General features: G+C 63.7%; 228 protein-coding genes, 3 tRNA genes and 1 other RNA gene (1 of these 232 only partly in view). 106 read left to right on the top strand and 126 right to left on the bottom strand.

Translation table 11 applies throughout. The annotated features are described in order from the left end of the window. The 6 genes from B2246_RS03255 to B2246_RS03280 form a co-directional block, all read left to right on the top strand. The coding region (locus tag B2246_RS03255; RefSeq protein ID WP_286964020.1) for a phospholipase D-like domain-containing protein at positions 1-453 on the top strand (453 nt) is incomplete at its 5' end. A gap of 27 nt (positions 454-480) precedes the next feature. Further along, on the top strand, positions 481-2,364 hold the full coding sequence (gene ftsH / locus B2246_RS03260; protein ID WP_024973318.1) for an ATP-dependent zinc metalloprotease FtsH: 1,884 nt from the start codon (positions 481-483) through the stop codon (positions 2,362-2,364). Continuing rightward, positions 2,361-2,801: a thioredoxin TrxC gene (trxC, locus tag B2246_RS03265; protein ID WP_024973317.1), complete on the top strand. Its 441-nt coding sequence runs from the start codon at positions 2,361-2,363 to the stop codon at positions 2,799-2,801. Before ftsH ends, trxC begins: the two co-directional genes overlap by 4 nt. Before the next feature lie 75 nt (positions 2,802-2,876). Beyond that, positions 2,877-3,347, top strand: coding sequence for a phosphate-starvation-inducible PsiE family protein (locus B2246_RS03270; protein ID WP_024973316.1), 471 nt, complete (start codon positions 2,877-2,879; stop codon positions 3,345-3,347). 7 nt (positions 3,348-3,354) lie between these two features. Further along, positions 3,355-4,320 carry a zinc metalloprotease HtpX gene (locus B2246_RS03275; RefSeq protein WP_024973315.1) on the top strand — a complete coding sequence of 322 codons (966 nt, stop codon included), beginning with the start codon at positions 3,355-3,357 and terminating at the stop codon, positions 4,318-4,320. Between the two features lie 23 nt (positions 4,321-4,343). Continuing rightward, positions 4,344-5,498, top strand: a complete 1,155-nt coding sequence (locus B2246_RS03280; RefSeq protein WP_024973314.1) for a S1C family serine protease — start codon at positions 4,344-4,346, stop codon at positions 5,496-5,498. Between the two features lie 81 nt (positions 5,499-5,579). On the opposite strand, the gene B2246_RS03285 is transcribed toward B2246_RS03280, so the two are convergent. After that, complete coding sequence (locus B2246_RS03285) at positions 5,580-5,984, bottom strand: lysozyme (protein ID WP_009238717.1); 405 nt, start codon at positions 5,982-5,984, stop codon at positions 5,580-5,582. Positions 5,985-6,192: 208 nt separating this feature from the next. Between B2246_RS03285 and B2246_RS03290 the strand changes: the two genes are divergently transcribed. The 5 genes from B2246_RS03290 to B2246_RS03310 all read left to right on the top strand — a co-directional run bounded on the left by B2246_RS03290 (position 6,193) and on the right by B2246_RS03310 (position 14,384). Continuing rightward, the gene (locus B2246_RS03290; protein ID WP_037056838.1) at positions 6,193-7,092 is read left to right on the top strand and encodes a helix-turn-helix transcriptional regulator; all 900 of its coding nucleotides are present in this window, start codon (positions 6,193-6,195) and stop codon (positions 7,090-7,092) included. Between the two features lie 15 nt (positions 7,093-7,107). Continuing rightward, positions 7,108-8,865 carry a DUF262 domain-containing protein gene (locus B2246_RS03295; protein WP_024973312.1) on the top strand — a complete coding sequence of 586 codons (1,758 nt, stop codon included), beginning with the start codon at positions 7,108-7,110 and terminating at the stop codon, positions 8,863-8,865. 448 nt (positions 8,866-9,313) lie between these two features. After that, positions 9,314-10,372 carry a DNA-methyltransferase gene (locus B2246_RS03300; RefSeq protein WP_200868548.1) on the top strand — a complete coding sequence of 353 codons (1,059 nt, stop codon included), beginning with the start codon at positions 9,314-9,316 and terminating at the stop codon, positions 10,370-10,372. A gap of 42 nt (positions 10,373-10,414) precedes the next feature. Continuing rightward, positions 10,415-12,418: an McrB family protein gene (locus B2246_RS03305; protein ID WP_286879701.1), complete on the top strand. Its 2,004-nt coding sequence runs from the start codon at positions 10,415-10,417 to the stop codon at positions 12,416-12,418. Between the two features lies 1 nt (position 12,419). Further along, positions 12,420-14,384 (top strand): DUF2357 domain-containing protein, encoded by a 1,965-nt coding sequence (locus B2246_RS03310; protein ID WP_286879702.1) that lies wholly within the window; start codon positions 12,420-12,422, stop codon positions 14,382-14,384. A gap of 22 nt (positions 14,385-14,406) precedes the next feature. Here the strand turns inward: B2246_RS03310 and B2246_RS03315 are convergent, their stop codons facing one another. The 28 genes from B2246_RS03315 to B2246_RS03450 all read right to left on the bottom strand — a co-directional run bounded on the left by B2246_RS03315 (position 14,407) and on the right by B2246_RS03450 (position 39,722). After that, the gene (locus tag B2246_RS03315) at positions 14,407-14,901 is read right to left on the bottom strand and encodes a hypothetical protein (protein ID WP_037057371.1); all 495 of its coding nucleotides are present in this window, start codon (positions 14,899-14,901) and stop codon (positions 14,407-14,409) included. Continuing rightward, positions 14,898-15,398 (bottom strand): lysozyme, encoded by a 501-nt coding sequence (locus B2246_RS03320; protein ID WP_024974782.1) that lies wholly within the window; start codon positions 15,396-15,398, stop codon positions 14,898-14,900. The genes B2246_RS03315 and B2246_RS03320 overlap by 4 nt, the downstream gene beginning before the upstream one ends. After that, complete coding sequence (locus tag B2246_RS03325; protein WP_024974783.1) at positions 15,395-15,616, bottom strand: hypothetical protein; 222 nt, start codon at positions 15,614-15,616, stop codon at positions 15,395-15,397. The genes B2246_RS03320 and B2246_RS03325 overlap by 4 nt, the downstream gene beginning before the upstream one ends. After that, positions 15,613-15,921: a DUF6127 family protein gene (locus tag B2246_RS03330; protein ID WP_286879704.1), complete on the bottom strand. Its 309-nt coding sequence runs from the start codon at positions 15,919-15,921 to the stop codon at positions 15,613-15,615. The genes B2246_RS03325 and B2246_RS03330 overlap by 4 nt, the downstream gene beginning before the upstream one ends. A 67-nt stretch (positions 15,922-15,988) precedes the next feature. Beyond that, entirely contained in the window at positions 15,989-16,210 is a 222-nt protein-coding gene (locus B2246_RS03335; RefSeq protein WP_024973216.1) for a hypothetical protein, read from the bottom strand. After that, a complete protein-coding gene (locus tag B2246_RS03340; protein WP_024973215.1) occupies positions 16,203-18,170 on the bottom strand; it encodes a hypothetical protein in 1,968 nt (655 codons plus the stop codon). The genes B2246_RS03335 and B2246_RS03340 overlap by 8 nt, the downstream gene beginning before the upstream one ends. A gap of 17 nt (positions 18,171-18,187) precedes the next feature. Then, a complete protein-coding gene (locus B2246_RS03345; RefSeq protein ID WP_024973214.1) occupies positions 18,188-18,583 on the bottom strand; it encodes a hypothetical protein in 396 nt (131 codons plus the stop codon). Then, positions 18,580-19,575: a hypothetical protein gene (locus B2246_RS03350; protein WP_024973213.1), complete on the bottom strand. Its 996-nt coding sequence runs from the start codon at positions 19,573-19,575 to the stop codon at positions 18,580-18,582. Before B2246_RS03350 ends, B2246_RS03345 begins: the two co-directional genes overlap by 4 nt. Positions 19,576-19,578: 3 nt before the next feature. Continuing rightward, a complete protein-coding gene (locus B2246_RS03355; RefSeq protein ID WP_024973212.1) occupies positions 19,579-20,847 on the bottom strand; it encodes a hypothetical protein in 1,269 nt (422 codons plus the stop codon). A gap of 46 nt (positions 20,848-20,893) precedes the next feature. Beyond that, positions 20,894-24,502, bottom strand: a complete 3,609-nt coding sequence (locus B2246_RS03360; protein WP_024973211.1) for a hypothetical protein — start codon at positions 24,500-24,502, stop codon at positions 20,894-20,896. Next, positions 24,502-24,912, bottom strand: coding sequence for a hypothetical protein (locus tag B2246_RS03365; protein ID WP_024973210.1), 411 nt, complete (start codon positions 24,910-24,912; stop codon positions 24,502-24,504). The genes B2246_RS03360 and B2246_RS03365 overlap by 1 nt, the downstream gene beginning before the upstream one ends. A 9-nt stretch (positions 24,913-24,921) precedes the next feature. Beyond that, positions 24,922-28,899 (bottom strand): tape measure protein, encoded by a 3,978-nt coding sequence (locus tag B2246_RS03370; RefSeq protein WP_024973209.1) that lies wholly within the window; start codon positions 28,897-28,899, stop codon positions 24,922-24,924. A 3-nt stretch (positions 28,900-28,902) separates the two neighbouring features. Then, complete coding sequence (locus B2246_RS03375; RefSeq protein ID WP_024973208.1) at positions 28,903-29,547, bottom strand: DUF6441 family protein; 645 nt, start codon at positions 29,545-29,547, stop codon at positions 28,903-28,905. Next, positions 29,522-29,686, bottom strand: a complete 165-nt coding sequence (locus tag B2246_RS03380) for a hypothetical protein (RefSeq protein ID WP_235202021.1) — start codon at positions 29,684-29,686, stop codon at positions 29,522-29,524. The genes B2246_RS03375 and B2246_RS03380 overlap by 26 nt, the downstream gene beginning before the upstream one ends. 41 nt (positions 29,687-29,727) lie before the next feature. Then, entirely contained in the window at positions 29,728-30,141 is a 414-nt protein-coding gene (locus tag B2246_RS03385) for a hypothetical protein (protein ID WP_024973206.1), read from the bottom strand. A gap of 11 nt (positions 30,142-30,152) precedes the next feature. Beyond that, positions 30,153-30,905, bottom strand: coding sequence for a hypothetical protein (locus B2246_RS03390; protein ID WP_024973205.1), 753 nt, complete (start codon positions 30,903-30,905; stop codon positions 30,153-30,155). Further along, positions 30,902-31,129: a DUF7210 family protein gene (locus B2246_RS03395; protein ID WP_024973204.1), complete on the bottom strand. Its 228-nt coding sequence runs from the start codon at positions 31,127-31,129 to the stop codon at positions 30,902-30,904. Before B2246_RS03395 ends, B2246_RS03390 begins: the two co-directional genes overlap by 4 nt. A 5-nt stretch (positions 31,130-31,134) precedes the next feature. After that, entirely contained in the window at positions 31,135-31,581 is a 447-nt protein-coding gene (locus B2246_RS03400) for a hypothetical protein (protein WP_024973203.1), read from the bottom strand. A 4-nt stretch (positions 31,582-31,585) separates the two neighbouring features. Beyond that, a complete protein-coding gene (locus B2246_RS03405; RefSeq protein WP_235202017.1) occupies positions 31,586-31,891 on the bottom strand; it encodes a head-tail joining protein in 306 nt (101 codons plus the stop codon). Beyond that, positions 31,888-32,901, bottom strand: a complete 1,014-nt coding sequence (locus tag B2246_RS03410) for a major capsid protein (protein WP_024973201.1) — start codon at positions 32,899-32,901, stop codon at positions 31,888-31,890. Before B2246_RS03410 ends, B2246_RS03405 begins: the two co-directional genes overlap by 4 nt. A 2-nt stretch (positions 32,902-32,903) precedes the next feature. Further along, complete coding sequence (locus B2246_RS03415; protein ID WP_024973200.1) at positions 32,904-33,281, bottom strand: head decoration protein; 378 nt, start codon at positions 33,279-33,281, stop codon at positions 32,904-32,906. Position 33,282: 1 nt separating this feature from the next. Further along, positions 33,283-34,518: a S49 family peptidase gene (locus B2246_RS03420; protein ID WP_024973199.1), complete on the bottom strand. Its 1,236-nt coding sequence runs from the start codon at positions 34,516-34,518 to the stop codon at positions 33,283-33,285. 33 nt (positions 34,519-34,551) lie between these two features. Further along, complete coding sequence (locus B2246_RS03425; protein ID WP_024973198.1) at positions 34,552-36,063, bottom strand: phage portal protein; 1,512 nt, start codon at positions 36,061-36,063, stop codon at positions 34,552-34,554. Then, positions 36,063-36,284 (bottom strand): phage head-tail joining protein, encoded by a 222-nt coding sequence (locus tag B2246_RS03430; protein ID WP_024973197.1) that lies wholly within the window; start codon positions 36,282-36,284, stop codon positions 36,063-36,065. Before B2246_RS03430 ends, B2246_RS03425 begins: the two co-directional genes overlap by 1 nt. Next, on the bottom strand, positions 36,284-36,676 hold the full coding sequence (locus B2246_RS03435) for a hypothetical protein (protein WP_024973196.1): 393 nt from the start codon (positions 36,674-36,676) through the stop codon (positions 36,284-36,286). The genes B2246_RS03430 and B2246_RS03435 overlap by 1 nt, the downstream gene beginning before the upstream one ends. Then, complete coding sequence (locus B2246_RS03440; protein ID WP_024973195.1) at positions 36,676-37,167, bottom strand: hypothetical protein; 492 nt, start codon at positions 37,165-37,167, stop codon at positions 36,676-36,678. The genes B2246_RS03435 and B2246_RS03440 overlap by 1 nt, the downstream gene beginning before the upstream one ends. Positions 37,168-37,197: 30 nt before the next feature. Then, the gene (locus tag B2246_RS03445; protein ID WP_024973194.1) at positions 37,198-39,156 is read right to left on the bottom strand and encodes a phage terminase large subunit family protein; all 1,959 of its coding nucleotides are present in this window, start codon (positions 39,154-39,156) and stop codon (positions 37,198-37,200) included. Beyond that, entirely contained in the window at positions 39,156-39,722 is a 567-nt protein-coding gene (locus B2246_RS03450) for a hypothetical protein (protein ID WP_024973193.1), read from the bottom strand. Before B2246_RS03450 ends, B2246_RS03445 begins: the two co-directional genes overlap by 1 nt. 106 nt (positions 39,723-39,828) lie before the next feature. Here B2246_RS03450 and B2246_RS03455 point away from each other — a divergent pair, with 106 nt between their 5' ends. The 3 genes from B2246_RS03455 to B2246_RS03465 all read left to right on the top strand — a co-directional run bounded on the left by B2246_RS03455 (position 39,829) and on the right by B2246_RS03465 (position 41,158). Continuing rightward, positions 39,829-40,035, top strand: a complete 207-nt coding sequence (locus B2246_RS03455) for a DUF6900 domain-containing protein (protein ID WP_024973192.1) — start codon at positions 39,829-39,831, stop codon at positions 40,033-40,035. Positions 40,036-40,128: 93 nt separating this feature from the next. Further along, a complete protein-coding gene (locus tag B2246_RS03460; RefSeq protein ID WP_024973191.1) occupies positions 40,129-40,692 on the top strand; it encodes a DUF3489 domain-containing protein in 564 nt (187 codons plus the stop codon). Between the two features lie 97 nt (positions 40,693-40,789). Next, positions 40,790-41,158: a hypothetical protein gene (locus B2246_RS03465; RefSeq protein WP_024973190.1), complete on the top strand. Its 369-nt coding sequence runs from the start codon at positions 40,790-40,792 to the stop codon at positions 41,156-41,158. Here B2246_RS03465 and B2246_RS03470 read toward each other — a convergent pair. The 18 genes from B2246_RS03470 to B2246_RS03555 all read right to left on the bottom strand — a co-directional run bounded on the left by B2246_RS03470 (position 41,122) and on the right by B2246_RS03555 (position 55,940). Beyond that, positions 41,122-42,384 carry a site-specific DNA-methyltransferase gene (locus B2246_RS03470; RefSeq protein ID WP_024973189.1) on the bottom strand — a complete coding sequence of 421 codons (1,263 nt, stop codon included), beginning with the start codon at positions 42,382-42,384 and terminating at the stop codon, positions 41,122-41,124. The genes B2246_RS03465 and B2246_RS03470 overlap by 37 nt on opposite strands. Further along, positions 42,381-43,814 (bottom strand): site-specific DNA-methyltransferase, encoded by a 1,434-nt coding sequence (locus B2246_RS03475; protein WP_024973188.1) that lies wholly within the window; start codon positions 43,812-43,814, stop codon positions 42,381-42,383. Before B2246_RS03475 ends, B2246_RS03470 begins: the two co-directional genes overlap by 4 nt. Before the next feature lie 357 nt (positions 43,815-44,171). Further along, positions 44,172-44,588, bottom strand: coding sequence for a DUF6362 family protein (locus B2246_RS03480; RefSeq protein WP_024973187.1), 417 nt, complete (start codon positions 44,586-44,588; stop codon positions 44,172-44,174). Further along, entirely contained in the window at positions 44,581-44,790 is a 210-nt protein-coding gene (locus B2246_RS03485; RefSeq protein WP_024973186.1) for a hypothetical protein, read from the bottom strand. Before B2246_RS03485 ends, B2246_RS03480 begins: the two co-directional genes overlap by 8 nt. Before the next feature lies 1 nt (position 44,791). After that, complete coding sequence (locus B2246_RS03490) at positions 44,792-45,256, bottom strand: crossover junction endodeoxyribonuclease RuvC (RefSeq protein WP_024973185.1); 465 nt, start codon at positions 45,254-45,256, stop codon at positions 44,792-44,794. Positions 45,257-45,384: 128 nt separating this feature from the next. Continuing rightward, positions 45,385-47,676 (bottom strand): phage/plasmid primase, P4 family, encoded by a 2,292-nt coding sequence (locus B2246_RS03495; protein WP_024973184.1) that lies wholly within the window; start codon positions 47,674-47,676, stop codon positions 45,385-45,387. Continuing rightward, entirely contained in the window at positions 47,673-47,927 is a 255-nt protein-coding gene (locus tag B2246_RS03500) for a hypothetical protein (RefSeq protein WP_024973183.1), read from the bottom strand. Before B2246_RS03500 ends, B2246_RS03495 begins: the two co-directional genes overlap by 4 nt. After that, complete coding sequence (locus tag B2246_RS03505; protein WP_024973182.1) at positions 47,924-48,661, bottom strand: PD-(D/E)XK nuclease family protein; 738 nt, start codon at positions 48,659-48,661, stop codon at positions 47,924-47,926. The genes B2246_RS03500 and B2246_RS03505 overlap by 4 nt, the downstream gene beginning before the upstream one ends. Continuing rightward, on the bottom strand, positions 48,658-49,158 hold the full coding sequence (locus B2246_RS03510) for a DUF6511 domain-containing protein (RefSeq protein ID WP_024973181.1): 501 nt from the start codon (positions 49,156-49,158) through the stop codon (positions 48,658-48,660). The genes B2246_RS03505 and B2246_RS03510 overlap by 4 nt, the downstream gene beginning before the upstream one ends. Next, a complete protein-coding gene (locus tag B2246_RS03515; RefSeq protein ID WP_024973180.1) occupies positions 49,155-50,009 on the bottom strand; it encodes a P63C domain-containing protein in 855 nt (284 codons plus the stop codon). Before B2246_RS03515 ends, B2246_RS03510 begins: the two co-directional genes overlap by 4 nt. Positions 50,010-50,019: 10 nt before the next feature. Then, positions 50,020-50,646: a hypothetical protein gene (locus tag B2246_RS03520; RefSeq protein WP_024973179.1), complete on the bottom strand. Its 627-nt coding sequence runs from the start codon at positions 50,644-50,646 to the stop codon at positions 50,020-50,022. Between the two features lie 5 nt (positions 50,647-50,651). Next, positions 50,652-51,500 (bottom strand): ATP-binding protein, encoded by an 849-nt coding sequence (locus B2246_RS03525; protein WP_024973178.1) that lies wholly within the window; start codon positions 51,498-51,500, stop codon positions 50,652-50,654. After that, complete coding sequence (locus tag B2246_RS03530; protein ID WP_024973177.1) at positions 51,497-51,979, bottom strand: hypothetical protein; 483 nt, start codon at positions 51,977-51,979, stop codon at positions 51,497-51,499. The genes B2246_RS03525 and B2246_RS03530 overlap by 4 nt, the downstream gene beginning before the upstream one ends. 11 nt (positions 51,980-51,990) lie before the next feature. Further along, complete coding sequence (locus tag B2246_RS03535) at positions 51,991-52,254, bottom strand: helix-turn-helix transcriptional regulator (RefSeq protein WP_024973176.1); 264 nt, start codon at positions 52,252-52,254, stop codon at positions 51,991-51,993. Positions 52,255-52,339: 85 nt separating this feature from the next. Next, positions 52,340-53,272 (bottom strand): hypothetical protein, encoded by a 933-nt coding sequence (locus tag B2246_RS03540; RefSeq protein ID WP_024973175.1) that lies wholly within the window; start codon positions 53,270-53,272, stop codon positions 52,340-52,342. 13 nt (positions 53,273-53,285) lie between these two features. After that, positions 53,286-54,722: a hypothetical protein gene (locus B2246_RS03545; protein ID WP_024973174.1), complete on the bottom strand. Its 1,437-nt coding sequence runs from the start codon at positions 54,720-54,722 to the stop codon at positions 53,286-53,288. Between the two features lie 102 nt (positions 54,723-54,824). Continuing rightward, positions 54,825-55,661: a hypothetical protein gene (locus B2246_RS03550; RefSeq protein ID WP_024973173.1), complete on the bottom strand. Its 837-nt coding sequence runs from the start codon at positions 55,659-55,661 to the stop codon at positions 54,825-54,827. Further along, entirely contained in the window at positions 55,662-55,940 is a 279-nt protein-coding gene (locus B2246_RS03555) for a helix-turn-helix domain-containing protein (protein WP_024973172.1), read from the bottom strand. A 227-nt stretch (positions 55,941-56,167) separates the two neighbouring features. Between B2246_RS03555 and B2246_RS03560 the strand changes: the two genes are divergently transcribed. The 5 genes from B2246_RS03560 to B2246_RS03580 are packed head-to-tail and all read left to right on the top strand — an operon-like array spanning position 56,168 to position 59,043. Then, the gene (locus B2246_RS03560; protein WP_024973171.1) at positions 56,168-56,359 is read left to right on the top strand and encodes a hypothetical protein; all 192 of its coding nucleotides are present in this window, start codon (positions 56,168-56,170) and stop codon (positions 56,357-56,359) included. After that, positions 56,359-56,808 (top strand): DUF2924 domain-containing protein, encoded by a 450-nt coding sequence (locus tag B2246_RS03565; protein ID WP_024973170.1) that lies wholly within the window; start codon positions 56,359-56,361, stop codon positions 56,806-56,808. Before B2246_RS03560 ends, B2246_RS03565 begins: the two co-directional genes overlap by 1 nt. Then, the gene (locus B2246_RS03570) at positions 56,805-58,196 is read left to right on the top strand and encodes a recombinase family protein (RefSeq protein ID WP_024973169.1); all 1,392 of its coding nucleotides are present in this window, start codon (positions 56,805-56,807) and stop codon (positions 58,194-58,196) included. The genes B2246_RS03565 and B2246_RS03570 overlap by 4 nt, the downstream gene beginning before the upstream one ends. Next, positions 58,196-58,567 (top strand): hypothetical protein, encoded by a 372-nt coding sequence (locus tag B2246_RS03575; RefSeq protein WP_004629235.1) that lies wholly within the window; start codon positions 58,196-58,198, stop codon positions 58,565-58,567. The genes B2246_RS03570 and B2246_RS03575 overlap by 1 nt, the downstream gene beginning before the upstream one ends. Then, positions 58,564-59,043 carry a hypothetical protein gene (locus tag B2246_RS03580; protein WP_004629233.1) on the top strand — a complete coding sequence of 160 codons (480 nt, stop codon included), beginning with the start codon at positions 58,564-58,566 and terminating at the stop codon, positions 59,041-59,043. The genes B2246_RS03575 and B2246_RS03580 overlap by 4 nt, the downstream gene beginning before the upstream one ends. A gap of 97 nt (positions 59,044-59,140) precedes the next feature. On the opposite strand, the gene B2246_RS03585 is transcribed toward B2246_RS03580, so the two are convergent. Continuing rightward, positions 59,141-59,860, bottom strand: a complete 720-nt coding sequence (locus B2246_RS03585; RefSeq protein ID WP_009238671.1) for an NYN domain-containing protein — start codon at positions 59,858-59,860, stop codon at positions 59,141-59,143. Positions 59,861-60,112: 252 nt separating this feature from the next. Here B2246_RS03585 and phnC (B2246_RS03590) point away from each other — a divergent pair, with 252 nt between their 5' ends. Genes phnC (B2246_RS03590) through B2246_RS03610 form a run of 5 tightly spaced genes read left to right on the top strand, consistent with a single transcriptional unit; the run spans position 60,113 to position 64,520 of the window. Beyond that, positions 60,113-60,931 carry a phosphonate ABC transporter ATP-binding protein gene (gene phnC, locus B2246_RS03590; RefSeq protein WP_020200553.1) on the top strand — a complete coding sequence of 273 codons (819 nt, stop codon included), beginning with the start codon at positions 60,113-60,115 and terminating at the stop codon, positions 60,929-60,931. Between the two features lie 2 nt (positions 60,932-60,933). Continuing rightward, complete coding sequence (gene phnD, locus B2246_RS03595; protein WP_024973167.1) at positions 60,934-61,794, top strand: phosphate/phosphite/phosphonate ABC transporter substrate-binding protein; 861 nt, start codon at positions 60,934-60,936, stop codon at positions 61,792-61,794. A 12-nt stretch (positions 61,795-61,806) separates the two neighbouring features. Continuing rightward, positions 61,807-62,604, top strand: a complete 798-nt coding sequence (gene phnE / locus B2246_RS03600; RefSeq protein ID WP_009238668.1) for a phosphonate ABC transporter, permease protein PhnE — start codon at positions 61,807-61,809, stop codon at positions 62,602-62,604. A 24-nt stretch (positions 62,605-62,628) separates the two neighbouring features. Then, on the top strand, positions 62,629-63,639 hold the full coding sequence (locus tag B2246_RS03605) for a phosphonate dehydrogenase (RefSeq protein WP_009238667.1): 1,011 nt from the start codon (positions 62,629-62,631) through the stop codon (positions 63,637-63,639). Continuing rightward, on the top strand, positions 63,636-64,520 hold the full coding sequence (locus tag B2246_RS03610) for a LysR family transcriptional regulator (RefSeq protein ID WP_004629222.1): 885 nt from the start codon (positions 63,636-63,638) through the stop codon (positions 64,518-64,520). The genes B2246_RS03605 and B2246_RS03610 overlap by 4 nt, the downstream gene beginning before the upstream one ends. 309 nt (positions 64,521-64,829) lie before the next feature. On the opposite strand, the gene ssrA is transcribed toward B2246_RS03610, so the two are convergent. From ssrA to ompA, 4 genes are all read right to left on the bottom strand, one after another. Next, positions 64,830-65,189, bottom strand: a transfer-messenger RNA (tmRNA) gene (ssrA, locus tag B2246_RS03615). Between the two features lie 73 nt (positions 65,190-65,262). Continuing rightward, positions 65,263-65,919 carry a phosphoglycolate phosphatase gene (gene gph / locus B2246_RS03620; protein ID WP_024570694.1) on the bottom strand — a complete coding sequence of 219 codons (657 nt, stop codon included), beginning with the start codon at positions 65,917-65,919 and terminating at the stop codon, positions 65,263-65,265. A 3-nt stretch (positions 65,920-65,922) separates the two neighbouring features. Further along, positions 65,923-66,666, bottom strand: coding sequence for a bifunctional 2-polyprenyl-6-hydroxyphenol methylase/3-demethylubiquinol 3-O-methyltransferase UbiG (gene ubiG / locus B2246_RS03625; RefSeq protein WP_017515205.1), 744 nt, complete (start codon positions 66,664-66,666; stop codon positions 65,923-65,925). A gap of 100 nt (positions 66,667-66,766) precedes the next feature. Then, positions 66,767-67,420: an outer membrane protein OmpA gene (gene ompA, locus B2246_RS03630; protein WP_008643648.1), complete on the bottom strand. Its 654-nt coding sequence runs from the start codon at positions 67,418-67,420 to the stop codon at positions 66,767-66,769. Between the two features lie 446 nt (positions 67,421-67,866). On the opposite strand from ompA, the gene gyrA reads away from it, so the two are divergent. The 7 genes from gyrA (at position 67,867) to aroA (ending at position 77,228) form a co-directional block, all read left to right on the top strand. Next, positions 67,867-70,560, top strand: coding sequence for a DNA gyrase subunit A (gene gyrA, locus B2246_RS03635; protein WP_008643649.1), 2,694 nt, complete (start codon positions 67,867-67,869; stop codon positions 70,558-70,560). Positions 70,561-70,642: 82 nt separating this feature from the next. Continuing rightward, the gene (locus B2246_RS03640; RefSeq protein ID WP_008643650.1) at positions 70,643-71,212 is read left to right on the top strand and encodes a DUF2059 domain-containing protein; all 570 of its coding nucleotides are present in this window, start codon (positions 70,643-70,645) and stop codon (positions 71,210-71,212) included. 168 nt (positions 71,213-71,380) lie between these two features. Further along, positions 71,381-72,544 (top strand): 3-phosphoserine/phosphohydroxythreonine transaminase, encoded by a 1,164-nt coding sequence (gene serC, locus B2246_RS03645; RefSeq protein WP_008643651.1) that lies wholly within the window; start codon positions 71,381-71,383, stop codon positions 72,542-72,544. 100 nt (positions 72,545-72,644) lie between these two features. After that, positions 72,645-73,808: a prephenate dehydratase gene (pheA, locus tag B2246_RS03650; protein WP_040010928.1), complete on the top strand. Its 1,164-nt coding sequence runs from the start codon at positions 72,645-72,647 to the stop codon at positions 73,806-73,808. Between the two features lie 19 nt (positions 73,809-73,827). Continuing rightward, on the top strand, positions 73,828-74,952 hold the full coding sequence (gene hisC, locus B2246_RS03655; protein WP_008643653.1) for a histidinol-phosphate transaminase: 1,125 nt from the start codon (positions 73,828-73,830) through the stop codon (positions 74,950-74,952). Between the two features lie 9 nt (positions 74,953-74,961). Next, entirely contained in the window at positions 74,962-75,870 is a 909-nt protein-coding gene (locus B2246_RS03660) for a prephenate dehydrogenase (protein ID WP_008643654.1), read from the top strand. Between the two features lie 44 nt (positions 75,871-75,914). Then, complete coding sequence (aroA, locus tag B2246_RS03665; RefSeq protein ID WP_008643655.1) at positions 75,915-77,228, top strand: 3-phosphoshikimate 1-carboxyvinyltransferase; 1,314 nt, start codon at positions 75,915-75,917, stop codon at positions 77,226-77,228. Between the two features lie 27 nt (positions 77,229-77,255). On the opposite strand, the gene B2246_RS03670 is transcribed toward aroA, so the two are convergent. Continuing rightward, positions 77,256-77,486, bottom strand: a complete 231-nt coding sequence (locus B2246_RS03670; protein ID WP_008643656.1) for a DUF2061 domain-containing protein — start codon at positions 77,484-77,486, stop codon at positions 77,256-77,258. A 158-nt stretch (positions 77,487-77,644) separates the two neighbouring features. On the opposite strand from B2246_RS03670, the gene cmk reads away from it, so the two are divergent. From cmk to cysM, 11 genes are all read left to right on the top strand, one after another. Continuing rightward, positions 77,645-78,304 carry a (d)CMP kinase gene (gene cmk, locus B2246_RS03675; RefSeq protein WP_008643657.1) on the top strand — a complete coding sequence of 220 codons (660 nt, stop codon included), beginning with the start codon at positions 77,645-77,647 and terminating at the stop codon, positions 78,302-78,304. Positions 78,305-78,447: 143 nt separating this feature from the next. Beyond that, positions 78,448-80,142, top strand: a complete 1,695-nt coding sequence (rpsA, locus tag B2246_RS03680) for a 30S ribosomal protein S1 (RefSeq protein ID WP_008643658.1) — start codon at positions 78,448-78,450, stop codon at positions 80,140-80,142. A gap of 33 nt (positions 80,143-80,175) precedes the next feature. Next, complete coding sequence (locus tag B2246_RS03685; protein ID WP_008643659.1) at positions 80,176-80,583, top strand: integration host factor subunit beta; 408 nt, start codon at positions 80,176-80,178, stop codon at positions 80,581-80,583. A gap of 228 nt (positions 80,584-80,811) precedes the next feature. Beyond that, positions 80,812-81,135 (top strand): LapA family protein, encoded by a 324-nt coding sequence (locus tag B2246_RS03690; RefSeq protein WP_008643660.1) that lies wholly within the window; start codon positions 80,812-80,814, stop codon positions 81,133-81,135. A gap of 3 nt (positions 81,136-81,138) precedes the next feature. Then, the gene (lapB, locus tag B2246_RS03695) at positions 81,139-82,359 is read left to right on the top strand and encodes a lipopolysaccharide assembly protein LapB (RefSeq protein ID WP_008643661.1); all 1,221 of its coding nucleotides are present in this window, start codon (positions 81,139-81,141) and stop codon (positions 82,357-82,359) included. A gap of 57 nt (positions 82,360-82,416) precedes the next feature. Further along, positions 82,417-83,790: a UDP-glucose dehydrogenase family protein gene (locus B2246_RS03700; protein WP_008643662.1), complete on the top strand. Its 1,374-nt coding sequence runs from the start codon at positions 82,417-82,419 to the stop codon at positions 83,788-83,790. Between the two features lie 79 nt (positions 83,791-83,869). Further along, positions 83,870-84,814 (top strand): D-glycero-beta-D-manno-heptose-7-phosphate kinase, encoded by a 945-nt coding sequence (gene rfaE1, locus B2246_RS03705; protein ID WP_286879716.1) that lies wholly within the window; start codon positions 83,870-83,872, stop codon positions 84,812-84,814. A 26-nt stretch (positions 84,815-84,840) separates the two neighbouring features. Beyond that, positions 84,841-85,836: an ADP-glyceromanno-heptose 6-epimerase gene (rfaD, locus tag B2246_RS03710; protein WP_286879718.1), complete on the top strand. Its 996-nt coding sequence runs from the start codon at positions 84,841-84,843 to the stop codon at positions 85,834-85,836. 209 nt (positions 85,837-86,045) lie between these two features. Continuing rightward, on the top strand, positions 86,046-86,426 hold the full coding sequence (locus B2246_RS03715; RefSeq protein WP_186426362.1) for a ComEA family DNA-binding protein: 381 nt from the start codon (positions 86,046-86,048) through the stop codon (positions 86,424-86,426). A 220-nt stretch (positions 86,427-86,646) separates the two neighbouring features. Continuing rightward, a complete protein-coding gene (locus B2246_RS03720; protein WP_200876273.1) occupies positions 86,647-87,972 on the top strand; it encodes a solute carrier family 23 protein in 1,326 nt (441 codons plus the stop codon). Between the two features lie 110 nt (positions 87,973-88,082). Further along, the gene (gene cysM / locus B2246_RS03725) at positions 88,083-88,985 is read left to right on the top strand and encodes a cysteine synthase CysM (RefSeq protein WP_029309853.1); all 903 of its coding nucleotides are present in this window, start codon (positions 88,083-88,085) and stop codon (positions 88,983-88,985) included. Between the two features lie 79 nt (positions 88,986-89,064). Here the strand turns inward: cysM and mltB are convergent, their stop codons facing one another. Further along, a complete protein-coding gene (mltB, locus tag B2246_RS03730) occupies positions 89,065-90,171 on the bottom strand; it encodes a lytic murein transglycosylase B (protein ID WP_035881564.1) in 1,107 nt (368 codons plus the stop codon). A gap of 164 nt (positions 90,172-90,335) precedes the next feature. Here mltB and B2246_RS03735 point away from each other — a divergent pair, with 164 nt between their 5' ends. The 7 genes from B2246_RS03735 to B2246_RS03765 all read left to right on the top strand — a co-directional run bounded on the left by B2246_RS03735 (position 90,336) and on the right by B2246_RS03765 (position 97,791). Continuing rightward, on the top strand, positions 90,336-91,259 hold the full coding sequence (locus tag B2246_RS03735) for a histone deacetylase family protein (RefSeq protein WP_008643671.1): 924 nt from the start codon (positions 90,336-90,338) through the stop codon (positions 91,257-91,259). A gap of 173 nt (positions 91,260-91,432) precedes the next feature. Next, entirely contained in the window at positions 91,433-92,467 is a 1,035-nt protein-coding gene (locus B2246_RS03740) for a methionine ABC transporter ATP-binding protein (RefSeq protein WP_008643673.1), read from the top strand. Then, on the top strand, positions 92,457-93,110 hold the full coding sequence (locus B2246_RS03745; RefSeq protein ID WP_008643675.1) for a methionine ABC transporter permease: 654 nt from the start codon (positions 92,457-92,459) through the stop codon (positions 93,108-93,110). The genes B2246_RS03740 and B2246_RS03745 overlap by 11 nt, the downstream gene beginning before the upstream one ends. 66 nt (positions 93,111-93,176) lie before the next feature. Continuing rightward, positions 93,177-93,971, top strand: coding sequence for a MetQ/NlpA family ABC transporter substrate-binding protein (locus tag B2246_RS03750; RefSeq protein ID WP_286879726.1), 795 nt, complete (start codon positions 93,177-93,179; stop codon positions 93,969-93,971). 211 nt (positions 93,972-94,182) lie between these two features. After that, complete coding sequence (locus B2246_RS03755; protein ID WP_008643682.1) at positions 94,183-94,932, top strand: electron transfer flavoprotein subunit beta/FixA family protein; 750 nt, start codon at positions 94,183-94,185, stop codon at positions 94,930-94,932. A gap of 18 nt (positions 94,933-94,950) precedes the next feature. After that, positions 94,951-95,886: an electron transfer flavoprotein subunit alpha/FixB family protein gene (locus B2246_RS03760; RefSeq protein WP_008643684.1), complete on the top strand. Its 936-nt coding sequence runs from the start codon at positions 94,951-94,953 to the stop codon at positions 95,884-95,886. Between the two features lie 120 nt (positions 95,887-96,006). Next, positions 96,007-97,791, top strand: a complete 1,785-nt coding sequence (locus tag B2246_RS03765; RefSeq protein WP_008643685.1) for an acyl-CoA dehydrogenase — start codon at positions 96,007-96,009, stop codon at positions 97,789-97,791. A gap of 78 nt (positions 97,792-97,869) precedes the next feature. Here the strand turns inward: B2246_RS03765 and B2246_RS03770 are convergent, their stop codons facing one another. Next, entirely contained in the window at positions 97,870-99,174 is a 1,305-nt protein-coding gene (locus tag B2246_RS03770) for a D-amino acid dehydrogenase (protein ID WP_286879732.1), read from the bottom strand. 108 nt (positions 99,175-99,282) lie between these two features. On the opposite strand from B2246_RS03770, the gene B2246_RS03775 reads away from it, so the two are divergent. Continuing rightward, positions 99,283-99,792 (top strand): winged helix-turn-helix transcriptional regulator, encoded by a 510-nt coding sequence (locus tag B2246_RS03775; protein WP_008643687.1) that lies wholly within the window; start codon positions 99,283-99,285, stop codon positions 99,790-99,792. 21 nt (positions 99,793-99,813) lie between these two features. Here B2246_RS03775 and B2246_RS03780 read toward each other — a convergent pair whose 3' ends face one another. From B2246_RS03780 to B2246_RS03805, 6 genes are all read right to left on the bottom strand, one after another. Beyond that, the gene (locus B2246_RS03780; protein WP_035881529.1) at positions 99,814-100,899 is read right to left on the bottom strand and encodes a PA0069 family radical SAM protein; all 1,086 of its coding nucleotides are present in this window, start codon (positions 100,897-100,899) and stop codon (positions 99,814-99,816) included. A 134-nt stretch (positions 100,900-101,033) separates the two neighbouring features. After that, positions 101,034-101,966, bottom strand: coding sequence for a LysR family transcriptional regulator (locus B2246_RS03785; RefSeq protein ID WP_051705312.1), 933 nt, complete (start codon positions 101,964-101,966; stop codon positions 101,034-101,036). A gap of 32 nt (positions 101,967-101,998) precedes the next feature. Next, entirely contained in the window at positions 101,999-102,490 is a 492-nt protein-coding gene (locus tag B2246_RS03790) for an NINE protein (protein WP_186426365.1), read from the bottom strand. 84 nt (positions 102,491-102,574) lie between these two features. Next, positions 102,575-102,724: a hypothetical protein gene (locus B2246_RS03795; protein ID WP_008643691.1), complete on the bottom strand. Its 150-nt coding sequence runs from the start codon at positions 102,722-102,724 to the stop codon at positions 102,575-102,577. 230 nt (positions 102,725-102,954) lie between these two features. Next, entirely contained in the window at positions 102,955-103,368 is a 414-nt protein-coding gene (locus tag B2246_RS03800) for a hypothetical protein (protein ID WP_186426366.1), read from the bottom strand. A gap of 184 nt (positions 103,369-103,552) precedes the next feature. After that, positions 103,553-104,686, bottom strand: coding sequence for a PQQ-dependent sugar dehydrogenase (locus tag B2246_RS03805; RefSeq protein ID WP_286879738.1), 1,134 nt, complete (start codon positions 104,684-104,686; stop codon positions 103,553-103,555). Positions 104,687-104,861: 175 nt separating this feature from the next. Between B2246_RS03805 and rpsP the strand changes: the two genes are divergently transcribed. From rpsP to B2246_RS03830, 5 genes are all read left to right on the top strand, one after another. Next, positions 104,862-105,113 (top strand): 30S ribosomal protein S16, encoded by a 252-nt coding sequence (rpsP, locus tag B2246_RS03810; RefSeq protein WP_008643697.1) that lies wholly within the window; start codon positions 104,862-104,864, stop codon positions 105,111-105,113. 58 nt (positions 105,114-105,171) lie between these two features. Beyond that, positions 105,172-105,834 (top strand): ribosome maturation factor RimM, encoded by a 663-nt coding sequence (rimM, locus tag B2246_RS03815; protein WP_035881535.1) that lies wholly within the window; start codon positions 105,172-105,174, stop codon positions 105,832-105,834. A gap of 19 nt (positions 105,835-105,853) precedes the next feature. Next, positions 105,854-106,636: a tRNA (guanosine(37)-N1)-methyltransferase TrmD gene (gene trmD, locus B2246_RS03820; RefSeq protein ID WP_008643703.1), complete on the top strand. Its 783-nt coding sequence runs from the start codon at positions 105,854-105,856 to the stop codon at positions 106,634-106,636. A 74-nt stretch (positions 106,637-106,710) separates the two neighbouring features. Next, positions 106,711-107,103, top strand: a complete 393-nt coding sequence (rplS, locus tag B2246_RS03825; RefSeq protein ID WP_008643705.1) for a 50S ribosomal protein L19 — start codon at positions 106,711-106,713, stop codon at positions 107,101-107,103. A gap of 146 nt (positions 107,104-107,249) precedes the next feature. After that, positions 107,250-107,930, top strand: a complete 681-nt coding sequence (locus B2246_RS03830; protein ID WP_008643707.1) for a CoA pyrophosphatase — start codon at positions 107,250-107,252, stop codon at positions 107,928-107,930. Positions 107,931-107,961: 31 nt separating this feature from the next. On the opposite strand, the gene B2246_RS03835 is transcribed toward B2246_RS03830, so the two are convergent. Beyond that, positions 107,962-108,810 carry a sulfurtransferase gene (locus B2246_RS03835; protein WP_286879742.1) on the bottom strand — a complete coding sequence of 283 codons (849 nt, stop codon included), beginning with the start codon at positions 108,808-108,810 and terminating at the stop codon, positions 107,962-107,964. Positions 108,811-108,987: 177 nt separating this feature from the next. Here B2246_RS03835 and dnaE point away from each other — a divergent pair, with 177 nt between their 5' ends. After that, a complete protein-coding gene (gene dnaE, locus B2246_RS03840) occupies positions 108,988-112,491 on the top strand; it encodes a DNA polymerase III subunit alpha (protein ID WP_286879743.1) in 3,504 nt (1,167 codons plus the stop codon). After that, positions 112,484-113,746 (top strand): glycosyltransferase, encoded by a 1,263-nt coding sequence (locus B2246_RS03845; RefSeq protein WP_008643712.1) that lies wholly within the window; start codon positions 112,484-112,486, stop codon positions 113,744-113,746. Before dnaE ends, B2246_RS03845 begins: the two co-directional genes overlap by 8 nt. Here the strand turns inward: B2246_RS03845 and B2246_RS03850 are convergent. Beyond that, on the bottom strand, positions 113,679-114,461 hold the full coding sequence (locus B2246_RS03850) for a glycosyltransferase family 2 protein (protein ID WP_035881566.1): 783 nt from the start codon (positions 114,459-114,461) through the stop codon (positions 113,679-113,681). The two genes, B2246_RS03845 and B2246_RS03850, sit on opposite strands and share 68 nt — an antisense overlap. A gap of 96 nt (positions 114,462-114,557) precedes the next feature. On the opposite strand from B2246_RS03850, the gene msbA reads away from it, so the two are divergent. Continuing rightward, on the top strand, positions 114,558-116,324 hold the full coding sequence (msbA, locus tag B2246_RS03855; protein ID WP_035820263.1) for a lipid A export permease/ATP-binding protein MsbA: 1,767 nt from the start codon (positions 114,558-114,560) through the stop codon (positions 116,322-116,324). Between the two features lie 84 nt (positions 116,325-116,408). Continuing rightward, the gene (locus B2246_RS03860; RefSeq protein ID WP_186426369.1) at positions 116,409-116,993 is read left to right on the top strand and encodes a peroxidase-related enzyme; all 585 of its coding nucleotides are present in this window, start codon (positions 116,409-116,411) and stop codon (positions 116,991-116,993) included. A 38-nt stretch (positions 116,994-117,031) separates the two neighbouring features. Here B2246_RS03860 and B2246_RS03865 read toward each other — a convergent pair whose 3' ends face one another. The 8 genes from B2246_RS03865 to phnG form a co-directional block, all read right to left on the bottom strand. After that, complete coding sequence (locus B2246_RS03865) at positions 117,032-117,550, bottom strand: hypothetical protein (RefSeq protein WP_035881542.1); 519 nt, start codon at positions 117,548-117,550, stop codon at positions 117,032-117,034. A gap of 224 nt (positions 117,551-117,774) precedes the next feature. Further along, on the bottom strand, positions 117,775-118,974 hold the full coding sequence (locus B2246_RS03870; protein ID WP_286879746.1) for an alpha-D-ribose 1-methylphosphonate 5-triphosphate diphosphatase: 1,200 nt from the start codon (positions 118,972-118,974) through the stop codon (positions 117,775-117,777). A 19-nt stretch (positions 118,975-118,993) separates the two neighbouring features. Beyond that, entirely contained in the window at positions 118,994-119,719 is a 726-nt protein-coding gene (gene phnL, locus B2246_RS03875; protein WP_286879748.1) for a phosphonate C-P lyase system protein PhnL, read from the bottom strand. Positions 119,720-119,721: 2 nt separating this feature from the next. Beyond that, positions 119,722-120,498: a phosphonate C-P lyase system protein PhnK gene (phnK, locus tag B2246_RS03880; protein ID WP_286879750.1), complete on the bottom strand. Its 777-nt coding sequence runs from the start codon at positions 120,496-120,498 to the stop codon at positions 119,722-119,724. Further along, entirely contained in the window at positions 120,495-121,382 is an 888-nt protein-coding gene (locus B2246_RS03885; protein WP_286879752.1) for an alpha-D-ribose 1-methylphosphonate 5-phosphate C-P-lyase PhnJ, read from the bottom strand. The genes phnK and B2246_RS03885 overlap by 4 nt, the downstream gene beginning before the upstream one ends. Next, positions 121,379-122,500: a carbon-phosphorus lyase complex subunit PhnI gene (locus B2246_RS03890; protein ID WP_286879755.1), complete on the bottom strand. Its 1,122-nt coding sequence runs from the start codon at positions 122,498-122,500 to the stop codon at positions 121,379-121,381. Before B2246_RS03890 ends, B2246_RS03885 begins: the two co-directional genes overlap by 4 nt. A gap of 1 nt (position 122,501) precedes the next feature. Beyond that, the gene (gene phnH / locus B2246_RS03895; protein ID WP_286879757.1) at positions 122,502-123,119 is read right to left on the bottom strand and encodes a phosphonate C-P lyase system protein PhnH; all 618 of its coding nucleotides are present in this window, start codon (positions 123,117-123,119) and stop codon (positions 122,502-122,504) included. A 1-nt stretch (position 123,120) separates the two neighbouring features. Continuing rightward, the gene (gene phnG / locus B2246_RS03900; protein ID WP_080709667.1) at positions 123,121-123,609 is read right to left on the bottom strand and encodes a phosphonate C-P lyase system protein PhnG; all 489 of its coding nucleotides are present in this window, start codon (positions 123,607-123,609) and stop codon (positions 123,121-123,123) included. Positions 123,610-123,792: 183 nt separating this feature from the next. Here phnG and phnF point away from each other — a divergent pair, with 183 nt between their 5' ends. From phnF to phnN, 4 genes are all read left to right on the top strand, one after another. Then, positions 123,793-124,527, top strand: a complete 735-nt coding sequence (phnF, locus tag B2246_RS03905; protein WP_186426423.1) for a phosphonate metabolism transcriptional regulator PhnF — start codon at positions 123,793-123,795, stop codon at positions 124,525-124,527. Between the two features lie 93 nt (positions 124,528-124,620). Beyond that, entirely contained in the window at positions 124,621-125,844 is a 1,224-nt protein-coding gene (locus B2246_RS03910; protein WP_286879761.1) for an alpha-D-ribose 1-methylphosphonate 5-triphosphate diphosphatase, read from the top strand. Beyond that, positions 125,841-126,575: a DUF1045 domain-containing protein gene (locus B2246_RS03915; RefSeq protein WP_286879762.1), complete on the top strand. Its 735-nt coding sequence runs from the start codon at positions 125,841-125,843 to the stop codon at positions 126,573-126,575. Before B2246_RS03910 ends, B2246_RS03915 begins: the two co-directional genes overlap by 4 nt. Further along, positions 126,572-127,159: a phosphonate metabolism protein/1,5-bisphosphokinase (PRPP-forming) PhnN gene (gene phnN, locus B2246_RS03920; protein WP_035881550.1), complete on the top strand. Its 588-nt coding sequence runs from the start codon at positions 126,572-126,574 to the stop codon at positions 127,157-127,159. The genes B2246_RS03915 and phnN overlap by 4 nt, the downstream gene beginning before the upstream one ends. A 94-nt stretch (positions 127,160-127,253) precedes the next feature. Here the strand turns inward: phnN and B2246_RS03925 are convergent, their stop codons facing one another. From B2246_RS03925 to phnC (B2246_RS03945), 5 genes are all read right to left on the bottom strand, one after another. Beyond that, the gene (locus B2246_RS03925; protein WP_286879763.1) at positions 127,254-127,721 is read right to left on the bottom strand and encodes a GNAT family N-acetyltransferase; all 468 of its coding nucleotides are present in this window, start codon (positions 127,719-127,721) and stop codon (positions 127,254-127,256) included. Further along, on the bottom strand, positions 127,718-128,257 hold the full coding sequence (locus B2246_RS03930) for a phosphonate degradation HD-domain oxygenase (protein WP_286879764.1): 540 nt from the start codon (positions 128,255-128,257) through the stop codon (positions 127,718-127,720). Before B2246_RS03930 ends, B2246_RS03925 begins: the two co-directional genes overlap by 4 nt. After that, positions 128,254-129,066 carry a phosphonate ABC transporter, permease protein PhnE gene (gene phnE, locus B2246_RS03935; protein WP_035881553.1) on the bottom strand — a complete coding sequence of 271 codons (813 nt, stop codon included), beginning with the start codon at positions 129,064-129,066 and terminating at the stop codon, positions 128,254-128,256. Before phnE (B2246_RS03935) ends, B2246_RS03930 begins: the two co-directional genes overlap by 4 nt. Positions 129,067-129,148: 82 nt before the next feature. Continuing rightward, a complete protein-coding gene (gene phnD / locus B2246_RS03940; RefSeq protein ID WP_035881554.1) occupies positions 129,149-130,129 on the bottom strand; it encodes a phosphonate ABC transporter substrate-binding protein in 981 nt (326 codons plus the stop codon). Positions 130,130-130,249: 120 nt separating this feature from the next. Beyond that, positions 130,250-131,104 (bottom strand): phosphonate ABC transporter ATP-binding protein, encoded by an 855-nt coding sequence (gene phnC, locus B2246_RS03945; RefSeq protein ID WP_035881570.1) that lies wholly within the window; start codon positions 131,102-131,104, stop codon positions 130,250-130,252. A 280-nt stretch (positions 131,105-131,384) separates the two neighbouring features. On the opposite strand from phnC (B2246_RS03945), the gene B2246_RS03950 reads away from it, so the two are divergent. After that, positions 131,385-132,728 (top strand): MFS transporter, encoded by a 1,344-nt coding sequence (locus tag B2246_RS03950; protein ID WP_035881555.1) that lies wholly within the window; start codon positions 131,385-131,387, stop codon positions 132,726-132,728. Continuing rightward, a complete protein-coding gene (locus B2246_RS03955) occupies positions 132,728-133,984 on the top strand; it encodes a multidrug effflux MFS transporter (RefSeq protein ID WP_051705313.1) in 1,257 nt (418 codons plus the stop codon). The genes B2246_RS03950 and B2246_RS03955 overlap by 1 nt, the downstream gene beginning before the upstream one ends. Here B2246_RS03955 and rng read toward each other — a convergent pair. The 8 genes from rng to B2246_RS03995 form a co-directional block, all read right to left on the bottom strand. Continuing rightward, positions 133,971-135,428, bottom strand: coding sequence for a ribonuclease G (rng, locus tag B2246_RS03960; RefSeq protein WP_008645167.1), 1,458 nt, complete (start codon positions 135,426-135,428; stop codon positions 133,971-133,973). The two genes, B2246_RS03955 and rng, sit on opposite strands and share 14 nt — an antisense overlap. Before the next feature lie 133 nt (positions 135,429-135,561). Continuing rightward, a complete protein-coding gene (locus B2246_RS03965) occupies positions 135,562-136,164 on the bottom strand; it encodes a Maf family protein (RefSeq protein ID WP_286879766.1) in 603 nt (200 codons plus the stop codon). 172 nt (positions 136,165-136,336) lie between these two features. Further along, positions 136,337-136,816: a 23S rRNA (pseudouridine(1915)-N(3))-methyltransferase RlmH gene (gene rlmH / locus B2246_RS03970; RefSeq protein WP_017515052.1), complete on the bottom strand. Its 480-nt coding sequence runs from the start codon at positions 136,814-136,816 to the stop codon at positions 136,337-136,339. Between the two features lie 42 nt (positions 136,817-136,858). After that, entirely contained in the window at positions 136,859-137,587 is a 729-nt protein-coding gene (gene rsfS, locus B2246_RS03975) for a ribosome silencing factor (RefSeq protein WP_286879767.1), read from the bottom strand. A gap of 45 nt (positions 137,588-137,632) precedes the next feature. Next, complete coding sequence (locus B2246_RS03980) at positions 137,633-138,340, bottom strand: nicotinate-nucleotide adenylyltransferase (RefSeq protein ID WP_008645171.1); 708 nt, start codon at positions 138,338-138,340, stop codon at positions 137,633-137,635. A gap of 4 nt (positions 138,341-138,344) precedes the next feature. Then, complete coding sequence (gene hemF, locus B2246_RS03985; protein ID WP_008645172.1) at positions 138,345-139,256, bottom strand: oxygen-dependent coproporphyrinogen oxidase; 912 nt, start codon at positions 139,254-139,256, stop codon at positions 138,345-138,347. A 134-nt stretch (positions 139,257-139,390) separates the two neighbouring features. Then, entirely contained in the window at positions 139,391-140,659 is a 1,269-nt protein-coding gene (gene purD / locus B2246_RS03990) for a phosphoribosylamine--glycine ligase (protein WP_008645173.1), read from the bottom strand. Positions 140,660-140,743: 84 nt separating this feature from the next. Then, positions 140,744-141,469, bottom strand: a complete 726-nt coding sequence (locus B2246_RS03995; RefSeq protein ID WP_008645174.1) for a YebC/PmpR family DNA-binding transcriptional regulator — start codon at positions 141,467-141,469, stop codon at positions 140,744-140,746. 255 nt (positions 141,470-141,724) lie between these two features. Here B2246_RS03995 and B2246_RS04000 point away from each other — a divergent pair, with 255 nt between their 5' ends. After that, entirely contained in the window at positions 141,725-143,260 is a 1,536-nt protein-coding gene (locus B2246_RS04000; RefSeq protein WP_186426380.1) for a helicase HerA-like C-terminal domain-containing protein, read from the top strand. Positions 143,261-143,368: 108 nt separating this feature from the next. Here B2246_RS04000 and B2246_RS04005 read toward each other — a convergent pair whose 3' ends face one another. From B2246_RS04005 to B2246_RS04015, 3 genes are all read right to left on the bottom strand, one after another. After that, complete coding sequence (locus B2246_RS04005) at positions 143,369-143,521, bottom strand: DUF3149 domain-containing protein (RefSeq protein ID WP_008645176.1); 153 nt, start codon at positions 143,519-143,521, stop codon at positions 143,369-143,371. Positions 143,522-143,668: 147 nt separating this feature from the next. Beyond that, the gene (upp, locus tag B2246_RS04010) at positions 143,669-144,319 is read right to left on the bottom strand and encodes a uracil phosphoribosyltransferase (protein ID WP_008645177.1); all 651 of its coding nucleotides are present in this window, start codon (positions 144,317-144,319) and stop codon (positions 143,669-143,671) included. A 91-nt stretch (positions 144,320-144,410) separates the two neighbouring features. Beyond that, the gene (locus tag B2246_RS04015; RefSeq protein ID WP_008645185.1) at positions 144,411-145,400 is read right to left on the bottom strand and encodes a Bug family tripartite tricarboxylate transporter substrate binding protein; all 990 of its coding nucleotides are present in this window, start codon (positions 145,398-145,400) and stop codon (positions 144,411-144,413) included. A gap of 243 nt (positions 145,401-145,643) precedes the next feature. Between B2246_RS04015 and B2246_RS04020 the strand changes: the two genes are divergently transcribed. From B2246_RS04020 to B2246_RS04030, 3 genes are read left to right on the top strand one after another with little or no spacing between them, the layout of a single operon-like run. Then, complete coding sequence (locus tag B2246_RS04020; protein WP_008645186.1) at positions 145,644-146,531, top strand: DMT family transporter; 888 nt, start codon at positions 145,644-145,646, stop codon at positions 146,529-146,531. A 44-nt stretch (positions 146,532-146,575) separates the two neighbouring features. After that, entirely contained in the window at positions 146,576-147,364 is a 789-nt protein-coding gene (locus tag B2246_RS04025) for an SDR family oxidoreductase (RefSeq protein ID WP_008645188.1), read from the top strand. Between the two features lies 1 nt (position 147,365). Next, positions 147,366-147,788: a methylglyoxal synthase gene (locus B2246_RS04030; RefSeq protein WP_008645189.1), complete on the top strand. Its 423-nt coding sequence runs from the start codon at positions 147,366-147,368 to the stop codon at positions 147,786-147,788. Positions 147,789-147,812: 24 nt separating this feature from the next. Here B2246_RS04030 and B2246_RS04035 read toward each other — a convergent pair whose 3' ends face one another. The 6 genes from B2246_RS04035 to B2246_RS04060 all read right to left on the bottom strand — a co-directional run bounded on the left by B2246_RS04035 (position 147,813) and on the right by B2246_RS04060 (position 154,302). Further along, a complete protein-coding gene (locus B2246_RS04035; protein ID WP_008645191.1) occupies positions 147,813-148,106 on the bottom strand; it encodes a YkvA family protein in 294 nt (97 codons plus the stop codon). A 132-nt stretch (positions 148,107-148,238) separates the two neighbouring features. Beyond that, on the bottom strand, positions 148,239-149,381 hold the full coding sequence (locus B2246_RS04040) for a BMP family ABC transporter substrate-binding protein (protein ID WP_017511216.1): 1,143 nt from the start codon (positions 149,379-149,381) through the stop codon (positions 148,239-148,241). An 80-nt stretch (positions 149,382-149,461) separates the two neighbouring features. Next, positions 149,462-150,382 (bottom strand): ABC transporter permease, encoded by a 921-nt coding sequence (locus B2246_RS04045; protein ID WP_008645195.1) that lies wholly within the window; start codon positions 150,380-150,382, stop codon positions 149,462-149,464. 18 nt (positions 150,383-150,400) lie between these two features. Further along, the gene (locus tag B2246_RS04050; RefSeq protein ID WP_008645196.1) at positions 150,401-151,495 is read right to left on the bottom strand and encodes an ABC transporter permease; all 1,095 of its coding nucleotides are present in this window, start codon (positions 151,493-151,495) and stop codon (positions 150,401-150,403) included. After that, complete coding sequence (locus tag B2246_RS04055) at positions 151,488-153,056, bottom strand: ABC transporter ATP-binding protein (RefSeq protein ID WP_008645197.1); 1,569 nt, start codon at positions 153,054-153,056, stop codon at positions 151,488-151,490. The genes B2246_RS04050 and B2246_RS04055 overlap by 8 nt, the downstream gene beginning before the upstream one ends. Positions 153,057-153,378: 322 nt before the next feature. Next, positions 153,379-154,302 carry a pirin family protein gene (locus tag B2246_RS04060; RefSeq protein WP_008645198.1) on the bottom strand — a complete coding sequence of 308 codons (924 nt, stop codon included), beginning with the start codon at positions 154,300-154,302 and terminating at the stop codon, positions 153,379-153,381. A gap of 644 nt (positions 154,303-154,946) precedes the next feature. Between B2246_RS04060 and B2246_RS04065 the strand changes: the two genes are divergently transcribed. From B2246_RS04065 to B2246_RS04080, 4 genes are read left to right on the top strand one after another with little or no spacing between them, the layout of a single operon-like run. Continuing rightward, a complete protein-coding gene (locus tag B2246_RS04065; protein ID WP_008645200.1) occupies positions 154,947-155,663 on the top strand; it encodes an ABC transporter permease in 717 nt (238 codons plus the stop codon). A 10-nt stretch (positions 155,664-155,673) separates the two neighbouring features. After that, the gene (locus tag B2246_RS04070; protein WP_008645201.1) at positions 155,674-156,624 is read left to right on the top strand and encodes a glycine betaine ABC transporter substrate-binding protein; all 951 of its coding nucleotides are present in this window, start codon (positions 155,674-155,676) and stop codon (positions 156,622-156,624) included. Between the two features lie 10 nt (positions 156,625-156,634). After that, positions 156,635-157,285 (top strand): ABC transporter permease, encoded by a 651-nt coding sequence (locus B2246_RS04075; protein ID WP_008645203.1) that lies wholly within the window; start codon positions 156,635-156,637, stop codon positions 157,283-157,285. Continuing rightward, entirely contained in the window at positions 157,282-158,478 is a 1,197-nt protein-coding gene (locus B2246_RS04080) for an ABC transporter ATP-binding protein (RefSeq protein ID WP_035881579.1), read from the top strand. Before B2246_RS04075 ends, B2246_RS04080 begins: the two co-directional genes overlap by 4 nt. 49 nt (positions 158,479-158,527) lie before the next feature. On the opposite strand, the gene B2246_RS04085 is transcribed toward B2246_RS04080, so the two are convergent. The 4 genes from B2246_RS04085 to B2246_RS04100 all read right to left on the bottom strand — a co-directional run bounded on the left by B2246_RS04085 (position 158,528) and on the right by B2246_RS04100 (position 161,505). After that, complete coding sequence (locus B2246_RS04085) at positions 158,528-158,665, bottom strand: hypothetical protein (protein WP_017511209.1); 138 nt, start codon at positions 158,663-158,665, stop codon at positions 158,528-158,530. Between the two features lie 34 nt (positions 158,666-158,699). Then, on the bottom strand, positions 158,700-159,146 hold the full coding sequence (locus B2246_RS04090) for a hypothetical protein (protein ID WP_008645206.1): 447 nt from the start codon (positions 159,144-159,146) through the stop codon (positions 158,700-158,702). Positions 159,147-159,300: 154 nt separating this feature from the next. Continuing rightward, entirely contained in the window at positions 159,301-160,056 is a 756-nt protein-coding gene (locus B2246_RS04095; RefSeq protein ID WP_008645208.1) for a slipin family protein, read from the bottom strand. Between the two features lie 36 nt (positions 160,057-160,092). Beyond that, complete coding sequence (locus tag B2246_RS04100; protein WP_051705322.1) at positions 160,093-161,505, bottom strand: NfeD family protein; 1,413 nt, start codon at positions 161,503-161,505, stop codon at positions 160,093-160,095. Positions 161,506-161,702: 197 nt separating this feature from the next. Here B2246_RS04100 and B2246_RS04105 point away from each other — a divergent pair, with 197 nt between their 5' ends. From B2246_RS04105 to B2246_RS04130, 6 genes are all read left to right on the top strand, one after another. After that, entirely contained in the window at positions 161,703-162,947 is a 1,245-nt protein-coding gene (locus B2246_RS04105; RefSeq protein ID WP_035881580.1) for a YbfB/YjiJ family MFS transporter, read from the top strand. Positions 162,948-163,033: 86 nt separating this feature from the next. Continuing rightward, positions 163,034-163,807 (top strand): class II aldolase/adducin family protein, encoded by a 774-nt coding sequence (locus B2246_RS04110; RefSeq protein WP_008645212.1) that lies wholly within the window; start codon positions 163,034-163,036, stop codon positions 163,805-163,807. A gap of 19 nt (positions 163,808-163,826) precedes the next feature. After that, positions 163,827-164,015 (top strand): 4-oxalocrotonate tautomerase, encoded by a 189-nt coding sequence (locus tag B2246_RS04115; RefSeq protein ID WP_008645213.1) that lies wholly within the window; start codon positions 163,827-163,829, stop codon positions 164,013-164,015. Between the two features lie 40 nt (positions 164,016-164,055). Then, positions 164,056-165,087: a threonine aldolase family protein gene (locus B2246_RS04120; protein ID WP_008645214.1), complete on the top strand. Its 1,032-nt coding sequence runs from the start codon at positions 164,056-164,058 to the stop codon at positions 165,085-165,087. Between the two features lie 60 nt (positions 165,088-165,147). Beyond that, the gene (locus B2246_RS04125) at positions 165,148-165,744 is read left to right on the top strand and encodes an NUDIX domain-containing protein (protein ID WP_286879777.1); all 597 of its coding nucleotides are present in this window, start codon (positions 165,148-165,150) and stop codon (positions 165,742-165,744) included. Positions 165,745-165,756: 12 nt separating this feature from the next. After that, positions 165,757-165,984 carry a sulfurtransferase TusA family protein gene (locus B2246_RS04130; RefSeq protein WP_008645216.1) on the top strand — a complete coding sequence of 76 codons (228 nt, stop codon included), beginning with the start codon at positions 165,757-165,759 and terminating at the stop codon, positions 165,982-165,984. 71 nt (positions 165,985-166,055) lie between these two features. Here B2246_RS04130 and B2246_RS04135 read toward each other — a convergent pair whose 3' ends face one another. The 7 genes from B2246_RS04135 to B2246_RS04165 form a co-directional block, all read right to left on the bottom strand. After that, on the bottom strand, positions 166,056-166,403 hold the full coding sequence (locus tag B2246_RS04135; protein ID WP_008645218.1) for an FKBP-type peptidyl-prolyl cis-trans isomerase: 348 nt from the start codon (positions 166,401-166,403) through the stop codon (positions 166,056-166,058). A 31-nt stretch (positions 166,404-166,434) separates the two neighbouring features. Continuing rightward, positions 166,435-166,983 (bottom strand): YaeQ family protein, encoded by a 549-nt coding sequence (locus B2246_RS04140; RefSeq protein ID WP_008645219.1) that lies wholly within the window; start codon positions 166,981-166,983, stop codon positions 166,435-166,437. Positions 166,984-167,115: 132 nt separating this feature from the next. After that, positions 167,116-167,424 carry a hypothetical protein gene (locus B2246_RS04145; protein WP_008645220.1) on the bottom strand — a complete coding sequence of 103 codons (309 nt, stop codon included), beginning with the start codon at positions 167,422-167,424 and terminating at the stop codon, positions 167,116-167,118. A 127-nt stretch (positions 167,425-167,551) separates the two neighbouring features. Further along, a complete protein-coding gene (locus B2246_RS04150) occupies positions 167,552-168,145 on the bottom strand; it encodes a YceI family protein (protein WP_008645221.1) in 594 nt (197 codons plus the stop codon). Between the two features lie 39 nt (positions 168,146-168,184). Further along, entirely contained in the window at positions 168,185-168,568 is a 384-nt protein-coding gene (locus B2246_RS04155; protein WP_008645223.1) for an MAPEG family protein, read from the bottom strand. Between the two features lie 109 nt (positions 168,569-168,677). Next, on the bottom strand, positions 168,678-168,908 hold the full coding sequence (locus tag B2246_RS04160; RefSeq protein WP_035881584.1) for an RNA-binding S4 domain-containing protein: 231 nt from the start codon (positions 168,906-168,908) through the stop codon (positions 168,678-168,680). Positions 168,909-168,910: 2 nt separating this feature from the next. Then, complete coding sequence (locus tag B2246_RS04165) at positions 168,911-170,659, bottom strand: glutamine--tRNA ligase/YqeY domain fusion protein (protein ID WP_008645226.1); 1,749 nt, start codon at positions 170,657-170,659, stop codon at positions 168,911-168,913. 279 nt (positions 170,660-170,938) lie between these two features. Here B2246_RS04165 and B2246_RS04170 point away from each other — a divergent pair, with 279 nt between their 5' ends. Then, entirely contained in the window at positions 170,939-172,390 is a 1,452-nt protein-coding gene (locus tag B2246_RS04170) for a CoA transferase (RefSeq protein WP_286879783.1), read from the top strand. Here the strand turns inward: B2246_RS04170 and B2246_RS04175 are convergent. The 4 genes from B2246_RS04175 to B2246_RS04190 all read right to left on the bottom strand — a co-directional run bounded on the left by B2246_RS04175 (position 172,387) and on the right by B2246_RS04190 (position 176,884). Continuing rightward, positions 172,387-173,004 carry a pyridoxamine 5'-phosphate oxidase family protein gene (locus tag B2246_RS04175; RefSeq protein ID WP_008645230.1) on the bottom strand — a complete coding sequence of 206 codons (618 nt, stop codon included), beginning with the start codon at positions 173,002-173,004 and terminating at the stop codon, positions 172,387-172,389. The two genes, B2246_RS04170 and B2246_RS04175, sit on opposite strands and share 4 nt — an antisense overlap. 13 nt (positions 173,005-173,017) lie before the next feature. Then, positions 173,018-173,878 (bottom strand): PhzF family phenazine biosynthesis protein, encoded by an 861-nt coding sequence (locus tag B2246_RS04180; RefSeq protein ID WP_035881588.1) that lies wholly within the window; start codon positions 173,876-173,878, stop codon positions 173,018-173,020. A 324-nt stretch (positions 173,879-174,202) separates the two neighbouring features. Beyond that, the gene (gene ggt / locus B2246_RS04185; protein WP_008645232.1) at positions 174,203-175,828 is read right to left on the bottom strand and encodes a gamma-glutamyltransferase; all 1,626 of its coding nucleotides are present in this window, start codon (positions 175,826-175,828) and stop codon (positions 174,203-174,205) included. A gap of 78 nt (positions 175,829-175,906) precedes the next feature. Next, positions 175,907-176,884, bottom strand: coding sequence for a Bug family tripartite tricarboxylate transporter substrate binding protein (locus B2246_RS04190; protein ID WP_035881591.1), 978 nt, complete (start codon positions 176,882-176,884; stop codon positions 175,907-175,909). Positions 176,885-177,053: 169 nt separating this feature from the next. On the opposite strand from B2246_RS04190, the gene B2246_RS04195 reads away from it, so the two are divergent. Continuing rightward, positions 177,054-177,938, top strand: a complete 885-nt coding sequence (locus B2246_RS04195) for a LysR substrate-binding domain-containing protein (protein ID WP_008645234.1) — start codon at positions 177,054-177,056, stop codon at positions 177,936-177,938. Between the two features lie 107 nt (positions 177,939-178,045). Here B2246_RS04195 and B2246_RS04200 read toward each other — a convergent pair whose 3' ends face one another. Further along, positions 178,046-179,548, bottom strand: coding sequence for a tripartite tricarboxylate transporter permease (locus tag B2246_RS04200; RefSeq protein ID WP_035881593.1), 1,503 nt, complete (start codon positions 179,546-179,548; stop codon positions 178,046-178,048). 13 nt (positions 179,549-179,561) lie between these two features. Continuing rightward, complete coding sequence (locus tag B2246_RS04205) at positions 179,562-180,023, bottom strand: tripartite tricarboxylate transporter TctB family protein (RefSeq protein WP_008647137.1); 462 nt, start codon at positions 180,021-180,023, stop codon at positions 179,562-179,564. Between the two features lie 374 nt (positions 180,024-180,397). Here B2246_RS04205 and B2246_RS04210 point away from each other — a divergent pair, with 374 nt between their 5' ends. Next, positions 180,398-182,215: a potassium/proton antiporter gene (locus B2246_RS04210; RefSeq protein ID WP_286879785.1), complete on the top strand. Its 1,818-nt coding sequence runs from the start codon at positions 180,398-180,400 to the stop codon at positions 182,213-182,215. Here the strand turns inward: B2246_RS04210 and B2246_RS04215 are convergent. The 3 genes from B2246_RS04215 to B2246_RS04225 form a co-directional block, all read right to left on the bottom strand. Further along, positions 182,187-183,194, bottom strand: coding sequence for a tripartite tricarboxylate transporter substrate binding protein (locus B2246_RS04215; RefSeq protein WP_035881596.1), 1,008 nt, complete (start codon positions 183,192-183,194; stop codon positions 182,187-182,189). The two genes, B2246_RS04210 and B2246_RS04215, sit on opposite strands and share 29 nt — an antisense overlap. Before the next feature lie 97 nt (positions 183,195-183,291). Next, entirely contained in the window at positions 183,292-183,747 is a 456-nt protein-coding gene (locus B2246_RS04220) for a DUF2214 family protein (protein ID WP_035881597.1), read from the bottom strand. A gap of 101 nt (positions 183,748-183,848) precedes the next feature. Beyond that, a complete protein-coding gene (locus B2246_RS04225; protein WP_286879990.1) occupies positions 183,849-185,069 on the bottom strand; it encodes a CaiB/BaiF CoA transferase family protein in 1,221 nt (406 codons plus the stop codon). Between the two features lie 249 nt (positions 185,070-185,318). Between B2246_RS04225 and alaS the strand changes: the two genes are divergently transcribed. Further along, positions 185,319-187,943: an alanine--tRNA ligase gene (gene alaS, locus B2246_RS04230; protein WP_286879786.1), complete on the top strand. Its 2,625-nt coding sequence runs from the start codon at positions 185,319-185,321 to the stop codon at positions 187,941-187,943. A gap of 104 nt (positions 187,944-188,047) precedes the next feature. Here the strand turns inward: alaS and B2246_RS04235 are convergent, their stop codons facing one another. Together B2246_RS04235 and B2246_RS04240 are read right to left on the bottom strand one after the other, a co-directional pair. Continuing rightward, positions 188,048-189,625 (bottom strand): aldehyde dehydrogenase (NADP(+)), encoded by a 1,578-nt coding sequence (locus B2246_RS04235; RefSeq protein ID WP_035881599.1) that lies wholly within the window; start codon positions 189,623-189,625, stop codon positions 188,048-188,050. Between the two features lie 165 nt (positions 189,626-189,790). Further along, entirely contained in the window at positions 189,791-190,540 is a 750-nt protein-coding gene (locus tag B2246_RS04240; RefSeq protein ID WP_008646042.1) for a FadR/GntR family transcriptional regulator, read from the bottom strand. 162 nt (positions 190,541-190,702) lie between these two features. Between B2246_RS04240 and gudD the strand changes: the two genes are divergently transcribed. From gudD to B2246_RS04270, 6 genes are all read left to right on the top strand, one after another. Then, entirely contained in the window at positions 190,703-192,058 is a 1,356-nt protein-coding gene (gene gudD / locus B2246_RS04245) for a glucarate dehydratase (protein ID WP_286879789.1), read from the top strand. 94 nt (positions 192,059-192,152) lie between these two features. Next, positions 192,153-193,208: a Bug family tripartite tricarboxylate transporter substrate binding protein gene (locus tag B2246_RS04250; protein WP_186426390.1), complete on the top strand. Its 1,056-nt coding sequence runs from the start codon at positions 192,153-192,155 to the stop codon at positions 193,206-193,208. A 211-nt stretch (positions 193,209-193,419) separates the two neighbouring features. Beyond that, positions 193,420-194,013 (top strand): YXWGXW repeat-containing protein, encoded by a 594-nt coding sequence (locus B2246_RS04255; protein ID WP_286879791.1) that lies wholly within the window; start codon positions 193,420-193,422, stop codon positions 194,011-194,013. Positions 194,014-194,462: 449 nt separating this feature from the next. Further along, a complete protein-coding gene (locus B2246_RS04260) occupies positions 194,463-196,742 on the top strand; it encodes a TonB-dependent receptor (protein ID WP_286879793.1) in 2,280 nt (759 codons plus the stop codon). A gap of 79 nt (positions 196,743-196,821) precedes the next feature. Further along, positions 196,822-197,508: a Fe2+-dependent dioxygenase gene (locus tag B2246_RS04265; protein WP_035881605.1), complete on the top strand. Its 687-nt coding sequence runs from the start codon at positions 196,822-196,824 to the stop codon at positions 197,506-197,508. Positions 197,509-197,513: 5 nt separating this feature from the next. Beyond that, the gene (locus tag B2246_RS04270) at positions 197,514-198,599 is read left to right on the top strand and encodes an alpha-hydroxy acid oxidase (protein ID WP_008646051.1); all 1,086 of its coding nucleotides are present in this window, start codon (positions 197,514-197,516) and stop codon (positions 198,597-198,599) included. 2 nt (positions 198,600-198,601) lie between these two features. Here the strand turns inward: B2246_RS04270 and B2246_RS04275 are convergent, their stop codons facing one another. After that, positions 198,602-199,372, bottom strand: a complete 771-nt coding sequence (locus B2246_RS04275) for an IclR family transcriptional regulator (protein WP_008646052.1) — start codon at positions 199,370-199,372, stop codon at positions 198,602-198,604. A gap of 159 nt (positions 199,373-199,531) precedes the next feature. On the opposite strand from B2246_RS04275, the gene B2246_RS04280 reads away from it, so the two are divergent. From B2246_RS04280 to B2246_RS04300, 5 genes are read left to right on the top strand one after another with little or no spacing between them, the layout of a single operon-like run. After that, positions 199,532-200,350: an enoyl-CoA hydratase gene (locus B2246_RS04280; protein WP_011515669.1), complete on the top strand. Its 819-nt coding sequence runs from the start codon at positions 199,532-199,534 to the stop codon at positions 200,348-200,350. Position 200,351: 1 nt separating this feature from the next. Then, positions 200,352-202,454, top strand: a complete 2,103-nt coding sequence (locus B2246_RS04285) for an acetate--CoA ligase family protein (protein WP_286879799.1) — start codon at positions 200,352-200,354, stop codon at positions 202,452-202,454. A 59-nt stretch (positions 202,455-202,513) separates the two neighbouring features. Next, complete coding sequence (locus B2246_RS04290; RefSeq protein ID WP_008646055.1) at positions 202,514-203,485, top strand: tripartite tricarboxylate transporter substrate binding protein; 972 nt, start codon at positions 202,514-202,516, stop codon at positions 203,483-203,485. Between the two features lie 3 nt (positions 203,486-203,488). Further along, positions 203,489-204,697, top strand: a complete 1,209-nt coding sequence (locus B2246_RS04295) for an acyl-CoA dehydrogenase family protein (protein WP_286879801.1) — start codon at positions 203,489-203,491, stop codon at positions 204,695-204,697. Next, positions 204,697-205,893, top strand: coding sequence for an acyl-CoA dehydrogenase family protein (locus B2246_RS04300; protein ID WP_286879803.1), 1,197 nt, complete (start codon positions 204,697-204,699; stop codon positions 205,891-205,893). Before B2246_RS04295 ends, B2246_RS04300 begins: the two co-directional genes overlap by 1 nt. A 76-nt stretch (positions 205,894-205,969) precedes the next feature. Here B2246_RS04300 and B2246_RS04305 read toward each other — a convergent pair. After that, positions 205,970-206,059 (bottom strand) — tRNA-Ser (locus tag B2246_RS04305). 239 nt (positions 206,060-206,298) lie between these two features. On the opposite strand from B2246_RS04305, the gene B2246_RS04310 reads away from it, so the two are divergent. Continuing rightward, positions 206,299-206,817 carry a glycine zipper 2TM domain-containing protein gene (locus B2246_RS04310; protein WP_286879804.1) on the top strand — a complete coding sequence of 173 codons (519 nt, stop codon included), beginning with the start codon at positions 206,299-206,301 and terminating at the stop codon, positions 206,815-206,817. A gap of 116 nt (positions 206,818-206,933) precedes the next feature. Here the strand turns inward: B2246_RS04310 and hemW are convergent, their stop codons facing one another. The 5 genes from hemW to B2246_RS04335 form a co-directional block, all read right to left on the bottom strand. Further along, the gene (gene hemW / locus B2246_RS04315; RefSeq protein ID WP_286879806.1) at positions 206,934-208,193 is read right to left on the bottom strand and encodes a radical SAM family heme chaperone HemW; all 1,260 of its coding nucleotides are present in this window, start codon (positions 208,191-208,193) and stop codon (positions 206,934-206,936) included. Further along, the gene (gene rdgB, locus B2246_RS04320) at positions 208,190-208,804 is read right to left on the bottom strand and encodes an RdgB/HAM1 family non-canonical purine NTP pyrophosphatase (RefSeq protein WP_286879808.1); all 615 of its coding nucleotides are present in this window, start codon (positions 208,802-208,804) and stop codon (positions 208,190-208,192) included. The genes hemW and rdgB overlap by 4 nt, the downstream gene beginning before the upstream one ends. An 18-nt stretch (positions 208,805-208,822) precedes the next feature. Further along, a complete protein-coding gene (rph, locus tag B2246_RS04325; RefSeq protein ID WP_011515680.1) occupies positions 208,823-209,539 on the bottom strand; it encodes a ribonuclease PH in 717 nt (238 codons plus the stop codon). Between the two features lie 81 nt (positions 209,540-209,620). Next, the gene (locus tag B2246_RS04330; RefSeq protein WP_011515681.1) at positions 209,621-210,535 is read right to left on the bottom strand and encodes a PP2C family protein-serine/threonine phosphatase; all 915 of its coding nucleotides are present in this window, start codon (positions 210,533-210,535) and stop codon (positions 209,621-209,623) included. A 41-nt stretch (positions 210,536-210,576) separates the two neighbouring features. Beyond that, entirely contained in the window at positions 210,577-211,638 is a 1,062-nt protein-coding gene (locus tag B2246_RS04335) for a serine/threonine protein kinase (RefSeq protein ID WP_008647046.1), read from the bottom strand. A gap of 219 nt (positions 211,639-211,857) precedes the next feature. Here B2246_RS04335 and B2246_RS04340 point away from each other — a divergent pair, with 219 nt between their 5' ends. The 4 genes from B2246_RS04340 (at position 211,858) to B2246_RS04355 (ending at position 216,446) form a co-directional block, all read left to right on the top strand. Then, the gene (locus B2246_RS04340) at positions 211,858-212,793 is read left to right on the top strand and encodes a YicC/YloC family endoribonuclease (RefSeq protein ID WP_008647044.1); all 936 of its coding nucleotides are present in this window, start codon (positions 211,858-211,860) and stop codon (positions 212,791-212,793) included. A 4-nt stretch (positions 212,794-212,797) separates the two neighbouring features. Further along, positions 212,798-213,448 (top strand): guanylate kinase, encoded by a 651-nt coding sequence (gmk, locus tag B2246_RS04345; RefSeq protein ID WP_008647042.1) that lies wholly within the window; start codon positions 212,798-212,800, stop codon positions 213,446-213,448. 84 nt (positions 213,449-213,532) lie between these two features. Then, on the top strand, positions 213,533-213,736 hold the full coding sequence (gene rpoZ, locus B2246_RS04350; protein WP_006578656.1) for a DNA-directed RNA polymerase subunit omega: 204 nt from the start codon (positions 213,533-213,535) through the stop codon (positions 213,734-213,736). 289 nt (positions 213,737-214,025) lie between these two features. Further along, entirely contained in the window at positions 214,026-216,446 is a 2,421-nt protein-coding gene (locus B2246_RS04355) for a RelA/SpoT family protein (RefSeq protein ID WP_035881694.1), read from the top strand. Here the strand turns inward: B2246_RS04355 and greB are convergent. After that, positions 216,443-217,003, bottom strand: a complete 561-nt coding sequence (gene greB, locus B2246_RS04360) for a transcription elongation factor GreB (protein WP_008649726.1) — start codon at positions 217,001-217,003, stop codon at positions 216,443-216,445. The genes B2246_RS04355 and greB overlap by 4 nt on opposite strands. A gap of 124 nt (positions 217,004-217,127) precedes the next feature. Here greB and B2246_RS04365 point away from each other — a divergent pair. From B2246_RS04365 to B2246_RS04380, 4 genes are all read left to right on the top strand, one after another. Further along, a tRNA-Arg gene (locus tag B2246_RS04365) sits at positions 217,128-217,204 on the top strand. Positions 217,205-217,401: 197 nt separating this feature from the next. Further along, the gene (locus B2246_RS04370) at positions 217,402-217,668 is read left to right on the top strand and encodes a hypothetical protein (protein ID WP_008649729.1); all 267 of its coding nucleotides are present in this window, start codon (positions 217,402-217,404) and stop codon (positions 217,666-217,668) included. A gap of 163 nt (positions 217,669-217,831) precedes the next feature. Beyond that, on the top strand, positions 217,832-218,071 hold the full coding sequence (locus B2246_RS04375) for a hypothetical protein (protein ID WP_008649731.1): 240 nt from the start codon (positions 217,832-217,834) through the stop codon (positions 218,069-218,071). Between the two features lie 107 nt (positions 218,072-218,178). After that, positions 218,179-218,255 (top strand) — tRNA-Met (locus B2246_RS04380). 178 nt (positions 218,256-218,433) lie between these two features. Here B2246_RS04380 and B2246_RS04385 read toward each other — a convergent pair. Both B2246_RS04385 and B2246_RS04390 read right to left on the bottom strand, forming a co-directional pair. Then, on the bottom strand, positions 218,434-218,694 hold the full coding sequence (locus tag B2246_RS04385; RefSeq protein ID WP_008649733.1) for a hypothetical protein: 261 nt from the start codon (positions 218,692-218,694) through the stop codon (positions 218,434-218,436). Positions 218,695-218,744: 50 nt separating this feature from the next. Next, on the bottom strand, positions 218,745-219,035 hold the full coding sequence (locus tag B2246_RS04390; protein WP_008649735.1) for a hypothetical protein: 291 nt from the start codon (positions 219,033-219,035) through the stop codon (positions 218,745-218,747). A gap of 244 nt (positions 219,036-219,279) precedes the next feature. Here B2246_RS04390 and B2246_RS04395 point away from each other — a divergent pair, with 244 nt between their 5' ends. From B2246_RS04395 to lpxO, 3 genes are all read left to right on the top strand, one after another. Next, on the top strand, positions 219,280-220,692 hold the full coding sequence (locus B2246_RS04395) for a DUF2252 domain-containing protein (protein WP_186426400.1): 1,413 nt from the start codon (positions 219,280-219,282) through the stop codon (positions 220,690-220,692). Between the two features lie 26 nt (positions 220,693-220,718). After that, the gene (locus B2246_RS04400) at positions 220,719-221,030 is read left to right on the top strand and encodes a hypothetical protein (RefSeq protein WP_008649737.1); all 312 of its coding nucleotides are present in this window, start codon (positions 220,719-220,721) and stop codon (positions 221,028-221,030) included. A gap of 120 nt (positions 221,031-221,150) precedes the next feature. Continuing rightward, on the top strand, positions 221,151-222,053 hold the full coding sequence (gene lpxO, locus B2246_RS04405) for a lipid A hydroxylase LpxO (RefSeq protein ID WP_008649738.1): 903 nt from the start codon (positions 221,151-221,153) through the stop codon (positions 222,051-222,053). 59 nt (positions 222,054-222,112) lie between these two features. Here the strand turns inward: lpxO and B2246_RS04410 are convergent, their stop codons facing one another. Then, positions 222,113-222,417: the 3' portion of a sensor domain-containing diguanylate cyclase gene (locus B2246_RS04410; RefSeq protein WP_017513105.1), read on the bottom strand. 1,174 nt of this gene lie beyond the right edge of the window; only the last 305 of its 1,479 coding nucleotides appear in the window; its start codon lies beyond the right edge, outside the window; its stop codon occupies positions 222,113-222,115.

Consider the following 222,417-nt stretch of genomic DNA (forward strand, 5'->3'; position numbering starts at 1 on the left):
GTGCGCATCTGGACACCTTACTTCGTGCCCGATCAGCCGATGATCGCGGCGCTGAGCACGGCCGCGTTGCGCGGCGTGCGCGTCGAGGTGCTGACGCCCGCAAACGGCGACCATCCCACGGTGCAATGGGCCGCGCGCGCCCACTACTGGCAGGTGCTGGAGCACGGTGTACGCATCTTCGAACGGCCTGGCCCGTTCGACCACAGCAAGCTGATGCTGATAGACGGCCAGTGGTGCTGCCTGGGTTCGGCCAATTGGGATGCGCGCAGCCTGCGCCTCAACTTCGAGTTCAATGTGGAGGTGTACGACACCGCGCTGTCTACGCGGCTGGAATCCCTTTTTGATGCCGCCCGTGATGCATCGAACGAGATATCGGCCATGGCGTTGCGCGCCCGCCCGCTGGCCATCCGCTTGCGCGACGGGGTGGCCCGTCTGTTCACCCCCATTCTCTAGCGGCACGACTTGCGAGGAACATTGCCCATGGAAAAGAAAGATCAATGGAACATTGGCTACTGGATCGTCGCCGGCCTGTTGCTGCTGACGCTGCAGAACTACTGGCAGGCGGCCAAGACCGTCGAGCCCGTGCCCTACAGCGAATTCGAGAAGGCGCTGGCCGAGGGGCGCGTCGCCGAAGTGCTGGTGTCGGACCGCACGGTCACCGGGCGCCTGAAATCGCCGGACAGCCGGGGCAAGACCACCATCGTGGCCACTCGCGTCGAACCCGACCTGGCCGAGCGGCTGTCCAAGTACGACGTGCCTTACGCGCGGGTGGTGGAAAGCACCTGGCTACGTGATGTGCTCTCCTGGATTCTGCCGGCGGTGGCCTTCTTCGGCGTCTGGTTCTTCCTGTTCCGCCGCTTCGCCGAGAAGCAGGGCATGGGCGGCTTCCTGAGCATCGGCAAGAGCCGCGCCAAGGTGTTCATGGAGAAGAACACCGGCGTCACCTTTGCCGATGTCGCGGGTGTCGATGAGGCCAAGGCGGAGTTGGTTGAGATCGTCGATTTCCTCAAGAATCCGCAGGAGTATGGACGGCTCGGGGCGCGCATCCCGAAAGGTGTGTTGCTGGTTGGCCCGCCCGGCACGGGCAAGACCCTGCTGGCCAAGGCCGTGGCGGGCGAGGCCGGGGTACCGTTCTTTTCCATCTCAGGCTCGGAGTTCGTCGAGATGTTCGTCGGCGTGGGTGCAGCGCGCGTGCGCGACCTGTTCGAGCAGGCCCGCGGGCAGGCGCCGGCCATCATCTTCATCGACGAGCTCGATGCGCTGGGCCGCGCGCGCGGCGTCGGCGGCCCCATCGGCGGCCACGACGAGCGCGAGCAGACCCTCAACCAGCTGCTCACGGAGATGGACGGCTTCGACAGCTCGGTCGGGCTGATCATCCTCGCCGCCACCAACCGCCCCGAAATCCTCGACCAGGCGCTGCTGCGCGCCGGTCGCTTCGACCGTCAGGTGCTGGTGGACCGGCCCGACAAGAAGGGACGGCTGGACATCCTGAAAGTCCACGTCAAGAAGGTGACGCTGGCTCAGGATATCGATCTCGAACAGGTGGCTGCGCTGACCACGGGCTTTTCGGGTGCAGACCTCGCGAACCTGGTCAACGAGGCCGCGCTGGCCGCGACCCGGCGCAAAGCGTCCGCCGTGGAGTTGCAGGATTTCACCTCCGCCATCGAGCGCATCGTGGCGGGCCTGGAGAAGAAGAACCGAGTGCTCAATCCCAAGGAGCGGGAAACCGTGGCCTATCACGAGATGGGGCATGCGCTGGTGGCGCTGGCGCTGCCAGGCACCGACCCAGTACACAAGGTTTCAATCGTTCCGCGTGGCATCGGTGCACTCGGCTACACCCTGCAGCGGCCCACCGAAGACCGATTTCTGATGACACGTGCCGACCTGGAGCACAAGATCGCCGTGCTCCTGGGAGGGCGTGCGGCTGAGAAGCTCGTGTTTGGCGAGCTGTCCACAGGGGCTTCAGACGATCTCGCGCGGGCCACCGACATCGCCCGCGACATGATTACGCGCTTCGGCATGGATGAGGGTTTGGGGTACGTTGCTTTTGAGGCACAGAGGCCGCGTTTTCTTGATGCGCCTGAACTGGCACAGGGTGGCTGCCGAGTAGCCGAATCGACTCAGACACGCATCGACCAAGCCATCCGTGACATTGTGATGGGTGTGTTTGATCGTGCATACCGAATTCTCGAAATTAACCGAGATGTGCTGGAGCGATGCGCGCGCGAACTGCTCGCACGGGAAACGCTGGATGAATACAGCATCCGGCAACTGACGCAAGGGCTACAGTTCGAATCCCCATGTCACGGCGGCCCAACTGCTGGAGCCATTACTTCCTCTGTGTCCCAAGGAGCCACCTCATGAGTGACAGCATTCATATCGTCTGCCCACACTGCCAATCCATCAATCGCGTGCCAGCCAACAAGTTGGCAGAGAAGCCCAATTGCGGGCGGTGCCAGCACCCGCTGTTCACCGGAGAACCCATTGATCTGACCACAGCGACCTTCGCCCGTCATCTGGAGCGCAGTGACCTGCCGCTGCTGGTTGACTTTTGGGCGCCGTGGTGCGGACCGTGCAAGATGATGGCGCCGCAGTTCGAGCAGGCGGCCTCCCTGCTTGAACCCAAGGTGAGGTTGGCCAAGGTAAATACCGAGGCCGAGCCTCACCTGGCCGCCCAGTTCGGTATTCGCAGCATTCCAACCCTGATTTTGTTCCAAGGGGGACATGAGGTTGCACGTCAGGCGGGCGCCATGGGCGCGCAGGACATTATGCGCTGGGTGGCTTCGCAATTGCCCCGGTGATTCAGGTGTGATCGAGTCGTCTTCTCGGACTCTCCGTTCCATTAACGTTTCATTGAAAGAGAGAGCGCAACGCTTATGAATAAAGAATCTGGCCACACGGCCCTTGACGAGATACGCTCCCAGTGGCGGTTGATGACGGGTTACGAGCGCTTCGAGCAGTTCGTTGCCATCACGCTTTCGGGCGTCATCGCGTTGGTAATTGTGATTTCGCTGATTCAGTTGATTCGGCTGGTGTTCACACTGCTCGTCATGGATGCGCTGAATCCACTGGATCATAAGGTTTTCCAGCTGGTGTTCGGTGCCACCATGACGCTGCTGATCGCCATGGAATTCAAGCATTCGATCGTCAAAGTGGCTCTGCGCAAGGAAAGCATCATCCAGGTCAAGACCGTCATTCTGATCGCGATCCTGGCACTGGCCCGCAAGTTCATAATCCTCGAACCCGACGTTGATCCTGCCAAAGTGGCCGCGCTGGCGGGGACGGTACTGGCCTTGGGTCTGACCTATTGGCTCATGCGTGAACGCGATGACCGCAAGAGCGAGTAATGGAGGCATGACCCCCTATGGTCTAGTCGGCCGACACGACGCCAGGTCGAGGCACCGCTGGCTCAATCGCTTTCAAACCGCGCTGCTGGTTTTGACCCTGGTGGGGATCGCAGCTGCCGCTGGCAGTCTGCTGTTCGGCGAGATTGGCCTTTGGCTGGCACTGGCAACATGCGCATTGACCCTGCTGATCGAACCTGTCGCCGCCTCCGCGATGACCTTGCGTCTGTATGGCGCCCGTCCCTTGCGCCCTGATGAAGCCCCCGCAATCTGGTCGTTGCTGCGAGCGCTCGCAGCTCGCGCAGGATTGCCGAACACGCCGGTTCCGTACTATGTGCCCAGCGACATCGTCAATGCCTTTGCCACCGGCTCCAGGCGCCTTGCCTCCATTGCCCTCACCGATGGCCTGCTCCGCAGCCTGAGTATGCGCGAACTGCAAGCCGTGCTGGCGCATGAAGTCGCGCACATCGCTCAAGAAGATCTTCGTGTCATGGGCTTGGCCGATTCGATCAGCCGGCTCACGAACCTGCTGGCGTTGTTGGGTCAGGTCGCGCTCCTGATCAGCATGCCAGCCTTGCTGGTCGGTGCAGCAGAAATTAACTGGATTGGCTTACTGTTGTTGGCCGCTTCGCCGCAACTGGCACTGCTCGCACAGTTGGGTCTGTCACGTGTGCGAGAGTTCGATGCCGACCGGATGGCAGTAGAGCTGACGGGAGATCCGCACGGGCTCGCCTCGGCGCTGGCGAAGATCGAGCGGGTGAGCCGCTCGTGGCGAGCCTGGTTGTTGCCCGGCTGGGGGAATCCCGAACCGTCCTGGTTGCGCACGCATCCGGCGACAGAGGATCGTATCGCGCGCCTGATGGCGTTGGCGCCTCAGCCATCGCAGGCCCTGCCGTTCCAAACGGAATATCTCGCGCCAAGGTCGTTCGGCCCGATGCGCCCGCCACGCCGGGGCCTGAGCGGCCTTTGGCGCTAAATCACTCGAAAGGAACCCCCGCCATGGCTTACCACGATCCTTACCCACAACGCCCAGCTCCGGATCATTTCGTCCGGCGGTGGCTCTTCATCACCGCGTGTGTTGCCGCACTCATGCTCTTGTGGCAGTTTCTGCCCGCCATCGAAGCCTGGTTCAGCCCGCGCGAAGCTGCCGAGCGCACCGTAACGCCGCGTGGCGACCTGGCCGCTGATGAAAAGGCCACCATCGAACTGTTCGAGAAATCCCGGGCATCGGTGGTCTACATCACGACGTCCCAACTGGTACGAGATGTCTGGACGCGCAACGTCTTTTCCGTGCCGCGCGGGACGGGTTCGGGTTTCATCTGGGATGACGCCGGTCATGTCGTTACCAACTTTCATGTGATTCAGGGGGCGTCGGAGGCCACGGTCAAACTGGCCGACGGCCGCGATTACCAAGCCGCGCTGGTCGGAGTGAGTCCGGCACACGATATCGCGGTGCTCAAAATCGGCGTCGGCTTCCAGCGCCCGCCCGCCGTTCCGGTCGGCACCAGCGCAGACCTCAAGGTGGGACAAAAGGTGTTCGCCATCGGCAACCCCTTCGGCCTGGATTGGACACTCACCAACGGCATCGTGTCCGCGCTAGATCGATCGCTGCCCGGAGAATCTGGCGGAGTGACCATCGAACACCTGATTCAAACCGATGCCGCTATCAACCCCGGCAACTCGGGTGGGCCGTTGCTCGATTCCGCCGGCCGTCTGATCGGCATCAACACAGCGATCTACAGCCCTTCCGGTGCATCGGCTGGGATTGGCTTCGCCGTACCGGTGGACACGGTCATGCGTGTGGTGCCACAACTTATCAAGACCGGCAAATACATCCGTCCGGCGCTTGGGATCGAGGTAGACGAGCAGCTCAACCGCCGATTGCAGGCACTGACCAGTACCCAAGGCGTGTTTGTGCTCCGTGTCGCCCCTGGCTCAGCGGCGCAAAAGGCGGGGCTGAGCGGTATCACCGTTGGCCCCGAAGGCATCGTGCCGGGAGACCGTATCACAGGCATAGACGGCGCTCCCGTCGACGATGTCGCCAAACTGCTCGCACGGCTTGACGACCAAAAGGTAGGAGATGTTGTGGTCTTGTCAGTCGAGCGGGCCGGTAAGCCACGGGAAGTGCGCGTGGAGTTGCAACCTGGCGCCTGATCTGGAGTTGATGACTTCTGGGGATCGGCAAAGAATAACGATGGGATGCATGAAGTATTCGCGCCGCAGAAACTCGATGCCCTACACTTTGGTGTCCAGTAAGGAAATTTCAGCCTCTCGTCGCGCGAAGAGTCCCGGCAGCACTTTGCCGCCACCATAGACCCATCGACGCAGCTCTGTTGCGGCTGCACTCCAGTCTCGTTGGTTGATCCGCCGTCGCAGCGTCGAGGTCTGCAGCCGCCCCGCCCCGAGGTTGAACGTGAAGTCCACGATGGTCGCGATCCGGCTCTCGGGCTCGGTGGCCAGCACAGGGCAGTAGCGCAGCGTCGCCGCCAGAGCCGTCTGCAGATCTCGCGCCAGATAGGCCTCGGCTTCTGCCTCCGTGATCGGCGGATGCTTCGGATCGCAGAAGTGGCCGTAACCAATCGTCCAGAAGCCTGCGGGGCAGATGTAAGGAATGGCAGTGATCTCGATTCCACGCTTCACCTTACGACAAGCGAAATCCTGGACGGCGAGGAGCGCAAACCGATCAACTTCACACTACCCCGGCATTCACTCGCCATACCTCATTGCCCCAGCTTCCGTCGCAGAGTATTATGTCATCAATTTGATGATGTAAACTGCCTAGAAATGAGCAATCGAACAACCAATTTCGGTCTAACCGTCATCTTCCGTGGGTGAGGATCACCTGACCATGCATCCCCAGCGCGTTGAGAGCTTGAGCCACGCCCAGCGCGAGCGGCTGGCCTACATCGACTTCCGGCTCTACTTCTTCGGTGAGATTGGCCGCCCCGACCTGATCGACCGTTTTGGCGTTGCTCCGGCAGGGGCGACACGCGATTTGGCGCTGTACCGGGAAATCGCGCCGCAGAACATCACCTTCGACGGCAGCAACAAGATCTACCGCATCGGGCAGGCGTTCTCCCCGCTGTTCGACCACGCATCGCAGCGCGTGCTGTCGGCGCTGGCTCTGGGCTTCGGCGATGGCGTGACCGGCGCAACGCAGCCGCTGCTGCCGTGCGAGTCGCCTACCGCTCTGAGCAACCCCAGGATGGATGTGTTGGCCCCGGTCTGCCGGGCGATCCACGCCAAGCGACCCGTCGCCATCCGCTACCACTCGATGAGCAGCGGTGAATCCGAGCGCGTCATCGTTCCGTTCGCACTGGTTGATACCGGCCTGCGCTGGCACGTCCGGGCCTTTGATCGCAAGAGCGGGGAGTTTCGGGACTTTGTCGTCACGCGCATCGAAGCGCCAACGCTGCTCGACGAGGAGCCACAGGCCAACGAACGGCCGGACAACGACATCCAGTGGACGCGCATCGTCGAGCTGGACTTCGTGCCGCACCCGCGCCTTGAGCGCCCCGAGATCATCAAGATGGACTACGGGATGACCGACGGCTCGATCCGGATGCGTGTTCGCGCCGCCGTCGCGGGCTACATGCTGCTGCGCTGGAGCGTGGACTGCTCGCCCGACCATCGGCTCAAGGAAGAACAGTACCGCCTATGGCTCAGCGATCCGCTGGCGCTGTACGGCGTCGAGAACGCCAAGCTGGCTCCGGGCTACCAAGCCCCAAGCAGCCCAAAGAAACGATAGGAAAGAAGAAAACCAATGGCCAAGACGCTTGAAGCCCACGACAAACTGATCAGGGAGATCTTCGAAGGCAGCTACCAGTTCGAGATTCCGGACTACCAGCGCCCCTACGCCTGGACAACCGAGCAGGCCACAGAGCTGTTCGATGATCTGTACTCGGCGATGCAGGACGCGCGTGTCTCGGGGGCCAGCAGCCAATACTTCCTCGGCAGCATTGTTCTGATCAAGAACGACCGGGACCCGAAGTCATCGGTGGTCGACGGCCAGCAACGCCTGTCTACGCTCACAATGCTGTTCGCCGTGTTGCGCACCGTGATGCCGGACGCGGCAGACGACATCACTGATTTCCTCTACAAAAAGGGCAAGGTCAGTCTTGGCGAGAAAAACGAGTACCGCCTGACTGCCCGCGAGGAAGATGCCGACTTCTTCCGCTCCAATATTCAGGAGCCGGGTGGCATCGCACAGTTGGTCGCCAGTACGGACAAGCTGAAAGACAGCCGTCTGCGTTACCGTGAAAACGCCACGCTGCTGCTCGAAAAGGCCAAGGCGCTTCCGCCTGCCGACCTCATTGCGCTGTGGCAGTTCCTCGCCAACGACTGCTCGCTGGTTGTCATCTCCACGCCCGACCTCGAAGCCGCATACCGCATCTTCTCCGTACTCAACAACCGGGGACTCGACCTCGCGCCTATCGACATCATCAAGGCGCAGGTGCTGGGCCTGATCCGCACCACAGCAGGCGACGTCAAGAGCCGCGCCTACGCCAAAGAGTGGAGCCGGATCGAAAGCTCGCTGGGTCGCGACGCCTTCGGTGACCTGTTTGGCCACATCCGCAGCATCTACGCCAAGAAGAAGCAGAAGTACATCCTGGTCAAGGAGTTCCAGGAGCACGTCACCGAGTACAAGACCCCCATCGACCTCGTCGACAAGGTCATCAAACCCTATGCCGAAGTGTGGGACTTCGTGCGCGATGCAGACTTCGAGGCCACCGAACACGCCGAGACGATCAACGAACACCTGTCTTGGCTCAACCGCGTGGACTTCAAGGACTGGGTGCCCCCGGCACTGGTCTACTTCAAGCGTTTTCGGCAGCAACCCAAACTGCTTGCAGAGTTTTTTCAATCACTGGAACGCCTGACCTATTTCCTGCTGGTCACCAAGGTGGGTATCAACGAACGCATCGAAACCTACGCTGCGCTCACCAAGGAAATCGAGCCTGAAACCTTCAAGGGGGATCTGGCCGCGCTCACCACACTCGCCCTGACAGACGCGCAAAAGCGCAAGTTCGTCGCGGCACTTGATGGCGACGTTTACGACGATCTGCCCAAGGCGAGGATGGCGCTGGTCTTGCGCCTTGAGTCACTGGTGCGCGCACCCGGAGTGCAACTGCAGAACGCCGTGTCGTTGGAGCACGTGCTGCCGCAAACACCGCCAGATGGCTCGGACTGGCTCCAGTGGTTCCCAGATGAGAACGATCGGGAGGCGTGGACACACCGCTTGGCCAACTTGGTTCCGCTTGACCGGAACAAGAACTCGTCCGCCAGCAACTACGACTTCGCCAAGAAGAAGAACGTGTACTTCAAGGGCAAGGGCACAGCGTCACCCTTCGTCCTGACGCAGGAAGTGCGCTCGGAAGAAAAATGGACACCGGCGATGCTGGTTGATCGGCAAGAGCGCCTCGTAGGCGTGCTCAAGAAGCACTGGGCTCTTGAAGTGTCGCCAACCGAGTCCGCAAGCAAGACGCCTGACATCACAACGGCCACAGATGGGCAGGTTTGATGAAAACCGAACACAAAGTGGTGACGACGACGGGGGCCCCAAATGATGTCTGGGTCGGGATGGCGCAGTGTATGTTTAGTCAAACTACTACAAGGAGTAGCAAGCCCAGAGTTCGTCTGCGCGCTTGTCGGCGGCGTTGGCTACGGGTCAGCTTTATCTGGGGCAGTACCGCTAGAAAAATGTCGGTTGCAACGCTAAAATCACGCATTTGCACAGACACTTGCGGGGCTCCCTTGCGATTCGAAGAAACAAAGTCAGACACCCTAAACCTGCGGGTATCACCCTCCTTCAAGCTGGCCTTGAAGGCTGCCGCTGATAACGAGCAGCGCAGTATGGTCAACATGCTCGAGGTTCTGGTAGCCAACTACTGCGAACAGCATCAAATCGTGCTTCCAACCATGCAGCAGCGGCGACGTGAGGCCAGCAACTCCCCTGTCGAGGGGGGCAAATGAGTGAAGAAGAGGTTCTGCAAAATATGAACGCCGACCAAGGCTCTGACGTGGCCGTCTCAGTCAGCAAGTTGCAGTCAGCGTCGAAGAGCCCCGAAAAAGGAGGCAAGAAGCCTGCAGACAAGCCGGCTGCGAAGCCATTGACAAAAGCCAATCTCGCCCTGATCCCTCAGGTCGCCACCGAAGAAGCTTTCTGCGATGCCAAGTTGCGTAAGGCTGCCTACTACGCAGACGAGAACGTGTTGATCTTCAACATGGATGTCCGGGAGGCTATGGCGCACTTGGCGACAGCCGGTGTGCTTGTGAACTGCATGGTCACCTCACCCCCGTTCTACGGTCAGCGTGACTACGGAGCCAAGGGTCAGATCGGGCTTGAAGAGCATCCACAGCAATTCATTGAACAGCTAGTGGCTTGCTTTGAATCAGCCAGGCCTGTGCTTGCCGAAAACGGTAGCCTGTGGGTCAACCTCGGTGACACCTACTGGAGCGGCAAGGGTGAGCACAAGAGCGGAGAGTCGAAGCAAAGCGCGCGGCGGTTCGGCCTGCGCCCTCAGGACCGTACAGGCGACGGGCTGTTGTGCAAACCCAAGCAGCTTCTGCTCATCCCCCATCGGTTCGCAATTGCAATGCAGGATAAGGACTGGATCGTCCGCAACGACAACGTCTGGGTGAAGCCGAATCCAATCCCCGACCAGGTGCGTGACCGTTGCTCGATGTCGCACGAGTATATGTTCCACCTGGTGAAGTCGCGCTGGTACTACTTCAACAAGGACGCCGTCGGGCGCAAGTCCGAAACCGGCAGCATCCTGCCGCCGCCCGACACCTGGGAGATCCCGCCAGCTCGGTGTAGCCACAGGCACAAAGCCCGCTTTTCGGAGGAGCTCGTTCGGATTCCCATCCTCTCGACCACGCCGCAGCATGGCGTCGTGCTCGATCCGTTCGGAGGGAGTGGGACGAGTCTTCTCTTCGCAAGGAAGAACGGCTTTCGCGCGATCGGCATCGACATAAAGAAAGAGTTCTGTCAGTCGATGGTGGAGCACCTCGGAGAGCTTGGCTAAAGCATAGAAACTCCTCATAAAAGAACAACGACGGAAGATCAAATGGCCCGATACCTGACCGCAACGCGCATCAAAGCCAGCATCCAAGCCCTTGAAGACACGCGGGCCAAGAGCTCCTTAATGGAGTTCCTAATCCTCAAGCGATCGTTGCTTCTCAAGGGAGCTTCAAAGGTGCCTCTGTCACTTGGCGAGGGCGCCTACATGCAGGCGTTGCGGGAACTGGCGGCCGTTCATGACGCGCCGGATATGAAAGCGCAAAAGCAGTTCTTCAACGTCTTCGCCAGCGACGACAAGAAGGGTGGGTTTCGCGCGGGCAAATACATGTCCAACGGGCCGGGAACGACGGTTAACAGCAATCCGTGGCAGACCATCGTCGAGTTCTCCAACACCAAGCCACGTGGCGTCGGCTTCAAGGACGGCTACGAGGCGAATCTCGCCAAGCCGCTGTTGAAGTCTGCTAACGAAGCAAAGCCAAAGCTGACTGAAGCCGCAGTCTGGGTCTTTCGCCGGTTGGACCTCGACGGAACGCTCGGCACCGAAACGGACCCGATCCGGCGCGCCGAGCTCCTGCGAGACAAGCTGATTGGTGATGTGGGTCTGACGCCTCAGGAGATCGCCACTTTGTTCGACTCGAACGCAGGGACAGGCGTTGAGGATGCCGACTTGCAAGACGCGCCGGCAAGCCCAGAGGACTACCTCGATCTCGCCGGGAGCGAGGCGCCAACCGAGCTGGAAGCAACGGGTAAGTTGTGTTCACTTGACCTCGTGGCGGCTCTCGCCGCAAAGCCCTTTGTGATTCTCACCGGTGCCTCTGGCACTGGCAAATCCCGCTCAAGCTTGCGGTTGGCCGAACAGCTTCAGGATGTCTATGAAGGACAAGTCGACGGAAGCATCTTCCAGTTGGTGCCAATCGGTCCAGACTGGACCTCCCCGAAGCGCTTGATCGGATTTCGTACCCCCTTCGGGCAATCTCGGAAGACGCCTGACGGCAAGGACACCAACGAGAGCTACGAGATTACCGACACGCTCCGGATCATCCTGCGCGCGTGCAATCCCACCTCGACTTCCATTCCGCACTTCCTCATCTTCGACGAGATGAACCTCTCGCATGTCGAGCGATATTTCGCCCCCTTCTTGTCGCTCATGGAAGCCTCGACCATCGTGGAAGACAGCGACAACGCGGCGTTGATTGATCCGCGCTCACTTCGAGTCATCAGCGAGCTGCTGGATCTCGAAGACCCTGACAGTTCGGAGGCAAAGTCAGCAAAGATTCTGGTCACCAACGAGCAGCCCCTGAGGCTACCTCCCAACCTTTTTTACGTCGGCACCGTAAACATTGACGAGACCACCTACATGTTCTCGCCTAAGGTGCTCGATCGGGCTCATGTCCTTGAGGTGCGCGCGCTCCGGCCGTCCGAATACGCAGCCGGGGCAACGCCCGACGAGACAGTGGACATTGCTGTGGCCAACCAGCTTCTGCGAGAGGCCATTGACGACCGAGAGGCCGGGGAAGGCCGCGACTCCGATCCAGTCAAGGTTCTCTACCCTCTGGTAGTTAAGCATGGCATAGACGCCGTTGAGTTCGACGTCTGCCGGAACTTCACCCTCAAGGTCCTGGAAGGCTGCTTCAAGCTGCTCGCGCCTGTTGGCTTCGAGTTCGCCTTCCGGATCAACAAAGAGATCTACGCCTACATGCTGGTCTGGACCAAAGCCCAGATCGCCAACGGCGCCACCTCTGAGGAGGCCGTGCAGCGTTGGGTCGATGGCCTCGATCGGGCTCTATTCCAGAAGGTTCTTCCCAAGATCCACGGCAGCCGCTCGGCTCTGGGAGACAGCCTGAAGGCGCTGCACGCGTTCCTGGGCGGCTCGCATGCGGACAGCGCTCCCCCAGCCAAGTACACGCTTGGTGCTGAGGCCCCGACACGCATTGAGCCAGCTGAAGCCATCGCGCTGCCGGCAGGTAAGGAGTTCGGACGGTGCCGGACGAAGCTGCTGGAAATGCACGCTCGGCTGCTCTCGCGCAACTACGTCTCCTTCGTGAAGTGATATGAGCTTCGTTCCTCTGCATCGCGCGCGATTCGACCTAGGCGCGGGCTGCTGGATCGACATCGAAGCCGACCTCGGCGAAGGCAAGCCGCTCTCCGAGGGAGCTATCCAGTCGGACTGCCTGCTGTCCGCCGAGGAGGAAGCCAGGGCCGATGAGGTCTCGTCGGGCGGCATACCGCCAATGTGCTGGCGCGACGCTGGAGAACTGTTCGAGAAGTTCCAGCTCCGCGAGGACACCGACTACTTCGTCGACGTGGCCACGCCGTCTTCCATGGACGAGGCCGTTAAACAGTGCAAAGCGAATCCTGCATGGCCGTTCGAGGATAGGGTCGCGAGCGCCTTCACGAGGGAGCCGCCCAGGCGCTGGCGGCAAGAGGACGGCAAAACGGTGATCACAGGTCAAATCCGGCTGCGCTCTCACGCCGGCGTCCTGAACCTATCGCCAGTGTTCGGCGGGGAGCTCCGAGCCGAGGTCGCCTGCCGCAAGCTGCGCTACTTCGATGAGTTCAAGCGCCTGCTGGATGAGCTGGCAGCGAAGGCTGCAGAGCTACTGCTCTCCTATGACAGCCCAGTATCCCTGAACTTTCAGACGACTGACGGTCTCGCTGCCAACGAAGCCGCCCTGCATTTCCTGATGCGTCACGTGATGTCAAGAGCCAGACTGCCGACATCCATCGAGGAAATCGTGGAGCGGCCACATGCGCGTCTGGTGGAACGCGTTGAATCGACGTCGATTGAGGAGATCCTAGAGGTCGACCCAGAGCTAGTCGCAGACGGACTTGATTACGCTGAACTACGGGCTGGCGGCCCACTGGCACGCCTCTTCCGAGGTTTCACGCCCGCCTCGTTGCCACAGCGCGAGATCTACGAGTCCCGCGACACGCCCGAGAACCGATACGCCAAAGCCTTCTTGGAGCATTGCAGCCTTGTCGCGCGGCGGCTTGAAGGCGCCTTGGAAGCGCAGGGGCGAAGAGCGTCAGCGCGCGAAGCGCGCGCCTGGGCGGTATCAATCGACGAAGCGTTGCAGCACGGAATGTGGCGAGAGGTGGGCGCCCTCACGCAAATCCCAGCGAACTCGCAGACACTCCTGCGAAAGCGAGGCTACAAGGACTTACTCCGATACGACCTGTCGCTGCGCATGGCTATGGATCTTGCGTGGAATGACGGCGCACAGCTGTCAGACGGACTCTCCGGTGACATCCGTCCAGTGAACCAGATCTACGAGTATTGGTGCTTCTTTTGCCTTCGGGAGATATTACTTTCACTTTGTACCGAAGTCGGCGGTGGCAATTTCCTGACCGTCAGTAAAGACGGGCTGAAGGTGCGGCTTACCAAGGGAGCGCGAAGCGAGTGCCGCTTCGAGTTCACAGGGACCAATGGCGCCAGGGTCCTTGTCTCTCTTTTCTTCAATCGCCGCTTTCGCCGCCCGAAAACACCGCAATCTGCTTGGGAGGGCAGCTACACCGCATTTTTCGATCCGGATTTCAGCATCCGTATGACCAAGGTCGCCGCCGAAGCGCCGTCGCACTGGTTTCACTTCGACGCAAAGTATCGTCTAGAGAGGCAACTGTCGGAGACAGTTTTCGAGGAGCCCCCTGATGGCGAACCGGACGCTGGAGCCGCTGATTACGAAGCCGAAGTAGCGCGCGTCCACAAGCTCGAAGACCTATTCAAGATGCACACGTACCGAGATGGCATCCTTGGAACGCGAGGAGCCTACGTTCTCTTTCCTGGTGATGGCGTCGGAGGCGTTGTCAATCTGCCAAAGCCCAACCTCTTTGTTCGGAACCCTGGTGCTTTTGGGGGGTCGGGCACGCACCGAATCCCCAGTGTCGGCGCCTTCGACTTGGCGCCTGGTGGCGACGCAGCGCAGACACAGGCCATCGCCTCACTTCTGGCTGTCGCGCTCGAAGCGGTTGCCGGACCATCCAACTATGAAGAAGAGCGCGGCCATTGGGTCCTGTAGCTCTACTCTGGCTCCAGCGCATTTACTTGATACTCGCCACCATCCTGACCCACACCTGCAGCGCCCTCAGTTGCTCGGCATTCTCGTGGCAGGTCTGGTAGTTGGCGGCAACGGTTCCGGCGACGGCAGAGAGCGCAATGCCTGCGGCGGCCGCATCAGCATCTCGGGCGGACTCGGGCAACTCACCGGTGGCGGCAGCGTCGTGCAGGCGCACAAAGCCACGGTTGATAGTGCAAGCAGCATCAGCTTGAACGGGCACATAGACGGGAACCTCCTTGATGATGGTGTCGCCCTTCTCGCGGACGATGCGGACGCGATCGACGTACTGCGTAACGACCTTGACGGTGGCTTGCGCCTGCCGCTCGCGGACGGCGGCGGCTTGCAGGGTTTGTTGCTGGATGGCGGCATCCCATTGCGCTTGAACGTGGCTCGCACCCTTGATCCAGCCGAATCCGATCAGTGCAGCGGCGAGCAGGACAAGGGCCAGCCAGCGGTACGGCCACGAGATCAGGCTCATGGCGCTTCCCCGATGCACTGGCGGTACTCGGCCTCGCGCCGTGTGGCCAGCCCGCCGCACAGGCGCGCATTGGCAGGCAGCGCGCAGTCCTTGCGCTGGAAGAAGCGCCAGCGCAGCAGCTCGGCACAGGCTCCGGCGTAGTCCTCGGCGTTGAGTTTCCTGACCAGCGTGGACTGGCAGAACGCGCGGCTGCCGACGTTGTAGGAGAAGCTCACCAGCGCGTCATACTCGTGCTGGGCCAGCGGCACGGTCACGCACGTTTTCAATGCGCCCTCGAACTGCTGCACATCGGTGAGCGCCCGAGCCAGCGCCTTCGGCGGCGTGGTGGTGTCACCCAGCTTCACCCCAGTGGTGGTGCCAAAACCAATGGTCGGCACATCGCCCTTGACCGGGATCACTGCGCGATCGGTGTAGCCCTCGTGCAGCACGATGCCGACCAGGGCGGCGGCGGACAGCGCCAGCGCAGCCACGGTGCGTCTTTGCGGTGGCCGGATCATCGGTGCATCTCCGGTTGCGCCACGATGCGGGCCACGGTCGCGCCGATGCTGGCGGCGAAGGCCAGCAGCACGAATGCGCCACGCGGCAGCACGTCGCCAAACAGCGGCACCACCACTTCCGCCGCCGTGAAAGTCGCGGCCAGCAGCGAGAAGCGGATGCTCCAGGCACGACGCAGCACGCGCCGCCAGTCGTCCAGCAGCCAGAGCTTGGGATTCATTGCGCGCCTCCCATCAGCTTCAACTTGATGGCAGCGCCGACCAGCAGCGCGGCCAGGATGCAGGTGGTGATGACCTTCACCGTGGTCTGCCATGCCGTGCGACGGGCATCGCGCCACGCTTCCAGCAGGTCGCGCAGCTCGCGGATGTCCTTCGCGGCACTGCCGTTTTCTAGGCCGAGATGGGCGAGGCAACGCTCGGCTCCGCGTTCGGCGGCACGGTCGAGCAGATCGTCGAAATCCTCCTTGCGCAGAAGCAGCATGTTCTCCACGAGGGCGGCGGGCGCTTGTTGTTCGGGTTCGGTCATTGCAGGTCTCCAGAAATGCAGAACCCGCCTCGTGGGCGGGTTCAGGGGTTGATCGGAAAGTTGGATTTCAGATTTCGATGATTTCCAGCGTCAGGCTGGGCGCGACGCCCTCGATGACGTCATCGCGCACGAACACCTTCTGGCCGATGGCGGCGCTGCCACGTGCGCGGATCAGACCCCCACCGGGTAAGGCGACGGTCACCACGCCTGCGCCGACGCTCACCACCGTGCCAGCCTGCAGCGGCGGGTCGGGTATGAGCTGGCGGAACTGTTCGTAGAGGTTATGCATGGCTCTGCACCCCCAAGGTCTGCCAGACCTCCGGCATCCCGGCCTCGATCTGCGTCGAGCGCACCAGCCCAAGCCGGGCGCTGTTGCCGTCCTGGTACTCGACGAATGCACCCGGCTGGATGATTCCGGTCTCGGCCAGCACCGGCAGGCGCAGGCTCACCTCGATCTGTTGGCCGGTATCGGCCAGTACAGCGATGCCGCGTTGGCGCGCTGCAGCGGCCTCCGTGATCAGCGCATCGACCACCATCGGGGCCAGAACATCTCCGGCAGTCCCGGCTCGGGTCACCTGGCCGAGCACGCCGACGTCTTGCCCTGACACGAACACGCGGTTGTACGCGGGCTTCTCCACCCAGCGCAGCGACTCGCGGGCCACGGCATCGACGGGCAGCACGAAGTCGGGCGTGACGGTGCCCCAGTCCCACGGCGCGGCCGGATAGCGGTGGCGCACACGGATGCTCTGGTCGGACGGATTCGGGATCAGGTAGCCCCCGGCGGCGCTGGCGATGGCGACCAGCGCTTCCATCCACGTACCCTGCTGTGTGAACACCCCAGCCGGAACGTTCCAGTCCGTCAGGCCCCAATCGATGTTCCAGCCCAGCGGGATGCCGTTGAGCGTCAGCACGTCGTCCATCAACTGCCGAGCCGTGCGCGCCTGCGGTTGCTGGAAGCTCATCACCGGCGCGTAGGGAGCAGCCAGCACGGCGTTGCGTCCACGGCCCGAGATGCGGATGCTTGCGTCGCCAAACAACCGCTCGCGGCTGATGCTCTCGGCCAGCACGCGGAAGGCCGTGCCGTTGACGCTGGCCACCAGTTCGACCGGGCCGCCGTTGCTGCCGGGCGCGACGAGGCTTTCTGCAGCGGCGGGGAGCAGTGCCTCGAAGCCCCAGGTCCAGGACGCGGCGTCGAGCGACAGCGAGAGATTGAACACCGGCACGGGCAATCCATCGGGAAGCCGGTGCAGGGTCGCGTTGTTGATCACGAAATAGACCCTCCGAACGGGAACGACCACCGGCTCGCCATCGGGCGGGTCGGTGTGGTTTTCGCAGAAGAACAGCAGATGGGCACTGGCAGGAGCCAGCGCAGCGAACAGCAGGTGGCCGCTCGGCGTGTAGCAACGCGGCGGCTCGGGCGGCTCGGGGATCACCCACACGCTGATGCCGGGTGGTGGCCGCATCGCTTCCTGGTACCGCCCGCGCCAGCCCACCGGTCGGCGGCTTGCGCTCTGGAAGTCCGTGCCCTGGCGCTGCGTCAGCGCTCGGGCGCTTTGCCAGAGGACGAGCCGACCGGCGCGCTTGCTACGGTCACCGTCCTGATGCGCGAAGCGCGTGGCGTCGCGCAAACGGGTGGCGTTCTGGAACACGCCCATCCGAATCGGCGCGATGGGCGCCGCGTTCTCGTGGGTGAACCCGGTTGCACCGTACAAGCGCTTCGCCTGCTGCTGGCCGGTGCGCCGCAGCAGCGGCGCGGCCACCAAGACCGGCGGCAACCGGTGCGCGATGCCGTGCACCGACACAGCCCCCCGCTGCCACGCCGCACCCCAGCCTGCGGGCTTGGCCGTCGCATCCTGCTGGCGCTGCGCTGCGCCGCCCTCGTGCTGCACGGCCTGCTGCCACTCGTGCGCCGTTTGGCCGATCGTCGGTCGCTGGGTGCGCGAGGCGTAGCGCACCTCGCCGGTGAACGCCACGCCGGGCAGGCTGGCCACGCCGACATTGAGCGGCACGCTCGGGCGCAGGATGAGCGTGCTGACTGTCAGGCCCGGCAGCTCGGCCAACACCTCCAGCCGTGCGGGCGGGATGAAGGCGACGCTGGCCACCGGAAGCGGCAGCGTGGCCTGCACCACCACATCGTTGCGCGGCGGCACGTAGTCCGCGCCGAAGATCAGATCGGCGGCGGTGGCGGCGGCGGCGGCGGCGGGTCGGTCGTACAGCAGGTCGACGTTCTGCCCAGAGTGCGCAGGCATCGTTCACCCCCGATCCTTCAGCCCAAGATGGCCGATACCATCCGGGCGTCCCCGCCCAAATAGAGGTTGGTGCTGGCGAGCTTCACATCGCCCGCGCCATCGGTGCCGCTGCAATCCAGATCGAGTGCCGTCACCTCACTGCCGTTGACCAGCCGCGCCCAGGTGGCGATGCCGGTGGCAGCGATCAGGCCGTCCTCCTGCTGGGTCAGCGTCAGGAGTCCGCCCGCAATCGTTCCTGCAGGTTTGGTGAGCGCGATCTCCACCAGCATCGCACTGGTGGGCGTCGCCGCCGGATTGGGTGGACGCGTGCCGCCGTAGATGCGCAGCCGCGCCGGGTTGGTTCCCGCATCGAGGAAGGACAGCGTGCCCGCCAGCCGTGCCTCGTTGTGTTCCTGCGTGATGGCGACGGTCATGGCATCGGCTCCGGCCTGAGGTTGTCCGCGATCACTGCGCGGTACATCTGTCGGTAGTCCGTGCAGATCACCGTGTAGCGCTGTTGAGGGTCGATGCGCTCGAATCGGTAGGTGCCGTCAGCCTGAGACCACGTGCTCGCCACCAGGACGTGGGTGTTTTCGCTGTAGAGCAGAACTTGGCGAACGAGGGGTTGGTCGGGCTGCCCCTTCTCCTTGACGGTGCCGGTGATCTGGCCGTTGCCGCCGAAATAGATGTCTCGGCGCGCGCTGGCCACAGCTCGAACCCGGGGCGGGTAGCTGCCTGGCTGGCTCCACAGTTCAGTGTTCGGGCTGTGCCAGCGGGCCAAGGCAGCGGAATGCACGCCGACCGGCGGTCCCGCGAGCGCGGCACGGCAGGCGGATTCGAGCGCGCGCACGTCGGCAAGACTTGCGACACCAGACCACAACCCGGCCGCGAAGAAGCGCTCGCTGCCGCCGATGTTGTATTCGTTGCCGTCGGCGTAGTAGCCGATGCCGCCCACGCTGTCTGCCACCCACGAGCGCGCGAAAGCCGCGCCCGCCCAGTCGTCGTTGATGTACACGCGGGCACTGGCCGGGCTGACGACCAGCGCCATGAACTTGGGCGCGCCCCACGCGGGCCCGCTGCCCACCTGACCGCCACTGCCATTGGCGTACTGGTAGATTGCGCCGTTGGACTCCTGATCCAAAAAGTAGCTATTGCTGTCGCCGAGGGTCTTGTAGAACACCAGCCCTCGGCTGACGTGCATCACGAAGCCCGCCAGCACGAAGTCGCCGGACAAGGACATCGGCGTGGCCAACGGCCAGGGCTTGTCCTGGCCGTACAACCCGTAGAGCGGAAATGGCGTGGCCACACCGCCCTGCACGGTGATGGCATTGCTGCCGACCTGATCCTGCAGTTGCCCGTTCGCGAAGTGCAGCGCATCCCACGCCGCGACCGGCGTCAACGACGCCACGCTGTCCCACCACGCCATGGCTTACCTCCACGGCCCGGTGATATCGAAGGCGATCTGCGCGCCCTCGGTTTCCGAGCTGTACTGAGTCCTGACCAGCAGGAACTTCTTGCCCGCCTGACCGACCACGTTATCGACGATGGTCTGATCGCTGTAGGGGAGGTACTGCGGCATCCACAGCATCCCCGGCATCAGGCCGCGCATATGCCCCGACTCCTCCCGCACGTAGGTCGGCAGCAGCCAGAGGCTGTAGTCCGGGCCATTGGGGAACGGCATCGGGCCACGGCCGCAGATCTGCTGGCCATTGTTGGTGTTCAGCGATGTGAGGCCAAAGCGCACTGGGTGGCCGAGTTGGGTGTGGCTGCGCAGCAGAACCTTGCCCGCGAAGTCGAGCGACGAGGCCATCCCGTATCCGTTGTATTGGCCTGGGTAGCTGAGGTAGTGGTTGTTGTTGCTCCAGTACAGATCGTCGGCGCACAGCACAGTGGCGTAGTTGTCACCCAGCTTAAAGCTTTCGATATCGCCAAAGCAGTAGCTGTTGCGCCCGTACCAGCCGTACCCGGCAGCGTTGGAGACGAACAGGAAGAACAACCGGTCGTCGCCTACAAGTACCCAGTTGCGGCCGCCGCCGCCGCTGTCGCCGTAAGTGTCATAGCCGGTCTGGCGCGCGTGATACCACTTGTGCCAGCCCCACTGGTTGGCCTGTACCTGCTTCCAGTTCTGCGTCGGGTTGTTCGGATCGAACGGAGCCTGCGCGCCGACGATGGTGTCGATGTCCGTCAGGTCTTCGACGATGCCGACGTTGGCCCATTTGGCCCACGTCGTCGTATAGCCCGGCGTCTTGAGGCTGTCGTCGATCAGCAGCAGGTTCTGCGGCGAGGCGGGATTCTTGCTGCGGTACGCCGCCTTGTTCGTGCTCGCGAACGCCTTCTCCCACCCCAGCGGCGCAACCTTGGCCGACAGGCTGGTGGCGCTGGTCGCGGGCGACACGGGCGTGCCGGTCACTGCGAAGGTGAACGTAGTTGCGGTGGTAGCGATGACCCGGAACTGCCCGTTGTACGCGGGCTGGTCGGCCCCGGCGATCTCGACTACCTGCTCGGGCCGGTAGGCGTGGCCCGCGCTGATGGTGGCGGTGGCCAAGCCATCAACACAGGTCAGCGTGTCGATGGCCTTGAGAGCGAAGCCGTTGACAAGGCAGGCGTCGAGCATCGTCACCAGATCGCCCCAGTTGTTGGCGATCTGGGGCGCGCCGGTCATGCCGCTGCTGAAGTATTTGACGGTCAGGTCGGTCATAGGAATTCCTGCGAGAAGGGTTCAAAGATCAGGGGCACCCACACCATCAGGGCGTGTCGACATCCCCGCGAATCAGCAACGTGAAGTGGTCGTCGGGCACGGACTCCGGTCCCTGCTGGACGGTGCGCACCACCCAGACCGGGAACTGGCTGCCGATGGTGTTGAAGCGCAGCACGTTGCCGGTGGCCCAGCCGTTGCCCCAGCCGAGCGCGGGCAGACGGAAGTACGGCACGCCGGTCGCCGGGTTGTTGGGGGCGCAGTCGGCGCTGGTATTGCCGGTAGCGATCACGCCCACGTTCTCGCCGATGACCTCGAACGAGGTGCTGTTGGTCATCCGCACCACCCAGCGCTCGGTGAGCGCCCCGCGATTGGTGACCATGATCGGGTACTGGGTGTGGTTAAAGGTGGCGGTGGCAGCGCTGCCAACGAGTTCATCCGACCAGCTGCCGTTCCAGGTGCTCTGATCGAACACGAGGTTCACGCGGGCGAACAGGTCACCGGCCACCAGCGCACTGGAGACAAAACTGCCGGAGACGGGATCGCCGGGACTGGCCAGCGGATAGGCGTGCGTCAGCGGGCGCGTGAAGCTGATCTCGCCGTTGATCTGCACGTCGCGCACCACGGCCATGTCCTCGATGCGGTGCTCGATGGTCACCGGCTGGCTGTAGCCAGTCACGTCGGTGAACGTGACGGTGCCTGCTTCCAGATCGGTAACGTAGCCTGTGTGGATCACCACGCCGTTGTGGCCGACCACACGCACGCGCGACAGACGCACGCGGGCACAGTCGATGGTCTGGCCGTTGCTGACCGAGGCAGTGATGCGACCGGTGTGGCCGACGACGGAGAAACCACCTGGACGGAAGATCGGCACACGCCCGTCGCTGGGAAGGCGTACCGGGTCGATGCCCAGCAACGCCGCATCCAGGGGCAGATAGCTGTAGGCCACGGCGCTGTAACGCAGGCTGGAGGCCGCGACCGGCTCTGGCCGGAAGATCTTGCCGTCTGGCCGCACGTTCTCGGCGTCGAACCACGGCTCGCTCTCGTTGCCCGCCGCCGTGACCACGGTGCCAAACCTCACTCGCACAAGGCCAGTGTCGTAATCGACGCTGCCGATGACGCCAGACGCGGTGATCGTGCCGTCGATGCCTGCCGTCACGGTCTGGGTTCCACCCTCCGCGCGGGCGAACTGGATGGAGAGCGATCCTGGGCGAAGTGGCGCAGCACCGCTGCGGAACACGTACTCGCTGGAGATGTTCTCGCCCACAGTGGTCACGCAACTGGCGCGCGTGATGCTGTTGGTCGCGCCCGCCGACCACGAGGTGAGGGTCACCGCGCCCGAGAGGTAGTTGATGCTGCCGCGCGTGACCCAGCCGCTGGGCGTGAATTCACGGAGCGTTCCCTGACCGTTGTCGCCCCAGGGCTGGCTGCCCGCAATGGCCAGCAATACCGTTCCGGTCACCACCTGCGCGTTGACGCCGGGCACCAGCCGAAACGACGGGCTGAACGCGAACGTCTCGCTGTGGTTGCTGGTCGAGCCCGCGCTGTTGTAGCGCAGCTTGACGTAGCCGGACTCGTCGTTCGGGTACATCGACGGCGCGTCCACGTAGCTGATGCCGCCGTAGTTGAGGCGAAACATCTGGCCCACGCCCGAGGCCCAACCAAGGCGCTGTTCGGTATACACCGGGCTTGGAATCTTGATCGTCACATCCGGCTGAAACTGCACCGCGCCCGTGGCGTAGTTGACGCTGCCGATGACTTGGCCTGCGCGCAGCACGTTGCCCGCCCCATCGTCGCGGGCGTACTGCGTGGGATCGACGAGATTCCACAGCCCCAGCCCCATCGCCTGAATCTGCTGCAGCGTATAGACCCCGAGTACGGCGGTGTCCGTCAGGGTGTTCCACTCGATCTCCAATGAACCCGGCTCGATGGAGCCAAGGGTTGCAGTCACGGGCACCTTGCCCTGGCCGTCCCGCGAGGGGTGCGCGAAGCTGTCTTCCTGCTTGGGGCCCGCAACGTAGTCCACCGTCAGCAGCGCGCCGACCGGCGGCAAGACGTTCGGTGCGAAGCTCAAGAGGTTTTGCGCGACGTTCAGGTTGCCGGTGGCAGCACCACTGAGCTCGCCAAACGTGGTGGCGGAAGCCGTGCGCGTGCCCGTGCCGCTCTCGTGTGGCCAGGTGATGGTGAGCGTGCCCGGCTGAACGCTTTTGCCTTCGGGCGGGGCAAGCTGCAGGGCCTGCGATGCCTTCAGAGCGGCGGTTGGCTGCTGCGTTTCCTGGGTCGGCACGTTCCACGTCAGGATCAGCGATGAGCCCACGTCGGGCAGTGCCCCCAAGGTCACGACGAAGGCGCCGGTGTTCTTGTTGAAAGTGCCCGCGCCGTAGCTGGCATCCAGCCCTTTGAGGGAGCCATTGCCGCCATCCGAAAGCACGTACCAACGGCCCTGCGCCATGTAGCTGATGGCAAGCGTGGCGGGTTGCGGCACCGGGTTCACGGAGCCGACGTAGGACTGGCTGCGCGATTCCGGCGTGACCGCGATCTCCGCGCTTTGCGGCGCGCGCTGCAGTTGTGCAGCAGGTGTGTAGGTGATGGCCTTGCTGTTGGACATCGAGCCGGAGTTCAGGCTCAGGATGCCGTTGGCGTAGTCGATGGTGCCCAGCGTGCCGCTGGCGGTCTTGAGCAGGCCCGCGTCGTCGAAGATCGTGACGCCGTCGGTGACGATGGACAGCGATCCGGGCAGGCAGCCGCCCGGCAGGTTGAATTTGATGCTGGTGTTCCAGGCATGGCTGGCCGTGTAGCTCACGGGTGCAGCGCCCGGTACCGGCAAACCTGCTGCGGCGTAGGGGGGCACGAAGGAGATCGGCGTCTCGGTCTGGGCGCTGGGCACGAGCTGCGTGTAGATGGACGCGCCCTTGATGGTGAAGTCGCCCACATTGGCAGCCTGCGTCAGTGGAACCACGCCGACGTAGGTGCCCGCGTCGGCCACCACCGTGTCGCGTACCTTGGTGCTGTTGGTTGCACGCGTGAAAGTTCGGCTGGCAGGCGAGCCCGTGAAATCAAAGCGCAGCGCGTCGCTGATGGCGACTGTGACGACCGCCGCCTTGTAGTCTTGGTCGGTGTTGTAAGTGAAACTGCGCTCGACCACCGACACGGCGGTGGCGCGGATGTACTGCTCCTTCTGCGTGGGCAGTCCTTCGTTCTCGATCAGGACGAGGGTCTGGCCGACGTTGGGCACGGCGTCGCTGAGGCGTTGGAAGAGCTGGATCACCCGCTGGCCAGCAATGTGGTTCTCGAACAGGTAGCCCGCCCACTCCGGCCCTTTGTTGAGGTAGGCCTCGATGCGGGTCTGCGCCTGCTCACGGGTGTCGAAGGTCTTGCGGGTGGAAAACAGCGTGACGCTGACGCGCTCGTCCTGCGGCGGCTCGGCCACGATGACGTTGGCCCCGAAGTAGGTGTCGGTGTCATCCGTGGCCACTTGCACGAAGCTCTTGCGCAGGTTGACACGGCCTCCGGCGCGATCCAGCTCGGAGATGTCGGGGAAGATGGCGTTCGATACGCCATCGGCAATCACGAGGCCCGTGGGCGCGCCGCCGCCTTCGGGCACGTCCGCCATCACGGCGGACTTGAGCAGCTTCACGTCGCCAGATTGGATGGGCATCAGGCAATCTCCAAGAATCGAAGGGTCAGTCGGTAGAAATCGGTGCTCGCGCGCGCCGGGAAACCCATCACCGGCTCGGCCTCAATGGCGGCGTCCTGGTGACGGAACGCAACCGTGAAGACCCGGCCATCGGTGACACTCAGTTCGAAGCGGCCCGTGGCTTCACTCACCGCCAGCGCAGCCCACGCACGCAGTTGCTCCACGGCGGCGCGCGTCACCCACGCCATGTCGGGCGCACCCACCAAGGTGATCGGGCGTCCTGCCTGCCGCGTCGCTGACTGAATCAGCAAGGCTCCGGTAATCAGGTAGGAAGTGCTGGCCACCGCAGGTGACCACGCGTGTTCGTCTGCCCACAGCAAGTCGTCGGGCAATGGCAAAGCCACCCCGGTGGCGAGGTTCTTCAGTTGCATCAGGGAATCTCAGACAGTGCGGGCGCGGGCGGCGTCTAGCAGTTGCAAGAGGCGCGCTTCATCGCGCGCATCGACGGTGGCGTTGACCTTCTGCTGTCCCGCAGACAGTTCCACGCGCACGGTGCGGGTGGGCGTGCTTTCGGACAACGACGGACGTGGCAGGCTGCGGCTTGCGGGCTGCACCAGACCGCCCGAGGCAAAGCCTTGGATGCCCGCCAGCGCACGCCCGGCCAGTGCCTGCGCCGGAGCGCTCAGGTTGTTGATGGCTTCGAAGAAGCCAGCGCCGTAGCGGGCGACGGCCTGCCGGTTCACGACGAACTCGCCCGGGGTGAGCATCGCAGGGACGGTGTCGGACTTGGCTAAACCCCCACGGGCAAAGAACTGACCGTCTAGAGACTCCATGTAGTCGATCAGGTCGCGTTCGAAGTCCTTGCCGTACATGATGACCGTTGACATGGCGTAGCGCCAACGCTGGCGGATGCCCTCGAGTTGGGCTTTTTCGTTGGCGGTCAGGGTCTTACGGTCGACCAGTTTCTCCAGATCCCGCCGATCGGTACGTGCCATCGGCATCCAGTAGGCAAAGGTCTTGTCCTTGGCGTCCAGGCTTCCGCTGTAGTTGATCTGTCCGAGTGCCTTGATGCCCAGTTCGATCATCTTCTCGGTTTCAACCACCTCGCGATTGCGCTTGGGTGGTTGCGGGCCGACCGCGCCGCCGCGTGCAAAACGAGCGACGGAATTGGAAACTTGCGCCAGGCGCGCCAAATTGCCCGCGCCGTACTTACGCACCGCCGCCTTGCGAAGCACAAAGGCGCCCGCCTCCAGGGTCCGTGGCACAGTGTCGTGGTGACCCGAGCCCGGCACATTCCCGCCAGCCATCCGGGGGAACGCAGGCGCTACCGCACCGCCACCAGAGAAGTTCAGCACCCGGCCGACCATGCCGCCGGTAGCGTTCTGCTCCACCTTTTTGACGTAGATGGTGTGCGTGCTGCTGGTATTGGCACCGTTGAGGCTCATGATTTCTGAACGGGCCGCATCGGCATTGGTGCTGACCTGGTGGCGCGACTCGGTCTGGATGCGATCAAGGGCTTTGATCATTCCGTCCACGTTGGTAATCGCGGCTTGGGCTTTTTCTGTTGCCACCTTGAGCTCGAACTGCGCGTTCTGATCGGCGTAGGTCTTGAGCTTGTCCAGTGCCTCCCGGGCCTTGGATACATCGGCATCGACCGGCAGCGTCTTGCCCTCTTTGAGCAGCTGCTCGTATTCCTTGAGTTTCTTTTCCGCCTCCTGCAGATCGGCCTGGATTTGCAGCAGGTATTCCTTCTCGGCCAGCGCCTTGTCCAGCTCAGCGATGGCCTGGTCGAAGCGCGTGGTGTCGGCATCGAGCGTGAGTTTCAGACCCTCTTGAAGCTGGGATGTGATCTGGTCGATCTGGGTTTGCGTCTGCTCCAGCGTCTGGCGGATCTGGTCTCGGGCCGTCAAGGCCGACTGGGCCGCCGTCTGGTGGGCTTTGGCCTCCGCATCCAGGGTCTGGTTGAGCAGTTCCTCGGACTCCCGGATGCGCTGGATAGCCTGGTTGACGCCATCTTTGCCCTGGGCAATCTGCGCGTCGGCCTCCCGGGTCTTTTGCGCCAACTGGGTACGGAGTTCATCGGCCTGACGCATCAGTGCATTGGCCTTCTCGTACTCCTGGTTGCGAAAGGCCTGGCGCGACTGTGCTTCGAGTTGTGTGACCTGCGATACCGCCTGTTCTGACTGTTTGCGAGCATCCTCGCCGCGCTTGGCCTCGCTGGTCTGGCTGCTGGCCACCTGTGCGGCCAAATCCATCGCTTTCTGCGCGAGCTGCCGCGCTTGCTCGAATTCACCATTGGCCAGCTGCTCACGGGCCTTGGTCTGGTACTCCGCGATCTGGCGTTTCCGGTCCTCCGTGGCCTCGTACTCCGTCATGCCCTGGCGCCGAATGTCGCGCACGCGCTCCTCCGTGGACATGGACAGCTGTCGCTTGGCCTCCTCGATGCGCTGGACTTCCGCCAGATGCCGGTTGGCCTCGGCGTTGAGGGCGTCGATGTGCTGGCGGTACTCAGAGAGCGCCTGGGTCAGCGTCTGGCGCTTGGTGGCCAGGATGTCGTTCTCGACACGCTGCACGTTGGCACGGCGATCTTCCTCGGTCTGGCCTTGCCGGGCGGCGGCGTCCTTGCGCGCCTGCGTTTCCTGATCGATCAGGCCAAGTGTCTCGGTCGTCGCCTGACGGCGCAGCGTGGTTTGCTGGGTGAGCGCCTCGGTGAGCAGTTGGGTGGACTGGGTGATTTGCGCCGCCTCGGACTGCTTGGAGAGCTCGAGGGCAGATTTTTCTTGGTCGTAGCGGGCTTTGACGGCCTGGATCTGTTGCTGAAGGTTGGCCTCCACGATGGAGGTAAGCCCTTTGTAGGCTTCGGCCATTTTGGCGGTGGCGTCGTTGACCTGCCCCTGCGCCTTACCGACCGCCTGTTCGACCTCGCCCAGCCGGGACTTGAGCTTCTCCAACGCAGCATGTACCGCCTCGATGCCACGTCCGACCGCTTCCTGAGTGCCTTGGCGCACGGCTTCGAGCCGCTTGGCGATTTCCTCGACAGCGGTGGCCGCCGTATTCATCGCACCCTTGGCAGCCTCCGTCCCCTTGCCCGCGTCGGCGTACATCTGCGCAAAGATCTGGTTCATCTCGGCGAGGCGCTGCTGGTGGCGCTGGGTGGCCTGGGCAATAGTGTCCGAAGTGAAGATGGCTGCGAAGGCTTCCCAGCGGTACTGAAGTTGCTCCACGCCCTTGACCAGCATTTCCACCATGAAAATGCCCGCCTTGCGCACGATCTCGAATTTCTCGGACAGCCAGGTACCGATTTCCCAACCCACGAGGAAAGCGCCCAGCACGGCAAACGCCGTCTTGAGCAAGCCCACGCTGGCCACAGCCGCCGACACCGACAGGTTGGCGGTTGCCCAGGCCGCCGATGTGGCGCTGGCGGCTGTCACTGCAGCCGCACCTGCCGTCTGCCAGGCCGTGATCAGGGCTGGGATCAGGCGGTAGATGAGCACGGCCAGACCCACCTCGGCGATGCGCTGCAGCCAATGCATCACCAACTCCAGGTTCTGCGATAGCCAGGTCAGCGCCTCGGCAAGCTTCTTCGTGAAGCCTGTCGATTCGTCCAGACGGCTGATCCACTGGCCGAAGGCATTGGACAAGCGCGTGAACGCCTGGCTCACGGTGGCGGGCAATTGGGCGTATTCAGCCGCCAGCTTGTCCTTTTGGCCCATCAACGCATTGACCACCACGTCGGCAGTGAGCCGACCCTCCTCAGCCAGCTTGCGCAGCCGTCCGATCGGCACATTCAGTCCGTCAGCCAAGGCTTGCGCCAGACGGGGGCTGTTCTCAACGACAGAATTGAACTCCTCACCGCGAAGCACTCCGGATGCCAGGGCCTGGCCAAACTGCAGCAGGGACGACTGCGCCTCGGTGGCCGAAGCGCCCGAGATGCGCAGTGCCTGCGAGATGCTCTCGGTAAGGGTGAGCGCGTCCTTTTGCTCACCGCCGAGCATCCGCACCGCCTGCTGTAGCTTTCCGTACAGCGTGGCGGTTTCCTGGATCGGAACGCCAATACGCTGGGCGATGTCGAAAAGCTCCTTCTGGGCAACGGCGTACTCGCGCTGGCCAGCGGTGGCGAGCTTAAGGCGAGCGGACATCATGTTCCAGGCGTCCGCGATCTGGACGATCTCCTGCACCTTGCCGCTGGCCCAGTTGATGGTCAGGAAGGCCAGCAGTTGCGTCTTGGCACGGTTGATCTGTTCGCCAAAAGCGGAGACCCCCGCATTGACCTCGGCCATTCCGGCAGATGCCTTCTGGCCGGCAGTCTTAGCGCTGCCCGAGAGTTCGCCCAGCGACTTCTCCGCCGAATCAACGGCGCGCTTGAGCCCCTCATCAACGCCTTCGAGGGCAACGAGGACAGAGATGCGATTGGCCATTGCTCAATCCACACGTCGTAGCTGTTTTTCGATGGCTGCTGCCAGTCGCGGAACACGTCCAGCGACCAGGCGCTCGACATTCAAGCGTTTTTTGAGCTGCACGCGTGGCACCAGCACTGCAATAGGAATGTCTGCCCCGCGCTTCAATTTCTTGATCCCCTCGGCCTTGCGGTATCGGCGCTTGAAGCCCCCCAACGGCCGGTCGTGTTCCTTGATGTTCTCAGCCATCAGCACGATGTTCCCCTTGGCGTTCTTGATGAAATAGGCGTTGCCGCCGCGCATCAGCTCGGCGATCTGGGCCTTGAAGCGTTTGCGGCCGACACGCCCGTGCAGCGGGATCAGCATCCGGCCGGAAATAGAGCCACCACGCTCGTGGATGCCCGACCACGGGATGCGCGAGCCGACGTAGAGCGCAGGCAGCCGGTTCTTGTCCTTGTCGAGCACCTTGGCAGTGAAGCCCTTGACGAAGGACTTCTTGGCCACCGTCATCTGGCCCGCGACGTGGCTGCGCACGTCCTGCTTGAGTTCGGCGGCCTCACTGGCGATGCCGCGCGCGACTACTTTCTGGACCTTCTCGCGGAACTCGCCGCCCCAGCGGCGCAACTGCGCCTGCGCGGCCTTGCTATCGATGCGAACCGAGATGCGCATGGTTTTGGAGCCTGTCGAGGGTCTGGTCGAGGTGACGCGAGTCGCCGCGTGCGCCGATGGCGATCAGCGAGAGCAGCCGCGCATCGCGTGCGGCGTCCTCCCGCGCGGTGGCGGCGGCGAAGCCACGCACCTGCGCCAAGGTGTAGTCGAGGATGTCCGGCAGCCGGTGGCCGTGGGCAATCAGGTGCTGGACGGTGTCGAACCAGCCGTGGCCGCTGTGGCCGCCACTGCGCTGGTCTGTGCGATCAGACCGCCCATTTCTCCGTTCAGGCGCGGCATCACCGTCCGGGTAAAAAAATCCGCGTTCACCTCGATCACCTTCGCTGCCAGCAGGATGGCCTGGTCGGCGGCCAACTCATCGACCCATGCGCGGGGCTTGCCGACGGCGATGGACACTGCCGTCAGCAGGTCGTCGCCGCGCTCGCCGAACAGTGCCAGCCAGTCGATGCCATCGCCGCCGATCTGCTGCATCACCGGGGTGATAGCGCGCAGGAAGGCGGGCATCTGGCCGACCTTGAGTGGCTTGATCGCCAGCGGCTCGCCATCGATGACCAGCTCCACCGCCTGCGGGATGAGGGTTTCCAGATCACTCATGGCAGTCCCCATCACAGTTGCACGATGCGGCCAAACTGGCCGAGCACCGCGTCGTAGGGCTTGGTGGTGTCGGCCAGGAGCGAGCCTTCCAGCTCGAATTTGTTGTACTCGTCCGAGATGAAGGAGATTTCCTTCAAGGGATCGAAGGCCACGCGGTACAGCTCGACCAGCACCTTGGCGTTGCCCTGCGCGGTGTTGATGCCTTCCAGGCGCAGGTAACGCTCGGGCAGCGCCTGCGTGAAGATGCCGATCTCGGTGGCGACGCCGTAGCTGTAGGCCGCCTTGAACGGTGCGGTAAAGCCGGTGGTATCCAGAAACTGGAGGGCACCGAAGTCGGTGTCGGCGGTGTAGTGCGTGCCTGCGGTCAGCGTCGCGGGCGTGCCTGCCGAATCGGTCACCACCAGTGCCGAGACCTTGGGGTGCGCGAGGAAGTAGCGGTCGCCGACCACCGGAGCCGCGCCGCCAATGGGTTCAGCCGTCACAGTGCCCGTGCTGCCGGTGACGTGGTTGCCGTACAGCGCCAGCGCGAGGTTTTCCTTGGTGAACTCCTCGATGGTGAGGTTCACAGTGGCCGATTTCTGCTTGACCATCCGGTGATCCAGCGAACGCTGACCGGTCTGGCTCTCGTAGTGCTCCAGCACGTCGGTCTTGAGGGAGAGCTTCAGCTCGGCGACGTTGCCGGGCGAGCGCACTTCGACGGGCAGGCCGTCGATGTCGCGCTTGCCGAGGAAGACGCGCCCTTGGAAACTGGCGTAGGTGCTCATTGCTTGGGTTCCTTGCGTTGGGTGGTGATGGGTCGGATGGGCTCAATGGGTGTGCCGTCGCCTTGCGGCTGGGGCTCGGGCTCGGGTACGCGCTGGCGGTCGTGGCGGGCGATGCCGTTGGCGATGAGCCAGTCGGCAGTGCTGCCATCCACATCGAGCCGTTCGCCCGCCTTGTGGGCCTGGCCCGCGTGGGTGTGCGGTTGGGTCAGAACGATGGAAGTCATGGATGTCATCCCTTGGTTGAAAGATCGGTGTCGAGCGTCCGGTAGGTGATCGCGTAGCGCGCGGGAATAGCGGCGGCCACCGCGTCGGCGTCCTCGACGTCCCACTCGCATTCCTGCTCGCGGATGCCAAGGCTCAAGCCGCCCAGATTCCGGTCGGCCAGCAGCGCGGCGTGGGCGGCGGTGATCAGCCGGTCGGCTTCGGTTTCCGGAATGGCGGGAGGTACCGCGCGGGCCAGCGCGACCAGGCGCACCGTGAGCTCGCGCGTGACACGGTCGTTGGCGCGCTCGGTGATCGATTCGGACTCGGGGAACACCACCAGCGCCGGGCATTGCTCCCGGCTGATGGCCACCGTGGGCGAGCGGTGCAAGGTCGCCCCAAGCGACTCCACCGGCGTGCGGACCGCCGCCATCACCGCGAGCAGGATCTGTTCGCGGATCGAGTTGCTGGACACGGCACTACACCCGGGTGAGCTGTGCGCGCATCTCCGAGCCGTCGCCCACGGCCCGGGTGCTACGCACCTGATAGATCACGCCATCGATCTCGACCGCCTCGCGTGGGGACAGCCCCACGAACACCGACGCCGGGTACGACATCTGATAGTCGGTGGTCGAGGCCAGCCCGTCGAATACGGAATCATCCGGTGCCGTGAAGCCGACCGCGTGCGTCTGCGACGGAGATCCACCGGCTGGCTGCCACCGGCAATCACGCAGCAGGCCCGCGTTCAAAGCGGCGGCATAAACCTGCTCGACGAGACCCATCATGCAGCCACCAGCTTCACGAGCACACCAGGGCGATGGCACATCGGCAGCGGGTTGGACTGCGTGTGCAGGTCGGTGCCCCGGTCAAACTTGCGCGGCTCCTGCTTGGCGTACAGCGATAGGCCGAGCGTATTCACCGTCTCGTTGAAGTCGGCTGGTGCAAAGTAGGTGCCGAAGGTGTCGATGGTGCCGGTCGGGAAGGCGTGGGCATCGCCTGCCTCGATGAAACGGCGCACGACAACGGTCTCGCCGATTCTCGCAACAGCTTTACCCCGGTACTCCTCGAAGGTAATGCCGCCATAGGTGAAGCCCTTGCGCACATCGTTGATCAAGATGGCACCGTTTTGCCAATTGGCATAGGCCGTTTTTACCGTCGGGTGGGCAATCAGCGCTGCAAAGAACTCCTGCGAGCACAGCACGTGGATTCCGGTTGAGAACTCACCACCGAGACCTTCTTCGATAGCTGCTGCCGTAGCGATACAGGCGCCTTTGACGTCACCTTTCTCGTTGGAAAACGGAAACTCGACAACGGTCTGATCGATCTCGAAGGCATCAAACAAATCCACCAACTCCGACCCATCGGCGTCGAGGATCACACCCTTGAGCGCCCCCATGCGCAGGTGCTCCAGCGTGATGGCGTGCTTGTTGCGCATGGTCTCCAAGTGACGTGCGACGACGTTGGCGATGGATTCGGTTTCCGTTTCCGAACCGAAGGCACGCAGACCTTGCACTTCTTCCGGCAGCACCACGTCGTCGTGTGGGATGTGCGGTACCACGAAGGAGCGCAGCTTGCGCTTGCCGCGTACGCCAACCGTACCAGGCGAACCCGGTGGCAAGGTGGGCAACAGGTTGAGTACACCGTTCATCTCCTCCACGATGATCTGGCGCTGACGCACTGGCTTGGGCGGCATCAGGTTCAGTTCTTCCAGTCGCCCATAGCGGTTGGGCAGGATGTTGATGGCGGCGGTGAGCGCTGCCATCGAGAACGCAGGATTGCTGAAAGGGTTGTTCATGATCAGGCTCCTTGACGGACGAGCACGCCCAGCGCCTTCAGTTGCGCGATGGCTGCGAGTTTTTCGGCGGTGGTGATGGCGTCGGGCCACGCGAGCGCATGGTGGGCGACGATGGCGTGGCGCGCGACGACGAGACCGTCGTCACGGTCGATCAAGGTGGCGTCGCAGGCCTGTAGCAGCACGCCAGCGGCGACCTGCGTGCCGTCTTCTGCGGACGGATCAAGCTGTTTGAACTTGGCCGTTGCGGTGACGATGCCGACCACCGTGCCCAGCGGCAGGTTCTGGCCCGAAGCGACCGTGACGCGGTCGCGCGAGTAAAGGTTTGGGGCTTCGTACTTGAGCAGGTCGCCCAGGTTCAGAGGTTCGGCGAGAGAGGGCATCTCAGATCTCCTTCTTGGTGGATTGCGCCGCGATCTGCTTGGCGGCGTCGATCAGCGGATTGCTGGCCACAGGGCGCGCGGCGTCGGGGGCGATGCGGCTGGTGATTTCGGGACTGGCTTCGGCCTGCGCCGCAAGCAGTTGGCTGCGCACCTTGGAGGGCGAGGACTGCGCTTCGAGAAAGCCCGCAATCAGGTCGGTTCGCCCGGCCAGCGTGCAGGTCTGGGCGATTTCGACGGCGTCGGCCACGCTCAGCGCGGTGGCGGTGGCGGACGGTTGAGGATGACTGCCAGCAGGATCAGCAAGAGGCCGATCAGAAGCAGCGGGGTCGGTTCGATCATTCATGAAAGACTCCATCTGGTGGTTGCGAAGAAAGCCCGCTTGGCTGGCCGTAGCCACCTGAGTCGGGAGTGGGGAAAGCGATTGCGTGAGTTGTGTAAGCGCGTCGTCAAGGCTGCCGACGGCGTCGGCCAAACCGGTGGCGACGGCGTCCGGGCCGAAGAACAGACCCGCTTCCGTGGCGCGCACGGCGTCCGCATCGAGGCCGCGATGGCGCGCGACCGTCTCGACGAACAGGTCATAGATGCGATCCACCTCGGCCTTGAGGACGGCGTGGGCTTCGTTGGAGATCGGTTCGTGCGGGTTGAGGTCGTTCTTGCGTTCGCCCGCGAACACGGCGGTGTAGCGAACGCCGTCATGAGCGTCCTTCACCGACTGATCGACGTGCATCGCGATGACGCCGATCGAGCCGACGCCGCCGGTGCGCGCGACAAACACGCGGGCGGCGGCGGACGCGAGCGCATAGGCTGCAGAGAACGCCATGTCGTTGGCCACAGCCCAGATGGGCTTCACTTCCGACGCCGCTCGGATACGGTCGGCCAGATCGAACACGCCGCCCGACTCGCCACCGGGCGAATCAATGTCGAGCAGGATCGCGGCGATTTCAGGGCTGGCCAGCGCCGCATCCAGTTGCGCGGCGATGCCGGTGTAGCTGGCGAGGCCCGACTCGGCTTCGATGCCCGAGGTTCGGCGCACCAGCGTGCCGTGGATCGGAATGACGGCGACCTTGCCGCTCGGAGGCCCAAGCGCGCGGGCCGCAGGCGTGTAGCCCACGGGCGCAGCGAGGTCGGCGAGGCCGACGCGTGCACCGAGCACGGAGAGGATGACGTCGAGTTTCGGGCGATGGATCGCCAGCGGCACGCCGAACAGGCGCGCCGCCAGATGGGGTAGCACGGTCATGGGAATCCTTGTGGAAGGCGGTCTGGCGGCCGGTCAGGAAGACGTTTGGCTGCCGGTGGCGTCAGGCACGCTGGCGCTGCGGTTGGGTTCCGCGCTGCCGCCGTCCTTCGACGTGTAGCGAGGGTCGGAATCGAAGATCAGGCCAAGGTCGTCGGCGCGCTGGTTGTCGGCGGCGATCTCCCGGTCGACGTCTTCGGCGTCGTAGCCGTTGGCCGAGATGGCTTCCGAGCGACTCATCAGGCCCGCGCGGATAGCCAGCAACATCGCCTTGAATTCCTTCTCGGGATCGACCCACTGCCAGCCCTGGGGAATCCACTTCACCGCGAGGTACTGGCGGCGACGGGCTGGCCCGCCACGATCGAAGCCCGGGGCATCCAGGGCCCCGGCGAGCACCGCCTGCTTCATCCAGGCCGCCCACACCGGACGGCACATCTGATGCACGAGCACCCCGTGCTGCACCATCTCGCAGCGACGCCGGAACTCCAGCATCCCGGCGCGGATGGACGAGTAGTTCACGCCGGTCAGATCACCGGTCAGCTGCTCGTAGGTGATGCCAATGGCGGCGGCAACCGCGCGGAACTGTGTGCGCAGGAATTCGGAGTACGAACCGCCAACGTCGGCAGGATCGGAGAACTTGATGTCCTCTCCGGGCTCCAGGATCTGCAGCGTGCCCGGCTCCAGTCCGGCAAGCGCAATACCGTCGGCGTCCGATGCGCCTTCGCCCATCAGGTTGTCCTCGGGGTTGGCGCGCGTGACGAAACCCGCGAACATCGCGGCGGTCTTCTTGCGCACCAGCTCAGCATCGTCGTACTGGTCAAGCTCGTTGAGCTTGACCAGGGCCCGCGACAGCCACGGCTCGCCCCGGATCTGGCCTGGGCGCAGTACGCGGAACAGGTGAATGATCTCCTTGGCATCGATGCGCACCGTGTCCATCCCGCCCTGGCCCGACATCGGGGCCAAACGCCCGTCCTCCGGGTGCGAGCGGTACAGATGGTAGGCCACGCGACGCCCCAGGCTGTCGAACTCGATGCCGGAGCGCACGACGTTGCCGGACGGCAGATCGGTGTTCAGGTTGATGGGCAGGTGCTCGGGCTCCAGCAACTGGAGCTGCAGGGGTACCGACAGGCCATCCTCCGGACGGCGTGGCCGCAGTCGGATCAGGCATTCGCCACCTTCGAGCATCGCCCGACACGCCAGGGCCTGCAGGCCATAGAAGTCGGTCTGTCCGGCCGCGTCGGCTTCCTCGACCCAATCGCGCCACAGTGCCTGCACCTCGGCCTTGAACCGTTCGTCGCCAGACAGGCTTTGCGGCTTGATGCCGGTGCCGACCGCATTGGCTACGAAGGCTTCGATACCGGCCTGCGCCCATGCATTGCGCCGAACAAGGTCCCGGCTCTTACCGCGCAGTTCGGCGTTGGTCGCCAGCATCGCGGCGACCGCGCCGGGGTTGCCGGGCATCCACGCCAGCGAGCGGCGGCCACGCCCCGCCGCCTCGTGGACGGGAGGCTGACCAAAAAGGCTACGGAGTTTGGAGTACCAGGCCATCAGAACCCCTTCGACGTCGTGACACGGATCTGGCGCGGTGCACCGGGCAGCAACCCGGTTTCAGCCGCCTGCTGCAGCAGTCCGCGCCTGACCTCGCGGATAGCGGCCATCAGTTCGTCAACCGAGCGGTACTCGACCGTCTTGTCGGCAAAGGTCACACGCCGTTCGCCCTTGGCGAGCGCGGATTCCAGGGCCTGGAGCTGGGTTTCTGTGTAGGCCATCAGCGGTACACCACGAGATTGATTTCGGAGGAGTCGTCGAACGACGTTGCTGTCGTCGCGCAAGAGATGTCGACGTACTGGGCCGTTTTCAGGTCGGAGCTGGCGCGAATGACAGCCACACGCTGCTGGCCGCTGTTGGTGCTGCTCCGCGCGAGCGCCGTCCAGCAGTAGTTCGCATCCGGCATCGCCGCTGCGAAATGCACGCGGTACCGGCCCGCCGCCGTGCGCACGACGCTGGCAACGTTGCGCGCGCTGCCGATCACGATCTGACCGCCCACGTAGCCAAAACTCACCCACACCCGAGCAAGTCCAGGGTGCGTGGCGTCGATCTTGGCCTTGACCTCGAAGCCGATGCGCGCAGCCAGGGCGGCGATGCTGGACGCGAGGCTCATCAGGCCAGCGCCCCGTCGAAGATCACGACGAAATCCGTGTCGGTGTTGCCAACATCGACGGCCGCAACCGCGCCAATGTTGGTGCGCGCCTGAAGTTGCTCGGCGACCGTCAGGGTCTGCGCCGCGTCGAAGCGCACACGCAGATTGACGGCGGCCAGGAGCGCGTCCAGACCCGTGCTGCCGTTCTGCAGGAGCTGCTGGATCTCGACCAAAGTGTCGTAAGCGGCGTCCGCGCCACCGAGGATGTCGGCCTTGAGCGCGTCGAGTAGCGACACGATCTTGTTCGACGAGTAGGTGGTGGAGGTGGCGATCTGGTTGTCGTCGATGGCGGTGGCGGAAAGCACCGCCGCCTTCAGCTCGTTGATCGCCGCGACCAGACTTGACTTGTCGGTGGTGGACAGGCTGGCGAGATTGCCTGCGGTCGCCCGGACGTCGTTGAACTCTTGGGCGACCCGGATGACCAGGCTCTCGATACGGGTGGCAAGACTCATGTGTTCTCCTTGGTTTGAAGGCGACGGCCATCAGCGAAGCCAACGGCTTCGGATGACGCGTCGACCGGTATTGCGGGTTCCAGAAGCAGCGAGGCCACCGCTGGGGGTGGCCTCGTTCAATTCGATGTCGTGGATGGGCGGTGGCTCATCCGGTGGGGGTGCTACCCCCAGTTGCCGCTCCAGTTCGCGCCAGTGGCGTTCCTCGAAGCGATCCAGTCCCGCGCTGGATGCGGCCGCGCGGGCGTAGACATAGCAGTCCAGGGCCTCGTTGCGCTCTCGCATCTTTTGCCACTCGCGCACCGGGAAGCCGTTGCGGTCGCGGCGGGTGATCAATTGCTCCGCGCAGAGCTGCTGGATGAACTCGGCGTCGATCTTCGGCAGATGGACGAACCCGGCAGGAAACTCCGGGGTCAAGCCGTCCTCGCCGACGTCCGCGCCCTTGCGCAGGTTGTTGTAGAACTCCAGCTTGGCGATGCCGCCCGCCACCGTGAACACCTTGATGCCCCGGCGCAGCTTCTTGCCGCCCTGCGAGACATCGATGGCCGTGGGCGTGCCGATCAGGGCCGCGCCGCGCGGCACGCCCTTGACCGCCATCACGCGCGCATCGTGGCAGGCACGCACGAAGGCGTAGGCTTCCTGCGTGGCAAAACCGGTGTCCAGCGCGAAGCGCGCCAGCGGCATTGCCGCGCCCGATGCGTGCGTCCACTGCTCGGCCAGCATCGCGGCCAGGGCTTTCCACACCGCGTCGCGGGCGGTGTCACCCATCAGCACGCGATGCTCGACCAGCCACGATTCCTTGCCGCGCCCGAAGGCCCAGACCGAGGCCTCGATGCGATCCTTCTGCACGTCCGCGCCGCCAACCAGCAGCAGACCGCCTTGCGGCACGCTGCCGATGCGGTACTCCTCGCGGCGCTCGACCAGACGTTGCCAGTCGGGCGCTTCGCCTTCCTCGACCCAGGTTTCGCCCAGCTCGGTGTTCTTGAAGGTCTTGATCGCGGCGGCCGATCCCGACTCCTTGTTGACGGCGGCTTCCCACGCGGCAGCGATGTCACGCCAGGAGCGCCAGCCCACCGGGCTGTACAGCGACGACAGGTGAAAGCCTGCCGTCTTGCCCTGTGCCATCGAACGCCATTCGCCACGCTCCAGCATCCACGTCTTGTGGTGCTCGGAAATCGCGGTGTCGCAGGACTCGCAGATGTATGCGGCGGTTTCCGGTTGCCCCTTATCCCAGCGCAGTTGCTCGAAGCGCAACCACTGCGGGTGGTTGCAGTGTGGGCACGGCACGAAGTAGCGGCGTTGGTCGCTGGCCTCGTATTCGCGTTCGATGGCCGAGGCCCCCGAGATCGTCGGCGTCGACACGATAAAGATCTTGCGCCGGGCAAAGGTGCGCGTGCGCGCCTCGGCCAGCGAGATCGCATCGCCTTCACCCTCGACGTCCAGCGGATACCCGTCAACCTCGTCAAGGAACAGGTAGCGCACCGGCATCGAGCGCAAGCCTACCGCGCTGTTCGCGCCGGTCATCACCAGCACGCCACCCCGGAACTCCTTGGCCAGAATCGTGTTGCCCGAATCCCGGCTGCGCGCGGGTGCGATCAGTTCCGCCAGCGCCGCAGACTCCTCGATCAGCGGGTCGATCCGCTGCTTGGAGTTGCGCTTGGCCATCTCCACCGTCGGCCAGACCGCCATCATCGGTCCCGGCGCGTGGTGAATGACGTAGCCGATCCAGTTCGACCCCATCTCGGTCGCACCGAGCTGCGCTGCCTTCATGAACACCACACGCTCGACCGACGAGGTCGGCGACAGGCAATCCATGATCGCCTTCAGGTAGGGCGTGCGGCTGGTGCGCCAGCGCCCCGGCTCGGCAGACGCCTTGCTGGAGAGCATCCTGTGGCGATCTGACCATTCCGATACCGTGAGCAGCGGGTCGGGAGTGAGCCCATCGCGCCACGCCCGTTCGATTTCCTGCGCGCCTTCGTAGTCCATCGTCATCAATCAACGCGCGGACGCAACTCGCCCAACTCAATCAAGTGCTCGCGCACGGCAGATTCGAGCGCCACGTGCATCTGGTGCGCGTCGATGCCGAGCGTGGACGCCATCTGGCCGGAGACGCGCGCAGGCCAGTTCAACCACGCATCACGCTCGATGCGCGCGAGCTTGAAAACGTGTGCCACGGCCTGCGCCCGATCCACCAGTTCCTTCTTGCGGTGCGCCAGCTCCAGGTTGTTGAGCTTGGCTTTGAGCACCTCGTTGACCGTGCGCGCTTGCAAGAGCGAGGTGCCACTGGCCGACATCGGCGCTGTGCTGGCGTCGACGGCATCGCGCTGCGTTGCTGCTTCGTCCGTCGCGGCCACGCGCCGCGCTTTCGCAGTGCTGACCTTCTCTGGCGCAGCGGCGCTGCGCGGCTGCAATGTGTTTTGTGCCCACTGGGCGTCCGCCGTGTCCGGATCAATCGTGCCGTCAGGCAGCGGTGTGATCCGCCCGGTGTCGATGGCCTTTTTCACGGCCACGTGCGACACGCCACGGTGGCGCGCGTAGGCGCGAATCGAGAGTCCCATCGTCACCTTCACTCATTTGTTCGTCATGTCGGCAGATTGAGCTTGGCTTCCATCGGGAACAGCGCGTTCATCACGTCACGCCAACCAACCCCGAAAGGAAAACGCCATGAGCCAGATCGACACCATCCTCACCCTCATCGCCCAGAAGCATCTCGGCATCGAAACCCTGCAAACCCGCAACGCCGACAGCCTCGACTTCCACGACACGGCGGTTTGGTGCCTCAAGGACGCGTTGGAAGCGGCCTTCAAGGCGGGCGTCGAATTTGGCGTATCGAGCCCGAAGGCCTCGGACGCAGAAATCGCCAAGGACTGATTGGAAACCGACGAAGCCAAGCAGAAAGCGCTTGGCTTCAGTCCCAGACAGCGCGTTCATCACATCGTCATCCACCCCCCGAAGGAGCAGCCCATGACCACCACCAACCTGACCCCGGCCCAACACGCCATCCTGGCAAAAGCCATCAACACCAGCGCAGGCAAGATCGACTGGTTCCCCGACAACATCAAAGGCGGCGCGCGCAAGAAGGTGCTCGACGGGTTGTTCAACCGTGCCCTGATCACCACCGACGGCACTGACTGGTTCGTCGCCGCCGAGGGCTACGACGCCCTGGGTATGCCGCGCCCCGGCGTAAACAGGAACAGCATCGGTCCGTTCGAAGCCCATCTCGACCAGATCATCGCCAACGCTGAAGGCGCGCAAGCCGCCGCGAGTGATCCCGAACTGGAAGCCGCCGTAACCGCCGCCGAAGCAACGTGGGCCAAGCCGCGCACCCGCGACAACAGCAAGCAAGCCGAAGTGATCCGGATGCTGCAACGCCCCGAAGGCGCAACCATCGGCCAGATCTGCACCGCCACCGGTTGGCAGGCACACACGGTGCGCGGCACCTTTGCCGGGGCCTTCAAGAAGAAGCTGGGCCTGACCATCGTGTCGGACAAGCCGCAGGGCGGCGAGCGGGTCTACCGCATCGCCTGATCAGAATGATCGAAAAAGAGGCCAAGCGGCGCTTGGCTTCTCAATCGAACAGCGCGTTACTACGGGTGTCGCAACGATCAACCCGAAGGAGCCAGAAATGAACACCACCACGCAGATCCCCGCCACCCAGAACGAAGCCTGGGGCTTTTGGGGCACGATGAACGAACACGCCAGCGCCGCATGGCCCCTGGCGATGACCGCCATCTCGGACGCCACCAGCCAGCCCCTCGAATCGGTTCAGGTCTTCCTCGACAGCCGCCACGGACGCCATTTTGCAGACGACGTCCAGAACGGGCTCTATCAGGGCCAGCCCCTGGCGGGCGCGATCAACGCCGCCACCCAACGCTGGATGGGCTGGACGATTGGCCGCCAGACCAGCAAGCAATACGGCATCCCGCGCGGCCTGCCTTACCTGACGGGCTTTGTGATTCACTGCGAGATCGTCGACGAGTCGCTCGCCGCCTGATCAAGCAACGCGCCATCCGCCTCGCGGGTAGCCTGCTTCCCGGTGAAATCTTCCCACCGACGCACGATCACATCAACGTACTTCGGATCGAGTTCGATCAGCCGCGCGATGCGGCCTGACTTTTCCGCCGCGATCAGCGTCGTGCCAGAGCCACCGAAGGGATCGAGCACCACGTTGCCGGGGCGGCTCGAATTGCGGATCGCGCGCTCGACCAGCTCGACCGGTTTCATCGTCGGGTGCAGGTCGTTCTTCTGCGGCTTCTTGATGTTCCAGACGTCGCCCTGGTCGCGGTCACCACACCAGTGGCGTGTCGCCCCCTCGGGCCATCCATAGAGGATCGGCTCGTACTGGCGCTGGTAGTCGGCACGACCCAGCGTGAAGGTGTTCTTGGCCCAGATGATGAAAGTCGACCATTTGCCACCGGCGGCGCGGAAGGCAGCCTGCAGCACATCCAGCTCGCTGGAGGACATCGCCACGTAAATGCCGCCCCGGCAATGCGCCACTGTGGGCGTCAGCGCTGCCAGCAGGAAGTCGTAGAAGCCATCCCCCAGGTTGTCGTTCAGGATCGCGCGATCCTTACCGCGCATCTTGTCCTTGGCGCTGTTGGCGTAGTTCACGTTGTACGGCGGGTCGGTGAAGACCATATCCGCCAACGCGCCTTGCATCAGGCGGTCGTAGCTCTCGGCCACGGTTGAGTCGCCGCAAAGCAGCCGGTGCTGGCCCATGATCCAGACATCGCCCGGACGCGAGATGGGCGTCTCGCTGACTTCGGGCACCGCATCCTCAGCGGTCTGCCCCTCGTTGTCCGGCTCGTCACCCGCGATCAGTTCGGCCAGTGCGTCGGCGTCGAACCCGGTGATGTCCAGATCGAAACCATCGAGCTGCAAGGCTTCGAGTTCGATCCGCAGCATCGTGTCGTCCCAGCCCGCGTTCTCGGCGATGCGGTTGTCTGCAATGACTAGGGCCCGGCGCTGCGTCGGGCTCAGATGATCCAGTACGACGACCGGCACCCGCTCCAGACCCAGCTTCTGGGCGGCGGCGAGCCGTCCGTGGCCAGCGACGATGATGCCGTCACTGCCCGCCAGGATCGGATTGGTGAATCCAAACTCCGCGATGCTGGCAGCGATCTGCGCCACCTGCTCCTCGGAATGGGTGCGCGCGTTGCGGGCGTAGGGCAGCAACTTGCCGGTGGGCCACTGTTCGATCTTGTCGGCCAGCCAGTTCATGCCATCACCTCGGCATCCAGGGTGGTGGCGCGCTCAGCAGCCACCTGCCCGAAGGACTGGCCGGTGGCGATCAAGGTGACCGGCACGCCGGGGTGGTTCTGCTGGAAGCGTTTGATGGCGACGTCCACGTACTCCGGAGCGATTTCAACGCTTCGGCAGATGCGGCCTGTGCGCTCGGCGGCCAGCATCGTCGTGCCGCTGCCGCCGAAGGGCTCGAACACGACATCGCCCGCATCCGTGTAGGCCTCGATCACGAACTCCGGCAGCGCCACCGGGAACACGGCTGGGTGGTCGATGTCCTGGCCGATCTTGCCCTTGTGGCGCATCACGCGGATCACCGAGTCGGGGATGCGGGTGTCTTGCGTGGGCAGCCCCTTGTGCGTCCAGCCGCCCACCTCGCCATCCTTGCCGCGCATCGCGGTGGACGACCCGTCGGCGCGCAGGTGGGATTCCTGGCCGGCGTGCTTGCAGGGGACGATCTTGTTCGGCTTGCGGCTCTCCCGGTTGAAGTGGAAGACGAACTCGAAGCTCGGCGCGAAGCGGCCTGCCCAATCGCCGGGCATCCCCGGCCCCTGATCCCAGACGTACCATGCAAAGCGCCGCCAGCCCTGCTGGCGCATCCAGGATAGCCAAGCGTCCCAGTACGGGATCACTTCGTTATCGCGGTGGATCAGACCCAGGTTGACCAGCACCTGACCGTCGCCTGCCATCGGCAGGTGCGCGAACACGCCGCGCATCAGGCCGTCCCAATCGGAGATGCCACCTGAGGTGTAGTCGCGCTGGTTGCCGTAGGGTGGCGAGGTGAAGCACAGGCGAGAGACTTCACCCTGCATCAGCGAAGCGACCACGTCCCGGTCGGTGGCGTCGCCACAGATCAGGCGGTGCGCGCCGATGGCCCAGACATCGCCGGGGCGAGACACCGCCACGACGGGTGCTTCCGGCACGTCGTCTGCGGCATCCGGTTCCTCGGTGTCCGGCTCTGCGTCGGCATCGGCATCGGCATCGGCGTCGGCGTCGGTCACGTCACCGGTGAGCAGTGCCTCGATCTCGGCATCCTCGCAACCGGTCAGAGCGAGGTCGTATCCGGCCTCGGACAGATCGGCCAGTTCCAGGGCCAGCATCTCCTCGTCCCAGCCCGCATCCAGTGCCAGCCGGTTGTCGGCGATCACCAGTGCCCGCTTCTGCGCGACGGTCAGATGGGCCAGTTCAATCACCGGCACCTGATCCAGCCCGAGCTTGCGCGCAGCGGCCAGACGCCCGTGCCCGGCGATGATGCCGTTGTCGCCATCGACCAGGATCGGGTTCGTCCAGCCGTACTCGACGATGCTGGCCGCGATCTTGGCGATCTGGCTCTCGGCGTGCGTGCGCGGATTGCGGGCGTAGGGAATCAGCGCCTCGACCTTGCGGTACTCGACGTTGAGCGTGTTCAAAGTGGAAGTCCCAAAAGCAAAACCCGCCGAGCGTTGCCGCCGGGCGGGTTGGGTGAATAAAGATTCTGGTGGCGTGGTAACTGCGCCTGGGGGTGGTAACCGGGGCCGGTAACCTGGCCGACTGGTAACCTTGCCCGCGCCCTGACGCTAAAAAAGCGTCGCGCTCGCGCCCCCCGCATTGCGATTTGGGAAGGAAGGACCCCTTTTGCCTGGGCCTATTGCCAAGCGCTCGGCCTCAACCGTCACCGCTGTCCAGAAGATAGCCGAAATACTACCCCCGACCGGGCTGTTTTGTTGCAGAACTGCCGGGCCTCGAAACGGACAAGCAAGGCAAAGCAGGGACAAGCGCGGCAAGCATTACCCTAAATTGCCCACGTTTTTGGAAGGCAACCGCACGCCTTCGCTGTTGAGGTTCGCCGCCACGATCTCCATTGCCCTCTGCCAACGCCGCCACGCCGTCGTCCGGTCGCAGGCAAAGCGAATCGTGATGTCCCTCCAGCCGTAGCGCTTGGCCCGCATCCACACGAGGTGGCGCTGCTCGACCTCGAGCCACTGCACCCAGCGCATCGTCTCCAGCATCCGGTCGATGGCCTCGGGGCTTGGTGGGAAGGGTCTGTACACCTTCTCGTCGGCAGCAAAGGCTTCCCACTCCTTGCGAACGAAGGCGGGCCAGCAATTGAAGTAGCCCTGCACACGTACAGGGGGCAGGCGTCGTCCGGTGGTGGCGGCCTCTTCGAAGCGTGCTGCCACGTCGTCGGTTGTCCACTCAGCCATGACGCGTCCCTCCCAGCCCGTACAGGCGTTCACCAATGCGTCGCACGATCTCGCGCTCGATGAAGTCCAGACGGTCGTCGGAGGCGTTGACCACCAGGATGTGCTGGTCACGCCAGCCACGTTCCTTGATGGCGTCCAGATCCGTGGCTTGCGGCTGCAGCCGACCAAGGGGGCAGCGGTATTGGGGTGTCGGCACCTTCACGTCACACCTCCTGCGTCTCGATGGCCCAATGCAGCAGGGCCAGCGCGTCGGCCTCGTTGTCATCGACTGGGGTGTGACCACGTTCGCGGACGGACGTGATCATTTCGTCCTTGCCCGCATTGCCTTTGCCGGTCGCGTGCTTCTTGATCGTGCCGATCGGAACGCCCTGGTACGGAATGTTGTGATGCTCACACCACGCGGTCAGGTGCCCCATGAAGCCGCCGTAGGCGTGCGCCGCATCAACGCCCGCGTGCCGCCGAACTTCCTCGAAGAACACCGCGTTGATGTGATTGCTGGCCGAGAGGAGTTCGTTGAGCCAGCGCTTGAATCGAAGGAATCGCATTCCGCCGCCTTCGAATCGCTGCGGCTTAAAGTGCTCCGTGCCGCTGGTGATGGTGCCGTCCAGGTGCTGCAGAGCCCACCCGGTGTGTGTGCCCAGATCAAGGGCCAGGATTGTCGTGTTCATCGTCTTTACTCCGTGTTGGGTGGGCGAGTGACGGATGCGACGGGTTGTCAGGACAACGTCCTTTACGTGCGCGCACGTGTAGAGCGTCAATCAGGAAACCCGTCAAATCCGTCACTCGCCCGGATTGGTCAGTCATCGCGGTAGGGGTAGGCGTTGCTGTACGGCTTGGGCCTGAGGGCGATGCCCGCGATGGCGCGAGCCCCTCCGGTCAGCCGACACTTCTCGAACTTGCGAGTCGCCATCAGCTCCGAGAACCGCTTGACCGAACCCACGTACTCGCCCGCTCGCTCGGCCCATTCGCGCCAGTCGGCGAACAGTTCGGAGACGCCTTCGCGGTGGGACTTGGCCAGCAGACAGCGTTCTTCGATCCACTGCCCGAGCGCATCCTCGGCCTCGAAATACTCCTCGGTCGCCGACACCACGCTGGCGGGCGGCTTCAAGCCCTGGCGCTGCCAGCGGCTGCAGCCCTCGACGGCCCACGCCAAAATCCCATCGCGCTCCTTGAGCAACTTCTCGGTCAGCCTGCCGTCGCGGCGCTCGGGCGGGATCGTCACCGTGAACGGGATCAGGTGCAGTCGGCGCTTCATGGCCTCGTCGACATTGCGGATCGACGGCTTGTGATTGCCCGCGATCACCAACTTGAACTGCGGCAGGTACTCGAAGAAGTCCTGGCGCATAAAGCGCGCGGACACCTTGTCGCCACCGGTGATGGCCTTGACCTTGGACTCGTTCCAGCGCCGCCCTTGCTCGGTTTCGATGGATGACACGAAGCGTGCGCCGCGCAGCCCTGCGAGATCGGTGGGGTGCCGGTCGTTTCGCGCCTCCATGAACGTGTCCATCGGCGCGTTGGCCGCGTAGTCGCCCAGGATGGTGGTCAGCACGTTGACGAACACCGACTTGCCGTTCGCGCCCGTGCCGTACAAGAAGAACAGCGCGTGTTCGCTGGTGACGCCCGTCAGGCAGTAGCCAACCATCAGCTGCAGGTAGGCCATCAGATCGGCGTCGCCACCGGTGACATCCGTGAGGAAGGCTCGCCACGTCGGGCAAGCGCTGTCCGGATTGCCCTGCGGAGTAGCCGTGGTCACCTTGGTCATTCGGTCGTCCCGCCGGTGCGGGCGCATCCGGCCGGTGCGTAGATCGACCACGCCACCGGGGGTGTTCAGCGCCCAGACATCGGCGTCCCATTCCTCGGCGGTGGATGCGTGCTTCGGGTCAGAGCGCGCGATCTTTTCAACCGACGAAATCGTGGCGGAACTGGCCAGCTTGCCCTTGAGCCTCGGCGTGTCCGCTTTCAGCGAGGCGTTGCGGCAGATGCCCCTGGAAAGATGCGACACGTAGAGCACCTGATCGGGATTCCAGCGCACACCCGTCCAGACCAGCCACTTGCCCCACAGGGCACAGTAGCGCCAGTCTTCGCCATAGCGGCGGGTGAAAGCGCTGGACAGGCCATCCTCGGTCGTCCAATCAATGCCCGTCAGCAAGTCTGGCGAAGGCGCTTCCTCCACCGAGCGCATCACCGGCATCCGCTCGCCGACGGCCAGAAAGCCACCGACATCGAAACCTTCGGGAATGGCATCTGCAGCGTCCCACCCCTCCGGCTTGTCGTCGGGTGGCATGAGGATGGCGACCGAGGTCGCGCCTGCCTGCAAGATCGCCTGCGACGCGCGGTCGGCGTAGTCCCACCCTGGCGCATCGCGGTCGGGCCAGATCAGCACCGTCTTGCCAGCCAGTGGCGACCAGTCGGTCTTGTCGACCGGGGCATTGGCACCGTGCATGGCGGTGGTGGCCACCACGCCGCTGGCGATCAAGGCCTGCGCGCACTTCTCGCCCTCGACCAGGACGACGTGGCTGGCCGCAGCGACGCCCGGCTGGTTGAACAGCGGGCGCGGCTCAGGCGGGGCCATCTTGCGGCGCTTCGCGTCCCACGGTCGGAATTCCTTCTTGCCTCCCGGTGGGTCATAGCGGTAGACGACGGCGATCAGCTTGCCACCGGCATCGAAGTAGTCCCACTTCGCCGTAGCCGGGCCGAGGTCGTCGACAGGCGCTTCCTTCTTCGCCTTGCGCACTGGCACCGACCGCGACCGCCCGAGCAGATCGGCAGCTTCATCCAGCACGCGAGGGAAATCGGTGTGGACGTTCGCACCGAGATAGGCCGCGATCAGGGCGAAGATGTCGCCGCCATCGCCGGTGGCACGATCCGTCCACAGACCGGCCTTCTCACCTTCCAGCACCACCTCGAGGCTGTCACCTGGACTGCCGAGGATGTCGCCGATCAGGAACTTGCCACGGCGCTTCTTGCCAGCCGGAAACATCGTGGTCAGCACCGACTCCAGACGCGCAAGCAAGTCGGCGCGAATCTCGTCTCGTTCAGATTCCCTGTTGTGCTCCGCAGGTTGGGTGGTGTCGTTGAAGTCGATCATTCGGCTCCCTCGACAGGTGCGTCCGCATCATGGGAATCACGGCCCTGAACGGCGGTGGTACGCGTGGCCCACGCAGAGAGTTCGGACAGCCGGTAGCGCACCAGACCACCCATCAGGTAGTGCGGAATCCGGTACTTGGTGCGCATCGCGTGGTCGGCGAACCAGTAGTACGGCAGGCGCAACGCGGCGGCCGCCTGCTTGGCATCGATCATCGGCTCGATGCCGGTGGCCGGGGTGTTGTTGTCGGTCATGCTTGTGTTCTCCAGCAGCGGTCTTGCCACGCGCACATCCGGCACTCGAAGTGGGTCGGGTCATTGAAGGCGCGCGGCAGGAGATCTCCCGCTTCGGTCGCCGTGATGACCTTCACCGCCCGATCAGACATTCGCTGGGCCAGGGCTGCGTCAAAGGGCACGGCCTCGGTGTAGATCTCCATCGTGTCGGCGTTGAGCGCCGTGAAGATCGCCGGGTGCTCGTGCAGTTCGAGATAGGCTTGGTAGATCGCCACTTGCGCGGCGTATACGGGCTTGGCCACGGCGAGCCGGTTCTTCTCCAGCTCGCGCCAGGACTTCATGCCGAGGCACTTGTTTTCCCAGAGCGCCGGGTAGGCAAAGCCCTCCGGGCCATCGACGATGACGCCGTCGATGTGGCCCTGCAGACGGCCATCAGCCACGGAGAAGCCAAACTGCTCGCCATCGGCCCTGCGGGTACGCAAGTCGAAACCGGCGTCGCGCAGCCACGCGACCATGCAGTCCTCCATGACGTGGCCGCGCTCGAAGATGCGCAGCATCCGGCCCGGGGTGTCCCGGCCGTGATCGACGGGAGCCTTGGCGTACTCAAACTGCAGCGCACGCTCGCAGGCAGCGCCCAACCGCGAGGCACCAAGGTACTGGCGCTCGGACTGCTGGGCTCGCGCCCGCTGCATCCCGGCGTCGACCAGCGCAGTGATCTGGCCCGAGATGCTCGAAGTGGAGTTGAAGTCCATCATGGCTTCTTCCCCTTCGGTTCTTCCCAAGGCAGGTCGTCCTCCAGATCCGCGAACGGATTGGCTGCACTCGGTGTCATGGGGTCGGGCGTCGGCGTCATGCCGCGCACGGGCGGGTACTTGCTCGCCTCGTGGTGCTCAACCATCGCCTTGGTGTAGCACGTGACGATGGCGTCGATCACCTGCAGCGCCTCGGCTTCTGAGTAGTTGCCCAGCGGTTTGGTGAAGCCGATCTCTCCTGCCGCCTCGCCGAAGGACTTGAGGCACTTGCGCATTGCGGCCAGCTCGATATCAGAGGGATCGATCATGGCGACCCCCTTGATGTCGCTGCGACCATCCTTGGCGCGCAGCCAGTTGCCGTACATCGCGTGGAACGCGGATTGGCAGCGCTGCGAGCAGAACACCCAGTCGATGGGGTAGCGCCGGGGATCGCCGACACCGTGTCGGTTGTCGGTGTGACCGAATCCCCGGGCCTGTCGTTTGCAGACCCAGCATTTCACGCCCCCTCCTCAAAGTCTTCGGCCAGCAGCGCCAGCTGCAGCGCGCCGCCAGCGAAGGCCGCTTCACAGCGGCGGTCGAAGTCGCGGTAGCAGGTCGAGCTGCGCGCAATGGCGGTGACCGCGTGAATCTGCGTTTCCAGACGGGCGAGGCCCTGATCGGACAGCCACTGGTGGTGCTTCTGCGAGATGCCCTTGCGGGCGCGAATCTCGTCGATCAGCGTGGCGGGCAGCACCGGGCCGTAGACCCAGCGCTGCGTGATCTGACCGACAACGTGGGGCGGGTTCTGGTCGTGGCCCTGGTACTTCCAGCCGAACAGCCGGTAGAGGGCGCGGTAGTAGTCCGGGTGGAAGCGGCGCTCCCACGAAGAGCACGACTGGCGCAGCAGCTTGGAGATCAGTTCCTGCAGCGCGTCAGGCGCGCGGTGGTACTGGTAGCCCGTCGCCTCGTCGATCAGCGCGACCTCGCCGGTGGTGGCCAGCGCGCGCATGATCTTCATGCAATTGGGCACGATGCCCTGGCGGGCCTTGTGCAGCGTGCCGTTGATGGCCGCGCTGACCACCGCCGACGCGACGTCGGCAATGATCCCGGCCGGGAAGAACTGCGCCTGCCGACCTGACGGCAACAGAATCGGCTCACGAGTTTTCTCCAATGCCGACAAGGAGTTAGGAGCGAAGTCGGCAAGAAACCGGGCAAATCGGCCACCCTTGTGCGTTTCGTGGAAGCCCAGCAGCTTGGCCAGTTGACGACGAACGTAGCCACGCTCGCCGCCCTTGAGGACGACGGCCTCGCATTGCAGATCGCCGAAGCGCACGACGCCGTAGTGACTGGCAGTGAGGACGGATGCATTCATAGCCGTCTCCTCACTGAGCCCAGGACGGTTTGCCCGTCACTGGTGCGCGTTGCGGGGTGGGCGCGGAATAGGCCGGGGCCGCCTGCGCGGGAGCGCCGGAGTTGCCACCGCCCGGACTGCCCTTCGGCGGCACACCTTTCAACTTGGCGTAGTCGGGGTGGTCGGGCTCGACTGCCAGCTTCACCACGTTGCGGTCTTGACCCTTGGCGTCCTTCTCGATGTCGACGCGCGCCAAGAACTCCAGACCGTCCAGTTCGGCGAAGCCATTGATGCGGCGCGCGGCGGCGGCCTGTGGGCTGTTGTCTTGCGGGTGGACGTTGCGGGCGCTGTTGAGCGCGGCCCGGATGAAGCTGCGCCCCATCTGGCCCCAGGTCGGGCCTTTCTTGGAGAGCAGGCCGACGTTGCTCCACATCTTGCGCTTGGCATGATCGCCAGCGGTGACCACAAACTCGGCGGCCAGATAGATGGAACCGGTCTCGAACGATTCGGTGGCGTAGCCGCCACCCCAGCCTTGCTCGGGGTCGTCATAGCCACCCGGCTTGATGGTCATTCGCACCGGCACGACGGTGCCCTTGGGGATCAGATCGAAGCCGGATTGCTGAGAGTCGGCGTCGTTGAAGTCATTCCATGCGGTCATTGCGATTACTCCTGAGATTCGATGTGTGCGGGGTTGGCGGCGCTGGCTAGCGCGGGGACAGCGCCCGCGCACTTGGCGATCAGCGCGCCGAGATGCGGCGGCTCCAGCAGGTCGAGACGACCGCTGCGGTCTTTGGCCGGGAAGCCGTAGGGATTGACGGTGTGCGTGATGAAGGCGCGGTAGGAACTGCCGTCCTCGGCCTTGATCTCGGCCAGCGTCACGACCTCATCGACGATGCCGGGCAGCTCCAGGCTGGTCTTGCTGCCTTCGATCTGCGGGACGAACACCTTGCGATTGAAGTCATCCAGTCGCTCATCGAGGATCGCCACGAACACAACGTTCTTGCCACGGGCGTGCTGCAGGTGGGTCAACGCGCCGATCATTTCCTGGCCGAGCAGCCCGTAGGCCGCGCGCAGATCGGGCTTGCCGGAACGATCACTGACCGCCCCGGGCTGCGTCTTGCACCACGCAAAGCACTGGCGAGACAGTTGCGTGATCGAGTCAAGGAAGAAGGTCTGGTAGCGACCGAGCTGCGTCGCATCGCCAAACTTCTCGATGACGTGGTCGTAGTGCGCCTGCGAGAACGCGCTCTCCGGCGGCAGCGACTTGTCCGGGCCCGCAAGGAACACGAAGAAGTCGCGGCTCTCGGGCCAGGACGCCGGGCGGATGGTGTCGCCCGGCCAGTCGGCGACCGCCAAGTCGCCTGCCTCGATGTCAAGGAACAGTGTGGTGGCGGGGTCGAGGTCTTTGAGCCGAGACGTCTTGCCGATGCCGGACTTGCCCAGCATCAGCAGCTTCACGCCCTTGCGCTCGGCCATCCGCTCGACGGCGGACACGATGGGTAGCCGCTTCATGCCTCACCCCCATCGGTGCTCAGGGTGAAGGACGGCTTGCCGGAATCGACCGTGCGGGCGGCCGCGAATTGCTGCTGCAATGCGGGCGGCCAGTTGATGTACCGGGACTCGGACACTGAGAGCTTGACGTCGAGGTAGCCCTCGACCTTCTCGCCTGAGGCCACGATGCGCTCGGCGATTTCGCCCAACTGTTTCTGGTTCCAGCTGACCTTTTTGGGCAGCTCGAACTTGATGTGCAGCGGGCCGTCGCTGATGTGGGCGGTACCAAAGTCACGGCCGGATTCACGCAGTGCGACACGGGCCTGCTCGCCGTAGCACTGTTCCAGCGCCGCATCGAACTTGGTGCGAGCCTTCTTTAGCCAGTCGATGGCAGCATCAAGGTTCTTGTCGACCTCGCACTTCTGCTCGGGCGGCAGCGCGGCCAGTTGGCTCACAGACATCTCAGCGATGTCGACGGGGAAGATGGTCAGATCGCTCATGGCCGTCCTCCTCACTGGTACGCACGAGTGAAGCTCGAGTAGCGCGAGACGCGGCGCTCGAAGGCTTCGATTTCGTGCAGGAGGTAGGTGACCCGGCGACCGAGCTTGCAGTAGATGGGGCCGAGCTGCTCTTGACGCCAGCGGCGCAGCGTCTTGACGGAGAGCCCCCAGCGGATGGCGAGCTCGTTTTCGTCGAGGGCGATGCAGGTTGCACCGCCGGGATTCATCCGGCGCGGATTCCGACCGGATTCGATTGATGGAACTTGGGTTTGCATTTCGATGTGCCTCCTAGATGAAATGGGCACATCGAAGTCTCCGCACGGGTTTATGGCCCGTGTCTGGTTTGATTTATGGGCGCGTTTATGGGTTGCGTCGCAGGCGGTATTTGCCGCGCTTGACCAATGCGATCACGTCCTCGCGCTCAGCCTTTCCGCCGAAGGCGTCATCGAACGACTGGTAGCCGGTATTGGCGATCCTGTTGACCTCGGCCCAGGAAACTTCGGGCGCGTTCTTTCCGTCGGCACTCCACATCTGCTTGACGATCTTGGCCCGCTCCGCAGACAGCTCGCGTGATTCGGAGAAGTGCGGCAACTTCAAACGATTGCCTTGGAAGAACTGCTCTGGCTCCGGCGCACCGGTGGGGGTGATGAAGCCACGCAGCACCCTGTCGAATGCGCTCGCGTCGAAAGCGTCCTGACCGTCGTCCACGCGAACGAACTCGTCCAGACCGCGCATGACATGGTCGCGGGGCAGCTCAACTGGATCTCGCTGATGCCGCAACACGATGCCGCCACGCGGCCAGATCGGATCACTCAAAACCGAGGTCATCGCGGCAACAGGAGCACGCTCCCACGCTCGGGCAACGAACACCGGGGCGAAGTCGTGGGTGCCCGCGATTCGCACTTCCCCGAGGTGCCACAGGTGGCCCGGCACGCGATGTCGGCGGTCGGAACGCTGTCGATCTTCGATGCCGATCAAGGACGCCAAGTCGGCGAGCCACGCATCCACCTGGAGGGCGTACAACGCGATGTCGGCAAGAGGTCGCTCAACTGTTCGTGATCGCTGCTGCGGGCTGCGGTACCGGTACACCGCCGCATCCTGATCGATCTCAACCTCGACTTCCTGCTCCGAATCCCGGACGGGGACCATCACATGGCTGAGGTAGTCCTCTTCCGTGACCCATCGTCGTTGCAGGAACGTTGGTCTGCATCGTCCGAGCGCCGCCGCCATGACGCGGGACTCAACCCGGGGCAGCCGCTCCAGCACTGCCAGAAAGCTCAGATGCGCCGACATTGCGGTAGCGCCTTCAGAACTCACGGAGCACCCCAATTCGCGTGAGCTGTTCCAGAACGCGCTTTCGGTCATCTTCGGTCTTGCTCTTGTCGTTCAGACCGTTCGGCGACGTGATTTGGACGGCGACGTTGTGGGCCTTGCGGTGCGGCTGTTTGGCCATCCTGACTACCAACTTCACCTGCGCCAGCGTGTATTCCGTCAAGTCGTCGATGCCATAGTCGTCATAGGCGACCTGATAAATCTGCCGGGTGTCGCGCCGATCCTTGCCGATCAGCATCGTGCTCGACAGATGCTGGATCAACTCACGTCCGTTGGCCGCGTCGGTGGTTTGCTGCTCGAACGGCCGCGCCACCTTGATCTGCAAGATCGAAATCTTTTCGATGCCCGCCACTCGCTCCTGCTCGATGCGCTTGAGCATCGCCGGTGTCGAGAATCCGAACAGGTCGAATTCGCGCATCGGCATGTCGTTGATCTCCCCGTCGCACGCCAAGACGACATCGCGGAAGATGGTCGCCAGTTCACGGCGCACCTCACGGTCTTCGCAGAACACGCCGAGCGCACCGGTGCCGGGCTCCCACGAAAAGCTGGCCGACATCGCTGCAGGTTCTTCGTGCTCGACCACCTCGCCGTTGGCAACCTGCCGAAAGTGCGCCGTCGACCCGTTGAAGGTTGCAGTCAGGGTGTGCAGGAGCACGGGCGTGACCTCGTCAGAGTCCTTGCCGCCGCAGCGGTCGGCATGCGCGAGATCACGGCGCGTGAACTGCTCGATGATGATTTGGTCGGGAGCCACTTGCGGGAACAGCGCCGAAATGCGCCCGCGCAATACACCCTCAACGTCGGCATCAATGCTCGGCACCACGCCCTTCGGGCCGAGGTAGTGGCTGGAGTAGTTCTCGCTCTTCCATTGCCGATGCATCACTTGCACGCGCTCGGCATTGTCGAAGCGCTGATCGCGCGTGGCACCGGTCTCCGGAAAGTCCTGCAGCAGGCAGAGAAATAGGGCCCGGCTGTAGCGATCACTCGGCGCGGCCATGATCGCTGCGTCATTGATGTCCTCGTCGTCAAGGAGAGACTGGACGGCCTGCGCACCGTACTCGTCATCGAGCAGCACCACGCGCTCGGCCGCCCGCTCAATGCGCTGCTGGACGTCCGAGCCGAGCTTGGCGACGGCGTGGAACATCGCCTTGCGCGACTGCACCGCCAGGATGCCTTTGGCAGCGTCTGTCAGCGCCGCCACTTCCGGCAGCGACGTAGCGCTGGCGCGCTCGACCAGGAGCAAGGCGAGGCCGGGGCGCTTGGCTTTGCGCACCAGGGTCACGAAGTGCTCCATACACGGCAGGATTTCCGGGCCATCGTCCGATTGGCGGGATCGCGCCTGCTTCGCGGACTGCTGCGGCGCGGCGGTCGGCTGGTTGTGTTCTTGAGCGATGATTTGTTCGTCCGCTGGCATAGGCAATTTCCTTTTCTAAACGAAGTGCGCGATTGCGCGAGTGGTTAACTGAGCGGTTCAAAAAAAGCCGACACGCAGTCGGCGGCGGGACGAAGGCTTTGATCAGAAGATCTTGGCCCCCGGCTTGAGAAGGCCATAGCGCTCCATCCGCACCTGGATGAACCGCCGGTTGACGCCGAAGCGCTTGGCCACGGCCTTCTGCAAACATTCGATGTCGCCATCAGCCGTCAGGTAAAGACTGGTGCCGGGCAACTCGGGGTCGAGCGACGGGCTACGATGGATCGTCACGCCGTGTTGCGCAGCCATCTCTTCGACAGCCAGATTCAACCGCTGGCGCGGCACCAGCAGCGACCCCATGAACTCGTTGGCACGCAGCTCGGCGAAGTATTCTTCCTTGGTGGTGTGGCCCGGAATCGCCAGGGAGGGCGTCGCAGCCGCCTCGGCGACGGGCGTGACTTTCGCCAAGTGCTCGACGTCGCGTGTGGTCGTGCGGTAGGCGCGCCGCGCCGCGTCGCTGGGTTCATCGAACAGACCCGGCCCCTTGCTGGCATCGACGATCCATCCTGGCGCATCGAAAATGGCGTGGCCGAGTTCGTGGCCGAGGGTGCTCAGTACCAGTTCCTCGCTGGCGTTCACGCCAACCGGCGACACCGACACCATCGCCGTGTCCGGCACGCCGGGGTCGTACTCACAGATGCCCAGAACAGGGTTGCCGCATTCGTCATGCACAACATTCCCGGTGCCGACGAACAGGTCGAAGACCACGCCGTTGATCTTCAGGCCGGAGATGGCGCTCAGGGTTGCGAGCGGGATGGCATCGGCAGCCGCCTCCACCAGTTGCTGGCGGGCCAAAACGGCGATGCCCTCAATCTCGGAATTCTTGATGTAGCTGGGGCGTTTTCGGTCGCAATGCCGGTAGCCAAGAGTCAACACCGGCATTCACTTGTCCCCCGTCGCTTGCTTGCGATACATCCGTACCAGGCCCCCCACGTCGTCGCGCATGTCTGGCGGAAGGCGGCTGGCCTCAACAAAGGCGTCGTCGACATTCTCGCCAAGGATTTCTGCCGCCTTGCGGATCAGCTCGTCCTTGGGCGGCTTCTCGATGTCGCGCTCTATGCGCGACCAGTAGGCAGGCGAGATGTCCAGCTGCCGGGCGAAGTCATTCATCTGAATGCCCTTCGCCTCCCTCTTCAGTCTGATGTAGGCACCAAATGCCATTTTGTGACCCAATTGCGTGATTAGTTAATTGACGCCATCGTATCGAGCAGATCGGCACCTGTCAACTGTTTCGTTAACGCGCAATCCGGTTCCCTGCTAGACAGGCGCCGCTGGCCTGCCGGGGCATCGAGGCCGGGCCACCAGATGAGCCCGATTACCCGGAATTGCCATCCGCTTCGGAACATCGCGCACATCATCTGAGACGGTTGCAATTCCTCGGAGCCGTCATGAAGAACCTCGAACTCGCATCTCCCTCAGAGATGTCCGCCAGCGCCCGCGCTGGTGAAATCACCGCCATCCTTGCGGCCGCCATCGTCCGCACCGTCGTCGCAGAAGCGCCAAAACAGAGAGAAGTTGGCCTTGGCTTCCTGCCCGACCAGCGCGTTCATACAACCCCCTATCAAGAGGAGAAGTTGTGATGAACGAGAAACAAGCATCCGTCGCCGCGCGGATTGCGGAGCTGGCTTGCCTGCCGATGTCCGAGCTCTGGACGGTGTGGGATCAGTATTTCCCGCGTCGCCCGGACTACCCCAACCGCACGCACGTCGAGTCCCGTCTCGCCTACAAGCTGCAGGAGGAAGCCTTCGGTGGCCTTGCGCCCGAGACCAAGCAGCGCCTGGAAGCCATCGGCGCAAAACACTCCAAGATCAAGCTGCGGGCCAAGCCGCGCGAGTTCGATTTCGCGCCGGGCACGATCCTGCTGCGCGAATGGGGCGAGCGCGAACATCGGGTGACAGTCACCGCCGAGGGGCTGTTTGAGTACCAGGGGCGCAACTTCAGGAGCCTGACGGCGGTGGCCCGCCACATCACGGGCGCGCACTGGTCGGGGCCGCTGTTCTTTGGCCTGAGCAAGGGAGGTGCGCGATGAGCGATATTGCCAGCACCAAGGCCCGCAAGCGCTGCGCCGTCTACTGCCGGGTGTCCTCGGATGAACGACTTGACCAGGAGTTCAACTCCATCGACGCGCAGAAGGAGGCGGGCCACGCCTACGTCGCCAGTCAGCGATCCGAGGGCTGGATTCCGGTGGCCGACGACTACGATGACCCCGGCTTCTCTGGCGGCAACACGGATCGGCCGGGGCTGAAACGCCTGATGGCGGACATCGAGCGCGGCCAGATCGACATCGTGGTGGTCTACAAGATCGACCGCCTGACGCGCAGCTTGGCCGACTTCTCCAAGATGGTTGAAGTGTTCGAACGCCACGGGGTGTCCTTTGTGTCGGTCACCCAGCAGTTCAACACCACCACCTCGATGGGTCGGCTGATGCTCAACGTCCTGCTGTCCTTCGCCCAGTTTGAGCGCGAGGTCACCGGCGAGCGCATCCGCGACAAGATCGCCGCCGCCAAGCGCAAGGGGATGTGGATGGGTGGCGTCCCGCCCCTGGGCTACGACGTCGACAACCGCCTGCTGGTCATCAACGAGGCCGAGGCGGCGGTGGTGCGTCGCATTTTCGAGGAGATGCTGACCATTGGTTCTCCAACCCAGATCGCCGTCAATCTCACCGCCGACGGCATCACTACCAAGGCCTGGACGACGCAGGAGGGCCAGACCCGCAAGGGCACGCGCATCGACAAAAAGTACCTGCACAAGCTGCTGCGCAACCGCATCTACCTGGGCGAGTTGTCGCACAAGGGGAACTGGTACCCCGGCGCTCACCCGCCGATCATCGACCAGGAGCTTTGGGACAAGGTCCACACGGTGCTGGCCAGGGATGGACACGCCCGGTCGGTGGAAACCAAGATCCGGTCGCGCACCGACGCCTTGCTGCGCGGCCTGCTGTACGCCCCCTCGGGCGAACGGATGTACCCGACCTACTCACGCAAGAACGGGCGCAAGTACCACTACTACGTGTCCAAGTCGGAAAGCCGGTTCGGAGCACCGGGCAAGAGCTACGAACGCCTGCCTGCACCGGAGATTGAGGCGGCAGTGGTGGCCCAAATCCGCACCGTGCTGACCAGCCCGGAATCCATCGCATCGGTGGTGCGCCACATCCAGCAGAACCAGAAAACAAAGGGCGGACAGATCGACGAGGCCACCACGGTGATGGCGATGGGACGGCTCAACGACGTGTGGGATCAGTTGTTCCCGGTGGAGCGCCACCGCATCGCCAACCTGATGATCGAGCGCATCGACCTCGTCCACGTCGGCGAGGTGCAGGGCATCAAGGTGAAGTGGCGGGAACTGGGCTGGGACGCCCTGATCGGCGAGTTCGCCCGGAGAGGCATCGGCGCGGAACTGGTGGAGGTGGAGGCCTGATGAACGACACACTGGAAACCTTCGTGCCACTGACATTCCGCCGCCGGGGCGCGCGGCGCGTGGCCGCCGACGACCGCCATGTTCACGATGTGACGTTGCTGGAGGGGGTGGCACGCGGTTTCTACTGGCAGCACCTCGTGGACACCGGCGAGATGAAGAGTGGCTCGGAGATCGCCCGGGCCGAAGGCTTACACCCATCGGTCACCAACGAACTGATGCGCCTGAGCCTGCTCGCGCCCGACATCCTCGAACTGCTGATGGCCGGGCGGCAGCCTCGCCGGATGAACCTGATCTGGTTCCAGCGCAACCCGCTGCCGGTGGATTGGGAGGCGCAACGCCAGATCGTGAAGCGCTTTGAGGAGGACGCATGAGCAAGAAGCACCGGGGCCGGTTCAAGGGTGATCCGGTCACCTATCAACTGCCGAGTCCAGCAGGCGGCGTGCAACTGGAAACCTTCGTGCCCTGGACGCTGGTGAAGCGGGGGCTGAAGAAGCAGGTCATCACGCCCCTGGACGCTCCACAGGAATTCCTGTCCGAGGCCACCCGGGAGCGGGAAGCCCGGTCGGCCGCGCAGGACACCGCGTTGATGCGGGCGCTCGGACTGGCGCACCACTGGCAACGCCTTCTGGATGAGCAGCGGGCGGCATCAGTAGCCGAGATCGCCGAGGCCGAAGGCATGGACGTGACGCAGGTGCGCCGGGTCATGCGGCTGACGCTCCTGGCCCCGGAGGTCGTGGAACGGCTGGTGGGCTCGCCCGATGCCGTGCTGGAGAAGGTGATGCGCCGCCCCTTGCCCAACGGCTGGGCTGCCCAGAAACTAGTACTGCACGATACTGTCCAAAGTTGAACTAACACTTTCGACCCAATGCCGCCAGCGAGTTGCGTGATTTGACCTCCCGGAAGCACTCACGCGCGCATGAGGAGGCTGGGTCATCCAAATGGGACTACTTCAGCTTGATGTGCAAGTGATTGAAGCCTGCAGCATCTGTGGTCTCCTTGACTTCCAGGTAGTGGTGTTGCTTGCGCACCAGGTCGCTGAGCTTGCTGAAGCCGTAGTTCCGCGGATCAAATGATGCGTGGTTTTTGCTGATGAAGGAGCCTACGGCTGAGAGCGACGACCAGCCCGTGTCACGCTGTGTCTCTTTCACTGCGTGCGACAGCAGACCGTGAAGGGGCGGAACGTCTTTCACCTGTACGGGTAACCCAGGGTCTACGCCTGTGGCAGGTTGTTTCAACACCTCAACGAAGACGAACTTGTCGCAAGCCGCGATGAAAGCGTCTGGAGTCTTGCGTTCCCCGAACCCATAAACGACCTTGCCGGCCTCCCGTAGGCGAGTGGCAAGTCGAGTGAAATCGCTGTCGCTGCTGACGAGACAGAAGCCATCTACATTGCCTCCGTACAACAAGTCCATGGCGTCGATGATGCAGGCGCTGTCCGTGCTGTTCTTGCCCTTGGTGTAGGCGAACTGCTGCATCGGTTGGATTGCATGGCGGTGGAGGTGATCCTTCCAACCCACCAGGTTTTGCGTAGTCCAGTCACCGTAGGAGCGCTTCACAGTCGCGACCCCGTACTTCGCGACCTCCTCCAGCAGCTCCTTGATAACCGCTGCGCTGGCGTTGTCCGCGTCGATGAGTACAGCGAGCCGAAGTGCGTCTTGTGCCATTGTCTTGTTTTCTCCTTCCGACAGCCTACCCGATAGCTGTCGTAAGCAAACGACCGGTCGTGGCCGATAGCAGACGTCTATATTTGGCATAGATAGCACAACTTATTTCCCTCACAGGCACCCGCGACCATGTCACAAAAATGACATCAACGAGTCATCAGGGTGTCATATCACGACATTACCATCGCTGCAATTCAGATTCGTAATCAGGTCATCATTTTTGATTACGAATTCAAATCTGCCGGAGGTGTCATGATCGAACTACAGAATGTCTCAGTCAGTTATGGTGATGCGATTGCACTGTATCCCACCACTCTCAAACTCCATCAGGGACAGTTCACCGTATTGCTCGGATCTTCCGGCGCTGGAAAATCCACGCTACTTCGCTGTATTAATTCGCTGCATGCGTCGCAGCGCGGCACCACCATTGTCGCCGGCTTAGGAAATTTGGCGAACTCGCGTGCATTGCGCATGCATCGCCGACAGACTGGCATGGTGTTTCAACAGCATCAATTGATTGGCCGACTGACGGCTTTGCAAAACGTTTCGATGGGCCGAATGGGCTACCACACGGCATTACGCAGTCTATTCCCCCTCCCGGCGAAGGATCAATCCATATGCCTGCAAAGTCTGGACCGAGTCGGCTTATTGCACAAAGCCTTAAGCCGTGTCGACGCATTGAGCGGCGGCCAGCAGCAACGCATCGGTATTGCCCGGGCTCTGGCTCAGCAACCTAAACTGGTGTTGGCTGATGAACCGGTAGCCAGCCTCGATCCTGCTACTGCAGAGCGAGTGCTAAGTCTGCTGCACCGCATTTGTAAAGAGGACGGGATTTCGGCGGTCGTCAGCCTGCATCAGGTAGACCTCGCTCAACGTTATGCCGACCGTATTATTGGCCTGTCCCATGGCCGAGTCATTTTTGATGCCGCACCGCAGACTTTGGATCAAGCCAGTTACGACACGCTGTATGAACAAGTACCCCGTTCTTCTTTGAGCGTTCCACAAGACGCTCGAGAGGAACGGCTTATCGATACTTCATTTCCCATGCAACTTGCTACCGTAAAGGATTGATTATGAAAAAACTCGCATCCGCATTAATGTCTGTCTTGCTTGCCGCCGTCTGCAGCATTGGCCATGCATCATCCAATCCCGATCCAGAAACGCTCAAAGTTGCGCTACTGCCGGACGAAAACGCATCGACCGTAATTAAAAACAACAAGCCGCTCGAAATCTATCTGGAAAAAGAGCTGGGAAAGAAAATTGAGCTGGTGGTTACCACTGATTACTCGTCAATGATCGAAGCCATGCGTCACGGCCGTATCGACATGGCATATTTTGGCCCCTTGTCGTATGTGCTGGCTAAGCAAAAGAGCGACATCGAGCCATTCGCAGCGATGAAGCAAAAGGGTAGCACTACCTACCAGTCCGTATTGATCGCCAATACTGGCGCCGGCATCGCCAAAATCAGTGATATCGTCAACAAGAATGTCGCTTACGGTGATAAGGCATCCACCTCCAGCCATTTGATTCCGAAGTCGATATTGGCGGAAAACGGTTTGAAAGCCGGCGAAAACTATCGCGAACACTTTGTCGGTGCGCATGACGCGGTGGCCATGGCCGTGCAAAACGGTCACGCGCAGGCTGGCGGCTTGAGTAAGCCGATTTTTGAATCCCTGGTTCAGCGCGGACTGGTCGATCCCAACAAAGTAAAAGTTCTTGCCGAATCGAAGCCATATCCGCAATACCCGTGGACCATGCGCAGCAATCTGAAGCCGGAACTGAAGGAAAAGATCCGTGCAGCCTTCTTGAATCTCAAAGATCCGGAAGTCCTGAAACCTTTCAAAGCCGATGGTTTCGGCCCGATCAGCGACAAAGACTATGACGTGGTGCGCAGCCTTGGCACACTGCTCAAGCTCGATCTGTCGAAGTTCTAAGTGAGCGACAGCATGCAAGCTGATTTTGGTTTGATTCTGGCCGAGCGCCAGCGCGTATGGAACCGCACGATACTGCAGTTTGCCGTTGTGCTGGCGATTGTGATCGGTTGCTGGTATTACGTCGGCCTATTTGATGCCGAGCGATTGAAGGATGGCATGCCAAGCCTGGTAAAAATTGCCGGCGAGATGTTCCCACCGAACTTCTCGCAGGCTGGCACCTGGGTCAAACCGGTACTGGATACCTTGGCCATGAGTATCGCCGGCACGGCAATCGCGGTATTGCTATCCATTCCCTTAGGAGTGCTCGCCGCGCGGAATACTAGCCCTCATCCACTCGTGTATCAAGCCACACGCGGCCTGTTAAACGCTTTGCGATCGATACCCGAACTGATCATGGGCATCCTGTTCGTGGCAGCCGTTGGCTTCGGCGCATTGCCGGGTGTTTTAGCCCTAGGCTTACATTCGGTTGGCATGATCGCCAAATTTTTTTCGGAATCGATCGAACATGCCGATCCGGCACCGGTAGAAGCCGCGCATGCAGCGGGCTGCACGCCATTGCAGGTGATTTTTCATGGGATCTTTCCCCAAGTGCTTCCGCAAATGGCCGATACCGCGATCTATCGATGGGAATACAACTTCCGTGCTTCGACCGTGATGGGCATGGTCGGCGCCGGTGGAATCGGGTTCGAGCTGATGGGCTCTCTGCGCATCATGCAATACCAGGATGTCTCGGCTATTTTGCTGGTTATTTTAGGCATGGTTACCCTCGTCGACGCCTTCAGCTCCTTCCTGCGTCGCAAGTTCAAATAACTCCCAAAGCTTACAAAGGTTTTTATGAAGCCCAAAGTCGTCCTCACCCACTGGGTGCACCCGGAAATCATCGAATTGTTGTCCGCTAGCGCCGATGTTATCCCCAACACCACACGGGAAACCTTGCCGCGTTCTGAGGTAATTGCGCGAGCCAAAGATGCGGATGCACTCATGGCTTTCATGCCGGACAGCATCGACAGCGCGTTTCTCGAGGAATGTCCAAAGCTGCGTGTCATCGGCGCCGCGCTTAAAGGCTATGATAACTTCGATGTCAACGCCTGCACACGCCACGGTGTATGGCTTACGATTGTGCCGGATTTGCTTACGATCCCGACCGCTGAACTGACTATCGGCCTTCTTCTCGGTTTGACAAGGCATATGCTGGAAGGCGATAGGCAAATCCGTAGCGGACACTTCCAAGGCTGGCGGCCGACACTATATGGCTCTGGTTTGACAGGAAAAACGCTTGGCATCATTGGTATGGGGGCGGTCGGCCGTGCAATCGCCCAGCGCTTGGCTGGCTTTGAAATGAATCTCTTGTATTGCGATCCGATTCCGCTCAATGCCGAACAAGAAAAGGCTTGGCACGTACAGCGCGTCACGCTCGATGAACTGCTCGAAAAATGTGATTATGTCGTGCCGATGGTTCCGATGGCCGCAGAGACACTGCATCTGATCGATGCCACCGCGTTGGCCAAGATGAAAACCGGTAGCTACCTGATCAATGCATGTCGCGGCTCGGTCGTGGATGAGAATGCGGTGATAGCAGCACTGGCGTCTGGAAAACTAGCTGGATATGCAGCCGATGTCTTCGAGATGGAAGAATGGATACGCGCTGATCGCCCGCAGGCTATCCCCAAGGCGCTGCTCGACAATACGGCACAAACGTTTTTTACGCCGCATTTGGGATCGGCGGTCAAGGAAGTTCGGCTTGAAATCGAGCGGCAGGCAGCGATGAACATCATCCAGGCACTCGCTGGTGAAAAACCGATGGGCGCGATTAATCAGCCGTATCCGGGAGTAAAGGCGGCGTGATAGATCTGGAGCGTGTGGCGACGTTCATTGCCGTCGTCAAATGCGGGGGCTTTCGCGAAGCGGCGAAGCAAACTGGATTGTCCCAGCCAACAGTAACGCAGCATATCAAGCGGCTGGAGCAGTCTTTGCAGGCCCGGCTGATTGACCGCGCAACAATGCCGCAAAGCCTGACATTGGAGGGAAAGATTTTTTTCCCCTATGCGGAACAATTGCTCCGTACTAGCCATAAGGCTACGGCAGCCCTCCACAATAAAAGCCTGGTCGTTGGTGCAAGCTCCAATATCGGCATTTATCTTTTACAACCCTATATCAAGGCGCTCCAAGATAAATTAGCAAACAAGATCGATGTGAGGATCGGCAAAAATATCGAGATTGCCGCTTTGCTGGAAACGCTTGAAGTGGATGTAGCGGTAATGGAGTGGTGGGACTCACGTCCTGGGTTCGTCTCAACAGTATGGCGGCGCGAGAGGATGGTTGTCATTGTTCGCCCCGGCCATCCTTGGGCTGCCGAGTCGACCATTCCACTTAAGTGGTTAAAATCCCAGAACTTGCTTGGAGGCGAAGCGGCTACCGGAACTGGGCGCCTACTACAACAATATGCCGGTGCCGACTCGGCAGAGTTCACAGTGGGTATGCAGTTAGGTAGCACCGAGGCGGTCAAACACGCGGTCCACGCAGGGCTAGGAATCTCGCTTGTGATGGAAAGCGCGGTCAAGCATGAACAGGCAAGCGGATGGTTACATGCAATTCCGATTGAAGAAGATGTTTACAAAGATCTTTATCTCGTACATCGCTCAGAAACTTCGTTAAGCGGTCCGGTGGCAAGCCTTGCAGATTTGATTCTCCATTCTCCGGATTTAGGCTCAATAGAATATAAATAGCAAAACGAATGCCTGCTTCTGGCCGGGAGTAGCCTACCGCGTAGCGGTGCATATCGTCACCCTCAGTCGCCACCCCTACAGGAGTTGCCGACTACAACCGACCGCATCTAAACCCGCGCCAGCAAAGGAAATGACCTCGAGAACGCTCGCGTGGCCACCAGAGAAAACGGAGAACAGAGATGCGTCGGCGGGGGCGGAAAGGCCGCCTTTGCAGAGGTGGCGCTCGTGAGACCAGGCCTGGAAACCACGCCAACACTGGGGGGAACAGACGAAAAAAAACCAACCGAGAACGGTTGGTTTTTCAAATAGTGGTGGAGCCGGCGGGAATCGAACCCGCGTCCGCAAGCCCTCCACAGAGAGTTCTACATACTTAGTTCTGTCATTTGATTTAACCGGCGCATCGCGGACGAACACGCTCTACGACGGCGAGTCACTAGGTTTTCGTCCTCGGGCCCGTGACACTCCCAAAGCTTATCTGACGTAAATGACCTCGCTGGTTCTTGCGAACCCTAGCCCGTCAGCGAGCCAGTGCGAGGACGGCGGCCCTTAGGCTGCCAGTGCGTAACGTTCGTCGTTAGCAGTTATTGCATTCCCATTGATTAACGAGGTGACGGGTCCTCGGTATGCCCTCCACTGCTTTGTAACCCACGTCGAAACCAGGTCGGCCCCTATGTGCGTCAAAACGCGAAAGAACATGGATTGTACCTGCTTTCGACGCACTCCGCGTGGTTCTGTTCCTTGGTCAGGAGAATAGCGGTAGCAGTTCCGCTGGATGGCGGATCAGGTAGTCGGCGCCCCAGGTTTCCGGAGGTTCAGCTTCGCCGCAGTAGCCGTATGCCGCTGCGACCGTGGTCATGCCGGCGGCCTGGCCAGCCTGAATGTCGCGCAGATCGTCGCCGACGTATATGCACCGGCCGGGCGCCACGCCGCTCAATTCCGCAGCTCGCAGCAGCGGTGCGGGGTGGGGCTTGGCGTAAGGGGTGGTGTCACCACTGACCACGGCCGAGGCGCGTGGCGTCAGGCCGATCGCATTGACCAGCGGCACGGTGAAGCGGGCAATCTTGTTGGTCACGATGCCCCAGCGAATGCCCGTGGACTCCAGTTGCGCCAGCACCTGGTCCATCCCCTCGAACAGGCGCGTATGGACGGCGATATCGGCCTCGTAGTAGTCAAGGAACGCGTCGCGCAAGGCCGGGAACTCGGGATCCTCCGGGCGCTTGCCGAACGCCACACCGAGCAGGCCACGCGCGCCGTGCGAAGCTACCGGACGGAGCCGTTCGTACGCGACTGGCAACATGCCATGTTCGATGACCAGCCGGTTCGCGGCAGCGGCGAGGTCAGGAGCGGTATCGGCAAGTGTGCCGTCAAGATCGAAGAAAACTGCGTCGAACGTCATCATGGTTCAAGGCTTGCGGAAAGCCATCATGTAATTGACGTCGGTGTCGCGGCCAAGCGAGTAGATCTGCGTCAACGGGTTGTAGGTCATGCCGCGCATCTCGATCATGTCCAGTCCGGCATTTCGCGCGAAGCGGGCGAGTTCGGATGGCGTGATGAATTTCTCGTAGTCGTGCGTGCCGCGCGGCAGCATGTTCAATACGTACTCGGCGCCGACGACGGCAAGCAGGTACGCCTTGAGGTTGCGGTTGATGGTCGAGAAGAAGACGTAGCCGCCCGGCTTTGCGAGCGTCATGCACGCGCGCACGATCGACTGGGGGTCGGGCACATGCTCCAGCATTTCCATGCACGTCACCACGTCGACGCTGGCCGGCGCGCGGGCCGCCAGGTCCTCGACGGCGATCTCCTCGTAGGTCACCGCCACGCCCGATTCCAGGCTGTGCAGGTCGGCGACCTTGAGCGCCTTCGTAGACAGGTCGATGCCACGCACGGTAGCGCCCGCGCGGGCCATGCTTTCGGAAAGGATGCCGCCTCCGCAGCCGACGTCGATGACCTGCTTGCCCGACAGGTGGGCAATGTCGTCGATCCAGCCCAGGCGCAGCGGGTTGAGGTCATGCAGCGGCTTGAACTCGCTGTTGGGGTCCCACCAGCGGTGGGCCAGCTCGCTGAACTTGTCGATCTCCTTCGGATCGGCGTTGCGGCTGCTTGGCGTATCGGGAGTGGAGTGCAGGGTGGTCGATTGCGACATCATGGGTGCCGGCGAGCGGCAAATCAGGTGAGAAGTCTGCGGCAACTTTACCAAAAAAAAAGCCCAGCTTGCGCTGGGCTTTTCTTCATCGGAGAGGATCCGATTAACGTGCGCTGCGGGTGCCGACCACTTCGACTTCCACGCGACGGTTCGGCTGCTGGCAGGCGATCTGAGCAGTGCGGTTGCCCTTGCACGACTTCGGATCAACCTTCAGCTGACGCTTGCCCTTGCCTTCGGTGTACACGCGGTTGGCTTCAACGCCCTTGCTCACCAGGTAGGCCTTGACCGACTCAGCACGACGGATCGACAGGCGATCGTTGTACTTGTCCGAACCGAACGAATCGGTGTGACCAACAGCGATGATCACTTCCAGGGTGATGCCTTGCAGCTTCGAAACCAGGTCGTCCAGCTTGGCCTTGCCTTCGGGCTTCAGAACAGCCTTGTCGAAGTCGAACAGGGTGTCAGCAGCGAAAGTGACCTTCTCGCTCGACACAACCGGCGGTGCCACCGGGGTCGGGGCCGGAGCCGCAGCAGCCGGAGCCAGCGCGCCATCGCACTGTGCATTGGCCGTTGCCGGGGTCCAGGAGCTGTCGCGCCAGCAGAGCTCGTTCGTGCCATTCTTCCACACGTACTCGCTCGTACCGTTGCCCCAGTTGTCGTTCACTGCCTTCTTTTCATAGGGGACGGACTGGGCTTGAGCGGATGCAGCCATTACTGCGGTAGCTGCAACGAGCGCGAGCTTGGCAAATTTTTTCATATTTCTCCTCTCAGGATGAGATCACCGCAGGGTTACTGCGAGCAAATGGACGAAAACAAGTCATACATTCTTCGGAGTATAACATTCTCGACGTGGAGCATGATCCACTTCGAACAACGTCTGGCTCTTCGCTGGGGAATTGTGCCACAAGGCTCGTTTCCTAAGAAGTAAATATATTCGATTCAACCAAGCGGTTTTGGGCCTGTGGTGTTTGTGCAACATCCGCCTTGCGGCGCCCGCAAAGCCTTGTCCCATATGGGGTTGCCGGGTGAGGGGGTGGTCGCTGAAAGCGCCGTCGAGGGGCGGGAGCGAGGGGTTCCCGCAGGGTCGGGAAGGGGGGTGCGTGCATGATAGAATGCCATGTTCGCCCGATGCCGTATGCCGGTCTCCGTCATGCGGGAATCGGAGTCCCATTTGCCTAAACCCGCCGCATAAACCACGTCGCAATGGATCAATTCGCCAAAGAAACCCTTCCGGTCTCACTGGAAGAGGAAATGCGCCGCTCATACCTGGATTACGCAATGAGCGTAATCGTGGGGCGCGCGCTTCCCGACGTTCGGGACGGCCTGAAACCGGTACACCGGCGCGTGCTGTTTGCGATGCATGAGCTCAACAACGACTGGAACCGGCCGTACAAGAAGTCGGCCCGTATCGTCGGCGATGTGATTGGTAAATATCACCCGCACGGCGATACCGCGGTGTACGACACGATCGTGCGTATGGCGCAGAATTTCTCCCTGCGCTACATGCTGGTCGACGGTCAGGGCAACTTCGGTTCGGTGGATGGAGATAACGCGGCGGCAATGCGTTATACCGAAATCCGCCTGTCGAAGATTGCCCATGAAATGCTTCAGGATATTGACAAGGAAACTGTCGATTTCGAACCGAACTATGACGGTTCGGAGAAAGAGCCTGGCATTTTGCCGGCACGTATTCCGAATCTTCTGATCAATGGTTCGTCGGGTATTGCGGTCGGCATGGCCACCAATATTCCGCCGCATAACCTCAATGAGGTTGTCGATGCCTGTCTGCATCTGCTGCGTAATCCCGATGCCACCGTCGATGAACTGATCGAATTGGTGCCGGCGCCCGATTTTCCGACCGCCGGCATTATCTATGGCATCCAGGGTGTGCGCGAAGGCTACCGCACCGGCCGCGGCCGTGTGGTCATGCGCGCCCGCACGCACTTCGAGGACATCGACCGGGGCCAGCGCCAGGCGATCATCGTCGACGAGCTGCCGTACCAGGTGAACAAGCGGACACTGCTCGAGCGCATTGCCGAGCTGGTGACCGAGAAGAAGGTCGAAGGCATTTCGGACATCCGCGACGAATCTGACAAGTCAGGTATGCGTGTGGTGATCGAACTCAAGCGCAATGAGGTGCCCGAGGTCGTTCTGAACAACCTATATAAGAACACCCAGCTCCAGGACACCTTCGGCATGAACATGGTGGCCCTGGTCGATGGCCAGCCGCGCCTGCTGAACTTGCGCCAGATGCTGGATGCGTTCCTGTCGCACCGGCGCGAGGTGGTCACCCGCCGCACCGTGTTCGAACTGCGCAAGGCGCGCGAGCGTGGTCATGTGCTGGAAGGCCTGGCCGTGGCGCTGGCCAACATCGACGAGTTCATCGCGATCATCAAGGCTGCGCCGACGCCGCCGATCGCGAAGCAGGAGCTGATGTCGAAGCCCTGGGATTCGGGTCTGGTGCGCGAAATGCTGGCACGTGCCGAAAGCGACACTGCGGGCGGCCGCGCGTCGTACCGCCCGGACGGTCTGCCGGCGGTGTTCGGCATGCAGCCGGATGGCCTGTATCGCCTGTCCGACGGTCAGGCTCAGGAAATCCTGCAAATGCGCCTGCAACGCCTCACGGGGCTCGAGCAGGACAAGATTGTCCAGGAGTACCGTGAGGTCATGGGCCTGATCGCCGATCTGCTCGACATCCTGGCCCGCCCGGAGCGCATCGCGACGATCATCACTGACGAGCTTGGAGCGATCCGGGCGGAATTCGGTGATGAGCGCCGTTCGCAGATCGAGCTGAACGCGACCGAACTCGATACCGAGGACCTGATCACGCCGCAGGACATGGTCGTGACGCTGTCGCATTCCGGCTATATGAAGAGCCAGCCGATTTCCGAGTACCGCGCGCAGAAGCGTGGTGGACGCGGCAAGCTGGCGACGGCGACGAAGGAAGACGACTGGATCGACACGCTGTTCGTCGCAAACACGCACGACTACATCCTGTGCTTCTCGAACCGGGGCCGGCTGTACTGGCTGAAGGTCTATGAGGTGCCGCAGGGCTCGCGCAATTCGCGTGGACGGCCGATCGTGAACATGTTCCCGCTGGCCGACGGCGAGAAGATCAACGTCATCCTGCCGGTGCGCCAGTTCGATGCCGAGCACTTTATCTTCATGGCCACGGCGCGTGGCACGGTGAAGAAGACTGTGCTCACCGATTTCTCGAATCCGCGCAAGGCGGGCATCATCGCCGTCGATCTCGACGAGGGCGACTTCCTGATCGGTGCTGCCGTGACCGACGGTCAGCACGACGTGATGCTGTTCTCCGACGCCGGCAAGGCCGTGCGATTCGATGAGAACGACGTGCGTCCGATGGGCCGGCAGGCGCGTGGTGTCCGCGGCATGAACCTCGATGAAGGTCAGGCCGTGATCGCCATGCTGGTTGCGCCGGCCGAATCCGCGGAAACGGAATCGTCGGTGGCAGAGGGAGACATGTCTCCGGTGGGCAGTGTCCTGACTGCAACCGAGAATGGTTACGGCAAGCGCACTCCGATCTCCGAATACACTCGACACGGACGTGGCACCAAGGGCATGATTGCGATCCAGACGAGCGAGCGCAATGGCCGCGTGGTGGCTGCGGCGCTGGTTTCGCCCGAAGATGAAATCATGCTGATCACGACCGGCGGCGTGCTGATTCGCACCCGCGTGGCCGAAATCCGCGAGATGGGTCGTGCTACGCAGGGTGTGACGTTGATCAACGTCGACGAGGGCACCAAGCTGTCGGGTCTGCAGCGCATCGTGGAAAGCGACGCGGACAACGGCTCGGGGGCAGAGGAGGGCGAAGCGGCTGATGATGCCGCGGGCGCCACCGATGCCGGAGCCACTGACGCGGATGCGAATTCGTAATTTGTTGCAACATTGGAACCACGGTCGGAACTCGCCAGACGGCCGTGCGGACTAATCCGGACTTATTTTCCAGGGAGTCATAATGCTCAAAACCTATCGACGTATCGCTATTCTGGCTGCAGTTGCTCCGATGATGATGCTGGCGCAAGCCGCGCATGCACAGGCGGACGACAAGGATAAGACCGCGGCCATCAAGGAACTGCTGACCGTCATGCAGGCCGATCAGGCTGTCAAGGGTCAGGCCGACAACTGGCAGCAGGGCGCGAAGCAGGAAGCGCCGCTGGTGCTGGAGCAGGTGCTGGTTGAGAACAAGACGCTGAACGACAAACAGAAGCAAGCTGCTGTCGAGAAGCTCAAGAAGAACGGCGCTGTACAGCGCATGGTCGATGGCGCCGGCACGGCCTTCTCGACCGATGCGTTCAAGCAGGACGCCCTCAAGGCTCACTACGACGCCTTCGGCAAGTACTACTCCACGCAGGAAATCAAGGACCTGACCACGTTCCTGAAGTCGCCGACCGGCCAGAAGTTCATGGCCAACCAGGGCAAGGCCACTCAGGAAATCTGGGGTTCGATGATGCAGAAGTACGGCCCGCAGGTTGGCAAGTCGATGCGTGACGCCGCCGAGAAGGAAATCGCCGCCGCTGCGAAGTGATCGGCAAGTGATCCGCAGGTGATCGGTGGCTGGCCTGTGGGGCATTCTCCCGGGCTGGTCTGCCGCTCACGCCGCCCCTGGCCGGCACCCATGGTGTCCAAGGGGCGTGGGTTTGAGGGATAATGGCTGCTTGGTTCAAACCGGCAGCCATTTTTCCATCTTCCCTCCATGAACGATCCCCAGAATCCCGCCCTCGTCGGCCTGCAACGTTCCCTGGCCGAGCGCGTGTTCAATTTCTCGCCTGGTCCGGCCGCCCTGCCGACTGAAGTCCTGCATCAGGCCGCCGAGGAAATGCTGTCGTGGCGCGGCACGGGTGTATCTGTGATGGAGATGAGCCACCGCAGCCGTGAGTTCGAAGGAATTCACAACGAGGCGCTGGCTGACCTGCGCGAACTGCTGCAGGTGCCCAAGAATTTCCGCATCCTGTTCCTGCAAGGCGGTGCGATCGGCGAGAACGGCATCGTGCCGCTGAATCTTGCCAGTCGCATCAACGCAGCAAAGCCGAAGACCGATTTCGTCGTGACCGGCACGTGGTCCGTCAAGACCGAGCAGGAAGCGCGTCGCTACAGCGAAGTCAACATCGTGGCTTCGAGCCAGGACCAGAAGTGGCACAAGATCCCGGATGTGGCATCGTGGAAGCTGTCGGACGATGCCGCGTACGTGCACCTGTGCACCAATGAGACGATCGTTGGCACGGAGTTCCAGGAGATCCCCGACATTGGCCAGACCGGCACGCACGACAAGGGCCGCATCGTCGTGGCCGATGCGTCGAGCCACATCCTTTCGCGCCCGATCGACTGGTCGCGCGTGCAGGTGGTCTATGGCGGCGCCCAGAAGAACATCGGCCCGGCCGGTGTGACGATCGTCATCGTGCGCGAAGACCTGATCGGTTTCGCGCATCCGCTGTGCCCGTCGGCGTTCAACTGGCGCCTCGTGGCCGAATATGATTCGATGTACAACACGCCGCCCACCTATGCGATCTACATCGCCGGGCTCGTGTTCAAGTGGCTCAAGGCTCAGGGAGGTGTGCCCGCGATCGAGCAGCGCAATATCGCCAAGGCGCGCGCGCTGTACGACTTCCTGGACCAGAGCGACTTCTACCGCAACGAAATCGACCCCAGCTGCCGCTCGCGCATGAACGTACCGTTCTTCCTGCGCGACGAATCGCGCAACGAAGCGTTCCTGACCCAGGCGCGCGCGAACGGCCTGGTACAGCTCAAGGGCCACAAGTCCGTGGGCGGAATGCGTGCAAGCATCTACAACGCGATGCCGCTCGAGGGTGTTACCGCGCTGATCGAGTTCATGCGCGAATTCGAGCGTACCGCCGCCTGACGGCGGTCAAAGCGTCGCGCCGCGCACAGCCATGCGCGCGGCGTGGCTTCGCCCCAGACTTTCCGAGGCCGCCTTTTCGCGCGGCCCGCCAGGCCTTGATATGACAGAGCAAGACAAGTCCCCCGCCGCCGATGCCCCCGCACAGGAAGCCGGGCGCCAGGACGCTCCTGGACCCAGCGCGCAGGAGCAGGCGTTGTCGGCCGATCTGGCGCCACTGCGCACCCAGATCGACACCGTCGACCGTGAACTGCTGGCGCTGCTCAATCGTCGCGCCCAGCTCGCCCTCGACGTGGGCGAGGTCAAGAAGAAGTACGGCGCCCCGGTATTCCGTCCCGAACGCGAGTTGCAGGTGATCCGCAAGGTGCAGGGCGCCAACCCCGGACCGCTGCTCGACGAAAGCGTGGCATCGATCTGGCGCGAGGTGATGTCCGCGTGCCGCGGCCTGGAAAAGCCGCTTGAGATCGCCTTCCTGGGCCCGGCCGGAACGTTTTCCGAGCAGGCGCTCTACGCGCACTTCGGCCACGAGGTGACGGGCGTGCCGTGCCCCAGCATTGACGAGGTGTTCCGCGCCGTGGAGGCCGGTACCGTCGAGTACGGCGTGGTGCCGGTAGAGAACTCGACCGAGGGCGCGGTGTCGCGCACGCTCGATCTGTTCCTGCAGACGTCGCTCAAGATCAGTGGCGAGATCGCGCTGAAGGTCCACCACAACCTTATGGCATCCACGCCGGACATGAAGGGTGTGACCGTCGTGCGTGCTCATGCGCAGGCGCTCGCGCAGTGCCAGAACTGGCTGTCCGCGAACTATCCGCATCTGGAGCGCCAGGCTGTGTCCAGCAATGCCGAGGCCGCGCGCATGGCCAGTGAGGACCCTACCGTTGCGGCGATTGCCGGTGAATCGGCGGCCAATCGCTATCACCTGCACATTATCCGTTCGCACATCCAGGACGATCCGCACAATCGCACCCGTTTCGCAGTGATCGGCCGCTATGAGACCGAGCCTTCTGGCAGCGATCAGACCTCGTTGATCCTGTCGGTGCCGAACAAGGCGGGCGCCGTGTATCAACTGCTGGCGCCACTGGCCGAGAATGGCGTGTCGATGTGCCGGTTTGAGTCGCGCCCGGCGCGCAGCGGCGCGTGGGAGTACTACTTCTACGTGGATGTGGAAGGCCATCAGCACGAACCGGCCGTGACGCGGGCGATCGAGACGCTGCGTCGCAATGCCGCGTACCTGAAGGTGCTGGGCTCGTACCCATCCAGCAAATAACGGCAGCGAGGAGACAGACATGGCAGTGCAGGAGAACGCGGCTGACTACTTTGGTCCGTCCTATGTGCGCAAGATCTCGCCGTATATCGCGGGCAAGCCGATCTCGGAAGTGGCTCGCGAATTCGGACTCGACGAGGCGCGCATCGTCAAGCTGGCGTCGAACGAGAACCCGCTTGGCATGCCGGCCTCGGCAAAGGCGGCTATCGCCGCCGCGACGGAGGATCTGGGCCGCTATCCGGACAGCAACGGCTTCGAGCTGAAGGCGAAGCTGTCGGAGAAATACGATGTGCCGGCCGAGTGGCTGACGCTCGGCAACGGTAGCAACGACATTCTGGAACTGGCCGCGCACGCATTGGTGCGCAATGGCGAGTCGATCGTCTACGCCGAGTACTCGTTTGCGGTCTACGCACTGGCTACGCAGGAAGTTGGCGCGCGCGCCATCGAGGTCAAGTCGCGCGACTATGGGCACGATCTCGATGCGATGGCTGCGGCGATTGCGCCCGACACCAAGCTCGTCTTCATCGCCAATCCGAATAACCCGACAGGCACATTCGTGTCCGCCGCCGAGATCGAGGCTTTTCTGGCCAAGGTGCCGCCGCATGTGGTGGTTGTGCTGGATGAGGCCTACAACGAGTATCTCGATGCGGGCCAGCAGTACGAATCGGTTGCCTGGGTGCGCAAGTATCCGAACCTGATGGTGTCGCGGACGTTCTCGAAGGCCTATGGGCTGGCGGGGCTGCGGGTCGGCTATGGCGTGGCACAGCCCCAGCTTACCGATCTGCTGAACCGTGTGCGACAGCCGTTCAACGTCAACAGCCTCGCACAGGCTGCTGCTGTGGCAGCGCTCGACGATACGGCGTTTCTGCAACGCAGCGCCGAATTGAATCGTCAGGGCAAGGCGCGGCTGGTGGAAGCGTTCGAGCGGAGTGGGCTCGAGTACGTGAAATCGTCCGGCAACTTTGTCATGGTTCGCGTGGGTGGCGACGATGGCGCTGGCGCGCGGGTCAATCTGGCGCTGCTGAAGCAAGGTGTGATCGTGCGCCCCGTGGCCAACTATGGCCTGCCGCAGTGGCTGCGCGTGACGATCGGTCTGCCGGAAGAGAACGACGCGTTTATCGCGGCGCTGGAACAGGCCCTGAAGTGAAACTCAAGCATGTCTGAAACCGTGAGCGCATTGCATTTTTCGAAAGTCGTGATTGTCGGCGTCGGCCTGATTGGCGGATCGCTGGCGCTGTCGCTCAAGCGCGCGGGCGTGGTGGGGACGGTCGTGGGTGTAGGCCGTTCTGCGGCGTCGCTGGACAAGGCCAAGGCGCTCGGCGTCATCGACGAGGCCGCATCGCTTGAGGACGCGATGCGAGGCGCAAGTCTGGTGGTGCTGTGCGCGCCCGTGGCGCAGAATTTCGCACTGCTCCACGCGCTGGAACCACATCTGCAGCCGGGCACGATCGTGACCGACGCAGGCAGCACCAAGTCCGACGTCATCATGGCGGCCAAGACCGCGCTCGGCGACAAGGTTGCCCAGTTCGTGCCCGCCCATCCGATCGCGGGTCGTGAGCTGAACGGCGTGGAGGCTGCGCTCGACGACCTCTACGCAGGCAAGAAGGTGGTGCTTTGCCCGTTGCAGGAAAACTCGCGGGCGGACGTGGCCGCTGTGCGCGCCATGTGGGAAGCCACGGGTGCTGATTGCCACGTGATGTCGGCCGTGCAACACGATGCCGTGTTTGCGTCGGTCAGCCACCTGCCGCATCTGCTGTCGTACGCGCTCGTGGCCCAGGTGGCCAACGCGGAGGACGCGGCACTGAAGCTGGACTTTGCGGGCGGTGGCTTCCGCGACTTCACGCGCATCGCGGCGTCGTCGCCAGAGATGTGGCGCGATATCTGCATCGCCAACAAGGATGCGTTGCTGCGCGAGATCAGTATCTACGAGTCCGTGCTGGCGCATCTGAAGACCAAGATCAAGGAAGGCGATGGCGCGGCGCTCGAACGGCTGTTCGCGCGTGCCAGCGACACACGCCTGAAATGGGGCGCCGCACGGACGGCTGCCAACAACGTCGAACCCTGATGCCGCCAGCGCGCGCGGCGCGCAACGGCCATGCTGCAGAAAACATGGAACAACTGACCCTCGGCCCCCTGACCCGTGCTTCCGGCACGGTGCGCCTGCCCGGCTCCAAGAGCATCTCCAATCGCGTGCTGCTGCTGTCGGCGCTCGCCACCGGCGAGACGCGCGTCCGCGACCTGCTCGATTCCGACGACACGCGCGTCATGCTCGAAGCGCTCAAGGTACTCGGCGTGGCATGGCGGCGCGAGGGCAACGACTGCATCGTGTCCGGCGTGGGCGGAAATTTCCCGAACAAGGCGGCAGAACTGTTCATGGGTAATGCCGGCACCGCGATCCGGCCGTTGACCGCCGCACTGGCGCTGCAAGGCGGTACGTACAAGTTGAGCGGCGTGCAGCGGATGCATGAGCGGCCGATCGGCGATCTGGTCGATGGCCTGCGGCAGGTCGGCGCATCGGTGGATTACCTGGGCACGCCCGGCTACCCGCCTTTGCAGATCAACCCGGCGCAGATTCGCATTGATGCACCGATCCGTGTGCGCGGCGATGTATCGAGCCAGTTCCTGACCGCGCTGTTGATGACGTTGCCAATGGCCCAGGCGCAATCGGGTCGCATCGAGATAGAAGTGGTCGGCGAATTGATTTCGAAGCCGTATATCGAGATCACGTTGAACTTGCTGGCACGCTTTGGTATTGCCGTTGAGAGACAGGGCTGGGAGCGCTTTATCCTGCCGGCCGGCGCGCGGTACCGTTCGCCGGGCGAGATTTACGTTGAGGGCGATGCGTCCACGGCATCGTACTTCCTGGCGGCGGGCGCCATCGGCGGTGGCCCGGTACGCGTGGAAGGTGTGGGCATGGCGAGTATCCAGGGCGATGTTCGGTTTGCCGATGCGCTGAACCGGATGGGCGCCAACGTGATGGCCGGTGACAACTGGATTGAGGTGCGCGGCACCGAGCGTGACGACGGCCGACTCAACGGCATCGAGCTCGACTGCAATCACATTCCTGATGCAGCGATGACGCTGGCCGTGGCCGCGCTGTTCGCGGAGGGCACCACCACGCTGACCAACATCGCCAGCTGGCGGGTCAAGGAAACGGACCGCATCTCGGCGATGGCGACGGAGCTGCGCAAGCTTGGCGCCGAGGTGGAGGAGGGGGCTGACTACCTGAAAGTGACGCCGCCGGCCTCACCGACGACGTGGCAGACCCCGGCTGCTGGAATTGGCACCTATGATGACCATCGGATGGCCATGTGTTTCTCGTTGGCCGCATTCGGCCCGTTGCCCGTGAAGATCAACGACCCCGGCTGTGTGGCAAAGACGTTCCCCGAGTACTTCGAGGTATTTGCCGGAGTGGCGCGGTAAGCGGTCACTCAGCCCGGGAGGCCATGATCAGGCGGCGGCGTAACGGGCCGCCGTCTTTGCTTCGGGGGTTGCTGCATGGGTTTTGGCCTGGCGTTCGCGGCGCTCCCAGAATTTGTCGAAGAAGTAGTGAGCCACCGTGTTCACGGCGGGCTCGATGAATGTAATCGCGCCGCTGATGGCCAGGCTGCCCGTCAGGGCGTAGGTCACGCTGAAAGCGATGCCCAGATGCATGATGCCGAAGGTCAGGGTCTTGGCCATGGTAGATTGCCTCGCGTTTGGGAATTCAGGGCGGTTGCGCGACCGCTTTTGTGGGGGAGCCGGGAGAGGGAAGGCCGGTAGCCGCGCAACCATGAGTCAAATGATAATGAGTATCAATTGATTCTAGAAATTAATAGTTTTTACGTTGGTAATAATCAATGACTATCGTTGATGTCATCACCATTGATGGCCCGACGGCATCCGGTAAGGGTACCGTGGCGCACAAAGTGGCGGATGCTCTCGGCTTTCATCTACTCGACAGCGGCGCGCTGTACCGTCTCGTGGCGCTGGCGAGCGACCGTGCAGACGTTGGCGTGCAGGACGTCGACACCCTTGCAAAAATGGCCGCGCGTCTCGATGTCAAGTTCGGCCCGGACCGGGTATGGCTGTCCGGCGAGGAAGTCAGTCAGACGATTCGCCTCGAAGCCATCGGTAACCGCGCGTCCGCGATCGCCGTGCACCAGCCCGTGCGTGATGCGTTGACTGCACTCCAGCGCGGCTTCCGCAAGCTCCCGGGCCTGGTGGCCGACGGCCGCGACATGGGCACGGTGATCTTCCCGGATGCCCCGCTCAAGGTGTTCCTGACCGCAAGCGTGGAGGCCCGCGCTCGTAGGCGCTATAAACAATTGATTGATAAGGGAATTTCTGCTAATATCGAAGACCTTTTGCGTGACCTTGAGGAACGCGACGCGCGGGATCGCACCCGTGCCGCCGCGCCGCTGCGTCCCGCTGAAGGCGCTTATCGCCTCGATACGTCAGAAATGACGGTGGAAGAGGCGGTGGCGCAGGTGCTGGAGTGGTTCGCCGCAGTGCGGTGATTAAAACCACTAGGCGCCAACCTGGACCTGTATCGGAACCCAACCCGTCCGGTACCGGTTGTTCAACTTGACCCCGCTGCGCAAGGCAGACTGAGCGCGATAGTCGCGCCGGCCCGCGTACTGCGGATTGCTAAATTACGTTTATGTCCGACCTGCAAACTAACGAATCCTTTGCCGCACTGTTCGAGGAATCGATCGCCCGCTCCAATATGAAGGCTGGCGAAGTGATTTCCGCTGAAGTCGTGCGCATCGACCACAACTTCGTGGTCGTCAACGCCGGCCTCAAGTCCGAGGCATTTGTGCCGGTGGAGGAGTTCCTGAACGACCAGGGCGAACTCGAAGTGCAGGCCGGCGACTACGTGTCCGTGGCCATCGACGCGCTCGAGAACGGCTATGGCGACACCATCCTTTCCCGCGACAAGGCCAAGCGCCTGGCATCGTGGCTGAACCTCGAGAAGGCGCTGGAAGACGGCGAGATCATCTCGGGTACCGTGACCGGCAAGGTCAAGGGCGGCCTGACCGTCATGGTCAACGGCATCCGTGCTTTCCTGCCGGGTTCGCTCGTCGACGTGCGTCCGATCAAGGACACCACGCCGTACGAAGGCAAGACCCTGGAATTCAAGGTCATCAAGCTCGACCGCAAGCGTAACAACGTCGTGCTGTCGCGCCGCGCCGTGGTGGAAGCCACGCTGGGCGAAGAGCGTCAGAAGCTGATGGAAACGCTGAAGGAAGGCGCGATCGTCAACGGTATCGTCAAGAACATCACCGACTACGGCGCGTTCGTGGACCTCGGCGGTATCGACGGCCTGTTGCACATCACCGACCTGGCATGGCGTCGTGTGCGTCACCCGAGCGAAGTGCTGTCGGTTGGCCAGGAAATCACCGCCAAGATCCTCAAGTTCGACCAGGAAAAGAACCGCGTCTCGCTGGGCGTGAAGCAACTGGGCGAAGATCCGTGGGTGGGCATCTCGCGCCGCTACCCGCAAGGCACCCGCCTGTTCGGCAAGGTGACCAACCTGACCGACTACGGCGCGTTCGTCGAGATCGAAGCCGGTATCGAAGGTCTGGTGCACGTGTCCGAAATGGACTGGACCAACAAGAACGTGGCTCCGTCGAAGGTTGTCCAGCTGGGCGACGAAGTGGAAGTCATGGTTCTGGATATCGACGAAGACAAGCGTCGTATCAGCCTGGGCATGAAGCAGTGCAAGGCCAATCCGTGGGACGATTTCAGCCGCAACCACAAGAAGGGCGACAAGCTGACCGGCCAGATCAAGTCGATCACCGACTTCGGCGTGTTCATCGGTCTGCCTGGCGGCATCGACGGCCTGGTGCACCTGTCCGACCTGTCGTGGCAAGAGTCGGGCGAAGAAGCCGTGCGCAAGTACAAGAAGGGCGACGAAGTGGAAGCTGTCGTTCTGGGCATCGACGTCGACAAGGAACGCATCTCGCTGGGCATCAAGCAACTGTCGGGCGATCCGTTCAACAACTTCATCTCGGCCAACGACAAGGGCTCGCTCGTGAATGGCACGATCAAGGCCGTTGACGCGAAGGGCGCCGTGGTGCAGCTGGCTGACGACGTGGAAGGCTACCTGCGCGCTTCGGAAATCTCCGCCGATCGCGTGGAAGACGCCCGCAACGTGCTGAAGGAAGGCGAGCAGATCACCGCCCTGGTGGTGAACGTCGACCGCAAGTCGCGCAACATCAACCTGTCGATCAAGGCCAAGGATTCCGCAGAGCAGCAAGAAGCGATGCAGAAGTTCCAGGCTGACACCGGCACGGCTGGCACGACCAACCTCGGCGCACTGCTGAAGGCCAAGCTCGGCCAGGACAACCAGTAATATCGAGCCGCGCCGCGCGCAGCGAGACCGCCCATGACCAAGTCAGAGCTCGTCGAAAAACTGGCTGCCCGCTTTCCGCAGTTGCTGCTGCGGGATGCGGACATCTCGGTGAAAACGATTCTCGACGCGATGTCCGAGGCGCTGGCCGATGGCCATCGCATCGAAATCCGAGGTTTCGGCAGTTTTGGTTTGAACAAGCGGCCGCCCCGCGTGGGCCGCAACCCCAAGTCCGGCGAACGAGTGCTGGTGCCCGAGAAACGGGTGCCGCACTTCAAGGCTGGCAAGGAGTTGCGCGAACGCGTCGATCGTACGGTGGCGCAGGGCGGCGGCATGAACGGCAACGGTCATGCCCCGCACGGCAAATCCGGGCAATCGCAGCTTGGCTCGCAATCGCCGGCGTCGTTGCACGATGATGGTCAGCTCAATCTGGTACGGTCCTGATCGGACTGGAAGGCTTGCTGGCCTGACTGGAAGTCTGTTGGAAAGCGCTCCCTCGGGGGCGCTTTTTTGTTGCGCAACTGTTGAGCCGACCTAGTCGCGATGCGACCAATGGTTACCGTTTGTCATAAGTGATTCCGTTACAATGCCGGGAATCCGTCGCCGGAGATGTCCGGATGCGTTTCCTGCATATCCTGACGATTCCGATCCAATTTCGATGGCTCTGACCGCATGAAACTCGTCGCCTGGATTTTCCGCATTGTCCTGTTCGTCCTGTTGTTCGTGCTGGCCCTGCGAAACACTGGCGATGCATCCCTGCAACTGTTCTTCGGTGCGGTCTGGCATGCGCCGCTGATCCTGATCCTGCTGGCAGCATTTGCCCTGGGCATCGTCGCGGCATTGGCTGCCGTGGCGCCAGGACTGATGCGACAGCGCATGGAGGCAGGGCGCTTGCGACGGGCGCTTGGCGAAGCGCGGGCAACGTCGCCCGCCGAGGCAGTGCCGCCCGAGGCCAAGCCCGGCGTTCCTTATAACGTAGTCGGTCCGAAAGTCTGACCCATGATGTTTGAAACCTGGTGGCTGCTGGCGTTGCCACTTGTCTTTGGCCTAGGCTGGATGGCGGCACGCTTTGATCTGCGCCAGCTCATCAGCGAGCAGGGTGCCTTGCCGCGCTCGTACTTCAAGGGCCTCAATTTCCTGCTGAACGAACAACCGGATCAGGCCATCGACGCCTTTGTCGAAGTGGCGCGCCTCGATCCGGAAACCACCGAGCTTCACTTCGCGCTCGGCGCGCTGTTTCGCCGCCGTGGCGAAACCGAACGCGCGATTCGCGTGCACCAGAACCTTGCCACGCGTCCCGATCTGCCGGAGCCCGAACGCGAACACGCGCTATATGAGTTGGGGCAGGACTTCCTGCGCGCCGGCCTGCTAGACCGTGCGGAAGAGTCGCTGCGCCGGCTGATGTCCGGTCCCTACGCGGCCTCGGCCAAGCGTGTGCTGCTCGAACTGTATGAAGTCGAGAAGGAGTGGCAGAAAGCCATCGAAGCGGCACGCGAACTGCAAGCACTCGACCAGCAGGACTATCGCGTACAGATCGCCCAGTTCTGCTGCGAGCTGGCCCAAGATGCGCTGCTGAAGAAGCGTCCCGAGGATGCGGTGGAATGGCTGCGCCGTGCCATGCAGGAGAATCCCGCCAATGTGCGTGCGCCGATCCTGCTTGGCGACGTCTCCGCCGCAGGCGGTGACACTGAAGGCGCGCTCAAGCAATGGCTAGCGATCGAAGCGCAGGATGCCGCCTATGTGCCGCTCGTCGCCGACAAGGTCGTGAAGGCGTATGCGACGCTCGGCGAACAGGGCAAGGCACTGGAGTGGTTGCACGGCCTACTGAAGGGCAACCTGGCCCCCGAACTGCTCGATACGGCGTATCGCACCGAACTTGAAGTGAACGGCCCCGTGGCCGCGGCTGCTTTGATGCGCGAGCAACTGCGTCGCCAGCCGACGCTGCTCGCCTTGACCAAGTATTTCGAGGCACAGGCCGCCGAGAACCAGGCGGCGCAGGAGCAGTCAGCCGAATCCGCCGAAGGTGGTGGGGATGCCGTGGTCGCCCCGCAGGCGCAGGAAACGGCCGCCATCCGCGATCTGCTGCAACTGCGCACTCGCAATCTGGCGCGTTATACCTGCCGTGAATGTGGCTTCCGTGCCCGCCTTTTCTACTGGCAATGCCCTGGCTGCAACCGCTGGGAAACGTATGCGCCACGCCGCTCCGAAGCGCTGGGCTAAGCCGCTACACGCAATGCCCCGGGCGATCAAGATCATTACTATTCTGGAGCTTCCGCAATGAAAGTCACGATTATCGGTAGCGGCTATGTCGGTCTGGTGACCGGCGCCTGTCTGGCCGAACTCGGCAACTCCGTGTTCTGCCTCGATGTCGACGAAAAGAAGATCGCGCTGCTGAATGCCGGCGGCGTGCCGATCTACGAACCAGGCCTGAAAGAGCTGATTGACCGCAACCGTGCGGCCGGCCGCCTGACGTTCTCGACCGATGTTGCCGCCAGCGTCGAACATGCCGACGTACAGTTCATCGCCGTGGGTACCCCGCCGGACGAAGACGGCTCGGCGGATCTGAAGTACGTGCTGGCAGCGGCCCGCAATATCGGCCGGCATATGACCGGCTTCAAGGTGGTGGTGGACAAGTCGACCGTGCCGGTTGGCACAGGCGATCGCGTCAGCGCCGTGATTCGCGAGGAACTGGCCGCGCGCGGTCTGGAAGACCTGCAGTTCTCGGTGGTGTCGAACCCCGAGTTCCTGAAGGAAGGCGCGGCCGTGGAAGACTTCATGCGTCCGGACCGTATCGTGCTGGGCTGCGCGCCCGACGTTGCGGGCCGCCATGCGCAGGCGATCATGCGTCAGCTCTACTCGCCGTTCAATCGTAACCACGAGCGCACGTTCTATATGGATGTCCGTTCGGCCGAGTTCACCAAGTACGCCGCGAACTCGATGCTGGCCACGCGTATCTCCTTTATGAACGAGCTGGCCAATCTGGCCGACGAGGTCGGTGCGGACATCGAACTCGTGCGCCTCGGCATCGGTTCGGATCCGCGTATTGGCTATAGCTTCCTGTACGCCGGCGCAGGCTATGGCGGTTCGTGCTTCCCGAAGGACGTGCAGGCGCTGATGCGCACGGCTAGCGCCCACGGCAAGCCGATGCGCGTGCTGGAGGCCGTGGAGGCCGTCAACGATTCCCAGAAGCAGGTGCTTGGCGACAAGATCATCAAGCGATTTGGCGAGGATCTGACAGGCAAGACGTTTGGCGTCTGGGGACTGGCATTCAAGCCGAATACCGACGATATGCGCGAGGCGCCGTCCCGCGTGCTGGCGCGCGAGCTGATTTCGCGCGGCGCGTCGTTGCGCGTGCATGATCCGGTGGCGATGGAAGAGGCGCGTCGCGTGATCGAGCTCGATCTGGCCGATATTCCGGACGCCATGGCGCGCATCCAGTTCTGCAATGCCCAGATGGACGTGCTCAAGGATGCCGACGCACTCGTGATCGTGACCGAATGGAAGGTGTTCCGCAGCCCGGATTTCTCGCAAATTCGTAACATGCTCAAAACGCCTGTCATTATTGATGGTCGTAATCTCTACGAACCCGATGCCATGGCCGAGGCCGGCATCGAGTACCACGCGATCGGGCGCTCGAGCTCGGCGCGCTGACCCGTTCAATCCGCGTATCCGTGAGAGCCCGATCGAGCCGCGTCCCAGTTGGGCGCGGCCAGGGCGCAAAGGGAAGTTCATGAGCAAGAACCCGATTTCGCTGGATCAGATCCGACAAGCGCAAGTGCTGGTAGTGGGCGACATGATGTTGGACCGCTACTGGTTCGGCGATGTCGAACGCATTTCTCCCGAAGCCCCCGTGCCGGTGGTGCAGATCAAGCGCAGCGACGAGCGCCTGGGCGGCGCCGCCAACGTGGCGCGCAACGCCGCCGCGCTGGGCGCGAAGGTTGGCATGCTGGGGGTGGTCGGTGACGACGAACCCGGCCGCACGCTTGAAGCGCTGCTCAATGCCAGCCACGTGCAGCCGTACCTGCATCGTGATGCCAGCCTGAGCACGACGATCAAGCTGCGAGTGGTGGCCCACCAGCAGCAACTGCTGCGTGTCGATTTCGAAAATGCGCCGGCCAGCGAAGTGCTGGCGTCGGTGCAGGAACGCTTCGGCACGCTGATCAGCGACTACAAGGTGCTGGTGCTGTCCGACTACGGCAAGGGCGGGTTGACGCATGTCGGCCGCATGGTCGAGGCAGGCCGCGCCGCCGGGCGGGCCGTGCTTGTCGATCCCAAGGGGGATGACTACTCGCGCTATCGCGGCGCCACGCTGATCACGCCGAACCGCGCGGAAATGCGTGCCGTGGTGGGTGCCTGGAAGACCGAGGCGGACCTGACGATCCGCGCCCAGAACCTGCGGCGCGAGCTGCAACTCGAGGCGCTGCTACTGACACGCTCGGAAGAGGGCATGACGCTCTACACCGAGGCCGAAGTCCTGCATGTCTCGGCGCAGGCGCGCGAGGTCTATGATGTATCGGGGGCCGGTGACACTGTCATCGCCACGCTGGCCACCATGCTCGGCGCGGGCGTGCCGCTCAAGGAAGCGGTTCAGCACGCCAATCGTGCCGGCGCCATCGTTGTCGGCAAGCTGGGTACCGCCGTTGTTACTTATTCCGAATTGTTCGGCGCTGCCTGAGCGGCGCCACCGAGCCTGAATCCGCCATGACCATCATCGTGACCGGCGCTGCCGGCTTTATCGGCAGCAACATCGTCAAGGGCCTGAACGAGCGCGGCGAGACGAACATCATCGCCGTGGACAACCTGACCCGTGCCGAGAAGTTCAACAATCTCGTCGACTGCGAGATTGCCGGCTACCTGGACAAGACCGACTTCGTCGCCCGCTTCGCGCGCGGCGATTTCGGCAATGTTCGCGCGGTATTCCATGAAGGCGCCTGCTCCGACACGATGGAGACCGACGGTCGCTACATGATGGAGAACAACTACCGCTACACGCTCGCCTTGCTGGAGGCGTGCCTGGAGCAGGGCGCCCAGTTCCTGTACGCGTCGTCGGCGGCCACTTATGGCGCTTCGACGATGTTTCGCGAGGACCGTGACTACGAAAAGCCGCTGAACGTCTACGGCTACTCCAAGTTCCTGTTCGACCAGGTGGTGCGCCGTCGCCTGTCTTCCGCCCATTCGCAGATCGTGGGCTTCCGCTACTTCAACGTCTACGGGCCGCGCGAATTCCACAAGGGCCGTATGGCGTCGGTGGCGTTCCATCACTTCAATCAGTTCCGCGCCGAAGGCACGGTCAAGCTGTTTGGCGAGTACAACGGCTACGCGCCGGGTACGCAGAGCCGGGACTTCGTGTCCGTGGAGGACGTGGTCAAGGTCAATCTGTACTTCCTGGACCATCCCGAGAAGTCCGGCATCTTCAACCTCGGTACAGGCCGGTCGCAGCCGTTCAACGACATCGCCGTCTCGGTGGTCAATGCGCTGCGCGAGTCGGAAGGCAAGCCGGCGCTCTCGCTCGACGAAATGGTGCAGGAAGGGCTGGTCGAGTACGTCAAGTTCCCTGATGCCCTGCGCGGCAAGTATCAATGCTTCACGCAGTCGGATGTATCGCGCCTGCGTGGGGCGGGCTACAGCGACCAGTTCCTGACCGTGCAGGAAGGCGTCAGCCGGTACTGCAAGTGGCTGCTGGAGCGAAGCGCCTAAGGTTCGTTTGCAGGGTGCGTTCGTCGTCCCCTGTTGCGTGGAAGCCGCGGACTGCAACGCGGTTATTTTGATTCGACACACAATGGCGCGAAGGTTGTGAACCTTCGTGTCCAGACCCTTCCGACACCTGCTCGGACTCCTATCCTGCGTTTGCCCGTCGCCACCCGGCGGCCGGGCATCAACCAGACCAATGAACAGGAGTCTTTCTGATGCGCAGGACGTTCGATCTTTCCCTCCCTGAAATCTCGCTGCATCGCTGTATGCGTACCGCGCGCCGCGTGGGCGCCGCAATCGGGCTTTCGATGTCGATCCTGGCCATGAGCCCGGCCTATGCTGATGTCGATGTCAACAGTGCCGACGAAGTGGCGCTTGCCACGGTCAAGGGCATTGGGCCGGCCACCGCCAAGCGTATCGCCGATGAGCGCGGCAAGAACGGTGCATTCAAGGATGCCAACGACCTGGTAGATCGGGTCCCTGGCATCGGGCCGAAATCGGTGGCCAACTTGCAGGCAGCGGGGTTGAGCTTCGGCAAGGCGCCGGACGTCGCGCGCAAGGATGCCCGGCCAGCGCCCAAGGCTGCCGCCCGCTGACGCCAGCGGATCCGCACCCGGGTCAACAATCGCAGGCTGGTATGCGTTGTGCTTGCGGTACGAGGTGCCGTTTGCACGGCCCGGGGTGCGGAGTATCATGCGCAACGCCACTGCCGACAGTGGTCGCCGGGCCGTGCAATCCGACAAAACCATCGAACAAGACCAACCAACTGGCGTGCCTGATGTGAGCCGGGCCGCCGCTGAAAAGGGAGAGAACAACATGGCGAATGGCCAGGACAATGCTGGGGGGGAAGGTTTTTTTCCGAAGTGGCGGCTCAAGACCGAGGGCGTGATCGGCCCCGACGAGCGCCTGCCCGCCGGACAGACGCTGCTGGCGGGTATCCAGCACGTGGTGGCGATGTTCGGGTCGACCGCGATCGCGCCGATCCTGATGGGTTTCCATCCTAATATCGCCATCCTGTTCTCGGGCATCGGCACCCTGCTGTTCTTCCTTTTTGTTCGCGGTCGCGTGCCGAGCTATCTCGGCTCGAGCTTTGCGTTCATCGCCGTTGTTATCGCGGCCACTGGCTATGCGGGTAGTGGTCCGAATCCCAATATTCCCCTGGCGCTGGGCGGCATCATCGCGGCGGGCGCGTTATATACGATCATCGGCCTCGTCGTGCAGGCAGTTGGGTACGGTTGGGTGGAAAAGCTGATGCCGCCGGTCGTGACTGGCGCGATCGTCGCGGCAATCGGCCTGAACCTTGCGCCGGTGGCGGTCAAGGCGGTCAGCGCCGCGCCGCTCGATACCTGGGTGGGCTTGCTGACCGTGCTGGCTGTCGGCCTGATCGCCGTGCGCGCGCCAGGTATGCTTGGCCGCCTGCCGGTGCTGCTGGGCGGACTGGCCGGCTATCTCGCCTACTACGTTGCCACCAACCTGATGGGGCTGGGCAAGGCCATCGACTTTTCGGGTGTGGTGGCGGCGAGCTGGTTCGGCATGCCGGAGTTCACGGCGCCGGTATTCCAGGCCAATGCCATGCTGCTGATCGCGCCGGTGGCCATCGTGCTCGTGGCGGAGAATCTCGGGCATATCAAGGCGATCGGCGTCATGACTGGCCGCAACCTCGATCCGTACATCGGCCGCGCCTTCATCGGTGACGGTGTAGCGACGATGTTGTCGGCGGCCGGTGGCGGCACTGGCGTGACCACCTACGCTGAGAACATGGGCGTGATGGCGGTGACCAAGATCTATTCGACGCTGATCTTCGTGGTGGCGGCCGCCGTGGCTATCCTGCTCGGCTTCTCGCCGAAGTTCGGTGCGCTGATCCTGACGATCCCGGGGCCGGTGATCGGGGGCCTGACCATCGTCGTGTTCGGCCTGATTTCGGCGACGGCCGGCCGCATCTGGGTGCAGAACCACGTCGATTTCTCAAGCTCGCGCAATCTGATTACCGTGGGCGCCACTCTGACGGTGGCTGCCGGCGATTTGACCCTGAAGCTTGGCGGCCTGACGCTTGGCGGCATCGGTACCGCGACGTTTGGCGCCATCCTGCTGTACCACCTGCTCGGCAAGGGCCGGACGCAGGAGCAGGGCCTGACGCATTGATCTGCCATAGGGAATCCCGCCGGCTGGGTGCCTGGAAATGGCCCGGCCGCCGGTGCGGATAAGTTGGGTGCATTACAATGGCCTGCGAAAAACCGACCGACACCGCACCCATGGCTTATAAAACGATTGAAGACACCATCGGCAACACGCCGTTGGTCCGACTCCAACGCATTCCCGGCACCGCGATCGAGGCACGCGGCAATGTGATTCTCGGCAAGCTCGAAGGCAACAACCCGGCAGGTTCGGTCAAGGACCGTCCGGCGGTGTCGATGATCCGCCATGCCGAGGCCCGTGGCCGCATCAAGCCCGGCGATACGCTGATCGAAGCAACTTCCGGCAATACCGGCATCGCGCTGGCCATGGCCGCGGCTATCCGCGGCTATCGCATGGTCCTGATCATGCCCGAGGACCTGAGTCTCGAGCGTCGCCAGAGCATGGCGGCGTATGGCGCTGAAATCATCCTGACGCCGGTCAAGGGTGGCATGGAATATGCCCGCGATCTGGCCGATGCCATGGAGCGTGACGGCAAGGGCGTGATCCTCGACCAGTTCGCCAATCCGGACAATCCGCTGGCGCACTACGAGACGACTGGCCCGGAGATCTGGAAAGACACTGACGGTCGCGTGACCCACTTCGTTTCGGCGATGGGCACCACGGGCACGATCACCGGCGTGTCACGCTATCTGAAGGAAAAGAACCCGCTGATCCAGATCATTGGCGCGCAGCCGGCTGAAGGCTCGCGTATCCCGGGTATCCGCAAATGGCCGGAAGCGTATCTGCCGAAGATCTACGATCCGAAGTTCATTGATCGCCAGGAGCCCGTGACGCAGGCCGATGCGGAGCATATGGCTCGCCGCATGGCGCGTGAGGAAGGCATCTTTGCAGGTATCTCTGCCGCAGGCGCCCTGTGCGTGGCGCTGAGGATTGCCGAAGAGGTCGAGAATGCGACGATCGTGTTCGTCGTGTGCGATCGCGGCGACCGCTATCTGTCGACGGGCGTGTTCCCGGCCTGATCGCCCGGACCTGCCCTGAAAGAAAGGCCCCGCAGGCTTGCGCCGCGGGGCCTTTTTCTTTGCTGTTGCCGCTGGGCGTTCAGGCCATGGCGGCCTTCACGGCCTCACCAAGCTGATACACCGTCAGCGCGTAGAAGAAGCTCCGGTTGTACCGCGTCAGCACGTAGAAGTTGCGCAGGCCGATCACATATTCGGTCGGCTGGTCAGGCGTTGGGAGATCGGCGATCAACACGCCTGTTTCGCCTTCGCGGGCGACGTCGATGGGTTCGTCCACGCGCAGTCCGGCGCGCGTGAGCTGGTTGAGCGTGCGTGTCGGCCACGGTTCGCCGTCGGCCGCGGCCGCGGCAACGCCTCGGCTGCCATCGTCGTTGGCGATCTGCCAGACCACCGGACGTCCCTGTTCCCAGCCATGCAGTTGCAGGAATCGGCCGACGCTGCCAATGGCATCGGTCGGGCTATTGCGCAGGTCGATATGCCCGTCGCCGTCATAGTCGACCGCGTACTCGCGCAGACTCGTGGGCATGAACTGCGGGATGCCGATTGCGCCGGCATAGGAGCCCAGCACCGAAAATACGTCGGTCTTGGTGTCGCGGCACCAGAGCAGGTAGTCGGCGAGCTGATTCCGGAAGAGCTTGGTGCGCGCCTCACGGTTCGGGGTGTCGGGGTAGTCGAACGCCAGCGTCGAGAGCGAGTCCAGGACGCGGAAGTTGCCCATATCGCGCCCGTAGATCGTCTCCACCCCGATGATGCCGACGATGACCGATGCCGGCACGCCGAACTCGGCCTCGGCGCGACGCAGCGTCTCGCGGTTCTGCTGCCAGAAGCGCACGCCGGCGTTGATGCGGATCGGTTCGATAAAGCGTGACCGGTACGCCCGCCAGCTTTTCTTGCCCGGGGTGGTCGGCGGCATGATCAGCCGTGCGACCGTCGTGGAATAGACCGCCTGGCTGAACCAGCCCTCGAGTTCGGCCCGCTGGAAGCCGTTGCTGGCCACCATCTCGTCGATGAATGCGCGGGTTTGCGGATGATTCTGATAGCGGCCCGGTTCGATCTCCTCTTCCCGGACGCTCACGCGGCGCTTGCCGGCGGCGAGAAGCCGAGGAGAAATGCCGCACAGGCCCAATGCGGCAGCGGTGAGTGCGGCGCCCAGCAGCGGGCGGCGCAGGGTGCGCTGGTGGTCGGTCATGTTGTCCTTTGCAAGTCGCACCGAGTATAGCGGATGCGATGTACGCGACGCCTCGTCGAGGGCGTATTCCGGCGTGCCGTACACGACAGCCAACAGGCGTAGAAGCGCGGGGCACGTCATGTGCTAACGTAGCGTCTGGAGACGAACTTGACCCATAACGAATAATGTCAACGGGCTACTACACGCATCCGTCGTTCCTGATGCATGAGATGGGGCATTTCCATCCTGAATGCCCGGAACGCCTGCAGGCTATCGAGGACCATCTGATTTCGCATGGGATGGATGGCCTGCTGGACCGGCGGGAGGCGCCGGCTGCCACCGACGCGCAAATCGAGCGCGTGCATCGACCCGAATATGTGGCCAGCCTTGTCGCGATGAGTCCCGCCACCGGCTACCACCCGATCGATCCCGATACCCTGATGAACCCGCACACGCTCACCGCTGCCAGACATGCGGCTGGTGCGGCGGTGGCTGCCACGGATGCCGTCATTGCCGGCGAACTGGAGAACGCGTTCTGCTGTGCGCGTCCGCCGGGCCATCATGCCGAGCCCGATCGCGCGATGGGATTCTGTTTCTTCGATAACGTGGCGATCGCGGCACGACATGCGCTGACGGCGCACGGCCTGTCGCGCGTGGCGATCGTCGATTTCGATGTGCACCACGGCAACGGCACCGAGGCGGCCTTCCGCGACGACCCGCAGGTGCTGATGTGCAGCTTTTTTCAGCACCCGTTCTACCCGTACAGCGGCACGGAGCACTTCGCGCCGAACATGTCGAACATCCCGCTGCCCGCGTACTCCAACGGCCTGGCCGTGCGCGAGGTCGTGGAAACGATCTGGCTGCCGCGGCTCAACGAATTCAAGCCCGAGATGCTGTTTATCTCCGCCGGCTTCGATGCGCACCGCGAGGATGATCTCGGACAGATGGGGCTGGTCGAGCAGGACTATGCGTGGATCACGCAGCAGCTCGTTGACGTGGCGCGCGCTCATGCGAAGGGCCGCATCGTGAGTTGCCTGGAGGGGGGGTACAACCTTAGCGCCCTGGCGCGAAGCGTATTCGCCCATCTGAAGGTGCTGGTTGAGACCTGAAGGTGACAAATGCGCCACTTATGAAGGCGTCTATATGACGCCAGCGCATAAAGCCATCGAAAAAATCTCGTTTGAGGTATGAAGCGGATCGCATAAAATGTTCGCTTCACAAAAATAAAGTGCGGCAACAACGCAGGGGACCCCGCGATGTTGCCGTTTTCTTTTTACTTTCCATGATTGAACTGCAAGGACTCTCGCAGCGGTTCCCCGGCGGGTCGGGGGAAGTTCATGCGCTGAGGGACGTCAGCCTCTCCATCGCCTCCGGTGAGATCTTCGGCATCATCGGCCGAAGCGGCGCCGGCAAGAGCACGCTGGTGCGCGCCATCAACCTGCTGAACCGGCCCACCAGCGGCCGCGTGATCGTCGCCGGCCAGGATCTGACCGCGCTCGACAAGGGCGCGCTGCGCGAGGCCCGCCGCGAGATCGGCATGATCTTCCAGCACTTCAACCTGCTGTCGTCGCGCACGGTCTATGACAACGTGGCGCTGCCGCTCGAGCTGGCCGGCAAGTCGAAGCAGGAGATCGCGTCGACGGTGGAACCGCTGCTCGAACTGGTCGGGCTGTCGAAGCTGCGTGACCGCTATCCCGCCCAGATCAGTGGCGGGCAGAAGCAGCGCGTCGGCATTGCGCGGGCCCTGGCCAGCAAGCCGAAGGTGCTGCTGTCGGACGAGGCAACCTCGGCGCTGGATCCTGAAACGACGCGCGCGATTCTCGACCTGCTCAAGCAGATCAATCGCGAGCTTGGCCTGACCATCGTGATGATCACGCACCAGATGGAAGTGATCAAACAGGTTTGCGACCGCGTGGCCGTGCTCGAGGCCGGCCAGGTGGTGGAATCGGGTCGCGTGATCGACGTGTTCCTGCGTCCGCAGCACGAAGTCACGCGCGCGATGATCGGCGACGTCATTGCCCAGGAACTGCCGGTGAGCGTGCTCAAGCGCGTGGAAAGCCGTCTTGGCAATGGGCGCGATCACGTCTATCGCCTTGCTTTTACGGGCGAAAACGTCGATCAGCCGGTACTGGCACAGGCAATCCGCCAGCACGGGCTCGATTTCAACATCCTGCATGGCCATATCGATGAGATCCAGGGCCAGGCATTTGGCTCGCTGGCAATCATGGCCACGGGCGAACTGGCCGATGTACGCGCGGCCATGGACTATCTGCAGTCGCAAGGCGTAGTGGTGGAGGAGATCGAACATGTGGTCTGAGATGTTTGACCTGTTCCTGTCGTCGTTCGGCGAGACCCTGCTGATGGTGGCGATTTCTGGCGTGGTTGGCTCGCTGCTGGGCGTGCCGCTGGGCGTGCTGCTGCATCTGACGAATCGTGGTGGTGTGCTGTCGCACCCGCTGTTCAACCGCACGATCGGCGTGGTCGTCAACGCCGTGCGTTCGATCCCGTTCATCATCCTGCTCGTGGTGGTGATCCCGTTCACGCGTTTCATCGTCGGTTCCTCGATCGGCACCACGGCTGCGGTCGTGCCGCTGACGATCGCGGCGATCCCGTTTATCGCCCGTCTGGTGGAAGCCTCGTTGCGCGAGGTCGACAAGGGGCTGGTGGAGGCCGCGCAGTCGATGGGTGCCACCACGGGCCAGATCGTCTGGAAGGTGCTGCTGCCAGAGGCCATGCCCGGTATCGTGGCCGGTCTGACCATCACGTTCGTCAGCCTGGTTGGCTATTCGGCCATGGCCGGCGCGATCGGCGGCGGCGGGCTGGGTGACCTCGGCATCCGCTACGGCTACCAGCGCTACATCACGGAAGTCATGGTTGCCGTGGTGGTGATCCTGATCGTGTTCGTGCAAGCCGTGCAGAGTTTCGGCGACTGGCTGGTCCGCCGCATCAGCCATCGCTGATACAACGGCCGCTCAAATCAATCAAAGCAACGCAAAGCAATTCACAGGGAAACCTTGGGGTAAAACATGCAACGTCGTAACGTGCTGAAGGGCGCCATCGTCGCGCTGGGTGTGGTGGTGTCGGCTGGCGCATTCGCGCAGGAAAAGCCGATCAAGGTCGGCGTGACGGGTGGCCCGCACGCCCAGATCATGGAGCAGGTGAAGAAGGTGGCAGCCAAGGATGGTCTGACCATCCAGGTGGTGGAGTTCAGTGACTACATCCAGCCGAACGCCGCGCTGGCTGCCGGCGATCTGGATGCCAACAGCTACCAGCACCTGCCGTACCTCGAGGCACAGATCAAGGACCGTGGCTACAAGTTCACGAACGTGGCCTTCACGGTGACGTTCCCGATGGGGGTCTACTCGAAGAAGATCAAGTCGCTTGACCAGCTCAAGCAGGGTGCCCGCGTCGGCGTGCCGAACGATCCGACGAATGGTGGCCGTGGCTTGCTGCTGCTGCAAAGCAAGGGCCTGATCAAGCTGCGGCCCGACGCCGGCCTGAAGGCGACGCCGCTCGACGTGGTCGAGAATCCGAAGAAGATCAAGCTCGTGGAGCTCGACGCCGCCCAGCTGCCGCGCTCGCTCGACGACCTTGATGTTGCCGCGATCAATGGCAACTACGCGGAATCGGCTGGCCTGTCGCCCACCCGCGACGCGATTGCGATGGAAGGTCCGAAGGGCCCGTACGCCAACCTGATCGCGATCCGCGAGGCCGACAAGAACAAGCCGTGGGTGGCCAAGCTCGTGAAGGCGTACCACTCGCCGGAAATCAAGCAGTACATCCAGACCACGTTCAAGGATTCTGTGATCACTGCGTGGTGATCTTTTCGAGGTTTTCATCCAAACCCTGTGCGCGCAGGGCATCCTGCGGCACAATGGCGTGAAAATTTTCTGAGTTGCCGGCTATGCCCGGCAATTCTTTGCCTATAAAATAGTACGATCGTTCGAAAATCAAAAGCGCCGCCACCCCGGTGGTTATAATGGCGAGCGATTCAAAAAATTTTGGACTATCAGCTATCAGTGGAGTGAGCGCATGAAAGTACTCGTCGCAGTCAAGCGGGTGGTGGACTACAACGTCAAGGTCCGCGTGAAGTCGGATGGCACGGGCGTCGACCTGGCCAACGTGAAGATGAGCATGAACCCGTTCGACGAAATCGCCGTGGAAGAGGCCGTGCGCCTGAAGGAAGCCGGCGTCGTCACCGAGGTGATTGCCGTGTCGTGCGGCGTGGCGCAATGCCAGGAGACCCTGCGTACCGCGATGGCCATCGGCGCCGACCGCGGCATCCTGGTCGAGTCGAACGAAGACCTGCAGCCGCTGGCCGTGGCCAAGCTGCTCAAGGCCCTGATCGACAAGGAGCAGCCGCAACTGGTGATCCTGGGCAAGCAGGCCATCGACGATGACTCGAACCAGACCGGCCAGATGGTGGCCGCGCTGGCCGGCATGCCGCAAGCCACCTTCGCCTCGAAGGTCGTGCTGGCTGACGGCAAGGCATCGGTGACCCGTGAAGTGGACGGCGGTCTGGAGACCGTGTCGATCAAGCTGCCGGCCGTGGTGACCACCGACCTGCGCCTGAACGAGCCGCGCTATGTCACGCTGCCGAACATCATGAAGGCCAAGAAGAAGCCGCTGGAAACCGTCAAGCCGGAAGATCTCGGCGTCGACGTGAAGCCGCGTCTGTCGACCGTGAAGGTCGTAGAGCCCGCGAAGCGCAGTGCTGGCGTGATGGTCCCGGATGTGGCCACGCTGGTGCAGAAGCTGAAGACGGAAGCCAAGGTTATCTGAGCGCGGGGGAGATAGAACATGACTGCACTCGTCATTGCTGAACACGACAATCAATCGATCAAGGCCGCCACGCTGAATACCGTGACGGCAGCTGCCCAATGCGGCGGCGATGTCCATGTGCTGGTGGCCGGCTCGAACGCCAAGGCTGCCGCCGATGCCGCCGCGAAGATCGCCGGCGTGTCGAAGGTCCTGCTGGCCGACGCACCGTACTTCGGTGACGGCCTGGCCGAGAACCTCGCCGAGCAGATCCTGGCCGTGGCCAGCGACTACTCGCACATCCTGGCTCCGGCTACCGCCTCGGGCAAGAACGTCCTGCCGCGCGTTGCCGCCAAGCTGGACGTGGCACAACTGTCGGACATCACCAAGGTCGACTCGCCCGACACGTTCGAGCGTCCGATCTACGCTGGCAACGCCATCGCCATCGTGAAGTCGTCGGACAAGATCAAGGTCATCACCGTGCGCGGTACCGGCTTTGACGCCGCCGCTGCCGAAGGTGGCTCGGCTTCCGTGGACACGATTCCGGTCGTGGCTGACGCTGGCATCTCGCAATTCGTGTCGCGTGAAGTGACCAAGAGCGATCGTCCGGAACTGACCGCCGCCAAGATCATCGTCTCGGGTGGCCGTGGCGTGGGTTCGGGCGAGAACTACACCAAGGTGCTGACGCCGCTGGCCGACAAGCTGGGCGCTGCGCTGGGCGCATCGCGCGCGGCAGTCGATGCCGGCTTCGTGCCGAACGACTACCAGGTTGGTCAGACCGGCAAGATCGTTGCCCCGCAGCTGTACATCGCCGTCGGTATCTCCGGCGCGATCCAGCATCTGGCCGGCATGAAGGACTCCAAGGTGATCGTCGCGATCAACAAGGATGCCGAAGCCCCGATCTTCTCGGTGGCCGACTACGGTCTGGTGGGCGACCTGAACACCGTGGTGCCGGAGCTGGTGGCCGCACTGGGCTGATAGGTAGCACCGGGCTTATGGCCTGATCGGCCGGCGGAATGCCGGTCGATCGAACAAGAAGAATGAAGCCGTTCCGGGTATCGCCCGCGAGCGGCTTTTTTGCAAACGCTGGAGACATTAATGACCTATCGTGCACCGCTCAAGGACATGCAGTTCGTCATGAACGAGCTGGCGGGCCTGGAAAGCATCAGCCAGTTGCCTGGCTACGAGGACGCCACGCCCGATACGGCACAGGCCGTGCTGGAAGAGGCCGCGAAGTTCAACGAACAGGTCGTGGCGCCGCTGAATCGCGCGGGCGATCTGAACCCGAGCAGCTGGAAGGACGGCGTGGTGACCACGACGCCGGGCTTCAGCGACGCATTCCGCCAGTTTGGCGAAGGCGGCTGGCAGGGCGTGCTGCATCCGGTCGATTTCGGCGGCCAGGGTCTGCCGAAGCTGGTGGCCACGCCGTGCAACGAGATGCTGAATGCCGCGAACCTGTCGTTCGCGCTCTGCCCGTTGCTGACTGACGGCGCGATCGAGGCGCTGCTGACTGCCGGATCGGATGCCCAGAAGGAAACCTTCCTGCCGAAGCTGATCTCGGGCGAGTGGACCGGCACGATGAACCTGACTGAACCGCAAGCCGGTTCGGATCTGGCCGCCGTGCGGACCCGCGCGGAGCCGCAGGGCGATGGCACGTTCAAGGTCTTCGGCACCAAGATCTTCATCACGTATGGCGAGCACGACATGGCGGAGAACATCGTCCATCTCGTGCTGGCACGCACCCCGAACGCGCCCGAAGGCGTGAAGGGCATTTCGCTGTTCATCGTGCCGAAGTTCCTGCTCAATGCGGACGGCTCGCTGGGCGAGCGCAACGATGTGCATTGCGTGTCGATCGAACACAAGCTCGGTATCAAGGCCAGCCCCACAGCCGTGCTGCAGTTCGGCGATCACGGTGGCGCCATTGGCACGCTGGTTGGCGAGGAGAACCGCGGGCTTGAGTACATGTTCATCATGATGAACTCGGCACGCTTCTCGGTGGGCATGCAAGGCATCGCCGTGTCCGAGCGTGCTTACCAGCAGGCCGTGGCGTTCGCGAAGGAGCGCGTGCAAAGCCGTCCGGTCGATGGCTCGGCCCGCGAGGCCGTGACGATCATCCATCATCCGGACGTCAAGCGGATGCTGATGACGATGCGCGCGCTGATCGAAGGCGCTCGCTCGGTGGCCTACGTGGCCGCCGCCGCGAGCGACGTCGCGCACCAGCATCCGGATGAGGGCGTGCGTCGTCAGAACATGGCGCTGTACGAGTTCCTGGTGCCGGTGGTGAAGGGGTGGAGCACGGAGCTGTCGATCGACGTGACCAGCCTGGGCGTGCAAGTTCACGGCGGCATGGGATTCATCGAGGAAACCGGCGCGGCACAACACTATCGCGACGCACGCATCCTGCCGATCTATGAAGGCACGACCGCGATCCAGGCGAACGATCTGATTGGCCGCAAGACCGTGCGCGATGGCGGTGCCATGGCACGCGCGATCTGCGCGCAGATCGCCGAGACCGAAGCGGCGCTGGGCAAGCACGGCGGTGACGCGTTCACGGCGGTGCAGGCGCAACTGAAGCAGGGGCGTGAAGCGCTGGAGGCCGTGGTGGCGTTCGTCATCGGCAGCGCGAAGGCGGACCCGAATGCCGTGTTCGCCGGTAGCGTGCCGTACCTGAAGCTGTGCGGCATCGTGTTCTCGGGCTGGCAGTTCGGCCGTGCCATGCTGGTTGCCGATGCGAAGCGCGCGGAAGATCCAGCCTTCTACGACGCAAAGATCGCGACGGCGCATTTCTTCGGCCAGCACATCCTGTCCCAGGCATCGGCATTGCGCGCCGCGATTGTGGACGGTGGCGCTCCGGCCAACGCGCTGACGGCGGATCAGTTCTGATCCGGCGCACCGGGCATCAAGGCAATGAAAAGGGCGACCCCTCGGGGTCGCCCTTTTTTTCGTCACCGTGCCGAAGGATCAGGCCGGTAGCGGCCGTGGCAAGTGGTGTGTGCGCGGCTGCTTGCGGTAGCGATCCACCGAGAGGTCGTCGGCACGGATTGCCGGGCGCGTGCCCGAGACCAAATCGGACAGCAACTGGCCCGAGCCGCAGGCCATCGTCCATCCAAGCGTGCCGTGACCCGTGTTGAGCCAGAGGCCGCGGATGCCAGCGGGGCCAACCACCGGAGTGCTATCGGGTGTCATCGGGCGCAGGCCGGTCCAGAACGTGGCACGGCTCACATCGCCCGCGCCCGGGAACAGGTCGTTCACCACGTGTTCCAGCGTGCGGCGCTTGTTCGGATCGAGCGAGCGGTCATAGCCGACGATCTGCGCCATGCCGCCCACGCGGATGCGGTCGTCGAAGCGCGTGATCGCCACCTTGTACGTCTCGTCGAGCACCGTCGACACCGGGCTCTTCGATGCATCGGTGAGCGGCACCGTGATCGAGAAGCCCTTGAGCGGATAGACGGGCAGGTTGGACAGGCCCGGCAGCACGTGCTTCACGAACGGCGTGGACCAGCTGCCCAGCGCCACCACCACGGCATCGGCCATCATCGGTTGCCCTTCGACGATCGCGCCGGTCACGGCATCGCCTTGCGTCAGCAGGCCGTCGATCGAGCGGTTGTAGATGAACTGCACGCCGATCGATTCAGCCATGGCTGCCAGCTGTTCCGTAAACAGCTGGCAATCCCCGGTTTCGTCGTTCGGCAGGCGCAAGCCACCGGCCAGCTTGTGGCCGACGGCGGCGAGCGCCGGTTCGCTCGCGGCGAGTTCTTCGCGCGAAAGCAATTCGTATGGCACGCCGGCTTCCTCGAGCACGGCGATGTCGCGCGACGCGGCTTCCAATTGCGCGTCGGTGCGGAACACCTGGAGCGTGCCCTGCTGGCGGCCTTCATAGCTGATGCCGGTATCCGCGCGCAGCGCGCGGATGCAATCCCGACTGTACTCGGCCAGACGCACCATGCGCTCCTTGTTCACCGCATAGCGGTCGGCAGTGCAGTTCTGCAGCATCTGCCACATCCACTGAAGCTGGAACAGCGTGCCGTCGGGTTTGATCGTGAGCGGTGCGTGCTCCTGGAACATCCACTTGATCGCCTTGAGCGGAACGCCGGGTGCTGCCCACGGCGACGCATAGCCCGGAGAGATCTGGCCGGCGTTGGCAAAGCTGGTGCCAAGGGCGGGGCCGCCTTCGCGGTCAACCACGATCACTTCGTGACCGGCGCGGGCCAGATACCACGCACTGGTGACGCCGATAACGCCACTGCCAAGAATTAGAACGCGCATGTCGGGGGCTCTCTACTGCGGAATGGATGTGTGGGAGAATTCGCTTCTATACTATTGACTTCAAGGCAGTCATAGTTACCGAATTTCTCTGCAAAACAGGAAAAAATCATGAGAACGAGTCGTCAGCCGGTACGCGCGCTGGATCGGCTGGACCGGAAGATTCTGGGGGTCCTGCAGGCCGATGGCCGGATTTCGATGAAGGAGCTGGCGGAGGCCGTCGGGCTGACCATCACGCCGTGCATCGAGCGCGTGAAGCGGCTCGAACGCGACGGGGTCATCATGGGGTACTACGCGCGGCTGAACCCGACGCTGCTTGGCAGCGCGCTGCTGGTCTTCGTCGAGATCTCCCTGGGGAACAAGTCGGGCAACATGTTCGAGCAGTTCCGGCGCGAGGTGCTGCGGATCCCCGAGGTGCTCGAGTGCCACCTGGTATCGGGCGATTTCGACTACCTGATCAAGGCACGCATCCGCGAGATCGGCGAATATCGCCGGCTGCTCGGCGACATCCTGCTGCAACTGCCGGGCGCGGCGCAGTCGAAAAGCTACGTGGTGATGGAAGAGATCAAGGAGACGCTGGCGATCGCCGTGGACGAGAAGGAGCGCAGTCAGCCGGGCTGACGCGGCTCCAGGCCTGCCGGCTCAGAAAAGGCTACCCTGCGGCGAATCCTCGGGCGGCACGCGGAACAGATCGGTGCGCAGCGGATGGCGTTCCTGATTGAGCCCAAACCTCCGGCACGCGAGTTCGAAACGCTTGCGGACCAGCTCGGCAAAGATGCCAGTCCCGCGCATCCGGCTCGTGAATGTCGCGTCGTTGTGCTTACCGTTACGCATGTTCTCGATGATGCTCAGCACATGCTGCTTGCGGCCGGGGAAATGCTGCTCGAGCCATTCGATGAAGATGTCGTGAACCTCTAGCGGCAGGCGCAGCATGACGAATCCAGCCGACGTTGCCCCGACTTCGCTGCAGGCCTTCAGCACGTTTTCCAGATCGTAATCGGTGAGCGCCGGTATCACCGGGGCGAAGAGCACCCCGGCCGGCACGCCGGCCTCGGCCAGCAACCGGATGCCTTCGATCCGTTTGGCTGGTGTGCTGGCGCGAGGCTCCATCTTTCTGGCGATATCGGCATCAAGCGTCGTGACGGATATGAACACGCGCGCCAGCCCGTTGCGGGCCATGCGGGCAAGGATGTCGATATCTCGCGTCACCAGGAACGACTTGGTCGTGATGGCCACCGGGTGCTGGAAGCGTTCCAGCACCTCCAGAATGCCGCGCGTGAGCTCGAATTTCCGCTCGATCGGCTGGTACGGATCGGTGTTGGTGCCGAGCGCGATGACGCTCGGCTTGTAGTGTTTCTTGCGGAGTTCCTGCTCGAGCAGCGTAGCGGCATTTGGCTTGGCGAACAGTTTCGTCTCGAAGTCGAGACCGGGCGACAGGCCCAGGTAGGCATGATTCGGTCGCGCAAAACAGTACGAGCATCCGTGCTCGCAACCCCGGTACATGTTGATCGACTGGTCGAACGGAACATCGGGCGACTGGTTGCGCGAGATGATCGTCCTGGCTGGCTCGATCGCGATCGTTGTCCGTGGCGCGGGAGACTCGCCGTGCAAGGCTTCCAGATCGGCAAGCATGGCCGCATCCGCCTCTCGGGACAGGCTGTCGAAACGCGATTCCGTGTTGGACAGCGCGCCTCTTCCCTTGCGGAAACCATCGGGTAGTGACGTCATGGGGGCTCTTGACTCGTACAATCTCCAATACTGTATAAATATACAGTATTGCCGGCGAGATAGCAGTGCCCTGCTCAGCGCCCTGATGGAATGTGCGCCCTGGGGATTGAACCTCCGACGGGCTTCAGATCCGGTCAGACGGTAGGTGTGGCCAAGGGAGGTGCGTCGTCGCGATCCCAGTAGGGCGGGGAGCCGAACCAGTTGGCAAAGAAGTCGACGAAGGCGTGTGTCTTGGCGGGAACCAGATGCCGGCTCGGATAGACCGCCCAGATCGAGACGACCGGCAATATCGGGTACTCATCCAGCACGGTGACCAACTCGCCGCGGCGCAGGTATGGCGCCACATCCCAGGTCGACTTCAGCGCGATGCCCATGCCCGCGATGATCGCGTCGCGAATCACCTCGCCGTTATCGGCGCGTAGCGTGCCCCGCACGCTCACCGCGCTTTCGCCGACTGGGGTATCGAAGCGCCAGGTCGATTGATCGCCAAGGATCAGACAGTTGTGATTGCGCAGGTCTTCCGGGTGCCGAGGGGTGCCGTGCCGCGCGAGGTATTCCGGCGATGCGCAGATCACGCGATGACTGGGTGCGAGCGGCCTGGCGACCAGCGAGGAATCGGGGAGCGCGCCCATGCGGAGCGCGACGTCGATCCCACTATCGACGAGACCGACGATCTGGTCGCTCAGGCGCAGATCCAGTGTGATGCCCGGGTAGGTGGACAGGAAGGCGGGGATCGCCGGCGAGACATGCTGGCGTCCAAACGAGGCAGGCGCCGTGACACGCAACGGGCCGTGTGGAACCTCCGCGCCTCGGCCCACGGATTGCGCGGCCACCTCCGATGCGGCCAGCAATGGCTCGGCATGAGTCAGGAACCGCTCGCCATCACCGGTGAGCGAAAGGCGGCGCGTTGTGCGATGTAGCAGGCGGGTGCCTAGCCGATCCTCCAGGCGCTGGAGCCGGGCGCTGGCAGTCGATGTCGACAGTCCCAGATCGCGTGCGGCCGCCGACAGGTTGCCGAGCGCCGCCGCGCGCACGAAGACCGCGATATCGGTCAGGTCGAACGGCATCGTTGGCGCGCGAAGTGGGGCCAGGCCGTCGGCTATTCCTGCGAGAGCGCCTTGGCTGCTTCGACTTGCGATTCGAAGAACGTCTGGAAGCTGATGGCAAGCCCTGCCATCAGCAGGCCGGTGCCGATCATCAGCGAGAAGATGATCAGGATGACCACGGGCCAGCCCGAGCGCGTGGGCGTGCCATGAGGGTTGTATTGCGCATCCCACTTGTCGTCGGGGCGCAGCCCGAACACGATGGCCGTCAGGAAGGCGCTGATAAGGGACGCGCCGCCGGCCACTGCGAAGAACCAGTTCAGTGCGGTATTGCCGGTGCCGAGGATCAGCGAGGCGATACCGAGCACGCCTGCTACGGTGCAAAGCAGGTGGACCCAGCCGAACTTGTCGCCCAGCCCTTTCAGATAGAAGCGATGCGCTCCAAGGCTGCCGAGCAGGAAGGCCAGCGCAACGGTGGCCAGTTTCGATTTGCCGCGTGTGTTGCGGGCTTCAGTGGCGATGGCGGGGGCTTGGCTGGCTGCAGGCATCGGTATGGGGACGGAGACGGTATGGCCGCCATGGCGGGCAGTGGTCGCACATTGTACGCCGGGCCCGGACCGATACCCCAGTGGTCAGAACGGCCAGACGGAGGCCAGAACGCCGGATACCAGCACGGAGATATGCGTTTCGCTGTACAGCACGAGCGTCAGCAGCAGCATGAACAGCACTGACAATGACAAATGGCCCGCGTGCCGGGCCAGGTCCGAAAAAAGCGGGGACATGATGAACCTCGACAGGGATGTCTTGTGGAGGCTGCGCCCGACCTTGGTGTCGATCAGTGGGTACCGGGCAGAGGCAGGTCAGGTCGGTTGCCGTCTGCGCAACGACGGCACGCTGTGCGACTCCGGACAGCGCCGGGCGGCAGCCTGTGCGGCGTCAATCAGCACGCACAAATGTAGAGACAAAGGGGAGCGCGTGGAAGTTCCGGTTACGTGACAAGCCATCGTCGCGGCTAGCGTCCGCCGTCCCGTCCGCGCGCCTGCCATCCCGGGCCAACATTGCCGGGGTGTGCTTCGGCATTTCGGAGCGTGGCTTCGCCGGGGCTGTTGCGATCGCCGCCACCGGGCTGGTGTGCGCGTTGCTCGTCGTCGCGCCCGCCGGGGCTGGCGGGGCGCCCGCTCAGACGGTCGTCGTTACGGGCCCTTGCTTCCATGCGATCAATCTGTGCCTGCACATGATCGCGATTTTCCGCCCGCACGCTGGCGATCTCCCATCCGTTGGCAGAACGCACCGCCTGCACCGTGCGATCGGTGCGGTTGTGATGCCAGAAGGCGACTTGCGCGTGGCTGACTGCAATGCTGCCGCCAAGGCTGGCAACAGCCACGGTACCAGCCACCATAAGGCGCAGGAGGGGGCGGGTAAACATGCGGAATCCCAAGGTCCTGTTGCTGAGAGAAGTCAGGAGTTGGGTTCATGGTACGCAGGGGCCGTGTGACCGCCAATGCCAATCCCGTTACCGGTGTAACGGATTGTTTCGTCAAATTTGTCAGCTTTGGCGCGTCTACTTCGATGCCGCGCCAGGCCAGCATTGGCGCGGTATCGAAGCGGTTTCAGGGCGCGTAGCGGATGCGATAAATCGCATTGGCTTTGTCGTCGCTAACCAACAGCGAACCGTCGCTTGCCACCTGCACGTCGACCGGGCGACCCCACGCCTTGCCGTCGCGCAGCCATCCTTCGGCAAAAATCTCCTGGCGAATGACGCGCCCATCATCATCGAGCACGATCCGCGCAATCCGGTAGCCGATGGCAGTGGATCGGTTCCAGCTACCGTGCTCGGCGATGAAGATGTTGTTCTTGCGGTATTCCGGCGGAAACTGCGTGCCGGTGTAGAAGCGCATCCCGAGCGCGGCCACATGTGGCCCCAGCTTGGCGACTGGCGGAGTGAACGCCGAACACGGGCGCTGTTTCCCGAACTCGGGGTCGGCAATTGTGCCGGCGTGGCAATACGGAAAGCCGAAGTGCTCGCCTTCACGCGTCAATCGGTTCAGTTCATCGTCGGGCTGGTCGTCGCCGAGCCAGTCGCGCCCATTGTCCGTGAACCACAGTTCGTGCGTGATGGGGTGCCAGTCGAAGCCAACCGTGTTGCGCACGCCCCGGGCCACCACGCGCAGGTCGGAACCGTCGGGCTTCATTTTCATGATGTTCGCGTAGCGGTTCTCATCCGGCGCGCAGATATTGCATGGCGCGCCGACGGGCACGTAGAGATACCCGTCAGGTCCAAATGCAATGAACTTCCAGCCGTGATGGGTTTCGGTCGGAAATTTGTCGCTGATAGTGACCGGGCGCGGCGGGTCGTCAAGACGGCCCTCGATGTTGTCGAGCCGTACGATGCGCGACGTCGATGAGGCATACAATGCGCCATCGCGAAAGGCGACGCCCACGGGCATCGTGAGTCCGGACGCGATGACGCGCGTCTTCGGATGTGGGCCGAGCGGCGACTCCAACGCATATACCTTGCCCTCCGCGCGGCTGCCCACGAACAACGTGCCCTTCGGCGACAGCGTCATGGCTCGCGCGCCGGGCACGTCGTCGCTGAGCACTTCGATCTTGAAGCCCGGCGGCAGCCGGATCTCGTCGATCGGCAGGGCGGCCTGCGCCGTCGCCGCAGACCAGACGGCACCCAGTAGCGCCAGCCTGCAGAGGAATTTCGCGAGGTAATTCGCAATGTGTCGATTTGGCCGCATGTCATGCCTCCGGTTCACGGTTTTCGCCACGGTCTGGCTGGCCGCATGTTGCGTCAAAAGCGCACCGATGGAGCCGAACAGGGCGGGAAAGTCCTAAGTGTTTGTTTGGGCTCGGGAAGTGGGCTATACTCTTGCGTTTCGTGTTCGCACGCTCCCGTTTTTTCGAGGAATTAACATGGTCGTAATCCGTCTGGCTCGCGGCGGCAGCAAGAAGCGCCCGTTCTTCAATATCGTTGCTACCGATTCGCGCAACCGTCGCGATGGCCGTTTCATCGAACGTATTGGCTTCTACAACCCGCTGGCTTCCGACAAGGAAGAGGGCCTGCGCGTTGTGCAGGACCGTCTGGCCTACTGGCAAGGCGTTGGCGCTCAACTGTCGCCGACCGTTGCCCGCCTGGTCAAGCAAGCCGGCAAGGCTGCAGCCTGATAGGTCTTGCGCGGCGTGCCCGTATGGCGCGCCGATGCAGAACTGACGCACCGCTAAAGTGACTGGCAATGCCCCTGGCCGCAAGCCGTTGAATCTGGCCGCCACGCAAGGCGGTGCCTCCGGCCGGCAGGAAAAACTGCCCGCCGCGCTGTTGTTCACGGACAGCCTGCCCGACGATCTGGTCGAGGTTGGCTATGTGGGCGCGGCTTATGGTATCCGAGGCTGGATCAAGGTCCAGCCACATGCGGACGACGCCTCCGCATTGCTCCACGCCCGCCGTTGGTGGCTGCTTCGCGCGCCGCCGGCCGGCGTGGTGTCGGCGCCGGCGCAGTCGGCCGAGGCTGTCAGCATCAAGATCTCCCAGTCGCGTGAACACAGCGGTACCGTGGTTGCGCAGCCGGCCGGCGTTTCGGACCGCGGTGTGGCCGAAATGCTCAAGGGGCGTCGTGTCTGGGTCCGGCGCGCGGATTTTCCCGCGGCGGAAGAGGGTGAGTTTTACTGGGTCGACCTTATTGGTTGTGCCGTAGTCAACGAGCAGGGCGAATCGCTCGGCGAGGTGACCGGCCTGATCGACAATGGCGCCCATCAGATCCTTCAGGTGGCCTACGAGCTGCCGGACGGTAAGGCCGCTGAGCGGCTGATCCCGTTTGTCGACGCGTTCCTGCGGACGGTGGATACACCGGCCAGGCGGATCGTTGTGGACTGGGGGCTCGATTACTGAAGTGTCAGGGGAGGCGCGGATGCAGTTCGATGTAATCACGCTGTTTCCCGAGATGTTTCGCGCGCTGACCGACTGGGGCATCACCAGCCGGGCAGCCAAGCAGCAGCGCTACGCGTTGCGTACCTGGAATCCGCGGGATTTCACCGTGGACAACTACCGGACGATTGACGATCGGCCCTATGGTGGCGGACCCGGCATGGTGATGCTGGCCAAGCCGCTCGAGGACGCGATCGACGCCGCCACAGCGGCGCAGTCGGATGCAGGTGTTGGCAGGCCGCACGTGGTGCTGATGTCGCCGCAAGGCGCGACGCTGACGCACGAGAAGGTCATGGCGTTGTCGCAACGGCCCGGCCTGGTGCTGTTATGCGGCCGGTATGAAGCGATCGACCAGCGTCTGATCGATCGTCGCGTGGACGAGGAAATCAGCCTCGGCGATTTTGTGCTGTCGGGTGGCGAATTGCCGGCGATGGCGCTGATCGACGCGGTGGTGCGGCATCTGCCTGGCGTGCTGGGCGATGCGCAGTCGGCGGTCCAGGACAGTTTCGTCAATGGCCTGCTCGATTGTCCGCATTACACGCGGCCGGAAGAATATGAAGGTGTGCGGGTGCCCGATGTATTGCTCGGGGGCCATCATGCCGAGATCGAGAAGTGGCGGCGCCGGCAGGCGCTGGCCAATACCGCACGCAAGCGTCCCGACCTGATCGTGGCCGCGCGCGAGCAAGGATTGTTGTCCAAGGCCGACGAGAAGTTCTTGTCGGAACTGGCGGCGAAAGCAGGGCAGGAGTTCGCTCCCGCCAAGTGAAAACCCCATCCTCTGCCGGGGCCCAGCAAGTGTCTGGGGCATCCAACGCTGGCACGATGGTTATGGAGAAAACGATGAACATCATCGAGCAAATCGAGAAGGAAGAGATCGCGCGTCTGACCGCGAATAAGACCATCCCCGCATTCGCGCCTGGCGATACCGTTATCGTCAACGTGAACGTGGTTGAAGGTAATCGCAAGCGCGTGCAGGCTTACGAAGGCGTGGTGATCGCCAAGCGTAACCGTGGTCTGAACTCGTCCTTCATCGTGCGCAAGATCTCGTCGGGTGAAGGCGTGGAACGTACGTTCCAGCTGTACTCGCCGCTGATCGCCGGCATCGAAGTGAAGCGTCGCGGTGACGTACGTCGCGCGAAGCTGTACTACCTGCGCGAGCGCTCGGGCAAGTCGGCACGTATCAAGGAAAAGCTGGTGATGAAGGCCAAGCCGGCCGCCGTTGCCGCGGAATAAGCTTTCCCTGTCAGGCGCCGGGTAACTGGCGCTGTGCCGGATTGCGAAGGACACCCTCGGGTGTCCTTTTTGTTTGGCGGCGGCGCAACGCCAAGCGTTCTTGCTGCCGTGCAACATTACGCGCTTCTGTCATACTTGAAAGCGCTATGCGTCCAACATTCGATCCTGAAACGCTACCGATCATCGAGACCGATAGCCGCCACGCCCCCCTCTCCACGCCGCGCATGAGACCGGATTTCATCCGGCATCGTCTGCTTGCGCCACCGGCGTGGGAACCCGAACTGACCGATGAATCCCGTGTGTACGACCGGACCCGCGGCTTGCGTGAAGCGGCGGTACTGGTGCCCTTGGTTGAGCGTTCGGATGGTCTGACGGTGCTGCTTACCCAGCGCAATGCGAATCTGAATGCCCATGCCGGGCAGATCAGTTTTCCGGGAGGCGGGCAGGAAACCTACGATGCCAATCGCATCGCCACCGCGTTGCGCGAAACCGAGGAAGAGATCGGGCTGACCCGCAACTACGTCGAAGTGCTGGGATCGCTACCGGACTACATCACCGGTACCGGCTATCACGTCAGCCCTGTTGTCGGACTGGTGCATTCAGGGTTCACGCTCCGTGCCGATGAGCGCGAGGTGGCCGATATTTTCGAAGTGCCGCTGGCATTCCTGATGGACCCTGCCCGGCATGAGCGCCGGTTGTTCCGCTGGGAAGGCGGCGAGCGCATGTTCTACGCCATGCCTTACCCGCGCGAAGGCGGCGGTCAGCGCTTTATCTGGGGCGCGACGGCGGGCATGCTGCGCAATCTCTACCACCTGCTCGCGGCCTGAGCCGCGCCGCCGCCCGCTCCATCGGTCTTCGTCAGGCCGCGGCCTGAGTTGCGGTGTCGGTGCAGTGGGGGCAGCTCTTGCCCACCACGTACTTCGGGTGCTGCTGCTCCTCGGGCGTGACCACTGCGCGGCACGCGAAGCACTGAACCGGCCCCGCGGGTTCCAGGTTCGGATTCAGCGCGGTCCGGTAGTCGAACACGAAGCAGTCGCCGTTGTAGTGGCTTCCGCCGACTTCCTCGAAGTACTTCAGAATGCCGCCCTCGAGCTGGTAGACGTGGTCGATTCCCACTTCCTGCATGTGGATGGCGGCCTTCTCGCAGCGGATGCCGCCGGTGCAGAACGACACGATGGTCTTGCCTTCGAACTCGGCCATGTTCTCCGCCACGGCTGGCGGGAATTCGCTGAACTTGTCGATACCGTACTCCACCGCCTTGTCGAAGGTGCCAACCGCCACCTCGAATGCGTTACGCGTATCGAGCATCACTACCGGGCGTCCCTCGTCGTCATGTCCCTGGTCGAGCCAGCGCTTCAGATCCACGGGGCGCACCGAAGGCGCGCGTCCAGCCTCGGGGCGGATCAGCGGCATCTTCATCGTGATGATTTCCTTCTTGGCGCGCACCAGCATGCGCTTGAAGGGCTGATTTTCCGACAGGCTTTCCTTCGACGCGATGTCCGCGAACCGAGCATCGGCGTGGAGCCATGCCATGAATTCGTCGATCTGCTCACGCGTGCCGGCCAGGAACATGTTGATGCCTTCCGGCGCGAGCAGGATCGTGCCCTTCAGGCCGGCCGCGTCGCAGCGCTCGCGCATGACGGGGCGCAGGGTCTCGATGTCTTCGAGCGTGACGAACTTGTAAGCGGAAATATTGACGATCTGCATGGGTGACGCTGCCAGGGCCGGGCACCCGAAACGAGGGTGCTCGATAACTGCCTGATTGGAAAGGCGAAATTATAGCCCCTCAGGCCGCATCCCGACACCTCTTCGGGGGCGCTTCGCATTGCGCCTGCGCAAAAACCCCCAAGTGCGGCGATGGGGGAGCCGGTACAATGGCGCCCTATGTCCGCACCCCGCTTTGTACACCTCCGCCTGCACTCCGAGTATTCGATCGTGGACGGCATCGTCCGCCTCGACGATGCCGTCAAGGCCGCCGCCCGCGATGGGATGGGCGCGCTCGCACTGACCGACCTCGCCAACGCCTTCGGCCTGATCCGCTTCTACAAGGAGGCCCGTGGTGGGGGCGTCAAGCCGGTAGTGGGCGCTGACGTCTGGCTGACCAATGCCGAAGATCGCGACAAGCCCGCGCGCATGTTGCTGCTCGTGCAGGACCGCATCGGCTATCTGAACCTGTGCACGCTGCTGTCGCGCGCATGGCTTGGCAACCAGCATCGTGGCCGCGCCGAGTTCGAGCCCGGCTGGCTCGAGGAGCCGGGCGAGGAAGGCCTGCCGCTGGCCACCGGCCTGATCGCGCTCTCAGGCGCGATGGGTGGCGATGTCGGCCAGGCGTTGGCCAATGGGAATGTCGAGGCGGCGCGCCGTGCCGCCGAGCATTGGGCCCGGGTGTTCCCGCAACGCTATTACATCGAACTGCAACGTGCCGGCCAGCCTGGCACCGACGCCTACGTGCCGCAGGCCGTGCAACTGGCCGCGTCAATGCAGCTTCCGGTTGTCGCCACGCATCCGGTGCAATTCATGACGCCGGACGACTTCACGGCGCACGAGGCGCGCGTCTGTATCGCGGAGGGCGAACTGCTCGCCAATCCGCGCCGCACGCGCAAGTTCACCACCGACCAGTACTTCAAGACCCAGGACGAGATGACCGCGCTGTTCGCGGATATCCCGTCGGCGCTGCAGAACTCCGTCGAGATCGCCAAGCGCTGCAATCTGACGCTGGAGCTGGGCAAGCCACGCCTGCCACTGTTCCCGACGCCTGATGGCATGTCGCTCGACGACTACCTTGTGTTCATGGCCAAGGAGGGTCTCGAAAAGCGGATGCTGGTGTTGTTCCCGGACGAAGCCGAGCGCGAGAGCAAGCGTGCCGAGTACTACGCGCGTCTGGAGTTTGAGACCGGCACCATCATCAAGATGGGTTTCCCGGGCTACTTCCTGATCGTGGCGGACTTTATCAACTGGGCCAAGAACAATGGCGTGCCGGTGGGGCCGGGCCGGGGTTCCGGCGCGGGTTCGCTGGTGGCCTACGCACTTGGCATTACCGATCTCGATCCGCTCAAGTACGCGCTGCTGTTCGAGCGATTCCTGAATCCGGAGCGGGTCTCGATGCCCGACTTCGACATCGACTTCTGCCAGCACGGCCGCGATCGCGTGATCACGTACGTGAAGGAGAAATACGGCAAGGACGCCGTGTCGCAGATCGCCACGTTCGGCACCATGGCCGCCAAGGCGGCCGTGCGCGATGTGGGCCGGGTGCTGGATCTCGGTTACGGCTTTGTCGATGGCGTGGCCAAGCTGATTCCGTTCAAGCCCGGCAAGCTGGTCACGCTGGAGGAAGCGAAGAAGGAAGAACCGGCGCTGGCCGAACGCGAGCGCACGGAAGAGGAAGTGCGCCAGTTGCTGGAACTGGCGCAGCGTGTGGAAGGCATGACGCGTAACGTCGGCATGCACGCTGGCGGCGTGCTGATCGCCCCCGGCCGCCTGACCGATTTCTGCCCGCTCTACACGCAGGGCACGGACGGCATGAGCGGCGTGGTCAGCCAGTACGACAAGGACGACGTGGAAGCGGCCGGCCTGGTCAAGTTCGACTTCTTGGGCCTGACCACGCTGACGATCCTCGACTGGGCCGAGCGGTACATCCGCCGGCTCGACCCGAGCAAGGCCGACTGGAACTGCAGCCAGATTCCGCTCGACGACAGCCCCGCATTCGACATCCTCAAGAGCGCCAACACGGTGGCGGTGTTCCAGCTGGAAAGCCGCGGCATGCAGGGGATGCTCAAGGACGCGAAGCCTGACCGCTTCGAGGACATCATCGCGCTCGTGGCGCTGTATCGTCCGGGCCCGATGGACCTCATTCCGAGTTTCTGTGCCCGCAAGCACGGCCGCGAGAAGGTCGAATATCCCGATCCGCGCGTCGAACCCGTGCTCAAGGAGACCTACGGCATCATGGTCTACCAGGAGCAGGTGATGCAGATGGCGCAGATCATCGGCGGCTACTCGCTGGGTGGCGCCGACTTGCTGCGCCGTGCCATGGGCAAGAAGAAGCCCGAGGAAATGGCCAAGCACCGCGACATGTTCCGCGAGGGCGCCGACAAGAACGGGCTGACCGCCCAGCAGGCCGACGACATCTTCGACCTGATGGAGAAGTTCGCGGGCTACGGCTTCAACAAGTCGCACGCGGCCGCTTACGCGCTGCTGGCTTACTACACGGCCTGGCTCAAGGCGCATCATCCGGCCGAATTCATGGCAGCCAACATGTCGCTGGCCATGGACGACACGGACAAGGTCAAGATCCTCTATGAGGACTGCCGCCTGAACAAGATCGAAGTGTTGCCGCCGGACGTCAACGCCAGCGAGTACCGTTTCGCGCCGACCGATGCGAAGACCATCCGCTACGGCCTGGGTGGCATCAAGGGTTCGGGCCAGGGGGCGATCGAGGACATCCTGCGCGCGCGGGAAGAGCGGCCATTCGACGACCTGTTTGATTTCTGCGAGCGCGTGGACCGCCGCCAGGTCAATCGCCGCACGATCGAGGCGCTGATTCGCGCCGGCGCTTTCGACAGTCTCAACGACAATCGCGCCCAGTTGCTGGCCTCGGTATCGATCGCGATGGAGGCGGCCGACCAGAAGGCCGAGTCGGCCAACCAGGTGTCGCTGTTCGACCTGATGGATGACGCCGGCGCGTCGCATCGCCCCGAACTGGTGGATGAGCCGTGCTGGACACCCAAGCGCACGCTGCAGGAAGAGAAGCAGGCGCTCGGCTACTACTTCTCCGGTCACCTGTTCGATGCGTCGCGCGACGAGGTGCGCCGGTTCGTCAAGGGCACGCTTGCCGCGCTCGAAAAGGAAGTGCAGGGCAATGGCGGTGGCTACGGCCGCGACGTGCGCGGCAAGGTGATTGCCGGCGTGATCACCGGCATCCGTACCCAGATGACCCAGCGCGGCAAGCTGATCATCGTGCTGCTTGACGATGGCACCGCGCAGATCGAAATGACGGTGTTCAACGAGCTGTACGACGCCAACCGTCACATGTTCCGCGAGGACGAACTGCTGATCGCGCAGGGCAATGCGCGCCACGACACCTTCACAGGCGGCGTGCGCTTTACGGCGGATTCGGTGCAGGACCTCGTTGCCGCGCGCGCCCGCTACGCCGATGCCGTGTGCCTCGGCTTCAACGGCAATGCCTCGACGGAGCGCCTGCGCGAGCTGCTGACGCCGTACCTGGCCCACGTGTCGCAGACCCCCGGCGTGCCGGTTCGCATCAGCTATGTCAACAAGACCGCGCAGTGCGAGGCGATGCTGGGCGACCAATGGCAGATCACGCCTTCGGAGGAAGCGTTGACGAGCCTGCGTACCGCCCTGGGCGATACCGTGCGCGTGTTGTATGGCTGATCCGACGAAGGCGCCGGTCGTGCAGGGCGAGCGCAAGCCGCGCGTCCTGTTTCACGTCACGCACTTCCTGCACGGCGGGATCGAAACGTCGCTGGTGTCGCTGATCAACGCGCTGGATCGGGAAGGGTTCGAGATCGGCCTGACGGTGACGTATCCGTCCGAGGCGCTCGAGACCCATTTCCGCGCGCGGCTGCCGGTCGGCGTGAAGCTTCAGGTGCTGGCGCCCGAACGCTGGCTTTCGCATTGCCGCCAGCTCAAGAAGGCGCGCAAGCTCGGGCCGCTTGGAAAGATCTATGAGGAAGTGCTGCTGCCGCCCGTGCGCAAGCCGCTGATGAATCGCCGCTTCCGGCAGGTGCTGGCGCAGGGCTATGACGTGGTGGTCGACTACGACATGTCGCTGTCGCGCATCACCGGTCCGCTGCCGGTCCCGATGATGGGATACCAGCACTTCAGCGTGGCGCACCTGGAGCGGGGTCATCGGCGCAAGCTGCGCAAGCTTCGGCACCAGTGCCGCACCGACTACGCGGCCGTGGTGATGTTGACCGACAGCATGTTGAACGATGCGCGGGCGCTGATTCCCGATGTGGCGGACAAGCTCGTGCGGCTCTACAACACCATCGACCTCGACAGCATCCGCGCCAGGGCGAACGCGCCGCTCGATGCTTCTGCGCAGCCGGCGGGACCGTACATCGTGTCCGTCGGTCGGCTCGAGGAGAGTCAAAAGGATTTCACGACGCTGCTGCACGCTTATGCGCAGCTTGCGAAGGAAGGTATCGACGAGGATCTGGTGCTGGTCGGCGATGGCGCATCGCGGCCGCAACTCGAGGCGCTGGCCGCATCGCTCGGTATCGCCGATCGCGTGACCTTTGCTGGCTTCCAGTCGAACCCCCATGCCTGGATTCGCCAGTCACGGCTCCTGGCGTTCAGCTCGAAGATGGAAGGTTTGCCCAATGTGCTGCTCGAAGGGCTGGCGGTAGGGCAGGTGGTGGTCAGCACCGATTGTCCGACGGGGCCGCGCGAGATCCTCGACGATGGCCGCGCCGGGCTGCTGGTGCCGGTGGGCGATGCCGCGCAGCTTGCGGCGGCGATCAGGCGTGGCTTGCAGGACGCTGCGCTGCGCGAGTCACTGCTGGCCCACGCAGCAACCCATATCGAGCAGATGGGCTTCAGGCCGACGGCCCAGGCGTTTAGTGTGCTTGCGGATCGCCTGATGCGGCGGGCTGGCGTGCCTGCTGTTGCAGCAGCCACAGCTTGATGTACTTGTAGTAGCTGGCCTGACCGTTCATCAGCGCGATGGCCAAGCCCTGCGGGCCGTCCAGAAATCCGCGGCGCAGCAGGTAGGTGCGCAGGAATGCCCAGCTGCCATGCAGCCACGCGCTGGCCGGCGTGGCGGTCTTGCCACGCTGGAATGCCTGCGTGGCGCCCAGCGTTGAATACTGGTCGACCTTGCGCAGCACCTGCGAGAAGTCGTCGTAGGTGTAGTGCAGCAGCGGATTCCGGAGGTGCGCGATCGGGCCGTCGGTGACGACGTTCTCGTGCACGAGGTCGTCGGTGAACCTGGCCTTTCCCACGCGGAACAAGCGGGTCAGGCGGTCGGGGTACCAGCCGCTGTGCCGGATGAAGCGGCCGCAGAAGCGTGACAGGCGGGGCATGTCGTAGGCGTCGGCCTGACCCGATGCGATGGCTGCCAGGATCTCGTCGCGCAGTTCCGGCGTGACGCGCTCGTCGGCGTCGATGGAGAGTACCCACTCGCTTTGTGCCTTGGACAGGGCGAGGTTTTTCTGTGGACCGAAGCCGGGCCACGTCGCGGTCTGGTGGACCTCCGCGCCCATGGCGCGGGCAGTTTCCACCGTGCCGTCCGTGCTGCCGGAGTCCACTATAATCGCGCGGTCGCACCAGGAGACGCTCTCGAGGCACTCCCGGATATTGTGTGCCTCGTTTTTAGTGATCAGTACGACAGAGATTTTCATAGAGATGCTTGCAATGGGATTCCGCACGCCGACGCTGCCCGCCATTCTAGCGGCAGTCGCCCCGGCGTCCCTTTCCCGTTGGCAAGTGGAGCGAACGTGACCGACAACAAACAACAAACGCCCCAGGAATCCGATACCCTCAAGCGCGTCTGGGCCTATCTGAAGCCCGAGAAGCGCAACTTCGTGCTGGCCATCATCGCCATGGGCCTGGTGGCGGCCAGCGAAGGGATTATTCCGAAGGTCGTCAACGACCTGCTCGACAAGGGCTTCGGCGGCAGCTACGCCGGCAAGCTCTGGCATGTGCCCGCGCTGCTGGTGGGCGTGGCGCTGGTGCGCGGCCTGGCGCAGTTCGCCTCGGGCTACCTGCTTTCGCAGATCTCGAACGGCGTGTTGCTGAAGATGCGGATGCAGATGTTCGACCGGATGCTGCACGCTCCGGCGCTGTTCTTCCACCGCAATACCGCTGCCTCGCTGATCAATGCCGTGATCTTCGAGGTGAACCAGGTGATGCAGATCCTCACCGGCGTGCTGATCACCTTGGTGCGTGACTCGCTGACCGTGGTGGCGCTGCTGATCTACCTGTTCTACACGAACTGGAAGCTGACCCTGGTGGTGGCAGTGCTGCTGCCGGCGATCGGCTTCGTGATGTCGAAGGTCAACCGCCGCCTGCGTCGCCTGAACCGTGAGCATCAGGCGCTGACCAACACCGCCGCCTATGTGGTGGAGGAATCCGTGGGCGGGTTCAAGGTGGTCAAGCTGCACGGTGGCGAAGCGTACGAAATGTCGCGTTTCGAGGCGATGGCCGAGCGGCTGCGCGGCTACTCGATGCGTATGGCCGTGGCCGGTGGCCTGAATCAGCCCGTGACGGCGTTCCTGGCATCGCTGGCGCTGTCCGTGATCCTGACGATCGCGATGATCCAGGCGCAGGGCAACCAGACCACGATCGGTGGCTTCACCGGCTTCGTGATGGCGATGCTGCTGCTGATCTCGCCGCTCAAGCATCTGGCCGACCTGAACCAGCCGCTGCAGCGCGGCCTGACCGCGGCCGAGATGATCTTCGGCCTGATCGACGAGCCGATCGAGCCGCAGAACGGTGGCCTGCCGCTGGAGCGGGCCCGTGGCGATCTGGTGTTCGACAATGTCGGCTTCCGCTATGGCGATGCCGCGCGCGCCGCGCTGAACCATGTCAGCCTGCGTGCTGCGCCGGGCGAGGTCGTGGCGCTGGTGGGGCCGTCGGGTAGCGGCAAGACCACGCTCGTGAACCTGGTGCCGCGCTTCTTCGATCCGACCGAGGGTCACATCTTGCTCGACGGTCAGCCGATCGACCGTTTCGCGCTGGCCGACCTGCGTCGCCAGATCGCCTTCGTCAGCCAGGATGTGGTGTTGTTCAACGACACCGTGGCCGCCAATGTGGCCTATGGTGTGCATCCGCGCGAGAAAATCGACATGGCCCGCGTGGAACGCGCGCTGGCGGCTGCCTACCTGACCGACGTGGTCAAGGGCCTGCCGGAAGGGCTCGAAACGAACATCGGCGACAACGGCATGAAGCTGTCTGGCGGTCAGCGCCAGCGTCTGGCCATCGCGCGAGCGATCTACAAGGATGCGCCGATCCTGATCCTCGATGAGGCGACTTCGGCGCTCGACTCAGAGTCCGAGCGTCAGGTGCAGGCCGCGCTGGAATCGCTGATGGTCGGTCGCACCACGCTGGTGATCGCGCACCGCCTGTCGACGATCGAGAACGCCGACCGGATCGTGGTGCTGGAGCAGGGCCGCGTAGCCGAGCAGGGCAGCCACGCCGAGCTGATCGGCAAGAACGGCCTGTACGCGGGCCTGCATCGCATCCAGTTCGCGTCACAGGCATAAGCTGTTCGTGATTCGACGGCCGTGACGAGGGGTCACGGCCGGGCATGTACCAACAGGGGAACATACCCCGCTGAGGAGACAGACATGACCCAACCCATCAGCCGATATCCGGTTCCCGCCATCGAAAACCTGCCGGACGACATCCGCCAGCGCGTGCTCGAAGTCCAGGAGAAGGCCGGCTTCGTTCCCAACGTTTTCCTGGCCCTGGCCCATCGTCCCGACGAGTGCCGCGCGTTCTTCGCCTATCACGACGCGCTGATGCTCAAGGAAACCGGCAACCTGACCAAGGGCGACCGCGAGATGATCGTGGTGGCCACGTCGGGCGTGAACCAGTGTCTCTACTGCGTGGTGGCCCACGGCGCCATTCTGCGCATCTACGAGAAGAAGCCGCTCGTGGCCGATCAGGTCGCGGTGAACTACCTCAAGGCAGATATAACGCCGCGCCAGCGCGCCATGCTCGACTTCGCGATGAAGGTCTGCACGGACTCGCATACGATCGGCGAAGCCGATTTCGAGGCACTGCGCGCCCATGGGTTTGACGACGAGGACGCGTGGGACATCGCCGCCATCACGGCGTTCTTCGGGCTCTCCAACCGCATGGCCAACACGATCGGCATGCGTCCGAACGAGCAGTTCTTCCTGATGGGGCGCGTGCCGAAGGCCAAGTAGGGCGATTCGGCGGCTCAGCGGTTCAGGGGCTCGGGGGCTCAGCGGATCTGCGCGCAGCCGCCGTTCTTAGGGTCGAACAGCACAGGCCACGCCTGGTCGTAGATGCCCGGCGTGCAGTGCTTCTCGCATCGGGCATGAGCCAGCGTGATACGGCGCGGGTCCTGCCACACCATCAGCGTGCAGCCGCTGCCATCTATCGCATGCAGTTCGATGTGTGGCGTCTGCTGTACCTGCTTGAATTCCGACAGGTCGAAGTGGCACCAGCCACGGCGCGATACCCACAGCTTCCAGGTCAGCGATTCCACGGCATTGTGCGAGACACGCACTGTCGCGTCCTCGCGGAAACCATCTTCCTCGGTGCGTCGGCAGATGCCGGAGATGTCGATCTCGTGCGCCGCGATCGGTGTGGCGCGCACGGCGATTTCGGGGGTCTTCGAGGCGTAGGGAGCGGGAAGCTGGCCGGTGTAGGTGGGCGGCCCTTTCGGAGCGAACGCTTCGACGCAGGCGGCGCACAAAAAAACAGCCAGCATGGCTGGCATTGCATTTCTTAACGTCATATTGGCCCCCTTCACGCGACCCGCTCATCTACTGTAGGGGATGCCGCTGCAAAGGCCAGCAGGATATGTTCCGTGGAAGTCCTAGCGTATGGGCGGTGGAGCGGAACCTATACTCAACGGATGTGCCCGCGTCGGGGGCACCCACCCTCTTCCCCGGCAACTCTCCCGCCTGCGGGCGAGAGGCTGGGGGGAGAGGGCGAGGCCTCTCAATGGCCCATCACATGTCAAGCCACCGCTTGCATCTCAGTGGCACGCGGCGCAGCAGGCTGCACCATCGGATATCCCGCCGCGAACACCAGGCGTCCGGCTGACCATGTATGGGTGACCATCGGCTGCCCGGCAATGCTGCCCACGGCGATGACGTCGGCGCGCTTGCCCGGCGCCAGCCGGCCGCGATCGTCCAGCAGGCAGGCATCTGCCGGATTGGACGTGACCAGCGCCAGCGCCCGGTCGAGCGGAAGATCGGCGAGGCGCGATGCGGCGAATGCCGCCGCGATCAGTGTGGACGGCTGGTAGTCCGAGCAGAGGATGTGGCCGACGCCGGCGTGAATCGCATCGATCGCACGCATCGAACCGCTCTGGCTTTTGCCGCGCAGCACGTTCGGTGCGCCGAGGATTGTCGGGAGCGCGTGGGCCGAGGCGGCCCGCGCCGTCTCCACGTTGATCGGAAACTCGCTCATGCGAACCCCCAGCGCGTGCATCGCGGCGATGCGTTGCGGAGAGTCGTCGTCGTGGCTGGCAGTGGGGATGCCGAGTTCGTGCGCCTTCGAGACCAGACGGTTGACGCGCTCGGTCGCGCCGGCCAACTCGGCCGACTTCTTCGCAGCCGCGTCGGCGGCTTCCTCGCGGCTCATGCCGTGATTGCCCATCATGTACGACAGGTAAGCATCGAGCGTCTTGAACTGGCCCTGGCCGGGCGAGTGGTCCATGACCGACAGCAGGTCGACCACGCCTTCGGCCATCAGCATCTCGAGCACCGGCACGGCGGCGTTATCGGTGACTTCATAGCGGCAGTGGATGCGATTGTCGACGAGGCTGTGCGCGCGATACGCGGCCACGGTGCGCACCAGCGTCGCGGCGGTCTCGTTGTTGCGCACGCCGAACTGGTTGCTGGCGAACGACAACGCGTGGTACGGCGTGGTGATGCCGGCCGCGGCATTGCGGCGGTCGACTTGCGCCACTGCGAAGTCGAGCGGGAACAGCACATTGGCGCGTGGCTCGGCTTCCTTTTCGATGGCGTCGCAGTGGACGTCGATCAGTCCGGGCATTACGGTGTGGCCGCGCAGGTCGATGACCTCGGCGTCGGCCGGGGCGGAAGCTGGCTCGATGGCGGCGATCTGGCCATCGGCGATCAGCATTGCGCTGTCGTGCAGGACGCGATCCGGTAGTACCAGCGTCGCGTGCGTGAGGTAAGTGGTAGGCATGTCCGGTTCCAGTTCAGGTTCAGGCAAGCCCCGTAGCCGGCTGCAGCGGCAGCATCCGCGTGGCCACCGCATCGCGCACGGCCTCGTCGTGGAAGATGCCGATTAGCGAGCGGCCCTCGGCCAGCGCTTCGCGGATCAGTTCGATCACCACCGCCCGGTTGTCGGCGTCGAGCGATGCAGTGGGCTCATCGAGCAACAGGATCGGATGGCCCCCGATCAGGCCGCGCGCGATATTCACGCGTTGTTGCTCGCCGCCGGAGAACGTGGCGGGTGGCAGATCCCAAAGGCGGCGTGGCAGGTTCAGCCGTTCAAGCAGCGTCGCGGCGCGGGCGCGGGCTTCCTCGTGGCTGGCGCCGCGTTGCTGCAGTGGATCGGCTACCACGTCGAGCGCGGAGACGCGTGGGATCGCACGCAGGAACTGCGAGACATAGCCGATCACATCGCGGCGCAGTTTGAGCACGCGCTGCTCCGGGGCGTTGGTCAGTTCCACCCATGGCTCGCTGGCCTCGCTCGTGTCGCGCAGGCGGATCGTGCCTTCGGTCGCGAGGTAGTTGCCGTAGAGGCAGCGCAGCAGCGTGCTCTTGCCGGTGCCGGAACGGCCGGACAGCACGAGGCATTCGCCACGCGAGGCGTCAAAGTCGATGGCGCGCAGCACGGGCAGGCGAATGCCACCCTGGTTGTGCAACGTGAACATCTTGCCGAGGCCGCGGACCTCGATCAGTTTCTGGTTGTTGGATTGCATCATGATCATCCCTGCAGGATGGAGGAGACCAGCAACTGCGTGTACGGATGCTGCGGGTCATCGAGGATCTGATCGGTCAGGCCCTGTTCGACCACGCGGCCGCCCTGCATGACCAGCGTGCGGTGCGCGAGCAGGCGTGCGACGGCCAGGTCGTGCGTGACGAGGATCGCGGCCAGGCCCAGGTCGGTGACCAGGCGGCGCATCAGGTCGAGCAGCCGGGCCTGCACGGAGACGTCGAGCGATGCGGTCGGCTCGTCCATGAACACCAGGCGTGGATGCGTGACCAGGTTGCGCGCGATCTGCAGACGCTGCTGCATCCCGCCCGAGAACGTGGTCGGCACATCGTCCAGTCGGGCGAGGTCGATTTCCATTTTCTCGAGCCAGACACCCGCGATCTCGCGCAGGTCACCGTAGTGGCGATTGCCGACGGCCATCAGGCGTTCGGCGATATTGGCGCCGGCGCTCACCTGCATCCGCAGGCCATCGCGGGCGTGCTGCCGCACGAAGCCCCAGTCCGTGCGGGCCAGCAGACGCATCCGCGCACTCGACAGTCCGGCCAGATCGGTCAGCCCCGATTCGCGCATGTCGTAACTGACGCTGCCGCGCTGCGCCTTGACCTGCATCGACAGGGCTTGCAGCAGCGTGCTCTTGCCCGAGCCCGATTCACCAACCACGCAGAGCACTTCGCCCGGATAGAGATCGAAGTTGACATCGTGGCAGCCATGCACGCCGTCCCAGGTGTGCGTCAGGTCGCGTACGGAGAGCAGAGGCGTCGCGTTCATTGGGCACCTCCTGCGGCCTGCTTCACCGCCTGCGCGGCCTGGCGGTCGGCGCAGTACTCGGTGTCCGAGCACACGAACATGCGCGTGCCGGCATCGTCGGTGATGATCTCGTCGAGATAGCTGTCGATGGCGCCGCATTGCGCGCAGCAGCTCGACCACTTTTCCACGGTGAACGGATGATCGGCGAAGTCGAGGCTCTTGACCGTGGTGTACGGCGGCACGGCATAGACGCGCTTCTCGCGCCCGGCGCCGAACAGCATCAACGCGGGGCTACGGTCGAGCTTCGGGTTGTCGAACTTGGGGATCGGCGAAGGCCGCATCATGTACCGCTGGTTGACGATCACGGGGTAGTCGTAAGTGGTGGCGATATGGCCGTGATGGGCGATGTCTTCGTAGAGCTTCACGTGCATCGAGCCATATTCGGCCAGCGCGTGCATCGTGCGCGTTTCGGTTTCGCTCGGCTCCAGCCAGCGCAGCGGCTCGGGAATAGGTACCTGGTAGACCATCGTCTGGCCCGCGCTCAGCTTCGTTTCCGGGATGCGGTGGCGCGTCTGGATGATGGTGGCGTCGGTGGTGCGTTCGGTCGTCTGCACGCCGGTCACGCGGCCAAAGAAGCGGCGGATGTTGATCGCGTTCGTGGTGTCGTCCGATCCCTGGTCGATGACCTTGAGCACGTCCTGGCGGCCGATGATCGCGGCGGTCACCTGGATGCCGCCCGTGCCCCAGCCATACGGCAGTGGCATTTCACGGCTGCCGAACGGCACCTGGTAGCCGGGGATCGCAACGGCCTTGAGCAGCGCCCGGCGCAGCATTCGCTTGGTCGATTCGTCCAGATAGGCGAAGTTGTAGTGTTCGTCGCGCGCGACGGTAGCGGTGGCGTTCATGCCAGCGACTCCTCCTGGGGTTGGTCTTCGGCCGGCGCATCGGTGGCCGCGCCCTGTTGCTCGGCGCGCAGCCGCCGCAGCAGTTCGAGGTTGGCCTGGAAGTCCACGTAGTGCGGCAGCTTCAGGTGTTGCACGAAGCCGGACGCTTCGACGTTGTCGCTGTGATACAGCATGAATTCGATATCGTTGGCCGGTGCGTCACCTGCCTCGCCGAGCTCTTCCGCGCGCATCGCGCGATCGGCCAGCGCCATCGACATCGCCTTGCGCTCGTTGTAGCCGAACACGAGCCCGTAGCCACGCGTGAGTCGCGGCGCTTCGTCGGCGTTGCCGGCGAACTGGCTCACCATCTGGCATTCGGTCACTTCCACTTCACCGATGGTGATGGCGAAGCCGAGTTCCTCGATGAACATCTCGACTTCGGTGCTGCCATAGCGAATCTCGCCGGCGAACGGGTGCGAATTGCCATAGCCGCGCTGCGTGGAGTAGCCCATCGACAGCAGAAAGCCTTCATCGGCGCGCGCCAGGTTCTGCAGGCGTGCGGGCCGCTCGGCGGGGAGCGTCAACGGTTCGCGCGTCAGGTCCGGCGGGGCGGGGTCGCCCGGAGGAATCGCGTCGGCTTCCACCAGCGATTCGGCTTCCAGCAAGCTGGTGACGCGCGGCATGTTCGGGGCCAGCGGTTCCGGCGAGGGCGCTAGCGGCGCGGGGTCGCGGCCCGCTTCGAGCGTGAAGTCGAGCAGACGCTGCGTGTAGTCGTAGGTCGGCCCGAGGACTTGCCCGCCGGGCACGTCCTTGAACGTCGACGAGATCCGGCGCTGCAGACGCATCTTGCCGGTATCCAGCGCCTGGGTATAACCGAAGCGCGCGAGCGTGGTGCGATAGGCCCGCAGCAGGAAGATCGCTTCGATCTGATCACCCGCAGCCTGCTTGAGCGCGAGCGCGGCCAGGCGTGGGTCATAGAGCGAACCCTCGGCCATCACGCGCGATACCGCCAGCGGCATCTGTTCGCGGATCTGTTCGAGTGTGATTTCCGGTACCGACGTGTCCCCCCGACGATAGGCGTCGAGCATCTGGTAGGAGTTCAGGATGGCGCGTTCGCCTCCTTTGACGGCTACGTACATCTCAGTCCTCCACGTGCGTGGTGCGCGTCATCGCGCAGAATTCGTCGCCGCTGGCCAGCAGCAGGTCCACGCCGAGCGGAAAGCCCGTGTTGTTGGCGCGCCAGCTTGCGCGGAAGTCCGCGGGCAGGCCGGTCACGCACAGCGATTGCGTGGTTTCGATGCCGGGGCCGCGCAGCGTGAGCGTGTCGCCCGCGTGCAGCGAGGCGACTTCCACGAGCAGCGTGGCGGAGCGGTCCGGGTAGGCGGGCAAGCCCTGCGCGCAATCGGCGAGCGCGGGCATCGCATGGCCGGCGGGGATGCAGACGAAGGTGGCTTCGCCCAGGTTGTCCACGAGCGGGCAGCCGCAATGGAAGCGCAGGAACGCGCGCGCGGCAGCGGGCACATCGGCGGGCAGCCAGACCGGGGTGTCGGGGTCCGCCAGCGTCAGCAGGAGGGCGGTCAGCGCCGGGGACAGCCCCTCGGGCTGGCCGCTCGTCACGGGCAGCGTTTCCAGGCGGCCCGGATGGGCGAATGCTTCGAGCGCCGCTCGGAACACCTGTTGCGCGTCGTCCACGGGGTTATCGAAACCCGGCAGCAGCGAGGTGGCGGGGGCGGTGGTCATTGACTGGGTGGATGGCATCTCAATCCTCTCCGCGGGCCATCGTGAAGAATTCGACGCGCGTTTGCGCGGCGGTGGCGGCCTGGTGGGCCGCGCGCTCGGTCAGGGCCTGTGCAAGCGGCGCGATGACCACGTCATGCACGCGCTGGTGCCAGGCCGGGCGCTGCAGCAGCGCGTCGAGCACGGCGGCCTGTTCGGCGTGGCGCGTGCCGCGTCCCTGTATGTAGGCCACGCCAGCCGTGGCGGCCTGGCCTTCGGTCTCGTCGAGCACCACGGCGCAGCGCGTGACGGACATCTCACCCAGATTGAACTGGGCACCGGTGCCACCCGCGCGGGCCCGGACCATCGCCATGCCCGATTCGGGCTTGCGCAGCAGCCGGTAGCCGGGCAGTGCCGCCACGTCGCCGAGCTGCGAGTAGGCCGCATCGAGCGCATCCGATTGGGCCAGCGCCAGAATCCTCAGCCACGCGGCCCGTGCCGCGTTGGCCTGGTTGGCGGTTTCGCTTTGCATGATCACCCCTATACGTCTATACGTTTAGATGTACACTAACACAACACGGCGATACTAGAACACAGGCACATGAACGTTTCGTGACGGGTCGGACCTTTCCTCGGACACGCAACATCGGCGCCAAGGCATGAGGCACAATCGCACGCTATTGGTGAATGCTTGATGACAACAGGGCAAGGCAAGATGTCTGATCGGGAAGTCGAACGGGGTTCCGGCGTCGCCGTATGGCGGCAGATTGGCGAGGCGCTTGCGGAGGACATCCGCAACAAACTCTATGGACCGGGTGAGCAGTTGCCGCCGGAACCGGAGCTGGCCTCGCGCTTCGCCGTGAACCGGCATACGATCCGGCGCGCGATGGGTGAACTCGAACTGAGCGGCCTGGTGCGGATCGAGCAGGGCCGAGGCACGTTCGTGCAGGAGCATGCCATTGACTATGCCATCGGGCGTCGCACGCGCTTCTCTCAGAACTTGGCCGCGCAGGGGATGCGCGGCCACACGGAACTCGTCGATAGCCAGATCCTGCGCGCGCCGGAAATCGCCAAACATCTCGGCCTGTCCCGCACGGCGGAGATTCTGCATGTGCAGATGATCGGCAAGGCCGAAGGGCGTACGATCGACGTGGCCGAGCATTACTTCGATCCGAAACGTTTTCCCGGTTTCGAAGACAAGGTGAGCGAGACGCAATCGATCTCGCGCGCGTTGGCGCAGTACGGCATTGCCGATTACACCCGCAAGTGGTCGCGCATCACGGCGGCCATGCCGAGCGCCCCGGTGGCGCGATTGCTGAATCAGCCGAAGACGCGCCCTATCCTGCAAGTGGAGGCACTGAACGTCGATATCGACGGCGCCCCCGTCCAATACAGCATGACGCGCTTTGCCGGCGACTGGGTGCAACTCACGGTCTCCGATCAGGATTGAAATGACGGCATCGTCCCGCTGTTCCACACGGGGTGATGCCCGCGTATTGGTCTAGACATCCGTCTGTCATCTACCAAAGCTAACGTATTGCCCATGCATACGATCTCTCAAACTTCATCGACCCCGCTCGCGGGGATCACCGGACGCCGCGTGATGGGCGCCGACGGCATCGGCCTGGCAACGCTGGGCATTCACAACGGCAGCGTGATGGCGCAGCCACCGGCAAGTGGCCCCTGCATCGACGCGGGCGACCTGCTGGTGCTGCCGGGCATTGTCGACATTCACGGTGATGCGTTCGAGCGTTCCGTGATGCCGCGTCCCGGTGTGAGCTTCCCGTACGGCGCCGCGCTGCTCGACGTCGACCGCCAGTTGCTCGCGCACGGCATCACGACCGAGTTTCATGGCGTGACCCTGTCGTGGGAGGGTGGTTTGCGTGGCGAGGCCTACGCGCTGCGCATGTTCGATGCGCTGGCCCAGTTGCAGCCCGTGCTGGGCGCGGAGCACAAGGTGCATCTGCGCTTCGAGGCCTATCACCTCGCTGGCGTGGAGACGGCCTTGTCGTGGATGGCGGATGGCCGCGTGGCCCTGCTGGCGATCAACGATCACCTGCCGACCATGGCGCGACGCATGAGTGACGAACGCAAGCTCGTGCAGTACGCGGAACGCGCCGAGTGCGATACCGAGACATTCCGCAACCGTCTGCGCGCAGCCAGCCGCAATGCGCAGGAAGTGCCTGCCGCGATGTCGTGCCTGATCGCCGCGGCGCTGGCCGCGAACCTGCCGATTGCATCGCATGACGATCCCGACGTGGCGACGCGCCAGCACTATCACGCCCAGGGCTGCCGGATCGCGGAGTTCCCGCTGACGGTGGAGGCCGCGACGCTGGCACGCCAGATCGGCGACGAAACCGTCTTCGGCGCGCCCAACGTGCTGCGCGGCAAGAGCCATACCGGCGCGCCCAACGCGACGGAAATGGTGGCCGCCGGCCTGTGTTCGGTTCTGGCTTCCGATTACTACTATCCCGCGCTGCTGCAGGCCGCATTCAAGCTCGCGCAGCTTGGCGTGTGCTCGCTGCCCGAGGCGTGGCACCTGGTGTCGCGTAATCCGGCCCGTGCGACGGGGCTGCGCGACCGTGGCTTGCTCGCGCCGGGAATGCGCGCCGATGCGATTCTCGTTGACGACAGCCAGCCCGGACTGCCGCGTGTCTGCGCCACCATCGTCAATGGTGAAGTGCGTCATGCGTCCGGCGCGCTGTCGATGACTGACCTGGCCGATCTCGCCGATGTGGCTAACGCTCGCGGCAGCCTGGCGGCATGACGATGCAGGCGCACCGCTACGCGATCTATCTCGCGCCCGCCGAGCCATTCCGCACGTTCGGCGCGCAATGGCTTGGCCGCGATGCCGACACCGGAAATCCAACGCCGTTGCCGCCGGGCATCGCATCGCGTCCCGCCGAATGGGTCAAGGCCCCGGCGCACTATGCGCTGCACGCCACGCTGAAGCCGCCATTCCGTCTGGCCGATGGCACCGATGCGCCCATGCTCGACGCCGCCATCCGCGCGTTCGCACGGGAGCGCGCCGCGTTTGACGCGCCGCTGACGCTGCGTGCCTTGCGTGGGTTTCTGGCTTGGTGCCTTGACGATGCGCGGGCGCAGGGCGGTAAGCGGATGCATGAGCTTGCCGACGACTGCATGCGTGCCTTCGACCATTTCCGCGCGCCGGCCACGCCGGAGGAAGTGAGCCGGCGTCGGCCCGACCAGCTGACGGCCGCGCAGCGCGAGATGCTCGAAGCCTGGGGCTATCCGTACGCGTTCGATACGTTCACGTTTCATATCACGCTGAGTGGCATGCTTGATGCCGACAACGAGGCCGCCGCGTTCGCGCAGCTATCGGCCAGCGGCGGCAGGTTGCTCGAGAGCCCGCTGCATGTCGATGCCATCAGTCTCTTCGTTCAACCCGAGCCCGGGGCGGATTTTATCGTCGCACGTCACTACGGCTTCGATGGCACCACCGTCGACGGCGCGGGTGTCGGCTATCTTTCGGCATGACCACACGATTCCACTCCGGCTCCGCGCCTGATGGCAGCGGGCTGTTCTATGTGATGGGCCCGTCCGGCAGCGGCAAGGACTCGCTGCTGCGGGCCTTGCGCGAACGGCTGCAGCGCGATGATCGTATCGTGGTGGCTCATCGCTATATCACGCGTGCTGCCGACGAAAACGAGGCATCGGTCGCACTGTCGGCGGACGAGTTTCACCGCCGCGTGGATCTTGGCTGCCTGGCGCTGCACTGGAATAGCCACGGCTTGCACTATGGCATTGGCGTGGAGATCGAGCAGTGGCTGGCGCAGGGCATCAAGGTTGTCGTCAATGGCTCCCGAGAGTACCTGCCGCAGGCGGTGGCACGCTATCCGCATCTATGCGCGGTGCATGTGCGCGTGAAACCAGAGGTGCTGGCCGCGCGTTTGCGCCAGCGCGGGCGTGAGTCGGACGAGGGAATTGCCCGGAGGCTCGCACGCGCGACGCAGCCGTTCGATGTGCCGCCTGGCTGCCGGGTGGTCGAGATCGACAATAGTGGCGACCTGGCCGATTCGGCCGATGCATTCGCGCGATTGGTTGGCGCTGCGGGGGATTGAGGCGCAGCCCGTGCCTCGCGGTTTCTCGCCACTACGCGGGCGAGGGGCCGGGGGAGAGGGCAAGCGTCTGAGCGACAATGCCCCCGAGTACGGCTCAAAGCGCCGTACTGAAGCTGATCCCGTGCTCGGTGAACCCGAGCTGCCGATAGAACTGATGCGCCTGCAGGCGCCGCGCATTCGATGAGAGCATGAGTTTGGCCGCGCCGGCTTCACGCGCCAGCCGCATGGCTTCCCGCATCATCTGCTTGCCGATTCCACGGCCTCGCGCGGCCGGCGCGACGACCACGGCTTCGAGTATCGCCTCGGGCCGTCCGTCGTGCACCATCACCGGAAACGCCAGCAGGCTGAACGTGCCGAGCGGCACCCCGTCCGCATCGAACATCAGATAGACGCGGTAGTCCGGGTAGCGACGCATCGCTGCAAAGCGCTCGCGCATGGTCGCCAGCGGTAGCGGTGTCTCGTTATCCATCGTCGCCAGCAGGGCGGACAGGTGCAGCAGCTCTGCGTCGGTGCCTTGCACTTCGCGGAGCATCAGCGCTGTGGAGAAATCGGCTTCGTTCATGCGACGCGAGCACAGCGTGCGGCCATGTCGAGATAGTGGGACAGGGTAGGGGTCTGCAGATCTACCACCTTGGCCAGGTCGTCGTAGCGGCGCAGACGCACAGCGGCGTCGGCGTGGGCCTGCGCGGCGAACGCGCTGGCCTGTTCGCTGTCGTATGGGCCGCCCTGCAGCGAGAGGCTGTGCACGGATACCGGCGAGAGCGTGTCGAAGTACGCGGGATCGACTGCGCACAGATAGCGCTTGGCCGCCACGTGCATTCGTACCGGCTCGGTGACGTCTTCGCCGAACAGGCTGGCCAGCGCGTCGGCACCGGTTTCCTGGTGGCGCATGTCGGTAGTCAGGCTTTCGGCCAGCATCAGGTGGCCGATGTCGTGCAGTAGCGCCGCGACGATCAGCGGTTCCGGATCGCCGGCCTGCTCGGCAAGCTGCGCGCACTGCAGCGCGTGGGCGGTCTGGCTGATGGCCTCGCCGCCGTAATACGCGGTCCCGTGGTTCTCGAACAGCGCGGCGATGCTGAACAGGGTCAGCGTGGTCATACGAGCACCTTGCGGATCTGGGCGGAGACGATGTCGAGGCCGGTCACGAACACGATGATGATGATCATCACGGCACAGGTTTGCGCATACTGGAAGCTGCGGATGATTTCCCACAGCACGGTGCCGATGCCGCCGGCGCCGACGATGCCGACCACCGAAGCGGAGCGCACGTTCGACTCGAAGCGATAGAGCGCGAACGACAGCCACAGCGGCAACACCTGCGGAATCACACCGTAGACGATTTCTTCGATCGGGCCGGCACCCGTGGCGCGCACGCCTTCAACGGGGCGCGGGTCGATCGCTTCCACGGCTTCGGCGAACAGCTTGGCCAGCACGCCCATGGTGTGGATCCAGAGCGCCAGCACGCCGGCGAACGGTCCCAGACCCACGGCGACGATGAACAGCATCGCGAAGACCATTTCATTGATCGCGCGGCAGGCATCCATCAGACGGCGGGCAGGTTGATAGACCCAGGGCGGCACGATGTTGGCCGAGCACAGCAGGCCAAACGGCACGGCCATGACGACGGCCAGCGCGGTGCCCCAGAGCGCGATCTGCACGGTGACGAGCATCTCGTCGAGATAGGTGTGCCAATCGCGGAAATCGGGCGGGAAGAAATCGGCGGCGAACTTGGCCATGTTGCCGGAGTCGCGCAACAGGTCCATCGGACGCATGTCCGCGCCTTGCCAGGACATGGCGAGCGTGGCCAGTACGATTGCCCAGATCAGCATCACGGAAAGGGAATTGCGCGGCGGCCGGACGGTACTCTGGGGTGTGGGCGGCAGGCCGGGCTTGGCGGTGGCGGTCATGGGCAGTCGGAAGAGGTAAAGCTGAAGCGGAAAATGCAAAGCCGATGGCGACCCGAGTGGCGCCATCGGCTTCAGGCGAGGCTTACTGCGTGCTGCTGGCGCGGTCGAGTTCGGCCAGACGGCGCGAGACGTCGACCAGCTTCTTTTCCTTGTCGGCAGCGGCCAGCGTGCTGTCGGATTCGATCTTGGCCTTTTCCTTGGCCAGTTCGATCTGACGGATCGGCACGAGCTGGGCATCGGTCGAGACGCGGAAGCCCTGATAGGTCAGCGTGGCCAGCGCCTGCTTCTCGCGTGCGGCGTCGGCGCCCTTGCCGTAGTTGACGAAGAAGTCCTGGATCTTCTTTTTCAGCTCGGGCGGCAGGTCCTTGCGGTAGACCAGCGGATCGGCCGGGATCAGCGGCGACTTCCACAGCACGCGCACGTCGTCATAGGCGTTCTTGCCCGTGTTGATGCGATAGCGCTCGAAGTTCTCGGTGTTGTTCACGGCCACGTCCACCTGCTTGTTCAGCACCGACAGCAGGTTGGTTTCGTGATTGCTGATGCGCACGGCCTTGAACAGCGTCTTCGGATCGACCTTGTTGGCGGCCCACAGGTAGTAGCCCGGCACGGCCGTGCCCGACGTGGAGTTCGGATCGCCGGCGCCGTAGGTCAGGTCCTTGCCGCGCTTGATGACGTCTTCGACCGACTTCAGGTCGCTATCCTTGCGCGCGATCAGCAGCGACCAGTAGCCCGGGTTGCCGTCCTTGTCGATCACCGATGCGAACACTTCGCCGTTGGCGCGGTCCACGGCTTCCATGGCCGACTTGTTGCCGTACCAGGCGATCTGCACCTTGTTGAAACGCATCCCTTCGATAATGCCGGCGTAGTCCGAGGCGAAGAACGGCTTGACCTGCACGCCGAGTGCGCGGCTCAGGTCGTCGATCACGGGTTGCCAGGCGGACTTCAGGTTCGACGACGTTTCCGTCGAGATGATGCCCATGTTCAGGGTCTTGACGTCCTGGGCGAAGGCGGGCAGCGCGACGACACCCGAAGCGACCACGGCGAGGAAAGTTCTGCGAAGCATCGATGACTCCGTTTGGAAAGGCTGAAGGGAAATACGGGTTGGGTGAATCGGGTATTCGGGTCTGACAGTGCGAGGCCGGCGATGCGATGAGCTGGCGTGGCGAGGCGTGCGAGGCAAGCCTCAGGCCGCGGCCAGATCCATCCTGACCATCACCGGCGCGGGCACGCCTTCGGCGCAAGAGGGGGCCTCGGGCACGCTGTCGTGCAGTAGCTCGTCGGCTTCGCTGCCGTACAGGTCACGCAGCATCTGCTGCGTCAGCGCGGCGGAGGGGCCGTCATAGACCACCTTGCCGTGACGCAGTGCCACCACGCGCGGGCAATAGCGCATCGCCACGTCCACCTGATGCAGCGATACGACCACGGCGACCTTGCGCGTGCGGTTAATCTGCGCCAGTTGCGACATCACGCGACGCGACGATTCCGGATCGAGCGAGGCGATCGGCTCGTCGGCCAGGATCACCTGCGCGTTCTGCACCAGCGTGCGAGCGATCGCGGCGCGTTGCTGCTGCCCGCCCGACAGGGTCGAGGCGCGCTGAAACGCATAGTCGTCTATACCAACCTGGGCAAGTGCATCGAGCCCGGCTTGCACTTCGCTGGCCTTGAAGATGCGGAGCAGGCTGCGCCATTTCGGCACACGCGTCAGCATTCCCACGAGCACATTGGTGATCACCGGCAGGCGGCCGACCAGGTTGAACTGCTGGAATACGAATCCGATGTCCGCTCGCACACGGCGCACATCGCGGGCCAGACGTCCGTTGCGCTGCACCGTGCGGCCGTTGACGAGGATCTCGCCCGAACCGGCATCGCCCGTGACGAAACCGGCCATATGGCGCAGCAGCGTCGATTTGCCCGAGCCCGATGCGCCCAGCAGCGCAACCATTTCACCCGGGGCGATTTGCAGCGTGACATCGTCAAGCGCCTTGCGGTCCGCGCGGAACGACTTGCTCAGTCCGCGGACTTCAATTGCATGCGTCATGTCGACTCCTTCCTTGAATGACAGGCGCATTCTGGCGGCCGACAGTGACAGAACGATGACGCCGACCGGCGTCATTCCCAATGGCCGGTCACGGATAGAACATTCCCTTAGTGTCCCGGTATGTCAAATTGATGTCCCGCGCAGTCAAATCGACATTCGGTGAGCCCCCATACTGCTTGACGCACCGCCGGATTCTGGAGGGAAAAACGGCGGGCTTCCGATAGAAAACCAGGCAGTTGTGACAGGGCCCGACAGCCGGCCTGCACAGGAGACACCGCTCATGCACCATCTTTCAGCCGACACGCAGCAGGCTAACAACAACGACTATCTGGTCAGCAAATCACGCGCATGGTTTGCGTTTGCCATGACCTTCGCGCTGATGCTGTTCGACTACATCGACCGTCAGGTGATCGTGTCCTTGTTTCCGCACCTGAAGGCCGCGTGGAATCTCTCCGACAAGCAACTGGGCGGGCTGGTGTCGATCATCTCGGTGGTGGTCGCGCTGGGCGGCATCCCGGTTGCGCTGCTGGCGGACCGCGTCAGCCGCGTCAAAAGCGTGGTGGTGATGGGCGTGGTCTGGAGCCTGGCGACGATTTCCTGCATGTTCACCCGCAACTACTCGCAGTTGTTCGTGGCGCGCGCGATGGTGGGTGTGGGCGAGTCCGGTTACGGCTCCGTCGGCGCGGCGCTGATCGCCAGCCTGTTCCCGGCAAGGCTGCGTTCGATGCTGCTTGGCGCGTTTTTCGCAGCCGGATCGATTGGCGCGGTGCTCGGCGTGGTGCTAGGTGGTGTGATCACTGCGCGCTGGGGCTGGCAGGCCGCGTTCGGCGTGGTGGGTGTGCCCGGCCTGTTGCTGGCGCTGCTGTACATGTTCGTGCCGGACTACAAGACCGCGGCGCTGGACACGCGTCCTGCCCATGAGCAACGGCAAGCGAAGAGCCTGTTCGCGCATATGGTGTCGGCGCTGACCAGCTCGCGAACGCTGTGGTGGACCTGCCTGGGCGCGGCGCTGCAGCTTGTCGTGGTATCGACGATCTGGGCCTGGCTGCCGAGCTACTTCAATCGCCTCCACGGCATGCCGGTGGATCAGGCCGCCATGCAGTCGGCGTTGATCGTGCTGTGCGGCGCGGTGGGTTGCTTCATCTGGGGCGTTGTCGCGGATATCGCCGGCACCAAGCAGCCGCGCAACAAGCTCAAGGCGGTGTCGTTCCTGTGCATGGTGACCGCGCCGATCCTGGTGATTGCGTTCGGCGCGGCGGAGTCCATGAACCAGCAGTTCCTGCTGATCGCGCTGGGCGGCTTCCTGATGACCTGCACGGTTGGGCCGGCTTCGAGCGTGGTGCTCGACGTGGTGCATCCGGGGCTGCGTTCCACCGGCGCGGCGCTGCTGTCGCTGTTCCAGAACCTGTTTGGACTCGCCATCGGCCCGTTCGTAGGCGGTGCGCTTTCCGACGCGTTTGGGTTGCAGGCAGCATTGACGGCAATGCCGGTCTTTGGCCTGCTCGCGGCGCTGTGCCTGTTGCGTGCATCGCGCACCTATGAGCGCGATCTGCAGGAGGTGGCGCAGATCCAGTCCGCTATCGCCGAACAACCCGCCGGGGCCGCGGCTTCGATGACAGCGTGATGAGTGAAGTGGATGTGCCTGGGGCAGTCGTAGCAGTGGGCGCGGAAGCGGGCCCCAGGCGCCCCAGCGTCGGCAGCATGGCGGCACTGACCGCTGGCTTGTCGATGCTGGGGCAGTTTGCCATTGCGACGTACCTGCCAGCGTTCGCGGCAATCGCGAACGCGCTTCATGCGAGCACTGCCGAGGTCCAGCAATCGCTGACGGCCTACCTGTTGCCGTTTGCATTGCTGCTGCCCTGGCACGGTGCGATCTCTGACGCGATAGGCCGCCGCCGCATGATTCTTGCGGGCTGCGTGTTCTTTGTGGCCGGATCGCTGGTCTGCGCCGGAGCGACCGGTATCGACATGTTCTACGCCGGGCGGGCACTGCAAGGCGTGGGGGCCGGGATCGGCGTCATCGTCGGGCGTGCGATGGTGCGCGATACGTTCGACGGCATGCAGGCCCAGAAAGTCATGGCCCTGATCGCGATGATCTTCGCGCTGGCACCGGCCCTGGCGCCGATCTGCGGCGGCTGGCTGCTGGTCTGGATGGGCTGGCGCAGCATCTTCGTGTTCCTTGCGCTGATCTCCGGGAGTCTGCTGGTTTCCTGCTGGATCTGGGTGCCGGAGACTTTGCCGCCAGCATGTCGGCATCCGATGCACCCAAAGCTGCTCGCGCGGGGCTACTTCGCCATGTTGTCGAGCCGGAGATTCATGTCGCTGGCGCTGGCCAATGCCGGGGTGAACCTGGCGATCTACATCTACGTCTTCGCGGCGCCGCGCTTCGTCTATCAGCATCTGGGGCTCGGCGCGCAGTCGTTCGGCTGGCTGTTCATTCCGATCGTGGCGGGCATCATCGCGGGTGCGCTGGTGGCACATCGCATTGCCGGCCGCACGAGTCCGGAGTCCAGCGTGAATCGGGGCCATCTCGTGATGATGGCGGCCGGTGTCTTCAATCTCGCGGTGGCCGCGCTGCACCTGCCGCCGATGCCCTGGGCGCTTGTCGCGTTGCCGGTCTTCGCGGCGGGAATGATGATGACGCAGCCCAGCCTGCAACTGCTGGCGCTGGACTGCTTTCCGGAGCGGCGGGGTCTGGCCTCCAGCGGCTACGTCACGACGCAGCAGATCGGCAATTTGCTGTCTTCCGCGTTGCTGGTGCCGCTGCTGCTGGACTCCACGATGAAGATGGCGCTCGGTATGGCCGGATTGCAGATCGCAGGGCTCGTGGCGTTCCACGTGGCCCTGCGCGGCCGGCGGGTGGGGGTTACATCAGGATGATGTCGTACTGCTCCTGGTGGAACGTCGATTCCACCTGGAGAGAGATCGGCTTGCCGATGAAGTCCCCGAGCATCGCAAGATGCTGGCTTTCTTCCTCGAGGAACAAGTCGATGACTTCCTGCGAGGCCAGGATGCGGAACTCACGCGGATTGAACTGGCGCGACTCGCGCATGATTTCGCGGAAGATGTCGTAGCAGACCGTTCGCGGTGTCTTGACCTGGCCCTTGCCGGTGCAGACCGGGCACTGCTCGCACAGCACATGCGCGAGCGATTCGCGCGTGCGCTTGCGTGTCATCTCCACCAGACCGAGTTGCGAGAAGCCGTTGACCGTGATGCGCGTGCGGTCGCGTGACAGCGCGCGCTTCAGCTCGGAGAGCACCGCGTCGCGATGCTCCACGTTCTCCATGTCGATGAAGTCGATGATGATGATGCCGCCCAGGTTGCGCAGCCGGAGCTGCCGCGCGATGGTGTGCGCGGCTTCGAGATTCGTCTTGAAGATCGTATCGTCGAAGTTGCGCGCGCCGACATAGCCGCCCGTATTGACGTCGATTGTCGTCATCGCCTCGGTCTGGTCGATCATCAGGTAGCCGCCGGACTTCAGGTCTACCCGGCGCGACAGCGCCTTTTCGATTTCCGCGTCGATGTTGAACAGGTCGAAGATCGGGCGCTCGCCGGTGTAGTGCGACAGGCGCGGCAGCACGGCGGGCGTGTATTCCTGCGCGAACTCCACCAGCTTCTGGTAGTTCTCGCGCGAATCGATCTGGATTACGCCAGTGGCGTCATTGATGAAGTCGCGCAGCACGCGCTGGGCCAGGTTCAGGTCCTGATAGAGCAGGCTCGGCGCGGGCAGGGTGGTGGCGTTGGAGCGGATCGTCGCCCAGATCTTGCGCAGGTAGGCGATGTCGTTGCCAAGTTCCTCGTCGCTGGCTTCCTCGGCGATCGTGCGCACGATGAAGCCGCCGCGCTCGTCGGTGGGCACCAGGCCCTGCACGCGGGCACGGAGCGCTTCTCGGTCGATTTCACCCTCGATACGCTGCGAGATGCCGATATGCGGATCCTGCGGCAGATAGACGAGCGTGCGGCCCGCGATGCTGACCTGTGTGGACAGCCGCGCGCCCTTGGTGCCGATCGGGTCCTTGATGACCTGAACCATCAGCGCCTGGCCCTCGAACAGCGTTTTCTCGATGGCGAGGTGGCCGTTCTTGTCGCCGTCACGCGGATGCCAGATGTCGGCCACGTGCAGGAACGCAGCGCGCTCCAGACCGATGTCGATGAACGCCGATTGCATGCCCGGCAGCACCCGCACGACCTTGCCCAGATAGATGTTGCCGACCAGCCCGCGCGTCAGCGTGCGTTCGACATGGAGTTCCTGAACGGCCGCCTGCTGCACGATGGCGACGCGTGTTTCCTGCGGCGTGATGTTGACGAGGATGTCTTCGGTCATAGCGATGGATACGCTTTATCTCGCGTCGCCGATCCGTTGGCGCTTGTTGTTGTGGCCCGGCTCGTGGCCGGGCATTTGACCCCAGTGGTCTTGTCGGAGAGGTTGGGTCGGAAGGCCGGGTTGGAAGCGCCGGTCAGAAGTGCAAACCGGCCTCGCGCAGCAGTGCCGCCGTCTCGAACAAGGGCAGGCCCATGATACCCGAATAGCTACCGTCGATCCGCTCGACAAACTCCGCCGCGCGGCCCTGGATGCCGTATGCGCCTGCCTTGCCGAGCGGCTCGCCGCTGGCCACGTAGCGCTCGATCTCGGGGGCGAGCATCGGCCGGAAAGTGACGTGGGAGATCGACAGCGCATGGCGCTGGCCGGCGGACGTTGCGACAGTCACGGCGGTCAATACGCGATGAGTGGTGCCGGAAAGCGACGCCAGCATGGCAGCGGCGTCGCGCGCGTCGGCGGGCTTGCCGAGAATGTCGCCGCCACGGCAGACCGTGGTGTCGGATGTCAGGATCGGTGCATCGGGCAGTCCGCGACGCGCGCGGCGTTCAAGTGCCGCGTCTGCCTTCAGCGCGCAGACGCGCTGGACGTAGTCATCGGGGGACTCGCCGGGCCGGACGGCCTCGAGCGCTTCGGCATCCTCGCCGGCATCGGCCAGCAGCAGTTCATAGGTCACGCCGAGCTGCGTCAGCAACTCGCGGCGGCGCGGGCTCTGGGAAGCCAGATAGAGGATGGAGGTCATGGGAAATCGAGGCGAGAGAAACAGTTGCCCCGATTGTACTGGCTTGCCCTTCCGCAATCTCGGAGAGAGGGCCAACCGCAGCCGGTGTTCAGGCCCGATGATCCAGGCCCAATGACTCAGGCCCAATGACTCAGGCCCAATGACTCAGGCCCAATGACTCAGGCCCAATGACTCAGGCGCGATGATATGGATGATTCTGCGTGACCGACCAGGCACGATAAAGCTGCTCGGCCAGCAGCACGCGCACCATGCCGTGTGGCAGCGTCAGGCTCGATATGCGCAACAGTGTGTGCGCGCGTGCCTTGAGTGCCGGATCGAGGCCGTCCGCACCACCGATCAGGAAGGCGACGTCGCCGCCTTCGCGCTGCCAGCCGGTCAGTTGCTCGGCCAATTGCACGGTGGTCCAGTCCTTGCCGCGTTCGTCGAGCGCCACGATCCGGCATTGCTTTGACAGCGAGCCGAGCACGGCCTCGATGCGCGCGGCTTCGCGTTGCATCACCGTGGCGGCGTTATTGCTCGATGAACGGGCTTCCGGCTTGACCTCGCGAAGCTCGATGCGCAACTCGGGCGGCATCCGCTTGGTGTACTCGTTGAAACCGGTTTCGATCCACGCGGGCATCTTGTGGCCGACAGCCACGATGGCAAGTTGCATGAGAGATGCCCGGTGGTCGGTACGTCAGGAAGTCAGGAAGGGTCAGGCCGAACGCGTTGCGCGCTTGCGCGGTGCGGCGGTCTTGGCAGCAGCAGTCTTGGTCGCGGTGGTCTTGCGAGCCGTCGTCTTCGTGGCGGTGCCGGTTGCCGACTTGCGGGCCGGCGTCTTGGCGGCCGTGCCGGTCGTCGTCTTGCGTGCCGGTGCCTTGGCTGCGGTGCCCGTGCTGCTGGTCTTGCGCGCCGGCTTGCGGATCGTGGCGATCGCGTCCGGATCGGTGTCCTCGTGACCCATCGGCGGCGACGGCTCCTTCATGCCTTCCGGCAAACGGGCCAGCGCCGGGCGCAGGTTCGATGCGCGACGCACGCGCGGGGCCGGCTCGGCATCCTCGTCGTCCATCGGCTCGCTGGCCTTGGCCAGGCCCTTGCCAGCAGCCAGCTTCACGCGCACCGGCTTGTCGCCCCAGATCTCTTCCAGGTTGTAGTACAGGCGCAGTTGCGGCTGCAGGATGTGCACCACGGCGTCGCCGCAGTCCACCAGTACCCACTCGCCGGTCTCCAGGCCCTCGACCGCCACGATGTGGCCGCCGGCATCCTTGACCGTATCCCGTACCGACGCCGCCAGCGCCTTGGTCTGACGGTTCGAATTACCGCTGGCGATCACCACCCGGTCGAACAGTTCGGTCAGGTGAGTGGTGTCAAACACCTTGATGTCCTGCGCCTTCACATCCTCGAGCCCGTCGACGATCGCGCGCTGCAGTTTACGAATATCCATGGTGTCTTTCTTGTTCAGCTTCATTCGGTAGGGGGGCGCGTCGGCTCAGGCCTGCTGGTACAGGCCGTGACGCGCGATGTAGTGTGCCACGCCGGCGGGCAACTGGTCATCCGCCGGATCATTCGCGATCGGGCCATCGGCCAGGCGCTGGCGCAGGCCGGTGGAGGACAGGTCGACGGCAAGCGTCTGGTCGATCCACATATGGCCGGAGGGCGTGCATTGTATCAGGTGCGTGTCCGCCAGCCGTTGCTGCATCGCGTCGAGCACTGGGCCGTCCAGCGCCGCGAGGTCGAAACCCGGGCGGGTGGCGATGCACAGGTGCACCTGCTCGAACAGGGCCTCCCAGCCGTGCCAGGTGTGCAGGCGCAGCAATTGGTCGGCGCCCATTAGCCAGGACATCGACGTGTCGGCGCCGTATTCGGCACGCAACTGCCGCACCGTGTCGATCGTGTAGCTTGGGCCCTCGCGCTCGACCTCCATGCGGCTCACGCGGACCTTGGCGCGGCCCGGATCCAGTGTCCCGGCAGCCAGCTCTGTCATGGCCAGACGGTCGGCGGCGGGCGTGACGTGGTCGCCCTTCTGCCACGAGTGGCCGGTGGGAATCCAGACCAGTTCGTCCAGATCCAGGTGATCGATGCACAACTGGGCCAGCGCAACATGGCCGCGATGCGGGGGGTCGAAGGTGCCGCCGAGGATACCCAGGCGGTAGGGACGTTGCTGTCCGTTGGCGGTGGCCGGCTTCTTATCGATCATCGACTCAGGCCCAGTCCCGCGCCGGCAGGAAATCGGCATACAACGCGGCTTCCGGAGTGCCCGGCTCGGGCTGCCAGTCATAGCGCCACGATACCTGCGGTGGCATCGACATCAGGATCGACTCCGTGCGACCGCCAGACTGCAGGCCGAACAGCGTGCCACGGTCGAACACGAGATTGAATTCGACGTAGCGGCCGCGGCGATAGGCCTGGAAATCGCGCTCGCGCTCGCCATAGGGGGCGTCCTTGCGTGCGGTGAGGATGGGCAGGTAGGCGGCGAGGAACGCATCGCCGACCGAGCGCAGCATCTCGAAGCTGCGGTCGAAGCCGAGCGCCGAGAAATCATCGAAGAAAATGCCGCCGATGCCGCGTGCCTCGCCACGATGGCGCAGGAAGAAATACTCGTCGCACCACTGCTTGAAACGCGGATACAGGTCGTCGCCGAACGGGGCCAGCGAATCCTTGCAGGTGCGGTGGAAGTGCGCGCAGTCGTCGGCGTCGCCGTAGTACGGCGTCAGATCCATGCCACCCCCGAACCACCAGACCGGTTCCGCGTCGGGCTTCACGGCAATGAAGCAGCGCACGTTCATGTGCACGGTTGGCACGTACGGGTTGCGCGGATGGAATACCAGCGAGACGCCCATCGCCTCGAAGCTGCGGCCGGCCAGTTCAGGCCGGTTGGCGCTGGCCGACGGCGGCAGCGTGTCACCGCGCACGTGCGAGAACCCCACGCCGGCCCGCTCCATTACGGCGCCGCCCTCCAGGATGCGCGTGCGGCCACTGCCGCGCAGGCGCTCGGTGGGGGGCTTCTCCCAGTTATCGGTCAGGAACGCCTGGCCGTCGACAGCGGCGATGGCGTCGGTGATGCGGTCTTGCAGGCCGAGCAGATAGTCACGGACTGCCTGGGAATCGATCATGATGGGTGGGTCTGAATAGGCCGGTAGCAGGACAGCCGGGCGGCGGGCGCTCCGGCTGTCATTGCGGTGTCATGATTGTACCGGCTGGCTTCGCCTCACGTGTCGTGGGGCGAATGGTCGGATACCTGGGGTCATCAACGCTTGATGGCGCGGTATCCGATGTCGGTGCGGAATTGCATCCCGTCGAAGCGGATCTGTTCCACTGCAGCGTAGGCGTTCTTCTGTGCTGCCTTGACCGTATCGGCCAGGCCCACCACGCAGAGCACGCGGCCGCCGGAGGTCAGCAGCGTGCCATCCTTGAGCGTGGTGCCGGCGTGGAACGTCACGGCGTCAGCGGTTTCCGCGGGGATGCCGGTGATCGCATCGCCCTTGCGCGGGTTTTCCGGATAGTCGTAGGCGGCCATGACCACGCCCAGCGCAGTGCGGCGGTCCCAGTCCAGCTCGATCTGATCCAGCTTGCCGTCCACAGCCGCTTCCATCACGTCCACCAGGTCGGTCTTCAGACGCGCCATGATCGGCTGCGTTTCCGGATCTCCCATGCGGCAGTTGAATTCCAGCGTCTTCGGGTTGCCGTTGGCGTCGATCATCAGGCCGGCGTACAGGAAGCCCGTGAACGGGATGCCGTCCTTTTCCATGCCACGCACGGTCGGCAGGATAATTTCGCGCAGCGCGCGCGCATGGAGCGCGGGCGTGACCACGGGGGCAGGCGAGTACGCGCCCATGCCGCCGGTGTTGGGGCCCGCGTCGGCATCCAGCAGGCGCTTGTGGTCCTGGCTGGTGGCTAGTGCCAGCACGTTCTTGCCGTCGACCATCACGATGAAGCTGGCTTCCTCGCCTTCAAGGAATTCCTCGATCACGACCCGGGCGCCGGCATCGCCGAGCTTGTTGTCGGCCAGCATCATGTCGACCGCAGCGTGCGCTTCTTCCAGCGTCATCGCCACCACCACGCCCTTGCCCGCGGCCAGGCCGTCGGCCTTGATCACGATTGGCGCGCCTTGGGCGTCGATATAGGCGTGGGCGCCGGCGGCGTCGGAGAACGTCTGGTAATAGGCCGTGGGAATGCCATGGCGATGCATGAAGGCCTTGGCGAAGTCCTTGGAGGATTCCAGCTGGGCGGCGGCCTTGGTCGGGCCGAAGATACGCAGGCCGCGGGCGCGGAACACGTCGACGATCCCGCCTGCCAGCGGCGCCTCGGGGCCAACCACGGTGAACGCCACACCTTCGCGCTCGACGAAGGCGGCCAGCACCTCCGGGTCGGTCAGCGGCACGTTCTGCAGACGCTTGTCCAGCGCCGTCCCGCCGTTGCCCGGTGCTACGTATACGACTTGCACCTTGGGGGACTGGGCCAACTTCCACGCCAGCGCGTGTTCACGTCCACCCGAGCCGACAACCAAAACTTTCATGATCCACTGCCAGAAAAGAAACGCATGCGAAAAGCGGCAGCTGGCTGGTGCCGGGCTGCCGCCATGGGGCGCGGCGCGAGAGGCTTATTCCTCGATCACCGCGTTGGTGAAGACTTCCTGTACGTCGTCCAGGTTTTCCAGCGCGTCCAGCAGCTTCTGCATCTTGATGGCGTCGTCGCCGACGAAGCTCACTTCGTTCTGCGGCTTCATCACCACGTCGGCCACTTCGGCCTTGAAGCCGGCGGCTTCCAGCGCGGCCTTGACCGCGCCGAAGTCATTGGGCGGGCAAGTCACTTCGATCGATTCGTCGTCGTTGGTGACCACATCGTCCGCGCCGGCTTCCAGCGCGGCGTCCATCAGCTTGTCTTCCGGGGTGCCCGGGGCAAACAGGAACTGGCCGCAGTGCGTGAACATGAAGGCCACCGAACCTTCGGTGCCCATGTTGCCGCCGTGCTTCGAGAACGCGTGGCGGACTTCGGCCACGGTACGGGTGCGGTTATCGGTCAGGCAGTCGACGATGATGGCGGCGCCGGCCAGGCCGTAGCCTTCGTAACGGATTTCTTCGTAGTTTGCGCCTTCCAGGCCACCCACGCCGCGCTGGATCGCGCGCTGGATGTTGTCCTTGGGCATGTTCGCGTCCATGGCCTTTTCCATGGCCAGGCGCAGACGCGGGTTGGAGTCGACTTCGCCGCCGCCGAGCTTGGCGGCAACAGTGATTTCCTTGATCAGGCGCGTCCAGACCTTGCCGCGCTTGGCGTCAGCGGCGGCTTTCTTGTGTTTGATGTTGGCCCATTTGGAATGACCGGCCATGTTTCTCTCCGTGGCGCAAAAACGAATCGTGCGGCGTGCGGCCGCTGTTGGCGCGGCGCGGGCGTGGATCAGGCTTCCTTGACAGTTGCTGACAATCCGGCGGCCGCGCCATGTGATTGATGTGCCAATCTGCTGGCTATAATCAGCGCAGGATTTTATCACGCGCCCCCGCCGCTCCGAAGCGCCACGCATCGCGCTTCCGCCGATGGCTGCGGGCGCATTTCCACCCCGTTCATTCCCGCTTCCCGAGATCACATGGCCGATCCCATCCTCATCGCCAAGAATGCCGACCAAGAACTCGTGCTGTTGCCCGAAATGGGCAACCGCCACGGCCTGATCACCGGCGCGACCGGCACGGGCAAGACCGTCACGCTGCAGACGCTGGCCCAGGGCTTCTCGCGGCTGGGCGTGCCGGTGTTCATGGCTGACGTAAAAGGTGACTTGACCGGCATTTCCCAGGCCGGCCAGCCCACGGACAAGCTCAAGGCCCGCCTGGCCGAGCATGGCCTGCCCGAGCCGGTCTGGGGCGCGTGCCCGACCACGCTCTGGGACGTATTCGGCGAAAAAGGCCACCCGGTACGCGCGACGGTTTCGCATATGGGGCCGCTGCTGCTGTCGCGGATGCTCGAACTCAACGATACCCAGGAAGGCGTGCTGAACCTGGTATTCCGCATCGCCGACGCCAACGGCCTGCTGCTGCTCGATTCCAAGGATCTGCGGGCGATGCTCCAGTACGTGGGCGACAATGCAGGCCAGTTCACGACCGAGTACGGCAATATCTCGGCGGCGTCGATCGGCGCGATCCAGCGAGGTCTGATGGCGCTCGAATCGCAAGGGGCGGACAAGTTTTTCGGCGAGCCAATGCTCAATCTCGAGGACTTCATCCAGACCGAGAAGGGGCAGGGCGTGGTCAACATCCTGGCCGCCGACAAGCTGATGAACGCGCCACGGCTCTACGCGACCTTCCTGCTGTGGATGCTGTCCGAACTGTTCGAGAAGCTGCCCGAGGCCGGCGATCTGGAAAAGCCCAAGCTGGTGTTCTTCTTCGACGAGGCGCATCTGCTGTTCAACGATGCGCCCAAGGCGCTGCTCGACAAGATCGAGCAGGTCGTGCGGCTGGTGCGCTCGAAGGGCGTGGGTGTGTATTTCGTGACGCAGAATCCGGTCGATATCCCGGACACTGTGCTCGGTCAGCTTGGCAACCGCGTGCAGCACGCGCTGCGCGCATTCACGCCGCGTGACCAGAAGGCGGTCAAGGTGGCGGCCACGACGATGCGCGCGAACCCGAAGCTCAATCTGGAGCAAATCATCGGCGAACTCGGCGTTGGCGAGGCGCTGGTGTCGTGCCTCGACGCCAAGGGCACGCCCTGCGTCACCGAGCGTGCCTGGGTGCTTGCGCCCGGCAGCCGTATCGGCCCGATTACGGACGACGAGCGTCGGGCGCTGATCGCGGGGTCGCTGGTGGCGGGTACCTATGAGAAAGCGATTGACAGGGAATCGGCGTACGAGAAGTTGCGCGGCAACGCGGCGGCGTCGGGCACGGGAACGCCGGGGCCGGCCAGTAGCGGCGCGGCAGGCGGGACAAGTGGTAGCGCGGAGCAGGGCGGCTGGCTCGATCAGGCTGGCGAGATCTTCGGCACGCTGACGAAAGGCACCGGCAAGACCGGGCGCGGCGATTCGATCCTTGAGTCGATGGCCAAGTCGGCGGCGCGGACGGTGGGTTCCCAGGTGGGACGGGAACTGATCCGCGGCGTGCTGGGCAGTCTGCTCGGCGGCGGCAAGCGCAAGTAGCCTGCGAAGCTGGACTAACGCCGATGCATCAACACAAAACGCCCGCGCGATGCGGGCGTTTTTCATGCGGATGGTCAGGGGCCGGGGTCAGCGCCGCTGGCCAGGGGCTCAGTTGCCGCCGCGCCGCGCCGCCTCTGCGTCCTCGCGCATCTTGCGCGCGAACATCCGCGCAAAGAACGCGCCCATCCCGATGATGAAGGCAATGACGGCCAGACTGCCGAGCCCGGTGGGCGTTGTGAACAGGATCTTGATGGCTTCCATGTGGGACTCCCTTCGCTTTTATATTGATTCACCGTGTATGGCGGACAGTGTAGTCAGTACAAGGCACAGGGAAAGGTCATCCCACAAAAACCTTGAGGCGCATCAAGCGCCTCAATTTCATTCGGACGAACGCAGTTCAGTTCGAGGTTAGTTCTTGGTGCCGAAGAGACGGTCGCCAGCGTCGCCGAGGCCCGGCACGATATAGGCATGGTCGTCGAGATGGTTGTCCAGCGAGGCGACGTAGAGCTTCACGCCGGGGTGGGCCTTCTGAAATACCTCGACGCCCTCGGGCGCAGCCACCAGCGCCACAAAGGTGATGGATTCGTCCTTGACGCCACGGCGCTTGAGCACATCCACCGCATGGGCGGCCGAATAGCCGGTGGCGACCATCGGGTCACACAGGATGAACGAGCGATCTTCCACGTCCGGCAGGCGTACCAGATACTCCACCGGGCGGTGCTGATCGTCGCGATATACGCCGATATGGCCGATACGCGCCGACGGAATCAGTTCCACCAGGCCGTCGCTCATGCCGACGCCGGCGCGCAGCACGGGCACGATCGTCAGCTTCTTGCCGGCGATGACCGGGGCGTCCAGCGGTACCAGCGGCGTGTCGATGCGGCGCGTGGTCAGCGGCAGGTTGCGCGTGATCTCGTAGCCCATCAGCAGCGTAATCTCGCGCAGCAACTCGCGGAACGTGCGCGTCGACGTTTCCTTGTCGCGCATGTGCGAGAGCTTGTGCTGGATCAGCGGGTGATCGAGGATGAAGAGATTGGGAAAGCGCGGATCTTGTTTCATGGCGGCAGGCTCGGAAATCGGGAAGGCCCTCCCTGGAGCGGGAGGGCCCTGTGCAGCGCGATTGTAATGGATGCGCGGGCCTGCCCGGTGGTCAGTCCACCGTGATCCCGGCCGACTTTGCGACCTTTCCGAAACGTTCGTATTCAGTCTGAGTCAGTGTCTGCAATTCGGCAGCACTCGAACCCTTCGGATTGAAGCCGGCCTGGGCCAGCTTGTCGCGCACGTCCGGACGCGCCAGCGCCTCGACAAACGCCGTATTGAGCGTCTGCACCACCGGCGCTGGCAGGTTGGCCGGGCCGTAGACGCCGAACCATGGTTCGACCGCGTAGCCCGGCAACCCGGCTTCGGCCAGTGTCGGCACGTTCGGCAGCGACGGCGAGCGTGTCTTGCCAGCCACCGCCAGCGCGCGCAGCTTGCCAGCCTGGATGTGCGGCAACGAGGCCGGCAGGTTGTCGAACATCACCTGGATGTGGCCGCCGAGCATGTCGTTGATGGCCGGGCTGCTTCCCTTGTACGGCACATGAGTCAGATTCGTCTGCGTCACCTGCGAGAACATCGCGCCGGCCAGGTGCATCGAGGTACCCGTGCCAGCCGTGGCATAGGTCAGCCCCGGATGGGCCTTCGCATAGGCAATCAGTTCCGGGACGGTTTTCACCGGCAGGTTCTCGCTCACCTCCAGCACGATGGTCGAGGTGCCGAGCAGGCTGACCGCCGTGAAGTCGCGCCGCGGATCGAACGGCACGTGCTTGTAGATATGCGGGTTGAGGGCGTTGGTCGAGATCGCGCCGAAGCCGATCGTGTAGCCGTCGGCCGGTGCCTTGGCCACGGCATCCATGCCGATGTTGCCACCGGCGCCCGGCCGGTTCTCGATGACGACCGGCTGGCCGAGCTTTTCGGCCACGCGCTGGCCCACGGTGCGGGCCACGAGGTCGGTGGTGCCGCCTGCGGCATAGGGCACGATGAAGCGGATCGGCTTGCTCGGGAAGCTGTCGGCGGCAAAGGCGGCTGACGGCGCGGCGATCGCGAGCAGGGTGGCGGAAAGGATGGCACGGCGGCGCGCCGTGAAGCGGTAGGACGGCATGACTCGGGTATCTCCAGTTTCTTGTTGTTCCTGTCCGGTTCGCCGCTCTGGCGTGCCGGACAGGCGCCGGCCATTGTATGGGAAAGCAGGCATTAGCGCGGCCCCGGCGAGCATTGCGTCTTTTGGCATACAATCGCCGGGTTCCCGCCGCGCGCCGCACGAATCCAACGTGCCGGCCCGGCGTATGCCCGAACTGCGTCCCCCGTGCCAGCCTCCCAGAAGTCTTTGTCTCCGCCCGTCGAAGTGCCTGCCGCACAGCGCGTCGGGCTTGCCGTCGCGGCCATCGGCGCCGTGCTTTTCTCGGCCAAGGCCATCGTCGCCAAGCTGATGTACCGCTATAACGTCGACGCCGTGATGGTGATCACGCTGCGCATGCTGTTCGCGGTGCCGCTGTTCATGGCGATCGGCTGGTGGCAGGCGCGCAAGCTTCCCGCGTTGTCCTGGGCCGATCGTGGCCGCGTGGTGTTCCTGGGCTTCATCGGCTACTACCTGTCGAGCTTCCTCGATTTCATCGGGCTGCAATACATCACCGCGAGCCTCGAGCGGCTGATCCTGTTTCTGACCCCTTCCTTCGTGCTGCTGACGACCGCGCTGGTCTTCCGCCGGCCTATCGCGGGCCGGCAGTGGATATCGCTGCTGCTGGCCTATGCGGGCATCGTGCTGGTGTTCGCGCACGACCTTGACGTGAGCGGCGCGCAAGTCTGGCTGGGTGGCGCGCTGGTGCTTGGCAGCGCCATGTCGTATGGTGTGTATCTGATCCTGAGCGGTGAACTGGTGCAGCGGGTGGGATCGCTGCGGCTCGTGGCCTATGCGATGTGCGTGTCCACGTTCTGCTGCGTGGTGCAATATCTGGCGTTGGGCCGGCCGATCGCAGAGCTCGCCCAGCCGGCGCCCGTAATGTGGCTGTCGGTGGTGAACGCGGTGTTCTGCACCGTGTTGCCGGTGTCGCTGACGATGATCGCGGTGGCGCGGATCGGTGCGCCGATGGCGTCGCAGGCTGGCATGGTCGGCCCGGTCTCGACGTTGCTGCTGGCGTTCTGGCTGCTTGGCGAGCCCATCAGCGGCGTGCAGATGATCGGTAGTGCCCTGGTGCTCGGCGGCATGTATCTGCTTTCGACGAAGAAAGCCTGAATTCGAAAATTCGAGAAGAATCAACCAAGGAAGGAGAGCAAGAAATGGATCTCGGACTGCGCGGTAAGCATGCGCTGGTGTGTGGCGCCAGCAAGGGGCTCGGGTTTGCGTGTGCCGATGCGCTCGCGGCGGAAGGCGTGGATGTGGTGATCGTGGCGCGTGGCGCCGAGGCGCTGGAGAAGGCCGCAGCCGATCTGCGCGCCCGTCACGGCCGCCGCGTGCTGGCGGTAGCTACCGACATCACCACGGCGGAAGGCCGCAGGCTTGCCCTCGACGCAGCCACGAAGCTGGGCGATCTCGACATCCTGGTCAACAATGCCGGCGGCCCGCCTCCGGGCAACTTCCGCGACTGGGGCCGCGACGAATGGCTCAAGGCGCTCGACGCCAACATGCTGACCCCGATCGAACTGATCAAGGCCACGGTCGATGGCATGATCGCGCGCCGCTGGGGCCGCATCATCAACATCACGAGCGGCGCGGTAAAGGCGCCGATCGACGTGCTGGGCCTGTCCAACGGCGCCCGCTCGGGGCTGACCGGTTTCGTCGCCGGCCTGGCGCGCGAAGTGGCGCAGCATGGCGTGACTGTCAACAACCTGCTGCCCGGACCGTTCAACACCGATCGTCTCTACAAGACGATGGAAGGCGGCGCGCAGAAGGCCGGCATCAGCGTCGATGAAATGGCGCAGCGCCGCGCGGCGTCCAACCCGACGCGCCGCTTTGGCGACCCGGCTGAGTTTGGCGCCACCTGCGCGTTCCTGTGCAGCCGCCAGGCCGCATTCATGACCGGCCAGAATGTGCTGCTCGACGGTGGTGCGTATCCGGGGACGTTCTGACATGCGCAGCAAGCCACGCATCGCGCTGATCGCGCACGATCACAAGAAGGATGACATCGTCGCGTTCGCGGGTCGCCATCGGGACTTCCTGGCCCAATGCGACCTGCTGGCCACCGGCACCACCGGCGGCCGGATCGCTGCCGAAACGGGGCTGCCTGTCGCGCGGATGCTGTCCGGCCCGTGGGGCGGTGACCTGCAGATCGGCGCCCAACTCGCGGAAGGCCGCGTCACCGCGGTGGTCTTCCTGCGCGATCCGATGACGCCGCAGCCGCACGAACCGGATATCAACGCGCTGGTGCGCGCGTGTGACGTGCACAACGTGCCATGCGCGACGAACCTTGCCACGGCGGAACTGGTGGTCGTGGAACTTGCGCGGATCTGCTTTGAGGAAGATCAGGCAGCCGCCGACGACGCGGCACCCTGAGGAAGTACGGTAGTAGTACGGCAGTCAGCGCGACCGCACGGTGGTCGCGCTGGCGCGCATTTCAGCCTGGCGCAGGATATGCGGCGGCAGGCGCTTCAGAATCAGATGGATGGCGAGTGGAATCAGCACGACGTCGTCCACGATGCCGAGTCCGGCGATGAAGTCGGGAATCAGGTCGATCGGCGAGATCGCGTAGAGCAGCAGCCCGGCTGCGGCGGGTTTCAGCCACGGCGGCGAGTCCGGGTGGCGCAGGGCAAACCAGAACAGCCGGCCGTCACGTCGTACCAGCGTCCACAGGGCTGAGAATCGTTTCCACATGGTGGGCCTCCTCGATCACAAGTCACGCATGCGCGTGAACAGCTAGTTTGGGCTGCCCGGAGCCGATTCAAGTTCCTTTGGTTTTCTCCCCACTCTCGCAAGGCGGGAGTGGGGAGTCAGTCACCGGGTCAATCAGCCCGGAACGTTCCCTTCCACACCTTCCACGTAGAACTTGATGTTGTGGAGGAAGTTGTCGTCGGCCACCTGATCCTTGGTCAGCTGTTCCTTGCCGGCGTTGTCCTTGAGCGGACCCTTCCAGATCGGCGCGGTGCCGTCGATCACACCCTTCTTGCGCTCTTCCACCAGTGCCTTGACGTCATCCGGCACCACGGTGTTGAAGCCCTTCAGGTCGATCATGCCTTCCTTCAGGCCCCACCACGTGGTGTTGGGCTTCCACTGGTTGTTGAGCACGTCCTCGACCACCTTGTTGTAGTAGACGCCCCAAGAGATCACGGACGCGGCCAGGTGAGCCTTCTCGCCGAACTTGCTCATGTCGCTGTCCCAGCCGAATGCGTACACACCCTTTTCCTGTGCGGTCTGCACCACGGCGGCCGAGTCGGTGTTCTGCATCAGCATGTCCACGCCCTGGCCGATCAGCGTCGTGGCGGCTTCACGTTCCTTGCCCGGATCGAACCACTTGTTGACCCAGACCACCTTGACCGTGGCCTTCGGGTTCACGCTGCGCGCGCCCAGCGTGAACGAGTCGATGTTGCGGATCACTTCAGGAATCGGCACCGACGCCACCACGCCCATCTTGCCGGTCTTGCTCATCTTGCCGGCCACCACGCCAGCCAGGTACGCGCCCTCATAGGTGCGCACGTCGTACTGCGCCAGGTTCTCGGCGGTCTTGAAACCGGTGGCGTGCTCGAACTTGACGTCCGGGAACTCCTTGGCCACCTTCAGCATGGACTCCATGTAGCCGAACGTGGTGCCGAAGATCAGCTTGTTGCCCTGGCTGGCCAGGTCGCGGAACACGCGCTCGGCGTCAGCGGCGGACTCGGGCACGTTCTCGACGAAGGTGGTCTTCACCTTGTCGCCGAACTTGGCTTCGACAGCCTTGCGGCCCGCGTCGTGGGCATAGGTCCAGCCGGCGTCGCCGACCGGTCCGATGTAGACGAACGCCACCTTCAGCGGCTCGGCAGCCGCAGCGGCCGGCGCAGATGCCGGGGCGGCGGTTTCGGCCGGCTTCTCGGCTTCCTTCTTGCCGCAGCCGGCCAGCGCCAGTACTGCGGTGGCGGCCAGGGCCGCGAGGGTGGTCCTGCGTGTGACGATCATCGATCTCTCCTAGTAGAACGTCTTGTGATGCGTTTGTGATTCGAGTTGTGGTTCGACTTCGTTTGACTGCTGAAAACGGGTCACGCGTTGCCGGGGCGGAACGGCTTGCCGAGCGAGGCCGGCATGTTCAGGCGGATCCAGGCCGGGTTACGCGAAATCAATGCCAGCACGACGATCGTCGCCGCGTACGGCAGCATCGACAGGAACTGCGACGGCACCGATACGCCGATACCCTGCAGGTAGAACTGCAGGATCGTCACGCCGCCGAACAGCCAGGCGCCGATCAGCACGCGGCCAGGACGCCAGGTTGCAAACGTGGTCAGTGCAAGTGCGATCCAGCCACGGCCGGCCACGAGGTTTTCCACCCACATCGGCGTGTAGACCAGCGACAGGTACGCGCCGGCAAGGCCGCAGCACGCACCGCCGAACAGCAGCGCGCAGAAGCGGATCCAGCGCACCGGATAGCCGAGCGCGTGCGCCGATTCGGGCGATTCGCCGATCGCGCGCAGTGTCAGGCCGGCGCGCGTGCGGAACAGGAACCACATGATGGCGAAACACAGGGCCAGGCTGAAATAGACCATCCAGTGATGCTGGAAGAACGCCGGGCCGACGAATGGCAGATCGGCCAGATACGGGACCGACTTGGCCTGCGCGGGCATGGCGTAACCAACAAAGCGCTGGGCGATGAAGGCCGACAGGCCCGTGCCGAAGATCGACAACGCCAGGCCGGTGGCCACCTGATTGGTGGCCAGCACCAGCGCGAGCCACGAGAACAGCGTGGCCATCAGCATGCCGGCCACGGCGCCCGCGACAAAGCCGAGCATCGGCGACTGGGTCTGGTAGCCGACCATGAAGCCGAATGCGGCGGCCACCAGCATCATGCCTTCAGCACCAAGATTGAGCACGCCGGCGCGTTCGTTGATGAGCAGGCCGAGCGCGGCCAGCAGCAGCGGGGTGCCGGCGTTGATCGCGGTGGCGATCAGGGGAGCGAGTTGTTCCATGTTCTTGTGGGCTCCGGATCAGGCGGCGCGGGCGCGCCAGCGCAGGCGGTTATCGATCAGCGTGTCGCAGGCCAGCAGGAAAAACAGCAACATTCCCTGGAACACCCAGCCGATTGCCGACGGCAAGCCCAGTCGGGACTGCGCCATCTCACCGCCGATATAGAACAGCGACATCACGATGCCGCCAAACACGGCGCCCACCGGATGCAGCCGACCCACGAACGCGACGATGATCGCGGTAAAGCCGTAACCCGGCGAGATCGACGGCAGCAACTGACCGATCGGGCCGGTGACCTCGAATGCGCCGGCGAGCCCGGCGGTGCCGCCTGAGACCATCAGCGCGCTCCACAGCGCATTGCGCGACGAGAACCCCGCGTAGCGCGCGGCCAGCGGCGCGGTGCCGCCCACCTGCAGGCGGTATCCGGCGAAGCTGCGGAACACGAACACGGTCATGATGACCACGAGCACCAGCATCACCGCGAAGCCCACGTGCAGGCGCGAGCCGGGCAGCAGGTTCGGCAGCAGGAATGCCGAGGAGAACACCTTCGACTGCGGGAAGTTCATGCCATTCGGGTCCTTGAGCGGCCCATTGACGACCCACAGCAGCAGTTGCTGCGCGATATACGTCAGCATCAGCGAGACCAGGATCTCGTTGGCATTGAAGCGATCCTTCAGCAGCGCGGTGACGGATGCCCACACCATGCCGCCGACGACACCCGCCAGCGAAGCCAGCACCAGCACGACGAAGCCGCTGGTGGTGTTGCCCGGCGTGTCGAACCAGAGCACGGTGGCCCCGGCGAAGATGCCGCCGAGAATGAGCTGGCCGTCCGCGCCGATATTCCACACATTGGCGCGATAGCAGACGGAAAGGCCAAGCGCGCAGAGCACGAGCGGCACGGTCTTGAGCAGGACTTCGCCGATCGCCCGCTTGTCCTTGAGCGGATCGACCAGGAAGACCTTGAGCGCGGCCATCGGATCCTTGCCGATCAACAGGAACAGCATGGCGCCGAACAACAGCGTCAGCACGATCGCGAATAGCGGCGACGCATAGGCCATGCGGCGCGAGGGGACACCGCGCGGCGCGAGCACGACGGGGGAGAGGAGCTTAGCCATGGGCGGTCACCTCCGCGGCAACGCCGTCATGCCGGCTGGCTGGCCCACCTTCCCATAGCCCGCTCATCCATAGGCCCACTTGCTCGCGCGTGGCCGATTCCACCGGAATCGACGGCGACAGGTGGCCCTTGGCGACGACGTGGAGCCGGTCGCAGATGGCGAACAGTTCGTCGAGTTCTTCGGAGACGACGAGAATTGCGCAGCCGGTAGCCTTGAGCGCCAGGATCTCGTTGTGGATCTGGGCGGCGGCGCCGACGTCGACGCCCCAGGTTGGCTGGGCAACGATCAGCACCTTCGGACCGGTCTCGATCTCGCGGCCGACAATGAACTTCTGCAGGTTCCCGCCCGAAAGGCTGCGCGCCAGCGCGGCGGGGCCGCTTGCCTTGACGCGGAAGCGGTTGATGATGCCAGCCGCCAGGCCGTCGGCGGCCTTCGGCGACACCATGCCATGGCGGACGAATGGCGGCGTCTGGTGAGAGAGCAGCGTGTTCGACGACAGGCTCATGCCCGGCACCGCGCCACGGCCCAGGCGTTCCTCGGGAACGAAGGCCAGGCCGGCGCGGCGGCGGCCACGCGCGTCAAGCTTGCCAACCGCCTTGCCGTCGAGATGCACGGCTGTACCGGCCGTGCGTGCGTCTTCGCCGGACAGCGCGGCCAGCAGCTCCTGCTGGCCATTGCCGGAAACGCCGGCGATGCCGACGATCTCGCCCGCATGGACATCCAGCGAGATGTGCTGCAATTCGGTGGCGAACTGGTGCGCGGGCGGCAGCGACAGATCGCGTACGGCAAGCCGGACCGGGCCACGTTCGGCCGTCACGCGGGCTTCGCGCGGCGGCTCGCCGCCAATCATCATGCGCGACAGCGACGCGGCGCTTTGCTCGCGCGGATCGCATACACCCGTGACCTTGCCCATTCGCATCACCGTCGCGTGATGGCACAGCGCGCGGATCTCGTCGAGCTTGTGGCTGATATAGAGAATGCTTGTGCCCTCGGCGGCCAACTGGCGCAGCGTGACGAAGAGCGTTTCCACGGCCTGCGGTGTCAGGACCGAAGTGGGCTCATCGAGAATCAACAACTGGGGATTGGCCAGCAGCGCGCGCACGATCTCAACGCGCTGGCGTTCGCCCACGGAGAGCGTGTGCACGTGCCGGTGCGGCTCCAGCGGCAGGCCGTAGCGTTCGGCCGTGGCGCGAATTCGCTCGGCGAGCTGCTTCATGCTGCCGATGTCCTTGGGGGGCAGCCCAAGCGCGATGTTTTCGGTCACGGTCAGCGTGTCGAACAGCGAGAAATGCTGGAAGACCATCGCGATGCCCAGGTTGCGGGCGTCATGCGGGCTGTTGATCGACACCGGCGCCCCATTGAAGTGCACCTCGCCGGCGTCGGGGCGAACCGCGCCGAAGATGATTTTCATGAGGGTGGATTTGCCGGCGCCGTTTTCGCCAAGGACGGCATGGATTTCGCCGGGCGCGACGCTAAGGCTAACGTCGTCATTGGCGGTCACGCCGGGATAGCGCTTGGTGATATGCGCAAGCGCCAGCCTGGAGGGGGTTTGTAATGTCACTGAGGCGGCTCGAATTGTTGTGGCAGCAACGTTGAGATCAGGCACGTGACAGCGGCTGTGCGTGGCGCAGCATCGCTGCGCGGCAGGCCGTCATCATCATGGTTGCGTGATGCTCGGAATTTGCGATGAATTATATAAGTGCGTGGGGGTTCGGCGGGTCACTTTGACCTCTTTCCCATGCCCCACAACGGTTCCAGGAAGGTTGCAAGTCGCGTGCCGACCACAGTGGCAAAGAAAAACCGCCGCTGGGCCGGGGAAACCCCGACCCAGCGGCGGCTGGGTAGACGTCGGGCGCGTCGGGCGACGCGCTCAGACGGTCAGGTCAACTGGCCTGATTCGCCGGAATCGTGGCGAAACGGCCATCGCGGAAGTCTGCCAGGGTCTGGTAGATCTGATCCTGCGTATTCATCACGAACGGGCCGTACTGCGCGATCGGCTCGTTCAGCGGCTGACCTGCGATCAGCAGGAAGCGCGCGTCCTCATTGGCCTTGATCACGACCCCGTCGGCACGGGTGGCGTTGTCGAGCACCCCCATGCGCTGGGCCTCGACCACGGCGCCATCGGCGTCGCCCACGGTGACCGCGCCGCGATAGACGTAGAGGAATGCGTTATGGCCGGCCGTCAGCGTCTGCGCGAACGTCTGGCCTGCGGGCAGGTGCACGTCGAGGTACAGCGGCTGGGTAACCGGCCGCGTCACCGCGCCTGCCACCCCATGCGAGGCCCCCGCCAGGACGCGCACGGTGCCGCCCGATGGCAGCGCCACGGTCGGGATGGCCGACGCCGGCATATCGCGATACCACGGCGTCGTCATCTTGTCCGCAGCCGGCAGGTTCAGCCAGAGCTGGAAGCCCTCCATGCGGCCGTCCTCCTGCTCGGGCAGTTCCGAGTGCACCACGCCGGCGCCCGCGACCATCCATTGCGCGCCGCCGTTTTCCAGCAGGCCTTCATGGCCGGCGCTGTCGCGGTGGCGCATACGGCCGGCCAGCATGTAGGTGATGGTCTCGAAGCCGCGGTGCGGGTGATCAGGGAAGCCGCCGATGTAGTCGTCCTTGTTGTCGGTGCCAAAGGCATCGAGCATCAGGAACGGGTCGAGCCGACGCTGCAGGTTCTGCGTCAGCACACGGGTCAGCTTGACGCCGGCGCCGTCGGATGTGGCAATGCCGCGAACCACGCGGTCCACGCTGCGCGAGCGCTGCACGGTCTCCGTGGCGGTTGCCGGAACGGTCTGGATGCGGGTGGTGTCCATGAATTTCTCTCCATTGGGACGGCGCTCTGGCCGTCGGATCTACCCACTCAATGTAAGGCTTCGGCGCCAAAGCGGTAGTGGGGCAGGAGGCAACAGATTGTTCTGTGCATGGGACGAAAGCGGGTGTGTCAGGCGTATTTCTGCAACGCCGCAGTGGCCGAAAAATGCCGGTGAAATCGGGTCGTTGAGGCGTCAGAATTCGTGAAGATGACGAAATCGCAGAAGATGTGTATAATAGCGCTCTCTTTGTCATCCGTTGACGTGAATTTCGATGGGCTCGGACCTTTCCTGAACCCCGCGAAGCGTTATCCGCCAACGGCCGATTGACCTGGCGGCGCTCCACCGAAGCGCGTTTGACACGACATCAGTCGCCGCCACTGGCCAGCCCTCCGGGTTGCGCCGCAATCTGCGGGTTCTGGCTTCTTGCTCGAACCCCATCAACAGGGTGATTCGCCACTGCCATCGGTGGTGTGACACCCGAAAGTCCGTCCGCCGGCAATCGTGCCGGTCATGGCGGCAAGGCAATCTGAAACGGGCCCCGGCGGGCACCCCCAATCAACTCCGCCGGCCCCTTTGTTTTCCGCATTTCGGAAGTGGCGGCGAAATCTCTTTCGCTTTTCGTTCCGGAAGAGGAGAGAGGGAATATGTCAAAGCAAACCATCCGGGCATTTGCCTGGAGTGGCGTCGTTGCCGTCGCACTGGCGGGACTCGTCGCCTGGATTGGCGTCGATGTGATCAATCAGTACCAGGAGCGCCTGCTCTACGATGTGGTCGATCACCTGCGCCTCGTGGCCATTTCGATGGCGCTCGCGCTGGCTACCGGCATCCCCGCCGGAATCGGACTGAGCCGCCCCTGCATGCACCGCTGGGCCGACCGGCTGATGCAGATCTTCAACGTCGGCAACACCGTGCCTTCGCTGGCGGTACTGGCGCTCGCGCTGGCAGTGCTCGGCATCGGCGAACGGCCCGCCATCCTGGCGCTGTGGCTGGCATCGCTGCTGCCGATCGTGCGCAATACGTACGAGGGCCTGCGCACTGTGTCACCTGCCTTGCTCGAAGCCGCACGCGGCATCGGCATGACGCCGTGCCAGCAACTGATCCGTGTGGAACTGCCCAATGCGCTGCCCGTGATCCTGGCTGGCGTGCGTATCAGCCTGGTGATCAACGTCGGCACCGTGCCGCTGTCGTTCCTGATCGGCGCCAACAGCCTTGGCGAACTGATCTTCCCGGGCATCTACCTGAACAACCAGTCGCTCCTGCTGCTGGGTGCCGGCGCCACCGCGCTGCTGGCCCTCACGCTGGACGCGCTGTTCGCCACCGCTGGCCATGTCTACCTGCGCCGCCGCGGGCTGGCACGCTGAGGAATCATCCATGAGATCCAACAAGAATCGACACCCTGCGCCGTTCTCCGAGAGCCGGCTCTACTGGCTGGTCGTCGCACTAGGCGCGGCGTTCGCCGCGATCCTGCTGACTACCGCCCCGGCACGCGCGCAGAGCGCCAGCGATCCGGTTCGCATCGGTGGCAAGAACTTCACCGAACAACTGATCCTGTCGTCGATGACATCGCAGTACCTGCGTGCCCACGGTGTCGACACCACGTTGACCGCGGGGCTGGGCAGCACGCTGATGCGCCAGGCCATGGAGTCCGGTCAGCTCGACGTCGTGTGGGACTACACGGGCACCGCGTTGATCGTCTTCAACAAGGTCGAGGAAAAGCTGGACGGCCCGCAGAGCTACGCGCGTGTGAAGGCGCTCGACGCGGCCAAGGGGCTGGTCTGGCTCGATCCGTCGGCCATCAACAATACGTACGCGCTGGCGATGCCGAAGGAGCGCGCCGGCACAGCCACCACGCTATCCGCGTATGCCGAGAAAATGCGTGCCGACGGCGAGGACAAGCGGCACCCGCTGGCGGTGGACATGGAGTTCGCCGCGCGCCCTGACGGACTCGATCCACTGAAAGCGGCCTACGGCTTGCCATTCACGCGCAAGGACGTGATCCAGCTCGACCCGGGCCTGGTCTATACGGCGCTGAAGAATAACCAAGTGGACCTGGGCCTGGTCTACACGACCGATGGCCGAGTGAAGGGCTTCGATCTGGTCCTGCTTGAGGACGATCTGAATTTCTTCCCGCCGTACAACGCGGTGCCCGTGGTGCGCAAGGCCGCGCTCGACGCGCATCCCGAACTTGCCGACCTGCTCAACGCGCTCGCCGCCAAGCTCGACAACGCGGCGATGACCGATATGAACTATCAGGTCGACATCGACCAGCAGCCGGTGGACAAGGTGGCGGGAGACTTCCTGCGCAGCCATGGCCTGATCTGAGGAGCCCATCATGGATCTGCTGACCTACCTTCACCATAGCTGGCCGACGCTGCTGCGGCTGACTGGCGAGCATCTCGCGCTGGTCGGCTCCGCAGTCGGGTTGGCCATCGTCATCGGTGTGCCGCTCGGCATCCTGATCACGCGACACCGCTTTCTGGCCGGGCCGATGCTGGCATTGGCGACCGTGGTGCTGACGCTGCCGTCGATCGCGCTGTTCGGGCTGATGATCCCGATCTTCGCGCGCTTCGGCCACGCGTTGGGCTACCTGCCGGCCGTGACCGCCGTGTTCCTGTACTCGCTGCTGCCGATCATGCGCAACACGTACACCGCGCTGGCCAATATCGATCCTGGCATCCAGGAAGCCGGCCGCGGCATCGGCATGACCACGTGGCAGCGTATGCGGCTGGTGGATCTTCCGCTCGCAGTGCCCGTGATCCTGGGCGGCGTGCGTACCGCCGTCGTGATGAACATCGGCGTGGCCACGATCGCGGCGGTCATCGGCGCCGGTGGCCTGGGCGTGCTGATCCTGCAAGCGATCAGCCAGAGCAACATGAGCAAGCTGGCCGTGGGCGCGGTTCTCGTCAGCCTGCTCGCCATTGTGGCGGACGCGTGCCTGCAGGCACTGCAGCGCGCGCTGACGCCGAAAGGAATCCGTCAATGATAGAACTCGACAAGCTTACCAAGACCTTCCACCAAAAGGATGGCACTGAAGTGCGTGCCGTCGATGCCGTCAGCCTGGCGGTGCCGCGCGGCGAAATCTGTGTGTTCCTGGGGCCGTCTGGTTGCGGCAAGACCACCACGCTCAAGATGATCAACCGCCTGATCGAACCGACCTCCGGTACCGTTCGCATCGATGGCGAGGACACGGCCGGACTCGACGGCGTGACCCTGCGGCGCAAGATTGGCTATGTGATCCAGCAGATCGGCCTGTTTCCTAACATGACGATCGAAGAAAACATCATGGTCGTGCCGCGCCTGCTCGGATGGAACAGGAAACAATGCCGCGAGCGGGCACGCGAACTGATCCGGATGGTGCAGCTGGACCCGGACAAGATGCTCAAGCGCTATCCGCGCGAACTCTCCGGCGGCCAGCAGCAGCGCATCGGCGTGATCCGGGCACTGGCGGCCGACGCGCCGGTGCTGTTGATGGACGAGCCGTTCGGCGCGGTCGATCCGATCAACCGCGAGAGCATTCAGAACGAGTTCTTCCAGATGCAACGCCAGCTCGGCAAGACCGTGATCATGGTGTCGCACGATATCGATGAAGCGATCAAGCTCGGCGACAAGGTTGCCGTGTTCCGTGGTGGCAAGCTCGTGCAGTTCGATCATCCCGATGCGTTGCTGGCGCATCCCGCCAACGATTTCGTGCAGGCCTTCGTCGGTCACGACAACACGCTCAAGCGCCTGCTGCTGGTGCGTGCGGGCGACGCCGCCACGATGCCGCCGATCAGCCGGCCCGACATGCCGCTGGCCGAAGCATTTGGTGTGATGGACGATGCCGATGTGCGCCACCTTCCCGTTGTCGACGACGCGCAGCACGTGCTTGGCTATGTCACGCGCCGCGATGTGCGGGGCGCGATGGCGTCTGGCGGGCACTGTGCCGATGTCATGCGGCCGCTCACCGTCACGGCGACGTGCGATGAACACCTGCGCATCGTGCTGTCGCGCATGTATCAGCACAACACGAGCTGGCTGCCCGTGCTCGATGCCGATGGGGGGTACCTGGGGGATGTGACGCAGGAATCGATTGCGGATTACCTCAGCTCGGGCCGGTCGCGCGGTATGGCGGGCGGCCTTGCCTCGGCGTTGTCTCAGCGCACCGCGCCCGCGGAATCGACAGCGCACGCCGCATAGGGAATCTCCTGACCGCAGCCGCGTGGCACGGTCAGGATTCGCGACACCTTCAAGCTGCCGCATGTTTCAGATAGATGCCCCAGGCAACCCACGACGCGTAGACGACGAGGTACCCTTTGAAGACCCTCGTCATCACCTTGCGCTGAAGTTCGTTGTCTTCCAGGAATCTGATGATGGCTTTCTGCATGTTGATGCTCCTTGGCTGATGGTTCGCGATGTTTTCAAAGGCCGTTGGGCCGAACCAGTTCGGCATAGATCCCGAAATAGGCTCCCGCACTGACGATCGTCAGGCAGACTGAAATCCTCAAGACCCAGTTAGGTCGATTGCGTGGACGCGTGACTGCGGCGCTGGCTTCCATTGCGCCCAGCAGTACCAGCACGGCTGCGAAGACGATCAGGAACACATGCATCGCAATGCCAATCCACATGGTCTGGCGGTTCCAGTGGGACTCATCCAGCGCGGAAGCCAGCAGGTAGCAGGCGCTGGCGCTCATCGGGATCGCGGCCCAGAGTAGCTGTCCGCCTTCGATCGCACGCCGGACGATGCCGTGACTTTCTTCCCGGAAGAAGTGGGGCACTTTGGCTAGCGGCAGCAGTGCTAACGGCGCGAGCAACGGAATCGCGACGTTGAACACAAACCAGCCGAACAGCTCGATAGTCCTTGCCATGGTGCCATTGAAATGAGTGGAGGAAACCGTCAGCAAAGGTGCAGACGGCGAGGCCGATGCTAGGCCTCGATCCGGCTCATGCCAATAGGGAAGTTGTGAACGATTGTGGCGCCCAGAGCCAACTCTTGAGGCCAATCAATCGCATCAAAATGTGCTATTTCGACCCTCCGCCGGCAAGTGCTGACAGCACGCCCATTGGCAACGGGAAGACGATGGTCGAACTCTTGTCGCCAGCGATCTGGGTGAGCGTTTGCAGGTAGCGGAGTTGCATCGCCTCCGGCTGACGCGCCAGCATCTGCGCGGCTTCCAGCAGCTTCACCGATGCCTGCAATTCGCCTTCGGCATGAATGATCTTGGCGCGCCGCTCGCGTTCGGCCTCGGCCTGCCGTGCGATCGCGCGGACCATCGTCTCGTTGAGGTCGACATGCTTGATCTCGACATTCGATACCTTGATACCCCATGCGTCCGTCTGGGCGTCGAGCACCTTCTGGATGTCGAGGTTCAGCTTCTCCCTTTCCGCAAGCATTTCGTCGAGCTCGTGCTTGCCTAGCACCGAGCGTAGCGTGGTCTGCGCGAGCTGGCTCGTGGCCTCGAGGAAGTTGGCCACCTGGATGATCGCGCGTTCCGGGTCGACCACCCGGAAGTAGATCACCGCGTTGACCTTGACGGATACGTTGTCGTGCGAGATCACGTCCTGAGGGGGCACGTCCAGTACCACGGTGCGCAGGTCCACGCGCACCATCTGCTGGATGGCGGGGATGATCAGCACCAGCCCAGGTCCCTTGACGCGCCAGAAGCGCCCAAGCATGAATACCACGCCGCGCTCGTACTCGCGCAGCACGCGAAATGCGGAGATCACCAGCAGAACCAGCAGGAAGATCAAGCCGCCGAAGCTGAATCCGAAAGCCATATCAGACTCCTTCCGTTCTTGTTTCAGTGGGAATGCTCATGACCGTTCGCCCGCGGTCGTCACGTCGAGCACCAGCCCACGCCGCGCCGTCACGCGCACGCGTTGGCCACGTACCAGCGGGGCGGCGCTATGGATACGCCATTGTTCGCCATGGACCGTTGCCCATCCGTCTGCCGGGGCATCGTCGATCACCACGCCGATGCTGCCGACCAGCGCGTCTGCGCCGCTGACAACTGGCCGCCGGCGCGCGCGCAACAGCACCATCGACATGCCGAACAGGAAGACCGCCGACACCGTGGACAGGGTGGCAATCAGCGATAGCGGCACGCCGAAGCCAGGCACGTCGGTGTCGATCAGCATCACGGCGCCGAACGCAAAGGCGATGATGCCGCCAACACCCAGCGCGCCGAACGTCGGCAGGAACAGCTCCGCGGTCATGCAGCCGACGCCAAGCGCGATCAGCGCCAGCCCGGCGTAGTTGACGGGCAGCATCTGCAGCGCGAACAGGCCCAGCAGCAGGCAGATCGCGCCGGCAATGCCCGGCACGACCATGCCCGGCGTGGAGAACTCGAAGATCAGACCGTAGATGCCGATCATCATCAGGATCAGCGCGACGCTCGGGTCCGTGATGACGGCGAGCAGGCGGCTGCGCCAGTCGGGTTCCAGCGTGACCACGGGCGCGCCCGCCGTATGCAGGGTGCGCACGGCGCCCGCGGCCTCGATGTGTTTGCCGTCCACCTGCCTGAGCAGTACCGGAAGGTCGACGGCGATCAAGTCCGCCACATGCTGCGCCACGGCTTCGTCGGCGGATAGGCTCACCGCCTCTCTTACCGCGCGCTCGCCCCAGTCCGCATTGCGGTGTCGCAACTGCGCCAGCCCTCGGATATAGGCGGATGCATCATGCATCTGCTTGCGTGTCATCGTGTCCTCGGCCGCCGGGGCGCTGGATGGTGCCGATGCGGGTGCCGGACCCGCTTCCGGTTTCGGGCCGCCAATGCCGATCGCCACGGGGCTGGCCGCGCCCAGGTTGGTGCCGGGCGCCATTGCGGCGATGTGGCTGGCGTAGAGGATGTAGGTGCCCGCGCTGGCGGCCCGCGCGCCGCCGGGATAGACGTATGTTGCAACCGGCACGGGCGATGCGATGATGGCCTGGATGATGTCGCGCATCGATTTGTCCAGGCCGCCTGGCGTATCTATCTCGATCACGATGAGTTGCGCCCCATGCTTGCGGGCCTGCTCGATGCCGCGGACGGCAAAGCTGGCGCTGGCCGGACTGATGGCGCCCTGGATGGGGATGACGTAGACCGGCGGCACGGCAGGCGCGGTGGATGCGGATGACGCGGACTGCGCGTGCGCGCCTGCAATCGCCAGCAAGGTGAGCCCGAGGGCGTGCCCCAGTGCGAGCCAGCGCACCCGGGCCAGCCAGCCTCGGATCGGTGCGAGTGTCATGGCGGGGAGCGGCCCGCAGTGAATGCCGTGGCCGCGCCACTTCCAGTGTAGGCGACCGGCCACATTCCGCCATCGCGCATTGGTGCCGGCGCGTGCCGGCGCGGGCCGGCCGGCTGCCGGCAGGTATGACGATTCAGGCGTAGCATTGGCGACATTGTCAAATCCGCCGAATGCGGCGCCAGCCCGGATTCCGTCACATGCCTTCCGCAAACGCCGATGTTTCCTCCGGATTGTTGACCCGGCAAACCGCTGGCCCATGGGCCGTGGCGCTGGCCGGGCTCGTCTCGTTGGCGCTGGCCATGGGCATCGGGCGCTTCGCCTTCACGCCGCTGCTGCCGATGATGCTGCACGACGGCACCGTGACCCTGGCCGAGGGCAGTGCGCTGGCGACGCTGAACTACATCGGCTACCTGCTGGGTGCATTGTTATGCCTGTTCATCCGGCCCGACCCGGTGCGCATGGTGCGCGGCGCGCTGGTGCTGACCGTGGTGCTGACGCTGGCCATGGCGCTCCCGGGCGGCATGGTGGCGTGGCTCGCCTGGCGCACGCTGGCCGGTATCGCCAGCGCGGTGGTGATGGTCTACGCGACCGCGTGGTGTATGCAGCGGCTCGCCGAACTCGACCATCCGACCCTTGGCGGCCTGATGTTCTGCGGGCCGGGGGTCGGCATCGTGATCACAGGGGTGTCGGCGTTCGGCATGGTGGCGGCGCACTGGCTGGCCAATTGGGGATGGATGACGTTCGCGGTGCTTGGCGCGGTCATGCTGGCGCTGGTGTGGCGTGTGTTCGGTTCGCCGCCTCCAGCGTTACACGCGCCGTGCGGCGGCAGCGCACCAACTCTCGCACCGGCACCCACGCCGAGACTCGACCTTGAAACCTGGGCCCTGACGCTGGCTTACGGCCTGGCCGGATTCGGCTACATCATTACCGCGACATTCCTGCCGGTGATCGCACGCCAGGCCATGCCGGGCAGTGTCTGGGCAGACCTGTTCTGGCCGATCCTGGGAGCAGGGGTGATGGTGGGCGCGTATCTGGTCACGCGCGTGGGCATGCACCACGACAACCGCCGCATGATGACGATCCTGTACACGATGCAGGCCATCGGCGTGGGCGTGGCGGCGGTCTGGCCGACGGTGGCCGGATTCGCGCTCAGCAGCCTGCTGGTGGGCCTGCCGTTCACGGCGCTGGTGTCGTTTGCGATGCGTGAAGCGCGGCGCCTGTGGGGCCAGCGTGCCTCGAAGTTGATCGGCCTGATGACGGCGGCATACGCGCTCGGCCAGATCGCGGGGCCGCCGCTGGCCACGGCGCTGGTGGCCCGCACGGGCGGATTTTCGGCGTCGCTGGCAGTGGCAGCCGGCGCGTTGCTGCTGGGCGCACTGATCTACGTCTGGATGTCGCGCGCGATGCCGGTGGGTGGCAAACCGGCCCATGCCGGCGCCTGAGGACTGCGCTACAGTATCGGCTCCGCCGCTCACTCGACCGGACGCACCCGCGCAGGCGTTGCAGGGCGGCGCGGAGCCTTTGCCCCATGTCTTTTGCCTTGCAGCCCGGCCGTGCCGCGGGCCCGGCTTTCCCGATCAGCGACGAAGAAGCGCGCGTGCGCGTGGACCTTGCCGCCGCCTACCGGCTGGCCGCGCTGGCGCGCTGGGATGACTTGATCTACACCCATATTTCGGCCACCGTGCCCGGTGAGCCCGATCACTTCCTGATCAATCCGTTTGGCTTTGCCTTCGACGAGATTCGTGCGTCCGATCTCGTCAAGATCAACAGCCGAGGCGAGGTGGTCGGCGAAACCGTCCATCCCGTCAACGTGACAGGCTTTGCGCTGCACGGCGCGGTCCATGCGGCCCGCCCCGATGCGCACTGCGTGATGCACCTGCATAACACCGCAGGTATCGCGGTGTCGGCTCAGGCCGAAGGGCTGCTGCCGCTCTCGCAGCATGCGATGCGTTTCCACGGGCGGATTGCCTATCACGATTACGAAGGGCTGGCGTTCTCGCCGGCTGAGGGCGGGCGGCTTACCGGGTCGCTGGGCGGGCACCCGGCCATGCTGCTGCGCAACCACGGCACGCTGACCGTGGGCCGCACGGTGGCGGAGGCCTATGTGTTGATGGCCACGCTGATCAAGGCGTGTGAGATCCAGCTCGGCGCGCAGCTCGGCAGCGCTACCGTCCAGCCGTCAGCGGCCATTGCGGACAAGACCTCTCTGCAGCTTTATGACGGTGGCGCCGTCGAGGGCGTGATGGAATGGCCCGCACTGCTGCGCAAACTCGATAAAATCGATCCCTCTTACAAGAACTGACATTCCAAAGGAGTCACGAATGCCCACTTTCCACGTAGAAATGTTTGAAGGCCGCACCGTCGAGCAGAAGCGCAAGTTTGTCGAGGAAGTTACCCGTGTCACGTGCGAGACGCTTGGCTGCTCCTCGGGCGCGGTCGACATCATCATCACCGACGTCAAGCGCGAGAACTGGGCTACCGGTGGCGAACTCTGGGCCGACAAGAAGTAACTTCCAGCAAGGCTGAACGATGACCTCCGCAGTCTCCACCATGCAGCAGTTCGCCTCGGACAATTACGCGGGTTTCTGCCCGGAATCGCTTAAATATTTTCTCGAGGCCAACGCCAGCGGCCATGAGAAGGCTTACGGCGACGACAGCTGGACGCAAAAGGTCTGCGATCGCATCCGCGATCTGTTCCAGACCGATTGCGAGGTCTTCTTCGTCTTCAATGGCACGGCGGCCAATTCGCTTGCGCTGTCGTCGCTGTGCCAGTCTTACCACTCGGTGATCTGTCATGAACTCGCCCATATCGAAACGGACGAGTGCGGCGGCCCCGAGTTCTTCTCGAACGGGTCGAAGCTGCTCACCGCCCCCGGCGAAAACGGCAAGCTGACGCCCGATGCGGTGGAGGCGCTGGTCACGCGCCGCGCCGATATCCACTATCCGAAGCCGCGTGTCGTCTCGCTGACGCAGGCCACCGAGGTGGGCACCGTCTACACGGTGGAGGAAGTGCGCGCCATTGCGGCCATCGCCAAGCGGCGCCAGTTGCGCGTGCATATGGATGGCGCTCGATTCGCCAATGCGGTGGCATCGCTCGGTGTGCACCCGTCAGAAATCACCTGGCGTGCGGGCGTCGATGTGCTCTGCTTTGGCGGCACCAAAAATGGCTTGCCCGTGGGGGAGGCCGTGGTTTTCTTCGACCGCAAGCTGGCGGAGGACTTTGCCTACCGCGTGAAGCAGGCGGGGCAACTGGCATCGAAGATGCGTTTTATTTCGGCGCCATGGCTCGGCATGCTCGAAAACGACGTGTGGCTGAATAACGCGCGCCACGCCAACGCCATGGCGACGCTGCTTCACCAGCGCATCGCCGATATTCCTGGCGTGCGCATCATGTTCCCGACCGAGGCAAACGCCGTCTTTGCCGAACTGCCGCTGCCGGCCATCGAGGCGCTGCGCGCCCGGGGCTGGCTGTTCTACACCTTCATCGGCGCAGGCGGGTGCCGGCTGATGTGCGCGTGGGACCTGCAGCCAGATACAGTGGAAGCGTTTGCCGCCGATATCCGCGCGGCCTGCCCGGGTTGAAGGGCAGTTACGCATCCAGCATTCATCAACAATAACGAGACAGAAGACAGGAGACCCCCGATGCATAACTATCGTTTTTGCCCGCAATGCGGTTCGGAACTTGAGCATCTGCCAATGTCTGGACGCTATCGCCATGTTTGCCTGCGGGATGGCTGCGGATTCGTGCATTGGGACAATCCGTTGCCGGTGCTGGCGGCCGTGGTCGAGTACGAGGGCAAGCTGCTGCTGGCACGCAATGCCGTGTGGCCCGAGAAGATGTTCGCGCTGGTGACCGGCTTTATGGAACGCGACGAAACGCCGGAACTGGGCGTGGCACGCGAGCTCAAGGAAGAGACCAATCTCGATACGGTGTCGGCATCGCTGATTGGTGTCTACGACTTCATGCGTAAGAACGAGCTGATCATTGCCTACCACGTTCAGGCGACCGGGAGTATCCGGTTGTCGGAAGAGTTGGCGGAATACAAACTAGTGGCACCGGAGAAGATGCGGATCTGGAATGCGGGTACCGGCTTTGCCGTGGCCGATTTCCTGGAGCGCCGCGGAATGCCGGTGCGATTCTATGACCGCGCCACCGGTGACGACATCCCCGATCCGCGTCGCCCGACCGACTTCAACCTGCTCGGCGCTTCGCTACAATACGGCATCTATCAGAAATAGAAGGTGTGAGGAATGGATTTCCAAAAAGAAGTGGACGCCCGCGGCCTGAATTGTCCGCTGCCGATCCTGCGGACCAAGAAGGCGCTGGCTGACATGGCCAGTGGCGAAGTGCTCAAGGTGCTGGCCACCGATCCTGGCGCCACGCGCGATTTCCAGGCATTCGCGAAGCAGACGGGCAATGAGTTGCTGTCGCACGCCGAGGTCGACAAGGTCTTTGTGTTCTACATGAAGCGCCGCTGATTCTCGCTTGTGCTTCATGCGCAATAAAAAACGGACGCCAAGGCGTCCGTTTTTTATTGGCGGGTGCTGGCTCAGACCGCGAGCAGTTCCACTTCAAACAGCAGCGTGGCATTCGGAGGAATCACGCCACCGGCGCCACGGGCACCGTAGCCCAGGTCGGCGGGAATGACCAGGCGGCGCGTGCCACCAACCTTCATGCCCTGCACGCCTTCGTCCCAACCGCGAATGACGTGGCCGGCGCCCAGCGGGAACACGAACGGGTCGTTACGATCCTTGCTCGAATCGAACTTGCGGCCAGCCTGGCCGTTCTCGAAGAGCCAGCCGGTGTAGTGCACGGTCACATGCTTGCCTGCCTTGGCTTCGTCGCCCGAACCGACGACGGTGTCTTCGAATTGCAGGCCGGAGGGAGTGGTTTGCATCGCAGTCTTCCTTTTTGAGTGTGGCTGGGAATCAATCGTCCGCGCGCTGGAGCACTTCGCGCGTAATCTGCACATTGTGGTCGTCGTCACTGACCCAGATGTCGCCATCCTGGATGGTCACGGACAGGCGCATGGCACGCTGGGCCATACGTGCCAGCGCTTCCACGGCATCCGAAGGCACATTGTAGATGGTCACGTTGCGCAGCTTGCTGGCCTTGCCCGACATGCCTTTCCACCATTCACGCGCGCTGGCGCTCTGGTAGGTATAGACGGTGACGTGATCGGCACGTGCGGCCGCACGCTTCAGCCGGGTTTCGTCGGGCTGGCCGAGGTCGATCCAGTGCGAAATGTCGCCGGTCAGCGTCTTGTCCCAGAGATCGGGTTCGTCGGGCTCGTCCAGGCCGCGAGTGAAGGTCAGCGTCTCGGTGGCTTCGCAGGCAAAGGCCAGCAGGCGGACCATCATGCGTGCGTCGTTCTCGGACGGGTGTTGGGCAATGGTCAGCGTGTGGCTGCCGTAGTACGGCCGATCCATGTCGGACACGGACAGGTCGGCTTTGAAAATGGTGGACTTGAGCGCCATGGGATCAGGTAAGCGGCACGCGCCAGCAATCGTGCTCTGTGCGCGAAAGGCCGAATCATACGTGATCCGGACGTCCACACGATGGAAATGGGGTATCCGGAGCGGTAATTGTCCCGGCTGGCCCGCGCCGGGTCAGCGCTTGCGATAGTCGGCGAGCCAGAAGCGCAGCAGGGCGGATGCCAGTATCAGGCCCAGGAACGAGGCGGCCGCCACCAAGGCAATACCGCCATCACTGTTGATGTCGCCCTCGACGGCTACACCAGCGATCAGCGTCCCGACCATGACGGCGAGCAACGGCAGCAACAGCGCGCCACGGCCATAGGTCTTGTAGGCCCAGAGTGGAAATTGGCGAAGAAAATCGGCGGGAATGCTGCACGCCAGGCAGGCGCCGGCAGCAGCTAGCGACGCCGCAACGACGTCGTTCAGGTGAATCATGCTCATCTTGGCTCGCGCATCGCCGTTCGCAGTGGGGCTACGCGGCTGGATGGTCTTGGCAAAGGGCTGATTTTACTGAACTTCCTCCAGATAAAGGTGACGCCGGGTCGCCTTCGACAGGATGTGCCGCCGGCTATTTTCCCGCCGGTTCCGCCGTGCTGGCGGGGGATGCTTCGACAGACACCTGAAGTGTGACCAGATCGCCAACCTCGGGCAGGAAACGTGTTATCCCGAAGGCACTGCGCGGAAAACTGGCGTGGAAGTCGCCGCCGCACACGTTCCGCCTGACACCGAACAGGACCGTCTCTCCGCAACTGAAACGATCGGCCTCGAGCCGCAAGGGTTGGCTGACGCCATGGAGCGATAACGAACCTTCCACGGCGACAAGCTTGCCGTTCTCGACAATAAAGCGGTTCGCCTGCAGCCGGGCAACGGGGAAGTTCTGGGCGTCGAGGAACTGCGCGGAACGCAGCACACCATCGAGGCTGCGGTTGCCCGTGTCGACGGAGTCGGTGTCAACGGTGAAGTCGATGGACCCGGTGCCGCTGTCGGGGTCGTAAAGAATGCGCCCGTCCATCTTGCCGAAGCGGCCACGAACCGTGGTGCGTTCAAAGTGACTCGCGCCGAAGTACACGGCGGTGTGTGTCGGGTCCACGGTGTAGGTGGCCGGCGCGGCCAGGGCAGGGGAGGCCAGCAGGGCTGCGGCAATCGGAAGGACGACGCGCATTCGGGGCCTCCGCTTCATGGACGCAATCCGTGAACAGACTCAGTGAACGAAGACGGGCAGCAGGAATATGCCGATCACCGTCAGTTGCCCAATCGTCCAGAACAACGTGCGCAGCGTGGCGCGATCAGTCAGGTAGCAAATGGTGTACAGAACCCGGATGACGATGAAAGCAATCGCCAGTTCGTCGATTCGTGCTTGCGGTGCGGCCAGATGCGAGGCGATCAGCACGGCGGCGGCGAAGAACGGGAATGCCTCGAAATGATTGCGGTGGGCCATGTCGGCACGCCGCGCGCGGCCGCTCTGTCGTTCCAGCCAGGCACGTGGGTCATGGTTGTCGTAACCACGGCTACCGGCCTTGGCAACGGCGACGGTCAGGACCGGCATCAGGCCAGCCACGAGTACACACCAGAACGCGATTGGCATTAGTGCTCCTTGGAAGCCGCTTCGCCTTCGATTTGATGCGGCCAATCATGTGACAAGTTGATGAGGCGACGGTATTGCACCGCCGCCTCGTGATCGCACTGTCTGGCGTTCAGGCTGCCACCACCTTGATGCGCACACCACCGGTGCCGCCCACGCCGACCACCTGGCCAGCACGGATCTTCGCGGTCTTGCGTGACTCGGGCGCACCGTCCACCGATACCTCGCCCGCCACGACCAGCGCCTTGCCGGCACCGCCGCTGTCGCAGACGCCGGCAAGCTTCAGCAGGTCATTCAGCGCGATGAACTCGCGATCAAGCGGAAAAGTAATCGTTTGCGCCATGCTTACTTGCCCCAGCTGTCCTTGAGTCCAACCGTGCGGTTGAACACCGGCTTGCCCGGCTGCGAATCCACGCGGTCCGCGACGAAGTAACCGTGCCGCTCGAACTGGAAACGATCCTCTGGCTTGGCATCGCGCAGGCCCGGCTCCAGATAGGCGGTCACGACCTTCTTCGAGTTCGGATTCAGCGCGTCCAGGAAGTTCTTGCCACCGGCATCCGGGTTCGGGTCGTTGAACAGACGGTCGTACAGGCGGACTTCGGCTTCACACGCGTGAGGCGCGCTGACCCAGTGAATGTTGCCCTTGACCTTGACGCTGTCCGCGCCAGGCGTGCCGCTCTTGGTTTCCGGCAGGTAGTTCGCATGCACGGCAATCACGTTGCCGTCGGCATCCTTGTCGACGCCGGTGCATTCGATCACATAGCCGTAGCGCAGGCGCACCTTGTTGCCTGGGAACAGACGGAAGTAGCCCTTCGGCGGGTTCTCGTTGAAGTCTTCGCGCTCGATCCACAGCTCACGCGACAGCGGGAACACGCGGCGGCCCATTTCAGGCTGCTTCGGGTGCACCGGCGCCGAGCATTCCTCGCTCTGGCCTTCCGGGTAGTTGTCCAGGATCAGCTTGAGCGGGTCCAGCACGGCAACGCTGCGCGGTGCCCGCGCGTCGAGGTCATCACGGACCGCGCCTTCGAGCGTGCTCATGTCGATCCAGCTATCGGCCTTCGACACACCCACGCGATCGCAGAAGAGCTGGATCGACTCGGGCGTGTAGCCGCGGCGGCGGATACCGACGATGGTGGGCATCCGCGGATCGTCCCAGCCGGTCACGCGCTGCTCGTCCACGAGCTGCTTCAGGCGTCGCTTGCTGGTGATCGCGTAGGTCAGGTTCAGGCGCGCGAATTCGTACTGATGCGGCAGCGGATTGGCGAACACGCCGGCGTCGCGCAGGTGCTCGAGCACCCAGTCATAGAGCGGGCGGTTGTTTTCGAACTCGAGCGTGCACAGCGAGTGCGTGATGTTCTCGATCGCGTCCGAGATGCAATGCGTGAAGTCGTACATCGGGTAGATGCACCACTTGTCGCCGGTACGGTGGTGATGGGCGTGGCGGATGCGGTAGAGCACCGGATCGCGCATCACGATGTTCGGGGCGGTCATGTCGATCTTCGCGCGCAGCACGTGCTCGCCGTCGGCGTACTTGCCGTCGCGCATCTCGCGGAACAGCTTCAGGTTCTCCTCGACCGAGCGGTCGCGGAACGGCGACGGCTTGCCCGGCTCGGAAAAGTTGCCGCGCATGGCGGCGATCTGCTCGGCGCTCTGGCTGTCCACATAGGCCACGCCGCGCTCGATCAGCGTCTCGGCAAACTTGTAGAGCTGGTCGAAGTAGTCGCTCGCGAAGTAGAGGTGCGGCGTGCTGCCAGCCTGGGCGCTGTCCCAGGAGAAGCCGAGCCAGTGCACGGCATCGATGATCGAGTCGACGTACTCGGTATCTTCCTTCACCGGGTTCGTGTCATCGAAGCGCAGATGGCAGCGGCCGGCATAGTCGCGGGCCAGCCCGAAGTTCACGCAGATGCTCTTGGCGTGACCAATGTGCAGGTAGCCGTTCGGCTCCGGCGGGAAGCGCGTGATGACGGTCGGCAGCGGGTCGCCTTGCTTGTCCGCGCGGCCGGCGTAGGTGCCGGTGGCGAGGTCCTGGTCGATGATGCTCCGCAGGAAGTTGGAGGCGGCGGGCGTGTCGTTGGGTTTGGTGTCGTGGCTCATGTTGTCGCCGCAACGGGGGCGGCTCGATTGCTTGGGCGGACGGTCCGGGCCTGGATTGACCCGGTTTGCGGTCCTGATGTTCCGTGGAATGGGGCGATTTTACCGTGCCTGCGGGGTAACCCGGCACCTGCGGGGCTTTTTCCGAATCGTCTCACGGCGCGATGGGCTGAAGTGGTGCAGAATCCACGAGATATCAGGGTCGTCATCGTGCGGTGGACCTCGGGCCGTGGTGCGCAATCGTCGCACAGTCCGGGGCTTGCCGCTGCTGGAATACAAGCCATGAACTCCGCTTCCTTTGCCACCGTTTCCCCCCAAACTGCCCCCGATGTCCTGGCCGCGCTCTGGCGCGAGGCCGGGATGCCCCCGGAAGCACTTGGGCATCTGACGCTGACCGGCGCCGATCCGGTTCTCCCATCCAGCTTCGCCATTGGCACTGCGGCCCAGGCCAGCCTGGGTGCGTCGGCGCTGGCTGCCGCCGCGTTGTGGGCGCAGCGGACCGGCAACTGGCAGGGCGTCGCGGTCGACATGCGCCATGCCATGGCCGAGTTTCGCAGCGAGCGCTATCTGCGCGTCAAGGGTGGCGCGGCGCCCGAGCTATGGGACAAGATCGCGGGGCTGTACCCGTGCGGCGATGGCCGCTGGGTCAGGCTGCATACGAATTTTCCGCATCATCGGGATGGCGTGCTGAAGCTTCTGCATTGCGCGCACGACAAGGATGCCGTGCGCGCCGCGCTGTCCAAGTGGAAGGCCGAGGACTTCGAAGCGGCGGCTTCGGACGCCGGCATGGTCGTGGCGGCGATGCGGACCTATGACGAATGGCAGGCGCACCCGCAGGCTCAGGCGTTGCGGGGGCTACCGCCGGTCATCATCGAACGGATCGGCGATGCGCCGCCGATGCCGCTGCCGGCATTTGCACCCCAGGCCGAAATCAATGTCGATGCCAGGCCGCTGTCCGGCGTCCGCGTGCTCGACTTCACGCGCATCATCGCCGGCCCGGTGGCGGGGCGGACACTGGCCGCCCACGGCGCCGATGTGCTGCTGGTTTCGGCTGCGCACCTGCCGTCGATTCCGCCGCTCGTCATTGATACCGGCCGTGGCAAACGTTCCTGCCAGCTCGATCTGCGCGACGCGGATGACAAGCGCGCGCTGCACAAGCTGCTGCATGGCGCGGATGTCGTGGTGCAGGGATATCGCCCGAACGGGCTGGCGGAGCTTGGGGTCGGCGCCGAAGCCGCGGCGCGCGCGCGTCCGGGCATCGTCTATGTGTCGCTATCTGCCTATGGCCATGTCGGGCCGTGGGCGGGTAAGCGTGGTTTTGATTCGCTCGTGCAGACGGCCACCGGCTTCAATGACGACGAAGCCCGGGCAGCCGGCAGCACTGAACCGAAGCCGCTTCCGGCGCAGGTGCTGGATCATGCCGCGGGATACCTGCTGGCCTTTGGCGCGATGGCGGCGCTGCACCGCCGCGCGGTGGAAGGCGGAAGCTGGCATGTGCGCGTGTCGCTGGCCCAGGTCGGGCAATGGTTGCGCGGGCTAGGTCGTGTGCCGGATGGTTTCGGCGTGCCCGACCAGCACATCGACGAGATTTCGGACCTGCTCGAAGTGCAGGAGTCGGGCTTCGGCGAGTTGACCGTGGTGCGTCACGCGGCCCGGTTATCGGAAACGCCGGCATATTGGGCGTTGCCGTCCGAACCGCTCGGTACCCACGCGGCCGAGTGGCTGCCGCGCTAGTAGAGGTTATTGCGCAGCCGGTCCGGGAGTTCGCGATCGTAGGTGGTGGCGTCGATCGCATTCTGGCTTAGCGTTGCGACGATCGTGCCATTGCTTGGCAGCGTCTCACGTGAAATCTGCGCGTCGGCGGACCACAGGTGCGATCGCATCAGCGCGCGGGCGCACTGGAAGAATACCGACTGGATCGCGATGACGAGCACCGAGGTCGGCGCTTTGTCCTGCACCACGCAGCGGGCGATCAGATCCGGATCCGTGGAGATCTTTGCGGTCCCGCTGACGCGCAGTGTTTCGTTGACGCCCGGAATCAGGAACAGCAGTCCGACGCGCGGGTCGGCGATGATATTGCGCAGGCTGTCGATGCGATTGTTCCCGCGACGGTCCGGCAGCAACAATGTGCGATCGTCGAGCACATGCACGAATCCGGGCGCGTCGCCACGTGGGGAGCAGTCGCCTCCCTTTGCGCTGGCCGTCGAGAGCAGACAGAACGGTGACGCCTCCACAAAGGCTCGGTAATACGGGTGGAGGTAGTCCACCTCCTTGGCAAGCGATGCCCCTGACGGCTCGGCGTACAACGATTCGAGATCGGCAAGTGTGGCAATGTCGTGCGATGGCATGGCAGAGTCCTTGTCAGAGTGTCACGGTGCCGCGACCGAGTTCGATCACGCGGCCGCCCACGCGAATCGCGCCCTCGGTGGTCACGTTCAGGTCCAGCCGGCAGCGGCGATCGACGAACTCGCCCTGGTCCACCTCGTAGCTGGCGGGCAACGGGTGGCCGGTTGCCACCAGCCATCCGCCCAGGTTGGCGCAAGCGGAGCCGGTGCCTGGGTCTTCCGCTACGCCGCCGCCTTGCTTGGTGAAGAAATACCGCACAAGTGCCTTGCCTGGCTGTTCCGGGTCGAATGCAAAGACATAGGCGGTCTTGCGGCCCAGGCTGCTTTGCGGCCAGCGATCGAGCCGGCTGCTGTCCGGTTGTGCGCGACGTACTGCGTCGGGCGTCTTCACGGGGACCAACAATTGGTCGGCGCCGGTGTCGACCCATATCGGTGATCCGGCAAGATCGTCCATGGTCAGACCCAGTAACGACGCCATCTCGGCATCAGGCAGGCCCGCCGGGGCGGTCTTCGGCGCGCCTGTGTGCGGCGCGGTCAGTGTCCAGCGGTCACCCTTGGCCGTGACCGGGACCACGCCGGCCTTGAACTCCAGCGAAAGCGCGTCGCCCGTTTTCATCAGGTCCCGTACAACGTGCGCCGTGCCAAGCGTCGGATGGCCCGCGAAGCGCATCTCGTATCCCGGCGTGAAAATGCGCACGGCGGCGTTGGCGTTGTCGGATGGGAGCACGAAGGTGGTCTCCGACAGGTTGAACTGCAGGGCCAGCGCCTGCATGGTCGCGTCATCGAGTCCGCGCGCGTCCTCGAACACACACAGGGGATTGCCGCCGAAGGTGGACTCGGCGAATACGTTGACGATTCGGTAGGCAAAAGTAGGCATGGGGGCGGCTTTCCAGAAATCAGCGACTCGGCAAGTGTACGGGAGCCTCCACGCCATGCCATGCACAGTTTCACGCGAATGCAGCGGAACAGTTGCAGCCCGGGACCTGATGCAAGCGGCGCGCGCGTTTGAGCGAACTACGATTGGCGCCTTTTGCATTGATATCGTCTATGCCGTGGCGATCAGGCGCTTCCTGAGCCTGCCGGTGTATTGAGTACTGAGCGTGGCAATCCCGGAATGAAAATAGGCGCCATGGGTTTCCCCATGGCGCCTCGCAGGACTTCTACTACGTACTACCTACAGCGGTACAGCTAAACCTCTGCCTCAGAAGCCCACGGCCTGACCGTCGCGGCGGCTGTCGCTGGCGGCCACATAGCCTTGCTCGGCATCGTCCGACAAACGCCAGATGAACTGGCCGGAGCCGAAGTCCATATACGGGTCTTCCACGGATTTGAGCTTGTGGCCGCGCTCCTTGAGCCCGGCCACGGTGTTCGGGTCCATGGTGCCTTCAACGTCCAGCGTGAAGTCGCGGTTGACCTTCCAGCGCGGTGCGCAGCAGGCAGCCTGCGGTTGCTGGTTGTAGTCGAGCATGCGCACGACGGTTTGCAGATGACCTTGCGGTTGCATATCGCCGCCCATGACGCCGAAGCTCATCACCGGCTTGCCTTGCTTGGTCAGGAAGGCCGGGATAATCGTGTGGAACGGGCGCTTGCCGCCTTCCACCACGTTGGCCGACTTCGGATCCATCGAGAATCCCACGCCACGGTTCTGCAGGCTGATGCCGGTGCCCGGCACCACGACGCCGGAACCGAAGCCCATGTAGTTCGACTGGATGAACGAGATCATCATGCCGTTCTCGTCCGCCGCGGTCAGGTAGATCGTGCCGCCAGTGCGGGGCATGCCGAAGTTGAAATGCGTCGCGCGCTGCATGTCGATCAGCTTGGCGCGGGACTTCAGGTAGGCATCGTCCAGCATCTGCTCGGGCGTGACCTCCATGCTGCGCGGATCGGCCACGTAGCGGTACAGGTCCGCGAAGGCAAGCTTCATCGCCTCGATCTGCAGGTGCTGCGAGTCGACCGAATCCACCGGCAGCGAGCCGACGTCGAACTGATCGAGGATACCCAGCGCCATCAGCGCGGCAATGCCCTGGCCGTTCGGCGGAATCTCGTGCACTTCGTAGCCACGGTAGGACTTGCTGATCGGCGTGACCCACTCGGGGCGGTAGTTGCGCAGATCGTCGAGCGTCATCGCACCACCGCATGCCTTGCTGAACGCGGCGATTTTCTCGGCGATTTCGCCTTCATAGTACGCACGGCCGCCAGTGGCGCCGATCTTGCGCAGCGTGTCTGCGGCATCCTTGAACAAGAACTTCTCGCCGACGGCCGGCGCGCGGCCATTCGGCATGAACGTGTCGGCAAAGCCGGGCTGGCTCTTGAGGTCCGGCACGGCGGCGGCCCACTTGTGCGCAACCACCGGCGGCACTGCATAGCCACGTTCTGCGATCTCGATCGCGGGTTCCATCAGGTCTTCGAACGGCAGCTTGCCGAAGCGTTCGTGCAGCGCGGCCCAGCCGGCGATGACACCAGGCACGGTGACCGAATCCCAGCCACGGATGGGCCGGTTCGCAAGGCCGTTGCCATCGGCGCCGTACTTGTTCTTGAAGTAGTCCGGATTCCACGCGGCCGGCGCCACGCCCGACGAATTCAGGCCGTGCAGTTGCTTGCCGTCCCACAGGATTGCGAAGGCATCGCTGCCCAGGCCGCACGACACTGGTTCCACCAGCGTGATCGCCGCGGCGGCGGCAATCGCGGCGTCCACTGCGTTGCCGCCCTTGAGCAGCATCCGCAGGCCGGCCTGGGCCGCCAGCGGATGCGAGGTCGACACAACGTTGCGCGCGAACAGCGGAATGCGCACGGTGGGGTAGGGGTTGGTCCAGTTGAAGTTCTGCATGGTGTCTCTCGCTATGCCTAGTGTTTTCTCTGCTCTCCCATCACGCAGGAGAGCAGAGCAAAATTGGGGATCAAAGAATCAATCCACCTGGATCTTCCGATCCTTGATCAGCTTGCCCCAGCGGGCGCTGTCCTTCTTCACCATCGCGGCGAACTGCGCCGGTGTGCCGCCAACGGGCTCGGCGCCGAGCTTGGCCAGGCGATCCTTGACGTCCTGCGACTGGATGGCCTTGTTGAACTCGCTGTTCAGGCGGTTGACGATATCTGCCGGCAGGCCCTTGGGGCCATAGATGCCGAACCATGTGTCCGATTCGAATCCGGGCAGCCCCGATTCGTTGACCGTCGGCAGGTCCGGCGCCAGCGGCGAGCGCTTCATGCTGGTCACGGCCAGCGCTTTCAGCTTGCCGTCCTTCACGTGCGGCATGCCGGATACGATGCTGTCGAACAGGATCTGCACCTTGTTCGAGATCAGGTCAGGTACCGCCAGCGCCGTGCCACGGTACGGAATATGTGTGATGAACACACCGGCCTGGGCCTTGAATGCTTCGGCGGTCAGATGCACGACCGTGCCGTTGCCACTCGATGCGTAATTCAATTCGCCCGGATGCTTCTTGGCGTAGTCGATCAGTTCCTTGACGTTCTTCACCGGCAGCGAGTTCGGCACCACCAGCACGTTGGTGGCTGTGGCCACCTGGCCGATCGGCGTGAAGTCCGTCTCGGTGTTGTACGGCAGATGGGTGTTGATATACGGGCCGATAGAGTGCGTGCTGGTCGTGGCGATCAGCAGTGTGTAGCCGTCGGCGGGCGCCTTGGCCGCCATGTCCGAGCCGATCGCGCCGCCGGCGCCGGGCCGGTTGTCCACCACGATCTGCTGGCCCATGCTCGTGCCCACCTTCTGGGCAATGGCGCGCGCCAGCAGATCAGTGGCGCCGCTGGCCGGGAAGGGCACGATCAGCCGGATCGGCTTGCTGGGATAGTTCTCTGCGTGCGACGGGGCAGCAGCCAGGGTCAGGCTCGTGGCGAGGCCGACGCCAATCAGGCGAAGCCAGGTTTTCATTTCTCTTCTCCGGTGCGGATGGGTACGGCACATCTCTTCTGGGCAGCAACCCAAAATTATTCCGCGCCGGTCGACATAATGAAAGTTAATATTCCTTGCCTGATCCACAAGAAAAACTTGTGAGTCGATCAAGGAGGCCAGCGACCCATATGCATTCAATGAGCACCCCATGAGCACAATCCGCTTTCTAAGGACCTTCGTAGCCGTGGCCGAGCATGGCTCGTTCGCCGCCGCCGCCGGTCAGGTGGCGCTGACCCAGGCGGCAGTGAGCCTGCAGATGCGCTCCCTGGAAGAAGAATTGCGGCGCGAACTGTTCGACCGCAGCGGGCGCGTGGCAGTGCTCAATGCCGATGGCCGCGAATTGCTGCCCATGGCGCGGCGGCTGCTGGATCTCTATGAGGAGATGCGGCTGCCGCTTTCAGGGTCCGATACGATGGCGGGGGCCGTGGCGGTCGGCGCGGTGGTGTCGGTGATGGGTGGGCTGTCGCATGTCGTGGCGCGGCTCAAGCGCACGCACGCAGCGCTTGATGTCCGGCTTATCGGCGCGAAGTCGATCGAATTGGCGACGATGGTGGAGGGCGGCGAGCTCGATGCGGCGTTTCTGGTCGAAGGCATGGCGCGCCCATCCGGGGTGCTGCGCTGGACGCCCCTCTATAACGAGCCGCTGGTGGCCATCGCCGCGCGGGGCAGCAGCGGCGATACGGCGCGTCAGGCGCTGGCGGCCAATCCGTTCCTGCGGTTCGATCGCACCCAGCGTACCGGCGTGCTGGTGGAGCGCGCGCTCCGCCGCGCCCATTTGCGCACCAACGAGTTTCTCGAACTGAATTCGATCGAGGCCCTGGTGGAACTCGTGCGTCAGGAAGTGGGGGTGACCGTGGTGCCGCTGCTAAAACGTGCCCGCTGGCAGGAAGACGAGGCGCTGCGCATCCTGCCGCTGCAGGCCGATGGCGAGCCGATGGTCCGCACCATCGGCATGCTGGAGCGGCGCGATCACGGCCGCGCGCACGTGACCGAAGCGATCCGCGCCGCGTGTGCCGATTTGTTCGCCACCTGAACGCCGCATGAGCCCCACCTGAATGCCGCATTGCTGCGGCGCCGGAATGAAAAAAGGGCGCCGCAATGGGCGCCCTTCCAGTACGGCGGAAGCTGAGGCCGGAGGCCTTACTCTTCCTGGAATGCTTCTTCGCGCTTGGCCTTGATCGACGGCATGGCCACGATCAGTACCAGCACTGCCGCGCCGATCAGCAGACCCAGCGACAGCGGGCGCGTCACGAACACGGTGAAGTCACCACGCGACAGCAGCAGCGAGCGGCGGAAGTTTTCTTCCATCATCGGTCCGAGCACGAAGCCCAGCAGCAGCGGAGCGGGTTCGCACTTCAGCTTGATGAACAGGTAGCCGATCACGCCGAAGGCCGCGGTCTGGAACACGTCGAACGTGGTGTTCTGGACCGAGTACACGCCGATGCAGCAGAACGTCAGGATCGCCGGGAACAGGAAGCGGTACGGCACCTTGAGCAGCTTCACCCACACGCCGATCATCGGCAGGTTCAGGATGATCAGCATGAAGTTGCCAATCCACATCGAAGCGATCAGGCCCCAGAACAGCGCGGGGTTGCTGCTCATCACCTGCGGACCAGGCTGGATGTTGTGGATCGTCATCGCACCGACCATCAGCGCCATCACGGCGTTGGGCGGAATGCCCAGCGTCAGCAGCGGGATGAACGAGGTCTGCGCAGCGGCGTTGTTGGCCGATTCCGGACCTGCCACGCCTTCGATCGCACCCTTGCCGAACTCGTGCGAGAACTTCGACGTCTTCTTTTCCAGCGAGTACGCGGCGAACGAAGCCAGCGCGGCACCGCCACCCGGCAGGATACCCAGTGCCGAACCCAGCGCCGTGCCACGCAGCACCGCCGGAATCATGCGCTTGAAGTCTTCCTTGGTCGGGAACAGGTTCGTCACGCTGTCCGTGAAGGTTTCGCGGGCTTCCTTCTGTTCCAGGTTCGCGATGATTTCCGCGAAGCCGAACACACCCATCGCCACCGACACGAAGTTCAGGCCGTCGGTCAGTTCAGGCACGTCGAACGAGAAGCGCGCGGCGCCCGAGTTCACGTCGGTACCGACCAGACCCAGCAACAGGCCCAGCACGATCATCGAGATGGCCTTCACCAGCGAGCCCGAAGCCAGCACCACGGCGCCGATCAGGCCCAGCACCATCAGCGAGAAGTACTCGGCGGGACCGAACTTGAACGCCAGTTCCGACAGCGGCGCGGCAAACGCGGCCAGGATCAGGGTAGCCACGCAGCCAGCGAAGAACGAGCCAAGACCGGCGGTAGCCAGTGCCACACCGGCACGGCCACGACGCGCCATCTGATAGCCGTCGATCGTGGTCACCACTGATGATGATTCACCGGGCAGGTTCACCAGAATGGCGGTAGTCGACCCACCGTACTGTGCGCCGTAGTAGATACCGGCCAGCATGATCAGCGCGGCCACCGGCGGCAGCGTGTACGTCACCGGCAGCAGCATGGCGATGGTTGCCAGAGGCCCGAGGCCCGGCAGCACGCCGATCAGCGTCCCGAGCACGCAGCCCAGGAATGCGTACGCGAGGTTTTGCAGTGACAGGGCGGTTGCAAAGCCCAGTCCGAGGTTGTCTAACAGTTCCATGAGGCCCGTCTCCTTAGCTTGCCAGGAAAGCCGGCCACACCGGCATCTGCAGGTTGATGCCGTACACAAAGGCGCCCATGCTGATCAGCACGAGGATGATCGCGTTCAAAACGGCACCCTTCCAGCTGAATTCATGGCTGGCCATCGAGGAAACCAGCACCAGCACCACGACCGACAGCACCATGCCGAGCGGCTTGAGCAGCAGGCCGAACAGCACGACCGCACCCAGGATCCACAGCAGGATCTTGATGTCCCAGCGTTCCAGGCTGTCTTGTGCCGCCTTGGACGACAGCGAACCCCACAGTACCAGCGCGCCCAGCAGGGCGAGCACGATGCCGAGCCAGAACGGGAAGTAGCCCGGTCCCATCTTGGCGGCTGTTCCCATGGAATAGCCACGGGCGACGAAGGAAAAGCCCAGACCGACCAGAATGAACATCAGGCCGGAGGCAAAGTCCTTTTGGCTGCGTATGCGCAAAATGATTCTCCTCGATTGACTTGCTTGAACTTGACGCGACGTGCCGGAAAACCGGCCTGTCAACTGGGTCGCGGGTGCACGTCACCCACGGCCCGGCGACACTCCCCGTCGCGGGCAGGGTGGAAGTTAAAAGTGCATCCTTTCAGCTACCTTTCATATGTCTGCATTTGGGTGCATCCTCAGGGTATGTCCCTAGGCATACGTCCGAAAGCTGTTCGAAAGGCGGACGTAAGTCGTTGACGATGCAAGGGAAATCACGAGGCGAACGGGAGATTGGACGTCTGGCAGCAGGGCGTTGAGTCGGCCTCGGCGTGCACTATCATCGACAGAACCGGTCGGTATATCGGCGCTAAGACGGTACGGGGAGCCACGGGATGGAAAGCATCGATCACGCCATTCTGCTCGGCGCCGTCGTGATGACGGCGGGCATCCTGCTCGGGGTTTTCTCGTCGCGCTTCGGTGTCCCGTTCCTGCTGGTCTTCCTGGGCGTGGGCATGGCGGCCGGGGTCGATGGCCCCGGCGGCATCCGCTTCTCCAACACCTGGCTCAGCTTCCTGGTGGGCAATATCGCGCTGGCCGTGATCCTGCTCGATGGGGGGTTGCGCACGCGCCTTGCCACCTTCCGCGTGGCGCTGCGGCCGTCCTTGTCGCTGGCCACGCTGGGGGTGGTCATCACGGCGGTGCTGGTCGGCGCGTTTGCTTCCTGGTTGCTCGGGATCGACTGGAAGCTCGGGCTGTTGCTCGGCGCCATCGTTGGCTCGACCGATGCCGCCGCTGTCTTCTCCCTGCTCAACGGTAGCGGCGTGCGGCTCACGGAGCGCGTGGCCAGCGTGCTCGAGATCGAGTCGGGCATCAACGATCCCATGGCAATCTTCCTGACCCTGACGTTGATCGAGTGGATCACCGCGCCGCAGGGGCTGTCGCCAGGTGCGCTGGTGACGCGGCTGGTGGTGCAGTTCGGGGTGGGTGGGGTGCTCGGCGCGGCGCTGGGCTACTGTCTGGCCAATGTGATGGAGCGCGTCAACGTGGCCGAGGGCCTGCAGGCCATTCTGGTCTGTTCGGGGGGCTGTATGGTCTGGGCGATCGTGCAGACTGCCGGCGGCAGTGGCTTCCTGGCGGTCTACCTGACCGGGATGATCGTCGGCAACCGGGAACACGCGGTCAGCGGCGACACGATGCGCGCAATGGACGGCATGGCCTGGCTGGCGCAGTCGGCGATGTTCCTGCTGCTTGGCCTGCTGGTGTCTCCGCACCGGATCTGGGACATCGCGCTGCCCGCCGCGGCCGTGGCGTTGTTTCTGATGTGCGTGGCGCGGCCCGTGGCCGTCTGGATCTCGTTGCTGCCGTTCCGGTTCAACGCGCGCGAGAAGGGTTTCGTGGCGTGGATGGGGTTGCGCGGCGCGGTGCCGATCGTGCTGTCGCTGTTCCCGATGCTGCAGGGCATGAAGGATTCCGGGTTGCTGTTTCGCGTGGCGTTCGCGGTGGTGCTGGCCAGCCTGCTGTGCCAGGGCACCACGGTCGCCCTGGCCGCACGGCTGGCGCGCGTGCTGCGGCCGCTCTACAACGAACCGCTATCGCGTGAGCGGATGCGCGGCACCCAGGCGCCAGCACTGGAGTTGATGCAGTTCGAGGTGGCGGCAAATTCGCCAGTAGACAGCTTGCGCGCGGACCAACTCGAATTGCCAATGCGCAGCCGCCTGATGACCGTGGCGCGTGACGGGGCGCTGGTGCCGCTCGACCGCGCCATCCTGCGTGCTGGCGATATCGTCTCGGTGCTGGCGCCCGGCGGTGTTCTGCCGGTGCTTTCTCGACTGTTCCTGACATCAGGACCGCCGCCTGCCTGGGACCAGGTGACCTACGATTTTCTGCTTGCGGGACAGGCGAGTCTGGCGGATGTCGCCGCGCTGTATGGCACCCGGGCGCTGCTGCCGCACGAGCAGTTGAGCACGCTCGAACAGGCGATGCTGGCGGTATTCCGGTCGCCGCCGGTAGAAGGGGATGCGTTGGAGGTTGCCGGCTTGCGGCTGACGGTGACCCGTATGGACGGGCCCCGCATCGTGCAGGTGGGATTGCTGCTGCCGCGCCCGGTGGCAGCGAGCGCTGGCGATGGCCCTAACCATCGCTGGCGCCGGCGCCACCGGGCACGGCAGGGGCTGGACCAGGTCAGTCGACCTTCGCGCCGGAAACCTTGACGATCTGGCTGTACTTCCTCAGTTCGCGCTGGATCAGGGTGGCGAACTGGTCAGGCGTGGTCGGCGCCGGCTGCGCGCCGATGCGTGCCAGCTTCGCCTTCATGTCGTCGGTCTTCAGGATCGCCACGATGTCGCGATTGAGCCGATCGACGATGTCGCGCGGGGTGCCGGCCGGTGCGAGCACGCCGAACCACGTGGAGATATCGAAGGTCTCCAGGCCCAGTCCCTTGCCGGCTTCGGCAATCGTCGGCAGTTCCGGGAATGCAGCCGCGCGGCTGGCCGTGGTGACCGCGAACGCCTTGAGCTTGCCCGCCTTGATGTTGGCCGACGCCGACGCGAGGTTGTCGAAGATCAGGTCGGTTTGGCCCGACAGCACCGACATCTGCGCGGGCGCCGCGCCGTTGTACGGGATATGGACCATGCTGACGTGTGCCATGCTCTTGAACAGCTCGCCCGACAGGTGTCCGGCGCTGCCGTTGCCACCCGACGCGTAGTCGAGCTTGCCCGGATGCTTGCGTGCGTATTCGACCAGATCGCGCACGTTATTGATGTGCAGTTCGGCGGCCTTGCCAGGGTGCATCACGAGTACGTTCGGCACGTCGGCCACGAGCGTGATCGGCGTGAAATCCTTGACCGGGTCATACGGCATCTTGGCGAACAGCGTCGGGTTGATCGCATGGGTGGCCACTGCGCCCATCACGATCGTGTAGCCGTCGGCGGGCTGCTTGGCCACGAAGTCCGCGCCAAGATTTCCGCCCGCGCCGGGCCGGTTCTCCACCACCACGGGCTGACCGAGGCTATCGCGCAGCTTCTCGCCGATGGCGCGCGCTACGGTGTCGAGCGGGCCGCCGGCCGGGTAGGGCACGACGAAGCGGATCGGCTTGGTGGGCCAGTTGCTGGCGGCGCTGGCCGGTGCGGCAAAGGCCAGCGTGGCTGCCATTGCGGCGCCCATCGCGGCGGAGAGCAGGGTCTTCAACATAAGTCAGTGGATAAACGGAGGAAAGCAGGAGGAAAGCGGATGACCAGCGCGGGTGCGACTGGCCAGAGGCCGCGGCAGGGCGCGGCCCATCGAGGTCTCAGTGGATGCCGATGCCGCGCGCCATCATCACCGCGCAAAGCGGTAGCAGGATGAACGCATGGGCTTCGATCATGACCCAGCGGCGCACCTTCTTGATTTCGGCCGGAGTCGGCACGAACTCGGGCAGCTTCAGCGACTGCTTGCGCCACCGCGCAAAGGCAAACGTCGGTGGCAGCGTGGCCAGCGCGATCAGCACGAACACGGTGATCTTGGCGTGGAACCACGGGTTGTGCAGATAGAAGTCCACACCCTTGGCGCCATAGAACAGGCGTAACAGTCCGGTGGCCAGCACTGCCATCGCCGACAGGAAATAGAAGAAGTCGTATTGGGACAGGCGGCGCACGGCGGAAGGCGGCATGTCCGGGCGCAGCACGACGGCCTCTGCGGCCATCAGCGTGACAAGGACGAAAATCGCCGTGAAGTGCAGGAACGCGAGCAGGGCGTCGGTCAGCATGCATTCTCCTCAGGGTTGGGGAAACGTCATGATCACCGGCTGCGCGCACCCGCCGGAGCGGGTGCGGTCAAGTCAATGGCGAAAAGCGTGGGCGGGGAAGGTCAGACCACGCCCTTGTCGCGCAGGGCGGCGATGTGTTCGGCACTGTAGCCGAGTGTCTCGCCAAGCACCACATCCGTGTGCTCCCCGAGCAACGGCGGATGGCGCAGCGCCTCGGTCGGCGTGGCGCTCATCTTCATCGGGCTGCCCACCAGCTTGACCGTGCCGGCCGAGGGGTGGGGCAGGTCCACGCGCAGGCCACGCGCGACCACCTGCTCGTTCTCGAAGACCTCGTCGAGCGTGTTGATCGGTCCGCACGGCACGCTGGCGCGCTCCAGGTCCAGAATCCACTGTTCACGCGTGCGCGGCGCCACCATCTCGGCCAGGATCGGTACCAGCACGTCGCGGTGCGCCACGCGCTGCGGATTGGTGGCGAAGCGCGGGTCGTCGGCCAGCTCGGGGCGGCCGCCGGCGGTGACGAACTTGCGGAATTGGCCGTCGTTGCCCACCGCGACGATGAGCCATCCATCGGCGGCCTGGAACGTCTGGTAAGGGACGATGTTCGGGTGCGCGTTGCCCCAGCGCTTCGGCGGGACGCCGCTGGCCAGGTAATTGGTGTTCATGTTTGCCAGCATCGACACCTGCACGTCCAGCAGCGCCATGTCGATGTACTGGCCTTCGCCGGTACGGTCGCGGTGGGCCAGCGCGGCCAGCACGGCGATGGTGGCGTACTGTCCCGTCATGAGGTCAGAGATCGCCACGCCGGCTTTCTGCGGGCCGCCGCCGGGCAGGTCGTCGCGCTCGCCGGTGATGCTCATGAAGCCACCCATGCCCTGGATAATGAAATCGTAGCCCGGGCGCTGGGCGTAGGGGCCGGTCTGGCCGAAACCAGTGACCGAGCAGTAGATCAGGTCCGGCTTGATCGCTTTGAGCGATTCATAATCGAGGCCATACTTCTTGAGTTGTCCGACCTTGTAGTTTTCGAGCACCACATCGCTCTGCGCGGCCAGGTCGCGCACGAGTTGCTGCCCCTCCGGCGTGCTGATGTCGCACGTCACCGAGCGCTTGTTGCGGTTGGCCGCCAGATAGTAGGCAGCCTCGGCCGTGTCTTCGCCCTCGGGGGTCTTGAGCCAGGGCGGGCCCCAGATGCGCGTGTCGTCACCGGCGCCGGGGCGCTCGATCTTGATCACGTCGGCGCCGAAATCGGCAAGATTCTGGGCGCACCACGGGCCCGCGAGCACGCGGGTCAGGTCGAGGACGCGAAGATGGCTTAAAGCTCCCATGGCGATGGCGGCAGGCAGGTTCGAAAGAGCCAGCACTCTATCACCGGGGCAGTCGGGCGATGTCTTTGCGCGGAATCCCGAAGGAAGATCCTTGGGCGATAATCGGACGGCCGTCTGCCTGTCAGGGCGCTTGCCGACGGACACCTGCCCACCACTGCCCCGGGACGGGCCTTCCCCGTATAATCAACGGTTTGCAAATCCAACCTGACTGACTGCGCCGTGCCTCGACGCCGGCTGCGCCCGCACAACATGAAAGTCTCCGACATTCGCAGCAAGTTCCTTCAGTTCTTCGAGTCGAAGGGCCACACGGTGGTCCGCTCGTCCAGCCTGGTGCCGGCGAACGACCCGACGCTGCTGTTTACCAATTCGGGCATGGTGCAGTTCAAGGACGTGTTCCTCGGCACTGACAAGCGTCCCTACGTGCGCGCCACGTCGTCGCAGCGCTCGGTGCGCGCCGGCGGCAAGCACAACGACCTCGAGAATGTGGGTTACACGGCACGTCACCACACGTTCTTCGAAATGCTGGGCAATTTCTCGTTCGGCGACTACTTCAAGCGCGAGGCCATCCAGTACGCGTGGGAACTGCTGACCAAGGTCTACCAGCTCCCCGCCGATAAGCTCTGGGTCACGGTCTACGCCGAGGACGACGAGGCTTACGACATCTGGGCCAAGGAAGTGGGCGTGCCGGCCGACCGCATCGTGCGCATCGGCGACAACAAGGGCGCGCGCTACGCGTCGGACAACTTCTGGCAGATGGCCGATACCGGCCCGTGCGGCCCGTGCTCGGAAATCTTCTATGACCACGGCCCGGACGTGTGGGGCGGCCCCCCGGGATCGCCGGAAGAAGACGGCGACCGCTACATCGAGATCTGGAACCTGGTGTTCATGCAGTTCAACCGCGACGAGCAGGGCACCATGACGCCGCTGCCCAAGCCGTGCGTGGACACCGGCATGGGCCTGGAGCGTATTGCCGCCGTGCTGCAGCACGTGCATAGCAACTATGAGATCGATCTGTTCCAGGCACTGATCAAGGGCGCTGGCCGTGAAACGCATATCGCGGACCTGAACCAGAATTCGCTGAAGGTCATCGCCGACCACATCCGCGCCTGCTCGTTCCTGATCGTCGACGGCGTGATTCCGGGCAACGAAGGCCGTGGCTATGTGCTGCGCCGTATCGTGCGCCGCGCGATTCGTCATGGCTACAAGCTAGGTCAGAAGACGCCGTTCTTCCACAAGCTCGTGGGCGACCTCGTCGCGCAGATGGGCGAAGCCTATCCGGAACTGGCCGAAGCCCAGTCGCGCGTGGTGGAAGTGCTGAAGGCCGAGGAAGAGCGCTTCTTCGAAACCATCGAAAACGGCATGTCGATCCTCGACGCCGCCGTGGCGGACCTGAAGGCCAAGGGCGGCAAGGTGCTCGACGGCGAACTGGCGTTCAAGCTGCACGATACGTTCGGCTTCCCGCTCGACCTGACGCAGGACGTGGCGCGCGAGCAGGAGATCACGGTGGACGAAGCGGCGTTCGACGCCGCGATGACCCGCCAGCGCGAACAGGCCCGTGCGGCCGGCAAGTTCAAGATGGCCGCAGGCCTCGAATACTCGGGCGAGAAGACCGTGTTCCACGGCTACGACTCGCTCTCGATGGATGGCGTGCGCGTGACCGCGTTGTACGTTGATGGCGCATCGGTTGACACGATGCAGCCGGGCCAGAGCGGTGTAGTTGTGCTGGACAACACGCCGTTCTATGCCGAGTCGGGCGGTCAGGTGGGCGATCAGGGCACGCTGGTGTCGGGCCCGGCCGTGTTCGCCGTGGCGGATACCACCAAGATCCAGTCCGACGTGTTCGGTCATCAGGGCACGCTGGCCAATGGCGCGCTCAAGGTGGGCGATACCGTAGCGGCACAGGTCGACGCGGTCCGCCGCGCCCGCACCGTGCGCAACCACTCGGCTACCCACCTGATGCACAAGGCGCTGCGCGAAGTGCTGGGCACCCACGTGCAGCAGAAGGGCTCGCTGGTCGATCCGGACAAGACCCGCTTCGACTTCTCGCACAACGCGCCGCTGACCGATGCGCAGATCCGCCAGATCGAAGAGATCGTCAATGCCGAGATCCTGAGCAACGCGCCGACCGTGGCACAGGTCATGCCGTTCGACGACGCGGTCAAGAGCGGCGCGATGGCACTGTTCGGCGAAAAGTACGCTGACGATGTGCGTGTGCTGTCAATCGGTACGTCGAAGGAACTCTGCGGCGGCACGCACGTGACCCGCACCGGCGATATCGGCCTGTTCAAGATCGTCGTGGAAGCTGGCGTGGCCGCTGGTATCCGCCGCGTGGAGGCGATCACCGGCGACAACGCGCTGCACTACCTGCAATCGCTCGACGCCCGTCTCAACGAAGCCGCCGCCGCGCTGCGCGCGCAACCTTCGGAACTGGTGCCGCGCATCGGCCAGGTGCAGGACCAGGTTCGCGCGCTCGAGAAGGAACTGGAAAAGCTCAAGAGCAAGCTGGCTTCGTCGCAAGGCGATGAGCTTGCGGCGCAGGCCGTGGACGTCAAGGGCCTGAAAGTGCTGGCTGCCCAGCTCGACGGCGCCGACGTGAAGACGCTGCGCGAAACGATGGACAAGCTCAAGGACAAGCTGCAGAGCGCGGCCATCGTGCTGGCGGCTGTGGCTGACGGCAAGGTGAGCCTGATCGCGGGTGTGACCGCCGATGCCACGTCGAAGGTCAAGGCCGGCGAACTGGTCAACTTCGTTGCCCAGCAAGTGGGCGGCAAGGGCGGTGGCCGTCCGGACATGGCCCAGGCAGGCGGCACCGATCCGGCAAATCTGCCGAAGGCGCTGGCTGGCGTGACGGAGTGGGTGTCGGCGAAGGTCTGAGCCCCGTCGGCATCAATGAGGAAGGCCTCCCGTAACGGAAGGCCTTTCTCGGGAAATAAAAAACGGCTGCGTGAGCAGCCGTTTTTTATTGCGAAGTCGCCAGATCAGGCGCGGCCGAGTTCGCCATCCTTCAGTCGCCACAGGTTTAGTGGGTTGCCGTCCTGCACGGCTTGCGGCAGCAGGTCCGCCGGCACGTTCTGGTAGCACACCGGACGCAGGAACCGGTCGATCGCGCTAGCGCCCACCGATGTTGTGCGTGTGTCCGACGTCGCCGGGAACGGGCCACCGTGGACCATCGCGAACGATACTTCCACGCCGGTCGGAAAACCATTGAACAGCACACGACCGACCTTGCGCTCCAGCGCGGGGAGCAGGCGGGCCGCCAGTGCGTGGTCGCCGGCATCCGCCTGCACCGTGGCGGTGAGCTGGCCTTCCAGGATGCGCGTCACGGCGAGCAGCGCCTCGGCATCCTTGCAGGTGACCAGTACCGTGGACGGGCCGAAGACTTCGACGTGCATGCGGTGGTCGGCAATGAACTGCTCCGCCGAGGTCTCGAAGAATACCGGGCGCGCCTGGTTCGGGCCCGTCGCATCCAGTCCGCAGGCCGCACGCGAGAGCCCGGCGATATCGGAGAGTTGCGTGACGCCACGTTCGAACGCCTGATGGATGCCCGGCGTCAGCATGGTGGCGGCGGGTTTGCCGGTCAGCGCGGCGAGGGCAGTCGCGCGGAATGCCTCAAGGGCCGGACCTTCGATGGCCAGCAGCAGGCCGGGGTTTGTGCAGAACTGGCCGACGCCGAGCACCAGCGAGTCGATCAGGTCGCGGGCAATCTGTTCGCCGCGCGCGGCCAAGGCTTCGGGCAGCAGGTATACGGGGTTGATGCTGCTCATCTCGGCATAGACCGGGATCGGCTGCGGGCGCGTGTTGGCCACGTTCACCAAGGCCAGCCCACCGGTGCGCGATCCGGTGAACCCGACCGCCTGGATGGCAGGGTGGGCAACCAGCGACGTGCCGATCGCATTACCTACACCCATCACGAGCGAGAACACGCCTTCAGGCAGACCGCTGTCGGCCACGGCCTTCTGGATGGCGCGGCCAACCAGTTCGGACGTGCCGGGGTGAGCGGGGTGGGCCTTGGCAACAACCGGGCAACCGGCGGCCAGAGCAGACGCGGTGTCGCCGCCAGCCACCGAGAAAGCCAGCGGGAAGTTGCTGGCGCCGAACACGGCCACGGGACCGACCGCGATCTTCTGCATCCGCAGGTCGGGGCGCGGCGGGGCGCGCTCGGGCAGGGCGCTGTCGAGCGTGGCATCCTGCCAGCGGCCGTCGCGTAGCACCCGGGCGAACAGGCGCAACTGACCGGTGGTTCGGCCGCGCTCGCCCTGGAGGCGGGCGAGCGGCAGTGCCGTTTCGGCGTGCGCGCGCTGGATCAGTTCGTCGCCAATAGCTTCGATGGCGTCGGCAATCGACTCCAGGAAGCGGGCGCGTTGTTCGGGCGAGGTGGCGCGATAGGCATCGAAGGCCGCCTCCGCCAGCACGCAGGCGCGCTCGACGTCGTTGGCATTGCCGCTGTGGAATGCCGGTTCGAGTTGCTCGCCGGTGGCCGGGTTGATCCCGTAAAACGTCTCTTCTGTGCCGCGCACGGCGCTCGCGCCGATCAGCATTTCGCCGGTAATCGTCATGATCTTGGGTCCTGCGGGTGAGGAGGGATTGGCATGGCGGCCAGCGTGGCCGTCACATCAGGCTGGAAGTGATTTTGTCGTAAGACATCATATGACATGGCGCGGCATGCCGCAACCGCGTCGCCCGTAGGGATTCCCCCGCGGGCAACATATAGCGGGCGTGCCTTAGGCCGCCGACCCCGCCATTGCAGATGCCTTGCGCAAGCGCTCCCGACTATTGGTCAGGTGCATCCGCATGGCAGCCTTGGCGGCTTCCGGGTCGCGTCGCTCGATGGCGTCGTAGATGCTCTCGTGCTCGAAGTTCACGCGTTCCAGATACTGCTCGCGCTCAGGCTGACTGACTTGCAGCCGGCTGCGCGGGATCACCATCGTGCCGAGGTGGCCCATGATGTCCGTGAAGTATCGGTTGCCCGTGGCGCGTGCGATAGACAGATGAAACTCGAAATCGGCGCCTACCGCATCGCTGCCCTCCAGCGCGCTGTGCTTGATGTCGTCGAGTGCCCGGCGGATTGCCCGTAGTTGGTCGTCACTGCGGCGCGTGGCGGCCAGGCTGGCGGCTTCGGCTTCCAGGCTGACGCGGAATTCCAGCATTGCCAGCACATCCATCGCCGTGACGATGGCAGAAGGGTCGATACGGAACGGCGATTGCGTTTCCGCTGGGCGATTCAGGACAAAAGTGCCGATGCCGTGGCGCGTCTCCACCATGCCGCTGGCTTGCAGCCGCGACAGCGCCTCGCGCACCACCGTGCGGCTCACACCGAGCCTGGCCATGATTTCGGATTCGGTCGGGAGTTTGTCGCCCGGTTTGAGCTGGCCCTGCTGGATGTTCTCGGTCAGGCTGCCGACCACCTCTTCGGCGAGCGTGCGGCCACGGCGGCGCAGGGGAGCGGGCGAAGTCAGCGGGGCATTGGACATGGCGGGCAGATATCTTGGATCTTGGCCAGTGGCGATCACTGGTTGTTGACCGTGTAGTGATGCGCTCATTATACTTCGTCATAAGTCATACGACGACCGATAACACACAGGTGCTTGCAGCTACCCTCACGTTGTGGCAGCGCCGGCCCGGAGACAACCGACATGAATGCCGCTTCCCTTCAAGGCGCCGCTGGTGCCACGCCTGTCGTCACTGAACTGACCGTTGTCCCCGTCGCCGGCCACGACAGCATGCTGATGAACCTGTCGGGGGCCCACGGCCCGTACTTCACTCGGAACATCGTGATCCTGCGCGACAGCGCCGGCAATACCGGCGTTGGCGAAGTGCCGGGCGGCGAGGGCATTCGCAAGACGCTCGAGGACGCGCGCCCGCTCGTGGTTGGTCAACCTATCGGCCAGTATCAGGCGATGCTGAACAAGGTTCGAGCCACGTTCGCGAGCCGCGATGCCGGGGGACGTGGTCTGCAGACCTTCGACCTGCGCATCACGATCCATGCCGTGACGGCGCTTGAAGCCGCTCTGCTCGATCTGCTCGGCAAGCACCTCCAGGTGCCCGTGGCGGCCCTGCTCGGCGAAGGCCAGCAGCGCGACGCGGTGGAGATGCTGGGCTACCTGTTCTACGTCGGTGATCGCCAGCGTACGACGCTTGACTATCGCACCGAGCCCGATGCGGACAACGAATGGTTCCGCCTGCGCAATGAAGTGGCGATGGATGCGAAAGGCGTGGTGCGACTGGCCGAGGCCGCGTACGAGCGCTACGGCTTCAACGATTTCAAGCTCAAGGGTGGCGTGCTGAGCGGTGACGAGGAAATGGAGGCGATCCTCGCGCTGCATGAGCGTTTTCCGAAAGCGCGCGTCACGCTCGACCCGAACGGCGGCTGGCTGCTGGCCGACGCGATCCGCCTCTGCCGCGACAAGCATGGCGTGCTGGCCTATGCGGAGGACCCGTGCGGCGCCGAGGACGGCTATTCGGGCCGCGAGATCATGGCCGAGTTCCGCACGGCCACCGGACTACCTACGGCCACCAACATGATCGCCACCGACTGGCGTCAGATGGGTCATGCGGTGCGCCTGCATTCGGTCGACATTCCGCTGGCCGATCCGCACTTCTGGACCATGCAGGGCTCTGTCCGCGTGGCGCAGATGTGCGCGGAGTGGGGGCTGACCTGGGGCTCGCACTCGAACAATCACTTCGATATTTCGTTGGCCATGTTCACGCATGTGGCCGCCGCCGCGCCGGGCCGCGTGACGGCAATCGACACGCACTGGATCTGGCAGGACGGCGAGCACCTGACGCGCAGCCCGCTCAGGATCGAAGGTGGCCTGGTGCAGGTACCAAAGACACCCGGCCTGGGCGTGGAGCTGGATATGGATGCGCTCGCGCGCGCCAACCGCCTCTATCAGGAAAAGGGACTCGGCGCGCGTGACGATGCGATCGCGATGCAATTCCTGATCCCGGGCTGGAAGTTCAACAACAAGATGCCCTGCATGGTGCGCTGACGGGCCATGCAACGTGGCGGGGGCAGTGGGTGTTTCGCCACGACAGACAGATAACAACAAGCCAAACGCTTTTCGTCAAAGCAGGAGACAAACGATGTTCCAGACACTCTCGCCCATTGCGGCGCAAGGGGGCACGCGGCGCGTGTCCCTCCCGTCCACGTTGCTGCGCCGCTGCCTTGGCGTGGCCCTCGCATTTGCCGCCGGGGCGATCGTAAGCACCACCGCGCTGGCTAACACCACCGGGACGACCGCGTGGCCGCAGAAAGCCGTTACGGTGGTCGTGCCGTTCCCGGCTGGCGGTTCCACCGACACCATTGCGCGGATGCTGGCGGCCCCGCTCAACGAGAAGCTTGGTCAGCCGTTCGTGATCGACAACCGGCCGGGCGCTACCGGCGCGATCGGCGCGACGTTCGTCAAGCGTGCACCCGCTGATGGCTACACGATGATGGTGGCGTCGATCGGCGTCTATGCCGTCAATCCGTTTCTGCAGAAGAACCTGCAGTACGACCCGGCCAAGGATTTCGACTTGCTTACCGTGGCCGTGCGCGCGCCCAATGTGCTGGTCGCCAACCCGAACTTCCCGGCCAAGACGCTGCAAGAACTGGTGGCCTACATGAAGAAGAACCCGGGCAAGGTCAGCTTCGCGACGTCGGGGGCCGGTTCGTCCGACCATTTGACCGCGGCGCTGTTCTGGCAGAAGAGCGGCACGGATGGCCTGCACGTGCCGTACAAGGGCGGCGCGCCCGCGATCTCGGATCTGCTGGCCGGCCAGGTGGACGTGTCCTTCCAGAACATCAATGCGGTGCTTCAGCACATCCGCTCTGGCAAACTGCGCGCGCTGGCCGTGACGTCAGACAAGCGGTCGGCCGTGTTGCCGAACGTGCCGACAATGGCCGAGGGCGGCGTGAAGGACGTGGAGGTGTACTCGTGGCAGGGCGTGGCGGCGCCGAAGGGCCTGCCTGCCGATGTGAAATCGCGCCTGCATGGGGCCATCGTGACGGCGCTCAAGGACGCGAAGATGCAGCAGAAGCTCAATGAGCAGGGCTTCGAGGTCGTGGGGAACTCTCCCGAGCAATTCGCGGACTTCGAGACGCAGGAGCTCAAGCGGTGGAAGACCGTGATCGAGCAGGGCAAGATCACGGCCGAGTGATCGCCGTGTGCTTGCCGCACACACCCGGCTCCGCAATCTGTGGGGGGTCAATTCAGGTAGCTCCATGGAAGTGCTTGCCCCGCCTTGATGGCGGGGCTTTTTGCTTTCAGGCTTCGGTGTGCGGCCTGACATCGATGCAACCGTTTGTAAGTCTGTCATCGTGGTTTCGGCGCCTCCCGTTATGGGCACATAACTCTGGAGGATCGCCCCGATGTCTTCTCGTCTTTCACTTCCCGGCACTGTTCTGCTCTCGGCCGTTTGCGTTGCGGCCGCCGGCCTGAGCGGTTGTGTCGTCGAGCCGCCGCGTCATGTCGAGCGCGTCGAAGTGCAACACATTACCCAGGCGCCGCCGGCGCCGATCGTCGAGGAGATTCCTCCGGCCCCATATGTCGACGCCTACTGGATTCCCGGACACTGGGCCTGGAAGGGCGGCCGCTATGCATGGAACGGCGGGCATTGGGAGCAGGCGCGCGTGAACATGGTGTACCAGCGCGCGCACTGGAGTAACGAGCATGGCGAATGGGTGTTCCATCCCGGGCGCTGGGTGGAACTGGTGCAGCAGGCACGTGTCGCGCCGATCGTCGTGAACGTGCCGCCGCCGATGCCACGCGTGGAAGTCATGCCGCCACCGCCTGGTCCAGGGCATGTCTGGATTGGCGGGTACTGGCGGTGGTCAGGCAGCCGGCATGAATGGGTCGCCGGCCATTGGGAAGCGCGGCGCGACACCGCTTTCTGGGTGCCTGGGCACTGGTATCGCAGTGGCGGCGGCTGGACCTTCGCCGGGGGCGTCTGGCAACAGTATTGATTTGATGTGGCTTGAACCGCCCGGACCACGACGAGGTCCGGGCGGGACGCAGGAAGCCGTTCGGTGAAGGACGCCGCGCGGCGTTCGATTCAGGCTCCAAATGTCTGCATCTAAGGTCAACCAGAGTGCTTGATAGTTGACAATGTAAATGCGAATAATTTACATTTACAGGTCTGTGCTTCCTGCCGTCACTTGATCCAATCGCAAATGCGAACACCCGCCTGACAAGGGCCAAGGCCAGCGCCAGTCGTTCCGGCTGGCCGTGACCCGCCATTCCACAAGAGTGAAAACGTTCTTGCGTCCCACCTGGACGCGAGCGGGTATCCCTTTGCCTTGCAACACCGCATTCCCGCAATGAGGTGGTCGCGATCGAAGCTGGATCGCGGCCTGACTTCGACTGGCGCGGCAGCACTGAACGTCATTTCAAGTCATTCATGCTGGAGTCTTCCGTGCAGCAAAAAATCCTTTCGAGTGCCATCCGCGTGCTGGTTTCTGGCGCGGCCTCAGCTGGTCTGGCAATCTCCGTGTCCGCTGTTCCGCTGGTCGTACATGCGCAAACCGCGCCTGAAGGTCAGAGTTCGGCTGGATCGGCCGACGACAGAAATGTGCTGCCGTCCGTCACGGTAACGGGCAAGGGTGTTCCCAACACCAATGACGCACCGACGGGGATGTCGCGTCTGCCGGAGACCATCAAGGAAACGCCCAAGACGATCAACGTCGTGCCCAAGGAGGTCATCGAGCAGCAGCAGGCCACTTCCCTCGAGCAGATCCTGAAGAACGTGCCGGGCATTACGATTTCCACGGGTGAGGGCAACGGCGGGCAGAACGGCGACCAGTTCCGCATTCGCGGCCTTTCCGCCAAGGGCGACATCTATGTCGATGGTCTGCGGGACTTCGGCGCATACAAGCGCGACAGCTTCAACACCGAAAGCGTGGAAGTGATCAAGGGACCGTCGGGTGAGACCTTCGGCGTAGGCAATATTGGTGGTCTGATCAACCAGTCAACCAAGCGGGCGAACCTGAACACGAGCACCAGCATCGACCAGGGCGTCGGTTCGGCGTCGACGTACCGCACGACGGTCGACAGCAATATCCGCCTGAACGATACGTCCGCTGTCCGTATCAACGGCGTGTTCCAGAATGGCCGTGTCGCGGATCGCGACCATGTCGATGACGACCGTCGTGGTTTCGCCATCGATTTCGGCACCGGTCTGGGCACCAGCACGGAATGGCACCTGAATTACTCCTACCTGCACCGCAGTGGCGCGCCGGACTACGGCGTGCCGCTGGCGCAGGGTGCGGATGGCATCTTCCGTCCGCTGCCTGAGTACAACGTACCGGGTTACGCGTCGTCGACGTCCTACGTCCGTAATACCGACCGGGACATCACCGACGCCCATATCGTCTCGTCGTCGTTCATGAAACGGCTCGACAACGGCATTACCATCAACAACGACACGCGCTTCAGCTTCTACGAGCGTGATTTCTCTTCCACCAACCCGGCGTCGCTCAACTACGCGAGCCTGCAGCGGTTGCTGGCGGGCGGCAACGTGAGTCTGGCGTACGGCGCGGGCGGCGGTTCCACCTATCTGCAGCGCGGTTGGGGCATTCAGAACGTGCTGAGCGCCAAGGGCGAGTTCCATACCGGTAGCTTCCGTCACAAGGCCATGGTTGGCCTGGATACGATCTACCAGCGTGACCATCGCGACATGGGCACCTGGACGGGCCGCATGAACAACCAGACCGTCATGAACCCGATTTTCTACAACAGCCCGGGTGCGACGGTCAGTTATGGCGGCACCACGCGCGATGCGAACTCGATCGACGTTGGCGTATTCGCCAACGACCGTGTCTGGTTCAACGACCAGTTCTCGTTGATGGGCAGCCTGCGCTGGGACTACTTCCGCAGCGAGTACTCGACCAATGCGTCCTCGGTCGGTGGCGTATCCGATTCGAAGAAGCTGAGCCCGGCTATCAGCGCGATCTGGGAGCCGACCAAGGACTACATGTTCTACACGTCGTTCTCGCGCACCTATCGTCCGGTCGGGACCGATATCGCGGTGGCGGTCGGCGGCGTGCAGTCCGAGGTGCCGCAGAACGGTGTCAACACCGAGCCAGAGCGTGCCGACACGATCGAAGTGGGCGCCAAGCTGGATTTCCTCGAAAAGCGCCTGGGCGTGACCGGTGCGATCTTCCAGACCAAGAAGTACAACGCGTACACGGTTGACCCGATCACCGGAGACATCACCAACGGTTTCTCGGATTCCGGTGAAGGCCGGCGCATCCGCGGCGCGGAAATTGGCCTGAGCGGGCGGATTACGAACAACTGGTCGGCCACGATGGCATATGCCTACCTGGACGGCATCGTCACCTCGGCCACGGCGCCTACCTCGATTGGCAATGTCGCCCCTGGCGTCTCGCGCCACAATGTGACGCTCTGGACCAGCTATGACATTCCGCACACGATCCTGCCGTTGCCGGGCCGGCTCACAGTGGGTGGCGGTCTCCAGTACGCGTCGGCCTATTGGGCGGACACGGCGAACACCGCGCGTATGCCCGATAACTTCTCGCTCGATGCGATGATCGGCTATAAACAGGGCAAGTTCCGCGCGTCGCTCAATGCCTACAACCTGACGAATCGCCTGAACTATCAGTCGTCGTTCAACGCGGTGCGTGCCGTGCCCACCTCCGGCCGGACGTTCCTGTTTAACGTCGGCATGACGTTCTAACGCAAGTCGCGGGCTTTACGGAGCGGCTACCATACGCTTTCCGGCGTACGTGCGCCGCTCCGCCAAACCTTGAACTGCCATGCTCATTCAGATACCCAATGTCCTCACACCGGAGGAAGTCCGGTACTGCAGGCAACGGCTGGAAAGTTCGAACTGGGTCGACGGTCGCGCTACTGCGGGCGATCTCGCGGCCCAGTCCAAGCTCAATCTGCAGATTCCCGTCGATAGCGAGGTGGCACAAGAGCTTGGCGAGTTCATCCTGACCGCGCTGGGTCGCAATGCCTCGTATCACTCCGCCGCGTTGCCTCTGCGTGTCTTGCCGCCAATGTTCAATCGCTATGAAGGCGGCATGACATTCGGCACGCACGTGGACAATGCCATCCGTACCGTGCCGGGCACCGGCGGGATGCGCATCCGCGCCGATGTATCCAGCACGCTCTTCCTGACCGATCCCGACGAATACGACGGCGGAGAACTCGTGATCAAGGACCTGTACGGTAGCCATACGGTGAAGCTGCCGGCCGGGCACATGGTGGTCTACCCTGCGTCGTCGCTGCACGCCGTGACCCCGGTCACGCGTGGCGCTCGCTGGGCTTCGTTCTTCTGGGCGCAATCGATGGTCAAGGACGACGGCCAGCGGACAATGCTCTACGAACTCGATCTGACGATCATGGAAGTCCGCAGACAACTCGGCGACGACAAGGACGCCGTGCTCGCGCTGGTCAACCACTATCACAACCTGCTCAGGCGCTGGGCAGAGCTTTGACACTCATGCAGATCCCCGCCGACACCGTCTCGCTGCGTGACTACGAGTATCGCTTTCACGAAAGGGTGGACCCAGCGATTCGCGCCTACATCGCGGGCGCGGCGGCGGATGCGGTAACGCAGCGCGAGAACGGCGCCGCATTCGAGCGCATCAGGCTGATGCCTCGCGCGCTTGTCGATATGTCGCAGGCATCGGCCCGGTCCGAACTGTTCGGCGAGACGCTCGACTATCCGATCCTGATTGCCCCAACCGCGTATCACAAGCTCGTCCATCCCGACGGTGAACTGGCGACGGTTCAGGGGGCGTCCCTCACCCGCACCTGGATGACTGTCAGCACCCAGGCCAGCGTCACGCTGGAAGAGGTCGCGCGCGCATCCACCGCGCCACTCTGGTTCCAGCTCTACATGCAGCCACGGCGCGAGGACACGCTGGCGCTGGTCCGCAGGGCGGAGCAGGCGGGCTACAAGGCGCTGGTGGTGACGATTGACGCTTCTGTCAGCGGCATCCGCAATGTCGAGCAGCGCGCGGGGTTTCGATTGCCCGATGGTGTCAGTGCGGTCAATCTTGCTGGGTTTGCCGCAAACGAGCCGATTCGCGCAAGCGTGGGGAGTCCGGTCTTTCGCGGTATGTTGGCCCATGCACCGACCTGGTCTGACATCGAGTGGCTATGCGGACAGACCGCGTTGCCGGTACTCGTCAAGGGCTTGCTCAATCCGGCCGACGTGCCTGCCGCGCTGAATGCGGGGGTGTCCGGCATCATCGTGTCGAATCACGGTGGCCGCGTGCTCGACACGCTTCCCGCCACGATCGACGTGCTGCCCGCCGTTGCCGCCGCCGTGGCTGGCGCTGTGCCGATCCTGCTCGATGGCGGTGTGCGGCGCGGTACGGATATCGTCAAGGCGATTGCGCTGGGTGCCTCCGCGGTACTGCTTGGCCAGCCAGTGTTGCACGCGCTGGCGGTCGGCGGGATGCCGGGCGTGGTCCATATGCTGACGCTGCTGCAAACCGAACTGGAAGCCGCAATGGCATTGCTTGGCAGGCCGACTCTACGCGATATTGACGCGTCGACGCTGATGGGCCGGACGGCGTAGCGCTATCCAGCCGGGTTCATCGTCGATAGCTCCCGCACGATCAACGCGCCGAGTTCGTCTCGGCGGCTTGCGGTCATGCGGCTGCTGATCGCGCCGAAGCTGATGGCCGCCGACGCGCCAAACGGCAATTGGAACGCGCATCCCACGCCGGAGACGCCTTCGGTGATGGTATCCACGATCTCCGCATAGCCCTTGCGTCGGCTTCTGGCCGCTGCCGCCAGTAGTCGCGAGATCGGCATTCCGGCTTCGGCATAAAGTGCGTGCTTGCGCTTGTGAACCTCGCGGATCGCGTCGTCCGACATTGCCGACATCAGCGCGAGGCCGCCAGCGCCGATGCCAAGTAGCCGGCGTTGGCCCGGCACCGTCGTGAACACGCGCACGGGGAACGGCCCTTCCTCCCGGTGCAGGCAGACGGTGAAGTCTCCTTGTGGCACCACCAGGAAGACCGTGTCGCCCGACACACGAGCCAGCTTCTTCATCAGAGGCGCGACCAGATCGACAATCGGCGCTTTCTCCGCGGCGGCGGCGCCAAGCTGCATAGCGTCGATACCGAGCCGGTAGCGCTTGCTGTGGATGTTGCGCTCGACGAAGCGTTCCTCCTCGAGCGAGCAGAGCAGCCGATATGCCGTCGGCCGCTCCAGGCCGCTTTCCGTGACGATATCCGCCAACGTCGCGCCTTCTTCCTGATGGCGGGCCAGCAGCCTCAGGATCTCCAGCCCCCGGCGCAATGTTTGCGCGCCCGCGGTCTTCCTTCCCGCCGTCTCATCGCGCATTTCTGTCTCTCCCTCGTTCGTGCTCCGGGTTTTCTTGGTGTCCATATAGTGGTCAAAACAGTTGCTTGTGTTTGTATTGTGAAAATACCTGCTTTTACACTCGATTGGAATCACTCGACACAGCCAAGACGTCAAACCACATCGAACAGAGGAGCCGGGATGCCTTACACCACCATCGAAATCGAACAGCGCGACGCCGTGCGTCGCGTCTGGCTGGCGCGCGAAAGCGCCCGCAATGCGCAAAGCCAGCGGATGCTGGACGAACTGGATCACGCGATGTCCGAAGCGGCCACCGACGACTCGGTGCGCGTGGTGGTGATCGGCGGTCGCGGTGCCCACTTCTCTGCCGGGCACGATCTCAAGGAGGCGCAGGAGAAACGCGCCAACTTCACGGTGGAGGAGCGCTGGGCGTACGAAAGCGAGCGGTACTTCAACTACTGCATGCGCATCTGGGATTTCCCAAAGCCGACCATTGCGCAAGTGCAGGGCGCCTGCGTCTCCGGCGGCTTCATGATCGCCAATATGTGCGATCTGGTGGTCGCCTCCGAGTCGGCGTACTTCTCCGATCCGGTTGGCCACTCGCTCGGCGCGGCGGCCACCGAGGTGCTGATTCATCCGTGGGTCATGGGGCTCAGGAAAGCCAAGGAAATGCTCTTCACCGGGGATCGGATCGATGCAGCTGAAGCGTTGCGCATTGGCATGGTGAATCGCGTGGTCGCGGAAGGCGAACTCGAAGCGCAAACCGATGCGCTGGCCGCCCGTATCGCCAAGGCGCCGCCGTTCGGCCTGCATCTGATCAAGCGCTCCCTGAACCGCACGCTGGACGCGCAGGGTCTTCGTTCGGCGCTGTCGGCGCACTTCGACACCCATCAGCTCTCCCATCTCGGGGAGGGGTTCCTGCGCGCGCGGGATGCCGGCCTTGCCAAGGCCATCGTCAAGAACGTCGCCGTGGACGCCGACAAGCAAGGAACCCGCTGACATGGCGCACATGCTCGAACCCCTGTTGAATCCCGCCTCCATCGCGATCATCGGCGCCAGCGACAATCCGGGCCGCATCGGCGGTATGCCGATAGACCTGCTGGTTCGATTCGGCTATGCCGGTGCCGTCTACCCGGTCAATCCCAAGTACGAGAACGTATTCGGCCTGCGCTGCTATCGACAGGTGGAAGACCTGCCCGATGGCATCGACCTGGCGGTGCTCGCGATCGCGGCCGAGGATGTGACCGCGATGCTCAAGCGCTGCCACGCGCGCGGCATCCGCGCGGCGATCGTCTATGCGGCAGGCTTCGCCGAAGCCGGAGAAAGCGGCGCGGCCCTGCAGGACGTCATGGAAGCCTATGTGAGGGACAGCGGCATGTTGGTGGCCGGCCCGAACTGCATGGGCTTCGCCAACCTCAACACGCACGCCTATACGGCCTTTGCATCGGTATTCAGGACCGCGCCGGCACAGACGGAGCGGGGTCGCGTGAGCCTGCTGACGCAGAGCGGCAATGTCTGCGCGGCGGTGTTCGCCATCGCCCGCGAGCTGGGTGTGCCCTTCAGCCAATTCATCAACACAGGTAACGAGGCTTGCATCGACTACTCGGCATACCTCGAGTACCTGGCTCAGGACCCGCAAACGGATGTCGTGATCGGTTATATCGAGGAACTGCGCGACGGCGCGAGGTTCATCGAGGCGGCGTCGGCGTGCGCGGAGGCGGACAAGCCGCTGATCATCTACAAGGCCGGCGAAACAGACAAGGGGCGCGAAGCCGTGCGCTCGCACACGTCTGCGTTGGCTGGCAACCAGGCGATCTATCGCGCCGCATTCTCCCAGCTCAATGTGATCGAGTGCCAGGACTTCGCCCAGATGGCGCATATCGCCGAACTGGCGCGCTATCGCCAGCGGTCCGCTGGCCGGCGCATCGCGATCGTCAGCATTTCGGGGGCGGTGGGGGCAATTCTGGCGGACAAGTGCATCGGCGCCGGGCTCGAGGTGCCGACGCTGCCGGCGGCACTTCAGGATACGTTGCGGGCCGGCATTCCCGACTACGGCATGGTGTCGAACCCGATCGACGTCACTGGCAACGTCGTCAATGATCCCGGGTTCGTTCGCACTGCGCTCGGGGCGCTGGCAAGCTCCGATGCCGTCGATACCATCATTGTGTACGCGCCGGGCTACCTGCTGGACCGGATGGCCGACGATCTCGCCACCGTCGTGGCGGAGCACGGCAGGCTTATCGTCGCTGTCGACACTGGCCGTTCGACGCGGCGTGAATTTCTGCGCGATGCGGGCATTCCGGTCATGACCGATATCGGCATGACGATGCAGACGCTCGCGCCGTTTCTCCACTGGCATGAGCGTCGCGCCCGCAAGGCATGGCGCGCGCTGGCGCAGCCCAGCGCTTCACGTGCCGGTTCGACGATAGCCGCGACATCGCTGCCCGGCAATGAGTACGAAGCGCGCGCGTGGTTCGCATCGCACGGTGTGCCGACGCTCGACGAGCGCATTGCGACGAGCGCGGACGACGCGGCCGCAGCCGCGGCGGAACTCGGATTCCCGGTGGCGCTGAAGGTGCTGAGCGCCGATGTGCCGCATAAGACCGAGGCGGGCGGCGTTCAGTTGCGGCTCACCAATGCCGGCGCGGTACGCGAGGCGTTTCATGTCGTGATGGATAGCGTGCGGCGTCATGTGCCAACCGCGCGCATCGACGGCGTGATCGTGCAACGGATGGCCGCGCAGGGCGTGGAGCTGATCGTCGGCGCGGTGCGAGACCCCGTGTTCGGACCCGCCTTGACCGTGGGGCTGGGCGGCACGCTTACCGAGCTCTACCGGGACGTGACGCATCGGCTGTTACCGGTAGATGCCACGGGCGCACGCGAAATGCTGCAGGAGCTGAAGGCATTCCCGCTGCTCGATGGCTATCGCAACACGCCACTTCGGGATCTCGACGGTGCTTGCGAGGCGATCGCGGCGTTCGGGCATGCGTTCGTGGCGCTCGGGGAGACCGCCGGGGAAGCGGAGATCAATCCGCTGACGGTGCGCGAGCGTGGTCAAGGTGTGGCGATGCTTGACGCGCTGGTGCTTCCTGCAGCGCGCTAGTCCGTTCCGGCGATTCGAAACGTTCATCGGAAACTACGAAACTACAAGAGGAGACTGTCATGATCAAACGCATGATTGCAGGGTCGATGGTGATGCTTGCTGCCGTTGCCGCCACGCCCGTGGCGGCGGCGGATGCCTATCCGAGCAAGCCAGTGCGCATCATCGTTCCATTTCCACCCGGCGGTGCCGCCGACATCATGACGCGCGCGCTGGGCGAGCGCATGCGCAAGCAGCTTGGCCAGCCAATCGTGATCGAGAACAAGCCTGGCGCCGGTACCGTCATTGCGTCGGACTACGTTGCAAAGCAGGCGCCGGACGGCTACACGTTGCTGATGGCCGCGTCGTCGCTGGGCATCGCGCCAAGCATCTACAAGAACGTCAACTACGATCCGGTTCGGGACTTTGCGCCGATCACGCTAGTGGCTTCGGTCGTCCACGTGCTGGAGGTCAACGCCGCGGTGCCCGTGCATAGCGTGAAGGACTTGATCGCCTATATGAAGACGAGCGGCAAGGCGCTCAGCTACAGCTCCGCCGGCACCGGCACGTCCACGCACCTGGAGGCCGAACTGTTCAAGTCGATGGCTGGCGTGGACATGACGCATATCCCGTACAAGGGCAGCGCCCCGGCGCTGACGGATCTGGTAGGCGGGAACGTCCAGGTCATGGTGGATGCCTATGCGTCGTCGGCGCCGTTCATCAAGGCCGGCAGCGTGCGCGCGCTGGCGGTGACCACGGCGAAGCGATCGGCCACATTGCCGAACGTTCCCACTGTGGCCGAATCGGGTCTGCCCGGCTATGAAGCCATGCCATGGCTGGGGCTGCTGGCGCCAGCGGGCACGTCGCCCGAGGCGGTGCAACGGGTCTACGTGGCCGTCCAGGAATCGCTCAAGGACCCGGCGCTGATCCAGCAATTCCGTGATCTCGGCCTCGACATCATCGGCAACACGCCCACGCAGTTCGCAGGCTTCGTCAAGCAGGATGCCGTGAAATGGGCGAAGGTCGCCAAGGCTTCTGGCGCGCAGGCGGATTGAGTCATGCAGCTGACATTCACGGAAACGCAGACGTTGCTCGAGAGCAGTGCGCTGCATTGGCTGGCGGGCAATGCCGACGACATCCGGCAGGCCAGAGATGCGAGGTCGTACTGGCCTGCGTTCGCGGAAATGGGCTGGCTCGCCCTGCCATTTGCCGAAGCCGATGGTGGCTTCGGCGGTGGCCCGATCGAGGTGGGGTTGCTCATGCGGGCGTTCGGCAGGTATCGCGTGGCAGCGCCCGGTTATCGGAGTGGCGTGCTGATGGCTGGCAAGCTCATCGCGACACTGGGAAGTATGCAGCAGCGCGATACCTGGCTGGCGCCGCTGATCACAGGCGACCGCTGTCTTGCGATGGCTCATACGGAGCCGGGGCGTGAAGACCCATGGGCGATGCCGGCGACCACGGCGAGATGGGATCCGCGCGGCGAGCGATGGACGCTGCGTGGGAAGAAGTCATTGGTTGTGGGTGGGGCGGATGCCGATGCTTTGGTGGTCAGCGCCTCGATTCATGCTGAGGGCGCACATCCCCGAATCGGCTTGTTCATCGTTCCGTCGGATGCCGAGGGCAAGACGTCGCGCGCATGCCTGGTCGCGGACGGCAGCCGCGCGGCAGACCTCGTGCTCGACGCGGTTCATCTGCCGGATGACGCCCGCCTGGGTCAGAAGGCTTCCGAACAGGAGATCGCCGATGGCTTCATGACGATCGTTGCGGAGGCGTTGGTCGCTTCCTGCTGGGAAGCTGCTGGCGCGATGCGAGCGGCACTGGAAGCAACCGTGTCTCACGTCACGCAGCGTGAACAGTTCGGTCGGCCGCTCTCCGCCCTGCAATCGGTACAGCACGGGCTTGCGGAAATGGCGGTCTGCTGCGAGGAAGCGGGTGCCGCTTGCGAACTGGCCGCGCTTCGCATCGCTGCGGACCGGCGACTGGCGCGCGATGCGGCATCACTAGCCCAGTCCTGTACGGGCCGTGCCGCACGCTATGTTGCCGCCCAGGCCGTGCAGTTGCATGGGGGGATGGGCGTTTCGGAGGAGCTTCACGTAGCAGCGTTGTTCCGACTGCTGACGCGCTTCCGGTTGCAGGATGGCCATGCCGACTGGCATTCGATGCAATTGGGGAATGACATGCACACCGGCGACTGGCGCATGAGCCAGACCTTGCTTGATCCGGCGACATCTGGCCAGGCTGTGGCGGCATATGCGGAGGCACACTGATGGATCTGCTGTTGACACCCGAACTTGTCGAGTTTCGGGACACCGTACGCGCTTTCCTGCGCGAGCATCTGCCTGCGGAACTGCGTCGGGGGCAGCAACTCACGACGGCGATGTATCCGGAGCCGGAAATCTCGGGCCCGTGGCAGGCACGTCTGCGTGAGCGTGGGTGGCTCGTCCCGCTGTGGCCCAGGGAGTGGGGCGGAACGGGATGGAGTGCTAGCGAACGATTTATCTTCGAGACGGAATGCGCACTCGCTGGCGCGCCGCTTGTCCATCCGATGGGGGTGAGGCTGGTCGGGCCGGTGATATTGCGATACGGCACCGAGGCGCAAAAGCAGACATATCTGTCGCGCATCCTTTCCGGGCAGGACTACTGGTGCCAGGGGTTCTCGGAGCCGGGCGCCGGCTCCGATCTGGCATCGCTGCGAACCCGCGCCGTGCGCGATGGTGACCACTACGTCATCAACGGCAGCAAGTTGTGGACGACCCATGCCCACCACGCGAATCGCATGTTCGCACTCGTGCGCACCAGCACCGAAGGGCGGCGGCAGGAGGGCATCAGCTTCATTCTTATCGACATGGAGACGCCCGGGATCTCGGTTCGCCCGATTCCAACCATAGGTGGCGACCATGACGTCAACGAAGTGTTCTTCGACAACGTGCGCGTGCCCGTCGTCAACCGCATCGGCGCGGAGAACGAAGGCTGGCAGTGCGCGCGCTATCTGCTCGAGTTCGAGCGCGGGGCTGGCATCTTCAGTCCTCGCCTGCGCTCGCAACTCAAGCGGGTCGGCGATGTGCTGGCAGGAGAGGCACAGTGTGATGGCGATACCACTGTCACGACCTTGCGGCGGCTCCGGTTCGGAGAGGTGCGCGCCGATCTCGACGCCTTCGAGATGCTCGAATTGAAGACAATGTGCTCGGTGGCGCCGGGTGAGAGCCCCGGTCCGGTGGCGTCGGTCCTGAAGCTCCGCGCCAGCAGGCTGCGGCAGGCAATCAGCGAAATGGGGACGACGGTTGTTGGCGCCGAAAGCTTGCGATGGCGCGCGGACGACGCCCACGATGAGGAGCCTTCCGAAGACGAGGTGTTGCGCGCGTGTTTGCTGCCTGACTTCCTCAATGCACGGGCCTACACGATCTTCGGCGGTGCCGCCGAGGTCCAGTTGGGCATTATCGCGAAGTCCTGCCTGGGGGCCTGATTCGGCGGAGCCGCCCGGGAGGCGGGCATGTGCCGAGGGCAGTCTGACCGTCCGACTGTTCGCGCACGGAGGAGTCTGGCGGAAGCGGTGAGATTCGAACTCACGGATGGGTCACCCCATCGGCAGTTTTCAAGACTGCTGCCTTAAACCACTCGGCCACGCTTCCGGTGTCTGGAAGATTTGCGGGCATTGTAGCGTGACAGCGCGTATGCCCGGCCGCGCATTATACAGGGATGCGCGGGCTGGCAGTATCATGATGGAGTGGGTTCGCTGTTTTGGAGCCGTCCTTCGAGTTGTCCGAGACAGCGGAACCTTGTCAGCCCATCGCGCCTCCTAAGAGAGGCGCGAATGCAGTCTCATACTGCAGGTTCGCTGTTTGTACAGGCGATTTGAGGAGAATACTTCATGCAAGAACAACGTAAACCGTGGCAGGTTCTTGGTGCTGCCGGTGCTCTGGCGCTGGTGGCCGGACTGGCCGGTTGTGCGCAGCCGGGCTATGGCGGTTACGGCAACTACAGCACGGCGCCGCCGCCGACTGGCTATCAACAGCCGGGAACCAACACCTATCAGGCGCCTGCCGGTTCGGTGTTCGTGGGCCGCGTGGAATCGATCGAGCCGATCCAGAGCACGCAGGGCAGTTCGGGCATTCTGGGCACCGTGATTGGTGGTGCGGCGGGCGGTTTGCTTGGACACCAGATTGGTGGCGGTTCTGGCCAGACCGTGGCAACGATCGTCGGCGCGGTGGGTGGCGCGGTGGCGGGCAATCAGATCGAGAAGCGGGCCGGGTCGAATACCAGCACTGCGTATCGCGTCAATGTCCGACTGGACGATGGTCGCGTGGCGACGGTGACGCAAAGCAATATCGGCAACCTGCGCGTCGGTGATCGCGCGCGAGTGGCCAACGATATGGCGACGGCGTACTAAGCTCACCGGATACCTCGCTACCTCGATACATCGGCAAAAGAAAACGCCACGCGGCATTCGCGTGGCGTTTTTCATTCTGGCTTGACGCTCTCGTCGAGCCTTCTATGTGGGCAACCTCAATCCTTCAGGAACATTTCCTGCAGGTCATTGAGGAAGCGTCGGCCCAGTTCAGTCGGCTTGATCACGGTAGGGTCGGCGTCGAGCAGTCCCTTCTTCGCGGCCGCGGCAAGCTGCTTGCCGATCATGTGTAACGGCAGGCCGGTGTAGTCGTGGAAACTCGATGCCGGCACGCCGTCCGTCAGACGCAGCGCGTTGAGCATGAATTCGAACGGGAGTTCGTCAGCGCCGACTTCGCGCGCTTCCTGCACGGCGTTGCCAGCCAGAGCCTGCTCCATATAAGTGGCCGGGTGCTTGTGTCGCATCTGCCGCAGGATGCGGTTTGGAAACGAAAGCTTGCCGTGGGCGCCGGCGCCGATGCCGAGATAGTCACCGAAGCGCCAGTAGTTGAGGTTGTGGCGCGCCTCGCGATGCGGCTTCGCGTAGGCCGATGTCTCGTAGTGGCGATACCCAGCCTGGGCCGTACGGGCCTCGACGATGTCCTGCATTTCGTAGGCGGTATCCTCGTCCGGCAGCGCGGGCGGAAACTTTGCAAACAGCGTGTTCGGTTCCAGCGTCAGGTGATAGAGCGACAGGTGCGTGGTGCCGTACGACAACGCTGCGTCCAGGTCGCGCGCGCATTCGTCCAGGGTCTGCCCCGGCAGCGCATACATCAAGTCCAGATTGACGTTGTCGAAGTGCGTCAGCGCGATGTCGATGGCCGCGCGTGCCTCGCGCTCGCCGTGGATCCGGCCAAGCGCTTTCAGGTGGGCGTCGTTGAAACTCTGGATGCCGATCGACAGCCGGTTGATGCCGCTGGCGCGATAGCTTGCGAAGCGTTCGGCTTCGAAGGTGCCGGGGTTGGCTTCCATCGTGATCTCGGCATCGGCATCGAGCGGCAGCAGCGCGCGGATGTCCGATAGCAGGCGGTCCATCCCAGCGGCCGACAGCAGGCTCGGCGTGCCGCCGCCGATGAACACCGTATGCACGGGACGTCCCCATACCAGTGGCAGCGATTGCTCAAGATCTGCGCGTAGCGCGTCGAGGTAGGCGTCCTCGGGAATCTCATGGCTATCCGGCTTGCCCGGTGCCGCGTGCGAGTTGAAATCGCAATACGGGCATTTGCGCACGCACCATGGGATGTGCACGTAGAGCGAAAGCGGTGGCGAGCCGGGCAGGGCGATCTGGCCCGGCTTGAGCCAAAGCTTCTGGTTGTCGGCCGGGGATAGCGGCGAGGATGCGGCCGGCGTGCCACCGCCGACAGGGACGATCGGGATCATGCGCAGCTCTTGATGCCGGCGGTCTGCAGGCGGGCCACCAGTTCCTGAAGTGCCAGGGCACGATGGCTGATCGTGTTCTTCTCTTCGGCGCTCAGCTCGGCGGCCGTCTTGCCGACGCTGGGCAGCAGGAAGTGCGGATCATAGCCAAAGCCACCATTGCCGCGCGGGGCGTCAACGACCTCGCCGGCCCAGATGCCTTCGGCGATGATGGGTCGAGGATCATCGGCGTGCCGCACCATCACCAGCACGCAGTAGTAGTGCGCGCGGCGGTTCAGCTTGCCTGCCAGTTGCGAGATCAAGTGGGCGTTGTTGGCCGCATCCGACTTCGGCTTGCCGACGGTCTGGGCATAACGCGCCGAGTACACGCCAGGTGCACCGTCGAGCGCTTCGACGCAGATACCCGAGTCATCCGCCAGCGCGGGCATTCCCGTCAGCCGCGCAGCGTGGCGGGCCTTGGTCAGCGCGTTCTCGACGAATGTGGCGAACGGTTCCTCGGCTTCGGGCACGCCCAGTTCGCCTTGCGGCACGACGTCAAAGCCGAGCGGAGAGAGCAGCGCGCTGAATTCGCGCAGCTTGCCGGGGTTGTTGGAGGCCAGAACCAGACGTTGCATCGACATATTCCCCTGCGCTTACAGCCCGAGCGCCTGCTTCTGGTGGCGCACGAGTTCGGCGATGCCGGCCTCGGCCAGGCGCGTCATGGCGTCGAGATCGGCGCGGCTGAAGGGCGTGCCTTCGGCCGTGCCCTGGACCTCCACGAAGCCGCCACTGCCGGTCATGACCACATTCATGTCGGTATCGCAGTTGCTGTCTTCGGCGTAGTCGAGGTCGAGCACCGGCACGCCGTTCACCATGCCGACGGAGACCGCCGCCACGAAGTCGCGGATCGGACTTGCCTTGATCTGGCCGTCGCGCAGCATCGCGGATACGGCGTCGTGCGCCGCCACGAAGGCACCAGTGATGGCGGCGGTGCGCGTGCCGCCGTCGGCCTGCAGCACGTCGCAATCGAGGTGGATCGTGTATTCGCCCAGCGCTGCCAGGTCGAACACCGAACGCATGGCGCGCCCGATCAGGCGCTGGATTTCCTGGGTGCGGCCGGTTTGCTTGCCCCGGGCGGCTTCGCGGTCAGAGCGGGTGTGCGTGGCGCGCGGCAACATGCCGTACTCGGCTGTGACCCAGCCTTCACCGCTGCCCTTCTTGTGCGGCGGCACCTTTGCCAGCACGCTGGCGGTGCACAGCACCTTGGTATCGCCAAAGGCACTCAGCACCGAGCCCTCGGCGTGGCGGGTGTATTGGCGGGTCAGGGTGATGGGTCGCAGCGCATCGGCTGCGCGTCCGCTGGGTCGCATGTGGAGTCTTTCGTCAGAATCGGGTGAGACCGCGATTCTAACGCCGGCGAGCCTTGCGTGCCTGCCGGGACCCCCGGCGCCTCAGCGCATCAGGTTGCTGGTCTTGTCGATCGCCGCGCGAATCTCGGCAATCGAGCGTTCGATTTCTTCCTCGGACAGCAGATCGGTCTCGCTGCCCGTGCGCTCGAGGATGGAGGTGGTGAACGCATTGAGCGGCAGGGTGTCGGTCAGCACCGCGTCGTCGTTCGGCACATTGGCGTCCGCTTCCCACATCATTGCGATGGCTGTGGTGTTATCGGCACCTTCGCCGGCGTTCGCAAGCGCCCGTTCAATCAGGTCAGGTATCGCATGGACCACCGAAAGATGGGTGACCTTGTCGACGATGATGTCTTCCTCAAGGCTGCCCCAGAGGCCGTCGGAGCACAGCAGCGCCACGTCTCCCGGGTTCAGCCGCACCGGGCCGCCGATGTCGATCAGCGGCAGGTTCGGCGAGCCGAGGCAGTTGTAGAGCTTGTTGCGTTCCGGGTGGTTGGCCACGTCCATCGGCAGCACGCGTTCCTGCTGCAGCAGATTCTCGATCTTCGAGTGGTCGCGCGTGCGGGTCAGCAGGGCGCCCTTGCGCATCAGGTAGAAGCGCGAGTCGCCGGCGTGCGCCCAGTGGATCTGGCCATGCTGGATCAGGCAACACACCACGGTGGTACGCGGGATATCGGCCAGCCGGTTGGCTTCGGCATAGCGATGGATCTCGCGATGCGCGAGCATGATCGTGTCCTGCAGAAAGTCGGCAGGATTCCGGATCGCAGGACGGGCCTGGGTCTGGAACTGACGCGCCAGCGTCTGCAAGGCCTGCTGCGCGGCAACTTCGCCGAGCGCGTGGCCGCCGAGGCCATCGGCCAGCACCATCAGCAGGGCGTCGCGCGTGAAGCAGTAGCCCATGCGGTCCTGGTTGATACGGCGGCCGCCCTTGCGGCTTTCCTGATAGACGGAGAATCGCATGTTGGCTTAGCGGAATGCGTTATGTTCGTGCCGGTTTGGCATCAGTTGCCGCCGTGGCCTGCCTCGGTGGCGGGCAGGGCCTTCTCTTCGCGGCGGCGCAGCAAGGTCATGAAACGGCTGGTGGCGTTCAGGCGCTCGGTGACGGGGCCTGCGGGATTGGCGGCCATGGCCGCAGCCGACTGCTCGCCCAGCGCGTTCGATTGGTCGCGCAGCTCCTTCTGCAGCCGGAACACGCTTTGCGGGCGCTCGGCCGGCGTCAGGCGCAGGCACCACTCGACCAGATCGACCAGTCCGTTCGTGTAGGTGGCGCGCAGCCGACCGAACGACTCGGTCATGCGGTCTTCCTTCTCACGCTGGTTGGCCTCCTGCGGCGGCATTCCGGCCATACAGGCATAGAGCGTGGCGCCCAGGCTGTAGATATCGGTCCACGGGCCGAGGTCCGTATGCTTGCCGTAGAGCTCGGGTGCCGCGAACCCCGGGGTGTACATCGGCTGGAAACGCGATGCTTCCATGGTCAGGATCTGCCGGGCCGCGCCGAAATCAAGCAGGATCGGCGATTCGTCCTCGCGCAGGTAAATGTTTCCCGGCTTGATGTCCAGATGAAGAAGCTTGTGGATATGCACTTCCCGCAGGCCGCTCATGAGGTCGTGGAATACCTTGCGGATAAACCGTTCGCGGAGGACTTTGGCCTTGCCCTGCTGCCGGGCCTGCAGGATATGCTCCTGCAGCGTCTTGCCCAACTCGTAGTTCATGACCATGTAGACCGTGGAATTCTCGCGGAAGAAATTCACCACGCGGACCACGCTGGGGTGCGAAATACGGGCCAGCGACCGTCCTTCCTCAAAGAAATACTTCAGGCCAAGGCGAAATGAGGCCACGTTCTCGTCCGGAACGACCGGGATCAGCTCGCCGGGACTGCGGCGGGCCAGTGACGACGGCAGGTATTCCTTGATGGCCACCGGGGCGCCCGTTTCGTCCGTGGCGAGGTAGACGAAACTGAACCCCCCACTGGCCAACTTCTTTACAATACGATAGTTGGCCAGCAGCGTGCCGATTGGCAGCGGCGCGCTCTTGGACTGGTTAGCGCCCTTGGACTCTGTCATAGGATTCGGGACCTTATTTGCTCCCGGATTCTCCGGGCTAATCGGTCACTTGTAAAGAATTCATTGGCGGGGACTGTTGCCAAATATCCGCGTTTTTCTGCCTCTGTTTTCTGTTGATTTTTCAGGCGATCCGCCTGCCCCCGATCCTTTCGGGGAGCCGGTCGCCGCGCCTTACCCGGCGTTTTTCGATTATTCGATTTTTTCGCGAGATTACCGACGATGATCCACAGCATGACAGGCTATGGCCTGGCCACGGGCCAGGCACCGCTCACCAACGCCCAGGGCGAACCGAGTGGCCGTACCGCGTCGGTTTCGGTGGAGTTCCGCACTGTCAACTCGCGCTTCCTCGACCTGCTGTTCCGTGCGCCGGAAGAGTGTCGCGCCTTCGAGCCGGCCCTGCGCGAGATGCTGATGGGCGAGCTGTCGCGTGGCAAGCTGGAGTGCCGCATCAACCTCCAGCGCACCGATACCGGCGGCGCCACGCTGGCGCTGAACCAGACGCTGCTCGATCAGATCCGTGCGCTCGAAGCCACCGTCGGGGCAACGTTTGCTTCGGCCGGCACGATGCGCATGGGCGAAATCCTGCGCTGGCCGGGCGTGCTGGTGGAACCCGAGTTGTCGCAGGAAGCCCTGCGCGATGCCGTGATGGGCGCCGCCCGCGAAGCGCTGAACCAGCTTCTGGAAGCCCGCCGCCGTGAAGGCGCGGCGCTCAAGGCCACGCTGGAGGAGCGGATCGACGCCATGCTGGCGATTGTCGAGCGCCTGACGCCGATGATTCCGCAGTTGATCGCCCACCACCAGGAAAAGTTGACCGAACGCCTGAAGGAGGCTTTCAACCTGGTCGCGCCGAACGGCATGCCGTCGATGAGCCGCGACGAGATTGCCGAGCGCATCCGCCAGGAAGCCACGGTCTACGGCATCCGCATCGACATCGCCGAAGAACTGGCGCGCCTGCAGACCCATCTCAACGAAACCCGGCATATCCTGAAGAAGGGTGGCCAGGTCGGTAAGCGGCTGGACTTCATGATGCAGGAGCTCAACCGCGAAGCGAACACGCTCGGCTCGAAAGCCGCCGCGAAGGAACTTGCCGATGCCTCGATGGAGCTCAAGCTCCTGATCGAGCAGATGCGCGAGCAGATTCAAAACCTCGAATAAGATCATGAGCGAAACGACCCACACCGCCATCGATACCGCCTATCCGGGCAACCTGTTCATGGTGGTGGCCCCGTCCGGGGCCGGCAAATCCACGCTGGTCAACGCGCTGCTGGCGCAGGACAAGGCAATCCGCCTGTCGATCTCGCACACCACGCGCGGTCCGCGTCCCGGTGAGCAGAACGGCCGCGAGTACCACTTCATCTCCGTGGACGAGTTCCGCGCCGCGCGAGATCGGGGCGAATTCCTGGAGTGGGCGGAAGTGCACGGCAATTACTACGCCACGTCCCGCGTCTGGATCGAGCAGCAGATGGCCCAGGGCACCGACGTGCTGCTGGAGATCGACTGGCAGGGCGCGCAGCAGGTACACAAGCGGTTTTCGAACGCTGTCGAGATCTTCATCCTGCCGCCGTCGCTGACGGCGCTGGAAGAACGCCTCAAGAAGCGGGGTCAGGACGAGCCCAATGTGATCGTCCGCCGCCTGCTTGCCGCGGGTAGTGAGATGTCGCATGCATCGGAGTCCGATTACGTGATCATCAACGAGGTATTCGATGACGCGTTGAAGCAGCTGCAGAACGTCGTTCACGCGACCCGTTTGCGCTTTTCGTCGCAGAAAGCACGACATGCCGAGTTGTTCATCGAGCTCGGAATTCACTAAAGCAAGCGCGTGGCCGGAAGGTTCCGGCCGCGTGCTGTAAAATACCGGCCTGTCGAACAGGTTTCATCCCAAGGTGGATTTGATATGGCGCGTATTACCGTCGAAGATTGTCTGAAACACATCCCGAACCGCTTCGAGCTCGCTCTCGCCGCGACGTACCGTGCACGTCAGCTCGTGCAGGGTCACACGCCCAAGGTCGAGGCAAAGGACAAGCCCACCGTGGTGGCGCTCCGCGAGATCGCATCGGGCCAGGTTGGCATCGAGATGCTGAAGAAGGTACCGACCTGATTGCCGGGACGGCCTGTGGTTCATCGTCGCTTCGCATATATGCGCTTTCAGCCGCGCGTTCCGCTGAATGACAGGGGCCGTCCCCATGACTTTCCCGCCGCCCGATCCTGCCGTTGCTCCGCCCGCCGAACCGGCGTCGCGGGCTCCGCATGGCCGGCCGGCGACCAGCGGGCAGTCCGCCTCCGCCACGACAGTGGGTTCCGGAGCGCCGCTGCCGGCTTCCTCCGCACTGGCGTCCACACCATCGCAAGCCGGACCGACCGGACGTAAGCGTCCAGGACAATCCACTGTGACTGCCCGTACCGGTGCTCCCAATCTTCCCGATCCGCTCGGCGACAACGTCGTCGGCGAGCGTTCCGTCGTACCCCCGATTCAGCAGGGCAAGTCACGCACCGCGTTGACCAACGAGCTCAATGCCGAGCCTGTGGCGGGCACGGTGCCCGCGGCTCCCGGTGGCGATCTGTTCATCGACGCCGTGCTGGCGCAATCTTATCGGCACTTTTTCGGGCCGACCTCGCAGCCGGCGGTGCCGCCGCGCCAACAGGTCATCTCGATCACGCGGCTGATGGAGAAGCTCGTGTACCTGAAGCCTGCCGATCAGGCTCTGGTGCGCGAAGCATTCCAGTTTTCCGACGAGGCCCACCTGGGCCAGTACCGGCAAAGCGGGGAACCGTACATCACGCACCCGGTGGCGGTGGCCGAGCTTTGCGCCGACTGGAAGCTCGATGTGCAATCCATCATGGCGGCGCTGCTGCACGACGTGATGGAGGACCAGGGCATCACGAAGAGCGAACTGGCCGAGAAATTCGGTCCGAAGGTCTCCGAACTCGTAGATGGTCTGACCAAGCTGGACAAGCTCGAATTCCAGAGCCGGGAGCAGGCGCAGGCGGAGAGCTTCCGCAAGATGCTGCTGGCGATGGCGCGCGACGTGCGGGTGATTCTGGTCAAGCTGGCCGATCGCACGCACAACATGCGCACGCTCGATTTCGTGCCGCCCGAGAAGCGGCGACGGATCGCGCTGGAGACCATGGAGATCTACGCGCCGATCGCACATCGGCTGGGTCTCAATACGATCTATCGCGAGCTGCAGGAACTGTCGTTCAAGGTCGGCTCGCCATTCCGCTACGCCACGCTCGAGAAAGCCGTGAAGGCCGCGCGCGGCAACCGGCGCGAAGTGGTCAAGCGGATTCTTGAAGCCGCCCAGTCCGCGCTGGCCGGGGCCGGCATCGTGGCGGAACTGTCGGGCCGCGAGAAGACGCTCTACAGCATCTATCGCAAGATGCACGACAAGCAGTTGTCGTTCTCGCAGGTACTCGATGTCTACGGTTTCCGCGTGGTCGTGGAAACGCAGATGCACTGCTACATGGCGATGGGCGCGCTGCACGGCCTCTACAAGCCGATGCCGGGCAAGTTCAAGGACTACATCGCCATTCCGAAGATCAACGGCTACCAGTCGCTACACACGACGCTGGTGGGCCCGTTCGGTACACCCGTGGAGTTCCAGATCCGCACCCGTGGGATGCACCAGATCGCCGAGGCCGGCGTGGCTGCGCACTGGATGTACAAGCACCAGGCGGACCATGCCAACGATATCCAGCAGCAGGCGCACCAGTGGCTGCAGTCGCTGCTCGATATCCAGAGCCAGACCGGCGATTCGCAGGAATTCCTCGAACACGTCAAGATCGATCTGTTCCCGGACGCCGTGTATGTGTTCACGCCGAAGGGGCATATTCGCGCGCTGCCTCGCGGCGCGACGGCACTCGACTTTGCCTACGCAGTCCACAGCGATCTGGGCAACCAGTGTGTGGCGGTCAAGATCAACAACGAGCTTCTGCCGTTGCGCACGGAGCTCAAGAGTGGCGACATCGTCGAGGTCGTGACGGCGCCGTACTCAAAGCCGAATCCGTCATGGCTGGCGTTCGTGCGCACGGGCAAGGCACGCGCGGCGATTCGCCACTACCTGAAGACTACCAAGCTCGACGAGGCGATCCAGCTCGGCGAGCGCCTGCTCGAACAATCAGCGCGCCAGCTCGGCATCGAACTCAAGGCGGTGCCGCAGTCGGTCTGGGATCGCATGATCCAGTGGACAGGCAACAAGCTCAAGGAAGACATCTTCGCCGACCTCGCGCTGGGACGCCGTGTGCCCGCAGTGGTCGCGCGCCGGATGGAAATCCTGCTGCAGGAACTGTCGGGAGATGTCGACAGCGCGTTGCTGGCAGCCGTCCAGACGTTCGCGGGCGAAGACGCGCCGGCCGTGCCGATTACCGGCGACGAAGGCATGTCGATGATCTTCTCGGCCTGCTGCCGTCCGATCCCCGGCGATTCGATCGTCGGCTACCTCGGCAAGGGTGAAGGGCTGCAGATCCACGTGCAGGATTGCAAGGTGGCCAAGCGGCTGCACAGCAAGGACCCGGAGCACTGGATCGAGGTGATGTGGGCCAAGAAGACGACGCGCGCCTTCGACGTGTCGATCAAGATCATGGTCCGCAACGTCAAGGGTATCGTGGCCCGCGTGGCTGCGGACCTGACCTCCGCAGATGCCAACGTCGCGCACGTGGCGATGGAACCGCAGCAGGGCGGCCATCAGGAGGCTACCTACATGCAGTTCGTGATCCAGGTACAGAACCGCCTGCACCTGGCCAACGTCATGCGGGCGCTGCGACGCAACCCTGATGTGATCCGAATCTTCCGCGACCGCAACGACGGCTAAGACTTCTGCGGGTAGCGGACTTCCAGAATATCGATCTGTTCGATGCCGGCCGGTGTGCGAAGCGGCACCGTGTCGCCCTCGCGCGCCTTGATCAGCGCCTTGGCGATCGGCGAAATCCAGCTTACGTGATTGCTGTCGAGATCGACCTCGTCCATGCCTACGATCGTGATCGTCGTTTCCTCGCCTGACTGATTGGCATAGGTGACCGTGGCGCCGAAGAAGATCTGATCGTTGTCGCCCTGCATCGAAGGATCGACGACTTCGGCCTTGTCCAGGCGACGGGTGAGGAAGCGAATGCGGCGGTCGATTTCGCGCAGGCGCTTCTTGCCGTAGAGATAGTCGCCATTCTCGGAGCGGTCGCCGTTCGAGGCGGCCCACGACACGATCTGCACGATGTCCGGACGCTCCACGTCGATCAGGTGCATCAATTCGTCGCGCAAGCGCTTGTAGCCTGCGGCGGTGATGTAGTTCTTGGTGCCGGCGGGCAGCGGGGTCGCGCCTTCGGGAAGATCTTCGTCGTCATCGTTCGACGACTCTTTGACAAAAGCCTTGTTCATGGTCCGGATCACTTCATCGGGTTCTCATTATAGGAAGTTGCGACTGCCGAACCCTTCACATGAAAAAAATGCACGAAGGGGGTTCACAAAACTGAAAACTTCTATATAATCTCTTTTCTCGGTTGCGGCTGTAGCTCAGTTGGATAGAGTACTTGGCTACGAACCAAGGGGTCGTGGGTTCGAATCCTGCCAGCCGCGCCAACCTATACGAGAAAAGGGCTTCCAGAAATGGAAGCCCTTTTTTCATTTGCGCATTCGGCGCAATCTTCATCTTCTCCTCCCGTACTTCCCAGGCTCTCGCGCCTATCCTTTCTCCAGTGGTGGATCTTCGAATCGGAACGCATCGCGGCGGACCGGCTCCAGTTTCATATCGTCAGGACCGTCGAGGGAGGCAGCATATGCAGCAGCAAGCAGAAGAGTGGCGAGTGGAAGGTTATCGCGGCATGGATGCGTATGTGCTGGTGACGGAAGGCGCGGATGCTGCGGGAAGGCGCTGCTGGGGCTATGAGGTCCGCGTAGGTCAGGAGGGGATGGATCCTTCAGATGCCGGCGATACCGAACTCCTGTCATGTGCTCCATCCTTCGTCACGCGCCATGCGGCGGAGGTTGCCGCATTCAGTGCGGCATATGCCCTGATCGACAAGTTGATTGGGCCGATGCGCTGAGTCCGGCAGTAGCGGGCCAGCCATTGCGATACACGCAATGACGCATATCAAGCCGAATCCGGCATCGTTTGATCGCGATCATTTTTGCTTCCGGGGATGACTCCTAGCCTGAATGTGAGGCGCGCCAGTACGTGCGCGTCAGCAGCAGAGAAGGGAGTTCACCATGCCCGAGTACGATGGATTCAAGATCATCTACGAGGTAGTTGCCTTGCCGAGGGGCAAGTGGGCCATCATGATCGAAATCATTCGCCGTGAGGATGGCGAGGTGTTGATGGCATTGCACAACCCGTTCCCGCGCCAGCCGTTTGATACCAGGCTGGAAGCGCTGGATAACGTGAATCGCTATGTCGATGCCACGATCAACGAGTTCGAGGCCGCATCGCGTGCGAGCCGCGCCGCATAGGTGCATCGGGGAGGCGATGCTGGTGCCGTTCGCGCGGTCATTCTTCGGATTGGTGCAGGAAAGGCTTGCGATGCTCGTGCAATTGCGTCATAATCTCCTTCTTCAGACGCGGGGTGGAGCAGTCTGGCAGCTCGTCGGGCTCATAACCCGAAGGTCGCAGGTTCAAATCCTGCCCCCGCAACCAAGACCTTTATGTCTTGGGTCTAAGTCCTCAAGTTGTTCATCGGCCGTCCGGCCAACGTTTCCCAGTTATACGAATTGAAGTTGAGTGCGCGTAAGCGCGGCACTTTTTCGTGCGCCGTGTTCGCATGTGCTGCGTAGAAGCTTGTGTCGTGCTCGTGTGTCGGAAGGGAGCTAGCAGCCTAGCCCTGAATCAGCGAAGCAGCCATGGCGAAGGTGTCGCGTACTTGAGGCTGATCCTCGCGATCAGCAGCGTCAATGCGATCTCTCAATCGCGACGTCAGCACTTCGAGGTTGCCGCCGGAGCAATGTCGTTTTGCCTCATGCATGAGCTGCGTGAGTTCCTGACCCACATCCGCCCCATCAAACGCACTGACGGACAGCGCCGAGATGCGCTCGAGGTAGTTGTTGACCAGCGCTTCGTCATGCTTCGGTTCAGGCATGGCAACTCCTTGTCGAGCGATTGAGAAACGCCTCGGCGCCGGTCAACGAGTTACCGGTCGCGCAGCAGACGCTCCGGTATCGTGGCGCGTCGGCGCACGGGTTTCAGCGCGCGGTTCGGCCACAGAACATAGTTGGTGTGCGGGTCCATGGGCTTGCCGAAGTAGGAGACCCATACCTGCACACCTTGTTCGGTTTCGGCAACGATCGCAGCGACCGCGCGGGCCGCGGCGGAAGGGGACTTAAGCAGGTCCGACAGCGCTTCGACGCCTTGGACCACATGATGCTTGACCCCTTTGAACCACACGTATTGACGCATGGCAGCAAGAAAACTTTTGGTCATGAAATTCTGATGTTCTCGTTGGCAATGCGAAACTCAGACCACAGCTTACACGGATAGTTGTGACAGATTTGTAGGGGCCCGTCTGATTTTCTGCGGGCGATCAAGGGAATGTGACGCTAAGGCACTTTCATGGAGGCTGTACCCAGTGTGGGGCGCCAAATTGACAAGCCGTCGGCGTTCGCTTAGCGTGGTTGCATATGCTGCACAAATCAGAAATGTCGTAACGCCCAGACATGGAGGATGTGTGGAAAACGTGGCAGAAGTCGAAGAACGCCGCGCGCGCGGCAAGGCCCTGCGGCAGAAAGTGCAGCGCCGTGATCATGCAGTGATTGGCAACGTCGACCGCGATCCGATTTCGTTGCTGGAAGAGAGCAGCGCTGGTCGCGTCTCACGCCTCATCCCCCTGCGTTACGGGCGAATGATCGCTTCGCCTTTCACGTTCTATCGCGGCAGCGCGATCATCCAGGCGCACGATCTGGCCGGAACGCCGAACTCATCGCTCACGATGCAGATCTGCGGCGACTGCCACCTGATGAATTTTGGCGGCTTTGCCACACCCGAGCGCGCGCTACTGTTCGACGTCAATGATTTCGACGAAACCAGCCCGGGACCATGGGAGTGGGACCTGAAGCGCCTGGCCGCAAGTTTTGTCGTTGCCGCACGCCATCTTCGCCACGGCGCCACTGCCGCCGACAACATGGTCTACCAGGTCGCCAACAGCTACCGTGACCGTATGGCCGAGTATGCGGAGATGGCCATTCTCGATACCTGGTACGACCGCATTACCTTCGAGCGCCTGCTCGAATCCGCGGTCAACCCGGAAGTGCAGAAGCGCATCCGGCGCGCGATGGAGAGGGCCGCGGCGCGAACCCATGAATCGCTGTTGCCAAAGCTTACCGAGCACGATGGGGACCGCTGGCGCATTCTCGATGCGCCGCCTGCGGTGTTCCATGTCCATGGCGCGCAAACGCTGTTCGAGGCCGACGATGACTGGCTCAGCATCGAGGATCCGTCCAAGCTGATCGACCAATCCTTCAGCGACTACAAGTCGACGCTTGCGGCCGACCGGCGCCGGCTGCTCGACCATTTCAAGCTGCAGGACATGGCTTTCAAAGTGGTCGGCGTTGGCAGCGTCGGCACGCGTTGCCTGATCCTGTTGCTGATCGATGGCCACGGCAAGCCGTTGTTCCTGCAGGTCAAGGAGGCTACCAAGTCGGTGGTCGCGCGCTACTTCAAGTCGGCGGCGGTGTCGCACGAAGGCCGCCGTGTCGTGGACGGGCAGCGTCTGATGCAGGCGGCCAGTGACCTGTTTCTCGGTTGGTCGAAGGGGCCGTTCGGACGCCATTTCTATATCCGCCAGTTGCGCGACATGAAGTTCTCGGTCGATATCGAACTCATGGACGCCGATCTGCTGGCGACCTACGGCCAGGTGTGCGGCTGGGTGCTGGCGCGCGCCCATGCCAAGGCCAGCGGACACGCCGCCGAGATCAGCGGGTATCTCGGCGCCAGCGACCGCATGGCCGAGTCCCTGATCGCCTATTCGAACGCTTACGCCGATCAGGTGGAACGGGATTACGATCTGTTCGTGAAGGCCTGTCGCTCCGGGCGCCTTGAAGCACGTACAGATGTCGACATGGCTGCAGATTTCCGCGTGTGACGATCGCTTGCCAGAGGAGGTTGCCGATGACCGAACAGATGCTGCTGCAACTGATGGTGGAGGTGGAGAAGGCCGATCCCATCGATTACGCAAACCTGCCGTTCGACGATGAAGCCCTGCGGGCGATGGCCTGCAAACTGATCGCCGAGCGTTCCACCGAACTCGAGACTTCCGGCATGTCGCATGAGGCGCTGCTGGCCACGCTTTGGGCGTCTACCGCCAAGCTCGTGCTCGAGAACATCGTGCTTAATGCCAGGCTGCTTACCCTGCAGGGCAAGTCGGATGACGCGCGAGTGCTGATCGACAGGATCTCCCGCCAGTCGCGAGGCAAGTCCTGAGTGCTCGCGGGCAGATAAAAGAGTTGCCTGAATCACACGGGTGCACCGGGATCGCCGATTCGCTAAAATAGCGCGTTTCCCGCCCGGCACTCGGGCGGCGTCTGTCCTGGAGGATTTCGGGTGATCAAGTGGATTATCGTCGCGGCCTATCTGGGTGCCATCCTGTATGTGCACTTCCGCGGCAAGGTACGTCTGCCTTTTATGCGCCAGTTGCTGGATCATTCAGCGCTGGTCGCGCCCTTTAACTGCTTCATGTACATCTTCTCCGGTGTGCCGCGCACGCCGTACATTCCGGTCGAGCGGTTTCCCGATCTGGAGAAGATCCGTTCGGCCTGGCCGCAGATTCGTGACGAAGGCCTGGCGCTGATCGCGATGCGCAAGATCAAGGCTGCCGACAAGAACGATGACGCCGGATTCAATTCGTTCTTCAAGTACGGCTGGAAGCGCTTCTACCTGAAGTGGTACGAAGCCCAGCACCCGTCGGCGGAAGCGCTGTGCCCCAACACGGTCGCACTGCTGCGCGATATGCCATCGGTCAAGGCCGCGATGTTTGCCGAGCTGCCGCCCGGCGGCAAGCTCAATCCGCACCGTGATCCATTCGCCGGATCGCTGCGCTATCACCTGGGCCTGGCCACGCCGAATGACGATCGCTGCTTCATCGAGGTAGATGGCGAGCGGCATAGCTGGCGTGACGGGCAGGGTGTGGTGTTCGATGAAACGTACCTGCACTGGGCCGAGAACAAGAGCGAGACCGATCGCCTGATCCTGTTCTGCGATATCGAGCGGCCGATGCGCTATCGCTGGGCTGCTGCGGTCAACCATTGGTTGGGGCGCAAGGTGATGACCGCCGCGAGTTCGCCGAACGACGAAAACGACCAGACCGGCATGATCAACAAGCTGTTCCGCTTTGTCTGGCTCGGCGGTCAGTACCGTCGCCGCTTCAAGGCCTGGAACAAGAACCTGTACTACGTGACCAAGTTTGGCCTGATCATCGGTGGCGTCGCGTTGATCGTGTTTATCTGAGTGACGTGCCTCGCTGCAAACGAAAATGAAAAAGCCGGCTTAGCCGGCTTTTTTCGTACTCAGTCGTTCTGCGTCGCGCGTTCGTTGCCCAGCGCCTCGTAGTAGGCGCGCTTGGCGTCGTACATCCGTCTGTCCGCAGTTTTCACGGCATCGGTCAGGCGGTCGCCCTGCATGCAGGTGGCCGACCCGATCGAGAATGACAGCCGCGCGCCGGGATAGAACTGGTTGTTGAGGACGACCACCTCTTCGATCTGCTCCACTACCGTCGCGGCACCCCGCTCGTCGCGCCCGGGAAGCAGCACCATGAACTCGTCGCCACCGGTGCGCGCAATGCAAGCCTGTTCGCCCACGGCTTTCTTCAGCA

Source organism: Cupriavidus sp. UBA2010 (genome assembly GCF_002335265.1).
Classification (GTDB): domain Bacteria; phylum Pseudomonadota; class Gammaproteobacteria; order Burkholderiales; family Burkholderiaceae; genus Cupriavidus; species Cupriavidus metallidurans.

What these genes read in the sequence shown, in the direction of transcription:
- phnL (WP_286879748.1), bottom strand. Translation starts at nt 119,719, where the DNA reads ATGATGCAATCCAACAACCAGAAACTGATCGAGGTCCGCGGCCTCGGC.
- B2246_RS03270 (WP_024973316.1), top strand. Translation starts at nt 2,877, where the DNA reads ATGAATAAAGAATCTGGCCACACGGCCCTTGACGAGATACGCTCCCAG.
- B2246_RS04190 (WP_035881591.1), bottom strand. Translation starts at nt 176,884, where the DNA reads ATGAAAACCTGGCTTCGCCTGATTGGCGTCGGCCTCGCCACGAGCCTG.
- B2246_RS04330 (WP_011515681.1), bottom strand. Translation starts at nt 210,535, where the DNA reads ATGCGATTCTCCGTCTATCAGGAAAGCCGCAAGGGCGGCCGCCGTATC.
- B2246_RS03465 (WP_024973190.1), top strand. Translation starts at nt 40,790, where the DNA reads ATGAACACCACCACGCAGATCCCCGCCACCCAGAACGAAGCCTGGGGC.
- B2246_RS03415 (WP_024973200.1), bottom strand. Translation starts at nt 33,281, where the DNA reads ATGCCCTCTCTCGCCGAACCTCTGAACCTGGGCGACCTGCTCAAGTAC.
- B2246_RS03850 (WP_035881566.1), bottom strand. Translation starts at nt 114,461, where the DNA reads ATGAAAATCTCTGTCGTACTGATCACTAAAAACGAGGCACACAATATC.
- B2246_RS03930 (WP_286879764.1), bottom strand. Translation starts at nt 128,257, where the DNA reads ATGACCACGCTGACCCTGTTCAGCATCGCCGCGCTGTTCGAGAACCAC.
- B2246_RS03520 (WP_024973179.1), bottom strand. Translation starts at nt 50,646, where the DNA reads ATGACCGCATGGAATGACTTCAACGACGCCGACTCTCAGCAATCCGGC.
- B2246_RS03325 (WP_024974783.1), bottom strand. Translation starts at nt 15,616, where the DNA reads ATGAATCCCAAGCTCTGGCTGCTGGACGACTGGCGGCGCGTGCTGCGT.
- lapB (WP_008643661.1), top strand. Translation starts at nt 81,139, where the DNA reads ATGATGTTTGAAACCTGGTGGCTGCTGGCGTTGCCACTTGTCTTTGGC.
- cysM (WP_029309853.1), top strand. Translation starts at nt 88,083, where the DNA reads ATGGCTTATAAAACGATTGAAGACACCATCGGCAACACGCCGTTGGTC.
- B2246_RS03700 (WP_008643662.1), top strand. Translation starts at nt 82,417, where the DNA reads ATGAAAGTCACGATTATCGGTAGCGGCTATGTCGGTCTGGTGACCGGC.
- B2246_RS03345 (WP_024973214.1), bottom strand. Translation starts at nt 18,583, where the DNA reads ATGACCGTCGCCATCACGCAGGAACACAACGAGGCACGGCTGGCGGGC.
- B2246_RS04050 (WP_008645196.1), bottom strand. Translation starts at nt 151,495, where the DNA reads ATGGCTAAGCTCCTCTCCCCCGTCGTGCTCGCGCCGCGCGGTGTCCCC.
- B2246_RS04125 (WP_286879777.1), top strand. Translation starts at nt 165,148, where the DNA reads ATGCATAACTATCGTTTTTGCCCGCAATGCGGTTCGGAACTTGAGCAT.
- B2246_RS04170 (WP_286879783.1), top strand. Translation starts at nt 170,939, where the DNA reads ATGAACTCCGCTTCCTTTGCCACCGTTTCCCCCCAAACTGCCCCCGAT.
- B2246_RS04300 (WP_286879803.1), top strand. Translation starts at nt 204,697, where the DNA reads ATGGATCTGCTGTTGACACCCGAACTTGTCGAGTTTCGGGACACCGTA.
- trxC (WP_024973317.1), top strand. Translation starts at nt 2,361, where the DNA reads ATGAGTGACAGCATTCATATCGTCTGCCCACACTGCCAATCCATCAAT.
- B2246_RS03835 (WP_286879742.1), bottom strand. Translation starts at nt 108,810, where the DNA reads ATGCAGATCGTCAATATTTCCGCTTACAAGTTCGTCACGCTCGAAGAC.
- B2246_RS04340 (WP_008647044.1), top strand. Translation starts at nt 211,858, where the DNA reads ATGATCCACAGCATGACAGGCTATGGCCTGGCCACGGGCCAGGCACCG.
- B2246_RS04070 (WP_008645201.1), top strand. Translation starts at nt 155,674, where the DNA reads ATGAGATCCAACAAGAATCGACACCCTGCGCCGTTCTCCGAGAGCCGG.
- B2246_RS03795 (WP_008643691.1), bottom strand. Translation starts at nt 102,724, where the DNA reads ATGTCCCCGCTTTTTTCGGACCTGGCCCGGCACGCGGGCCATTTGTCA.
- B2246_RS04150 (WP_008645221.1), bottom strand. Translation starts at nt 168,145, where the DNA reads ATGCGCGTCGTCCTTCCGATTGCCGCAGCCCTGCTGGCCTCCCCTGCC.
- phnD (WP_035881554.1), bottom strand. Translation starts at nt 130,129, where the DNA reads ATGCTTCGCAGAACTTTCCTCGCCGTGGTCGCTTCGGGTGTCGTCGCG.
- B2246_RS03775 (WP_008643687.1), top strand. Translation starts at nt 99,283, where the DNA reads ATGAGAACGAGTCGTCAGCCGGTACGCGCGCTGGATCGGCTGGACCGG.
- cmk (WP_008643657.1), top strand. Translation starts at nt 77,645, where the DNA reads ATGACTATCGTTGATGTCATCACCATTGATGGCCCGACGGCATCCGGT.
- B2246_RS04110 (WP_008645212.1), top strand. Translation starts at nt 163,034, where the DNA reads ATGTCTTTTGCCTTGCAGCCCGGCCGTGCCGCGGGCCCGGCTTTCCCG.
- B2246_RS03720 (WP_200876273.1), top strand. Translation starts at nt 86,647, where the DNA reads ATGGCGAATGGCCAGGACAATGCTGGGGGGGAAGGTTTTTTTCCGAAG.
- rph (WP_011515680.1), bottom strand. Translation starts at nt 209,539, where the DNA reads ATGCGACCCAGCGGACGCGCAGCCGATGCGCTGCGACCCATCACCCTG.
- B2246_RS04030 (WP_008645189.1), top strand. Translation starts at nt 147,366, where the DNA reads ATGCGCAGCAAGCCACGCATCGCGCTGATCGCGCACGATCACAAGAAG.
- B2246_RS03505 (WP_024973182.1), bottom strand. Translation starts at nt 48,661, where the DNA reads ATGATGGACTTCAACTCCACTTCGAGCATCTCGGGCCAGATCACTGCG.
- B2246_RS03570 (WP_024973169.1), top strand. Translation starts at nt 56,805, where the DNA reads ATGAGCGATATTGCCAGCACCAAGGCCCGCAAGCGCTGCGCCGTCTAC.
- B2246_RS03995 (WP_008645174.1), bottom strand. Translation starts at nt 141,469, where the DNA reads ATGGCCGGTCATTCCAAATGGGCCAACATCAAACACAAGAAAGCCGCC.
- B2246_RS04310 (WP_286879804.1), top strand. Translation starts at nt 206,299, where the DNA reads ATGCAAGAACAACGTAAACCGTGGCAGGTTCTTGGTGCTGCCGGTGCT.
- B2246_RS03685 (WP_008643659.1), top strand. Translation starts at nt 80,176, where the DNA reads ATGACCAAGTCAGAGCTCGTCGAAAAACTGGCTGCCCGCTTTCCGCAG.
- B2246_RS03535 (WP_024973176.1), bottom strand. Translation starts at nt 52,254, where the DNA reads ATGCAAACCCAAGTTCCATCAATCGAATCCGGTCGGAATCCGCGCCGG.
- B2246_RS03305 (WP_286879701.1), top strand. Translation starts at nt 10,415, where the DNA reads ATGGCCCGATACCTGACCGCAACGCGCATCAAAGCCAGCATCCAAGCC.
- B2246_RS03765 (WP_008643685.1), top strand. Translation starts at nt 96,007, where the DNA reads ATGACCTATCGTGCACCGCTCAAGGACATGCAGTTCGTCATGAACGAG.
- B2246_RS04275 (WP_008646052.1), bottom strand. Translation starts at nt 199,372, where the DNA reads ATGCGCGATGAGACGGCGGGAAGGAAGACCGCGGGCGCGCAAACATTG.
- B2246_RS04015 (WP_008645185.1), bottom strand. Translation starts at nt 145,400, where the DNA reads ATGCCGTCCTACCGCTTCACGGCGCGCCGCCGTGCCATCCTTTCCGCC.
- B2246_RS03865 (WP_035881542.1), bottom strand. Translation starts at nt 117,550, where the DNA reads ATGACGTTAAGAAATGCAATGCCAGCCATGCTGGCTGTTTTTTTGTGC.
- B2246_RS04400 (WP_008649737.1), top strand. Translation starts at nt 220,719, where the DNA reads ATGACCGAACAGATGCTGCTGCAACTGATGGTGGAGGTGGAGAAGGCC.
- ftsH (WP_024973318.1), top strand. Translation starts at nt 481, where the DNA reads ATGGAAAAGAAAGATCAATGGAACATTGGCTACTGGATCGTCGCCGGC.
- B2246_RS04100 (WP_051705322.1), bottom strand. Translation starts at nt 161,505, where the DNA reads ATGACACTCGCACCGATCCGAGGCTGGCTGGCCCGGGTGCGCTGGCTC.
- B2246_RS04095 (WP_008645208.1), bottom strand. Translation starts at nt 160,056, where the DNA reads ATGGCTTTCGGATTCAGCTTCGGCGGCTTGATCTTCCTGCTGGTTCTG.
- B2246_RS04155 (WP_008645223.1), bottom strand. Translation starts at nt 168,568, where the DNA reads ATGCCAATCGCGTTCTGGTGTGTACTCGTGGCTGGCCTGATGCCGGTC.
- B2246_RS03495 (WP_024973184.1), bottom strand. Translation starts at nt 47,676, where the DNA reads ATGATCGACTTCAACGACACCACCCAACCTGCGGAGCACAACAGGGAA.
- B2246_RS03805 (WP_286879738.1), bottom strand. Translation starts at nt 104,686, where the DNA reads ATGCGGCCAAATCGACACATTGCGAATTACCTCGCGAAATTCCTCTGC.
- B2246_RS04295 (WP_286879801.1), top strand. Translation starts at nt 203,489, where the DNA reads ATGCAGCTGACATTCACGGAAACGCAGACGTTGCTCGAGAGCAGTGCG.
- B2246_RS04065 (WP_008645200.1), top strand. Translation starts at nt 154,947, where the DNA reads ATGTCAAAGCAAACCATCCGGGCATTTGCCTGGAGTGGCGTCGTTGCC.
- B2246_RS04090 (WP_008645206.1), bottom strand. Translation starts at nt 159,146, where the DNA reads ATGGCAAGGACTATCGAGCTGTTCGGCTGGTTTGTGTTCAACGTCGCG.
- B2246_RS03275 (WP_024973315.1), top strand. Translation starts at nt 3,355, where the DNA reads ATGACCCCCTATGGTCTAGTCGGCCGACACGACGCCAGGTCGAGGCAC.
- B2246_RS03845 (WP_008643712.1), top strand. Translation starts at nt 112,484, where the DNA reads ATGGCTGATCCGACGAAGGCGCCGGTCGTGCAGGGCGAGCGCAAGCCG.
- B2246_RS03540 (WP_024973175.1), bottom strand. Translation starts at nt 53,272, where the DNA reads ATGTCGGCGCATCTGAGCTTTCTGGCAGTGCTGGAGCGGCTGCCCCGG.
- B2246_RS04060 (WP_008645198.1), bottom strand. Translation starts at nt 154,302, where the DNA reads ATGGACACCACCCGCATCCAGACCGTTCCGGCAACCGCCACGGAGACC.
- B2246_RS04180 (WP_035881588.1), bottom strand. Translation starts at nt 173,878, where the DNA reads ATGCCTACTTTTGCCTACCGAATCGTCAACGTATTCGCCGAGTCCACC.
- rfaE1 (WP_286879716.1), top strand. Translation starts at nt 83,870, where the DNA reads ATGAGCAAGAACCCGATTTCGCTGGATCAGATCCGACAAGCGCAAGTG.
- B2246_RS04375 (WP_008649731.1), top strand. Translation starts at nt 217,832, where the DNA reads ATGCCCGAGTACGATGGATTCAAGATCATCTACGAGGTAGTTGCCTTG.
- B2246_RS03365 (WP_024973210.1), bottom strand. Translation starts at nt 24,912, where the DNA reads ATGCAACTGAAGAACCTCGCCACCGGGGTGGCTTTGCCATTGCCCGAC.
- B2246_RS03640 (WP_008643650.1), top strand. Translation starts at nt 70,643, where the DNA reads ATGCTCAAAACCTATCGACGTATCGCTATTCTGGCTGCAGTTGCTCCG.
- B2246_RS03410 (WP_024973201.1), bottom strand. Translation starts at nt 32,901, where the DNA reads ATGAACAACCCTTTCAGCAATCCTGCGTTCTCGATGGCAGCGCTCACC.
- B2246_RS04105 (WP_035881580.1), top strand. Translation starts at nt 161,703, where the DNA reads ATGCCTTCCGCAAACGCCGATGTTTCCTCCGGATTGTTGACCCGGCAA.
- B2246_RS03335 (WP_024973216.1), bottom strand. Translation starts at nt 16,210, where the DNA reads ATGCATAACCTCTACGAACAGTTCCGCCAGCTCATACCCGACCCGCCG.
- B2246_RS03355 (WP_024973212.1), bottom strand. Translation starts at nt 20,847, where the DNA reads ATGACCGACCTGACCGTCAAATACTTCAGCAGCGGCATGACCGGCGCG.
- B2246_RS04035 (WP_008645191.1), bottom strand. Translation starts at nt 148,106, where the DNA reads ATGTGGAAACGATTCTCAGCCCTGTGGACGCTGGTACGACGTGACGGC.
- gmk (WP_008647042.1), top strand. Translation starts at nt 212,798, where the DNA reads ATGAGCGAAACGACCCACACCGCCATCGATACCGCCTATCCGGGCAAC.
- pheA (WP_040010928.1), top strand. Translation starts at nt 72,645, where the DNA reads ATGACAGAGCAAGACAAGTCCCCCGCCGCCGATGCCCCCGCACAGGAA.
- B2246_RS03310 (WP_286879702.1), top strand. Translation starts at nt 12,420, where the DNA reads ATGAGCTTCGTTCCTCTGCATCGCGCGCGATTCGACCTAGGCGCGGGC.
- B2246_RS04140 (WP_008645219.1), bottom strand. Translation starts at nt 166,983, where the DNA reads ATGGCGCTCAAGTCCACCATTTTCAAAGCCGACCTGTCCGTGTCCGAC.
- B2246_RS04200 (WP_035881593.1), bottom strand. Translation starts at nt 179,548, where the DNA reads ATGGAACTGTTAGACAACCTCGGACTGGGCTTTGCAACCGCCCTGTCA.
- B2246_RS03330 (WP_286879704.1), bottom strand. Translation starts at nt 15,921, where the DNA reads ATGACCGAACCCGAACAACAAGCGCCCGCCGCCCTCGTGGAGAACATG.
- B2246_RS03315 (WP_037057371.1), bottom strand. Translation starts at nt 14,901, where the DNA reads ATGAGCCTGATCTCGTGGCCGTACCGCTGGCTGGCCCTTGTCCTGCTC.
- phnD (WP_024973167.1), top strand. Translation starts at nt 60,934, where the DNA reads ATGAAAAAACTCGCATCCGCATTAATGTCTGTCTTGCTTGCCGCCGTC.
- gyrA (WP_008643649.1), top strand. Translation starts at nt 67,867, where the DNA reads ATGGATCAATTCGCCAAAGAAACCCTTCCGGTCTCACTGGAAGAGGAA.
- upp (WP_008645177.1), bottom strand. Translation starts at nt 144,319, where the DNA reads ATGAAACAAGATCCGCGCTTTCCCAATCTCTTCATCCTCGATCACCCG.
- rdgB (WP_286879808.1), bottom strand. Translation starts at nt 208,804, where the DNA reads ATGCAACGTCTGGTTCTGGCCTCCAACAACCCCGGCAAGCTGCGCGAA.
- B2246_RS03605 (WP_009238667.1), top strand. Translation starts at nt 62,629, where the DNA reads ATGAAGCCCAAAGTCGTCCTCACCCACTGGGTGCACCCGGAAATCATC.
- B2246_RS04335 (WP_008647046.1), bottom strand. Translation starts at nt 211,638, where the DNA reads ATGACAGAGTCCAAGGGCGCTAACCAGTCCAAGAGCGCGCCGCTGCCA.
- B2246_RS03830 (WP_008643707.1), top strand. Translation starts at nt 107,250, where the DNA reads ATGCGTCCAACATTCGATCCTGAAACGCTACCGATCATCGAGACCGAT.
- B2246_RS03660 (WP_008643654.1), top strand. Translation starts at nt 74,962, where the DNA reads ATGTCTGAAACCGTGAGCGCATTGCATTTTTCGAAAGTCGTGATTGTC.
- rng (WP_008645167.1), bottom strand. Translation starts at nt 135,428, where the DNA reads ATGACCGAAGACATCCTCGTCAACATCACGCCGCAGGAAACACGCGTC.
- gudD (WP_286879789.1), top strand. Translation starts at nt 190,703, where the DNA reads ATGAATGCCGCTTCCCTTCAAGGCGCCGCTGGTGCCACGCCTGTCGTC.
- rsfS (WP_286879767.1), bottom strand. Translation starts at nt 137,587, where the DNA reads ATGGATATTCGTAAACTGCAGCGCGCGATCGTCGACGGGCTCGAGGAT.
- B2246_RS04370 (WP_008649729.1), top strand. Translation starts at nt 217,402, where the DNA reads ATGCAGCAGCAAGCAGAAGAGTGGCGAGTGGAAGGTTATCGCGGCATG.
- phnG (WP_080709667.1), bottom strand. Translation starts at nt 123,609, where the DNA reads ATGCAAAGCGAAACCGCCAACCAGGCCAACGCGGCACGGGCCGCGTGG.
- B2246_RS04235 (WP_035881599.1), bottom strand. Translation starts at nt 189,625, where the DNA reads ATGACGATTACCGGCGAAATGCTGATCGGCGCGAGCGCCGTGCGCGGC.
- B2246_RS03780 (WP_035881529.1), bottom strand. Translation starts at nt 100,899, where the DNA reads ATGACGTCACTACCCGATGGTTTCCGCAAGGGAAGAGGCGCGCTGTCC.
- B2246_RS03915 (WP_286879762.1), top strand. Translation starts at nt 125,841, where the DNA reads ATGACGATGCAGGCGCACCGCTACGCGATCTATCTCGCGCCCGCCGAG.
- B2246_RS04285 (WP_286879799.1), top strand. Translation starts at nt 200,352, where the DNA reads ATGGCGCACATGCTCGAACCCCTGTTGAATCCCGCCTCCATCGCGATC.
- B2246_RS03580 (WP_004629233.1), top strand. Translation starts at nt 58,564, where the DNA reads ATGAGCAAGAAGCACCGGGGCCGGTTCAAGGGTGATCCGGTCACCTAT.
- B2246_RS04085 (WP_017511209.1), bottom strand. Translation starts at nt 158,665, where the DNA reads ATGCAGAAAGCCATCATCAGATTCCTGGAAGACAACGAACTTCAGCGC.
- B2246_RS04250 (WP_186426390.1), top strand. Translation starts at nt 192,153, where the DNA reads ATGTTCCAGACACTCTCGCCCATTGCGGCGCAAGGGGGCACGCGGCGC.
- B2246_RS03715 (WP_186426362.1), top strand. Translation starts at nt 86,046, where the DNA reads ATGCGCAGGACGTTCGATCTTTCCCTCCCTGAAATCTCGCTGCATCGC.
- B2246_RS04075 (WP_008645203.1), top strand. Translation starts at nt 156,635, where the DNA reads ATGGATCTGCTGACCTACCTTCACCATAGCTGGCCGACGCTGCTGCGG.
- B2246_RS03740 (WP_008643673.1), top strand. Translation starts at nt 91,433, where the DNA reads ATGATTGAACTGCAAGGACTCTCGCAGCGGTTCCCCGGCGGGTCGGGG.
- B2246_RS04120 (WP_008645214.1), top strand. Translation starts at nt 164,056, where the DNA reads ATGCAGCAGTTCGCCTCGGACAATTACGCGGGTTTCTGCCCGGAATCG.
- B2246_RS03885 (WP_286879752.1), bottom strand. Translation starts at nt 121,382, where the DNA reads ATGAACGCCACCGCTACCGTCGCGCGCGACGAACACTACAACTTCGCC.
- B2246_RS04080 (WP_035881579.1), top strand. Translation starts at nt 157,282, where the DNA reads ATGATAGAACTCGACAAGCTTACCAAGACCTTCCACCAAAAGGATGGC.
- B2246_RS03445 (WP_024973194.1), bottom strand. Translation starts at nt 39,156, where the DNA reads ATGACGATGGACTACGAAGGCGCGCAGGAAATCGAACGGGCGTGGCGC.
- B2246_RS04025 (WP_008645188.1), top strand. Translation starts at nt 146,576, where the DNA reads ATGGATCTCGGACTGCGCGGTAAGCATGCGCTGGTGTGTGGCGCCAGC.
- B2246_RS03375 (WP_024973208.1), bottom strand. Translation starts at nt 29,547, where the DNA reads ATGCGCATCTCGGTTCGCATCGATAGCAAGGCCGCGCAGGCGCAGTTG.
- B2246_RS03745 (WP_008643675.1), top strand. Translation starts at nt 92,457, where the DNA reads ATGTGGTCTGAGATGTTTGACCTGTTCCTGTCGTCGTTCGGCGAGACC.
- B2246_RS03550 (WP_024973173.1), bottom strand. Translation starts at nt 55,661, where the DNA reads ATGCCGGTGTTGACTCTTGGCTACCGGCATTGCGACCGAAAACGCCCC.
- B2246_RS03770 (WP_286879732.1), bottom strand. Translation starts at nt 99,174, where the DNA reads ATGCGCGTTCTAATTCTTGGCAGTGGCGTTATCGGCGTCACCAGTGCG.
- B2246_RS03565 (WP_024973170.1), top strand. Translation starts at nt 56,359, where the DNA reads ATGAACGAGAAACAAGCATCCGTCGCCGCGCGGATTGCGGAGCTGGCT.
- B2246_RS03980 (WP_008645171.1), bottom strand. Translation starts at nt 138,340, where the DNA reads ATGATCGATAAGAAGCCGGCCACCGCCAACGGACAGCAACGTCCCTAC.
- B2246_RS04270 (WP_008646051.1), top strand. Translation starts at nt 197,514, where the DNA reads ATGCAGATCCCCGCCGACACCGTCTCGCTGCGTGACTACGAGTATCGC.
- phnK (WP_286879750.1), bottom strand. Translation starts at nt 120,498, where the DNA reads ATGAACGCGACGCCTCTGCTCTCCGTACGCGACCTGACGCACACCTGG.
- B2246_RS04040 (WP_017511216.1), bottom strand. Translation starts at nt 149,381, where the DNA reads ATGATCGTCACACGCAGGACCACCCTCGCGGCCCTGGCCGCCACCGCA.
- B2246_RS03470 (WP_024973189.1), bottom strand. Translation starts at nt 42,384, where the DNA reads ATGAACTGGCTGGCCGACAAGATCGAACAGTGGCCCACCGGCAAGTTG.
- B2246_RS03500 (WP_024973183.1), bottom strand. Translation starts at nt 47,927, where the DNA reads ATGACCGACAACAACACCCCGGCCACCGGCATCGAGCCGATGATCGAT.
- phnE (WP_009238668.1), top strand. Translation starts at nt 61,807, where the DNA reads ATGCAAGCTGATTTTGGTTTGATTCTGGCCGAGCGCCAGCGCGTATGG.
- rpsA (WP_008643658.1), top strand. Translation starts at nt 78,448, where the DNA reads ATGTCCGACCTGCAAACTAACGAATCCTTTGCCGCACTGTTCGAGGAA.
- B2246_RS03320 (WP_024974782.1), bottom strand. Translation starts at nt 15,398, where the DNA reads ATGATCCGGCCACCGCAAAGACGCACCGTGGCTGCGCTGGCGCTGTCC.
- B2246_RS03395 (WP_024973204.1), bottom strand. Translation starts at nt 31,129, where the DNA reads ATGACTTCCATCGTTCTGACCCAACCGCACACCCACGCGGGCCAGGCC.
- B2246_RS04290 (WP_008646055.1), top strand. Translation starts at nt 202,514, where the DNA reads ATGATCAAACGCATGATTGCAGGGTCGATGGTGATGCTTGCTGCCGTT.
- B2246_RS03460 (WP_024973191.1), top strand. Translation starts at nt 40,129, where the DNA reads ATGACCACCACCAACCTGACCCCGGCCCAACACGCCATCCTGGCAAAA.
- B2246_RS04005 (WP_008645176.1), bottom strand. Translation starts at nt 143,521, where the DNA reads ATGGAAGCCATCAAGATCCTGTTCACAACGCCCACCGGGCTCGGCAGT.
- alaS (WP_286879786.1), top strand. Translation starts at nt 185,319, where the DNA reads ATGAAAGTCTCCGACATTCGCAGCAAGTTCCTTCAGTTCTTCGAGTCG.
- B2246_RS03965 (WP_286879766.1), bottom strand. Translation starts at nt 136,164, where the DNA reads ATGACCTCCATCCTCTATCTGGCTTCCCAGAGCCCGCGCCGCCGCGAG.
- trmD (WP_008643703.1), top strand. Translation starts at nt 105,854, where the DNA reads ATGCAGTTCGATGTAATCACGCTGTTTCCCGAGATGTTTCGCGCGCTG.
- B2246_RS03360 (WP_024973211.1), bottom strand. Translation starts at nt 24,502, where the DNA reads ATGCCCATCCAATCTGGCGACGTGAAGCTGCTCAAGTCCGCCGTGATG.
- B2246_RS03290 (WP_037056838.1), top strand. Translation starts at nt 6,193, where the DNA reads ATGCATCCCCAGCGCGTTGAGAGCTTGAGCCACGCCCAGCGCGAGCGG.
- greB (WP_008649726.1), bottom strand. Translation starts at nt 217,003, where the DNA reads ATGAACAAGGCTTTTGTCAAAGAGTCGTCGAACGATGACGACGAAGAT.
- B2246_RS03555 (WP_024973172.1), bottom strand. Translation starts at nt 55,940, where the DNA reads ATGGCATTTGGTGCCTACATCAGACTGAAGAGGGAGGCGAAGGGCATT.
- serC (WP_008643651.1), top strand. Translation starts at nt 71,381, where the DNA reads ATGAACGATCCCCAGAATCCCGCCCTCGTCGGCCTGCAACGTTCCCTG.
- B2246_RS03890 (WP_286879755.1), bottom strand. Translation starts at nt 122,500, where the DNA reads ATGTACGTAGCCGTCAAAGGAGGCGAACGCGCCATCCTGAACTCCTAC.
- B2246_RS03530 (WP_024973177.1), bottom strand. Translation starts at nt 51,979, where the DNA reads ATGAGCGATCTGACCATCTTCCCCGTCGACATCGCTGAGATGTCTGTG.
- B2246_RS03420 (WP_024973199.1), bottom strand. Translation starts at nt 34,518, where the DNA reads ATGACCGTGCTACCCCATCTGGCGGCGCGCCTGTTCGGCGTGCCGCTG.
- B2246_RS04165 (WP_008645226.1), bottom strand. Translation starts at nt 170,659, where the DNA reads ATGAGCCACGACACCAAACCCAACGACACGCCCGCCGCCTCCAACTTC.
- B2246_RS03560 (WP_024973171.1), top strand. Translation starts at nt 56,168, where the DNA reads ATGAAGAACCTCGAACTCGCATCTCCCTCAGAGATGTCCGCCAGCGCC.
- B2246_RS04220 (WP_035881597.1), bottom strand. Translation starts at nt 183,747, where the DNA reads ATGCTGACCGACGCCCTGCTCGCGTTCCTGCACTTCACGGCGATTTTC.
- hemF (WP_008645172.1), bottom strand. Translation starts at nt 139,256, where the DNA reads ATGATCGATTCCCAGGCAGTCCGTGACTATCTGCTCGGCCTGCAAGAC.
- B2246_RS03670 (WP_008643656.1), bottom strand. Translation starts at nt 77,486, where the DNA reads ATGGCCAAGACCCTGACCTTCGGCATCATGCATCTGGGCATCGCTTTC.
- B2246_RS03405 (WP_235202017.1), bottom strand. Translation starts at nt 31,891, where the DNA reads ATGATGGGTCTCGTCGAGCAGGTTTATGCCGCCGCTTTGAACGCGGGC.
- phnN (WP_035881550.1), top strand. Translation starts at nt 126,572, where the DNA reads ATGACCACACGATTCCACTCCGGCTCCGCGCCTGATGGCAGCGGGCTG.
- mltB (WP_035881564.1), bottom strand. Translation starts at nt 90,171, where the DNA reads ATGACCGACCACCAGCGCACCCTGCGCCGCCCGCTGCTGGGCGCCGCA.
- B2246_RS04115 (WP_008645213.1), top strand. Translation starts at nt 163,827, where the DNA reads ATGCCCACTTTCCACGTAGAAATGTTTGAAGGCCGCACCGTCGAGCAG.
- dnaE (WP_286879743.1), top strand. Translation starts at nt 108,988, where the DNA reads ATGTCCGCACCCCGCTTTGTACACCTCCGCCTGCACTCCGAGTATTCG.
- B2246_RS03950 (WP_035881555.1), top strand. Translation starts at nt 131,385, where the DNA reads ATGCACCATCTTTCAGCCGACACGCAGCAGGCTAACAACAACGACTAT.
- B2246_RS04215 (WP_035881596.1), bottom strand. Translation starts at nt 183,194, where the DNA reads ATGTTGAAGACCCTGCTCTCCGCCGCGATGGGCGCCGCAATGGCAGCC.
- B2246_RS03955 (WP_051705313.1), top strand. Translation starts at nt 132,728, where the DNA reads ATGAGTGAAGTGGATGTGCCTGGGGCAGTCGTAGCAGTGGGCGCGGAA.
- B2246_RS04240 (WP_008646042.1), bottom strand. Translation starts at nt 190,540, where the DNA reads ATGTCCAATGCCCCGCTGACTTCGCCCGCTCCCCTGCGCCGCCGTGGC.
- B2246_RS03490 (WP_024973185.1), bottom strand. Translation starts at nt 45,256, where the DNA reads ATGAACACGACAATCCTGGCCCTTGATCTGGGCACACACACCGGGTGG.
- B2246_RS04225 (WP_286879990.1), bottom strand. Translation starts at nt 185,069, where the DNA reads ATGGGAGCTTTAAGCCATCTTCGCGTCCTCGACCTGACCCGCGTGCTC.
- B2246_RS03350 (WP_024973213.1), bottom strand. Translation starts at nt 19,575, where the DNA reads ATGGCGTGGTGGGACAGCGTGGCGTCGTTGACGCCGGTCGCGGCGTGG.
- ubiG (WP_017515205.1), bottom strand. Translation starts at nt 66,666, where the DNA reads ATGATGTCGCAATCGACCACCCTGCACTCCACTCCCGATACGCCAAGC.
- B2246_RS03295 (WP_024973312.1), top strand. Translation starts at nt 7,108, where the DNA reads ATGGCCAAGACGCTTGAAGCCCACGACAAACTGATCAGGGAGATCTTC.
- hemW (WP_286879806.1), bottom strand. Translation starts at nt 208,193, where the DNA reads ATGATCCCGATCGTCCCTGTCGGCGGTGGCACGCCGGCCGCATCCTCG.
- rfaD (WP_286879718.1), top strand. Translation starts at nt 84,841, where the DNA reads ATGACCATCATCGTGACCGGCGCTGCCGGCTTTATCGGCAGCAACATC.
- B2246_RS03515 (WP_024973180.1), bottom strand. Translation starts at nt 50,009, where the DNA reads ATGAATGCATCCGTCCTCACTGCCAGTCACTACGGCGTCGTGCGCTTC.
- B2246_RS03385 (WP_024973206.1), bottom strand. Translation starts at nt 30,141, where the DNA reads ATGAGTGATCTGGAAACCCTCATCCCGCAGGCGGTGGAGCTGGTCATC.
- B2246_RS03575 (WP_004629235.1), top strand. Translation starts at nt 58,196, where the DNA reads ATGAACGACACACTGGAAACCTTCGTGCCACTGACATTCCGCCGCCGG.
- phnF (WP_186426423.1), top strand. Translation starts at nt 123,793, where the DNA reads ATGTCTGATCGGGAAGTCGAACGGGGTTCCGGCGTCGCCGTATGGCGG.
- hisC (WP_008643653.1), top strand. Translation starts at nt 73,828, where the DNA reads ATGGCAGTGCAGGAGAACGCGGCTGACTACTTTGGTCCGTCCTATGTG.
- rpoZ (WP_006578656.1), top strand. Translation starts at nt 213,533, where the DNA reads ATGGCGCGTATTACCGTCGAAGATTGTCTGAAACACATCCCGAACCGC.
- purD (WP_008645173.1), bottom strand. Translation starts at nt 140,659, where the DNA reads ATGAAAGTTTTGGTTGTCGGCTCGGGTGGACGTGAACACGCGCTGGCG.
- B2246_RS03455 (WP_024973192.1), top strand. Translation starts at nt 39,829, where the DNA reads ATGAGCCAGATCGACACCATCCTCACCCTCATCGCCCAGAAGCATCTC.
- phnH (WP_286879757.1), bottom strand. Translation starts at nt 123,119, where the DNA reads ATGCCATCCACCCAGTCAATGACCACCGCCCCCGCCACCTCGCTGCTG.
- B2246_RS04385 (WP_008649733.1), bottom strand. Translation starts at nt 218,694, where the DNA reads ATGCCTGAACCGAAGCATGACGAAGCGCTGGTCAACAACTACCTCGAG.
- B2246_RS03370 (WP_024973209.1), bottom strand. Translation starts at nt 28,899, where the DNA reads ATGGCCAATCGCATCTCTGTCCTCGTTGCCCTCGAAGGCGTTGATGAG.
- B2246_RS03450 (WP_024973193.1), bottom strand. Translation starts at nt 39,722, where the DNA reads ATGGGACTCTCGATTCGCGCCTACGCGCGCCACCGTGGCGTGTCGCAC.
- rpsP (WP_008643697.1), top strand. Translation starts at nt 104,862, where the DNA reads ATGGTCGTAATCCGTCTGGCTCGCGGCGGCAGCAAGAAGCGCCCGTTC.
- rplS (WP_008643705.1), top strand. Translation starts at nt 106,711, where the DNA reads ATGAACATCATCGAGCAAATCGAGAAGGAAGAGATCGCGCGTCTGACC.
- B2246_RS03800 (WP_186426366.1), bottom strand. Translation starts at nt 103,368, where the DNA reads ATGTTTACCCGCCCCCTCCTGCGCCTTATGGTGGCTGGTACCGTGGCT.
- gph (WP_024570694.1), bottom strand. Translation starts at nt 65,919, where the DNA reads ATGATGACGTTCGACGCAGTTTTCTTCGATCTTGACGGCACACTTGCC.
- B2246_RS03440 (WP_024973195.1), bottom strand. Translation starts at nt 37,167, where the DNA reads ATGAGTCTTGCCACCCGTATCGAGAGCCTGGTCATCCGGGTCGCCCAA.
- B2246_RS04280 (WP_011515669.1), top strand. Translation starts at nt 199,532, where the DNA reads ATGCCTTACACCACCATCGAAATCGAACAGCGCGACGCCGTGCGTCGC.
- B2246_RS03390 (WP_024973205.1), bottom strand. Translation starts at nt 30,905, where the DNA reads ATGAGCACCTACGCCAGTTTCCAAGGGCGCGTCTTCCTCGGCAAGCGC.
- B2246_RS03280 (WP_024973314.1), top strand. Translation starts at nt 4,344, where the DNA reads ATGGCTTACCACGATCCTTACCCACAACGCCCAGCTCCGGATCATTTC.
- ggt (WP_008645232.1), bottom strand. Translation starts at nt 175,828, where the DNA reads ATGCAGAACTTCAACTGGACCAACCCCTACCCCACCGTGCGCATTCCG.
- B2246_RS03340 (WP_024973215.1), bottom strand. Translation starts at nt 18,170, where the DNA reads ATGCCTGCGCACTCTGGGCAGAACGTCGACCTGCTGTACGACCGACCC.
- B2246_RS04255 (WP_286879791.1), top strand. Translation starts at nt 193,420, where the DNA reads ATGTCTTCTCGTCTTTCACTTCCCGGCACTGTTCTGCTCTCGGCCGTT.
- B2246_RS03790 (WP_186426365.1), bottom strand. Translation starts at nt 102,490, where the DNA reads ATGCCTGCAGCCAGCCAAGCCCCCGCCATCGCCACTGAAGCCCGCAAC.
- B2246_RS04265 (WP_035881605.1), top strand. Translation starts at nt 196,822, where the DNA reads ATGCTCATTCAGATACCCAATGTCCTCACACCGGAGGAAGTCCGGTAC.
- B2246_RS03525 (WP_024973178.1), bottom strand. Translation starts at nt 51,500, where the DNA reads ATGAAGCGGCTACCCATCGTGTCCGCCGTCGAGCGGATGGCCGAGCGC.
- B2246_RS03735 (WP_008643671.1), top strand. Translation starts at nt 90,336, where the DNA reads ATGTCAACGGGCTACTACACGCATCCGTCGTTCCTGATGCATGAGATG.
- B2246_RS03480 (WP_024973187.1), bottom strand. Translation starts at nt 44,588, where the DNA reads ATGGCTGAGTGGACAACCGACGACGTGGCAGCACGCTTCGAAGAGGCC.
- B2246_RS04045 (WP_008645195.1), bottom strand. Translation starts at nt 150,382, where the DNA reads ATGGAACAACTCGCTCCCCTGATCGCCACCGCGATCAACGCCGGCACC.
- B2246_RS03430 (WP_024973197.1), bottom strand. Translation starts at nt 36,284, where the DNA reads ATGGCCTACACAGAAACCCAGCTCCAGGCCCTGGAATCCGCGCTCGCC.
- B2246_RS04000 (WP_186426380.1), top strand. Translation starts at nt 141,725, where the DNA reads ATGGCCGATCCCATCCTCATCGCCAAGAATGCCGACCAAGAACTCGTG.
- B2246_RS03690 (WP_008643660.1), top strand. Translation starts at nt 80,812, where the DNA reads ATGAAACTCGTCGCCTGGATTTTCCGCATTGTCCTGTTCGTCCTGTTG.
- B2246_RS03545 (WP_024973174.1), bottom strand. Translation starts at nt 54,722, where the DNA reads ATGCCAGCGGACGAACAAATCATCGCTCAAGAACACAACCAGCCGACC.
- ompA (WP_008643648.1), bottom strand. Translation starts at nt 67,420, where the DNA reads ATGAAAAAATTTGCCAAGCTCGCGCTCGTTGCAGCTACCGCAGTAATG.
- B2246_RS03750 (WP_286879726.1), top strand. Translation starts at nt 93,177, where the DNA reads ATGCAACGTCGTAACGTGCTGAAGGGCGCCATCGTCGCGCTGGGTGTG.
- rlmH (WP_017515052.1), bottom strand. Translation starts at nt 136,816, where the DNA reads ATGCAACTTGCCATCGTGGCTGTCGGCCACAAGATGCCCGCGTGGATC.
- B2246_RS03860 (WP_186426369.1), top strand. Translation starts at nt 116,409, where the DNA reads ATGACCCAACCCATCAGCCGATATCCGGTTCCCGCCATCGAAAACCTG.
- B2246_RS04145 (WP_008645220.1), bottom strand. Translation starts at nt 167,424, where the DNA reads ATGAGCATGATTCACCTGAACGACGTCGTTGCGGCGTCGCTAGCTGCT.
- B2246_RS03785 (WP_051705312.1), bottom strand. Translation starts at nt 101,966, where the DNA reads ATGCCGTTCGACCTGACCGATATCGCGGTCTTCGTGCGCGCGGCGGCG.
- B2246_RS03760 (WP_008643684.1), top strand. Translation starts at nt 94,951, where the DNA reads ATGACTGCACTCGTCATTGCTGAACACGACAATCAATCGATCAAGGCC.
- aroA (WP_008643655.1), top strand. Translation starts at nt 75,915, where the DNA reads ATGGAACAACTGACCCTCGGCCCCCTGACCCGTGCTTCCGGCACGGTG.
- B2246_RS03755 (WP_008643682.1), top strand. Translation starts at nt 94,183, where the DNA reads ATGAAAGTACTCGTCGCAGTCAAGCGGGTGGTGGACTACAACGTCAAG.
- B2246_RS03870 (WP_286879746.1), bottom strand. Translation starts at nt 118,974, where the DNA reads ATGCCTACCACTTACCTCACGCACGCGACGCTGGTACTACCGGATCGC.
- B2246_RS04160 (WP_035881584.1), bottom strand. Translation starts at nt 168,908, where the DNA reads ATGGCGCAAACGATTACTTTTCCGCTTGATCGCGAGTTCATCGCGCTG.
- B2246_RS03425 (WP_024973198.1), bottom strand. Translation starts at nt 36,063, where the DNA reads ATGGCCTGGTACTCCAAACTCCGTAGCCTTTTTGGTCAGCCTCCCGTC.
- B2246_RS04175 (WP_008645230.1), bottom strand. Translation starts at nt 173,004, where the DNA reads ATGCCATCGCACGACATTGCCACACTTGCCGATCTCGAATCGTTGTAC.
- B2246_RS03910 (WP_286879761.1), top strand. Translation starts at nt 124,621, where the DNA reads ATGCATACGATCTCTCAAACTTCATCGACCCCGCTCGCGGGGATCACC.
- B2246_RS04135 (WP_008645218.1), bottom strand. Translation starts at nt 166,403, where the DNA reads ATGCAAACCACTCCCTCCGGCCTGCAATTCGAAGACACCGTCGTCGGT.
- phnC (WP_035881570.1), bottom strand. Translation starts at nt 131,104, where the DNA reads ATGACGCATGCAATTGAAGTCCGCGGACTGAGCAAGTCGTTCCGCGCG.
- B2246_RS03300 (WP_200868548.1), top strand. Translation starts at nt 9,314, where the DNA reads ATGAGTGAAGAAGAGGTTCTGCAAAATATGAACGCCGACCAAGGCTCT.
- B2246_RS04210 (WP_286879785.1), top strand. Translation starts at nt 180,398, where the DNA reads ATGGAAAGCATCGATCACGCCATTCTGCTCGGCGCCGTCGTGATGACG.
- B2246_RS04390 (WP_008649735.1), bottom strand. Translation starts at nt 219,035, where the DNA reads ATGACCAAAAGTTTTCTTGCTGCCATGCGTCAATACGTGTGGTTCAAA.
- B2246_RS03585 (WP_009238671.1), bottom strand. Translation starts at nt 59,860, where the DNA reads ATGGCACAAGACGCACTTCGGCTCGCTGTACTCATCGACGCGGACAAC.
- phnC (WP_020200553.1), top strand. Translation starts at nt 60,113, where the DNA reads ATGATCGAACTACAGAATGTCTCAGTCAGTTATGGTGATGCGATTGCA.
- B2246_RS03435 (WP_024973196.1), bottom strand. Translation starts at nt 36,676, where the DNA reads ATGAGCCTCGCGTCCAGCATCGCCGCCCTGGCTGCGCGCATCGGCTTC.
- B2246_RS03925 (WP_286879763.1), bottom strand. Translation starts at nt 127,721, where the DNA reads ATGAACGAAGCCGATTTCTCCACAGCGCTGATGCTCCGCGAAGTGCAA.
- phnE (WP_035881553.1), bottom strand. Translation starts at nt 129,066, where the DNA reads ATGACCGCCACCGCCAAGCCCGGCCTGCCGCCCACACCCCAGAGTACC.
- B2246_RS04130 (WP_008645216.1), top strand. Translation starts at nt 165,757, where the DNA reads ATGGATTTCCAAAAAGAAGTGGACGCCCGCGGCCTGAATTGTCCGCTG.
- B2246_RS04195 (WP_008645234.1), top strand. Translation starts at nt 177,054, where the DNA reads ATGAGCACAATCCGCTTTCTAAGGACCTTCGTAGCCGTGGCCGAGCAT.